Annotated in this window: 181 protein-coding genes and 1 tRNA gene (2 of these 182 cut by a window edge); 105 read left to right on the top strand and 77 right to left on the bottom strand. The window is 70.1% G+C overall.

Annotated features, from left to right (window positions below; translation table 11 throughout):
• Positions 1 to 150: the end of an arginase family protein gene (locus QFZ27_RS12410; protein WP_429226702.1), read on the top strand. 771 nt of this gene lie to the left of the window's left edge; the window shows 150 of its 921 coding nt (coding positions 772-921); its start codon lies beyond the left edge, outside the window; it ends in the stop codon at positions 148 to 150.
• Between the two features lie 3 nt (positions 151 to 153).
• Here QFZ27_RS12410 and QFZ27_RS12405 read toward each other — a convergent pair whose 3' ends face one another.
• Positions 154 to 540 (bottom strand): YMGG-like glycine zipper-containing protein, encoded by a 387-nt coding sequence (locus QFZ27_RS12405; RefSeq protein ID WP_429226701.1) that lies wholly within the window; start codon positions 538 to 540, stop codon positions 154 to 156.
• Between the two features lie 174 nt (positions 541 to 714).
• On the opposite strand from QFZ27_RS12405, the gene QFZ27_RS12400 reads away from it, so the two are divergent.
• Both QFZ27_RS12400 and QFZ27_RS12395 read left to right on the top strand, forming a co-directional pair.
• Positions 715 to 2,298: an inorganic phosphate transporter gene (locus QFZ27_RS12400; protein WP_429226700.1), complete on the top strand. Its 1,584-nt coding sequence runs from the start codon at positions 715 to 717 to the stop codon at positions 2,296 to 2,298.
• Between the two features lie 8 nt (positions 2,299 to 2,306).
• Positions 2,307 to 3,320, top strand: coding sequence for a CorA family divalent cation transporter (locus QFZ27_RS12395; RefSeq protein WP_429226699.1), 1,014 nt, complete (start codon positions 2,307 to 2,309; stop codon positions 3,318 to 3,320).
• A gap of 14 nt (positions 3,321 to 3,334) precedes the next feature.
• On the opposite strand, the gene QFZ27_RS12390 is transcribed toward QFZ27_RS12395, so the two are convergent.
• The 4 genes from QFZ27_RS12390 to QFZ27_RS12375 form a co-directional block, all read right to left on the bottom strand.
• Positions 3,335 to 4,498, bottom strand: coding sequence for a helix-turn-helix transcriptional regulator (locus QFZ27_RS12390; protein ID WP_429226698.1), 1,164 nt, complete (start codon positions 4,496 to 4,498; stop codon positions 3,335 to 3,337).
• 355 nt (positions 4,499 to 4,853) lie between these two features.
• Positions 4,854 to 5,192 carry a c-type cytochrome gene (locus tag QFZ27_RS12385; protein WP_429226697.1) on the bottom strand — a complete coding sequence of 113 codons (339 nt, stop codon included), beginning with the start codon at positions 5,190 to 5,192 and terminating at the stop codon, positions 4,854 to 4,856.
• Positions 5,193 to 5,217: 25 nt separating this feature from the next.
• Positions 5,218 to 6,465 (bottom strand): PQQ-dependent sugar dehydrogenase, encoded by a 1,248-nt coding sequence (locus QFZ27_RS12380; RefSeq protein WP_429226696.1) that lies wholly within the window; start codon positions 6,463 to 6,465, stop codon positions 5,218 to 5,220.
• A 127-nt stretch (positions 6,466 to 6,592) separates the two neighbouring features.
• Positions 6,593 to 7,840 (bottom strand): MgtC/SapB family protein, encoded by a 1,248-nt coding sequence (locus QFZ27_RS12375; RefSeq protein WP_429226695.1) that lies wholly within the window; start codon positions 7,838 to 7,840, stop codon positions 6,593 to 6,595.
• Between the two features lie 240 nt (positions 7,841 to 8,080).
• Here QFZ27_RS12375 and QFZ27_RS12370 point away from each other — a divergent pair, with 240 nt between their 5' ends.
• Complete coding sequence (locus tag QFZ27_RS12370; RefSeq protein ID WP_429226694.1) at positions 8,081 to 8,620, top strand: DUF1097 domain-containing protein; 540 nt, start codon at positions 8,081 to 8,083, stop codon at positions 8,618 to 8,620.
• Between the two features lie 46 nt (positions 8,621 to 8,666).
• On the opposite strand, the gene gatB is transcribed toward QFZ27_RS12370, so the two are convergent.
• The 3 genes from gatB to QFZ27_RS12355 form a co-directional block, all read right to left on the bottom strand.
• Entirely contained in the window at positions 8,667 to 10,121 is a 1,455-nt protein-coding gene (gene gatB, locus QFZ27_RS12365; RefSeq protein WP_429226693.1) for an Asp-tRNA(Asn)/Glu-tRNA(Gln) amidotransferase subunit GatB, read from the bottom strand.
• An 84-nt stretch (positions 10,122 to 10,205) separates the two neighbouring features.
• Positions 10,206 to 10,691 carry a RidA family protein gene (locus tag QFZ27_RS12360; protein ID WP_429226692.1) on the bottom strand — a complete coding sequence of 162 codons (486 nt, stop codon included), beginning with the start codon at positions 10,689 to 10,691 and terminating at the stop codon, positions 10,206 to 10,208.
• Positions 10,692 to 10,742: 51 nt separating this feature from the next.
• On the bottom strand, positions 10,743 to 11,918 hold the full coding sequence (locus tag QFZ27_RS12355) for an NAD(P)/FAD-dependent oxidoreductase (protein ID WP_429226691.1): 1,176 nt from the start codon (positions 11,916 to 11,918) through the stop codon (positions 10,743 to 10,745).
• Positions 11,919 to 12,034: 116 nt separating this feature from the next.
• Between QFZ27_RS12355 and QFZ27_RS12350 the strand changes: the two genes are divergently transcribed.
• Positions 12,035 to 12,595, top strand: coding sequence for a helix-turn-helix domain-containing protein (locus QFZ27_RS12350; RefSeq protein ID WP_429226690.1), 561 nt, complete (start codon positions 12,035 to 12,037; stop codon positions 12,593 to 12,595).
• Positions 12,596 to 12,613: 18 nt separating this feature from the next.
• Here the strand turns inward: QFZ27_RS12350 and QFZ27_RS12345 are convergent, their stop codons facing one another.
• From QFZ27_RS12345 to gatC, 4 genes are all read right to left on the bottom strand, one after another.
• Positions 12,614 to 13,180, bottom strand: a complete 567-nt coding sequence (locus QFZ27_RS12345) for an NADPH-dependent FMN reductase (protein WP_429226689.1) — start codon at positions 13,178 to 13,180, stop codon at positions 12,614 to 12,616.
• 287 nt (positions 13,181 to 13,467) lie between these two features.
• The gene (locus QFZ27_RS12340; protein WP_429226688.1) at positions 13,468 to 13,965 is read right to left on the bottom strand and encodes a GNAT family N-acetyltransferase; all 498 of its coding nucleotides are present in this window, start codon (positions 13,963 to 13,965) and stop codon (positions 13,468 to 13,470) included.
• A 2-nt stretch (positions 13,966 to 13,967) separates the two neighbouring features.
• Positions 13,968 to 15,443, bottom strand: a complete 1,476-nt coding sequence (gatA, locus tag QFZ27_RS12335; protein WP_429226687.1) for an Asp-tRNA(Asn)/Glu-tRNA(Gln) amidotransferase subunit GatA — start codon at positions 15,441 to 15,443, stop codon at positions 13,968 to 13,970.
• Complete coding sequence (gene gatC / locus QFZ27_RS12330; protein WP_034839555.1) at positions 15,443 to 15,730, bottom strand: Asp-tRNA(Asn)/Glu-tRNA(Gln) amidotransferase subunit GatC; 288 nt, start codon at positions 15,728 to 15,730, stop codon at positions 15,443 to 15,445. The genes gatA and gatC overlap by 1 nt, the downstream gene beginning before the upstream one ends.
• 100 nt (positions 15,731 to 15,830) lie before the next feature.
• Here gatC and ruvX point away from each other — a divergent pair, with 100 nt between their 5' ends.
• Positions 15,831 to 16,310 carry a Holliday junction resolvase RuvX gene (ruvX, locus tag QFZ27_RS12325; protein WP_429226686.1) on the top strand — a complete coding sequence of 160 codons (480 nt, stop codon included), beginning with the start codon at positions 15,831 to 15,833 and terminating at the stop codon, positions 16,308 to 16,310.
• On the opposite strand, the gene QFZ27_RS12320 is transcribed toward ruvX, so the two are convergent.
• Positions 16,307 to 17,644, bottom strand: coding sequence for an aminotransferase-like domain-containing protein (locus tag QFZ27_RS12320; RefSeq protein ID WP_429226685.1), 1,338 nt, complete (start codon positions 17,642 to 17,644; stop codon positions 16,307 to 16,309). The genes ruvX and QFZ27_RS12320 overlap by 4 nt on opposite strands.
• A 127-nt stretch (positions 17,645 to 17,771) precedes the next feature.
• On the opposite strand from QFZ27_RS12320, the gene QFZ27_RS12315 reads away from it, so the two are divergent.
• The 5 genes from QFZ27_RS12315 (at position 17,772) to QFZ27_RS12295 (ending at position 20,257) form a co-directional block, all read left to right on the top strand.
• Positions 17,772 to 17,984, top strand: a complete 213-nt coding sequence (locus QFZ27_RS12315) for a DUF1127 domain-containing protein (protein ID WP_429226684.1) — start codon at positions 17,772 to 17,774, stop codon at positions 17,982 to 17,984.
• Between the two features lie 81 nt (positions 17,985 to 18,065).
• Positions 18,066 to 18,896, top strand: coding sequence for a helix-turn-helix transcriptional regulator (locus tag QFZ27_RS12310; protein WP_429226683.1), 831 nt, complete (start codon positions 18,066 to 18,068; stop codon positions 18,894 to 18,896).
• Between the two features lie 96 nt (positions 18,897 to 18,992).
• Entirely contained in the window at positions 18,993 to 19,142 is a 150-nt protein-coding gene (locus QFZ27_RS12305; RefSeq protein WP_429226682.1) for a hypothetical protein, read from the top strand.
• A 3-nt stretch (positions 19,143 to 19,145) separates the two neighbouring features.
• Entirely contained in the window at positions 19,146 to 20,012 is an 867-nt protein-coding gene (locus QFZ27_RS12300) for an alpha/beta fold hydrolase (protein ID WP_429226681.1), read from the top strand.
• 41 nt (positions 20,013 to 20,053) lie between these two features.
• Entirely contained in the window at positions 20,054 to 20,257 is a 204-nt protein-coding gene (locus QFZ27_RS12295; RefSeq protein ID WP_429226680.1) for a DUF1127 domain-containing protein, read from the top strand.
• 59 nt (positions 20,258 to 20,316) lie between these two features.
• Here the strand turns inward: QFZ27_RS12295 and QFZ27_RS12290 are convergent, their stop codons facing one another.
• The gene (locus QFZ27_RS12290; protein ID WP_429226679.1) at positions 20,317 to 21,915 is read right to left on the bottom strand and encodes a peptide ABC transporter substrate-binding protein; all 1,599 of its coding nucleotides are present in this window, start codon (positions 21,913 to 21,915) and stop codon (positions 20,317 to 20,319) included.
• Positions 21,916 to 22,098: 183 nt separating this feature from the next.
• On the opposite strand from QFZ27_RS12290, the gene QFZ27_RS12285 reads away from it, so the two are divergent.
• Entirely contained in the window at positions 22,099 to 23,307 is a 1,209-nt protein-coding gene (locus QFZ27_RS12285) for a CaiB/BaiF CoA transferase family protein (protein WP_429226678.1), read from the top strand.
• 110 nt (positions 23,308 to 23,417) lie between these two features.
• The gene (locus QFZ27_RS12280; protein WP_429226677.1) at positions 23,418 to 23,969 is read left to right on the top strand and encodes a hypothetical protein; all 552 of its coding nucleotides are present in this window, start codon (positions 23,418 to 23,420) and stop codon (positions 23,967 to 23,969) included.
• 224 nt (positions 23,970 to 24,193) lie between these two features.
• Here QFZ27_RS12280 and QFZ27_RS12275 read toward each other — a convergent pair whose 3' ends face one another.
• Together QFZ27_RS12275 and QFZ27_RS12270 are read right to left on the bottom strand one after the other, a co-directional pair.
• On the bottom strand, positions 24,194 to 24,424 hold the full coding sequence (locus QFZ27_RS12275) for a hypothetical protein (RefSeq protein WP_429226675.1): 231 nt from the start codon (positions 24,422 to 24,424) through the stop codon (positions 24,194 to 24,196).
• Positions 24,425 to 24,617: 193 nt separating this feature from the next.
• Positions 24,618 to 25,118, bottom strand: coding sequence for a MarR family winged helix-turn-helix transcriptional regulator (locus QFZ27_RS12270; RefSeq protein ID WP_429226673.1), 501 nt, complete (start codon positions 25,116 to 25,118; stop codon positions 24,618 to 24,620).
• Between the two features lie 38 nt (positions 25,119 to 25,156).
• On the opposite strand from QFZ27_RS12270, the gene QFZ27_RS12265 reads away from it, so the two are divergent.
• The 15 genes from QFZ27_RS12265 (at position 25,157) to rpmG (ending at position 66,517) form a co-directional block, all read left to right on the top strand.
• Positions 25,157 to 26,737, top strand: coding sequence for an FAD-dependent oxidoreductase (locus QFZ27_RS12265; RefSeq protein WP_429226672.1), 1,581 nt, complete (start codon positions 25,157 to 25,159; stop codon positions 26,735 to 26,737).
• Between the two features lie 51 nt (positions 26,738 to 26,788).
• On the top strand, positions 26,789 to 26,974 hold the full coding sequence (locus tag QFZ27_RS12260; RefSeq protein ID WP_429226670.1) for a DUF6726 family protein: 186 nt from the start codon (positions 26,789 to 26,791) through the stop codon (positions 26,972 to 26,974).
• 97 nt (positions 26,975 to 27,071) lie between these two features.
• Entirely contained in the window at positions 27,072 to 28,310 is a 1,239-nt protein-coding gene (locus QFZ27_RS12255; RefSeq protein ID WP_429226668.1) for an MFS transporter, read from the top strand.
• Positions 28,311 to 28,534: 224 nt separating this feature from the next.
• A complete protein-coding gene (plsY, locus tag QFZ27_RS12250) occupies positions 28,535 to 29,185 on the top strand; it encodes a glycerol-3-phosphate 1-O-acyltransferase PlsY (RefSeq protein WP_429226666.1) in 651 nt (216 codons plus the stop codon).
• Positions 29,186 to 29,312: 127 nt separating this feature from the next.
• Complete coding sequence (locus QFZ27_RS12245) at positions 29,313 to 30,797, top strand: tryptophanase (RefSeq protein ID WP_429232446.1); 1,485 nt, start codon at positions 29,313 to 29,315, stop codon at positions 30,795 to 30,797.
• Positions 30,798 to 30,857: 60 nt separating this feature from the next.
• Entirely contained in the window at positions 30,858 to 31,997 is a 1,140-nt protein-coding gene (gene dprA / locus QFZ27_RS12240) for a DNA-processing protein DprA (RefSeq protein WP_429226664.1), read from the top strand.
• Positions 31,998 to 32,076: 79 nt separating this feature from the next.
• Positions 32,077 to 34,725 carry a type I DNA topoisomerase gene (gene topA / locus QFZ27_RS12235; protein ID WP_429226663.1) on the top strand — a complete coding sequence of 883 codons (2,649 nt, stop codon included), beginning with the start codon at positions 32,077 to 32,079 and terminating at the stop codon, positions 34,723 to 34,725.
• Between the two features lie 235 nt (positions 34,726 to 34,960).
• A complete protein-coding gene (gene rnr / locus QFZ27_RS12230; RefSeq protein ID WP_429226662.1) occupies positions 34,961 to 37,357 on the top strand; it encodes a ribonuclease R in 2,397 nt (798 codons plus the stop codon).
• Positions 37,358 to 37,449: 92 nt separating this feature from the next.
• Entirely contained in the window at positions 37,450 to 39,030 is a 1,581-nt protein-coding gene (locus QFZ27_RS12225; RefSeq protein WP_429226661.1) for a S41 family peptidase, read from the top strand.
• 404 nt (positions 39,031 to 39,434) lie between these two features.
• Positions 39,435 to 45,173, top strand: a complete 5,739-nt coding sequence (locus QFZ27_RS12220) for a hypothetical protein (RefSeq protein ID WP_429226660.1) — start codon at positions 39,435 to 39,437, stop codon at positions 45,171 to 45,173.
• Between the two features lie 234 nt (positions 45,174 to 45,407).
• Positions 45,408 to 52,970: a hypothetical protein gene (locus tag QFZ27_RS12215; protein WP_429226659.1), complete on the top strand. Its 7,563-nt coding sequence runs from the start codon at positions 45,408 to 45,410 to the stop codon at positions 52,968 to 52,970.
• A gap of 199 nt (positions 52,971 to 53,169) precedes the next feature.
• On the top strand, positions 53,170 to 60,297 hold the full coding sequence (locus tag QFZ27_RS12210; RefSeq protein WP_429226658.1) for a hypothetical protein: 7,128 nt from the start codon (positions 53,170 to 53,172) through the stop codon (positions 60,295 to 60,297).
• 234 nt (positions 60,298 to 60,531) lie between these two features.
• Positions 60,532 to 65,052, top strand: coding sequence for a beta strand repeat-containing protein (locus QFZ27_RS12205; protein WP_429226657.1), 4,521 nt, complete (start codon positions 60,532 to 60,534; stop codon positions 65,050 to 65,052).
• Between the two features lie 137 nt (positions 65,053 to 65,189).
• Positions 65,190 to 66,047 (top strand): hypothetical protein, encoded by an 858-nt coding sequence (locus QFZ27_RS12200; RefSeq protein WP_429226656.1) that lies wholly within the window; start codon positions 65,190 to 65,192, stop codon positions 66,045 to 66,047.
• 302 nt (positions 66,048 to 66,349) lie between these two features.
• Positions 66,350 to 66,517, top strand: coding sequence for a 50S ribosomal protein L33 (gene rpmG / locus QFZ27_RS12195; protein WP_138890083.1), 168 nt, complete (start codon positions 66,350 to 66,352; stop codon positions 66,515 to 66,517).
• Positions 66,518 to 66,612: 95 nt separating this feature from the next.
• Here the strand turns inward: rpmG and QFZ27_RS12190 are convergent, their stop codons facing one another.
• Positions 66,613 to 66,978, bottom strand: coding sequence for a response regulator (locus QFZ27_RS12190; protein ID WP_429226654.1), 366 nt, complete (start codon positions 66,976 to 66,978; stop codon positions 66,613 to 66,615).
• Positions 66,979 to 67,144: 166 nt separating this feature from the next.
• Here QFZ27_RS12190 and QFZ27_RS12185 point away from each other — a divergent pair, with 166 nt between their 5' ends.
• Positions 67,145 to 68,446 (top strand): DNA polymerase IV, encoded by a 1,302-nt coding sequence (locus QFZ27_RS12185; RefSeq protein WP_429226653.1) that lies wholly within the window; start codon positions 67,145 to 67,147, stop codon positions 68,444 to 68,446.
• Between the two features lie 266 nt (positions 68,447 to 68,712).
• Positions 68,713 to 69,414 carry a superoxide dismutase gene (locus QFZ27_RS12180; protein ID WP_429226652.1) on the top strand — a complete coding sequence of 234 codons (702 nt, stop codon included), beginning with the start codon at positions 68,713 to 68,715 and terminating at the stop codon, positions 69,412 to 69,414.
• A 3-nt stretch (positions 69,415 to 69,417) separates the two neighbouring features.
• Here the strand turns inward: QFZ27_RS12180 and QFZ27_RS12175 are convergent, their stop codons facing one another.
• From QFZ27_RS12175 to aspS, 3 genes are all read right to left on the bottom strand, one after another.
• Positions 69,418 to 70,227 carry an EipB family protein gene (locus QFZ27_RS12175; RefSeq protein ID WP_429226651.1) on the bottom strand — a complete coding sequence of 270 codons (810 nt, stop codon included), beginning with the start codon at positions 70,225 to 70,227 and terminating at the stop codon, positions 69,418 to 69,420.
• A gap of 54 nt (positions 70,228 to 70,281) precedes the next feature.
• Complete coding sequence (locus QFZ27_RS12170; protein WP_429226650.1) at positions 70,282 to 71,787, bottom strand: ABC transporter substrate-binding protein; 1,506 nt, start codon at positions 71,785 to 71,787, stop codon at positions 70,282 to 70,284.
• 166 nt (positions 71,788 to 71,953) lie between these two features.
• Positions 71,954 to 73,753: an aspartate--tRNA ligase gene (aspS, locus tag QFZ27_RS12165; RefSeq protein ID WP_429226649.1), complete on the bottom strand. Its 1,800-nt coding sequence runs from the start codon at positions 73,751 to 73,753 to the stop codon at positions 71,954 to 71,956.
• A 137-nt stretch (positions 73,754 to 73,890) separates the two neighbouring features.
• Here aspS and QFZ27_RS12160 point away from each other — a divergent pair, with 137 nt between their 5' ends.
• Positions 73,891 to 75,441, top strand: a complete 1,551-nt coding sequence (locus tag QFZ27_RS12160; RefSeq protein WP_429226648.1) for an alpha/beta fold hydrolase — start codon at positions 73,891 to 73,893, stop codon at positions 75,439 to 75,441.
• A 162-nt stretch (positions 75,442 to 75,603) separates the two neighbouring features.
• Positions 75,604 to 76,521, top strand: a complete 918-nt coding sequence (locus tag QFZ27_RS12155) for an NUDIX hydrolase (RefSeq protein ID WP_429226647.1) — start codon at positions 75,604 to 75,606, stop codon at positions 76,519 to 76,521.
• Between the two features lie 15 nt (positions 76,522 to 76,536).
• Here QFZ27_RS12155 and QFZ27_RS12150 read toward each other — a convergent pair whose 3' ends face one another.
• Complete coding sequence (locus QFZ27_RS12150) at positions 76,537 to 77,490, bottom strand: aldo/keto reductase (protein ID WP_429226646.1); 954 nt, start codon at positions 77,488 to 77,490, stop codon at positions 76,537 to 76,539.
• 540 nt (positions 77,491 to 78,030) lie between these two features.
• On the opposite strand from QFZ27_RS12150, the gene QFZ27_RS12145 reads away from it, so the two are divergent.
• From QFZ27_RS12145 to QFZ27_RS12130, 4 genes are all read left to right on the top strand, one after another.
• A complete protein-coding gene (locus QFZ27_RS12145; RefSeq protein WP_429226645.1) occupies positions 78,031 to 79,254 on the top strand; it encodes an oxalate decarboxylase family bicupin in 1,224 nt (407 codons plus the stop codon).
• 94 nt (positions 79,255 to 79,348) lie between these two features.
• A complete protein-coding gene (locus QFZ27_RS12140; RefSeq protein WP_429226644.1) occupies positions 79,349 to 80,179 on the top strand; it encodes a formate/nitrite transporter family protein in 831 nt (276 codons plus the stop codon).
• A 28-nt stretch (positions 80,180 to 80,207) separates the two neighbouring features.
• The gene (locus QFZ27_RS12135; protein WP_429226643.1) at positions 80,208 to 82,502 is read left to right on the top strand and encodes an FdhF/YdeP family oxidoreductase; all 2,295 of its coding nucleotides are present in this window, start codon (positions 80,208 to 80,210) and stop codon (positions 82,500 to 82,502) included.
• Between the two features lie 267 nt (positions 82,503 to 82,769).
• On the top strand, positions 82,770 to 83,444 hold the full coding sequence (locus QFZ27_RS12130) for a hypothetical protein (RefSeq protein ID WP_429226642.1): 675 nt from the start codon (positions 82,770 to 82,772) through the stop codon (positions 83,442 to 83,444).
• Positions 83,445 to 83,541: 97 nt separating this feature from the next.
• Here QFZ27_RS12130 and QFZ27_RS12125 read toward each other — a convergent pair whose 3' ends face one another.
• Positions 83,542 to 84,171: a response regulator transcription factor gene (locus QFZ27_RS12125; RefSeq protein ID WP_429226641.1), complete on the bottom strand. Its 630-nt coding sequence runs from the start codon at positions 84,169 to 84,171 to the stop codon at positions 83,542 to 83,544.
• Positions 84,168 to 85,727 (bottom strand): sensor histidine kinase, encoded by a 1,560-nt coding sequence (locus QFZ27_RS12120; RefSeq protein WP_429226640.1) that lies wholly within the window; start codon positions 85,725 to 85,727, stop codon positions 84,168 to 84,170. The genes QFZ27_RS12125 and QFZ27_RS12120 overlap by 4 nt, the downstream gene beginning before the upstream one ends.
• A gap of 238 nt (positions 85,728 to 85,965) precedes the next feature.
• Here QFZ27_RS12120 and nadA point away from each other — a divergent pair, with 238 nt between their 5' ends.
• From nadA to nadC, 3 genes are read left to right on the top strand one after another with little or no spacing between them, the layout of a single operon-like run.
• Complete coding sequence (nadA, locus tag QFZ27_RS12115) at positions 85,966 to 86,964, top strand: quinolinate synthase NadA (protein ID WP_429226639.1); 999 nt, start codon at positions 85,966 to 85,968, stop codon at positions 86,962 to 86,964.
• Positions 86,964 to 88,505 (top strand): L-aspartate oxidase, encoded by a 1,542-nt coding sequence (locus QFZ27_RS12110; protein ID WP_429226638.1) that lies wholly within the window; start codon positions 86,964 to 86,966, stop codon positions 88,503 to 88,505. The genes nadA and QFZ27_RS12110 overlap by 1 nt, the downstream gene beginning before the upstream one ends.
• A complete protein-coding gene (gene nadC, locus QFZ27_RS12105; RefSeq protein ID WP_429226636.1) occupies positions 88,502 to 89,365 on the top strand; it encodes a carboxylating nicotinate-nucleotide diphosphorylase in 864 nt (287 codons plus the stop codon). Before QFZ27_RS12110 ends, nadC begins: the two co-directional genes overlap by 4 nt.
• Before the next feature lie 115 nt (positions 89,366 to 89,480).
• On the opposite strand, the gene QFZ27_RS12100 is transcribed toward nadC, so the two are convergent.
• Positions 89,481 to 89,834, bottom strand: coding sequence for a hypothetical protein (locus tag QFZ27_RS12100; protein ID WP_429226635.1), 354 nt, complete (start codon positions 89,832 to 89,834; stop codon positions 89,481 to 89,483).
• A 37-nt stretch (positions 89,835 to 89,871) separates the two neighbouring features.
• Positions 89,872 to 90,258, bottom strand: a complete 387-nt coding sequence (locus tag QFZ27_RS12095; RefSeq protein WP_429226634.1) for a hypothetical protein — start codon at positions 90,256 to 90,258, stop codon at positions 89,872 to 89,874.
• A gap of 184 nt (positions 90,259 to 90,442) precedes the next feature.
• Between QFZ27_RS12095 and rnd the strand changes: the two genes are divergently transcribed.
• The 3 genes from rnd (at position 90,443) to QFZ27_RS12080 (ending at position 93,356) form a co-directional block, all read left to right on the top strand.
• A complete protein-coding gene (gene rnd / locus QFZ27_RS12090; RefSeq protein ID WP_429226633.1) occupies positions 90,443 to 91,591 on the top strand; it encodes a ribonuclease D in 1,149 nt (382 codons plus the stop codon).
• A 158-nt stretch (positions 91,592 to 91,749) separates the two neighbouring features.
• Positions 91,750 to 92,727 carry a M23 family metallopeptidase gene (locus QFZ27_RS12085; protein ID WP_429226632.1) on the top strand — a complete coding sequence of 326 codons (978 nt, stop codon included), beginning with the start codon at positions 91,750 to 91,752 and terminating at the stop codon, positions 92,725 to 92,727.
• A complete protein-coding gene (locus tag QFZ27_RS12080; protein WP_429226630.1) occupies positions 92,724 to 93,356 on the top strand; it encodes a glutathione S-transferase family protein in 633 nt (210 codons plus the stop codon). The genes QFZ27_RS12085 and QFZ27_RS12080 overlap by 4 nt, the downstream gene beginning before the upstream one ends.
• Here the strand turns inward: QFZ27_RS12080 and QFZ27_RS12075 are convergent.
• On the bottom strand, positions 93,353 to 93,511 hold the full coding sequence (locus QFZ27_RS12075; protein ID WP_429226628.1) for a hypothetical protein: 159 nt from the start codon (positions 93,509 to 93,511) through the stop codon (positions 93,353 to 93,355). The two genes, QFZ27_RS12080 and QFZ27_RS12075, sit on opposite strands and share 4 nt — an antisense overlap.
• A 96-nt stretch (positions 93,512 to 93,607) precedes the next feature.
• Complete coding sequence (locus tag QFZ27_RS12070; protein WP_429226627.1) at positions 93,608 to 94,495, bottom strand: hypothetical protein; 888 nt, start codon at positions 94,493 to 94,495, stop codon at positions 93,608 to 93,610.
• Between the two features lie 225 nt (positions 94,496 to 94,720).
• Here QFZ27_RS12070 and QFZ27_RS12065 point away from each other — a divergent pair, with 225 nt between their 5' ends.
• Positions 94,721 to 95,350, top strand: coding sequence for a LysE family translocator (locus QFZ27_RS12065; RefSeq protein ID WP_429226626.1), 630 nt, complete (start codon positions 94,721 to 94,723; stop codon positions 95,348 to 95,350).
• Complete coding sequence (locus tag QFZ27_RS12060) at positions 95,350 to 95,952, top strand: DUF938 domain-containing protein (protein WP_429226624.1); 603 nt, start codon at positions 95,350 to 95,352, stop codon at positions 95,950 to 95,952. The genes QFZ27_RS12065 and QFZ27_RS12060 overlap by 1 nt, the downstream gene beginning before the upstream one ends.
• Before the next feature lie 158 nt (positions 95,953 to 96,110).
• Here QFZ27_RS12060 and pyrC read toward each other — a convergent pair whose 3' ends face one another.
• Positions 96,111 to 97,154, bottom strand: a complete 1,044-nt coding sequence (gene pyrC, locus QFZ27_RS12055) for a dihydroorotase (RefSeq protein WP_429226623.1) — start codon at positions 97,152 to 97,154, stop codon at positions 96,111 to 96,113.
• A 115-nt stretch (positions 97,155 to 97,269) separates the two neighbouring features.
• On the opposite strand from pyrC, the gene QFZ27_RS12050 reads away from it, so the two are divergent.
• The 5 genes from QFZ27_RS12050 to QFZ27_RS12030 all read left to right on the top strand — a co-directional run bounded on the left by QFZ27_RS12050 (position 97,270) and on the right by QFZ27_RS12030 (position 101,574).
• A complete protein-coding gene (locus tag QFZ27_RS12050) occupies positions 97,270 to 97,971 on the top strand; it encodes an orotate phosphoribosyltransferase (protein ID WP_429226622.1) in 702 nt (233 codons plus the stop codon).
• Between the two features lie 343 nt (positions 97,972 to 98,314).
• Complete coding sequence (locus tag QFZ27_RS12045; protein ID WP_429226621.1) at positions 98,315 to 99,556, top strand: MFS transporter; 1,242 nt, start codon at positions 98,315 to 98,317, stop codon at positions 99,554 to 99,556.
• An 82-nt stretch (positions 99,557 to 99,638) separates the two neighbouring features.
• Positions 99,639 to 100,403, top strand: coding sequence for a helix-turn-helix transcriptional regulator (locus tag QFZ27_RS12040; protein WP_429226620.1), 765 nt, complete (start codon positions 99,639 to 99,641; stop codon positions 100,401 to 100,403).
• A 188-nt stretch (positions 100,404 to 100,591) separates the two neighbouring features.
• On the top strand, positions 100,592 to 100,720 hold the full coding sequence (locus tag QFZ27_RS12035; RefSeq protein ID WP_429226619.1) for a hypothetical protein: 129 nt from the start codon (positions 100,592 to 100,594) through the stop codon (positions 100,718 to 100,720).
• Between the two features lie 92 nt (positions 100,721 to 100,812).
• Positions 100,813 to 101,574, top strand: a complete 762-nt coding sequence (locus tag QFZ27_RS12030; RefSeq protein WP_429226617.1) for a helix-turn-helix transcriptional regulator — start codon at positions 100,813 to 100,815, stop codon at positions 101,572 to 101,574.
• A gap of 85 nt (positions 101,575 to 101,659) precedes the next feature.
• On the opposite strand, the gene QFZ27_RS12025 is transcribed toward QFZ27_RS12030, so the two are convergent.
• From QFZ27_RS12025 to QFZ27_RS11995, 7 genes are all read right to left on the bottom strand, one after another.
• Entirely contained in the window at positions 101,660 to 102,427 is a 768-nt protein-coding gene (locus QFZ27_RS12025; protein ID WP_429232445.1) for an ABC transporter ATP-binding protein, read from the bottom strand.
• An 11-nt stretch (positions 102,428 to 102,438) separates the two neighbouring features.
• A complete protein-coding gene (locus QFZ27_RS12020; protein ID WP_429226616.1) occupies positions 102,439 to 103,278 on the bottom strand; it encodes an ABC transporter ATP-binding protein in 840 nt (279 codons plus the stop codon).
• On the bottom strand, positions 103,275 to 104,210 hold the full coding sequence (nikC, locus tag QFZ27_RS12015; protein WP_429226615.1) for a nickel transporter permease: 936 nt from the start codon (positions 104,208 to 104,210) through the stop codon (positions 103,275 to 103,277). Before nikC ends, QFZ27_RS12020 begins: the two co-directional genes overlap by 4 nt.
• Positions 104,211 to 104,235: 25 nt before the next feature.
• Positions 104,236 to 104,652 (bottom strand): endonuclease domain-containing protein, encoded by a 417-nt coding sequence (locus tag QFZ27_RS12010; protein WP_429226614.1) that lies wholly within the window; start codon positions 104,650 to 104,652, stop codon positions 104,236 to 104,238.
• Between the two features lie 93 nt (positions 104,653 to 104,745).
• Positions 104,746 to 105,801, bottom strand: a complete 1,056-nt coding sequence (locus QFZ27_RS12005) for an ABC transporter permease (protein WP_429232444.1) — start codon at positions 105,799 to 105,801, stop codon at positions 104,746 to 104,748.
• A 28-nt stretch (positions 105,802 to 105,829) separates the two neighbouring features.
• Positions 105,830 to 107,419 carry an ABC transporter substrate-binding protein gene (locus QFZ27_RS12000; RefSeq protein ID WP_429226612.1) on the bottom strand — a complete coding sequence of 530 codons (1,590 nt, stop codon included), beginning with the start codon at positions 107,417 to 107,419 and terminating at the stop codon, positions 105,830 to 105,832.
• Positions 107,420 to 107,606: 187 nt separating this feature from the next.
• Positions 107,607 to 109,199 (bottom strand): ABC transporter substrate-binding protein, encoded by a 1,593-nt coding sequence (locus QFZ27_RS11995; RefSeq protein WP_429226610.1) that lies wholly within the window; start codon positions 109,197 to 109,199, stop codon positions 107,607 to 107,609.
• 198 nt (positions 109,200 to 109,397) lie between these two features.
• On the opposite strand from QFZ27_RS11995, the gene QFZ27_RS11990 reads away from it, so the two are divergent.
• The 8 genes from QFZ27_RS11990 to QFZ27_RS11955 all read left to right on the top strand — a co-directional run bounded on the left by QFZ27_RS11990 (position 109,398) and on the right by QFZ27_RS11955 (position 115,670).
• Positions 109,398 to 109,661 carry a helix-turn-helix domain-containing protein gene (locus QFZ27_RS11990; RefSeq protein WP_429226609.1) on the top strand — a complete coding sequence of 88 codons (264 nt, stop codon included), beginning with the start codon at positions 109,398 to 109,400 and terminating at the stop codon, positions 109,659 to 109,661.
• 104 nt (positions 109,662 to 109,765) lie between these two features.
• The gene (locus tag QFZ27_RS11985; protein WP_429226608.1) at positions 109,766 to 110,014 is read left to right on the top strand and encodes a cupin domain-containing protein; all 249 of its coding nucleotides are present in this window, start codon (positions 109,766 to 109,768) and stop codon (positions 110,012 to 110,014) included.
• Entirely contained in the window at positions 110,011 to 110,508 is a 498-nt protein-coding gene (locus QFZ27_RS11980) for a hypothetical protein (protein ID WP_429226607.1), read from the top strand. Before QFZ27_RS11985 ends, QFZ27_RS11980 begins: the two co-directional genes overlap by 4 nt.
• Before the next feature lie 30 nt (positions 110,509 to 110,538).
• Positions 110,539 to 112,125, top strand: a complete 1,587-nt coding sequence (locus QFZ27_RS11975; RefSeq protein WP_429226606.1) for an ABC transporter substrate-binding protein — start codon at positions 110,539 to 110,541, stop codon at positions 112,123 to 112,125.
• A complete protein-coding gene (locus QFZ27_RS11970) occupies positions 112,125 to 112,643 on the top strand; it encodes a GNAT family N-acetyltransferase (RefSeq protein ID WP_429226605.1) in 519 nt (172 codons plus the stop codon). The genes QFZ27_RS11975 and QFZ27_RS11970 overlap by 1 nt, the downstream gene beginning before the upstream one ends.
• A 110-nt stretch (positions 112,644 to 112,753) precedes the next feature.
• Positions 112,754 to 114,700 (top strand): calcium-binding protein, encoded by a 1,947-nt coding sequence (locus tag QFZ27_RS11965; RefSeq protein ID WP_429226604.1) that lies wholly within the window; start codon positions 112,754 to 112,756, stop codon positions 114,698 to 114,700.
• A gap of 430 nt (positions 114,701 to 115,130) precedes the next feature.
• Positions 115,131 to 115,313, top strand: coding sequence for a hypothetical protein (locus QFZ27_RS11960; RefSeq protein WP_429226603.1), 183 nt, complete (start codon positions 115,131 to 115,133; stop codon positions 115,311 to 115,313).
• Between the two features lie 162 nt (positions 115,314 to 115,475).
• Positions 115,476 to 115,670: a hypothetical protein gene (locus QFZ27_RS11955; protein WP_429226602.1), complete on the top strand. Its 195-nt coding sequence runs from the start codon at positions 115,476 to 115,478 to the stop codon at positions 115,668 to 115,670.
• 79 nt (positions 115,671 to 115,749) lie between these two features.
• Here QFZ27_RS11955 and QFZ27_RS11950 read toward each other — a convergent pair whose 3' ends face one another.
• Positions 115,750 to 118,074, bottom strand: coding sequence for a TonB-dependent hemoglobin/transferrin/lactoferrin family receptor (locus tag QFZ27_RS11950; protein WP_429226601.1), 2,325 nt, complete (start codon positions 118,072 to 118,074; stop codon positions 115,750 to 115,752).
• Between the two features lie 455 nt (positions 118,075 to 118,529).
• On the opposite strand from QFZ27_RS11950, the gene QFZ27_RS11945 reads away from it, so the two are divergent.
• Both QFZ27_RS11945 and QFZ27_RS11940 read left to right on the top strand, forming a co-directional pair.
• A complete protein-coding gene (locus tag QFZ27_RS11945) occupies positions 118,530 to 120,713 on the top strand; it encodes a phosphocholine-specific phospholipase C (protein ID WP_429226600.1) in 2,184 nt (727 codons plus the stop codon).
• Between the two features lie 88 nt (positions 120,714 to 120,801).
• Positions 120,802 to 121,047: a hypothetical protein gene (locus QFZ27_RS11940; protein WP_429226599.1), complete on the top strand. Its 246-nt coding sequence runs from the start codon at positions 120,802 to 120,804 to the stop codon at positions 121,045 to 121,047.
• 92 nt (positions 121,048 to 121,139) lie between these two features.
• Here the strand turns inward: QFZ27_RS11940 and QFZ27_RS11935 are convergent, their stop codons facing one another.
• Entirely contained in the window at positions 121,140 to 122,066 is a 927-nt protein-coding gene (locus QFZ27_RS11935) for an NmrA/HSCARG family protein (RefSeq protein WP_429226597.1), read from the bottom strand.
• 90 nt (positions 122,067 to 122,156) lie between these two features.
• On the opposite strand from QFZ27_RS11935, the gene QFZ27_RS11930 reads away from it, so the two are divergent.
• Positions 122,157 to 122,570 carry a winged helix-turn-helix transcriptional regulator gene (locus QFZ27_RS11930; RefSeq protein ID WP_429226596.1) on the top strand — a complete coding sequence of 138 codons (414 nt, stop codon included), beginning with the start codon at positions 122,157 to 122,159 and terminating at the stop codon, positions 122,568 to 122,570.
• Positions 122,571 to 122,625: 55 nt separating this feature from the next.
• Here the strand turns inward: QFZ27_RS11930 and QFZ27_RS11925 are convergent, their stop codons facing one another.
• The 6 genes from QFZ27_RS11925 to QFZ27_RS11900 all read right to left on the bottom strand — a co-directional run bounded on the left by QFZ27_RS11925 (position 122,626) and on the right by QFZ27_RS11900 (position 129,350).
• Positions 122,626 to 123,555, bottom strand: coding sequence for a Gfo/Idh/MocA family protein (locus QFZ27_RS11925; protein WP_429226595.1), 930 nt, complete (start codon positions 123,553 to 123,555; stop codon positions 122,626 to 122,628).
• A gap of 25 nt (positions 123,556 to 123,580) precedes the next feature.
• Complete coding sequence (locus QFZ27_RS11920; RefSeq protein WP_429226594.1) at positions 123,581 to 124,528, bottom strand: ABC transporter permease; 948 nt, start codon at positions 124,526 to 124,528, stop codon at positions 123,581 to 123,583.
• Positions 124,525 to 125,496 carry an ABC transporter permease gene (locus QFZ27_RS11915; protein ID WP_429226593.1) on the bottom strand — a complete coding sequence of 324 codons (972 nt, stop codon included), beginning with the start codon at positions 125,494 to 125,496 and terminating at the stop codon, positions 124,525 to 124,527. Before QFZ27_RS11915 ends, QFZ27_RS11920 begins: the two co-directional genes overlap by 4 nt.
• Positions 125,493 to 126,968 (bottom strand): sugar ABC transporter ATP-binding protein, encoded by a 1,476-nt coding sequence (locus tag QFZ27_RS11910; protein WP_429226592.1) that lies wholly within the window; start codon positions 126,966 to 126,968, stop codon positions 125,493 to 125,495. Before QFZ27_RS11910 ends, QFZ27_RS11915 begins: the two co-directional genes overlap by 4 nt.
• 244 nt (positions 126,969 to 127,212) lie before the next feature.
• Positions 127,213 to 128,277, bottom strand: a complete 1,065-nt coding sequence (locus QFZ27_RS11905) for an ABC transporter substrate-binding protein (protein WP_429226590.1) — start codon at positions 128,275 to 128,277, stop codon at positions 127,213 to 127,215.
• Between the two features lie 143 nt (positions 128,278 to 128,420).
• Positions 128,421 to 129,350 (bottom strand): LysR family transcriptional regulator, encoded by a 930-nt coding sequence (locus QFZ27_RS11900; RefSeq protein ID WP_429226589.1) that lies wholly within the window; start codon positions 129,348 to 129,350, stop codon positions 128,421 to 128,423.
• A 134-nt stretch (positions 129,351 to 129,484) separates the two neighbouring features.
• Here QFZ27_RS11900 and QFZ27_RS11895 point away from each other — a divergent pair, with 134 nt between their 5' ends.
• From QFZ27_RS11895 to QFZ27_RS11860, 8 genes are all read left to right on the top strand, one after another.
• Positions 129,485 to 130,339: a dimethylarginine dimethylaminohydrolase family protein gene (locus QFZ27_RS11895; RefSeq protein WP_429226588.1), complete on the top strand. Its 855-nt coding sequence runs from the start codon at positions 129,485 to 129,487 to the stop codon at positions 130,337 to 130,339.
• Positions 130,340 to 130,345: 6 nt separating this feature from the next.
• Positions 130,346 to 131,536, top strand: a complete 1,191-nt coding sequence (locus QFZ27_RS11890; protein ID WP_429226587.1) for an aminotransferase — start codon at positions 130,346 to 130,348, stop codon at positions 131,534 to 131,536.
• 19 nt (positions 131,537 to 131,555) lie between these two features.
• The gene (locus QFZ27_RS11885; RefSeq protein WP_429226586.1) at positions 131,556 to 132,656 is read left to right on the top strand and encodes an ABC transporter substrate-binding protein; all 1,101 of its coding nucleotides are present in this window, start codon (positions 131,556 to 131,558) and stop codon (positions 132,654 to 132,656) included.
• A 65-nt stretch (positions 132,657 to 132,721) separates the two neighbouring features.
• The gene (locus tag QFZ27_RS11880) at positions 132,722 to 133,774 is read left to right on the top strand and encodes an ABC transporter ATP-binding protein (RefSeq protein WP_429226585.1); all 1,053 of its coding nucleotides are present in this window, start codon (positions 132,722 to 132,724) and stop codon (positions 133,772 to 133,774) included.
• Between the two features lie 283 nt (positions 133,775 to 134,057).
• Positions 134,058 to 134,942, top strand: coding sequence for an ABC transporter permease (locus QFZ27_RS11875; RefSeq protein WP_429226584.1), 885 nt, complete (start codon positions 134,058 to 134,060; stop codon positions 134,940 to 134,942).
• A 2-nt stretch (positions 134,943 to 134,944) separates the two neighbouring features.
• Entirely contained in the window at positions 134,945 to 135,742 is a 798-nt protein-coding gene (locus tag QFZ27_RS11870) for an ABC transporter permease (protein ID WP_429226583.1), read from the top strand.
• Between the two features lie 45 nt (positions 135,743 to 135,787).
• Positions 135,788 to 136,765: a heparin lyase I family protein gene (locus QFZ27_RS11865; protein ID WP_429226582.1), complete on the top strand. Its 978-nt coding sequence runs from the start codon at positions 135,788 to 135,790 to the stop codon at positions 136,763 to 136,765.
• 95 nt (positions 136,766 to 136,860) lie between these two features.
• Complete coding sequence (locus tag QFZ27_RS11860) at positions 136,861 to 137,286, top strand: organic hydroperoxide resistance protein (protein WP_429226581.1); 426 nt, start codon at positions 136,861 to 136,863, stop codon at positions 137,284 to 137,286.
• A gap of 156 nt (positions 137,287 to 137,442) precedes the next feature.
• Here the strand turns inward: QFZ27_RS11860 and bla are convergent, their stop codons facing one another.
• A complete protein-coding gene (gene bla / locus QFZ27_RS11855) occupies positions 137,443 to 138,339 on the bottom strand; it encodes a class A beta-lactamase (protein WP_429226580.1) in 897 nt (298 codons plus the stop codon).
• Between the two features lie 344 nt (positions 138,340 to 138,683).
• Between bla and QFZ27_RS11850 the strand changes: the two genes are divergently transcribed.
• Complete coding sequence (locus QFZ27_RS11850; RefSeq protein WP_429226579.1) at positions 138,684 to 139,556, top strand: LysR family transcriptional regulator; 873 nt, start codon at positions 138,684 to 138,686, stop codon at positions 139,554 to 139,556.
• 444 nt (positions 139,557 to 140,000) lie between these two features.
• On the opposite strand, the gene QFZ27_RS11845 is transcribed toward QFZ27_RS11850, so the two are convergent.
• On the bottom strand, positions 140,001 to 142,922 hold the full coding sequence (locus QFZ27_RS11845) for an ATP-binding protein (RefSeq protein ID WP_429226577.1): 2,922 nt from the start codon (positions 142,920 to 142,922) through the stop codon (positions 140,001 to 140,003).
• 485 nt (positions 142,923 to 143,407) lie between these two features.
• Here QFZ27_RS11845 and QFZ27_RS11840 point away from each other — a divergent pair, with 485 nt between their 5' ends.
• The 5 genes from QFZ27_RS11840 (at position 143,408) to QFZ27_RS11820 (ending at position 147,068) form a co-directional block, all read left to right on the top strand.
• Complete coding sequence (locus tag QFZ27_RS11840) at positions 143,408 to 144,691, top strand: epoxide hydrolase family protein (RefSeq protein WP_429226576.1); 1,284 nt, start codon at positions 143,408 to 143,410, stop codon at positions 144,689 to 144,691.
• Between the two features lie 106 nt (positions 144,692 to 144,797).
• On the top strand, positions 144,798 to 145,364 hold the full coding sequence (locus QFZ27_RS11835) for a helix-turn-helix domain-containing protein (RefSeq protein WP_429226575.1): 567 nt from the start codon (positions 144,798 to 144,800) through the stop codon (positions 145,362 to 145,364).
• Positions 145,361 to 145,777, top strand: a complete 417-nt coding sequence (locus tag QFZ27_RS11830; RefSeq protein WP_429226574.1) for an organic hydroperoxide resistance protein — start codon at positions 145,361 to 145,363, stop codon at positions 145,775 to 145,777. Before QFZ27_RS11835 ends, QFZ27_RS11830 begins: the two co-directional genes overlap by 4 nt.
• Positions 145,778 to 145,810: 33 nt before the next feature.
• Positions 145,811 to 146,842: an alpha/beta fold hydrolase gene (locus QFZ27_RS11825; protein WP_429226573.1), complete on the top strand. Its 1,032-nt coding sequence runs from the start codon at positions 145,811 to 145,813 to the stop codon at positions 146,840 to 146,842.
• Between the two features lie 10 nt (positions 146,843 to 146,852).
• The gene (locus QFZ27_RS11820) at positions 146,853 to 147,068 is read left to right on the top strand and encodes a hypothetical protein (RefSeq protein ID WP_429226572.1); all 216 of its coding nucleotides are present in this window, start codon (positions 146,853 to 146,855) and stop codon (positions 147,066 to 147,068) included.
• A 22-nt stretch (positions 147,069 to 147,090) separates the two neighbouring features.
• Here the strand turns inward: QFZ27_RS11820 and QFZ27_RS11815 are convergent, their stop codons facing one another.
• The gene (locus QFZ27_RS11815) at positions 147,091 to 150,666 is read right to left on the bottom strand and encodes a hypothetical protein (RefSeq protein ID WP_429226571.1); all 3,576 of its coding nucleotides are present in this window, start codon (positions 150,664 to 150,666) and stop codon (positions 147,091 to 147,093) included.
• 101 nt (positions 150,667 to 150,767) lie between these two features.
• Complete coding sequence (locus QFZ27_RS11810) at positions 150,768 to 151,802, bottom strand: substrate-binding domain-containing protein (RefSeq protein ID WP_429226570.1); 1,035 nt, start codon at positions 151,800 to 151,802, stop codon at positions 150,768 to 150,770.
• A gap of 153 nt (positions 151,803 to 151,955) precedes the next feature.
• On the opposite strand from QFZ27_RS11810, the gene QFZ27_RS11805 reads away from it, so the two are divergent.
• From QFZ27_RS11805 to QFZ27_RS11785, 5 genes are all read left to right on the top strand, one after another.
• A complete protein-coding gene (locus QFZ27_RS11805) occupies positions 151,956 to 152,987 on the top strand; it encodes a Gfo/Idh/MocA family protein (protein WP_429226568.1) in 1,032 nt (343 codons plus the stop codon).
• The gene (locus QFZ27_RS11800) at positions 152,984 to 153,904 is read left to right on the top strand and encodes a sugar phosphate isomerase/epimerase family protein (RefSeq protein WP_429226567.1); all 921 of its coding nucleotides are present in this window, start codon (positions 152,984 to 152,986) and stop codon (positions 153,902 to 153,904) included. Before QFZ27_RS11805 ends, QFZ27_RS11800 begins: the two co-directional genes overlap by 4 nt.
• A 26-nt stretch (positions 153,905 to 153,930) precedes the next feature.
• Positions 153,931 to 155,148: an ABC transporter substrate-binding protein gene (locus tag QFZ27_RS11795; RefSeq protein ID WP_429226566.1), complete on the top strand. Its 1,218-nt coding sequence runs from the start codon at positions 153,931 to 153,933 to the stop codon at positions 155,146 to 155,148.
• Between the two features lie 181 nt (positions 155,149 to 155,329).
• A complete protein-coding gene (locus tag QFZ27_RS11790) occupies positions 155,330 to 156,274 on the top strand; it encodes a carbohydrate ABC transporter permease (RefSeq protein WP_429226565.1) in 945 nt (314 codons plus the stop codon).
• Positions 156,271 to 157,092 (top strand): carbohydrate ABC transporter permease, encoded by an 822-nt coding sequence (locus QFZ27_RS11785; protein WP_429226563.1) that lies wholly within the window; start codon positions 156,271 to 156,273, stop codon positions 157,090 to 157,092. The genes QFZ27_RS11790 and QFZ27_RS11785 overlap by 4 nt, the downstream gene beginning before the upstream one ends.
• Here the strand turns inward: QFZ27_RS11785 and QFZ27_RS11780 are convergent.
• The 4 genes from QFZ27_RS11780 to QFZ27_RS11765 all read right to left on the bottom strand — a co-directional run bounded on the left by QFZ27_RS11780 (position 157,061) and on the right by QFZ27_RS11765 (position 160,897).
• A complete protein-coding gene (locus QFZ27_RS11780) occupies positions 157,061 to 158,566 on the bottom strand; it encodes a tripartite tricarboxylate transporter permease (RefSeq protein WP_429226562.1) in 1,506 nt (501 codons plus the stop codon). The two genes, QFZ27_RS11785 and QFZ27_RS11780, sit on opposite strands and share 32 nt — an antisense overlap.
• Before the next feature lie 4 nt (positions 158,567 to 158,570).
• Entirely contained in the window at positions 158,571 to 159,038 is a 468-nt protein-coding gene (locus QFZ27_RS11775; RefSeq protein ID WP_429226561.1) for a tripartite tricarboxylate transporter TctB family protein, read from the bottom strand.
• Positions 159,039 to 159,050: 12 nt separating this feature from the next.
• On the bottom strand, positions 159,051 to 160,019 hold the full coding sequence (locus QFZ27_RS11770; protein WP_429226560.1) for a tripartite tricarboxylate transporter substrate binding protein: 969 nt from the start codon (positions 160,017 to 160,019) through the stop codon (positions 159,051 to 159,053).
• A 71-nt stretch (positions 160,020 to 160,090) separates the two neighbouring features.
• Entirely contained in the window at positions 160,091 to 160,897 is an 807-nt protein-coding gene (locus tag QFZ27_RS11765) for an HpcH/HpaI aldolase family protein (RefSeq protein WP_429226559.1), read from the bottom strand.
• 129 nt (positions 160,898 to 161,026) lie between these two features.
• On the opposite strand from QFZ27_RS11765, the gene mnmA reads away from it, so the two are divergent.
• The 3 genes from mnmA (at position 161,027) to QFZ27_RS11750 (ending at position 163,642) form a co-directional block, all read left to right on the top strand.
• Positions 161,027 to 162,154 (top strand): tRNA 2-thiouridine(34) synthase MnmA, encoded by a 1,128-nt coding sequence (mnmA, locus tag QFZ27_RS11760; RefSeq protein WP_429226558.1) that lies wholly within the window; start codon positions 161,027 to 161,029, stop codon positions 162,152 to 162,154.
• A 36-nt stretch (positions 162,155 to 162,190) separates the two neighbouring features.
• Positions 162,191 to 162,493 carry an SCP2 sterol-binding domain-containing protein gene (locus QFZ27_RS11755; protein ID WP_429226557.1) on the top strand — a complete coding sequence of 101 codons (303 nt, stop codon included), beginning with the start codon at positions 162,191 to 162,193 and terminating at the stop codon, positions 162,491 to 162,493.
• A 231-nt stretch (positions 162,494 to 162,724) separates the two neighbouring features.
• On the top strand, positions 162,725 to 163,642 hold the full coding sequence (locus QFZ27_RS11750) for a DMT family transporter (protein ID WP_429226556.1): 918 nt from the start codon (positions 162,725 to 162,727) through the stop codon (positions 163,640 to 163,642).
• Here QFZ27_RS11750 and QFZ27_RS11745 read toward each other — a convergent pair.
• Positions 163,639 to 164,952, bottom strand: coding sequence for a M16 family metallopeptidase (locus tag QFZ27_RS11745; RefSeq protein WP_429226555.1), 1,314 nt, complete (start codon positions 164,950 to 164,952; stop codon positions 163,639 to 163,641). The genes QFZ27_RS11750 and QFZ27_RS11745 overlap by 4 nt on opposite strands.
• A 19-nt stretch (positions 164,953 to 164,971) precedes the next feature.
• Positions 164,972 to 166,408 (bottom strand): M16 family metallopeptidase, encoded by a 1,437-nt coding sequence (locus QFZ27_RS11740; protein WP_429226553.1) that lies wholly within the window; start codon positions 166,406 to 166,408, stop codon positions 164,972 to 164,974.
• A gap of 122 nt (positions 166,409 to 166,530) precedes the next feature.
• Between QFZ27_RS11740 and QFZ27_RS11735 the strand changes: the two genes are divergently transcribed.
• Positions 166,531 to 166,605: transfer RNA gene (locus QFZ27_RS11735), tRNA-Met, on the top strand.
• 216 nt (positions 166,606 to 166,821) lie between these two features.
• Positions 166,822 to 167,049 (top strand): hypothetical protein, encoded by a 228-nt coding sequence (locus QFZ27_RS11730; protein WP_429226552.1) that lies wholly within the window; start codon positions 166,822 to 166,824, stop codon positions 167,047 to 167,049.
• Between the two features lie 251 nt (positions 167,050 to 167,300).
• On the opposite strand, the gene QFZ27_RS11725 is transcribed toward QFZ27_RS11730, so the two are convergent.
• The 10 genes from QFZ27_RS11725 to QFZ27_RS11680 all read right to left on the bottom strand — a co-directional run bounded on the left by QFZ27_RS11725 (position 167,301) and on the right by QFZ27_RS11680 (position 176,956).
• Positions 167,301 to 168,590 (bottom strand): ABC transporter substrate-binding protein, encoded by a 1,290-nt coding sequence (locus QFZ27_RS11725; protein ID WP_429226551.1) that lies wholly within the window; start codon positions 168,588 to 168,590, stop codon positions 167,301 to 167,303.
• Positions 168,591 to 168,609: 19 nt separating this feature from the next.
• Entirely contained in the window at positions 168,610 to 169,446 is an 837-nt protein-coding gene (locus QFZ27_RS11720) for a carbohydrate ABC transporter permease (RefSeq protein ID WP_429226550.1), read from the bottom strand.
• On the bottom strand, positions 169,436 to 170,329 hold the full coding sequence (locus QFZ27_RS11715; protein ID WP_429226549.1) for a carbohydrate ABC transporter permease: 894 nt from the start codon (positions 170,327 to 170,329) through the stop codon (positions 169,436 to 169,438). Before QFZ27_RS11715 ends, QFZ27_RS11720 begins: the two co-directional genes overlap by 11 nt.
• Before the next feature lie 78 nt (positions 170,330 to 170,407).
• Entirely contained in the window at positions 170,408 to 171,265 is an 858-nt protein-coding gene (locus QFZ27_RS11710) for a TauD/TfdA dioxygenase family protein (protein WP_429226548.1), read from the bottom strand.
• 120 nt (positions 171,266 to 171,385) lie between these two features.
• A complete protein-coding gene (locus QFZ27_RS11705; RefSeq protein ID WP_429226547.1) occupies positions 171,386 to 172,006 on the bottom strand; it encodes a TetR/AcrR family transcriptional regulator in 621 nt (206 codons plus the stop codon).
• Positions 172,007 to 172,095: 89 nt separating this feature from the next.
• Positions 172,096 to 173,478, bottom strand: a complete 1,383-nt coding sequence (locus tag QFZ27_RS11700; RefSeq protein ID WP_429226546.1) for a dipeptidase — start codon at positions 173,476 to 173,478, stop codon at positions 172,096 to 172,098.
• On the bottom strand, positions 173,475 to 174,233 hold the full coding sequence (locus QFZ27_RS11695; protein WP_429226545.1) for an SDR family NAD(P)-dependent oxidoreductase: 759 nt from the start codon (positions 174,231 to 174,233) through the stop codon (positions 173,475 to 173,477). The genes QFZ27_RS11700 and QFZ27_RS11695 overlap by 4 nt, the downstream gene beginning before the upstream one ends.
• Positions 174,234 to 174,246: 13 nt before the next feature.
• On the bottom strand, positions 174,247 to 175,272 hold the full coding sequence (locus tag QFZ27_RS11690; protein ID WP_429226544.1) for a ketopantoate reductase family protein: 1,026 nt from the start codon (positions 175,270 to 175,272) through the stop codon (positions 174,247 to 174,249).
• A complete protein-coding gene (locus QFZ27_RS11685) occupies positions 175,269 to 175,970 on the bottom strand; it encodes a creatininase family protein (RefSeq protein ID WP_429226542.1) in 702 nt (233 codons plus the stop codon). The genes QFZ27_RS11690 and QFZ27_RS11685 overlap by 4 nt, the downstream gene beginning before the upstream one ends.
• The gene (locus QFZ27_RS11680; RefSeq protein WP_429226540.1) at positions 175,967 to 176,956 is read right to left on the bottom strand and encodes a GntR family transcriptional regulator; all 990 of its coding nucleotides are present in this window, start codon (positions 176,954 to 176,956) and stop codon (positions 175,967 to 175,969) included. The genes QFZ27_RS11685 and QFZ27_RS11680 overlap by 4 nt, the downstream gene beginning before the upstream one ends.
• A gap of 208 nt (positions 176,957 to 177,164) precedes the next feature.
• On the opposite strand from QFZ27_RS11680, the gene QFZ27_RS11675 reads away from it, so the two are divergent.
• From QFZ27_RS11675 to QFZ27_RS11650, 6 genes are all read left to right on the top strand, one after another.
• Positions 177,165 to 178,745 carry an ABC transporter substrate-binding protein gene (locus tag QFZ27_RS11675; RefSeq protein WP_429226539.1) on the top strand — a complete coding sequence of 527 codons (1,581 nt, stop codon included), beginning with the start codon at positions 177,165 to 177,167 and terminating at the stop codon, positions 178,743 to 178,745.
• Between the two features lie 268 nt (positions 178,746 to 179,013).
• The gene (locus QFZ27_RS11670) at positions 179,014 to 180,786 is read left to right on the top strand and encodes an ABC transporter permease subunit (RefSeq protein ID WP_429226537.1); all 1,773 of its coding nucleotides are present in this window, start codon (positions 179,014 to 179,016) and stop codon (positions 180,784 to 180,786) included.
• Positions 180,783 to 181,787, top strand: coding sequence for an ABC transporter ATP-binding protein (locus QFZ27_RS11665; protein WP_429226536.1), 1,005 nt, complete (start codon positions 180,783 to 180,785; stop codon positions 181,785 to 181,787). The genes QFZ27_RS11670 and QFZ27_RS11665 overlap by 4 nt, the downstream gene beginning before the upstream one ends.
• Positions 181,784 to 182,812 (top strand): ABC transporter ATP-binding protein, encoded by a 1,029-nt coding sequence (locus QFZ27_RS11660; protein WP_429226535.1) that lies wholly within the window; start codon positions 181,784 to 181,786, stop codon positions 182,810 to 182,812. Before QFZ27_RS11665 ends, QFZ27_RS11660 begins: the two co-directional genes overlap by 4 nt.
• Complete coding sequence (locus QFZ27_RS11655; RefSeq protein ID WP_429226534.1) at positions 182,802 to 184,322, top strand: carboxypeptidase M32; 1,521 nt, start codon at positions 182,802 to 182,804, stop codon at positions 184,320 to 184,322. The genes QFZ27_RS11660 and QFZ27_RS11655 overlap by 11 nt, the downstream gene beginning before the upstream one ends.
• 209 nt (positions 184,323 to 184,531) lie before the next feature.
• Positions 184,532 to 184,711, top strand: coding sequence for a hypothetical protein (locus QFZ27_RS11650; protein WP_429226533.1), 180 nt, complete (start codon positions 184,532 to 184,534; stop codon positions 184,709 to 184,711).
• 134 nt (positions 184,712 to 184,845) lie between these two features.
• On the opposite strand, the gene QFZ27_RS11645 is transcribed toward QFZ27_RS11650, so the two are convergent.
• A complete protein-coding gene (locus QFZ27_RS11645) occupies positions 184,846 to 187,878 on the bottom strand; it encodes an alpha-mannosidase (protein WP_429226532.1) in 3,033 nt (1,010 codons plus the stop codon).
• Positions 187,879 to 188,329: 451 nt separating this feature from the next.
• Between QFZ27_RS11645 and QFZ27_RS11640 the strand changes: the two genes are divergently transcribed.
• A complete protein-coding gene (locus tag QFZ27_RS11640; protein ID WP_429226531.1) occupies positions 188,330 to 189,661 on the top strand; it encodes a glycosyltransferase family 4 protein in 1,332 nt (443 codons plus the stop codon).
• 15 nt (positions 189,662 to 189,676) lie between these two features.
• Here QFZ27_RS11640 and QFZ27_RS11635 read toward each other — a convergent pair whose 3' ends face one another.
• From QFZ27_RS11635 to QFZ27_RS11625, 3 genes are read right to left on the bottom strand one after another with little or no spacing between them, the layout of a single operon-like run.
• Entirely contained in the window at positions 189,677 to 190,486 is an 810-nt protein-coding gene (locus QFZ27_RS11635) for an alpha/beta fold hydrolase (protein WP_429226530.1), read from the bottom strand.
• Between the two features lie 25 nt (positions 190,487 to 190,511).
• Positions 190,512 to 192,023: an LTA synthase family protein gene (locus QFZ27_RS11630; RefSeq protein ID WP_429226529.1), complete on the bottom strand. Its 1,512-nt coding sequence runs from the start codon at positions 192,021 to 192,023 to the stop codon at positions 190,512 to 190,514.
• A gap of 25 nt (positions 192,024 to 192,048) precedes the next feature.
• Positions 192,049 to 193,239 carry a polysaccharide biosynthesis/export family protein gene (locus QFZ27_RS11625; RefSeq protein ID WP_429226528.1) on the bottom strand — a complete coding sequence of 397 codons (1,191 nt, stop codon included), beginning with the start codon at positions 193,237 to 193,239 and terminating at the stop codon, positions 192,049 to 192,051.
• A gap of 309 nt (positions 193,240 to 193,548) precedes the next feature.
• Here QFZ27_RS11625 and QFZ27_RS11620 point away from each other — a divergent pair, with 309 nt between their 5' ends.
• The 7 genes from QFZ27_RS11620 to QFZ27_RS11590 all read left to right on the top strand — a co-directional run bounded on the left by QFZ27_RS11620 (position 193,549) and on the right by QFZ27_RS11590 (position 201,494).
• On the top strand, positions 193,549 to 194,955 hold the full coding sequence (locus tag QFZ27_RS11620) for a glycosyltransferase family 4 protein (RefSeq protein ID WP_429226527.1): 1,407 nt from the start codon (positions 193,549 to 193,551) through the stop codon (positions 194,953 to 194,955).
• Positions 194,956 to 195,076: 121 nt separating this feature from the next.
• Positions 195,077 to 196,594, top strand: a complete 1,518-nt coding sequence (locus QFZ27_RS11615; RefSeq protein ID WP_429226525.1) for a KpsE/RkpR family capsule polysaccharide export protein — start codon at positions 195,077 to 195,079, stop codon at positions 196,592 to 196,594.
• Positions 196,595 to 196,642: 48 nt separating this feature from the next.
• Positions 196,643 to 197,449 carry an ABC transporter permease gene (locus QFZ27_RS11610; protein WP_429226524.1) on the top strand — a complete coding sequence of 269 codons (807 nt, stop codon included), beginning with the start codon at positions 196,643 to 196,645 and terminating at the stop codon, positions 197,447 to 197,449.
• Positions 197,446 to 198,177: an ABC transporter ATP-binding protein gene (locus tag QFZ27_RS11605; protein ID WP_429226523.1), complete on the top strand. Its 732-nt coding sequence runs from the start codon at positions 197,446 to 197,448 to the stop codon at positions 198,175 to 198,177. The genes QFZ27_RS11610 and QFZ27_RS11605 overlap by 4 nt, the downstream gene beginning before the upstream one ends.
• 111 nt (positions 198,178 to 198,288) lie before the next feature.
• A complete protein-coding gene (locus tag QFZ27_RS11600) occupies positions 198,289 to 198,564 on the top strand; it encodes an HU family DNA-binding protein (protein WP_429226522.1) in 276 nt (91 codons plus the stop codon).
• A gap of 169 nt (positions 198,565 to 198,733) precedes the next feature.
• Complete coding sequence (locus tag QFZ27_RS11595; protein ID WP_429226521.1) at positions 198,734 to 200,251, top strand: phosphomannomutase/phosphoglucomutase; 1,518 nt, start codon at positions 198,734 to 198,736, stop codon at positions 200,249 to 200,251.
• A 28-nt stretch (positions 200,252 to 200,279) separates the two neighbouring features.
• Entirely contained in the window at positions 200,280 to 201,494 is a 1,215-nt protein-coding gene (locus QFZ27_RS11590; protein WP_429226520.1) for an AGE family epimerase/isomerase, read from the top strand.
• Between the two features lie 161 nt (positions 201,495 to 201,655).
• Here QFZ27_RS11590 and QFZ27_RS11585 read toward each other — a convergent pair whose 3' ends face one another.
• Together QFZ27_RS11585 and QFZ27_RS11580 are read right to left on the bottom strand one after the other, a co-directional pair.
• Positions 201,656 to 201,952, bottom strand: a complete 297-nt coding sequence (locus tag QFZ27_RS11585) for a hypothetical protein (protein WP_429226519.1) — start codon at positions 201,950 to 201,952, stop codon at positions 201,656 to 201,658.
• Positions 201,953 to 202,005: 53 nt separating this feature from the next.
• Positions 202,006 to 204,606 carry a glycosyltransferase family 4 protein gene (locus QFZ27_RS11580; RefSeq protein WP_429226517.1) on the bottom strand — a complete coding sequence of 867 codons (2,601 nt, stop codon included), beginning with the start codon at positions 204,604 to 204,606 and terminating at the stop codon, positions 202,006 to 202,008.
• Positions 204,607 to 204,943: 337 nt separating this feature from the next.
• Between QFZ27_RS11580 and QFZ27_RS11575 the strand changes: the two genes are divergently transcribed.
• The 3 genes from QFZ27_RS11575 to QFZ27_RS11565 all read left to right on the top strand — a co-directional run bounded on the left by QFZ27_RS11575 (position 204,944) and on the right by QFZ27_RS11565 (position 215,256).
• A complete protein-coding gene (locus tag QFZ27_RS11575) occupies positions 204,944 to 206,383 on the top strand; it encodes a mannose-1-phosphate guanylyltransferase/mannose-6-phosphate isomerase (protein ID WP_429226516.1) in 1,440 nt (479 codons plus the stop codon).
• A 167-nt stretch (positions 206,384 to 206,550) separates the two neighbouring features.
• Entirely contained in the window at positions 206,551 to 213,897 is a 7,347-nt protein-coding gene (locus tag QFZ27_RS11570) for a type I polyketide synthase (RefSeq protein WP_429226515.1), read from the top strand.
• Between the two features lie 6 nt (positions 213,898 to 213,903).
• Entirely contained in the window at positions 213,904 to 215,256 is a 1,353-nt protein-coding gene (locus QFZ27_RS11565) for an aminotransferase class I/II-fold pyridoxal phosphate-dependent enzyme (protein ID WP_429226513.1), read from the top strand.
• Here the strand turns inward: QFZ27_RS11565 and QFZ27_RS11560 are convergent.
• From QFZ27_RS11560 to QFZ27_RS11545, 4 genes are read right to left on the bottom strand one after another with little or no spacing between them, the layout of a single operon-like run.
• Positions 215,253 to 216,047, bottom strand: a complete 795-nt coding sequence (locus tag QFZ27_RS11560; RefSeq protein ID WP_429226511.1) for an SDR family NAD(P)-dependent oxidoreductase — start codon at positions 216,045 to 216,047, stop codon at positions 215,253 to 215,255. The genes QFZ27_RS11565 and QFZ27_RS11560 overlap by 4 nt on opposite strands.
• The gene (locus QFZ27_RS11555; RefSeq protein ID WP_429226510.1) at positions 216,044 to 217,420 is read right to left on the bottom strand and encodes a capsule polysaccharide biogenesis protein; all 1,377 of its coding nucleotides are present in this window, start codon (positions 217,418 to 217,420) and stop codon (positions 216,044 to 216,046) included. Before QFZ27_RS11555 ends, QFZ27_RS11560 begins: the two co-directional genes overlap by 4 nt.
• Before the next feature lie 9 nt (positions 217,421 to 217,429).
• Positions 217,430 to 219,754, bottom strand: coding sequence for a polysaccharide pyruvyl transferase family protein (locus QFZ27_RS11550; protein WP_429226509.1), 2,325 nt, complete (start codon positions 219,752 to 219,754; stop codon positions 217,430 to 217,432).
• Between the two features lie 58 nt (positions 219,755 to 219,812).
• Positions 219,813 to 220,949, bottom strand: a complete 1,137-nt coding sequence (locus tag QFZ27_RS11545) for a polysaccharide pyruvyl transferase family protein (protein WP_429226508.1) — start codon at positions 220,947 to 220,949, stop codon at positions 219,813 to 219,815.
• 349 nt (positions 220,950 to 221,298) lie between these two features.
• Here QFZ27_RS11545 and QFZ27_RS11540 point away from each other — a divergent pair, with 349 nt between their 5' ends.
• On the top strand, positions 221,299 to 222,447 hold the full coding sequence (locus tag QFZ27_RS11540) for a hypothetical protein (protein ID WP_429226507.1): 1,149 nt from the start codon (positions 221,299 to 221,301) through the stop codon (positions 222,445 to 222,447).
• Between the two features lie 123 nt (positions 222,448 to 222,570).
• On the opposite strand, the gene QFZ27_RS11535 is transcribed toward QFZ27_RS11540, so the two are convergent.
• Positions 222,571 to 223,227 (bottom strand): MucR family transcriptional regulator, encoded by a 657-nt coding sequence (locus QFZ27_RS11535; RefSeq protein ID WP_429226506.1) that lies wholly within the window; start codon positions 223,225 to 223,227, stop codon positions 222,571 to 222,573.
• 778 nt (positions 223,228 to 224,005) lie between these two features.
• Here QFZ27_RS11535 and QFZ27_RS11530 point away from each other — a divergent pair.
• The gene (locus QFZ27_RS11530; RefSeq protein WP_429226505.1) at positions 224,006 to 224,557 is read left to right on the top strand and encodes a Ros/MucR family transcriptional regulator; all 552 of its coding nucleotides are present in this window, start codon (positions 224,006 to 224,008) and stop codon (positions 224,555 to 224,557) included.
• Positions 224,558 to 224,605: 48 nt separating this feature from the next.
• On the opposite strand, the gene QFZ27_RS11525 is transcribed toward QFZ27_RS11530, so the two are convergent.
• On the bottom strand, positions 224,606 to 225,793 hold the full coding sequence (locus QFZ27_RS11525; protein ID WP_429226504.1) for an acyltransferase family protein: 1,188 nt from the start codon (positions 225,791 to 225,793) through the stop codon (positions 224,606 to 224,608).
• Between the two features lie 466 nt (positions 225,794 to 226,259).
• Between QFZ27_RS11525 and QFZ27_RS11520 the strand changes: the two genes are divergently transcribed.
• Positions 226,260 to 226,517, top strand: coding sequence for a hypothetical protein (locus QFZ27_RS11520; RefSeq protein ID WP_429226503.1), 258 nt, complete (start codon positions 226,260 to 226,262; stop codon positions 226,515 to 226,517).
• Between the two features lie 79 nt (positions 226,518 to 226,596).
• Here QFZ27_RS11520 and ltrA read toward each other — a convergent pair whose 3' ends face one another.
• Both ltrA and QFZ27_RS11510 read right to left on the bottom strand, forming a co-directional pair.
• A complete protein-coding gene (ltrA, locus tag QFZ27_RS11515; RefSeq protein WP_429226502.1) occupies positions 226,597 to 227,973 on the bottom strand; it encodes a group II intron reverse transcriptase/maturase in 1,377 nt (458 codons plus the stop codon).
• A gap of 470 nt (positions 227,974 to 228,443) precedes the next feature.
• Positions 228,444 to 228,953, bottom strand: a complete 510-nt coding sequence (locus tag QFZ27_RS11510; protein WP_429226501.1) for a sigma-70 family RNA polymerase sigma factor — start codon at positions 228,951 to 228,953, stop codon at positions 228,444 to 228,446.
• Positions 228,954 to 229,620: 667 nt separating this feature from the next.
• On the opposite strand from QFZ27_RS11510, the gene QFZ27_RS11505 reads away from it, so the two are divergent.
• Positions 229,621 to 230,686 carry the 5' portion of an ABC transporter substrate-binding protein gene (locus tag QFZ27_RS11505; RefSeq protein WP_429226500.1) on the top strand. Its footprint extends 206 nt past the window's final position, so only the first 1,066 of its 1,272 coding nucleotides appear in the window; the start codon lies at positions 229,621 to 229,623; its stop codon lies beyond the right edge, outside the window.

The following is a 230,686-nucleotide window of genomic DNA, read 5'->3' as shown; positions in this document are numbered from 1 at the left end:
CTGCGCCGGCTGGGCGAGGTCGGCTGGGTCGGGGCGGATGTGGTCGAGACCTGCCCGCCCTACGACCAGGGCGAGGTCACCGCCGTGCTGGCCGCCACGATCGGCTGGACCTGGCTGTGCCTGCTGGCGGCGCGGGAGCCGGCCGGCTGACCGTCAGTCCAGCACGGCGTAGCCGCGGCGGATCATGCAGTTCCGCACAATGTTTTGCGTGCTGTTGGCGGCGGAGGCACCGCCACCGACCGCGCCGCTGAGGCCGCCGACACCGGCGCCGATCGCGGCGCCGCGCCCGGCATTGCCGGTGAAGGCGCCGATGATCGCGCCGCCCGCCGCGCCGACACCGGCACCGAGCAATGCCCCACCGACCGTCCGGCCGCCGGCATCGACCTGCTTGGCCAGCTGCTGGCACTGGCCGACATCGTATTCATAGTTGCGCCCGCCGGCGACCGAGGTCGCGGGGTCGATGATCGGCCGCACCTGGTCGGCACAGCCGGCGAGGCCCAGAGCCACGACGGCGAAAACGGCTGCTCTGTTCAAGCCCATATCACTCTCCCCTCGATCGGCCGGAAAACGGCGCTTCGACACTATCATAGCCAAATGAGACCGTTTTCGGCCAAGGACCATGTGCCCCGACACCGTCCGCGAACCATAACATAACCGCAACATCCGGCTTGTAGGGTCACCGGCATCGCACCGATCGAAGCCCACGAGGCCCGAATGACCAGTTCCGCGCTCGATTCCAGGCCGACGGGTGGGCTCAGCCGCCTGACGCCCTTGGCCGTCATCGCCCTGCTCATCTTCGGCGTCATCTATGCCGGCTGGAGCCTGTTCAACGACCTCGGCGACGTGCATTCGCCGAGCCTGCTGCCCTTCATCCTGCTCGGCATCGCCCTGCTGATCGCGCTCGGCTTCGAGTTCGTCAACGGCTTCCACGACACCGCCAATGCGGTGGCGACGGTGATCTACACCAACTCGCTGCCGCCCACGGTGGCCGTGATCTGGTCGGGCTTCTTCAACTTCCTGGGCGTGCTGACCTCCACCGGCCTGGTCGCCTTCGGCATCATCTCGCTGCTGCCCGTCGAGCTGATCCTGCAGGTCGGCAGCAATGCCGGCTTCGCCATGGTGTTCGCCCTGCTGATCGCCGCGATCATCTGGAATGTCGGCACCTGGTATTTCGGCCTGCCCTCCTCCTCCTCGCACACGCTGATCGGCTCGATCATCGGCGTCGGGCTGATGAACCAGCTGATGGCCATCCCCGGCACCGGCACCAGCGGCGTGGACTGGTCGCAGGCGCTGGGCATCGGCAAGTCGCTGCTGCTGTCGCCGCTGGTCGGCTTCGCCGCCGCGGCGCTGCTGCTGCTGGCCGCCAAGGCGCTGATCAAGCGGCCGGAGCTGTACCGCGCGCCGGAGGGCAGCAAGCCGCCGCCGCTGTGGATCCGCGGCCTGCTGGTGCTGACCTGCACCGGCGTCAGCTTCGCCCATGGCTCGAATGACGGCCAGAAGGGCATGGGGCTGATCATGCTGATCCTGATCGGCACCGTGCCCACCGCCTATGCCCTGAACCGGGCGATGCCGGAAGCCCAGATCACCGCCTTCGAGCAGTCGTCGCAGCAGGCGGCCGGGGTGCTGGCGCACTATGCCGGCACCACCGCGGCGCCCGCCGATCCGCGCGCGGCGGTGACCGCCTATGTCCGCGACCGGGCCCTGTCGCCCGAGACGGTGCCGGCGCTGGTCGCCCTGACCCAGGAGATCGACCGCAGCGTCGCCGGCCGCAGCTCGCTGGCCGCGGTGCCGAACGAGCAGGTCGGCAACATCCGTAACGACATGTACCTGGCCTCCGAAGCGCTGAAGCAGATGGCGAAGGCCAACTCGCCGGCCTTCAGCGCCGATGACGGCAAGGTGCTGACCGCGTATCGCGGCTACCTGGACCAGGCGACCAAGTTCATCCCCGACTGGGTCAAGGTGGCGGTCGCCATCGCGCTGGGCCTCGGCACCATGGTCGGCTGGAAGCGCATCGTCGTCACCGTCGGCGAGAAGATCGGCAAGGAGCACCTGACCTACGCCCAGGGCGGATCGGCCGAGCTGGTGGCGATGGCGACGATCGGCGCCGCCGACATGTACGGCCTGCCGGTCAGCACCACCCATGTGCTGTCCTCCGGCGTCGCCGGCACCATGGCGGCCAATCGCTCCGGGCTGCAATGGAGCACGATCCGCAACCTGCTGATGGCCTGGGTGCTGACCCTGCCGGTCTCGATCGCCCTGGCCGCCGCGCTCTACTGGCTGCTGCGGCACCTGTTCTGATCCGGGCCTTGGACGCGGTACGAGCAGCGCCGGTCAGCTTCCATTTCGGCGACGCCGTCGCCGCCGCCTACCGCTTCGACCCCGAGTCCGGCGCCTGCCGCCAGACCGGGGTCGATCCCTTGCCGGAGGCGGGCGAGGGCTGGGTCTGGCTGCACCTGAAGCTGACCGACACCCGCGCCCGGCACTGGCTGGGCCGCCATGGCATCCTGCCGCCGGCGGTGGCGCAATGGCTGCTGGACGGGCCCGACCGGGTGCAGGTGCAGCGGCTGGACGGCTGGCTGGTCGGCGCCGCCAACGGGCTGCACCACGATTTCGCTTTCGAGCCGGACCAGATCAGCCGGCTGCGCTTCTGCCTGGGGCCGAACCTGCTGGTCACCGGCCGGCGCCATCCGCTGCGCGTCGTCGACGAGGTCTGCCGCAGCCTGGCCGCGGGCAGCGCGCCGGAGACCGCGCTGGGCATGCTGGCCCTGATCGCCGGGCACCTGGCGGCGGAGGCCGAGGCGGCGGTCGAGAAGCTGATGGACGAGGTCGACGGCATCGAGGACCGGGTGCTGGACGACCGGTCGACCAGCCGCACTGTCGAGGACCGCCAGGCTCTCGGCCGCATCCGCCGCCGCGCCGCGACCCTGCGCCGCCATCTGCTGCCCGAAGGTGCCGTGGTCGCCGCCGGCCTGGACGACCTGCCGGGCTGGGCCGACCCCGCCGGACGCACCGGTCTCGCCGCCGCCGCCGAGCGCTTCAGCCGTGTCGCCCGCGGCGTGGACGAGGTGATCGACCGCGCCCGCATGCTGCAGGAGGAGATCGCGGCGCAGCGGGCCGAGGCGATGAACCGCAGCCTGCTGGTGCTGGCCATCCTGACCGCGGTGTTCCTGCCGATGACGCTGATCACCGGCATCTTCGGCATGAACGTCGCCGGCCTGCCCGGGCTGGAGACCCCCACCGCCTTCCTGTGGGTGATGCTGCTGATCCTGGCCGCCGGCGTGGCGACGCTGGTGCTGATGTTCTGGCGGAGAATGTTCTGAAAGCCTGAGCGCGGCTATTCCGCCGCGGTGCGGCTGCCGAGCGCCGGCAGGTTGCGCAGCAGCAGCCGCACCAGCTCCGACTGCCGGTTGGTGCGGGTCTTGAGGAAGATCTTCTTGAGATGGTTGCGGATCGTCTCGTAGCTGACGTCGAGGCGGGTCGCGATCGCCTTCAGCGACAGGCCGGCCGCCAGCTCGCCCGCAATCCGTGCCTCGGTCAAGGTCAGGCCGTACAGCCGCCGCAGCTCCGGCTGCGACAGCTGATTGGCCGGCGTCGGCGCGGCGATGAAGATCGCCGCCTTGGGCGCGGTCAGGCTGAGCAGCGGCCGGTTGCGGCTGACCGGCGCGACCAGGACCGCGAGCTGGTCGCCGCCGCCCGTGTCGGACAGGGTCAGTCCGCCGCCCGGCTCCATCCGCGGATCGTCGAGGACGATCGAGGCCGCGGCGATCAGCTGGCGCAGCTTGGTGGTCTCGTTCGGCTGCGAGGCGCAGAGCAGGCCGCGCTGGTCGACCCGCAACGAGGTGCCGGCCCGCAGCAGCCCTTCGGCCGCGCGGTTGGAGAAGGAGACCCGGCCGGTCGGGTCGGTCAGGATCACGCCGATCGACAGGCGGTCGAGGCCGGTCTCAAGCGCGTCGCGCTGCGTGACGACGTCGCCGAGCCGCTGATGGATCTGGGCGGCGCGGGCGAAATGCGGCAGCAGCCGGCGCATCATCTCCGCCAGCCGCGCCGTCTCCTCCTCCGTGATCGGATCAGCATGCAGCACGCTGACATGGGCCGAGACGCCGCCGCGGCGCAGGAAGGTGCCGCCGACGCCGGACAGCAGTTGCTGCGGCCGCAGCCAGTCGGAGAAGAACTCGGTCCGCTCCAGATTGGGGCGCGGCACCAGCGTGTCGCTGATCGTGACCTCGCCGACGGCGCGGTTCAGGACCCGCTCGCTCCACGGATTCAGCCGCCAGTAATGCTGGCCGTAGCTGTCGAGGAAGGCCTGGTCCCAGCGGCTGGTCGCGGCCAGCGCCTCGAAGGCCGTGGTCTCGGCGGTGTCGGATTCGTGCAGCAGGTACAGGCTGGCATGACCGTCGGCGAACAGGCCGGCGAGATCGTTGAGAACCGAATCCCACAGGCCGTGGTCGAGCGCCGCGTCGTAGATTCTCGCGATCAGGTCCGGGAGATCATCCGCCATCTCGGGAACGACCCTCGACTGGACACAGAGGGAGTCGGCCTTGTGTCGCGGTACCCGGCTGGTTGAACCAGCATCTCGATGAACATAGTCCATTTGGGTCAGGCTGCCACCCTCAATTTGCAGGTAGGACCGGAATGGGTTTTCAGTCATTCTCCGGGTGTTTCAAGCGTATGAAGATTACAGACACCCACGAAGATTGATATAATTTTTATTCAATCTGAGGCATTCCGTTAAAGAATCAGACGCCGAGCGGCTCGTCCAGGGAGGTTCAACCGAGGGCGATGTGCAGACCGACGGCATTTGGGACAGGCCACACCCGTTCGGTGTGGCCTGTCTCGCATCTAGGGTCCGCCGCCTATTCCGGCACCGTCACCGAGAACCTGATGCCCGAGTACCAGGCCGCAAGATCGGCGATGTCCTGGTCGCTCAGCGACTTGGCGATGACCGACATCTGCGGATCGGTACGTTCGCCGCTGCGGAAGGCTTTCAGCTGCTTCTCGAGATAGATCGGGCTCTCGCCGGCGATGTTCGGCACGTTCGGCATCCGGGCCAGGCCGTTCAGCCCGTGACAGGCCGTGCATTGCCGGGCCTTGGCCCGGCCGGCGATATTGTCCCCTGCCGCCCAGGCCGGGTCGGGCGCCGTCGTCCCGGCAACCGCCAGCAGGGCCAGCCCCACCAGTATCCGCTTGAGCATGGCCCTGCCTCCCGTCGGTTTCCGCTCAGCCTTCATGCCAGATCCGGTAGATCGCCCCGGCGAAATCGTCGGAGACCAGCAGCGAACCGTCCGGCAGTTGGGCAATGTCGACCGGCCGGCCGAAATATTCGCCGGTGTCGGCCAGCCAGCCATCGGCGAACACCTCGGTCGCGCCGGCGCTGCCGTCCGGCTTCACCGGGGTGAACATGATCCGCGCGCCGACCGGCGTGGTGCGGTTCCAGGAGCCGTGCTGGGCCGAGAACACGCCGCCACGATACGTCTCCGGGAAGGTCTTGCCGGTGTAGAACATCAGGCCGAGATCGGCCGCATGCGCGTCCATCTCCACCACCGGCGGCACCGCATCGGCCGGCGGTTCGCTGTCCTTGTACTCGGCGGTGCGGACGGTGCCGCCACCATACCAGGGGAAGCCGAAATGCTGGCCGGCCGCGGTGATGCGGTTCAGCTCGCCCGGCGGGATGTCGTCGCCCATGCCGTCGACCTGGTTGTCGGTGAACCAGAGATCGCCATTGGCCGGGTTGAAGTCGATGCCGACGGAGTTGCGGATGCCGCGGGCGAACACCTCGCGCCCGGTGCCGTCCCGCGCCATGCGGATGATGCCGCCGATGCCGACCTCGTTGTACAGCTCGGCCTTCTCCGGCGGCGGCACGTTGAAGGGCTGGCCGAGCGAGACGTAGAGCTTGTTGTCCGGGCCGACCCGGCAGACCCGGGCGCCGTGGTTGAAGGATTCCTCGGCAACCGGGATCAGCGTCTCCGCCACCACGCCGATCGCCGTGTCCGGGCCTTCGTAGAAGAACTCCGCGGCCGGGAACACCAGCAGGCGGTTGTGCTCGACGACATGCAGGAAGCCGTCCTTGGAGAAGCAGACCCCGTTCGGCACCTTCATGTCGACCGAGGGCGCGAACGCCTTGACCTCATCCGCCACCCGGTCCTTGTTGCGGTCGGTCACGGCCCAGACCTGGGTCTTGCGCGTGCCGACGAAGACCATGCCGGTGCTGGGGCCGACCGCCATGTGCCTTGCGTCCGGCACCACGGCATAGAGCCCGATCTTGAAGCCCGGCGGCAGCTTCACCTGCTGCAGATTGGTCCGGATCTGGTCGGCATAGTCGCCGCCCTGCGGCACCGTCTCCAGCTGCAACGGCGCGCCGGTGACCTTCATGTCCTGCAGCTTCTTGATGTTGCCGGACTGGCCGAAGGCGCTGCCTGAGACCGCGACCACGACACTCGCCAGCAGAATCGCACGAATCCCTTTCATGGCGTCTCCCCCTTCATGTGCCGGGCGATGCTGCCGAAATGGAATTTCTGTTTATGCCGAAGATTCGCCCGACGATTGCGCAGCGTCAGGGTAGATCGGCTTTCCGTTTCCGAGAAGGCCTGACACGTCAGATAGCGAAGAAGGCGAAGCCGGCCGCGCCGGCGGCCAGCATCGCGACGGTCGCCGGCAGGATGCGCAGCGCCATCGCCCGGCCGCCGAGGACGACGGCGAGCCCGGCCTTGACCAGGGTGTTCACCCCGGCCGCGATCAGCACCACCGTGGCGCCGGCCGTGACATCGAGCCCGCCCTGGGTCAGCCGCGCTGCCGACAGGGTGATGGCGTCGACATCGGCCAAGCCGGACACGGCGGCGAGCAGATAGAGGCCGGCGACGCCGAGAGTGTCGTCCAGGACCTTCGACAGCAGCAGCACCGCCGTGATCAGCGCCACGATCTTCAGCGCCGACCACAGGTCCAGCGGATTGCCGATCGGCGGCGCCTCGCCGGTCTTGTCGGCGGCGGCCCGCCACAGCCACAGGCCGCTTCCGATCGCCACGGCCGCGGCGCCGGCCAGGGGCGCCGCCAGGGCCAGGGCCAGCGGCGGGTGCAGCACCAGGACCAGCACGCCGACGCGGACCACCATCACCGCCCAGGCGGCGACGATGCCGGCGGCCAGCGCCGGCGCCGCCGGCGGCGCGGCCTGCGCCTGGCGGGCGAAGACCAGGGTCAACGCGGTGGAGGACACCAGCCCGCCGAGCAGCCCGGTCAGCAGCGTCCCGACCCGGGGGCCGGCGATGCGCACCGCCGCGTAGCCGGCGAAGGACAGGCCGGCGACCAGCACCACCAGCCACCAGATCCTGGCCGGGTTGATCGCCTCCCACGGGTCGAGCGTCCGGTCCGGCAGGAACGGCGGCACCACCACCGCGATCAGCAGGAACTGCAGCGCCGCCGCGGTCTCGGCCGGGGTGAAGCGTTCCAGCCAGCCATGCAGCCGATCCTTCTCGCGCAGCAGCAGGGCCACGATCACGGCGCCGCCCATGCCTTCCAGGTCGCGCCCCACCCCGGCAGCGGCGCCGAGCAGCGCCGTGACCAGCAGCGCGATCTCGGTGGTCACGCCGAGGCTGCCGTCCTCGCGCCAATAGGCCGCCAGCATGTAGGCCCCGATCCCCGCCAGGAACAGCAGCAGCGGGCCGGGCCCGAGATCGGAGGCCAGGAACGCGGCGATGCCGGCGCCGAAACCGGTGATGGCGAAGGTGCGCAGGCCCGCGGCGCGGCGGCCTTCCGGCCGGTCCCGGTCGGTCCAGCCGCGTTCCAGCCCGATGATCAGGCCGACGGCGAGCGCGGCGCCGAGGCGGAGGGCCGTAGATGTCTCATCCATCCGCACTCTCCCTTGCGCCGCCGATCCGGCGACGATAGCCGAAAGGCCGGAAAACCCGAACCGAGGGATGCGTGCCGGCACCGCCGGAAGAATTCGGACGGACGGGCCGCCTCGACCTAGGAACTCAGCCCTCGATCGGTCGAAGAACTCATACTTTGTTACAGTAGGAATCCGGATGATTTGCATCCAATAATATGCCTCCGCCTGAAAACAATAATATTGGTTTGGGGGAAAATCGCCATGTCCAAACTGTTTGCTCTGTCCTTGAGCATAGCGGTGCTCGGGGCGGTATGGGCCTTCCTGGCCTTGGGGCCGCTCAGCGGCTTTGTCCTGGTCTGGGCCGGATTCATCGCCTGGGGATGCTTCTTCCACTCCGGTGCCGACGACAAGGCCCTGACCCGGACGATCGCTGGCAACGTCTATGGCGCCGTCGTCGCCTGGATCGCGCTTCTGATTATCGTCAATGTTCCGATGGCGGCGCTCGGCACGGTGTGGCCGGCCATCGTCGTCGGCGCCACCGTCTTCTTCCTGGTGATCGTCGCCTCGGTCGACCTGCTGTCGGTGGTCCCGGCCAATGTCTACGGCTATGCCGCGACCGTGGCCTATTCGCTGCACCAGGGCGCGGACGCGGCCGGTGTCGGGCCGCTGCAGCGCCTGACCACGGTCAGCGCCGGCAACCCGCTGATCCTGCTGATCGTCTCGATGGTGATCGGGGCGCTGTTCGGCTACGCCTCGGCCAAGCTCGCGGGGGCACTGGCCAAGTCAGCCGCTCCCGCCTAGCCGCTCGGTTCGCCGGCATCGCACGGCGATGCCGGCGGGGAGCGGATCAACCGTTCAGCTTGGTCTTCAGCAACTCGTTCAGCATCGCCGGGTTGGCCTTGCCGGCCGAGGCCTTCATCACCTGGCCGACGAAGAAGCCGAACAGCTTGTCCTTGCCCGAGCGGTACTCGGCCACCTTGTCGGCCTGCGCCGCCATCACCTGGTCGATCACCGCCTCGATCGCGCCGGTGTCGGTGACCTGCTTCAGCCCCTTGGCCTCGACGATGGCGCCGGCATCCTGCCCGGTCTCCATCATCTCGGCGAACACGTCCTTGGCAATGCGGCCGGAGATTGTGTTGTCGGCGATCAGGTCGACCAGGCCGCCCAGCTGCTCGGCCGAGACCGGACTGTCTTCGATCTCGCGGCCGGCCTTGGCCAGGCCGCCGAACAGCTCGTTGATCACCCAGTTGGCGGCCAGCTTCGGGTCGCGCCCCTTGGCCGCGCGCTCGTAGAAGAACGCCTTGGCCTGCTCGGCCACCAGCACCCCGGCATCATAGGCCGACAGCCCGTATTCGCTGATGAAGCGCGCCTTCTTCTCGTCCGGCAGCTCCGGCAGGGTCAGGGCGATGCGCTCGACATAGCCGTCTTCCAGCACCAGCGGCAGCAGGTCCGGGTCGGGGAAGTAGCGGTAGTCATGCGCATCTTCCTTGGTGCGCAGCGACCGCGTCTCGCCCTTGTTCGGGTCCCACAGCCGGGTTTCCTGGTTGATCGACCCGCCGCCCTCGATGATCTCGACCTGGCGCCGGGCCTCGAACTCGATGGCCGACATGACGTGGCGGATCGAGTTGACGTTCTTGACCTCGCAGCGCGTGCCGAATTCGGTGTCGCCGACGCGGCGGACCGACACGTTGACGTCGCAGCGCATGGAGCCTTCCTCCATGTTGCCGTCGCAGGTGCCGAGATAGCGCAGGATCGAGCGCAGCTTGCGCAGATAGGCCGAGGCGTCGTCCGGGCTGCGCAGGTCGGGCTCGGACACGATCTCCATCAGCGCCACGCCGGACCGGTTCAGGTCGACGAAGGTCTCGCGCGGCGACTGGTCGTGCAGGCTCTTGCCCGCATCCTGCTCCAGATGCAGCCGGGTGATGCCGACGGTGCGGGCCGACCCGTCCGGCAGGTCGAGCACGATCTCGCCGGTGCCGACGATCGGGTCCTTGTACTGGCTGATCTGGTAGCCCTGCGGCAGGTCCGCGTAGAAGTAGTTCTTGCGGTCGAACACCGAGCGGCGGTTGATCTGCGCCTTCAGGCCCAGGCCGGTCTTCACCGCCTGCTCGACGCAGTAATCGTTGATCACCGGCAGCATGCCGGGCATGGCGGCGTCGACCAGGCTGACCTGGCTGTTCGGGGCGGCGCCGAAATCGGCGGCTGCGCCGGAGAACAGCTTGGCCTTGGAGATGACCTGGGCATGGACCTCAAGCCCGATCACCGTCTCCCAGGTGCCCGTCTCGCCCTCGATCGTGTACATGGAACCGCTCGCACTCATACCGTCCGGAAGCGAGACAGGGAGCGCGGATGGGGGGTTCGTGTCAAGGATTTCGCGGCCGCCGCGCTACGGCCGGATCGCGACCTCCGCCTCGATCTCCACCGCCAGGCCGAAGGGCAGCCCGGCCATGCCGACGGCGGAGCGGGAATGCGCCCCGCGCTCCGGCCCGAACACCTCGACGATCAGGTCGGTGAAGCCGTTGATCACGAGGGGGTAGCGGTTGAAGCCGGGCGCCGCGTTGACCATGCCGAAGGCGCGCAGCCAGGCGTTGATGCGGTCGAGATCGCCGAGCGCCGTCTTCAGGCTGGCCAGGATGGCGAGGCCGGTCAGCCGCGCGGCCTGATACCCCTGCTCCTCGGTCAGCTCCTGCCCGACCTTACCGAGCAGCGGCGCCAGCGACCCGTCCGGCGCCAGGGCACCATGGCCCGAGACATAAGCCCGGTCGCCATGCACCCGCACCCAGGGGAAGCTCAGCGTCACGCCCGGCGGCAGCTGGATCGGGGCCGGCAGCTGCAGCCCCAGCGCCGTGAGCCTCGCTTCGATCTCGGCCATCGGTGCGTCCTCCGTATGCTTGCCGGCCCGATGCTACAGGCCGGTCGCGCGTCAGACCACGTTCAGCTCGACGATCGGCCGGTTCTCGAGGATCCGGGTGAAGGCGAAGGGCGACAGGTCGAGGCTGCGGAAGCCGCCATGGGCGATCAGCTCGGCCACGCCGCGGCCGGCCGCCGGCGACTGCTGCAGCCCGTGGCCGGAGAAGCCGTTGGCGAAGATCAGGTTCGGCAGCTCGGGATGCGGCCCGATGATGGCGTTGTGGTCGACCGTGTTCATCTCGTAATGGCCGGCCCAGGCATTGACCACCTTCAGGCTCTCGAAGGCCGGCACCCGCTCGGCCAAAGCCGGCCACATCATCTCGTCGAACAGGCCATGGTCGACCGTCAGGTCCTCGGTGTCCGGGTCCTCGCCCGTCGGCGGGGCGCCGCAGATGAACAGGTTGCCCTCGGGCCGGAACCAGACGCCGCTGGGGTCGATCACCAAAGGGCAGCCATCGAGCGTCTGCCGGCAGTCGAACACGAAGACGCAGCGCTTGCGGCCCTCGACCGGCAGCTCGATGCCGGCCAGCGCCGCGACCTTGCCGGCCTGCGGCCCGGCGGCGTTGACCAGCGTGCCGCAGCCGATGCGGCGGCCGTCCGACAGAGTCACCCCCGTGACCCGGCCGCCGGCCCGGTCGATGCCGATGACGGTGTCGGTGACATAGGTGGCGCCGAGCGACCGGGCCTTGCGCTTGAACGCCTGCAGCAGGCTGTAGCCGTCGAACCAGCCTTCGCCGGCAAGGCCGAGCGACCCGGCCGACAGCCCGTCGACATTCAGCCAGGGGAAGCGCTCGGCCAGCCGGTCCGGCGCCATCAGGTCGACGGCGACGCCCTCGCCCACCTGCATGTCGTGGTTGGCCTGCAGCACCGGCAGCCCGGCCGGGGTGGCGAGGAACAGGTAGCCCTTTTCGTGGAAGCCGAAATCCGGCACCTCGCCCTCGACTTCGAGCCAGCGCTCGGGGTGCTTCAGCACCTCCAGTCCGAAGCGCGAGACCGCGACGTTGAAGGGGGTGGAGAATTGCTGCCGGATCGAGGAGGCGGAAAGCGCGGAGGAGGCGGTGCGGTAGGTCGGGTCGCGCTCGACCACCGCGACCGTGCCGTCGAAGCCCGGCTCCAGCATCAGGAAGCAGGCGATGGCGCTGCCGATGGCGCCGCCGCCGATGATGACCACGTCGAAGCTGTCCGCCATGACCGCACCCTGCCCGGAGTTTCCCGACTCCTACGCCGCCGCCCGTGGCTTCGCAATCAGGATTTTCCGATCGGAAACAGATGCGGGACGCGGCGGCGCATGCTTAGCTGCCGCGCATGGACAATGACGCGCCCCAGAGCCTCGGCCCGCGGCTGAAGGCGCTGCGCCGGACCCGCGGCTGGACGCTGGAGGCGGCATCCGAGCAGACCGGCCTGGCCAAGTCGACCCTGTCGAAGATCGAGAACGGCCGGATGTCGCCGACGGTCGAGGTGCTGCTGAAGCTGTCGCAAGGCTTCGGCGTCGACCTGGCCGGGCTGTTCGGCGACGCCCGGCCGGCCGCGGCGGCCCGCAGCCTGACCAAGGCCGGCACCGGGCCGCGGCACGAGACCCGCAGCTACAGCCACGAGCTGCTGGCCGCCGATCTGGCGGAGAAGCGCATCACCCCGGTGCGCGCCCGGGTCAAGGCCCGCACGCTGCTCGACTACGGCCCGCTGGACCAGCATGAGGGCCAGCAGTTCCTCTTCGTCCTGTTCGGCGCGGTGACGATGCATTTCGCCGGCGAGGCGCCGTTCCGCCTGGCCGCCGGCGACAGCCTCTATTTCGATGCCCGCACCCCGCATGCCGTCCTCTCGGATGGGCCGTTCGAGGCGGAGATCCTATGGATCCATGCGGGGTGAGGGTCGAGCCGCGGCCCCTTACTTCGCCCGCAGCGGCTTCAGCGCCTCGGCCCAGCGGGCCAGCTCGTCCAGCATCGCGGTCGCGGCCTTGGCCTGGCCCTCGGGGAGGTTCAGCTTGCCATCGGCCACCGAATTCCAGGCCATCGGGATCGCCACCGCCTCGGTCAGCGGCACCACCTTCAGCGTGGTCAGAGTCAGCTTCTCGGCCTGGACCGCGCGCATGCCGCCCGACGCGCCGCCATAGCTGACGAAACCGGCCGGCTTGTAGTTCCACTCCAGGTACAGGTAGTTCAGCGCGTTCAACAGCGCCGGCGGCGGGCCGAAATTGTATTCCGGCGTGACGAAGACGAAGGCGTCGGCGGCGCTGACGCTGGCGGCCCAGCGCTTGGTGTGCTCATGCACATAGCGCTGCATCCGCGGATGCTCCGGCTCGTCGAACACCGGCAGGTCGAAATCCTTGAGGTCGACCAGCGACGCGTCGAACTTGCCGTGGGCGGCGGCGATCTCCTGGAACCAGGAGGCGACCACCGGCCCGATCCGGGCCGGCCGGGTGCTGCAGATCACGGTGTGGAGCTTCAAGGGCACGGCACTCTCCCGTTGCGGAGCGGTTTGGACGATGAGCTGCGATCTTTGCGGCGGCCAAGGCGTCGGCGCAAGCGCGCAGGCCTGCGTCAAATGTCCTGCGGCCGGCGGGCGATCAGGACCCGGTGATCATGCCGCTTGCTTCAGAGAGCAGGCACATGACCCAACATGTCATGGCGAGCGAAGCGTGGCCATCCAGTCCTTCAGCCGCGGCACGTATTGGCGACAGTCTGGATGGCCACGTCCCTGCCGGGCTCGCCATGACGGTGTGTGGCAATTGCAGCCGAGACTTACAGGAACCGGATGCGCAGCTCGTCGTCATAAGCGCGGTCGCCGATCCGCAGCGCGCCGGGCTCGACGCCATAGACCTTGAAGCCGTGCCGTTCATAGAGGCGGCGGGCCGGCTCGGCTTCGGTGATCACGGCCAGCAGCACCGCATCCAGGCCTTCCGACCGGGCGTGGTCCAGCACCGCCTCGACCAGCGCGTCGGCGGCGCCGCTGCCGCGCGCTTCGGGCCGCACATACATCCGGATCAGCGTGCCGCGGTGGCGGCGCTTGACCCCGCTCTCCCGCGCCAGCCCGACGAGGCCAAGCAGCCGGCCGTCGCGCTCGGCGGCGAAGGTCGGCACCTCGACCACGCGCCGGACGAACTCCTCCGGCGACAGCGCCGCTTCGGCCTCATAGGTCGAGCCGAACGCCTCAGGATGGCGCTCCAGCCCCTCCAGCCGGATCTCGCGATAGGCCGCGGCATCCGCGGGGCCGAGCTGGCGGATGACGAAGCCGGTCACAACTAAGAGATGGTCTGCGGCAGGGCGGTGAAGCCGGCCGCCTGCTCCATCACCTCGGCGACGCGCAGCAGCGTCTCCTCGTCGAACGGCCGGCCGAGCAGTTGCAGCCCGAGCGGCAGCCCGTCGTCGCCGAGGCCGGCCGGTACCGACAGGCCCGGCAGCCCGGCCAGCGATGCCGGCACGGTGAACACGTCGTTGAGGTACATCGCGATCGGGTCGTCCTGCTTCTCGCCGATGGCGAAGGCGGTGCTTGGCGCCGTCGGCGTCAGGATCACGTCGCAGCGCTTGTACGCTTCGGTGAAGTCGCGGGCGATCAGCGTCCGCAGCTTCTGCGCCTTGGTGTAGTAGGCGTCGTAATAGCCGGCCGACAGCACATAGGTGCCGATCATCACCCGGCGCTTCACCTCGCGGCCGAAGCCGGCGGCGCGGGTGTTCTCGTACAGCTCGTTCAGGCTGTTGCCGGTCTCGCGCAGGCCGTAGCGCACGCCGTCATACCGCGCCAGGTTGGACGAGGCCTCGGCCGGGGCGACGATGTAGTAGGTCGGCAGCGCGTATTTGGTGTGCGGCAGCGAGACCTCGACGATCTCCGCCCCCGCCGCGCGCAGCCACTCGGCGCCTCGGCTCCAGACGCGCTCGATCTCCGCCGGCATGCCGTCGACCCGGTATTCCTTCGGGATACCGACCTTCAGGCCGCGGATGTCGCCGGTCAGCGCCGCCTCGAAATCGGGCACCGCCATATCGACGCTGGTCGAATCCTTCGGGTCGAAGCCGGCCATCGAGCGCAGCATGATCGCCGCGTCCCGCACGGTCCGCGCCATCGGCCCGGCCTGGTCGAGCGAGGAGGCGAAGGCGACCACGCCCCAGCGCGAGCAGCGGCCATAGGTCGGCTTGATGCCGACGATGCCGGTGAAGGCGGCCGGCTGGCGGATCGACCCGCCGGTGTCGGTGCCGGTCGCCGCCAGCGTCATGCGCGCCGCGACCGAGGCCGCCGAGCCGCCGGAGGAGCCGCCCGGCACCAGCCTGGCGTTGCTGCCGTCCTGCCGCCGCCACGGGTTCTCGACATTGCCGAAGGCCGAGGTGATGTTGGCCGAGCCCATGGCGAACTCGTCCATGTTCAGCTTGCCCAGCATCACCGCGCCGTCGCGCCACAGATGGCTGGTGACGGTCGATTCATAGGGCGGCACGAAGTTGCCGAGGATGGCGCTGCCGGCCGTGGTGCGCACGCCCTCGGTGCAGAACAGGTCTTTGATCGCGATCGGCAGGCCTTCCAGCGAGCCGCCCTCGCCGCGGGCGAGCCGGGCGTCGGAGGCCTTGGCCATCTCGATCGCCTTGTCCGGCGTCTCGGTGACGAAGGCGTTGAGCCCGCGCAGGCTCTCGACCGCGGCGACATGCGCCGTGGTCAGCTCGACCGAGGAGATCTCGCGGCTCTTCAGCGCGTCGCGCGCGCCGGCGAGGGTCAGATGGGTCGGCTTCGACATCACTCGACCACCTTCGGCACGGTGAAGAACCCGGCCTTGGCCGAGGGTGCGTTGGCCAGCACCTTTTCGGGATAGCCGCCGTCGGTCACCTCGTCCGGCCGGCGCCGCAGCCCCTGCTGCGCCACGCTGGTCATCGGCTCGACCCCGTCGGTGTTGACCTCGGCCAGTTGCTCGACGAAGTCCAGGATGCCGGACAATTCGCCGGTCATGGAATCGAGCTCCGCCTCGTCGAGGCGGATACGGGCCAGATGCGCGATTTTCGCGACGGTGGCTCTGTCGAGCGACATGTCGTAGTCATCTCCGGGGATCGGAGGCCGAACCGGGCCGGCATGGGGCCGGAACCGCGGGGAAGGCCAACGGAAAACGGCGCGGAAGGTATCACCCGATATGGCGGTCTGCAATCTTCGCGACCTGAAGCCCCTGCTGCCCCCCGGCGGGCGGCTGATCGGGCTGGATCTCGGGGAAAAGACCATCGGCATGGCGGTGTCCGACCCTGGCCTGTCGCTGGCCTCGCCGATCGGCACCATCCGCCGCACCAAGTTCACGCCGGATGCGCAGGAGCTGCTGCGCATCGTCGACGACCGCGGCGTCGCCGGGCTGGTGATCGGCCTGCCGGTCAACATGGACGGCAGCGAGGGGCCGCGCTGCCAGTCGGTGCGCGCCTTCGCCAAGGACCTGCTGAAGCTGCGCGAGCTGCCGATCGCCTTCTGGGACGAGCGGCTGTCGACCACGGCGGTGCAGCGCCAGATGATCGAGTTCGACGTCACCCGGAAGAAGCGCGCCAAGGCGGTGGACACGGCGGCGGCGGCCTGGATCCTGCAGGGCGCCCTGGACGCGTTGCAGTTCGGGGCGCCGCCGACCCTCTAATCCACCGCGATCTGGTCCGGCTCGGTCCGCGCCAGCCGGGCCAGGGTCTCCAGCGCCTCGCGCAGCACCTCGGGCGACGGCGAGGCCAGGGCCAGGCGCACCGCGGCCGGCGCGTGACCCGGCCCCGTGGCATAGGCCGGGCCGGGCGTCACGGCGATGCCCTTGCGGGCGGCGGCGGCGGCGAAGGCCTCCGCCCGCCAGCCTTCCGGCAATTCGAGCCAGAGATGATAGGCGCGCGGATCGCCCTGGATCTCCAGCCCGTCCAGCGCCGCCCGGGCGATCGCCTGCCGGGTGCGGGCGTCCTGCCGCTTCTCGGCCACCAGCGTCGCCACCGTGCCGTCGGCCATCCAGCGCGACGCCGCCTCCAGCGCCAGGCCGCCCGGGCTCCAGGGGCCGGAGCGGATCGCCGCCACCATGCGCTCGACCAGAGCGCGCGGCGACACCGCAAAGCCCAGGGTCAGGCCGGGCGCGAGGCGCTTGGACAGGCTGTCGATCACGATCGCATGCTCCGGCGCCAGTGCCGCCAGCGGCGCCTCGTCGGCCAGGAAGCCGTACACCCGGTCCTCGATCGCGACCAGGTCGAGCCGCTGCAGCAGCGCCGCCAGATCCACCCGCCGGCCCGGCGTCATCGACAGGCCGAGCGGGTTGTGCAGCACCGGCTGCAGATAGACCCCGCGCAAGGGTGCCGTGTGGTGCGCGGCCTCCAGCGCGTCCGGCCGCAGCCCTTCGGCATCCATGGCGATCGGCACCAGCGCGATGCCGAGCCGGGCGGCGACGCCCTTGATCACCGGATAGGTCAGCGCCTCGACCCCGACCCGGCCGCCGACCGGCGCCAGCGCCGACAGCGCCGCCGCGATCGCCTGGCGGCCATTGCCGGCGAACAGCACCCGCGCCGGCTCGGGCGACCAGTCGGCCTCAGCCAGGAACGATGCCGCCACTGCCCGCGCCGCCGGGGTGCCGGCCGCCGGCACCGCCCGCAGCGCCAGGCCCAGCGCATCTGGCCGCAGCAGCGCCTGCAGCCCCTGCGCCAGGATCGCCGGCTGGCCGGGCAGGATCGGGAAGCTGGATTCGAGGTTGATCGGGGCCTGCCAGGGCTCGGCCAGCACCGAGGCCGGCACCGCCGCCGCGGCGCGGACGAAGGTGCCGCGGCCGACCTCGCCCGACACCAGCCCGCGCCGGGTCAGCTCGGCATAGACCCGGGCGGCGGTGGAGGCGGCGATGCCGCGGCGATAGGCAAAGTCGCGCTGCGGCGGCAACCGGTCGCCCGGGCGCAATTGCCCCGAGGCGATCTCGCCGGCGACGGCATCGGCAATGCGGCGGAAATCATCCAGCATCTAAATTGCTCCGAGAGCAATACTGTGATTGCACCGACATCATGCCCGGAGCAATCTGCGAATGCAATCCCGCAATTGCGGCAGGGGCATCGTGCCCCGCCGGCTGCGGGCCATCAGGAGACCCTCCATGTCGACGCGCGTTGTCGAGCGCCGCGTTCCTCGCTCTGCCCTGCCCCATCCCGTGGCCTTCGCCGGGCTGCGGCAGATCCTCGGCCTGTGGCTGCGGCGCGCGCGGACCCGACGCCAGCTCGATGCGCTGAGCGACCATGAGCTGCGCGACCTCGGCCTCGACCGCGGCGACGCTGCGGTCGAGGCGCGGAAGCCGTTCTGGCGCGGCTGAGCCTCGCCTGATGCCGGCCCGGCAGGGTATGGTGGGCGAACGAGCCCTCGCCCTGCCGGAGGCGGCACCCGCCGCAGCCCGATGACGGATATCTCGGCCGAAACCCTGCTGCAGACGGAGATCGTCGCCATCCGCGACGTCGCCTGCGACGGCGCGTGCCGGCACCGCAGCGCCGAGGAATGCGCCCGCGCCACCCATCTGGTGTTCCCCTATCATGGCGTCTTCGTCCGCCATCTCGGCACCGATGACGCGGTGGCCGAGGCCAACCAGGTGCTGTTCTTCAACCCGGCCGAGGGCTATCGGATCAGCCACCCGGTCGAAGGCGGCGATTCCTGCCTGGACCTGGTGGTCGAGGACGCGCTGCTGCGCGAGCTGGCGCCGCAGGCGCTGCTGCAGGACGGCGCCGCGACGGCGTTCCGCCCGCAGCGGCTGCGCATCGACGCCCGCAGCCAGGCGCTGGTGGCGCTGCTGCGGCACAGCCTGAGGCGGAACGCGGCCGAGACGCTGGAGGCGGAGACCCTGGCGCTGACCCTGGTGCGGCGCGCCATCGGCGAGCGCACCTCGCACCAGGCCGGGGCCAGCCGCAGCCTGCAAAAGCTGGTCGACCGGGCCAAGCTTGCGCTGTCCGCCGACCTGGCGCGGCGCTGGACCCTGGCCGAGATCGCGGCCGAGGTCGGCGTCTCGCCGGTCTACCTGACCCAGGTGTTCCGGCAGGTCGAGGGCATGCCGCTGTACCGCTACCAGCTGCGCCTGCGGCTGGCCCGGGCGCTGGACCTGCTGGGCCGACACGACGACCTGACCGCGCTCGGCCTCGATCTCGGCTTCTCCAGCCACAGCCATTTCAGCGCCGCCTTCCGCCAGGCCTATGGCAAGACGCCGGCGGAGTTCCAGCGCTCCGTCCGCCTGCGCTGACCGGGCCTGCAAGTCCCTAAAGATTCCGACAGCGGCCGACCCGGCGAAAGCGTCTTCTGTCCCTGCCCGGACATCGGGCGGAACCGGAGAAGCCCCATGAGCGAGAGAACCTGCGCGGCCTGCGACTGCGAGCTCGACGCCGAGACGATCAAGGTTACGATCGGCGGCCAGACGGTGGAGGTGTGCTGCGACGACTGCGCCCGGGCGCTGGGCGAGGCCAACGCCGCGACCGCTGGCGGGGAGTAAGCGATGCGCTCCCCGGAACCGGTGCTCGAGAAGCGCCGCGTCGCCACGCCGTCGGGCAGCATCGCCTATGCCGAGGCGGGCGCAGGGCCGGTGGCCCTGTTCGTCCACGGCGTGCTGCTGAACGGCCATCTGTGGCGGCATCAGCTGGCGCAGCTGTCGGACATCCGCCGCTGCATCGCCATCGACCTGCTGGCCCATGGCGACACCGAGATCGCGCCCGGCCAGGACGTGTCGGTGACCGCGAATGCGGTGATGCTGCGCGAATTCCTGGATGCGCTCGGCATCGATCAGGCCGACCTGGTCGGCAATGACAGTGGCGGCGGCATCGCCCAGATCTTCGCGGCCTCGAACCCCGAGCGGGTGCGCAGCCTGACCCTGACCGACTGCGACGCGCATGACAACTGGCCGCCCGAGGCGTTCAAGCCGTTCCTGGCGCTAGCGGCGTCCGGCGGCCTGCGCGGCGCGCTGGACGCGATGCTGGCGGACAAGGATGTCTACCGCTCGGCCCAGGCTCTCGGCCCGGCCTACGAGCATCCGGAACGGGTGACCGACGACGATATCGACGCCTGTCTGCGGCCGCTGGTGCGCAGCGACACGCGCACCGACGACTTCCGGCGCTTCCTCGCCGCCTTCGACAGCCGGCACACGCTGGCGATCGAGGACCGGCTGCGGCGCCTGACGGCGCCGACGCTGATCGTCTGGGGTACCGACGACATCTATTTCGACGTGAAATGGTCGCACTGGCTGGCCGAGACGATCCCGGGCACCCGCCGGCGGGTCGAGCTGAAAGGCGCGCGCCTGTTCTTCCCGGAAGAACGCGCGGTCGAACTCAACCAGGAGCTGCGCGCGCATTGGGGCCTGCGCCGCTAGCCGGCCCGGTCCGCAGCCCTTCCATCTGCAGAAGAGACACCATGTCGACCTACGCCTTCGAGCGTCGGACCGTCGCCGCTCGTCCCGGCTTCGCCGGGAGCCTCATGCACCTGGTCGCGCTGTGGCTGCGCCGGTCCCGCACCCGCCCGCGGCTGTGGACGCTGAGCGACCACGAGCTGCGCGACCTCGGCCTGGAGCGCAGCACCGCCGACCGCGAGGCGCTGCGGCCGTTCTGGAAGGGCTGAAACGGAAGGCCCCGCCTCAGGGTGGGAGGCGGGGCCTGATCCGACGGCTCGGAAACGGCTTACCGTTCGACCGTCAGCCAGCGGCTGAGATGGTTGTCCAGGACGTTGTCCTGCCAGCCCTTCACCTTGGTCGAGAGCATCCGCTTGCTGGTGTAGTAGTAGATCGGGATGATCGCCTGCTCGCCCAGGAACAGCTGCTCGGCCTGGGCCAGGATCTGAGCTCTCTTGGCCAGGTCGGCCTCGGCCACCGCCGCATCCATCAGCTTGTCGTAGTCCGGGCTGGCATAGGACGGGTAGTTCTGCTCGCCGGCGGTGCTGCGGAACAGGTCGAGGAAGTTGCTGGGGTCGTCGAAATCGCCGATCCAGGAGGTGCGGCCGATATCCTTGTACTCTTTCTTGCGCAGCGCGCTCTGCATCGTGCCCCATTCGAGATTGGTCAGGGTGGTGTCGATGCCGAGCTTCTGCTTCCACATCGCGCCGATGGCGACGGCGATCTTCTTGTGGTTCTCGGAGGTGTTGTAGGAGATCTCGACCGCCAAAGGCTTGTCCGGGCCGTAGCCGGCCTTGGCGAACAGCTGCTTCGCCTCGGCGTCGCGCTGGGCCTGGGTCTCCCCCGCCTCCTTCGGCGTCCAGGCGGCGAAATTGCTCATCCCCGGCGGCACGAAGGTGTAGGCCGGCAGCTCGCCGCCCTGGGTGATCTTGCCGACCATCACGTCGCGGTCGATCGCCAGCGACAGGGCGTGGCGCAGCTCCGGATGGCTCTTCCACGGCTCATGGGTCAGGTTGACCGTGTAGTAGTAGGTGCCGATGTAGGGGACGATCCGCACCTCGTCCGCCATGGTCTGCTTCAGCTCGGGGATCTGCTGGTTCGGCAGAGTGTAGGTGTAGTCCAGCTCGCCGGCCTTGAAGCGCTGCAGCTCGGCGTCGACATCCTCGGTCACGAAGTAGTTGACGGTGTCGATCTTGACGCCGGCGGCGTCGTGGAAGGTGGGGTTCTTGGCCAGCTTCACATGCGACTGCGGCACCGCCTCGGCCAGCATGTAGGCGCCGTTCGACACCATGTTGCCCGGCTTGACCCACTCGTCGCCGAACTTCGCGAGATTGGCCTGGCTGAGCGGGAAGGTGGCGTGGTGAGTCAGCGTCGACAGGAAATACGGCGTCGGCCCGACCAGCGTGACCTCGAGGGTGTGGTCGTCGACCGCCTTGACCCCGAGCGTGTCGGCCGGCTTGGTGCCGAGGCGGATGTCCTTGGCGTTGACCACCTGGTCGATGAAATAGGCGTAGGGGCTGGCCGTCTTCGGATCCAGCAGGCGCTTCCAGGCGAAGACGAAATCGCCCGCCGTCACCGGCGAGCCGTCCGACCATTTGCCGTCGGCGCGCAGCTTGAAGGTGTAGGTCTTGCCGTCGTCGGAGACGGTCCAGCTCTCGGCCGCGCCCGGGATCGGCTGCGCCTTGGCGTCTTGGGTCAGCAGGCCTTCGAACAGGTCGTTCTGGACGTTCGCCTCGCTGACGCCCGACGATTTGTGGATGTCGAGCGATTCCGGCTCCTGGCTGTTGCCGGCGTTCAGCACCATCTCGGCCGCGGCGATCTGCGACATCCCGCCCAGCAGCGCTGCCGCCAGCAGGCTGCGGACGAGAACCCTGGAGAAGCCTTGCATCTTGTGTCCCCCTGTTGGGCTGGCTCTTCTTCGGAGCCCAAGGCTATGGCCTATACCACCGATACGCCCCTGCCAAAAAGGAGGAAGGTCTTAACCTGGGGTCATGGTCCATCGAGGTCCGGGCCGATTGCGGCCCCGCCCCGCCTGGGCTAACCAGAAGGCCTCAAGGAGGAGTCCCCGAGAATGACCGACAGCCCCGCCGGCGCCCTGGCCGGCCTCAAGGTGCTCGACCTGACCCGGGTCCTGGCCGGCCCCAGCGCCACCCAGATCCTGGGCGACCTCGGCGCCGACGTGGTCAAGGTGGAGCGGCCGGGCGTCGGCGACGACACGCGGAAATGGGGCCCGCCCTTCCTGCAGGATGCGCACGGCGCCGACACCAGCGAGAGCGCCTATTACCTCAGTGCCAACCGCAACAAGCGGTCGATCGCCATCGACTTCACCCAGGAAGACGGCCGCGCCCTGCTGCGCCGGCTGGTGGCCGAGGCCGACGTGCTGGTCGAGAACTACAAGCTCGGCGACCTCGCCCGCTACGGCCTCGGCTATGACGATCTGAAGGACGAGTTCCCGGCGCTGGTCTACTGCTCGATTACCGGCTTCGGCCAGACCGGCCCCTATGCCGCGCGGGCCGGCTACGACTATCTGGTCCAGGCCATGGGTGGGATCATGAGCCTGACCGGCCCGGTCGACGGCGAGCCGATGAAGGTCGGCGTCGCCATCGCCGACTTGATGACCGGCACCTACGCCACCATCGGCATCCTCGCCGCGCTCGACCACCGCCGCCGCACCGGGCGCGGCCAGATGGTCGACCTGGCGCTGCTCGACACCCAGGTGGCCTGGCTGTCCAATGCCGGCCAGTACTACCTGACCTCGGGCGTGCCGACGCCGCGCACCGGCAACGGCCACCCGACCATCGTCCCCTACCAGGCGTTCCGGGCCGAGGACGAGTACCTGATCCTGGCGATCGGCAACGATCCGCAATTCGCCAAGTTCTGCGCCGTCGCCGGCCGGCCGGAGCTGGCGGCCGACCCGCGCTTCGCCACCAACCAGGCGCGGGTGCGCAACCGCGAGGTGCTGGTGCCGATCATCGCCGGGCTGATCGCCGGGAAGACGCGCGGCTTCTGGCTCGAGGCGCTGGAGGCCCGGCAGGTGCCGTGCGGCCCGATCAACACCATCGACCAGGTCTTCGCCGACCCGCAGGTGGTGGCCCGCGGCATGCGGATCGAGATGCCGCATCCGCTGGCGCCGGAACCGGTCGCCCTGATCGGCAGCCCGATCCGGCTGTCGGAGACGCCGGTCAGCTATCGCCACGCCCCGCCGGTGTGCGGCGCCGACGGCGACTCGGTGCTGCGCGACTGGCTCGGTGAACCGAATCCGGATTCCGGGCGTTATTAGGAGGATAGAGGCTGGCGTCCTGCGCCGGCGAGGCGGGCGCGCCCATGATCGGGCCGCGTCGCGCAAGGGTTCGTCGTGCTCGGGCGCCCTGAAAGACGGAGAGCAGAGACATGGCCAAGACTGTCCATGCGGCGTCTGCCGCCGCCCTGGCCGCGCTGCTGATCGCAGCGCCGGCCATGGCCCAGACCGTGATCGTGCCGTCACCGGCCCCGACGGTCGTCGCCCCCGCGCCGGCACCGATGATCGTGCAGCCGGCACCGACGGCGATCATGCGGCCGCCGCCCGCGGTTGTCGCCCCGCCGCCGGCCCCGGTGATGGCCGAGCCGTTGACCTATCCGGTCGACCCCAACACCCGGATGCAGCAGCCCTATGTGGTGCAGGGCGGCGTGCAGCCGCGGCACCCGGCGGTGACGGCGATGCCGAGCGGGCCGGCGCCCGGCGATCCGCGCGAGTACGCCACCGACACGCCGATCACGGTGACCGGCCATGTCGACGGCGTCAGCCATATGGGCGGCATGACCTCGTTCCGGCTGCAGACCCCGACCGAAGCCTGGACCGTCGTGGTGCCGGGCGACACCGGCCGTATCGGTCGCTCCGCCACCGTGACCGGCTATCCGCATGTCGAGATTCGCAACCAGCTGCTGGCCGAGAGCATCCGCTGAGGCGGACGCCCTTCACTGCGGCTGATCGCTGAATAAAAAGAACCCCGGCGTCGAGGCCCGACGCCGGGGTTTTGTGACTGATCGCTGGAAGGGGGAGAGATGCGATCAGGTCACTCGGGTGGACGACGGCGCACGGCCGTCGTCGAGCTCGCTGGAAAGAACCCCGGCGCCGAGGCCCGACGCCGGGGTTTCATGAACGATCGCTGGAAGGGGGAGAGAAGCGATCAGTTCACGGGGTTGGACGACGGCGCCGCCATCGTCGAGCTGGTCTTCTTGTGGGTCCGGGCATGCTTCCTGGCATGCTTGGTGGTGTGCGCACGGTGGTGAGCCGTGTGATGAACTGTCTTGTGGGCGGTCGCCGCCGGCGTGGTGGTGGCATCCGTGCCCGAGGTCTGGGCGAAGGCAGCGACGGGCAGGGCCAACGTCATGATGCCGGCGAGGATAAGTTTCCGCATAGTCTTGCGCTCCCGGGAGCCGTGTTGAAACGGCACATCCGACAGTGCCGCGCAGAAAGAGAACGCCACAAATCGACCCGCCGGAGCATCTTAATTCTTGGTAAGGCGTCTAAACTCTCGGTAAACTTGCAGCCTCGGCTAACTCGACGCAGTTCCGGGAGATCGTCCGGCGGTCGGCCCGCTGGCATGGGCGTCATCGATTGTTCCCTGGACTGTCTGGGACGTCCGCCATGATGTCGTCCGCAAACCTGCGCATCAGCCGCACCAGGTCCTCGACATCCCGTTGATCCCAACTCGCAAAGATCGCTCGCCCCATCCTCTCGCGGGCGCCATCGATCAGATCGGTCATCGCCTTGCCTCTCGGCGTGATGGTGGCTTCGCGAACGCGGCGATCGGCGGCGCTTTCCTTGCGCTCGACGAGACCGAGGCTTTCCAGCTTGGCGACCTGGCGGCTGACGGTGGTGTAGTCGCGCCCGACGCGATCGGCGAGATCGACGACGCCGATGGGACCGCGCCGTTCGATGCTGACCAGCAGCGGAAAGAGCGCGCGGTCGAGCGATATGCCGGCCGCCCGCACCATCGCCTCGTCGCGCTGCGGACGGTTCATGACGCCGACGATGTCAATCAGCGCACCGTGCAGCTCGCGCAGCCGGTCGCCAATATGTGTATTATGCACTTTCTTTGTTGACGACATGCCGGCCCTCCTATTATGTGCATAATGCACATAAGGAGATGGCGGTGACAGAGCAATTTGCAGCCGACGTGCTGATTTGCGGCGCAGGCGCGGCAGGCTTGACGCTCGCGATAGACCTGGCGCGCCGGGGCGTTTCCTTCCGGCTGATCGAGAAGATGGACGATCCGTTCTGCGGCTCGCGCGGCAAGGGTATCCAGCCGCGCACGCAGGAAGTCTTCGAGGATCTCGGCCTTCTCGACCGGGTTGTCGCAGCGGGCGGGGTCTATCCGAAGCAGCGGAAATATCGTGATGACGGGAGCTTCATCGAGTCCGACATGACGGAGCATGAGGAGTCGACGCCGGCCGAGCCCCATCGTGTTCCGCTCATGCTGCCGCAGTTCCTGACCGAGGCTGTGATGCGCGAGCGGCTCGTCGAACTCGGGCGCCGGCCGGAGTTCGGCTGCGAACTGGTCGGCTTTGAGCAGGACGCGGACGGCGTGACCGCGCGCCTCGCACGCCGGACGGGAGAAGAGATCATCCGTGTGCGCTGGCTGATCGGCGCCGATGGCGGCCGCAGTTTCGTGCGCCATGCGCTGGACATCGGCTTCCCGGGCAAGACGCTCGGCGTTCGCGCTGTCGTCGCCGATGTCGCGTTGAGCGGTCTCGACCGCGACGCCTGGCACTGGTTTGCGGAAGGCGACATGGAGCGGCAGATCTCATTCTGTCCGCTGGCCGGGACCGACCTTTTCCAGATCCAGGGCCCGATCCCGCTCGAGAGCGACCTCGATCTCTCCGCCGAGGGCCTGAACGCACTGATCGCGCAGCGCACCGGACGTGACGACATCCGCGTCCGGTCCATGGCCTGGGCATCGGCTTACACCATGAACGCCCGGCTCGCCGATCGCTATCGCGCCGGGAGGGTTTTCCTGGTCGGGGATGCCGCTCACATCCATCCGCCGACCGGCGGCCAGGGGCTGAATACAAGTGTCCAGGACGCTTACAACCTCGGCTGGAAGCTGGCCGCGGTGCTGAACGGCGCGCCCGATGCGTTGCTCGGCAGCTACGAGGAGGAGCGTCGACCGATCGCTGCCGGCATGCTGGGTCTCGCCACCAGGTTGCTCGACGCAGCCAAGCGCGGCGACATGCGGCGCGGACGCGAGGTTCACCAGCTCGATCTGGGCTACCCCGAATCCTCTCTCGCGCTGGTGAAGTCGACACGCGTCCGCCGCCTGCTCGCGGGGGGCCGCGCACCCGATGCGCCCATTCGCGGTGCCGCAGGCCAGAAAACCCGCCTGTTTTCGCTGTTCAGCGGGCCGCACTGGACGGTCATCGGGCAAGATGTCGTGCGGAATGCCGTGCCGGCGTACCCCGGGGTGCATGTTCACACATTCGGTGTGCGCGGCGATCTCGTCGACGATGCAGGCCATTTCCGCGACGCTTACGCTCTGGAATCCGGCGATTGGGTTCTGGTGCGTCCCGACGGCTATGTCGGGGCGATCATCGGCGACAACGATGGCGACGCGGTGGAGCACTACCTTCGAAGGATGGGCGTGGCTGTAGCCTGCGCGCTGTGCCGGGTGTCCCGGGATCGATCCGCTGCGACCGAGCAGCCGCCCCCATCGCCGCGGCGGGAGTGTTAGGATACAGGTACCGACGCCGTTCCTATCCCGGAAGCAGACCAAGGACGAGAGATGAGCACCCGCACTTACCACCGACATGCCCGCTGGCTGGCTCTGGCCATCGCGGCCGTCGCCCTGGCCGGCTGCGGCGTCGTCGCCGCGCCGTTCCGGGTCACCGGCGCCGTGGTCAAGGCCGTGCCTGTGGTCGGCCATCCCGTCGCCGCGCCGTTCGACGCCACCGGCGACGCCATCGACTGACGGCAGCTCCGGATCGCCGGGCAGCCATCCCGGCGATCCGGGTTCCGCCACGTACCTTGACCCGCTATGGTCGGCGCCCCTTTCCCACGCGCCGCCGATGACCGACGAAGATCCTTCTGCCGCCGAGTCCGGAAGCATCTTCCGCCACCGCGGTTTCGCCTACTACTGGACCGCCCGCCTGATCGCGACCTTCGCGGTGCAGTTCATCAGCGTCGCCGTCGGCTGGCAGGTCTACGACCTGACCCGCGACCCGTTCGATCTCGGCCTGGTCGGGCTGGTACAGTTCCTGCCGTCGCTGCTGCTGGTGCTGGTCACCGGCGCCGCGGCCGACCGCTACAACCGCCGCCGGATCATGGCCATCTGCATCGCCGCGGAGATCCTGTGCGCGCTGGCGCTGCTGGTCCTGACCATCGGCGGCGACCACCGGGTCTGGCCGATCTTCCTGGTCCTCGCCGGCTTCGGCATCGCCCGCGCCTTCCTCGGCCCCGCGGTGCAGTCGCTGCTGCCGAACCTGGTGCCGCCGGCGGAGCTGTCGACCGCGATCGCCTGGAACTCCTCCTCCTGGCAGATCGCCACCATCAGCGGCCCGGTGATCGGCGGCCTGCTGTACGGCCTGGCGCCGGAGGTGCCCTATGCCTTCGCCGCGGTGCTGATGGCGGTCTCGATCGGGCTGGTGACTCTGATCCCCAAGCCGGCACAGAAGACCGTGCCGGAGCCGGCCAGCTGGGAGAGCCTGGGGGCCGGCTTCCGCTACATCTGGGGCGAGAAGGTGGTGCTGGGCGCGATCTCGCTCGACCTCTTCGCCGTGCTGCTGGGCGGCGCCTCCGCGCTGCTGCCGGTCTATGCCCGCGACATCCTCGACGTCGGGCCCTGGGGCCTCGGCCTGCTGCGGGCCGGCCCCGGCATCGGCGCGCTGGTGGTGGCGATCTGGCTGGCCCGCCGGCCGATCGGGGACCAGGCCGGGCTGATCATGTTCGCCTGCGTCGCCGGCTTCGGCGCCTTCACCTGCGTCTTCGGCGCCTCCACCCTGCCCTGGCTGTCGATCGTGGCGCTGATCATGATGGGCGCCTTCGACATGGTCAGCGTCTATATCCGCGAGACCCTGATCCAGCTGTGGACCCCGGATGCGCTGCGCGGCCGGGTGAATGCCGTGAACATGGTTTTCGTCGGCGCCTCGAACGAGCTCGGCGAGTTCCGCTCCGGCATCTCGGCGTCGCTGATCGGCGTGGTGCCGGCGGTGGTGGTCGGCGGCCTCGGCACCATGGCGGTGGCCGGGCTGTGGTCGACCTGGTTCCCGCAGCTGCGCCGCATCCGCCACCTGAACCACGCCGCATAACGCCGGTGATTTTGGGTCAGATCGCGCCAGAACAATCGGGCCCGGCAGAACAGATTGCCTCTCCCGCCAGGCGGGAGAGGCAACGCGGACATCCGAAATCCTGTCGCTCCTGCTGATCGCGCCGGAGCGGTCCGGCCTCAAACCATCATGCTCTCGCCCGACATCGCCGTTCCCCCGGCCGGGAAAATCGCCATGATGGAGCCGGCGCAGGAACGGATTCGCTCATGTCCTCATTCGACCCCACCTCGATCTGGGCGCTCGCCGCCGCGGCGGTGCTGGGCTATCTGCTCGGCTCGATCCCGTTCGGCCTGGTGCTGACCAAGGCCGCCGGGCTGGGCGACATCCGCAGCATCGGCTCCGGCAACATCGGCGCCACCAACGTGCTGCGCACCGGCAACAAGGGCTTGGCCCTGGCGACGCTGCTGCTGGATGGCGGCAAGGGCGCGGCCGCCGTGCTGGTCGCCGGCCTGTTCGACCCGATGCTGGCGGTGCTGGCCGGCGGCGGCGCCATGCTGGGCCACAACTACCCGGTCTGGCTCGGCTTCAAGGGCGGCAAGGGCGTGGCCACGGCGTTGGGCACCCTGCTGGCGATCGCCTGGCCGGTCGGGGTGCTGTGCTGCCTGGTCTGGCTGGTGATGGCCGTGCTGTTCCGCTATTCGTCCCTGGCGTCGCTGACCTCGGTCGCCGCGGCGCCGGTCCTGGCCTTGGCCCTGTCCGGCGTGCCGGTCCTCGGCGCGGTCCGGACCGACCTGACCCGCGCCGCCCTGGCCCTGTTCATCGCGGTGCTGGTGTTCCTCCGCCACGACGGCAACATCCGCCGCCTGCTGCGCGGCGAGGAGCCGAAGATCGGCCGGAAGAAGCCGGCGCCGGGCTGACCGCCCAGCATTCCCTCCCGCGGCGTCCCAGACAATCCCCTGGGATTTAAATATCAATCGTCGACAATTCGATGTTTCTATTTCTTTACAATCTGCATGATTGATTAAGCCCGACTTTTCCCCTTGTATGAGTGCCGACAGGACTTGGCGGAATCAAGGGCGGACCATGCGACGCATCCCGGAACCTTTCCGAATCAAGATGGTCGAGCCGATCCGGGCGATCACGCCCGAGGCGCGGCAGGCCGCCCTCGAGACGGCCGGCAACAACCCGTTCCTGCTGAAGGGCGAGGACGTCTACATCGACCTTCTGACCGATTCCGGGACCGGGGCGATGAGCGACCGGCAATGGGCCGGATTGGTCACCGGCGACGAATCCTACGCCGGCAGCCGCAGCTTCTTTCACCTGCAGGAGACCGTCCGGGGCCTGTTCGGCTATCCCTTCGTCGTGCCGACCCATCAGGGCCGGGGCGCCGAGCACATCCTGTTCCCCTGCCTGGTGCAACGGATGCGGGGCGGGGACCGGCAGCCCGTCTTCATCTCGAATTACCACTTCGACACCACGGCCGCGCATGTCGAGCTGAGCGGCGCGCGGGCCGTCAACGTCGTCACGGAAAAGGCCTTCGACACGGCGTCCGACCATGGCTGGAAGGGCGACTTCGATCTCGACCGGCTCGAAGCCGCCATCGCCCGGCACGGCCCGGCCAACGTCGCCGGCATCATCGTCACGGTGACCTGCAACAGCACCGGCGGCCAGCCCGTCTCGATGACGAACATGCGCGCCGTCCATGCGATCGCCCGGCGCCACGGCATTCCGGTCGTGATCGACGCGGCCCGCTTCGCCGAGAACGCCTGGTTCATCCAGCAGCGCGAGCCGGGCTATGCGGAGGCGAGCATCGGCGACATCGTCCGCGAGATGTTCCGGTACGGCGACGCGATGACGATGTCCGCCAAGAAGGACGGGCTGGTGAACATCGGCGGCCTCTGCTGCATCCGGGAGGACGAGGCGCTGTTCGATGCGGTGCGGATCCGCTGCGTGCCGTTCGAGGGCTTCGTCACCTATGGTGGCCTCGCCGGGCGCGACATGGAGGCACTGGCGATCGGGCTGCGCGAGGGCATCGACCAGACGTTCCTGTCCTATCGCATGGCCCAGGTCGCCTATCTCGGCGAGCGCCTTCGGCGCGGCGGCATCCCGATCCAGACTCCGGTCGGCGGCCATGCCGTCTTCGTCGACGCCAGGAAGCTGGTGCCGCACATCCCGCCGTCGCAGTTTCCCGCCCAGGCTGTGACCAACGCGCTCTATCTCGAGGGCGGCATCCGGGCCGTCGAGATCGGATCGCTGCTGCTCGGCCGGGATCCCTCGACGGGGCGTCAGAAGCCGTCGCCGCTGGAATTGGTCCGGCTGGCCATTCCGCGCCGCGTCTACACCAACGACCATATGGACTACATCGCCGATTGCCTGATCGCCGTGGCCGGCCGCGGCCGGCATCTCCGCGGGCTGGAATTCGCCTACGAGCCCCCGCTGTTGCGGCATTTCCTGGCGCGGCTGCGGGTGGCGGCCGAGCCGGAGGTCGAGGCGCCTGAAACGGCCAAGCCGGAAGTGGCGGCCGCCTGAAGCGGCCTTTCCACGAGATCCCGATTGACCCGGCCGCCGCCCTGCCCCGAAGCTGGCCGGATGACGACGCCCCGGCGGCCTTTGAGCGAAGCCGAACGGCTGGACTGGCTTCGCCTGGCCCGGACCGACGCCGTCGGGCCCATCACCTTCCATCACCTGGTCAGCCGCTACGGCTCCGCCGGCGCGGCGATCGAGGCGCTGCCGGAGCTGTCGCGCCGAGGCGGCCGGCGGGCCGGGCTGAAGCCGCCCTCCGTCGCCGAGGCGAAGCGGGAGCTGGAGGCGCTGGCCCGGATCGGCGGCCGCCTCGTCGCCGCCTGCGAGCCCGACTATCCCGAGGCCCTGGCCGCGATCGAGGATGCGCCGCCGGTGCTGTCGCTGCTCGGCCGCGGCGAGCTGGCGACCCGGCCGATGGTCGGCATCGTCGGCGCGCGCAACGCCTCGCTGAACGGCCGCCGCATGGCACGCGACATGGCGCGGGAGCTGGGCGAGGCCGGCTTCACCGTGGCCTCCGGCTTCGCCCGCGGCATCGACACCGCGGCGCATGAGGGCGCCTTCGCCACCGGCACGCTGGCGGTGCTGGCCGGCGGCCTCGACATCGTCTACCCGCCGGAGAATGCCGGGCTGTACGACCGCCTCGGCCAATCCGGGCTCGCGGTGGCGGAATGCGCCCTCGGCACCCAGCCGACCGCGCGCCACTTCCCACGCCGCAACCGGCTGATCTCCGGCCTGTCGCTCGGCGTCGTGGTGATCGAGGCGGCGCTGCGCTCCGGCTCGCTGATCACCGCCCGCATGGCCGCCGAGCAGGGGCGGCAGGTGCTGGCGGTGCCGGGATCGCCGCTCGACCCCCGCGCCCAGGGCTGCAACCGGCTGATCCGCGGCGGCGCCACCCTGGTCGAATCGGCCGAGCATGTGCTCGAGGCGCTGGCGCCGCAGATCTCCGCCCCGCTGCTGCGGGAACCGTCGCCCATGGGCCCCCGTTCCCACTCCACCGCCCTGCCGGAGGGCGGCGACGGGGCCGAGGCCGACCGCGCCCGGGCGATGGCGGAGGTGCTGGAACGGCTGTCGCCGACGCCGACGGCGGTTGACGAACTGTTGCGCGATTGCCAATTGTCTCCGCCGGTGGTGCTGACCGTGCTGCTGGAGCTCGAACTCGCCGGCAGGATCGAGCGCCAGCCCGGCAACCGGATCAGTCTGCTTTGACGCAGCGCCCCGCGGCGAGGCGTGGTTTTCCTGGCGCCGCCCCTCCGGCGACGCCGTCGTAAAGATTGAGTGTGGCGCTTTGGCAGACCAGACCCTCGTCATCGTCGAGTCGCCCGCGAAGGCCAAGACGATCAACAAATATCTCGGCCGCGACTATACGGTGCTGGCCAGCTTCGGCCATGTCCGCGACCTGCCGGCCAAGGACGGGTCGGTCCGGCCCGACGAAGACTTCGCCATGGACTGGGAGCTGGCCGATCGCGGCAAGTCCCGCATGGACGAGATCGCCCGCGCCGCCAAGGACGTCACCCGCGTGCTGCTGGCCACCGATCCGGATCGCGAGGGCGAGGCCATCTCCTGGCATGTGCAGCAGCTGCTGCGCGACCGCCGCGGGCTGAAGGACGTCGAGATCCGCCGGGTGACCTTCAACGAGATCACCAAATCGGCCATCCTCGACGCCGTCGCCCATCCGCGCGACCTGGACCAGGAGCTGATCGAGGCCTATCTGGCCCGCCGGGCGCTGGACTATCTGGTCGGCTTCACCCTGTCGCCGGTGCTGTGGCGCAAGCTGCCAGGGTCCCGCTCGGCCGGCCGCGTCCAGTCCGTGGCGCTGCGGCTGATCTGCGAGCGCGAGCTGGAGATCGAACGGTTCCGGGCGCGCGAGTTCTGGAGCATCGAGGCGGTGTTCCGCACGCCGAAGGGCGAGGAATTCACCGCCCGGCTGACCCATCTGAACGGCCGCAAGCTCGACAAGTTCGACCTGCCGGACGAGGCCTCGGCCCGGGCCGCGGTGGCGGCGATCGACCCGCTGGCCTTCGCCGTGACCTCGGTCGAGACCAAGCAGGTGCGGCGCCATCCCGCCCCGCCCTTCACCACCTCGACCCTGCAGCAGGAGGCGTCGCGCAAGCTGGGCATGAGCGCGACCCAGACCATGCGCACCGCCCAGCGCCTGTACGAGGGCGTCGACATCGGCGGCGAGACCGTCGGCCTGATCACCTATATGCGGACCGACGGCCTGACCCTGGCGGGCGAGGCCATCGCCCAGGCGCGCCAGGCGATCGGCAGCATGTACGGCCAGAATTACGTCCCGCCCCAGCCGCGGGTCTACAAATCGACCGCCAAGAACGCGCAGGAAGCGCATGAGGCGATCCGCCCGACCGACCTGCGCCGCCGGCCGGAGGAGGTGTCGCGCTCCCTGTCGCGCGAGGAGCTGCGGCTGTACGAGCTGGTCTGGAAGCGCACCATGGCCTGCCAGATGGAATCGGCGGTGATGGACCAGGCCATCGTCGACGTCGCCGATGGCCGCCAGACCGCGGTGTTCCGCGCCGTCGGCACGGTCATCCGCTTCGACGGCTTCCTCAAGGTCTACCAGGAGGACCGCGACGACCCGGTGGCCCCGGGGGAGGACGCCGACGAGAGCCAGCGCCGCCTGCCGGCGATGGCCAAGGGCGACGCGGTCGACCGCCGCAAGACCACCCCCGAGCAGCATTTCACCCAGCCGCCGCCGCGCTTCACCGAGGCCAGCCTGGTGAAGCGGATGGAGGAGCTGGGCATCGGCCGCCCCTCCACCTACGCCTCGATCCTGCAGGTGCTGCAGGACCGCGAATATGTCCGGCTGGAGAAGAAGCGCTTCATCCCGGAGGATCGCGGCCGCATCGTCACCGCCTTCCTCGAGAACTTCTTCAAGCGCTACGTCGAGTACGACTTCACGGCGAAGCTGGAGGAGCAGCTCGACGACATCTCGGGCGGCAAGCTCGACTGGAAGCAGGTGCTGCGCGACTTCTGGACCGCGTTCCACGCCGCGATCGAGGGCACCAAGGACCTCAAGATCGGCGACGTGATCTCGGCCCTGGACGAGGCGCTGTCGGACCATCTGTTCCCGCCGAAGGGCGACGGCACCGATCCTAGGCTGTGCCCGTCCTGCGCCAAGGGCCGGCTGGGGCTGAAGCTGGGCCGCACCGGCGCCTTCATCGGCTGCTCGAACTATCCGGAATGCCGCTTCACCCGGCCGCTCGGCGCCCCGGGCGAGGACGGCGGCGCCGAGGACTCGGCCCTCCCCCGCCTGCTCGGCGACGATCCCGAGACCGGCCTGCCGGTGTCGATCCGCAAGGGCCCCTACGGCATCTACGCCCAGCTGGGGCCGAAGGACGAGGCCGAGAAGGGCGAGAAGCCGAAGCGCGCCTCGCTGACCAAGGCGCAGGACCCGATGGCGATGACGCTGCAGGAAGCGCTCGCCTTGCTGTCGCTGCCGCGCGAGATCGGCCGCCACCCGGAGTCGGGCGAGCCGATCCTGGCTGGCATCGGCCGCTACGGGCCCTATCTGAAGCATGGCGACAAGTACAAGAACCTGCCGCCGGAAGAGGATGTGCTGAAGATCGGCATGAACCGCGCCGTCGACCTGCTGGCCGCCGACAACGCCAAGGCCCGGCCCAGCGCCGAGCCGCTGCGCGAGGTCGGGGCGCATCCCGACGGCGGCGAGCCGATCAAGGTGTTCGCCGGCCGCTACGGCCCCTATGTCCGCCACGGCAAGGTCATGGCCTCGCTGCCCCGCGGCGTCGAGCCCGAGGCGGTGACGGTGGAGAAGGCGGTCGAGTGGCTGGCCGCCAAGGCAGCGAAGACCCCGGCCAAGGGCGGCCGCGGCCGCGCTCCGGCCAAGGCGGCGCCGAAATCGGCCGCGAAGAAGGCGCCGGCCAAGAAGGCCACGGCGCGCAAGAGCAAGGCCGCGGAGTGACCATAGCCTCCTCCCCCATCCACCGGATTTATCCGAGTCCCCCCTCCCCTCGCGGGAGGGGGCTAGGGGGAGGGGGTTCTCTCAGCCGGCCGCATCCCTGCTCATTCGCGCGCGGACGCGCGCAGCCCCCTCCCCCTGCCCCCCTCCCGCAAGGGGAGGGGGGACTTGTTTCATGTGACGGCTTCGTCGGGATTACCCTGATAGGGTCCGCGCCCCCCGAACCGAGCCCCGCGCCATGAACGAACCGCCCACCCGCAAGCCGCCGGTCCGCCGGCCGATCAAGCGGAAGAAGGTCGTCAAGACCGTCGTCCCGGCCAAGACGCCGCTGGGCAAGGGCAAGAAAGCGGCCAAGCCGTTCCCGACGCGCGAGCAGATCACCGAGTTCCTGAAGTCGCGCGACGACACCGTCGGCAAGCGCGAGATCGCCCGCGCCTTCCACATCACCGGCGACGACCGGGTGCGGCTGAAACAGCTGCTGCAGGACATGGCCGAGGAGGGCCAGCTGGAGAAGCGCCGCGGCCGCCGCATGCGGGCGCCGGGTGCCGCGGCCCTGCCGAATGTCGCCGTGCTGCGCATCGTCGCCATCGACAGCGACGGCGAGGCCCTGGCTCAGCCGATCCGCTGGGAGGAGGACGAGCCGCCGCCGCGCATCGGCATGATCGCCGGGGGGGCCGCCGAAGGCCGCGGCCAGGGCGCCCTGGCGGTCGGCGACCGGGTGCTGGCGCGGCTGCAGCAGGATGAGGACGGCGGCTGGACCGGCCGGACCATGCGCCGGCTGGAGACCCAGGCCGATGTCCGCGTGGTCGGCGTGTTCCGCCGCGGCCGCGACGGCCAGGCCCGGATCGTGCCGGCCGACAAGCGCGCCCGCGACACCTGGCCGGTGCGCGAGGGCGACACCGGCGGCGCCAAGGACGGCGACCTGGTCGAGGCGCTGGTCGAAGCGTCGGACCGCCTCGGCCCGCGCCGCACCGTGGTCACCGCCCGCTACGGCGATGCCGAGGATCCGCGTTCGATCAGCCTGATCGCGATCCATGCCGCCGGCATCCCGACCGACTTCCGGCCCAAGGCGCTGGCCCAGGCCGAGGCCGCCGAACCGGCCGCGCTGGGCGACCGGGTCGACCTGCGCCGGATCCCGCTGGTCACCATCGACGGCGCCGATGCCCGCGACTTCGACGACGCGGTCTGGGCCGAGCCCGATCCCGATCATCCCGGCGGCTGGCACCTGATCGTCGCCATCGCCGACGTCGCCCATTACGTGCCGCCGGGGTCGCCGCTGGACCGCGACGCCTTCGAGCGCGGCAATTCCTGCTACTTCCCCGACCGCGTCGTGCCGATGCTGCCGGAGGCGCTGTCGAACGGGCTGTGCTCGCTGCGCCCCGACGAGGACCGCGCCTGCCTGGCCGCCGATCTGTGGATCGACCAGCATGGCCGCCTGGTGCGCCACCGCTTCCGCCGGGGGCTGATGCGGTCCTCCGCCCGGCTGACCTATGAGCAGGTGCAGGCCGCCCGCGACGGCCAGCCGGACGAGACCACGGGCCCGCTGGTGGAGCCGGTGATCGCCCCGCTCTACGGCGCCTACCAGGCGCTGCTGGCGGCGCGGGACAAGCGCGGCACGCTGGAGCTGGACCTGCCGGAGCGGAAGGTCCAGCTCGGCGAGGACGGCCGCGTCGCCTCGATCGGCATCCGGGCCCGGCTCGACAGCCACAAGCTGATCGAGGAGTTCATGATCGCCGCCAATGTCGCGGCGGCGGAGACGCTGAGCGACAAGAGCCTGCCGGCGCTGTACCGGGTGCACGACCAGCCGGACCGCGTCCGGGTCGAGTCGCTGAAGGAGTTCCTGGAGCCGCTCGGCTACACCCTGTCGCTCGGCCAGGTGATGCGGCCGCGCGTGTTCGGCCAGATCCTGGCGCGGGCCGTGGGCCGGCCGGAAGAGCCGATGGTCAACGAGATGGTGCTGCGGGCCCAGGCCCAGGCGGTGTACAGCCCGGACAATCTCGGCCATTTCGGCCTGGCCCTGCCCCGCTACGCCCATTTCACCTCGCCGATCCGCCGCTATGCCGACCTGACCGTGCATCGTGGGCTGATCCGGCTGCTGCATCTCGGCACCGACGGCGCCACCGACGAGGAGCTGTCGCGGCTGGAGGAGATCGGCACCCACATCTCGGTCACCGAGCGCCGCGCCGCCCAGGCCGAGCGCGACGCGGTCGACCGCTATCTGGCCAGCTGGCTGTCGGACCGGATCGGCGCCATCCTGCCCGGCCGGATCGGCGGCGTCGCCAAGTTCGGCCTGTTCGTCAAGCTGGACGAGTCCGGCGCCGACGGGCTGGTGCCGATCTCGACCCTGCCCGACGACTACTACGACCATGACGAGGCGGCGCACGCCCTGGTCGGCCGGCGCTGGAACCGGGTGTTCCGGCTGGGCGCCCGGGTGCGGGTCCGCGTGACGGAGGCCGATCCGCTGACCGGCAGCACCGTCTTCGCCCTGGTCGATGCCGGCCATGGCGCCGATGTCGAAGGCCTGCCGCCGCTGCCGGAACCGGGGCGACGGGGCCCCCCACGGATCGGGATGCGATCGGGGCCCCGATCCGGCCGGAAACCAGGCTCCGGGCCGCCGCGCGGGCCTCGGCGTTGAACGCAGCCCTGCTGCGCTGCAATAACGCCTTTTTCCTGTCAAGTACCTGGCCTAAAGTGCGCTCGATAAACTCGGGCCCGGAGTTCCAGTAAGTGTTTCGTCAGAAGCGGTTGGCGGCGGTTGTTGCGGCGCTGCTGGTGCTTTCGGGCTGCCTCGCCTCCGCCCCGGAATCTCCCGCCCCCCAGGCCGACGCGCAGGCCCGCGAGGGCGGCCATTTCGCCGACCCCTCGGTGTTCACCGTCGGCTTCGACCGGATCCAGGAAGTCTATCTGGTCAAGGAGGATTTCGGGACGCTGGCGCTGGACGGGCTGAACGGCCTGTCCAAGCTGGACGACACGCTCAGCGCCCGCCGCGACGGCGGCCGGGTGCAGCTGGTCCGCGCCGGCCATGTGGTCGGGGATTTCGAGTCGCCCGGCCCCGACGCCTCCTACGATTGGGGCACGCTGGTCGCCTCCACCCTCGATTCCGCCTCGCTGGCGTCGCCGAAGGTCGCCGCTGCCGGCAGCGAGGCCGCCTATCAGGCGGTCTATGACGCGCTGCTGGCCGATCTCGACCCCTATTCCCGCTACGTCAACCCGGACCGGGCCCGCGACGACCGCGCCCAGCGCGACGGCTATACCGGCGTCGGCATCGCCCTCAGCCAGGACGACAAGGGCCGGCCGGTGATCGGCGACGTGTTCCCGGACACGCCGGCCGCGCGCGCCAACCTGCTGAAGGGCTCGATGATCGTCGCCATCGACGGCGTGTCGGTGGAGGACGCCAAGGTCGACGAGATCGCCGACCTGATGCGCGGCCCGGTCGGCACCAAGGTCGACCTGACCGTGCGCGAGCCCAAGGGCAGCAGCCGCACCGTCACCATGACCCGCGCCAAGGTGATCGAGAACATGGTGCGCAGCGAGGTGCGCGACAACGTCATCATCGTCAAGCTGCTGCGCTACAACACCACCGCCGCCGCCGCGGTCCGCAACACCGTGACCGGCCTGTTGCGCGGCCTCAACGGCCGGGCCCGCGGCGTCGTCCTCGACCTGCGCGGCAATCCGGGCGGCCTGCTGGACCAGTCGGTGGCGCTGGCCGACATGTTCATGGACCACGGCCAGATCGTCTCGACCCGCGGCCGCAACCCGGACAGCGACCAGAGCTTCAGCGCCCGCGACGGCGACATCTCCGGCCACCTGCCGCTGGCCCTTCTGGTCGACGGCCACTCCGCCTCGGCGGCGGAGGTCACGGCCGCGGCGCTGCAGGATGCCGACCGGGCGATCCTGGTCGGCTCCACCTCCTTCGGCAAGGGCAGCGTCCAGACCGTGACCCGGCTGCCGAACGACGGCGAGCTGTTCCTGACCTGGAGCCGGATCTACGCGCCGTCGGGCTATACCTGGCACCGCCAGGGCATCCTGCCGACCGTCTGCACCAGCGGCACCGGCACCGACGCCAAGGCCCTGATCCAGGCCTTCCGCGCCGGCCAGCTGCCCCGCATGGCCGATGCGGCGGCGGAGCGCTTCCAGGCGCCGGACGACGATGCGGCGCTGCGCCGCGTGCGCGCCGCCTGCCCCTGGCAGGTGCACGACGCCGATCTCGATCTCCAGGTCGCCATCGACCTGCTGAGCGACCCCACTCTCTACGCCCAGGCCCTCGGCTCGCAGGACCGCGGCACCGTCGCCGCCCACGCGCAGTGATCCTCGCGCCTTGTTCTTTTATTGTCATTGCCGTTCTCGGACTTGATCCGAGGATCAACCCGGCAATCCAGGGGCCACCCAGAGCGGCATCGACATCTCTGGATGCCCGGGTCAAGCCCGGGCATGACAATTGGATATGAGTCAGGCCATCAACTCACTGATTCCCGGACGACACCTCAGCGACCATCCACCCGAAATCGGACATCTGCTGGGCTGACGGCATTCGGCTCCTTCCGTCGCTCCACGGCAATGAACCATCAATCCTGATGATTTTGTCCTACCTGAGTATGCAAAACGTCTGCTAAAATTTACTCATTCTGAGTCCCGGCCAACCGGGCGCATTTCACGGTTCGGCCGCTCCTCCCCGAAATCGGCGGTGCTGCCTCGACAGCGGGGGAGAAGCCATGACCCAGATCCTCAACGGCACCGCCGGCAATGAAACCCTCACCGGGACCGATCCGGGCAATCCGGCCAACCCGGACGGCATCGACATCATCAATGGCGGCGCCGGCAACGACACGCTCAGCGGCCTCGGGGGCAACGACATCATCCAGGGCGGCCTGGGTGTCGATGCCATGAGCGGTGGCGCCGGCATCGACACGCTCAGCTATGCCAACGCCACCGAGGGCGTCGAGGTGCACCTGAACGCCGGCTTTGGCAACCGCGGCGAATCCACGGGCGACACCTTCAGCGGCTTCGAGAACCTGATCGGCAGCGCCTTCACCGACGGCCTGCGGGGCGACGGTGGGGCCAACACGGTCGACGGCGGCGCCGGCGACGACGTTATCCAAATCAGCGGCGGCGCCGACACGCTGATCGGCGGTTCCGGCTTTGACATCCTCGACCTCTCGGGCGCCTCGGGCTCGGCCATCACTGTCAACCTGACCACCGGCGTCGGTTCCGGGGGCGTCACCCTCTCCGGATTCGAGTACGTGGCCGGCTCGGAGTTCAACGACGTCCTGACCGCCAACCTGAACGGCGATACCATTCTGATCGGAATGGGCGGCAACGATTTGCTCAACGGCGTCAATGGCGACGACATCTTGAGCGGCGACAGCTTTGGCGGCGGCGGCACCGACACGCTCAACGGCGGGGGCGGCAACGACTGGCTCGAAGGCGGCCAGTTCGGCGACGTGCTGAACGGCGGCGCCGGCACCGACACCGCCTCCTACGCCGCCTCGGCGGCCGCGGTCGTGGTCACGGTCAACGGCCCCGCCTCGGGCGGCGATGCCCAGGGCGATATCCTGACCGGCATCGAGAATCTCACCGGCTCGGCCCTGAACGACACGCTGACCGGCGACGCCGGGGCCAATGTCCTGGCCGGCCTCGGTGGCGCCGACGCGCTGCAGGGCGGCAACGGCGTCGACACGGCGACCTACGCCGCCTCGGCCGCCGGGGTCTCGCTCAGCCTCACGACCGGCAACACCTCGGGCGGGGATGCCGCGGGCGACACATTCAACAGCATCGAGAACGTGATCGGCTCGGCCTTCGCCGATACGATCAACGGCAGTGCCGGGGTGAATGTCCTGGATGGCGGCGCCGGCGACGACGTGCTGGCGGGCCGTGCCGGCGCCGACACCCTGATCGGCGGGGCCGGCAACGATACGGCCAATTATGCCGCGTCTGGCGCGGGCGTCATCGTCGACCTCACGACGGGCACCGGCTCGACGACCGGCGGCATCATCAATAGCGATGCCGATGGCGACACGCTGATCGGCATCGAGAACGTCACCGGCTCGGCGGACAACAGCGACATGCTGATCAGCAATGCCGTGGCCAATATTCTCGATGGTGGCGGGGGCGGTGACTTCGCCAACTATGCGGCCTCGACAGCCGCGGTATCGGTCGACCTTCAGGCCCACACCGCGACGGGCGGCTATGCCGAAGGCGATACGCTGATCAACATCGAGTTCCTCGTCGGCTCGAATTTCGCCGACACCCTGACCGGCGACGGGTCCGTAAACCCCCTCTTCGGCGGCGACGGCGACGACGTGCTCCGCGGCGGGGCCGGGGCCGATTTCCTCCTCGGCGGCAACGGCCTGGACACCGCCGACTACACGGGCTCGGCGGCGGCGGTGTCGGTCGACTTGCTCAGCGCGGCCGTCTCCGGCGGCGACGCCGCGGGCGACAGGCTGACCGACATCGAGAACCTGACCGGCTCGGCCTTCGCCGACGCGCTGACCGGCGATGCCGGGGCCAACATCCTGGCCGGCGGCGACGGCAACGACACGCTCCAGGGCCACGGTGGCGCCGATGCGCTGCAGGGCGGCGCCGGCACCGACACCGCGACCTACGCCGCCTCGGCCGCCGCGGTCGTGGTCAACCTGCTGACCGGAACCGGCACGGGCGGCGACGCCCAGGGCGACACGCTGGCGACCATCGAGAACCTGATCGGCTCGGCCCTGGCCGACACGCTGATCGGCAACGCCGTGGCCAATGTGCTGGCCGGCGGCGACGGCAACGACACGCTCCGCGGCGGGGCCGGGGCCGACGCCCTCAACGGCGGCAACGGGGCAGACACCGCCGATTACACCGGCTCGGCGGCGGCTGTGTCGATCAACCTGCTGACGAGTGCCGTCTCCGGCGGCGACGCCGCGGGCGACACGCTGACGGCCATCGAGAACGCCACCGGCTCCTCCTTCAACGACACGCTGACCGGCAGCGCCGCGGCCAATGCGCTGAACGGCGGCGACGGCAACGACCTGATCTTCGGCGGGGCCGGGGCCGACGCCCTCAACGGCGGCAACGGCACGGACACCGCAGACTACGCCGGCTCGGCCGCGGCGGTCGCCGTCAACCTGCTGACCGGTGTCGGCACCGGCGGCGACGCCCAAGGCGACACGCTGGCGGCCATCGAGAACCTCATCGGCGCGGCCCTGAACGACACGCTGACCGGCAGCGCCGCGGCGAATGTCCTGGCCGGCGGCAACGGCAACGACACGCTCCAGGGCGGCGCCGGCGCCGACGCGCTGCGGGGCGGCACCGGCATCGACATGGCCTCCTATTCCGCATCCGCCGCAGGCGTCAATCTCAGCCTCTCGAGTGGCGACACGTCGGGCGGCGACGCCGCGGGCGACACATTCGACAGCATCGAGAACGTCCTCGGCTCGGCCCTCGCCGACAACATCAATGGCAGTGCCGGGGTGAATATCCTGGACGGCGGCGCCGGCGACGACCTGCTGGCAGGCCGCGGCGGTGCGGACCTCCTGCGCGGCGGGGCCGGCAGCGACACCGCCTATTACATCGCGACCGGCAGCGTCACGATCAACCTCGCCACCAACAGCGCCACGGGCGGCGATGCCGCCGGCGACACCTTCGACAGCATCGAGAATCTTTCCGGCTCGAACCAGGCCGACAGCCTGACCGGCAATGCCGGGGCCAACGCCCTCGACGGCGTCGACGGCAACGACCTGCTCGATGGCGGCGCCGGGGCCGACGCGCTGCAAGGCGGCAACGGCACCGACACCGCCTCCTATGCCGCCTCCGCCGCGGGCGTCACGCTCAGTCTCTCGAGTGGCGTCACGTCGGGCGGCGACGCCGCGGGCGACAGCTTCGGCAGCATCGAGAACGTCATCGGCTCGGCCTTCGCCGACGTGATCAACGGCCAGGCCGGGGCGAATGTCCTGGATGGCGGCGCCGGCGACGATGTTCTCGCGGGCCGCGGCGGCGCGGACATCCTGCAAGGCGGGGCCGGCAGCGACACCGCCGACTACATCGCGTCCGCGGCCGTCACGATCAATCTCGCGACCAACACCGCGACGGGGGGCGATGCCGCCGGCGACATCTTCGACAGCATCGAGAACGTCACCGGCTCGAACGCCGCCGACACCCTGACCGGCAATGCCGGGGCCAACATCCTCGAAGGCGTCGCCGGGAACGACCTGCTCGACGGCGGTGCCGGGGCCGACGCGCTGGATGGCGGTGCGGGCATCGACACGGCGACCTATGCGGCGTCCGCCGCGGGCGTCACGGTCAACCTGCTGGCTGGAACCGGCACCGGCGGCCACGCCCAGGGCGACACGCTGACGGCGATCGAGAACGTCTTCGGCTCGGCCTTCGACGACACGCTGATCGGCAGCGCCGCGGCCAATGTGCTGACCGGCGGCAATGGCGACGACACGCTCCAGGGCGGCGCCGGGGCCGACGCGCTCGATGGCGGCACCGGCACCGACACGGCGACCTATGCTGCCTCGGCCGCGGGCGTCACGGTCAACCTCCTGGCCGGCACCGGCACGGGCGGCGATGCCCAGGGCGACACGCTGACGGCCATCGAGAACCTCGTCGGCTCGGCTCTGAACGACACGCTGATCGGCAGCGCCGCGGCCAATGCGCTGACCGGCGCCGACGGCAACGACGTGCTCCGCGGCGGGGCCGGCGCCGACAGCCTCATCGGCGGCAGCGGTACGGACACCGCCGACTACACGGGCTCGGCGAATGCGGTCACGGTCAACCTGTTGACCGGGACCGGCACCGGCGGCGAGGCCCAGGACGACGCGCTGGCGGGGATCGAGAACCTCACCGGCTCGGCCCTGGCCGACGCGCTGACCGGCAACGCCACAGCCAATGTGCTGACCGGCGGCACTGAGGCCGACACGCTCATCGGCGGGGCCGGGGCGGACACCCTCGACGGCGGCACCGGCCTGGATACCGCCGGCTATGACACATCGGCGGCAGCGGTCTCGGTCAACCTGCTGAGCGGGACCGCCTCCGGCGGCGACGCCGCGGGCGACACGCTGCTGAGCATCGAGAACCTCGTCGGATCGTCCTTCGCCGACACCCTGACCGGCGATGGCGGGGTCAATGACCTGCGCGGCGCCAACGGCGACGACACGCTTGTCGGCGGGGCCGGCGCCGACCGCCTCTTCGGCGGCAACGGGGTCGACACGGCGGACTATGCGGCCTCCGCCTCGGGGGTGGTCATCGACCTCATCGCGGGGACCGGCACCGGCGGCGACGCCCAGGGCGACACGCTGACCGGCATCGAGAACCTGACCGGCTCTGCCCAGACGGACCGGCTGTACGGCAACGGCAGCGTCAACGCGCTGGGCGGCGGGGCCGGCGACGACCAGCTCCGCGGCGGCGGGGGCGGCGATGTGCTGGACGGCGGCGCCGGCTCGGACTTCGCCAACTACCAGGGCTCGACCGCAGCGGTCGTGGTCAACCTGCTGGCGGACACCGCCTCGGGCGGCGACGCCGCGGGCGACCAGCTCGACAACATCGAGCACCTGTACGGCTCCAGCCAGGGCGACCAGCTGACCGGCGACAACGCCCGCAACATCATCGGCGGCGAGCTGGGCGACGACACCATCGTCGGCAATGGCGGCGACGACGCGCTCTCCGGCGAAGGCGGCAACGACGCGCTCTCCGGCGGCGACGGGGCCGACCGCCTGGTCGGCGCCGCCGGGATCGACACGGTCCATGGCGGCATCGGCAATGACTCGGTCGACGCCGGCAGCGAGGCCGATCAGGTCTTCGGCGAGGCGGGAGACGACAATATCCTGGGCGGCGCCGGCGACGACCGGCTCGACGGCGGCGACGGCAACGACACGCTCGAAGGCGCGGCCGGGGCCGATGCGTTGGTCGGCGGCGACGGCATCGACACCGCGAGCTATCTCGGCTCGGCCGCCGGCGTGTCGGTCGATCTCGCCACGGGTGACGTCTCCGGCGGCGACGCCGCGGGCGACACGCTCAGCGGCTTCGAGCAGGTGATCGGCTCGGGCTTCGTCGACACCCTGGCCGGCGACGCCGGCGCCAACACCCTGTGGGGCATGGCCGGCGATGACGTGCTCACCGGGGGTGGAGGCGGCGATGCCCTGAAGGGCGGCGACGGCGCCGACCGCTTCGTCTACACGGCCTTGTCCGACAGCGCGGTCTCCGGCCTCGGCAAGGACACGATCCTGGACGTCTCGACCGGCGACAGGATCGACCTGTCGGCGATCGACGCCGACGGCAACTCCAGCAACGGCGACACCGCCTTCACCTTCGGCACCGGCGCCTACACCGGCGCGGGCGGCGGGCTGCGGGTGGTGACGGCCGGGGCGATCCAGGTGGTCTATGCCGACGTCAACGGCGACAAGGTCTCCGACTTCGCCATCAACGTCATCGCCGACCGCGCCCTGACGGCCAGCGACTTCGTGCTGTAACCCAGGGCGGACTCTGGCGTGCCCGTCATCCAAGGCCGGGTTCGTTCGCGGCATGCGAGCCCGGCAAGGAAGCGCCGATCGGCAGGTTGGGGTGACGATTTGCCTAACATAATATGCAGAGCCTCTGCTAAATCTGCTTCATTCTGAGTCCCGGGGCCGGCCGGGCGCATTTCACAGCTCGGCCGCTCCTCCCCGATCATCGGCGGCGCTGCCTCGACAGCGGGGGGACGAATCGTGACCCAGACCATCAACGGCACCGCGGACAACGACACCCTCACCGGGACCGATCCGGGCAATCCGGCCAATCCGGACGGCATCGACATCATCAACGGCCTCGCCGGCGCCGACACGCTCAGCGGCCTTGGCGGCAACGACACGCTCCAGGGCGGCGCCGGCGCCGACGCGCTGCAGGGCGGCGCCGGCACCGACACGGCGAGCTATGCCGCCTCGGCCGACGCGGTCGTGGTCACGGTCAATGGCACCGCCTCGGGCGGCAACGCCTCGGGCGACACCCTGTCCGGCATCGAGAACCTGACCGGTTCGGCCCTCGCCGACACGCTGACCGGCGACGCCGGGGCCAATGTCCTCACCGGGGGCAACGGCGATGACAGGCTCCAGGGCCGCGGCGGCGCCGACACGCTGCAGGGCGGCGCCGGCATCGACGCCGCCGTCTACAGCGACTCGGCCGTCGCGGTCGTGGTCACGGTCAACGGCACCGGCACGGGCGGCGATGCCCAGGGCGACACGCTGACCGGCATCGAGAACGTGGCCGGCTCGGCCTTCGCCGACACCCTGACCGGCGATGTCGCGGGGAACTTCCTGGCCGGCGGCGGCGGCGGCGACACGCTCCAGGGTGGCGCCGGTGCCGACACGCTGCAGGGCGGCGCCGGCAGCGACACCGCCTCCTACGCCGCCTCGGCCGCCGCGGTCGTGGTCACGGTCAACGGCGCCGCCTCGGGCGGCGACGCCGCGGGCGACACCCTGACCGGCATCCAGAACCTCATCGGCAGCGCCTTCGCCGACACCCTGACCGGCGACGCCGGGGCCAATGTCCTGGCCGGGGGCGCCGGCAACGACACGCTCCAGGGCCTCGGCGGCGCCGACGCGCTGCAGGGCGGCGCTGGCATCGACACCGCCACCTACACCGCATCGGCCGTCGCGGTCGCAGTCAGCCTGCTGGCCGGCACGGCTTCCGGCGGCGACGCCGCGGGCGACACTATGACCGGCATCGAGAACCTGACCGGCTCGGCCTTCGCCGACACCCTGACCGGCGACGCCGGGGCCAACATTTTGGCCGGCGGCGCCGGGGCCGACACGCTGATTGGCGGCGCAGGCACCGACACAGCGAGCTATGCCGCCTCCGCCGCGGGCGTCAGTCTCAGCCTCACGACCGGCACCACGTCGGGCGGCGACGCCGCGGGCGACAGCTTCAGCAGCATCGAGAACATCATCGGCTCGGCCTTCGCCGACACGGTGACTGGCGATGCCGCAGCCAATGTCCTGGCCGGCGGCGACGGCAACGACACGCTCCAGGGCCTCGGCGGCGCCGACACGCTGCAGGGCGGCGCCGGCACCGACACGGCGAGCTATGCCGCATCGACCGTCGCGGTCGTGGTCACGGTCAATGGCGCCGCCTCGGGCGGCAACGCCTCGGGCGACACCCTGACCGGCATCGAGAACTTGGTCGGCTCGGCCCTCGCCGACACGTTGACCGGCGACGCCGGGGCGAATGCTCTCAGCGGCGCCGCCGGTGCCGACATCCTGTCGGGCGCAGGGGGCGACGACCTGCTCGATGGCGGCACCGGGGCCGACGCGCTGCAGGGCGGCACCGGCATCGACACTGCCGCCTACGCCGCCTCGGCCGCCGCGGTTTCAGTCAATCTACTGGCCGGCACGGCTTCCGGCGGCGACGCCCAGGGCGACATCCTGACCGGCATCGAGAACCTGACCGGCTCGGCCTTCGCCGACACCCTGACCGGCGACGCCGGGGCCAACATTTTGGCCGGCGGCACCGGGGCCGACGTGCTGATCGGCGGCGCAGGCACCGACACGGCGAGCTATGCCGCCTCGGCCGACGCGGTCGTGGTCACGGTCAACGGCGCCGCCTCGGGCGGCAACGCCACGGGCGACACCCTGTCCGGCATCGAGAACCTGACCGGTTCGGCCCTCGCCGACACCCTGACCGGCGACGCCGGGCCCAACACCCTGGACGGCGGCGACGGCAACGACACGCTCCAGGGCCTCGGCGGCGCCGACACGCTGCAGGGCGGCGCCGGCACCGACACGGCGAGCTATGCCGCATCGACCGTCGCGATCGTGGTCACGGTCAACGGCAGCGCCTCGGGCGGCAACGCCACGGGCGACACCCTGACCGGCATCGAGAACCTGACCGGCTCGGCCCTCAATGACATGCTGACCGGCGACGCCGGGGCCAATGTCCTGGCCGGGGGCGACGGCAACGACATACTACAGGGCCGCCGCGGCGCCGACACGCTGCAAGGCGGCACCGGCACCGACACCGCCTCCTATGCCGCCTCGGTCACGAACGTCAGTGCCAGCCTCGCGACCGGCGGCACGCCGGGCGGCGACGCCGACTCCGCGGGCGACAGCTTCATCAGCATCGAGAACATCACCGGTTCGGCCTTCGACGACATCCTGGCCGGCGATGGCGGGGTGAATGTCCTGGATGGCGGCGCCGGCGACGACGTGCTGAAGGGCGACGGTGGCGCGGACGCCCTGCAAGGCGGGGCCGGCACCGACAGGGCCTACTACATCCCTTCCGCCGCGAGCGTCACGGTCAACCTCGCGGCCGGCACCGGCACCGGCGGCGATGCCCAGGGCGACACCCTGACCGGCATCGAGCAGGTCTACGGCTCGACCCTGGCCGACACCCTGACCGGCGATGGCGGAGCGAATTTCCTGGGCGGGGACGCCGGCAACGACACGGTCCAGGGCCTCGGCGGCGCGGACAGCCTGTCGGGCAGCACCGGCACCGACACGGTGACCTATGCCGCCTCCGCCGCGGGAGTCGCGGTCAACCTCCTGGCCGGCACGGCCTCGGGCGGCGATGCCGCGGGCGACACCCTGAGCGGCTTCGAGAACCTGACCGGCTCGGCCTTCGCCGACACGCTGACCGGCGACGCCGGGGCCAATGTCCTGGCCGGCCTCGGCGGCGCCGACACGCTGGACGGCGGCAACGGCTCCGACACCGCCTCCTATGCCGCCTCCGCCACGGGCGTCGCTGTCAGCCTCTCGAACAACACCGGGCAGAGCGGCGACGCCGCGGGCGACAGCTTCAGCAGCATCGAGAATGTCATCGGCTCGGCCTTCGTCGACTTCCTGACCGGCGATGCCGGGGCGAATGTCCTGGATGGCGGCGCCGGCGACGATTTGCTGTGGGGCCGCAGCGGCGCAGACATCCTGCAAGGCGGGGCCGGCAGCGATACGGCCGACTACGCCTTTTCCGCGGCCGTCACGGTCAACCTCGCGGCCGGCACCGGCACGGGCGGCGATGCCCAGGGCGACACGCTGACCAGCATCGAGAACATCTTCGGCTCGGCCCTCGCCGACACGCTGACCGGCGACGCCGGGGCGAATGCTCTCAGCGGCGCCGCCGGTGCCGACATCCTGTCGGGCGAAGGGGGCAATGACCTGCTCGACGGCGGCGCCGGGGCCGATGGGATGAACGGCGGCACCGGCATCGACACCGCCACCTACGCCGCCTCGGCCGTCGCGGTCGTGGTCACGGTCAACGGCGCCGGCTTGGGCGGCGACGCCGCAGGCGACACCCTGACCGGCGTCGAGAATCTGGTCGGCTCGGCCTTCGCCGACACGCTGACCGGCGACGCCGCGGCCAATGTCCTGGCCGGGGGCGACGGCGACGACACCCTCCAGGGCCTCGCCGGCGCCGACACGCTGCAGGGCGGGCTCGGCACCGACACGGCGAGCTATGCCGCATCGACCGTCGCGGTCGCGGTCACGGTCAACGGCGCCGCCTCGGGCGGCAACGCCACGGGCGACACCCTGTCCGGCATCGAGAACCTCATCGGCTCGGCCCTCGCCGACACGCTGACCGGCGACGCCGCAGCCAATGTCCTGGCCGGGGGCGACGGCAACGACACGCTCCAGGGCCTCGGCGGGGCCGACACGCTGCAGGGCGGCGCCGGCACCGACACCGCCTCCTACGCCGCCTCGGCCGACGCGGTCGTGGTCACGGTCAACGGCGCCGCCTCGGGCGGCAACGCCACGGGCGACACCCTATCCGGCATCGAGAATCTGACCGGCTCGGCCTTGGCCGACACGCTGACCGGCGATGCCGGGGCCAATGTCCTGGCCGGCGGCGACGGCAACGACACGCTCCAGGGCCTCGCCGGGGCCGACACGCTGACCGGCGGCGCCGGCACCGACACGGCGAGCTATGCCGCCTCGACCGTCGCGGTCGTGGTCACGGTCAACGGCGCCGCCTCGGGTGGCAACGCCACGGGCGACACCTTGTCCGGCATCGAGAATCTGATCGGCTCGGCCCTCGCCGACACCCTGACCGGCGACGTCGCGGGGAACCTCCTGGCCGGAGGCGACGGCAACGACACGCTCCAGGGCCGCCGCGGCGCCGACACGCTGCAGGGCGGCGCCGGCACCGACACCGCCTCCTATGCCGCCTCGGTCACGAACGTCAGTGCCAGCCTCGCGACCGGCGGCACGCCGGGCGGCAGCAGCGACTCGACGGGCGACAGCTTCATCAGCATCGAGAACATCACCGGTTCGGCCTTCGACGACACCCTGGCCGGCGATGGCGGGGCGAATGTCCTGGATGGCGGTGCCGGCGACGACGTGCTGAAGGGCGACGGTGGCGCGGACGTCCTGCAAGGCGGGGCCGGCAGCGACGGGGCCAACTACATCCCTTCCGCCGCGGGCGTCACGGTCAGCCTCGCGGCCGGCACCGGCATCGGCGGCGATGCCCAGGGCGACACCCTGACCGGTATCGAGAATGTCTACGGCTCGGCCCAGGCCGACATCCTGACCGGCGATGTCGGGGCCAATGTCCTGGCCGGGGGCGGCGGCAACGACACGCTCCAGGGCCGCGGCGGCGCGGACATCCTGGCAGGCAGCACCGGCATCGACATGGTGACCTATGCCGCCTCCGCCGTGGGAGTCGCGGTCAACCTCCTGGCCGGCACGGCCTCGGGCGGCGACGCCGCGGGCGATACGCTGAACGACATCGAGAACCTGACCGGCTCGGCCTCCGCCGACACGCTGACCGGCGACGCCGGGGCCAATATCCTGGCCGGCGGCAACGGCGACGACATGCTCCAGGGCCTCGGCGGCGCCGACGCGCTGCAGGGCGGCGCCGGCACCGACACCGCCACCTACGCCGCCTCGGGCGCCTTAGTCGTGGTCACGGTCAACGGGGCCAGCTTCGGCGGCGATGCCCAGGGCGACACGCTGACCGGCATCGAGAACCTCACCGGCTCGGCCTTCGCCGACACGCTGACCGGCGACGCCGGGGCCAATGTCCTGGCCGGGGGCGACGGCAATGACACGCTCCAGGGCCTCGCCGGCGCCGACACGCTGCAGGGCGGCGCCGGCATCGACACGGCGAGCTATGCCGCCTCGGCCGCGGGCATCGTTCTCAGCCTCACGTCCGGCACCACGTCGGGCGGCGATGCCGCGGACGACATCCTGACGGGGATCGAAAACCTGACCGGCTCGGCCTTCGCCGATACCCTGATCGGCGACGCCGGGGCCAACACCCTGGACGGGGGCGACGGCAACGACCTGATCATCGGTGGGGCCGGCGGCGACACCATGAACGGCGGCGCCGGGGTCGATACCGTGAGCTACGCCGACTCGACCGTGGGAGTGAAAATATCGGTGGTCGGAAACGGCTTCGGCGGCGACGCCGGGGATACGACGTCCGGCATCGAGAACCTGGTCGGCTCGGCCTTCGACGACGTGCTGTACAGCGATGCCGGGGCGAACGCCCTGACCGGCGGCGCCGGCGACGACACCCTCTCGGGCGGGGCCGGTGGCGACGTCATGGATGGCGGTGCCGGAACCGACGATTGGGTGGACTACTCGATCTCGATGGCGACGGCCGGGGTGGTCGTCACGGTGAACGGGGCGGCGGCGGGCGGCGATGCGGCGGGGGACACGCTGACCGGCATCGAGAACCTGAGCGGCTCGGATTTCGCCGACACGCTGACCGGCGACGCCGGGGCCAACATCCTCATCGGCGGCGGCGGGAACGACCTGCTGGAGGGAGGCGACGGGGCCGACACGCTGAACGGCAGAACCGGGGTCGACACCGCGAGCTACATCGGCTCGACCGCAGCAGTGAACGTCACGGTGAACGGCGCCGCTTCGGGCGGCGACGCCGCGGGCGACACCCTGACCGCCATCGAGAACCTGATCGGTTCGGCCTTCGCCGACACGCTGACCGGCGATAGCGGGGTCAATGCCCTGGCCGGGGGCGACGGCAACGATACCCTCCAGGGCGGCGCCGGGGCCGACACGCTGCGGGGCGATGCCGGCATCGACACCGCCTCCTACGCCGCCTCCGCCTCGGGGGTGGTCATCGACCTCATCGCGGGGACCGGCACCGGCGGCGACGCCCAGGGCGACACGCTGACCGGCATCGAGAACCTGACCGGCTCTGCCCAGACGGACCGGCTGTACGGCAACGGCAGCGTCAACGCGCTGGGCGGCGGGGCCGGCGACGACCAGCTCCGCGGCGGCGGGGGCGGCGATGTGCTGGACGGCGGCGCCGGCTCGGACTTCGCCAACTACCAGGGCTCGACCGCAGCGGTCGTGGTCAACCTGCTGGCGGACACCGCCTCGGGCGGCGACGCCGCGGGCGACCAGCTCGACAACATCGAGAACCTGTACGGCTCCAGCCAGGGCGACCAGCTGACCGGCGACAACGCCCGCAACATCATCGGCGGCGAGCTCGGCAACGACACCATCGTCGGCAATGGCGGCGACGACGCGCTCTCCGGCGAAGGCGGCAACGACGCGCTCTCCGGCGGCGACGGGGCGGACCGCCTGGTCGGCGCCACCGGGATCGACACGGTCCATGGCGGCATCGGCAATGACTCGGTCGACGCCGGCAGCGAGGCCGATCAGGTCTTCGGCGAGGCGGGAGACGACAACATCCTGGGCGGGGCCGGCGACGACCAGCTCGACGGCGGCGACGGCAACGACACGCTCGAAGGCGCGGCCGGGGCCGATGCGCTGACCGGCGGCGACGGCATCGACACCGCGAGCTATCTCGGCTCGGCCGCCGGCGTGTCGGTCGATCTCGCGACGGGTGACGTCTCCGGCGGCGACGCCGCGGGCGACACGCTGAGCGGCTTCGAGCAGGTGATCGGCTCGGGTTCCGTCGACACGCTGGCCGGCGACGCCGGCGCCAACACCCTGTGGGGCATGGCCGGCAACGACGTGCTCACCGGTGGCGGCGGCGGCGACCTGCTGAAGGGCGGCGCCGGCAACGACCGGTTCGTCTACACCGCCCTCTCCGACAGCACCGTCTCGGGCGCCGGCAAGGACGTCATCGCCGACTTCACCACCGGCGACAGGATCGACCTGTCGGCGATCGATGCCGACGGCAATTCCGGCAACGGCGACACCGCCTTCACCTTCGGCACCGGCGCCTACACCGGCGCGGGCGGCGGGCTGCGGGTGGTGACGGCCGGGGCGATCCAGGTGGTCTATGCCGACGTCAACGGCGACAAGGTCTCCGACTTCGCCATCAACGTCACCGCCGACCACGCCCTGACGGCCAGCGACTTCGTGCTGTAACCCAGGGCGGACTCTGGCGTGCCCGTCATCCAAGGAAGCGCCGATCGGCAGGTTGGGGTGACGATTTGCCTAACATAATATGCAGAGCCTCTGCTAAATCTGCTTCATTCTGAGTCCCGGGGCCGGCCGGGCACATTTCACAGCTCGGCCGCTCCTCCCCGATCATCGGCGGCGCTGCCTCGACAGCGGGGGACGAACCGTGACCCAGACCATCAACGGCACCGCGGACAACGACACCCTCACCGGGACCGATCCGGGCAATCCGGCCAATCCGGACGGCATCGACATCATCAACGGCCTCGCCGGCGCCGACACGCTCAGCGGCGGCGGCGGCAACGACACCATCCAGGGCGGCGCCGGCGCCGACGTCATGAACGGCGGCGCCGGCATCGACACGCTCAGCTACGCCAACTCCAGCTCGGGCGTCTTGGTGGACCTGAACATCGTCGCTGCCGACGGCGACGCCTCGGGCGACAGCGTGAGCGGCTTCGAGAACCTGATCGGCAGCGCCTTCAATGACCGGCTCGGCGGCGACGGCGGCGTCAACACGATCGACGGCGGCGCCGGCGACGACTACATCCAGATCAGCGGCGGCGCCGACACGCTGATCGGCGGCTCCGGCGCGGACATCTTCGACGCCCGCGGCTGGCTGGGCATGACCATCAACCTGACCGCCGGGACCGCGACCGGGGGCCTCATCCTCTCAGGCTTCGAGACGGTGGTGGGCACGGGTTTCAACGACGTCCTGACCGCCAACCTGAACGCCGCCACCGACCTGGCCGGGTACGACGGCAACGACACGCTCAATGGCGGCAATGGCAGCGACTTCCTCTCCGGCGACAGGTACGGCGGGTACAATGTCTCCGGCGGCATCGACAATCTCATCGGCGGAGCCGGCAACGACACGCTTGAAGGCGGCCAGCTCGGCGACATCCTGAACGGCGGCACCGGCATCGACACCGCCGCCTACGCCGCCTCGGCCACCGGCGTGACCCTCAACCTGGTCACCGGCGCCGGGCTCGGCGGCGACGCCCAGGGCGATACCTTGTCCGGCGTCGAGAACCTGGTCGGCTCGGCCTTCGCCGACACGCTGACCGGCGATGCCGCAGCCAATGTCCTGGCCGGCGGCGGCGGCAACGACACGCTCCAGGGTGGCGCCGGGGCCGACACGCTGCAGGGCGGCGCCGGCACCGACACGGCGAGCTATGCCGCCTCGGCCAACGCGGTCGTGGTCACGGTCAATGGCGCCGCCTCGGGCGGCAACGCCTCGGGCGATACGCTGTCCGGCATCGAGAACCTGATCGGCAGCGCCTTCGACGACGAGCTCACCGGCGACGGCGGGGTCAACACGATCGACGCCGGCGCCGGCAACGACTACGTCCGGATCAGCGGCGGCGCCGACACGCTGATCGGCGGCTCCGGCGGGAACACCATCGACGCCCGCGGCTGGGGCTCGGGCATAACCATCAACCTGACCGCCGGGACCGCGACCGGGGGCGTCACCCTCGCCGCCTTCGCGGCGGCGATGGGCTCGGGGTTCAACGACAACCTGACCGCCAACCTGAACAGCAACACCACGCTGGCGGGGTACAACGGCGCCGACACGCTCAACGGCGGCAATGGCAACGACAGCCTCTTCGGCGACGGCTCCAGCGGCGTCAGCATCTCCGGCGGCATCGACACGCTCATCGGCGGGGCCGGCAACGACTCGCTCGAAGGCGGCCGGTTCGGCGACATACTGAACGGCGGCGCCGGCACCGACACCGCTGCCTATGGCGGCTCCAGTGCCGGGGTGACCGTCAACCTGGCCGCCGGCATCGCCACCGGCGGCGACGCCCAGGGCGACACCCTGACCGGCATCGAGAACTTGGTCGGCTCGGGTTTCATCGATTCGATGACGGGCAACGCCGCGGCCAATATGCTGAACGGCGGCAACGGCAACGACGTGCTCCAGGGTGGCGCCGGGGCCGACACGCTGATCGGCGGCGCCGGCATCGACACCGCCACCTACACCGCATCGACCGTCGCGGTCGTGGTCACGGTCAACGGCGCCGCCTCGGGCGGCGACGCCGCGGGCGACACCCTGTCCGGCATCCAGAACCTGACCGGCTCGGCCTTCAACGACACGCTGACCGGCGACGCCGGGACGAATGCCCTCAGCGGCGCCGGCGCTGCCGACATCCTGTCCGGCGAAGGGGGCGATGACCTGCTCGATGGCGGCGCCGGGGCCGATGCGATGAACGGCGGCACCGGCATCGACACCGCCGCCTACGCCGCCTCGATCGCCGGGGTCGTGGTGACGGTCAACGGCGCCGGCTCGGGCAGCGACGCCGCAGGCGACACCCTGACCGCCATCGAGAACCTGACCGGCTCGGCCTTCAACGACACGCTGACCGGCGACGCCGGGGCCAACACCCTGGACGGCGGCAACGGCAACGACACGCTCCAAGGCCTTGGCGGCGCCGACACGCTGCAGGGCGGCGCCGGCATCGACACGGCGAGCTATGCCGCATCGACCGTCGCGGTCGTGGTCACGGTCAACGGCGCCGCCTCGGGCGGCGACGCCACGGGCGACACGCTGTCCGCCATCGAGAACCTGACCGGTTCGACCCTCGCCGACACGCTGACCGGCGATGCCGGGGCCAATGTCCTGGCCGGGGGCGACGGCAACGACACGCTCCAGGGCCTCGCCGGCGCCGACACGCTGCAGGGCGGCGACGGCAACGACACCGCCACCTACGCCACCTCGGCTACCGCAGTCGCGGTCAACCTGCTGACCGGCGCGGGCACCGGCGGCGACGCTCAAGGCGACACGCTGGCGGCCATCGAGAATGTCATCGGATCGACCCTCAATGACACGCTGACCGGCAGCGCCGCGGCCAATGTGCTGAACGGCGGCAACGGCAACGACACGCTCCAGGGTGGCGCCGGGGCCGACACGCTGACCGGCGGCGCCGGCACCGACACTGCGAGCTATGCCGCATCGACCGTCGCGGTCGTGGTCACGGTCAACGGCGCCGCCTCGGGCGGCAACGCCACGGGCGACACGCTGTCCGCCATCGAGAACCTGACCGGTTCGGCCCTCGCCGACACGCTGACCGGCGACGCCGCAGCCAATGTCCTGGCCGGGGGCGACGGCAACGACACGCTCCAAGGCCTCGCCGGCGCCGACACGCTGCAGGGCGGCGCCGGCATCGACACGGCAAGCTATGCCGCATCGACCGTCGCGGTCGTGGTCACGGTCAACGGCGCCGCCTCGGGCGGCAACGCCTCGGGCGACACCCTGTCCGGCATCGAGAACCTCATCGGCTCGGCCCTCGCCGACGCGCTGACCGGCGACGCCGGGGCCAATGTCCTGGCCGGCGGCAACGGAGACGACACGCTCCAGGGCCGCGGCGGCGCCGACACTCTGCAGGGCGGCGCCGGCTTCGACACGGCGAGCTACGCCGCCTCGGCCGCGGTCGCGGTCAACCTGCTGGCCGGCACCGGCACGGGCGGCGATGCCCAGGGCGACACGCTGGCCGGCATCGAGAAGCTCATCGGCTCGGCCTTCGCCGACACGCTGACCGGCGACGCCGGGGCCAATGCCCTGGCCGGCGGCGACGGCGACGACACGCTCCAGGGTGGCGCCGGCGCCGATGCGATGGATGGCGGCGCCGGCAGCGACACCGCGACCTATGCCGCCTCGGCCGCCGCGGTCGTGGTCACGGTCAACGGCGCGGGCTCGGGCGGCAACGCCACGGGCGACACCCTGTCCGGCATCGAGAACCTGACCGGTTCGGCCTTCGCCGACACGCTGACCGGCGACGCCGGGGCCAATGTCCTGGCCGGCGACAACGGCAACGACACGCTCCAGGGCCTCGCCGGTGCCGACACGCTGCAGGGCGGCGCCGGCACCGACACCGCCTCCTACGCCGCCTCGACCGCCGCTGTCGCGGTCAACCTGCTGGCCGGCACGGCCTCGGGCGGCGATGCCGCGGGCGATACCCTGTCCACCATCGAGAACCTGGTCGGCTCGGCCTTCGCCGACACGCTGACCGGCGACGCCGGGGCGAATGCTCTCAGCGGCGCCGCCGCTGCCGACATCCTGTCGGGCGAAGGGGGCAATGATCTGCTCGACGGCGGCGCCGGGGCCGATGCGATGAACGGCGGCACCGGCATCGACACCGCCACCTACGCCGCCTCGGCCGTCGCGGTCGTGGTCACGGTCAACGGCGCCGCCTCGGGCGGCAACGCCACAGGCGACACGCTGGCCGGCATCGAGAACCTGACCGGCTCGGACTCGGCCGACACGCTGACCGGCGACGCCGGAGCTAACGTCCTGTCGGGCGGCGACGGCAACGACACGCTCCAGGGCCTCGCCGGCGCCGACACGCTGACCGGCGGCGCCGGCACCGACACGGCGAGCTATGCCGCCTCGACCGTCGCGGTCGTGGTCACGGTCAATGGCGCCGCCTCGGGCGGCAACGCCACGGGCGACACCCTGTCCGGCATCGAGAACCTGACCGGCTCGGCCTTCGCCGACACGCTGACCGGCGATGCCGGGGCCAACACCCTGGACGGCGGCAACGGCAACGACACGCTCCAGGGCCTCGCCGGCGCCGACACGCTGCAGGGCGGCACCGGCATCGACACGGCAAGCTATGCCGCATCGACCGTCGCGGTCGTGGTCACGGTCAACGGCGCCGCCTCGGGCGGCAACGCCACGGGCGACACCCTGTCCGGCATCGAGAACCTGGCCGGTTCGGCCTTCGCCGACACGCTGACCGGTGATGCCGGGGCGAATGCTCTCAGCGGCGCCGCCGCTGCCGACATCCTGTCGGGCGAAGGGGGCAATGACCTGCTCGACGGCGGCGCCGGGGCCGATGCGATGAACGGCGGCACCGGCATCGACACCGCTACCTACGCCGCCTCGGCCGCCGGGGTCGCCGTCACGGTCAACGGCGCCGGCGTCGGCGGCGACGCCCAGGGCGACACCCTGACCGCCATCGAGCACCTGATCGGCTCGGCCTTCGCCGACACGCTGACCGGCGACGCCGGGGCCAACACCCTGGCCGGGGGCGCGGGCGGCGACACGCTGCAGGGCCTCGGCGGCGCGGATGTGCTGCAGGGCGGCGACGGCACCACCGACACCGCCACCTACGCGGCCTCTGCCGCCGGGGTCACCGTCACGGTCAACGGCGCGGGCTCGGGCGGCGATGCCCAGGGCGACACGCTGTCCGGCATCGAGAACCTGGCCGGCTCAGCCTTCGCCGACACGCTGACCGGCGATGCCGGGGCCAATGTCCTGGCCGGGGGTGACGGCAACGACACGCTCCAGGGCCTCGCCGGTGCCGACACGCTGCAGGGCGGCGCCGGCACCGACACGGCGAGTTATGCCGCATCGACCGTCGCGGTCGTGGTCACGGTCAATGGCGCCGCCTCGGGCGGCAACGCCACGGGCGACACCCTGTCCGGCATCGAGAACCTGGCCGGCTCGGCCCTCGCCGACACGCTGACCGGCGACGCCGCAGCCAATGTCCTGGCCGGGGGCGACGGCAACGACACGCTCCAGGGCCTCGGCGGGGCCGACACGCTGCAGGGCGGCAACGGCACCGACACCGCCTCCTATGCCGCCTCGGCCGACGCGGTCGTGGTCACGGTCAATGGCGCCGCCTCCGGCGGCAACGCCACGGGCGACACCCTGTCCGGCATCGAGAAGCTCATCGGCTCGGCCTTCGCCGACACCCTGACCGGCGACGCCGGGGCCAATGCCCTGGCCGGCGGCGCCGGCGACGACACGCTCCAGGGCGGCGCCGGCGCCGACGCGATGGATGGCGGCGCCGGCAGCGACACCGCCACCTACGCCGCCTCGGCCGCCGCGGTCGTGGTCACGGTCAACGGCGCGGGCTCGGGCGGCGACGCCCAGGGCGACACCCTGTCCGGCATCCAGAACCTCACCGGCTCGGCCTTCGCCGACACGCTGACCGGCGACGCCGCGGCCAATGTCCTGGCCGGGGGCGACGGCAACGACACGCTCCAGGGCCGCGCCGGCGCCGACACGCTGCAGGGCGATGCCGGCATCGACACCGCCTCCTACGCCGCCTCGGCGGCCGGGGTGGTCGTCGACCTCATCGCGGGAACCGGCACCGGCGGCGACGCCCAGGGCGACACGCTGACCGGCATCGAGAACCTGACCGGCTCTGCCCAGACGGACCGGCTGTACGGCAACGGCAGCGTCAACGCGCTGGGCGGCGGGGCCGGCGACGACCAGCTCCGCGGCGGCGGGGGCGGCGATGTGCTGGACGGCGGCGCCGGCTCGGACTTCGCCAACTACCAGGGCTCGACCGCAGCGGTCGTGGTCAACCTGCTGGCGGACACCGCCTCGGGCGGCGACGCCGCGGGCGACCAGCTCGACAACATCGAGAACCTGTACGGCTCCAGCCAGGGCGACCAGTTGACCGGCGACAACGCCCGCAACATCATCGGCGGCGAGCTGGGCGACGACACCATCGTCGGCAATGGCGGCGACGACGCGCTCTCCGGCGAAGGCGGCAACGACGCGCTCTCCGGCGGCGACGGGGCGGACCGCCTGGTCGGCGCCGCCGGGATCGACACCATCCATGGCGGCATCGGCAACGACTCGGTCGACGCCGGCAGCGAGGCCGACCAGGTCTTCGGCGAGGCGGGAGACGACAATATCCTGGGCGGCGCCGGCGACGACCGGCTCGACGGCGGCGACGGCAACGACACGCTCGAAGGCGCGGCCGGGGCCGACACGCTGACCGGCGGCGACGGCATCGACACCGCGAGCTATCTCGGCTCGGCCGCCGGCGTGTCGGTCGATCTCGCCACGGGTGACGTCTCCGGCGGCGACGCCGCGGGCGACACGCTGAGCGGCTTCGAGCAGGTGATCGGCTCGGGCTTCGTCGACACCCTGGCCGGCGACGCCGGCGCCAACACCCTGTGGGGCATGGCCGGCGATGACGTGCTCACCGGGGGTGGAGGCGGCGATGCCCTGAAGGGCGGCGACGGCGCCGACCGCTTCGTCTACACGGCCTTGTCCGACAGCGCGGTCTCCGGCCTCGGCAAGGACACGATCCTGGACGTCTCGACCGGCGACAGGATCGACCTGTCGGCGATCGACGCCGACGGCAACTCCAGCAACGGCGACACCGCCTTCACCTTCGGCACCGGCGCCTACACCGGCGCGGGCGGCGGGCTGCGGGTGGTGACGGCCGGGGCGATCCAGGTGGTCTATGCCGACGTCAACGGCGACAAGGTCTCCGACTTCGCCATCAACGTCATCGCCGACCGCGCCCTGACGGCCAGCGACTTCGTGCTGTAACCCAGGGCGGACTCTGGCGTGCCCGTCATCCAAGGCCGGGTTCGTTCGCGGCATGCGAGCCCGGCAAGGAAGCGCCGATCGGCAGGTTGGGGTGACGATTTGCCTAACATAATATGCAGAGCCTCTGCTAAATCTGCTTCATTCTGAGTCCCGGGGCCGGCCGGGCGCATTTCACAGCTCGGCCGCTCCTCCCCGATCATCGGCGGCGCTGCCTCGACAGCGGGGGGACGAATCGTGACCCAGACCATCAACGGCACCGCGGACAACGACACCCTCACCGGGACCGATCCGGGCAATCCGGCCAACCCGGACGGCATCGACATCATCAACGGCCTCGCCGGCGCCGACACGCTCAGCGGCCTTGGCGGCAACGACACGCTCCAGGGCGGCGCCGGCGCCGACGCGCTGACCGGCGGCGCCGGCACCGACACGGCGAGCTATGCCGCCTCGGCCGACGCGGTCGTGGTCACGGTCAATGGCACCGCCTCGGGCGGCAACGCCTCGGGCGACACCCTGTCCGGCATCGAGAACCTGACCGGTTCGGCCCTCGCCGACACGCTGACCGGCGACGCCGGGGCCAATGTCCTCACCGGGGGCAACGGCGATGACAGGCTCCAGGGCCGCGGCGGCGCCGACACGCTGCAGGGCGGCGCCGGCATCGACGCCGCCGTCTACAGCGACTCGGCCGTCGCGGTCGTGGTCACGGTCAACGGCACCGGCACGGGCGGCGATGCCCAGGGCGACACGCTGACCGGCATCGAGAACGTGGCCGGCTCGGCCTTCGCCGACACCCTGACCGGCGATGTCGCGGGGAACTTCCTGGCCGGCGGCGGCGGCGACGACACGCTCCAGGGTGGCGCCGGTGCCGACACGCTGCAGGGCGGCGCCGGCAGCGACACCGCCTCCTACGCCGCCTCGGCCGCCGCGGTCGTGGTCACGGTCAACGGCGCCGCCTCGGGCGGCGACGCCGCGGGCGACACCCTGACCGGCATCCAGAACCTCACCGGCTCGGCCTTCGCCGACACCCTGACCGGCGACGCCGGGGCCAATGTCCTGGCCGGGGGCGCCGGCAACGACACGCTCCAGGGCCTCGGCGGCGCCGACGCGCTGCAGGGCGGCGCTGGCATCGACACCGCCGCCTACGCCGCCTCGGCCGTCGCGGTCGCAGTCAGCCTGCTGGCCGGCACGGCTTCCGGCGGCGACGCCGCGGGCGACACTATGACCGGCATCGAGAACCTGACCGGCTCGGCCTTCGCCGACACCCTGACCGGCGACGCCGGGGCCAACATTTTGGCCGGCGGCGACGGTGACGACACGCTCCAGGGTGGTGCCGGCGCCGACGCGCTGCAGGGCGGCGCCGGCACCGACACCGCCACCTATGCCGCCTCGGCCGACGCGGTCGTGGTCACGGTCAATGGCGCCGCCTCGGGCGGCAACGCCACGGGCGACACCCTGACCGGCATCGAGAACTTGGTCGGCTCGGCCCTCGCCGACACGTTGACCGGCGACGTCGGGGCGAATGCTCTCAGCGGCGCGGCCGGTGCCGACATCCTGTCGGGCGCAGGGGGCGATGACCTGCTCGATGGCGGCACCGGGGCCGACGCGCTGCAGGGCGGCACCGGCATCGACACTGCCGCCTACGCCGCCTCGGCCGCCGCGGTTTCGGTCAATCTACTGGCCGGCATGGCTTCCGGCGGCGACGCTCAGGGCGACACCCTGACCAGCATCGAGAACCTGACCGGCTCGGCCTTCGCCGACACGCTGACCGGCGACGCCGGGGCCAACGTTTTGGCCGGCGGCGCCGGGGCCGACGCGCTGATTGGCGGCGCAGGCACCGACACGGCGAGCTATGCCTCCTCCGCCGCGGGCGTCAGTCTCAGCCTCACGACCGGCACCACGTCAGGCGGCGATGCCGCAGGCGACATCTTCAACAGTATCGAGAACCTCATCGGCTCGGCCTTCGCCGACACGCTGACCGGCGACGCCGGGGCCAACACCCTGGACGGCGGCAACGGCAACGACACGCTCCAGGGCCTCGCCGGTGCCGACATGCTGCAGGGCGGCGCCGGCATCGACACGGCGAGCTATGCCGCATCGACCGTCGCGGTCGTGGTCACGGTCAACGGCGCCGCCTCGGGCGGCAACGCCACAGGCGACACCCTGGCCGGCATCGAGAACCCGACCGGCTCGGCCCTCGCCGACACGCTGACCGGCGACGCCGGGGCCAACACTCTGGCCGGGGGCGACGGCAACGACACGCTCCAGGGCCGCGGCGGCGCCGACACGCTGCAGGGCGGCAACGGCGCCGACACCGCCTCCTACGCCGCATCCGCCGAGGGCGTCAGTCTCAGCCTCACGTCCGGCTCCACGTCGGGCGGCGATGCCGCGGGCGACAGCTTCAGCAGCATCGAGAACATCACCGGCTCGGCCTTCGTCGACTTCCTGGCCGGCGATGGCGGGACGAATGTCCTGGATGGCGGCGCCGGTCGCGACATGCTGTGGGGCGGCGGTGGCGCGGACCTCCTGCAAGGCGGGGCGGGCAGCGACACGGCCGACTATGTCGCTTCCGCCGCGGGCGTCACGGTCAACCTCGCGGCCGGCACCGGCACGGGCGGCGATGCCCAGGGCGACATCCTGTCCGGCATTGAGAACCTGGCCGGCTCGGCCTTCGCCGACACGCTGACCGGCGACGCCGGGATAAACGTCCTGTCGGGCAACGACGGCAACGACACGCTCCAGGGCCGCGGCGGCGCCGACACGCTGATTGGCGGCGCCGGCACCGACACCGCCTCCTATGCCGCCTCGGCCGCGGGCGTCCGGATCATCCTCACCCGGAACGATGCTTCGTTCGGCGACGCCGCGGGCGACAGCTTCAGCAGCATCGAGAATGTCATCGGCTCGGCCTTCGACGACATCCTGGCCGGCGATTTCGGGGCCAATGCCCTGAACGGCGGCGCCGGCAACGACCTGCTCAACGGCCATGATGGCGCCGACAGCTTCGTCGGCGGCGCGGGCATCGACACGGTGGAGCTCCTCACCTCGACCGTCGGGATCAACGCCAACCTGACCACCGGCCAGGGCCTGGGCGGCCATGCGGCGGGCGACACCTACAGCGGCATCGAGAACCTGATCGGCTCGGCCTACGCCGACGTCCTGACCGGCGATGCCGGGGCCAACACCCTCGACGGTCACTGGAACGACGACGTGCTGGCCGGGCTTGGCGGCGCGGACATCCTGCAGGGCGGCGACAGCGGCATCGACACCGCCTCCTATGCCGCCTCGGCCGCCGCGGTCGTGGTCACGGTCAACGGCGCCGCTTCGGGCGGCGACGCCGCGGGCGACACCCTGACCGCCATCGAGAACCTGATCGGTTCGGCCTTCGCCGACACGCTGACCGGCGATAGCGGGGTCAATGCCCTGGCCGGGGGCGACGGCAACGATACCCTCCAGGGCGGCGCCGGGGCCGACACGCTGCGGGGCGATGCCGGCATCGACACCGCCTCCTACGCCGCCTCGGCGGCCGGGGTGGTCGTCGACCTCATCGCGGGGACCGGCACCGGCGGCGACGCCCAGGGCGACACGCTGACCGGCATCGAGAACCTGACCGGCTCTGCCCAGACGGACCGGCTGTACGGCAACGGCAGCGTCAACGCGCTGGGCGGCGGGGCCGGCGACGACCAGCTCCGCGGCGGCGGGGGCGGCGATGTGCTGGACGGCGGCGCCGGCTCGGACTTCGCCAACTACCAGGGCTCGACCGCAGCGGTCGTGGTCAACCTGCTGGCGGACACCGCCTCGGGCGGCGACGCCGCGGGCGACCAGCTCGACAACATCGAGAACCTGTACGGCTCCAGCCAGGGCGACCAGCTGACCGGCGACAACGCCCGCAACATCATCGGCGGCGAGCTGGGCGACGACACCATCGTCGGCAATGGCGGCGACGACGCGCTCTCCGGCGAAGGCGGCAACGACGCGCTCTCCGGCGGCGACGGGGCGGACCGGCTGGTGGGCGGCGCCGGGATCGACACGGTCCATGGCGGCATCGGCAATGACTCGGTCGATGCCGGCAGCGAGGCCGACCAGGTCTTCGGCGAGGCGGGAGACGACAACATCCTGGGCGGGGCCGGCGACGACCAGCTCGACGGCGGCGACGGCAACGACACGCTCGAAGGCGCGGCCGGGGCCGATGCGCTGGTCGGCGGCGACGGCATCGACACCGCGAGCTATCTCGGCTCGGCCGCCGGCGTGTCGGTCGATCTCGCCACGGGTGACGTCTCCGGCGGCGACGCCGCGGGCGACACGCTGAGCGGCTTCGAGCAGGTGATCGGCTCGGGTTCCGTCGACACGCTGGCCGGCGACGCCGGCGCCAACACCCTGTGGGGCATGGCCGGCAACGACGTGCTCACCGGTGGCGGCGGCGGCGACCTGCTGAAGGGCGGCGCCGGCAACGACCGGTTCGTCTACACCGCCCTCTCCGACAGCACCGTCTCGGGCGCCGGCAAGGACGTCATCGCCGACTTCACCACCGGCGACAGGATCGACCTGTCGGCGATCGATGCCGACGGCAATTCCGGCAACGGCGACACCGCCTTCACCTTCGGCACCGGCGCCTACACCGGCGCGGGCGGCGGGCTGCGGGTGGTGACGGCCGGGGCGATCCAGGTGGTCTATGCCGACGTCAACGGCGACAAGGTCTCCGACTTCGCCATCAACGTCACCGCCGACCACGCCCTGACGGCCAGCGACTTCGTGCTGTAACCCAGGGCGGGCCTGGGCGCGTTCGTTATCAATTCCCCAGGTTGGGTCACCCGGCGAACCCAACCTGAGCGGCCGAAGTGTCGAGTTAACGCAATGTTCATTGCGTGACCTCGCGCCCTTCGTTCATGCTACGTTCCATGGAGCCCACACCAGCAGATCTCGACGTCCAGGCCTTCTGCCGCAGCCTCGCGCTGCAGCAGATCCAGATGCTCACGCGCCTGGCCGAGATCGCCATGCAGCTGGCCGAGGGCGAAGGCGTCCGCGCCGTCGCGGCCCAGGCACGCGCCGCCCAGCCCAAGGCCGACGAGGCCGCGGTGCAGACGGCCCGGGCCGAGGCGCAGGAGGCCTGGCTGGCCTTCAGCCGCTTCTCCCGCACCGTGCAGCGCTCCCTGGCGCTGCGCGCCCGTGCCGCCGACACCCTGTGCGCCCGCGAGAAAGCCCAGGCCGCCGAGCGCGAGGCCACCCGCGAGGCCCGCCGTGACGGTCACCGCAACCAGGTCGAGGAGACCCTGCACGAGGTCATCTGGCAGGAGATCGAGGATCCCCGCCGCGCCGCCGCCCTCCAGGATGAGCTCGATGAGCGGGTCGACGACCTCTACGACAGCGACGAGCCGGTCGAGGACCGGCCGCTCGGCTCGGTGATGGCCGGGCTGGCCTGCGGCCTCGGCATCACCGAGGAATGGCGCCGCTGGGCCGGCCCCTGGCAGACCACGCCGCGCCCGGCCCGGCCGGCGGGCGGCGAGGCCGAGATCCAGGCCGAGCGGGCCCGGCGCCGGGACACGGCCCGTGCCGTGCTCGAGCGGGCCTTCGCCAGGCTCGACCCGGCCCGCGTCCCGGGCCTCAAGGCCGGGCTGGCGGTCCGGCTGCAGGAAGCCGACGTCATCAAGTGGTTCGATACCGAGACCACCTACACCATCGCCGAGCGCCCCTCACGCTCCCTCGGCATCGACCCCTATCTCTGGCTCCACAGCTCGAACGTACCCGACACCGGGTGAGCGCGAAGTCGACCGGTCCGATGGCCCGAGCCACCCCCTCACCCGAAATCGCTACGCGATTTCGGCCTCTCCCCAAGGAGAGGTACAAACGTGCCGCACCTTTTCCCCTCTCCTCGCGGAGAGGGAGGGGCCCGTCGCGTTGGCGACGGGAGGGTGAGGGGGCGAGCGCGCCGCAGACGGATCAGCGGGGATTCGCGAAGGCGAGGCCATCGCCGCGCTTGACTCGGGCGGCGCGGACGCTATGGTGCGCGCTTCCCGGCCCGTGATGCGGCGCCGAGCAGAGTCATATTGGGACCAGCATCATGGCCAAGCCGAGCACCATCAAGATCCGCCTGAACAGCACCGCGGACACCGGTTTCTTCTACGTCACCACGAAGAACCCGAAGACCAAGACCGAGAAGCTGACGCTGAAGAAGTACGACCCGGTCGTGCGCAAGCATGTCGACTTCAAGGAAGGCAAGATCAAGTAAGGACCGCCGTCCGGTCGCCTGACCGGATGCCGCTCTGCGCTTGACCGATCAGGCCCCGCCGGCGGCGGGGCTTTTTGCTTGCCTGCGGCTTGGCCTCAGTCGAGATGGCGGCGCACCGTGGCGATGAAGCCGGCGACGCTGATCGGCTTCGAGATGTAGTCGTCGCAGCCGCCGGCGCGCACCATCGCCTCGTCGCCCTTCATCGCCAGCGCCGTCACCGCGATCACCGGGATCGCCGCCAGATCCGGATCGGCCTTGAGCCATCCCGTGACCTCCAGCCCCGAGATCTCCGGCAGCTGGATGTCGAGCAGGATCAGGTCGGGCCGGTGCGCCCGGGCCAGCGCCATCACCTCCGACGCGCTGTCGGTCCCGACCGTGGCATAGCCATTGGCCTCGAGCACATCGACGAACAGCTTCCGGTTGAGTTCGTTGTCCTCGACGATCAGCACGGTCTTCGGCATGGCCCATCCCCCCGGCATCCGAGTCCGATGCCCCCAGACGGCAGAATCGGCCGGGCCTCCTGCCTTGTAAAGGCTGCCGCACGCGCATCGCGGTGACCGGTGCATATCCGGTACAAAACGGGTACAATCGCGCCATGTCCGATCCCATGGCACCGCGGCCGGCCCGATGACCCCGAAGCCGGACCGGGCCAGCCTGCTGCCCGGCCTGTGCCGGGACTGCGGCACGCATCCGCCGCCGGGCGCCCGGCGCTGTGGCCGCTGCGGCTCGCCGCGCCTGGTCCGGCACGCCGAGCTGCACGCGCTGACCATCGCCCATCTCGACTGCGACGCCTTCTACGCCACGGTGGAGAAGCGCGACCGTCCCGATCTGGCGGACCGGCCGGTGATCGTCGGCGGCGGGGTGCGCGGCGTGGTCTCCGCCGCCTGCTATGTCGCGCGGCTGTACGGCGTCCGCTCGGCCATGCCGATGTTCAAGGCGCTGGAGGCCTGCCCCGACGCCGTGGTGCTGCGCCCGGACATGGCCAAATACGCCGGGGTCAGCCGGCAGATCCGCGCCCTGTTCCTGGCGGCGACACCGAAGGTCGAGCCGCTGTCGCTGGACGAGGCCTTCCTCGACCTGTCCGGCACCCAGGCGCTGCACGGCCGCAGCCCGGCCGAGACCTGCGCGGCCATCGCCCGCCAGGTCGAGCGCGAGATCGGCGTCACCCTGTCGATCGGCCTGGCGCCGAACAAGATGCTGGCCAAGATCGCCTCCGACCTGGACAAGCCGCGCGGCTTCGCCGTGATCGGTCGGGCCGACGCCATGGCCTTCCTGGCGGACAAGCCGGCCGGGATCATCCCCGGCGTCGGCAAGGTGATGCGCGAGAAGCTGTTCAGCGACGGCATCCGCACGGTCGGCGACCTGCGCCGGCTGGACGAGGGCGCGCTGGTCCGCCGCTTCGGCGTGTTCGGCCGGCGCCTCTATCGCTATGCCCGCGGCGAGGACCAGCGGCCGGTCGACCCGGACGGCGAGACCAAGAGCGTCTCGGCCGAGACCACCTTCGCCACCGACATCCAGCACTCGCAGGCGCTGCTGCGCGAGCTGTGGCCGCTGTGCGAGACCGTGGCGGCCCGGCTGAAGAAGCACGATCTGGCCGGCGGCACCGTGGTGCTGAAGCTGAAGACCGCCGGCTTCCGCCAGCTGACCCGCAGCCACCGCCTGGCCGACCCGACCCAGCTGGCCGAGACGATCTGGCGCGTCGCCGTGCCGATGGTGGAGCAGGCGGCGTCCGGCGAGGCCTTCCGCCTGATCGGCATCGGCTGCGCCGACCTGGTCGAAGGCCGCCTGGCCGACCCGCCGGATCTGCTGGACCCCGCCCCCGCCCGCCGCCGCGCGGTCGAGGAGGCGATGGACGAGATGCGCCGCAAGCTGGGGCCGGACGCGATCGCCAAGGGCCGCTCCGGCCTGCCGCGCCGCCCGAGTGGATGAGAGACCGCTTGAGAATGCGCTGGCGTGAGTCGGATGGCGGTGGTGTCGAGAACCGGAGCGCAGCGGACGTTTGGGTCCGTGAGCACCGGAAGCGCAGAAACCGCCGTCAGACGGCCGCGCCAGTAGCATTATCAAGTGGTCTCGCGCGTCCTTCCGTCGCGGCGGATCCCCCTGGGCGCCGGCCCCTGGTCGGGAGAAGACTGCGCCCCACCTGCTTTCCACGCGATCTGCCGGCGCGGCCGGCGCCCAACCGAGGAAGCCTTGCGATGAACCGACGTGAAGCCCTGACGCTGGGCGGCGCCGCCGCCCTCGCCGCCACCGCCGTCCGGATCGGCGCCCCTGCCCTGGCCCAGACCGCTGCGACGCCGGCGTCCGGCCCGTTCAAGCAGCCGCCGCTGCCGTTCAAGGAGGACGCGCTGGCGCCGACCATCGGCGCCGAGACCGTCGGCCTGCATTACGGCAAGCACCACAAGGCCTATTTCGATGCGCTGAACAAGCTCGCCTCCGGCACGCCCTATGAATCGATGACCCTGGCCGAGGTGGTGGTGAAGTCGGCCGCGGCCAAGGATGCGGCGGTGTTCAACCAGGCCGGCCAGGCCTGGAACCACAACCTGTACTGGGAGCAGTTCACCCCCGGCGGGCCGAAGGCGCCGCAGGGCCGGCTGGCCGACGCGATCGGCGAGTCCTTCGGCGACCAGGCCGCGCTGGTCAAGGCCACCACCGACGCCGCCGGCAAGGTGTTCGGCAGCGGCTGGGTCTGGCTGGTGGCCGATGCCGGCAAGCTGGCCCTGGTCGGCACCTCGAACGCCGACTCGCCCTTCGCCCATGGCGGCCAGCCGCTGTTCGGCATCGACGTCTGGGAGCACGCCTACTACCTGGACTACCAGAACCGCCGCGCCGACCACGTCAAGGCGGTGATGGAAACCCTGGTCAACTGGTCGGTGGTGTCGGACCGGCTCGGCGCCTGAGCCTCAGTCGCAGCGCGGCGTCGCGATCGGCTCCAGCGTGTCCAGCTTCGCCGCCATGGCGAAGTCGCCATAGTCGATCACGATGCGGTCGGCGACGCCGTTCTCGAACAGGCGCTGGCGCAGCTCGTATTCGGGTTGCTCCACGCTCCTGTCCCTGTCGGCCTTGCCGACGGTGAAGAAGGCCATGACGATCGGGTGCGACGGCCCCTGCCGCAGCGCGTCGGCCGCGGGGTCGCCCGGCTGGGTGCGGCCGATCGCGACGCTGACATATTGCGGCCCGTCGGCGGAGCTGCCGTCGAAGAAGCCGGCGGTGAAGATCGGCTGGCCCTGCCGCATCGCCTCGACCAGCCGCTGCATATGGGTGGTCGGGAACAGGCTGCCGGCCGGCAGCGCCTGCTTCAGGTCGGCCGGCGTCTTGAACACGGCATCGCCGCCCGCGGCGCCGTCCAGCCGTGCCGTGCCGCGGATATCCTCTTTGTCCTCGCCGTTGGTCGAGGAGCTGAGATTGTAGGTCAGCTCGTGCCCGTCGGCCGATTCCCAGCCGGCATAGCGGGTCTTGCGGGTCAGCGTGTCGCCCGTGGCATAAACCATATCCACTTGGTAGTCCTGCTCGAAGCTGGAGCCGTCGCAGGCCGTGGCCCAGCGGTACTCCATCTTGCCCTCGATCGAGATCACGCTGCGCTGCCCGCGCGTCATGTCGAGGGTCAGGGAATACACCGCCCGGTGCGGCTGCAGCGCCGCCGCCGGGGCGGCCTGGGCCGCGCCGGACAGCAGCAGGAGGGCGAAGGCGGCGGATGGTGCGATGCGGAACATGCGCCATCTGAGCCCGAGCGGCAGGCCGACGCAAGCGCGACGGCGCGGGCCACCTCAGTCGGCTTGCGCGATCTTCACGCCTTGCAGGCGGATCAGGCTGTCCGGATAGGCGACGAAGCCCTCAACCGCCCGGCGCATCCCCCAGATCGAGCGGTAGTGATACAGCACGATCTGCGGCAGGTCCGTGAGGTAGATGTCGGCGGCCCGGCGGTACAGCTCGGCGCGCCGGGCGTCGTCGGTGGAGCCGCGGGCCTGGGCCAGGATGGCATCGAACTCCGGGTTGCAGTAGCGTCCCCAGTTCAGGAAGCCCTCGCAGGAGGCCCAGGTGCCGATATTGGCGTCGGGGTCCAGCCGGCCGCTCCAGATCGCGATCGACGCCTGGTAGTTGCCGTCGTTGGAGCTGGCGGCGAGGGTCGCCGCCTCCAGCGCCTGGAGCTTGATGTCGAAGCCGGCCTCGCCCGCCATGGCCTGGATCATCTGCCCGACCTGCTGGGTAACGGGATTGTTGGTCACCAAGAGGGTGAAGGACGGGTTCGGCACCCCCGCCTCGGCCAACAGCGCTTTCGCCTTCGCCAGGTCGCGCGCAGGCATCGGGTGGCCGGGATCCTCGAACCGGGTGCCCGGCACCTCCGGCTGGTTGCCCGGGAGGAACAGGCCGTCATAGGCGGCGGCGTTGATGGCGTCGCGGTCGAGCGACAGCTCCAGCGCCTGGCGCACCTTGGCGCTCTGGCCGATCGGGCTGTTCGCCTGGTCGCCATGGCCGATGTTGAACGAGATCAGGTCATAGGCCAGCGACGGCGCCTCGACCAGGGTCACGGCCGCATCGTCGCGCAGCCCGGGGACCTCGACCGTCGGCACATGCTCGATCAGGTCGAGGTCGCCGGAGCGCAGGTTGAGCAGCCGCACGGTCTCGTCCGGCATCGGCCGGTAGTCGATCGTGTCGAGGAAGATGGCGTCCTTGTTCCAGTACCGGTCGAAGCGCTTCAGCCGGATATGGTCGCCCTGGACCCGCTCGACGAATTCGAACGGGCCGGCGCAGACCGGGTGCTGGCCGATGGCGTCGCCCGCCTGGGCCAGCGCCTTCGGCGACAGCATCATCCCGGCCCGGTCCGACAGCACCGCGATCAGCGGCGCATAGGGCTGCGACAGGGTAAGCCGCACGGTCAGCCGGTCGACCGCCGTGACCTCCGCCACCGGCTTCAGCTCCGCCTTCCGGCGCGAGACCGGGGCGGTGCGGAAGCGGTCGAGATTGACCTTCACCGCCGCGGCGTCGAACGGCTCGCCATCCTGGAACACCACGCCGTCGCGCAGCGTCAGGGTCAGGACCGTGTTGTCGGCCGACCAGCTCCAGCCGGTGGCGAGCTCCGGCTGGAAGCCGCCCCCGGGGGCGACGCCGACCAGCTTGTCGCACAGCGCGGCGAAGACCTGGCGCCCGGAGACCGACCCGCCCTGGGCAGGGTCCAGCACGTCCGGGTCGGCGTCGATGCCGATCCGGATGCCGGCGGCCATGGCCGGCGACGAGGCGACATGAAGCACCAGCACCGCGCCGAGCGCGGCCATCGTTCCCGGCCATCCCAACATCGGTTGCGTCCCTGCAGGTTGGATCCGTCGGGCCTTGAGGCGGCGCGACGTCGCCAGACAGGGTAGCGCGGCAACGCGGCCGCGATGAAGTCGAAATGTCCGATGAAGGAAAGCCGCCCGCAGCCGGAGCCGCGAGCGGAAAGCCTCAGCCCGCCTTCTTCGGCAGGTCGAGCTTGATGTGCAGCTCCTTCAGCCGGGCCGCGTCGACCTCGGCCGGGGCGCCCATCAGCAGGTCCTCGGCGCGCTGGTTCATCGGGAAGGCGATGACCTCGCGGATGTTCGGCTCGTCCGCCAGCAGCATGACGATGCGGTCGATGCCGGGGGCCGAGCCGCCATGCGGCGGCGCGCCGAAGCGGAAGGCCGACAGCATGCCGCCGAACTTGGCCTCGAGCTCGTTGCGGCCATAGCCGGCGATCTCGAACGCCTTGATCATGATCTCCGGCTTGTGGTTCCGGATCGCGCCCGAGGACAGCTCGGTGCCGTTGCAGACGATGTCGTACTGGAACGCGTTGATGGTCAGCGGGTCCTGCGTCTCCAGCGCCTCCAGCCCGCCCTGCGGCATCGAGAACGGGTTGTGGCTGAAGTCGATCTGCCCGGTCTCCTCGTTCAGCTCGTACATCGGGAAGTCGACGATCCAGCAGAACTCGTAGCGGTCCGGGTCGATCAGCTCCAGCTCCTGCCCGATCTTGGTGCGGGCGAAGCCGGCCAGCTTGGCGGCCGCAGCCTCCAGATCGGCGACGAAGAACACCGCGTCGCCGTCCTCGGCGCCGGTGGCCTCGCGCAGCGCGCCCTGGGCGCCCGCCTCCAGGAACTTGGCGATCGGGCCCTTGCCGGCGCCGGCCTCGAACACGACGTAGCCGAGGCCCGGCGCGCCCTGCTCCTGCGCCCAGCCGTTCAGCTTGTCGAAGAAGCTGCGCGGCTTGTCGGCCACCTTCGGCGCGCGGATGGCGCGCACCACGCCGCCCTTCTCGATCACGCCCTTGAAGGCGCGGAAGGTCACGTCCTCGCGGGCGAAGACGGCGGTGACGTCGGTGATCACCAGCGGGTTGCGCAAATCCGGCTTGTCGTTGCCGTATTTCAGCATCGACTCGGCATAGGGGATGCGCGGGAATGGGCCGGCGGTGACCGCCCGCTTGGTGCCGGTGAAGTCCGCGAACTCCTCGAACACGCCGCGCAGCACCGGCTCGATGGTCTGGAACACGTCTTCCTGGGTGACGTAGCTCATCTCGAAATCGAGCTGGTAGAACTCGCCCGGGCTGCGGTCGGCGCGACCATCCTCGTCGCGGAAGCAGGGCGCGATCTGGAAGTAGCGGTCGAAGCCGGCCACCATCAGCAGCTGCTTGAACTGCTGCGGCGCCTGCGGCAGGGCGTAGAACTTGCCGGGATGCTGGCGCGCCGGCACCAGGAAGTCGCGCGCGCCCTCCGGGCTGGACGCGGTCAGGATCGGCGTCTGGAACTCGCGGAAGCCCTGATCGATCATGCGCCGACGGATCGAGGAGATGACCTCGCTGCGCAGCACGATGTTGCGCTGCATCTTCTGCCGGCGCAGGTCCAGGAAGCGGTGGCGCAGGCGGACATCCTCGCCGGCATCCTCGTCGGACGAGACCTGCAGCGGGATCACCTGGGCGGCCGACTGCAGCACGAAATCGTCGATCCGCACCTCGATGCCGCCGGTCGGCAGCTTGTCGTTGGCGGTCTCGGCGCTGCGCTTGACCACGGTGCCGGTGATGGTGACGACGCTTTCGACGCGCACCGCCTCGGCCGCGGCGAAATGCGGGCTGTCGGTGTCGACCACGCATTGCGTCAGGCCGTAATGGTCGCGCAGGTCGAGGAACAAGAGATTGCCATGGTCGCGCTTGCGATGGACCCAGCCCGACAGGCGGACGGTCTCGCCGGCCTGTTCGGGACGGAGCTGGCCGCAGGTGTGGGTGCGGTAGGCGTGCATGGGATCGCTCTCGGACCAGGGCAGAAACGCCGGTCAGTGACACTGCGCGCGCCGGCCTGTCAAGCCGCGGCTCGACGGCCCTGCCCTGCCTCCGGCAGAATGGCTGCCATTTCGCCTCGACCCAGGCCTCCGATATCATGCGCTGGATTTTCACCTTTCTCCTTTTCCTTGCCGCCGGCAACGCTGCCGGCGAGGAGCCACAGCCGCCCTTCTTCACCGCCGACGACTGTCCGGCCGGCACGAGCTTGCCGTACGGTGTCGAGGTGGAATGCGGCACCGTCACCGTGCTGGAGGACCGCGCCCGGCCGGACGGACCGCTCATCCGTCTGCGGGTGGCGACGCTTCGACGCTTCGACCGAGACGTGCGGCCGGATCCGCTGCTGTTCATCTCCGGCGGGCCGGGAGGTCCGGCCGGGCTGGACGCGAAGGGGCTGTCGAACTGGGCAAGTGCAATCGAGCATGCGGACTGGCTCGCAGCCCGCCCCCTGGTGCTGTTCGACCAGCGGGGGATCGGGGAATCGGGCATCCTGGCGACCCGCTGCGGGCCGTTCGACCGCTATGCCCGGCAGGGCATCCTCGACCATACGCAGCCGGCACGCGAGATCTGGACCGCCGCCATCAGGAAGAGCGTGAAGCGGTGCTGGGAGAGGTTCCGGGACGCCGGGCACGATCCCGGCCAGATCACCACCGCGACGATCGCCGCCGACATCGTGGATTTGCGACAGGCCCTTGGCCAGCCGGCATGGAATTTGTGGGGGGTTTCGTTCGGCTCACGCGTCGCAATGACCGTGATGCGTGACTATCCGCAGGGCCTGCGCTCGGTCATCCTCGAAGGCGTGCTGCCACCGGAGGCGAATGTCTTCGACTACGCCGCGAACAGCGGCCAAGCCTTCGATGCGCTGGTCCGGGCGTGCGAAGCCAGCGCCGCCTGCAACGCGGCTTATCCCGATCTCGAGCAGCGCTTCCTCGCCCTGGCCCGGCGGCTTGACGCCGAGCCCCTGACCGTGCGGATCACGGATGACACAAGCGCACGGATCGATGGCTGGATGCTGCGCGACATGGTGATCGAGATGCTGCGGCTGCCCGCCGACGCCATGTTCGTCCCGTTTCTCATCGACGACCTGGAAGCCAATGAGACCCGTATCGTCCGGATGGTGAAAGAGCACGAACTTCTGCGGGCAAAGAACGCGGACAAGATGCTGGAGCAGACCGTCAATGCTTCGGTCACCTGCGCCGACCTGATCCCGGCCGAGCCGGGGTGGATTGAACGGGCCGCGGCCCGGGACGCGCGCTTCGCCGTCCAGATGGAGGACGAGTCGATCGACGACTGCTCACTCTGGCCGGTGCCGCGAAGCCCGGCGCGCGATGCCGACCCGGTGACCAGCGACGTTCCAGCGCTGCTGATCTCCGGCGCCTTCGATCCCACCACCCCGCCATCCTGGGCCGAGGCGGCCGTCAAGCGGCTGGCTCACAGCTACAGTTACGTCTTTCCGGCCCATGGCCATGGCGTGCTGTACTATGGCGATACCTGCGCCGGCAGCGTCGCCGGCCGTTTCCTGGATAACCCGGCAGCGCGGCCCGACGATGACTGCCTCGCCGACCTCCGGCCGCTGGTCTTCGCCCCCGCGCCGCCGCGCCAGCGGTCGGCCCCGTCAGCCGCAGGGGCAAGGGCCTCGCCGGCCGACTGACATGCCGGCCGTGAGTCGTCACCGAACCGACGCCCGCCCATGCTATCCTGGCGGTATGCGAGTCGAGGCTTCCGATCCACGATGGCCGGCGTGACGGCTAAGGCGCAAAGGTCGCCGAATTCCCCCCAGGCCCGAGGGCCCCAGAGCCGGGCCCAGGACCGGGTGACGGTCGACCTGTCGGCCGTGGTGGTGGCGGTGGCCGGGGAGACGCCGCGGGTGCTGGCGCTGCGCGGGCCGGACGGCATCGACGCCCTGCCCGCCGGTCCGCTGGAGCCGCAGCACCGGACGCTGGAGCTGGGGCTGCGCGCCTGGGTCGAGACCCAGGCCGGGCAGCCGCTGGGCTATGTCGAGCAGCTCTACACCTTCGGCGACCGCGACCGGCATCTCGCCGGGCCGGGCCGGGTGCTGTCGGTCGGCTACCTGGCGCTGCTGCGCGAGGCGGCGCCGGCCGGCGACTCCTCATGGAGCGACTGGTACCGCCACTTCCCCTGGGAGGACCGCCGCGGCGGCCGCCCGGAGCTGCTGGACCGGATCGAGCCGGCACTGGCCGGCTGGGTCGCGGCGGCCCCGGCCGAGCCGGAACGGCGGCGGCGCGAGGCCCGGCTGCGCCTCGCCTTCGGCCTCGGCGGCCTGCCCTGGGGCGAGGAGCGGGTGCTGGAGCGCTACGAGCTGATGTACGAGGCCGGGCTGGCCGCCGAGGCGCATCGGGACGGCAACAACCCCGCCTGCCCGGCCCTGGCCGAGGGCGCGCCGATGGCGGCCGACCACCGCCGCATCCTGGCCACCGCGATCGGCCGGCTGCGCGGCAAGATCAAGTACCGGCCGGTGGTGTTCGAGCTGATGCCGCCGACCTTCACCCTGTCGCAGCTGCAGCGCACGGTCGAGGCGCTGGCGGGCTTGCGCCTGCACGCCCCGAACTTCCGCCGCCTGGTCGACAGCCAGGGGCTGGTGGAGGAGACCGGCGAGGTCGCCGGCGGCACCGGCGGCCGCCCGGCCCGTCTGGTCCGCTTCCGCCGCGAGGTGCAGCAGGAACAGCCCGAGCCGGGGGTCAAGCTGCCCCTGTCCCGCCGGCCGGGGTGATCCCGGCCGAGAGCCCTACCTCCCCGCCTCGTCCAGCAGCCGGATCTCGTCGGCGGCCAGGATCAGCCGGGTCGCGGCGATCTGGTCTTCCAGCTGCTCCGGGCTGGTCGCGCTGGCGATCGGGGCGGTGATGCCGGGGCGGGCGATCAGCCAGGCCAGAGCCACCGTGGCCGGGCGGACGCCATGCGCCTCGGCCACCTGGTCGAGCGCGTCGAGGATGCGCAGGCCACGCGGGTTCAGCCGGTCCTTCATGCCGCCGCCGCGGGCGCTCTTCGACAGGTCGGCCTCGCTGCGGTACTTGCCGCTGAGGAAGCCGCTGGCCAGCGAGAAGTAGGTGATGACCCCGATATCCTCGCGCCGGCACAGGTCCTCAAGCGGCCCTTCGTAATGCGACCGCTCATAAAGGTTGTAGTGCGGCTGCATCGTCTCGTAGCGCGGCAGGCCCTTTTCGGCGCTGATCTTCAAGGCCGAGGCGAGCCGGTCGACGGAGAAGTTCGAGGCGCCGATCGCGCGCACCTTGCCGGCCTTGATCAGCTCGGCATGGGCCGCCAGCGTCTCCTCCTGCGGAGTCTCCAGGTCGTCGTGATGCGACTGGTACAGGTCGATGACGTCGACCTGCAGCCGGCGCAGCGAGTTCTCGACCTCCTCGCAGATCCAGGCGGCCGAAAGGTCCTTGCGCTGCGGCCGGCCCGGCATCTCCCAGCCGACCTTGGTGGCGACCACCACCCGGTCGCGCTTGCCGCTGCGCTTCAGCCATTTGCCGATGATGGTCTCCGACTCGCCGCCCTTGTTGCCGGGCGCCCAGGTGGAATAGGCGTCGGCGGTGTCGATCAGGTTCAGCCCGGCGTCGACGAAGGCGTCGAGCACCCGGAAGGATGCGGCCTCGTCAGCGGTCCAGCCGAACACGTTGCCGCCGAGGGCCAGTGGCCCGACCCGGATGCCGGACCGGCCCAGATTGCGCAGTTCCACGGTCTCTCTCCTGCGATCACATCGGCCAGGCGCCTGCGGCCGGCCGGATGGCTGCGGACAACTTCGGGCGTGCCGCGGTGCCCCTCTGCCCCTGCCCCACTGTAGGCGGCAGTCCGGCCGATGCTCAACGCCCGTGGACGGCCTGATGGCCTGACCGGCAGCCCTATACCTAGGTATGGGCCATGGCACCGCTCCCGGTTACGAAGCCAACCGCCAATATGATGGTGCCGGTCCGGCAAAGGGCGTTTTCTTGCGGGACATCGACGGTCGGACCGGCGATGGCCGGGGCGGCTTCTTTCCCGGGTTGCAAGCGAAACCTGCCGCCCGGCCCGCCGGTTCCGACCTTCAAACCAACGTGCCAATCGGCTTGGGCCGAAGGCGCGGGCGAGGCCCCGGCGATCGACCGCCCCGACCTCCCCCTCCCCGCCTCCCGGGAAGACGATCGACGCGTGGATCCCATGACGCCGCCGCGCCGCCCAGCGTTCGCGGCGTGCGGTCCGGCTCCTGAAAAGCCGGGACCACGAAGGACTGGAGGAACATATGACCCTGTTCACCCGCCGAGCCGCCCTCGGCACCATGGCCGCAGGCGGCCTCGCCGTCGCCGCCACCGGCGCGAATGCCGAGACCGCGGCGGTGCCGCAGCCGATGACCCCCGGCCGCGGCGGCACCGATCCCGGCCCGCGCGACCTGCTGCGCGACGGAGAGAATCCGAGCTTCCTGAACCCGCCGCGGACCGACAGCGGCACGTTCCAGAACCTGCGCTATTCGTTCTCCGACGCGCATGTGCGCCAGGAGGAGGGCGGCTGGACCCGCCAGGTCACGATCCGCGAGCTCAGCGTCTCCAAGAACATCGCGGGCGTGAACATGCGCCTGAACGCCGGCGGCACGCGCGAGCTGCATTGGCACAAGCAGGCGGAATGGGCCTACATGCTGTATGGCGAGGCGCGGATCTCCGCCGTCGACGCCGCGGGCAACAACTTCGTCGACGATGTCGGCGTCGGCGACCTCTGGTACTTCCCCTCCGGCATCCCGCATTCGATCCAGGGCCTGGGCAAGGACGGCTGCGAATTCCTGCTGGTCTTCGACGACGGCGAATTCGACGAGGACGGCACCTTCCTGCTGAGCGACTGGTTCAAGCATGTGCCGACCGACGTGCTGGGCAAGAACTTCGGTGTCGACCCGAAATATTTCGGCAACACCCCGGATCCGCGGCAGCGCTACATCTTCAACCTGCCGGTGCCGGGCCCGCTGGCGGGCGACAAGATCGCCGGCGCGAAGCCGGTGCCGCAGGTCTTCAGCCACCGGATGCTGGCGCAGGACCCGATCAAGACCAAGGGCGGCACCGTCCGCATCACCGACTCCTCGAACTTCCCGGCATCGAAGACCATCGCCGCGGCGCTGGTGGAGATCGAGCCGGGCGGGATGCGCGAGCTGCACTGGCACCCGAACGCCGATGAGTGGCAGTACTACATCGAAGGCCAGGCCCGGATGGGCGTGTTCGGCGCCGTCGGTGCAGCCCGTACCATCGACTTCACGGCAGGCGATGTCGGCTACGTGCCCTTCGCCATGGGCCATTACATCGAGAACACCGGCAGTACGACGCTGCGTTTCCTCGAGATGTTCAAGAGCAGCTACTACGCCGATGTGTCGCTGAACCAGTGGCTGGCGCTGACCCCGCCGGAGCTGGTGCAGGGCCATCTCAACCTCGACAAGACGGTGATGGACGCGCTGCGCAAGGACAAGTCCCCGGTCGTCGCCGGCTAGCCGGCGGCCTCGCCGCCGGGCCCCTGCGCCAGATGCGGGGGCCCGGCGAGGGATGGGTGAATCATCTTCGACGCCGTGAAGAAGAAGGCTGGCGATGTATCGCGACACGATTGCCAAATATGCCGAGTCCGGGGCGCACAAGGCCGGGATGGTCAAGGCCCATCTGCTGGCCTTCCTGATCGGATCGGCCCTGGCCGGCGCCTATATCGGCTTCGGCGACATCTTCATGTTCACCGTCGGCGCCCATGCCGACCCGTCCTGGGCGCATCTGGTGATGGGCGCGGTCTTCGCCTCGGCGCTGACCATCGTGGTCTTCGCCGGGTCGGAGCTGTTCACCGGCACCGCGATGTACATGCCCTTCGCCGTGCTGCGCGGCGACAGCAGCTGGGCCGACATGCTGCGGGTCTGGGTCGCCTGCTGGGCCGGCAACCTGATCGGCGCGGTGGTGCTGGCGGCGCTGCTGCACATGGCCGGCGGGGGCGTGCTGCTGACCGACGGCAGCAGCGAGTTCTTCGCCGTCGTCGCCGCCAAGATCGCGGCGCCCGGCTATGAGCTGTTCGCCCGCGGCCTGCTGTGCAACTGGCTGGTCTGCCTGGCGATCTGGATGTGCGGCCGCACCGAGAACGACGCCGCCAAGATCGCGCTGATCTTCTGGCCGATCGCGATCTTCGTCGCCTGCGGCTTCGAGCATTCGGTCGCCAACATGTTCGTCTTCGCCCTGGCCCTGCTGGGCGAGCATCCGGAGACGATCACCCTCGAAGGCGCCGTGCACAACCTGGTCTGGGTGACGCTGGGCAACCTGGTCGGCGGCGGGCTGATGGTCGGGCTGGGCTACTGGCTGCAGGAGCGTGGCGCCGACCGGCAGGACGAAACCGCCGTGCCCGCCCCGGCGGCTCGTCCCTCCAGCGCCCTGCCGCGTGTATAGTACCGGCCAGCTTCCGAGGAGCACCCCGATGGCGCAAGACAACGACGTTCCCGGCGTGAAGCCCTATGCCGGGCCGGCCGGCGGCTGGGGTGCCCTCGGCGCGGTGGCCCGGGCGATCAAGGACCAGATGGCGATCGCCGAGGACATCCGCGGCCTGAGACGGATGAACCAGCCCTCGGGCTTCGACTGCCCCGGCTGCGCCTGGCCCGACCCGAAGCACACCTCGTCCTTCGAGTTCTGCGAGAACGGCGCCAAGGCGGTGTCGTGGGAGACCACCAGCAGGCGGACCACGCCGGAATTCTTCGCCGAGCACACGGTGGCCGAGCTGTGGGGCTGGTCCGACCATGCGCTGGAGGACCAGGGCCGGCTGACCCATCCGATGGCCTATGACCGGGCCACCGACCGCTACCTGCCGGTCAGCTGGGACGAGGCGTTCCGGCGGATCGGCGAACGGCTGCGCAGCTATGCCGACCCGAACACCGTCGAGTTCTACACCTCGGGCCGGACCTCGAACGAGGCTGCGTTCCTGTACCAGCTGTTCGTCCGGGAATACGGCACCAACAATTTCCCCGACTGCTCGAACATGTGCCATGAGGCGACGAGCGTCGGGCTGCCGGTGTCGATCGGCGTCGGCAAGGGCACGGTGACGCTGGAGGATTTCGACCTCTGCGACGCCATCTTCTGCATCGGCCACAACCCGGGCACCAACCATCCGCGCATGCTGACGACGCTGCGCGAGGCGGCGAAGCGCGGCGTGCCGATCGTGGTGTTCAACCCGCTGCGCGAGCGCGGGCTTGAGCGCTTCGCCGCGCCGCAGAACCCGCTGGAGATGCTGACCCTCGGATCGACCCCGATCGCCTCGGCCTATCACCAGGTCAAGGTCGGCGGCGACGTCGCCGTGCTGAAGGGCATGATGAAGGCACTGCTGGCCGCCGACGCCGCGGACCTCGCCGCCGGCGGTCCGGGGCTGCTGGACCGGGCCTTCATCGCCGAGCACACCGCCGGCTTCGAGGCGCTGGCCGCGGATCTGGAGACGGTGTCCTGGGAGGTGATCGAGGCCCAGTCCGGCCTGCCGCGCGACACCATCGAATCCGCCGCTTCGGTCTATGCCAAGGCGAAGAACGTCATCGTCTGCTACGGCATGGGCCTGACCCAGCACCGCCACGGCACCTCGAACGTGCAGCAGTTGGCCAACTTGATGCTGCTGCGCGGCAATATCGGCCGGCCGGGCGCCGGCATCTGCCCGCTGCGCGGCCATTCCAACGTGCAGGGCGACCGCACCGTCGGCATCACCGAGATCCCGTCCAAGCCGTTCCTCGATGCGATCGAGCGGGTGTTCGGCTTCGATCCGCCGCGCGAGAAGGGCCACAGCGCGGTGGAATCGGTGCAGGCGATCATCGACGGCCGGTCCAAGGCGATCATCTGCCTCGGCGGCAACCTCGCCGTCGCCATGTCCGACCCCGAGGCGGTGTTCGCCGGCATGCGCAAGCTGGACCTGGCGGTGCACATCGCCACCAAGCTGAACCGGTCGCACCTGCTGCTGGCGCAGGAGTCGATCATCCTGCCCTGCCTGGGCCGGACCGAGCGCGACCAGCAGGAGGCCGGCGTCCAGTCGGTGACGGTCGAGGATTCGATGTCGATGGTGCACGCCTCGCGCGGCGCCCTGCCCCCGGCCTCGGACCAGCTGCGGTCGGAGCCGGCGATCATCGCCGGGCTGGCTCTGGCGACGCTGCCGGACACGAAGGTCGACTGGGCCTGGCTGGTCGCCGATTACGCCCGCATCCGCGACAAGATCGAGGCAGTGTTCCCGGACTTCTTCGACTTCAACGCCCGCGTCGCCGAGCCCGGCGGGTTCCGGCTGAACGTGCCGGCGTCGCAGCGCGAATGGCGGACGCCGTCGGGCAAGGCCAACTTCCTGGTCTGTGACGGGGTCGAGGAGGATCCGCGCGTGGCCCGGGCCGATGCGCTGCGCCTGACCACCATCCGCAGCCACGACCAATACAACACCACGATCTACGGCCTGAACGACCGCTACCGCGGCATCACCGGGCGGCGCGACGTCGTGTTCCTGAACGGGGACGACCTGGCGGCGCTGGGCCTCGGCCATGGCGATCGGGTCGATGTCGAGGCGGTGGCCAACGACCCGGGCGACCCGCCGCGGGTGCTGCGCGGCGTCACCGCCGTGGCCTATGACATCGCCCGCGGCTCGGCGGCGGCCTACTATCCGGAGGCCAACGGCCTGGTCGCGCTCGACTCCTATGACGAGCGCAGCGGCACGCCGACCTACAAGTCGATCCCGGTGGTCATCCGCCGCGCCGGGTAGAGCGGGCTGGCAGCCGATTGCTGCGACCGGTTTCGCGCTGCCTCTCCCGCGTGCTGGGACCTTTTCAGAACGGCAATCCATCCCTTTGCCGTCATTCCCGCGAACGCGGGAATCTCTTCCCGGTCCAGGCGTGACGAGATCCCGCTTTCGCGGGGATGACGAGGGCTTTATGGGCAGCAGGCGCGCGGACGCGCGCAGACCCCTCCCCCAACCCCCTCCCGCAAGGAGAAGGGGAGCGTGGAAGGATGCGTTCGCGAGTGCTGGAGGTTGGTGAAGCGGGTGAGTTCGGTGGCGGTCAGCCCGTATCCGGGGCCGGGGCTTGCGGCGGCCGGCGCCGGCTGGGCGGGGCTCGGGCGGATCTTCCCGATCATCGTCCTCGCCGTCCTCCGGCGGTATGAAGCCGTAATGCTCCATGGCCTCGTCGGCCATCTCCAGCCAGCGCTCCACCTCCGGCGGGAAGCCCCAGCGCCGGCACAGCGCCGCCACCGCGACCTCCGGCCGGCTGGCAGCGATCAGCTCCGCCACCTGAACCCGCTCGACCCGCTCGCACACTTCGGCGACGCGGCGGTCGACCTCCTCATCGTCCTCGGACACCTCGTAGGCGGCAGCCAGCATCGCCAGCTTCACCCGAAGGTCGTGCCAATCCTCCTGGGCCGATTCGCGCTTCGCCGCGGCCTTGCGCCGCTCGTCGCGATGATTGGCGAACTTGTCCTCCAGCAGCAGGGTCTGCCGCAGCGACTTGGCGACCGCGGCGATCCGCTTGCAATAGTCGGCGCCGGGCTGCGGCGCCTCCACCGCCTCGGTGCGGGTCGCCTCCATGATCTCCATCTGGATCTCGGCCGCCCGGGCGAGCATGCGCAGATGCCGCGCCGCCCGCTCCTCCTGGGGAGTGGCCGGGGCTTCCGACATCCGATCGGTCTGCGCCTTGTCCATGGAACATAGCATGAACGTAGTCGATAGATAATACAATTGCACATTGTGTTAATAGTGAGATGCGGTTCGATCCCGCCAGCGCCACTCCGGTCGAACGCGTCCCGATCTAGCCGGGCCGGCCATCCAGCGTGTCGGCGATGCGGACCAGGTCGGCGACCGACCGCACCGCCATTTTCCGCATCACCTGGCCGCGGTGGATCTTGACCGTGATCTCGCTGAGGCCGAGCTGCCCCGCGATCTCCTTGTTCATCAGCCCGGTGGCGACCAGGGCCATGATCTGCCGCTCGCGCGGCGTCAGGGTGCCGTAGCGCCCCGCGACCTCGGCCACGCGCTGCTCCGCCGCGCGCCGCTCACGGTCGCGCTCGATCGCGGCACCGACGGCGTCGAGCATGTCCTGGTCCCGGAACGGCTTTGTCAGGAAGTCGACCGCGCCGGCCTTCATCGCCCGCACGCTCATCGGGATGTCGCCATGACCGGTCATGACCACGATCGGAATGCCGAGCCCGGCCTCGGCCAGCTGCGCCTGGAGATCGAGGCCGCTGGCCATCTGCAGCCGGATGTCGAGCACCAGGCAGCTCGCCGACGCCAGCTGGTCGCCGTGCAGCAGCTCCTCCGGCGCGGCGAAGCAGGCGACGCGGAAGCCGACCGAGCGCAGCAGGCTGTCGAGCGCGGTGCGGACCGGCGCCTCGTCGTCCAGCACCAGCACCAGCGGCGCCTCGGGCGCGAAACCGGTCATGGCCGCCCCCGATCCGCCGGCAGGGCGATGTGCAAGGTCAGCCCGGCATCGGCGTTGCGCGACGCCCGGATCCGCCCGCCATGGGCTTCGACGATCGAGCGGCAGATCGACAGGCCGAGGCCCATGCCGCCGGGCTTGGTGGTGCGGAACGGGGTGAACAGGCGCGGCATCTCCTCAAGTGTCAGCCCGATGCCGCTGTCCTGGACATCGACCATGACCTCCCCGGCCGAGCCCATGCTGGTTTCGATCGTGAGCTCGCGGCGGGGCGCCGTGGCCATCGCCTGGATGGCGTTGACCACGAGGTTGATCAACACCTGCTGCAGCTGGATGCGGTCGCCCGCAACCGGCGGCAGCCCGGGCGCGAGCCTAGTCCGCAGCGCCACGCCATGGTCGGCGATCTCGTGCCGCATCAGCTCGACCACCTCGTCGACGACGATGTTGGGATCGACCGGCATCCGTTCCGGCTCCGCCTTGCGGGTGAGGTCGCGCAGCCGCTGCACGACATGGTCGGCGCGGTTGGCCTGGCCGGCGATCCGGCCGGCGCAGGCCCGCGCCTCGTCGAGCGCCGGCACCGGCCGGTCGAGCCAGCGCAGGCAGGCCTGGGCGTCGGTGACGATCGCGGCCAGCGGCTGCTTCACCTCATGCGCGATCGACGCGGTCAGCTCGCCCAGGGTGACGATGCGCGAGACATGCGCCAGCTCGGCCCGGGCCTCGGCCAGGGCCTGGCGCTCGGTGATGTCGACGGCGCTGAGGAGGCCGGTGGACCGCACGCCGTCGGCCGGGAAGGTGACGGTGAGCAGGACCGAACGGCGCTCGCCGGCGATGGTCTGCAGCACGGTCTCGCCGGCAAAGGACGGCCGGCCCTCCGCCAGGGCGATCAGCAGGTCGCGCCAGGTCCGCACGGTCTCGGGCAGGAAGATGCGCGCGCGTCCGGCGATCGCCTGGGCGGCATCCGCGGCGCCGACCAGCCGGACCGCGGCGTCGTTGGCGTCGACGATCCGCACCAAAGCGATGCAGCGCTCGACCAGGCGGTGATCGTCCTCAAGCCGGCGCCGGAGATCGGGGACGCCCTGCCGCGTCAGATCCTCGAACAGGCGGTGGACCCGGGTGAAATCCTCCTCCCAGATCGCCACGCCAACCGAGTGGAAGATGCCGCGCCAGCGCCGCTCGCTGTCGCGCAGCACCTCGGTCGTCGCCTGGCCGCGCTGGGCCAGCAGGGTGGCGATGGCGATCGCCGACAGGCTGACGATGCCGCGCAGGAGATGGGCCTCGAACCCGGTATGCCGCAGCCCGACCAGGAAGCCGATCACCGTCAGCCCGCCGCAGCCCAGCGCCACCAGCAGGACGCCCCGGCGGTCGAGAAAGCCGACCGACATCAGGATGACGATGGCGTAGAGCACCGCCACCGCGATCTTCATCGGGCTGAAGGTGTCGAACAGGAAGATGGCGAGGGCGAGGGCCGCGGTCAGCAGCGGCAGCAGCCGGTCACGCCCGGCCCAGGCCCGCAGGGCGATGCCCGGGCGGATCCCGGATGCTGCGGTGGCGGTCATCGGCATCGGGAGACCTGCCCGGGATCGGTCGCGATCATGCTGCTCTGTCCTCGGGCCGGCCCGGGTCGCCGGCCCTCGCCGAGAGATGAGAGCGCGCGCGGCCGGCGACAACACCTCACGGCGGGAGGCTGGATCGCCCTCCGCGAATTCGTCTTGTTTTTCTAATTCTGAGAATTAGAGTAACGGAAGCGACACCGATTCGGGCCGCGCCTGTCCTCGTAATTCTCGAAGTGAGCAGAACCCGATGTCCGTCTCCACCGACTACACCCCTGCCGTGGCCGCGCGCACCGCGCCGCTGTACGACCGGCTGTCCCGCGTCATTCCGGCCTTCGACTGGCCCGGCTTCGCCCCCGACATCGACGCCATCCTGCGGCTGAAGCGCGAGCGCGACGCCGTGATTCTGGCGCACAACTACCAGACGCCCGAGATCTTCCACGGCATCGCCGACATCACCGGCGACAGCTTGGCCCTGGCGCGCGAGGCGGCCCGGGCCGAGGCCTCGGTGATCGTGCTGTGCGGCGTGCACTTCATGGCCGAGACGGCGAAGCTGCTGAACCCGGCCAAGACCGTGCTGATCCCCGATGCCGCCGCCGGCTGCTCGCTGGCCGAATCGATCACGCCGGAGGATGTGCGCCTGCTGCGCCGCCGCTACCCCGGCGTGCCGGTGGTGACCTATGTCAACACCTCGGCCGCGGTGAAGGCGGAGAGCGATATCTGCTGCACCTCCGGCAACGCCGTGAAGGTGGTGGAGAGCCTGGGCGTGCCGCGTGTCATCTTCATCCCGGACGGCTATCTGGCGGCCAATGTCGCGGCCGAGACCAGGGTCGAGATCATCGCCTGGCAGGGCGCCTGCGAGGTGCATGAGCGGTTCGGCCCGGCCGATGTCCGGCAGCTGCGCGAGGCCCATCCCGGCGTGGTCGTGCTGGCCCATCCGGAATGCCCGCCCGAGGTGGTGGCGGAGGCCGATTTCGCCGGGTCGACCGCGGCGATGAGCGACTATGTCGCGACCAAGCGCCCCGGCCGGGTGGTGCTGGTGACCGAATGCTCGATGAGCGACAATGTCGCCGTGCAGTTCCCGGAGATCGACTTCATCCGGCCCTGCAACCTGTGCCCGCACATGAAGCGGATCACCCTGCCCAAGATCCGGCACGCGCTGGAGACGATGACCCACGCGGTGGAGCTGGACCCCGCCGTGGTCGGCCGTGCCCGCGCCGCGGTCGAACGCATGCTGGAGGTGCGCTGATGGACGCGATCTCGTCCCGCCCGCAGGACCGGGTGGTGGTGATCGGCGCCGGCATCGCCGGGCTGGCCACGACCTTGCAGCTGGCGCCGCTGCCGGTGCTGCTGCTGTCCGCCGCGCCGCTGGGGGCCGAAGCCGCCACCGGCTGGGCCCAGGGCGGCATCGCCGCGGCGCTCGGCCCCGATGATGACCCGGCGCTGCACGCCGCCGACACGCTGGCGGCCGCCGCCGGGCTGGGCGACCCGGAGGTGACGCGGCGCGTCACCGCGGCGGCGCCCGGCTGCATCGCCTGGCTGACCGGGCTGGGCGCCCCCTTCGACCGCTCAGAGGGCGGCGACTTCGCGTTGGGGCTGGAGGCCGCGCATGGCCGCCGCCGCATCATCCATGCCGGCGGCGACGGCACCGGCGCCGCGGTGCTGCACACCCTGGCCCGGGCCGTCGAGGCCGATCCGCGCATCGTCCTCCGCCACGCCCGCGCCACCGCCCTGCTGCGCGACGAAGCCGGCATCTGCGGCGTGCTGGCCTGGGAGGACGGCGCCCCGGTGGCGATCCCGGCCCGGGCCGTGGTGCTGGCCACCGGCGGGGTTGGCGGCCTGTACGCCCACACCACCAACCCGCTCGGCGCCGCCGGCACCGGCCTGGCCCTGGCGGCGCGGGCCGGGGCGGTGCTGCGCGACCTGGAATTCGTGCAGTTCCACCCGACCGCCATGGCCGTCGGCCACGATCCGATGCCGCTGGCCACCGAGGCGCTGCGCGGCGAGGGCGCCATGCTGGTGACGGCCGCTGGCGATCGGGTGATGGCCGATCATCCGCAGGGCGACCTGGCCCCGCGCGACGTGATCGCCCGCACTGTCTTCCGCCGGGTCATGGCCGGCGAGCCGGTGTTCCTGGATGTGCGCCCGCTGGGCGACCGGCTGCAGCGCTTCGCCAAGGTCACCGCGCTGTGCCGCGAGGCGGGGCTGGACCCGGCCCGGCAGCCGATCCCGATCCGCCCGGCCGCGCATTACCACATGGGCGGCGTGGCGGTGGACGGCCGCGGCCGCAGCTCCGTGCCCGGCCTGTGGGCCGCGGGCGAGGTGGCGGCGACGGGGCTGCACGGCGCCAACCGCCTGGCCAGCAACTCGCTGCTCGAGGCCCTGGCCTTCGCCGGCTGGATCGCCGCGGACATAAGCGGCGGCGAGGCCCGGCCGCCGCTGCGGCCGCTGCCGCTCGGCGCTGCCCGCCGCCCCGCCCCGGATGCCGGCATGGTCGCCACACTGCGCGGGCTGATGGAGCGGCATGTCGGCGTGGTCCGCGACGGCGCCGGGCTGATCGCCGCGGTCACGGCCCTGCGGCCCCTGGCCGATGCCGCGCCCTCGGCCTTGGCCGACCGCGCCCTGGCCGGGCTGCTGATCGCCACCGCCGCCTTGCGCCGGCGCGAGAGTCGCGGCGCCCAGTGCCGCAGCGACCGGCCCGAGGCCGATCCGGCCTCCGCCCCCTCCTTCATCACCCTCGCCGATGTGCTGGAGGGCGACGCCCCCCGCACCGGCACTGCCCGCCCGTGAGGCCGACCATGGATCTCCCCTCCCTCCCCGAACTGCTGGTCGAGCCGGTGGTCCGTGCCGCGCTGGCCGAGGATCTCGGCCGCGCCGGCGACATCACCAGCGCCGCGGTGATCCCGGCCGAGGCCCGGATGCGCGGCGCCATCGTGGCGCGCCAGCCCGGCGCCGTGGCCGGCACCGATGCCGCCGCCCTGGCCTTCCGCCTGCTCGACCCCGCCATCGCCGTCGTCGTCCTGAAGCCGGACGGCAGCCGGGTGGCGCCGGGCGATGCGGTGATCCAGATCGACGGCCCGGCCCGGCCGATCCTGGCCGCGGAGCGGGTGGCGTTGAACCTGCTGTGCCGCCTGTCCGGCGTCGCCACCGCCACGGCATCGCTGGTCGCCGCCGCCCGGCCGCACAAGGCGCGCATCGCCTGCACCCGCAAGACCACGCCGGGGCTGCGGGCGCTGGAGAAGCACGCGGTCCGCGCCGGCGGCGGCGTCAACCACCGCTTCGGCTTGGATGACGCGGTGCTGATCAAGGACAACCACATCGCCGTGGCCGGCGGGGTGCGCCCGGCGATCGCCCGGGCCCGCGCCGCGGTCGGGCATCTGGTGAAGATCGAGGTCGAGGTCGACACGCTCGGCCAGCTCGACGAGGCGCTGGCCGAGGGCATCGACGCCGTGCTGCTGGACAACATGACCCCGGACCAGCTGCGCGAGGCGGTGCGAAGGGTCGACGGACGGGCGGTGACCGAAGCCTCCGGCCGGGTGACGGTGGAGACGGTGCCGGCGATCGCCGCCGCGGGCGTCGACCTGATCTCAGCCGGCTGGATCACCCACAGCGCGCCCATTCTCGACCTCGGCCTGGACTGGGAGGGGTAGAACAGTGACCGGGCCGTTGCTCCGGCTATCCCCTCAATCGGACGGAGGCGATCCTGGAGACTGACGCTCGCGCCACTCATCCTCGGTGAGCTGTTCCACGGCGGAATAGCGGCTGTCATAGCTCACGCCGTTGTAGATGTATGTGATTCGACCGGTGGCCGGATCGGCCGATTCTCTGATCGCCTCCATTGACGGCGGCAGCGATGACGATGGAGAAGCCCGCTCCGGCATGGCCTCTTGCCGTGCTGGATTCCCGCCGCAACTCATCCCGCAGCGAGCCGAGATCCTGCCGCATCAGGTTCGAGTTCTCCAGGATCTGCGCCAGCGCCAGGAACACGATGGCGGAGATCAACCCAGAAAGCAGGAAAGCAAGTCCTAGGAAGCCCTCCGACACTCTGAACCACCAGATCGCCAGGACAAGGCCAGCTATAAGCTCGATGATGGCGATCGCTCTCAATGTCCTCGGCAAGCTCGCCTCCATCCGCAGTCAGGCGTCAGGTCCGCGGCTACCGGCTGCACGGCCCGATGACCCGGTCGACCGACAGCACCGGCATCGCCGCGGCGCCGCGGCGGTCGAAGCGGCCATGGACCAGCAGGCAGCCGCCCGCGGCCCAGGCGCGCCAGATCTCGCGCCGCACCGGGTCCAGCAGGTCGGCCCGCGCCGCGATCACCGGCGGCGCGTCGCCGGCATAGGCCGGGGGGACGGTCCCGGCCGCGACGCTCTCGTCGTCGACCGGCACCACGCCGCGCCACGGGCAGGGCTGCTTCAGGCAGCGCACGCCGGTGTCGCCGACCCGGAACAGGCCGGGCGGCGCCTCTTCGGCCGCGCCGGCGAGGGGCGCCATCGCCGCCAGAATCGCAGCCGCCATGGTGGATGCCAGGGATCGTCTCATGCGGCCCTCCTCGCCGTCGCCTCCACGCTCCCGAACGGCCATGGCGAAAGCATGGCCGCGTTCCCGCCCCGGCCCCACCGGTTCGCGGTCGAGACTAGCCGGATTCGCCGCCGGCGGCATTCCGTTCGGCGGATTGTCGTAAAGCACTCGGCAACTGGGGGTTTCATCGTCTACAACGCTGGGGATGACTCTGATCACCTCCACCGCCGAGCTCGCCGCCTTCTGCGACCGGATGTCAGCGGCCGACTACATCGCCATCGACACCGAGTTCATGCGCGAGCACACTTTCTGGCCGAAGCTGTGCCTGGTGCAGATCGCCGGGCTGGACGAGGCCGTGGCGATCGACCCGCTGGCGCCGGGCATCGACCTGGCGCCGCTGTTCGCGCTGGTCCACAACCAGAAGGTGCTGAAGGTCTTCCACTCCGCCCGCCAGGATGTGGAGATCTTCGACCACCTGACCGGCCGCGTGCCGACGCCGCTGTTCGACACCCAGGTCGCGGCCATGGTGTGCGGCTTCGGCGAATCGGTCAGCTACGAGAACCTGGTCGGCAAGCTGGCCAATGCCCGGATCGACAAGTCGTCACGCTTCACCGACTGGTCGCACCGGCCGCTGACCGAGCGCCAGATCGAATACGCGCTGGCCGACGTGATCCATCTGCGCCCGGCCTATGAGGCGCTGCGCCAGCAGCTGGCCCAGTCCGGCCGCGAGGCCTGGCTGGCCGAGGAGATGGCGATCCTGTGCGATCCGGGCACCTACCGGACCGAGCCGGACCAGGCCTGGCTGCGGCTGAAGCCGCGGAACGCCTCGGCCAAGTTCCTGGCGATCCTGCGCGAGGTGGCGGCCTGGCGCGAGCGCGAGGCGCAGAAGCGCGACATCCCGCGCGGCCGGATCATGAAGGACGAGGCGCTGCTGGAGATCGCGGCGCACACCCCGCGCGACCTCGATGCCATGGCCCGGATCCGCGGCATGAGCCGAAACATGGCCGAGGGCTGGCAGGGCCAGGGGCTGATGGCGGCGGTCGAGCGCGGCCTGGCGACGCCGCCCGACCAGGCGCCGAAGCTGGCGCAGCGCCCGCCGACCCCGCCCGGCATCGCGCCGCTGGTCGAGCTGATGCGCGTGCTGCTGAAGATGAAATGCGAGGATGAGGGCGTAGCCCAGAAGCTGGTCGCCGGCAGCGACGACCTGGAGGCCATCGCCATGGACGACGACGCCCAGGTGCCGGCGCTGCATGGCTGGCGCCGCGAGATGTTCGGCGAGGCCGCGCTGGCGCTGAAGCGCGGCGGCATCGCCCTGGCGGTGCAGGGTCGGCGGATCCGGGTGGTGTCTCTCTAAGAGACCGTTTTAAATGCTACTGGCGCGGCCGCCTGGCGGCGGACTCGAAGCTTCCGGTGCTCACGGACCCAACGTCCGCTGCGCGCCGGTTCTCGAAACCACCGCCATTCGACTCACGCCAGCGCATTTCTAAGCGGTCTCTAACACGGAGAAATCGGATGCTGCGGAGCGCCCTGATCGGACTCGTCCTTCTCGTCGCGCCCGCCGCCGTATCGGCGCAGGAGACCGAGCCGCGCTTCAGCTGGCCGGTCGCCTGCACCCTGGGCCAGGACTGCTTCATCCAGAACTACGTCGACGCCGTCGCCGGGCCGCGCTTCGGCAATTTCCGCTGCGACCGCCTGGGCTACAACGGCGACAACGGCACCGACATCCGCCTGCGCGACCTGGCCGCCATGCGCAAGGGCGTCGACATCCTGGCGGCGGCCGACGGCACCGTGCTCGGCATCCGCGACGGCGAGCCCGACATCTCGATCAAGGAACGCGGCGCCGACGCGGTCAAGGGCCGAGAGGCCGGCAACGGCGTCACCATCGACCATGGCGGCGGCTGGCACACCCGCTACGCCCATATGAAGCAGGGCAGCGTCGTGGTGAAGCCGGGCGACACGGTCAAGGCCGGGCAGAAGCTGGGCCAGGTCGGCCTGTCCGGCAACACCGAATTCCCGCATGTCGAGTTCAGCGTGTTCAAGGGCGAAACCTTCATCGATCCCTTCACCGCCCTGCCGATCGGCTCGGGCTGCGAGAAGACCGGCCATCCGCTCTGGGCTGCGGATGTGCCCTATATCCCGACCGCCCTGCTGACCGCGGGTTTCACCGCCGGCCCGCCCGATTGGGAGGCCGCCCGGCGCGGCGACTACGCCGAGATCAAGGGCGGCCGGAACGCGCCGCTGGTGCTGTGGGCCGAAAGCTTCGGCGTCCGGGGCGGCGACATCCAGATCGTCACCATCACCGGCCCGGACGGCAAGCCGGTGCACCAGGACCGGTCGGTGCTGGCGGAATCGAAGAATCTCTGGTCCGCCTTCAGCGGCCGGCGCGCGCCGCAGGACGGCTGGAAATCCGGACCCTATACCGGCCGCTACCAGTTGGAGCGGAACAACATCCTGGTGATCGACACCGAGCGGAAGGTCGAGGTGCCGTGACCCCGATCCTCTACGGCGCCCGCTACAGCGCCTATGTCCGCGCCGCGCTGCTGGCGCTGCAGGAGAAGGGCGTGGCGTTCGACCTGGTCGAGGTCGACATCTTCGCGCCCGAGGGGCCGCCGCCGGGCTATCTCGGCCGCCACCCCTTCGGCCGCATTCCCGCCTTCGAGCATGACGGCTTCGCGCTGTACGAGACCGCCGCGATCACCCGCTATGTCGACGAGGCTTTTCCGGGGCCGGCGCTGCAGCCCGCCGACGCCCGCGGCCGAGCCCGGATGACCCAGATCATCGGCGTGCTGGACAGCTACGCCTATCGCCCGCTGGTTTGGGACATCTATGTCGAACGGGTGTCGAAGCCGAAGGCGGGCCGGCCGACCGACGAGGCGCTGATCGCCGCGGCCCTGCCCCGGGCCGGGATGTGCCTCGACGTGCTCGAGGGCTTCCTCGGCGACGGGCCGTGGCTGCTGGGCGATGCGCTCAGCCTGGCCGACCTGCACGCGGCGCCGATCCTCGACTATTTCCGGATGGCGCCGGAAGGCCGCGACCTGCTGGCGCGGCACGGGCGGCTGGCCGCCTGGTGGGACCGCATCGCCGCCCGGCCGAGCGCCGCGGTGCTCGGCCCCGGCTAGCCCCAGACCGGCGAGCGGCCGCAGCCCAGCAGCACCGCGCGCAGATGGGCGACGATCCGCGCCTCGTTCTCGGCCGAGCGGCTGGCCGGCCCCACCGGCGAGCGCGCGGCTTCATCCGTCCGCGGCCGCGTCGCAGCCGAACTGTCCTGGTCCATGTTCATCCCCCGGTGATGTCGATCGCGGCCAGTTCAGCCGGGGAAAAATGGCGTTAGCGGGACGATCTGAAGTCGCCGCCCGCCACAATCGTGGCGTCAGGCGCGAATGGCCCCGCCGTTGCTGCCGGCCGGCGCCGGGTCGGCGAAGACGAAGGGCCGGACCAGCAGGCGCCGCTTCCAGTGCAGCAGGCCAAGCCCGCCCTGCTCCAGCGCGCCGTAGAGGACGAAGCGCACCCCCCGCACCCGCGGATCCTCACGGCGCAGCAGCCAGCGCGCGATCTCGACGAACAGCAGCTTCATCGCGCCGGATGACAGGTGGTCGGCATGGCCGAGGAAGCTGACGATGCGGATGATGTTGCCGACCCGGCGCAGCACGATGGTGCCGACCAGCCGGTCGCGCCCGCCGTCGTCGATGAACACGCCCCAGTCGAGCGCCCAATGCTCCGGGCACGGAGCGTCGAGCCAGGGGTCGCCCTTGACGCCGCTGCCGCGGCCGAAGCGCTGGGCGAAGGCCTGCGGCACCGGCCCGCCGGAGCGGAACAGCTTCGACGCCTCGATGTCGCGCATGTCGTCGCCCTGGGCGAAGCGGTCGAAGATCCGGCAGCGATAGCCCGCCTTCGCGGCCTTGCGGGTCTCGCGCAGGATGTAGCCGAAGGAGTGCTTGCGGATCTCCTTCTCATAGGCTTCGGCATCGGCGAAAGGGGTCAGGTCGAGCAGGCAGGGCGTGCCCTGCCACAGCCGGGCGACGCCGTCCGGCCCGCGCCGCGTATATTTCGCCAGATAGTCGCGATGCGCCGTCACCATGTGGTGGCAGAGATGCCCGCCGGCGCAGCCCTCGGTCTGCAGCCGCAGCGCCGCCTCCGGCAGATCGGCGGGGCGCAGCCCCCAGATCCGCAGGCGCTGCTCCTTGCGCAGCCGGAACAGCACCGGCTCGACCCCGCCGAGATAGGCCCGCATCGCCATGCCGGAGACAGAGATCGCCACGAAACCTCGCATCGAATCCTTAAGGTTCGATCCGAGTATGGCGGCAAACTCTATCCGCGATCAACGAATTCGGTCCGGAACCTCGAAACTATCGGGTCCAATTTTAGGAAAATGCAGTATTCGGGAATGCAATCCTGCATCGCGCGCCGCCCCGCTCGGCGGTTTCCCGCCCGCCCGATCTCTGGCACGCTGCGCCGGCCGGCCGTGCCGGCGGAGATCTGGACCATGACGCTCGCCGACTACCTGCTCTTCCTGCCCGCCTGCTTCGCGCTGAACATGGCGTTCGGGCCGAACAACCTGCTGTCGCTGTCGAACGGCGCCCGCGACGGCACCGTGCGCGCCGTCGCCGCCGCCTCCGGCCGGCTGGTCGCCTTCGCCATCATGATCGCCGTCGCCGGGCTCGGCCTCGGCACGCTGCTGACCGCCTCGGAGCTGGCCTTCGCGGTGGTGAAATGGCTGGGCGCCGCCTATCTGATCTGGCTCGGCATCAAGCTGCTGCGGGCCGACGCGCCGGCGCCGGACCGGGAAGCGGCCGGACCGTCCCAGCCGCTCGGCGCGCTGATCCGGCAGGAATTCTGGGTCGCGGCCGGCAACCCGAAGGCGATCCTGATCTTCACCGCCTTCTTCCCGCAATTCGTGGTGCCGCAGGACTACGCCGCCAGCTTCACCCTGCTCGGCGCCAGCTTCCTGGTGCTGGAGGTTGTGGCGATCACGATCTATGCCCTGATCGGCGCCCGCCTCGGCCGCTATTTCCGGAGCGCCCGGCCGTTCCGCTGGTTCAACCGGATCTCCGGCGGCCTGATGATCGGCTTCGGCCTGCTGCTGGCCGCCGCCCGCCGGCCGGCGGGGCCGTGATGACCGACCATCGCCAGCAGGCGCCCGCGGCAGCGCGCAACCGGGACCCGATCCTCGCCGTGCTTCGCGGCGTGCTGCCCGAGACCGGCACGGTGCTGGAGATCGCCAGCGGCACGGGCGAGCACAGCCTGCACTTCGCGGCGGCGCTGCCCGGCCTGGTGTTCCAGCCTTCCGACCCGAATCCGGAGGCGCGAAGCAGCATCGCGGCCTGGGCGGCGGCGAGCGGCCTGGCCAATCTGCGCCCACCGCTCGCGCTGGATGCCGCGGCACTGCCCTGGCCGGTCGCGGCCGCCGACGCGGTGCTGTGCATCAACATGATCCACATCTCGCCCTGGGCCGCGACCGAAGGGCTGGTGCGCGGCGCCGCGGCGATCCTGCCGCCGGGCGGTCCGCTGTATCTCTACGGCCCCTATCGCCGTGCCGGCGTGGCGACCGCGCCGAGCAACGAGGCCTTCGACCGCGACCTGCGGCAGCGCGACCCGGCCTGGGGCCTGCGGGACCTGGAGGCCGTCGCCGCCCTCGCCGCTGCGGCGGGCTTTTCCGACCCCGCCGTCACCGAGATGCCGGCCAACAACCTGAGCGTCGTACTCCGCCGGCTCTGACCGCCGGTCTCAGAGACCGTTTTTGTAAATGCTACTGGCGCGGCCGCCTGACGGCGGTTTCTCCGCTTCCGGTGCTCACGGACCCAAACGTCCGCTGCGCTCCGGTTCTCGAAACCACCGCCATCCGACTCACGCCAGCGCATTTCCAAAACGGTCTCTCAGCCCTCGACCCGCCAGCCCGGCACGGTCTTGCCGCGGAAGACATGGACGTCGTCGCCGCCCGGCACCGGCAGCCGCTCCGGCAGGTCCTCGGCGCCGCGCACCAGGGTGACGGTCTCCTCGTTCACGGGCAGGCCGTAGAAAGCCGGGCCGTTCAGCGACGCGAAGGCCTCGAACCGGTCCAGCGCCCCCTCCTCCTCGAACACCTGGGCGTAGCAGGCGACCGCGACCCGGGCGTTGAACACGCCGGCGCAGCCGCAGGCCGTCTCCTTCGCATGCACCGGATGCGGCGCGGAATCGGTGCCGAGGAAGAAGCGCGGATCGCCCGAGGTCGCCGCCGCCCGCAACGCCAGGCGGTGGCGCTCGCGCTTGACGACCGGCAGGCAGTAGTAGTGCGGCCGCACCCCGCCGACGAGCAGGTCGTTGCGGTTCAGCACCAGGTGCTGCGGCGTGATCGTGGCGCCGACCCGGCCGTCGCCCTGGCCGAGCACGAAATCGACCCCGTCCTGGGTGGTGACGTGCTCCATGACGATGCGCAGCTCCGGGAAGTCGCTCCGGATCGGCTGCAGGTTGCGCTCGATGAACACCGCCTCGCGGTCGAAGATGTCGATCTCCGGATCGACCACCTCGCCATGCACCAGCAGCGGCAGGCCGATCGCCTGCATCCGCTCCAGCACCGGGCGGACCTTGGCGAGGTCGCGCACCCCGCCATGCGAGTTGGTGGTGGCGCCGGCCGGGTACAGCTTCACCGCCGTCAGCACGCCCTCCGCCTGGCCGCGGGCGAGGTCGTCGGGGTCGGTGCCCTCGGTCAGGTAGGCGGTCATCAGCGGGGTGAAGCGCGCGCCGTCGGGCAGCGCCGCCAGGATTCGGTCGCGATAGGCGCGGGCGTCGGCGGTGGTCACCACCGGCGGCGTCAGGTTCGGCATGATGATGGCGCGGGCGAAATGCGCCGTCGAGTGCGGCAGCACCGCGCGCAGCATGGCGCCGTCGCGCAGATGCAGGTGCCAGTCGTCGGGGCGGCGGATCGTTAAGCGATCGGTCATGGCGGGGCTTCCTGAAGCGGCGGGCGGATCATGGCCATGCGTCCTTTGGGACGCAAGCGCGCTTGCCGGATGACAGCCCCGGTCCTAAGACAGCCCAAATCCGCCGGAGCCCACCATGATCCTCTCGACCAGCTTCCCCGACCGCAAGACCATCGCCCGCCTGACCGCCCAGGCCTATCTCGAGGCCGGCGCGGTCAGCTTCAACGCCGAGACGCCCTACAAATTCACCTCGGGCTGGGCCAGCCCGGTCTACACCGACACGCGGCGGCTGATCTCCTTCCCCCGCATCCGCGGCGTGCTGATGGATTTCGCCACCTCGGTGATCCTGAGCGAGATCGGCTTCGAGAAGATCGACGCGGTGGCGGGCGGCGAGACCGCCGGCATCTCCTACGCCGCCTGGATCGCCGACCGCCTGGCCCTGCCGATGCAGTATGTCCGCAAGAAGCCGAAGGGCTTCGGCCGCAACGCCCAGATCGAGGGCGTGCTGACCGAGGGCCAGCGGGTGCTGCTGGTCGAGGATTTGAACACCGACGGCCGCAGCAAGGCCAAGTTCTGCCAGGCGCTGCGCGACGCCGGCGCGGTGGTCGAGCACGTCTTCGTCGTCTTCAACTACGGCATCTTCAAGGACACGCCAAAGTTCTTCGAATCGATCGGCGTCGAGCTGCACGCGCTGGCCACCTGGTGGGACGTGCTGGAGGTCTGCAAGGCCGGCAACCATTTCGACCCGAAGACGCTGGCCGAGGTCGAGAAGTTCCTGCACGACCCGGTCTCCTGGTCCGCCGCGCATGGCGGCATCGACAAAATGCCGACGGATTGAGGCCGGCTCTCCCCCTCACCCTCCCGTCGCTACGCGCCGGGCCCTTGTCCTCGGAATTCTCTCGGGGCTCGTGACGTCATCGGTCTAAAGCAAAAATGAGTCCCCCCCTCCCCTCGCGGGAGGGGGGACTAAAAAGGAGCCGGCTTCAGCTATTTTGAAGGGCCCATCTTCGGGGTGAGGGGGTGGCTCCGGCCGATGGAATCGGCCGGAATCCTCGTTCCGGCACATGAGCCATGCCCGATCGGCGCGAGACGGCGCCACCGCGGCCGGGTGAAGCTGACGCCAGGCGACGGGGCGGATGGAAGGGGCGCTGCCCGCCGCAGCCACGGCTCAGAGGCCCGACATGCAGGGATGGACTCCCCGGCAGCGGAGCGTCGTCGTCGCCAGCTTTCTCGGCTGGACCCTCGATGCCTTCGACTTCTTCCTCCTCGTCTTCATCCTGACCGACATCGCCAAGGAGTTCGGCACCGGCGCCGAGGCCACCTCCTGGCTGGTCACCCTGACCCTGGCGATGCGGCCGCTCGGCGCCTTCCTGTTCGGCCGCGCCGCCGACCGTTTCGGCCGCCGGCCGACGCTGATGGTCGACGTGCTGGCCTATTCGCTGCTGGAATTCGCCTCGGGCTTCGCCCCGACCTTCACCGTGCTGCTGATCCTGCGCATGCTGTACGGCATCGCCATGGGCGGCGAATGGGGCGTCGGTGCCTCGCTGACCATGGAGACGGTGCCGGTCCGCTCGCGCGGCTTCGTCTCCGGACTGCTGCAGGCGGGCTATCCGACCGGCTACCTGCTGGCCTCGGTCGTCTACGGCCTGTTCTACGATTCGATCGGCTGGCGCGGCATGTTCATGATCGGCGTGCTGCCGGCGCTGCTGGTGCTGTACATCCGCCGCAGCGTGCCGGAATCGCCATCCTGGACCGAGACGCGGACGGCGAGCGTCGGCATCTCGCTGCTGGACACGGTGCGGCGGCACTGGCGGCTCGGGATCTACGCCATCCTGCTGATGACCGCCTTCAACTTCTTCAGCCACGGCACCCAGGACATCTATCCGACCTTCCTCAAGGTCCAGCACGGCATGGGCCCGCACGAGGTCAGCCTGATCGCCATCGTCTACAACATCGGCGCCATCCTCGGCGGCATCGGATGCGGCGTGCTGTCGGAGCGCTTCGGCCGGCGCCGGGTGATCGTGGTCGCATCGCTGCTGGCCCTGCCGGCCCTGCCGCTGTGGGCCTTCTCCTCCGGCCCGGTGCTGCTGGCCGCCGGCGCCTTCCTGATGCAGGTCGCGGTGCAGGGCGCCTGGGGCGTGGTCCCGGCCCATCTCAACGAGCTGTCGCCGGAGGAGGCGCGCGGCACCTTCCCCGGCTTCGTCTACCAGACCGGCAACCTGCTGGCGGCGATCAACCTGACCCTGCAGACCCATATCGCCGTCACCAACGGCAACGACTACGCCCTGGCCATGGCCTGGGTGACCGGGGTGGTGGCGGTGGTGATCGCGCTGCTGATCGCCTTCGGGCCGGAGAAGCGCGGCGTCGCCTTCGGCGCGGCGCGGCTGCGATCCGAGCTCACGAGCCCCGCCGCCGGGGAATAGCGGCCGCACCGGGACGACGGGGGGCCGGAGGCCGTGCTATAACACGCCGCCCGGCCTCCGGCCGCCCATCGCGATGCCTGCCATGCCGGACGAGCACCAGTTCCTCGACCTGATCGGCCAGATCTACGACGCCGCGGCCGGCGACGAGGACTGGGCCGTCGTCCTGGGGGGTCTGACGCGGATGCTCGGCGCCCATGCGGCCGTGCTGCAGCGGCCCCAGGCGCCCGGCCAGGCGGTGCAGACGCTGGTCAGCGGCATCGACCTCGCCTATGTCGGGCTGTACGGCGCCCACTATCACAGCCTGCTGCCGATCCGGCCCTGGCTGCCGCGGCTGCCCGGCGGGTCGGTCTTCGTCGACCGCATGCTGCTGGCCGACCGGGACTATGTCCGGACCGAGTTCTACACCGATTTCCTGACGCCGCAGGACCAGCATGCCAGCCTGTCCTGGCTGGCCCGCAACCGGCAGGGCGGCGGGGCCACCCCGGCCCTGATCTCGATCTGGCGCTCGCACCGGCAACCGGAGTGGGAGCCGGCGCAGCTGCGCCTGCTGCACCAGCTCGCCCCGCATCTCGAGCAGGCGCTGGAGATCGAGCGCCGCCTCGGCGCCGGCGCGGCCCATCGGGTGGCGGCAGACTTGGTGCAGGGTGCCGCGGCGCTGACCTGGCACGAGCGCGACTGCCTGGCCGGGGTCGCCCGCGGCGCCTCCAGCGAGGAGATCGCGCGCCAGCTCGAGCTGTCGATCCCCACGGTCAACGACACCATCGAAGCCGCGATGCGCAAGCTGGCGGCGACCAGCCGGGGCGAGGCCGTGGCCAAGGCGATGGTCCTCGATCTGCTCGGGGGGTGATCCCCTAATCCTCGGGGATTGAGGCAAACGCCACAATCCGCGACCCTGGCGGTGGAATGTCGCGCGGTGCGCCCGCCGTTTTCCGGCTTTTTTGCGCCGAGATGGAAACAATTCGACGCAAATTCTGTTCTGATTGTGGTGTGGCCGCCGGGCGCGATGCGGGATCGCCATTGGGTGGGGAAGTGCAGATGAATCCGATTCTGATGGCGGCCTTCGGTCTGATCGCGGTGCTGCTATGGCGCGCCGGCCCGGGCTTCGCGGCGGTGACGGGCGGCGCGGCCCTGTCGGCGGCGGCGCTGCTGCTGACGCTGTACTGAAGGCGCAGCGCGCGGCTTCGGCAAGAGCCGTTAAAGAATCACAAATCTGGTATAGTCTCGGGTGACCGCCGGTGCCACGCCGGCGGTTTGCTGTGCCCTTGCCCTGCTTCGCCATGCCGGATGACCGCGCTATCGCCCAGCTGGTCGGCCAGACCTACGACGCCGCCCTCGGCGACGAGGACTGGGCGGTCGTGCTGCGCCGGGTGCTGACGCTGCTCGGCGGCGAGGCCGCGGCGCTGCACCCGACCGGCGCCCCGATGCCGACCGATGTCGCCATCCGCGTCGGCTGCGACCCGGCCTATATCCCGCTCTACAACGCCCATTACCACCAGACCTGGCCGATCCTGCCGATGATGCAGCAGCTGCAGGCACAACCGGTCTTCGTCGACCGCATGCTGGTGCCGCAGGACGATTTTCTCCGGACCGAGTTCTACAACGACTATGTCCGGCCGCAGGACGGCCACAGCGGCCTGTACTGGGTCGCTTTCGACCGGCTGGGCCTGGGGGCTCATCTGTCGCTCTGGCGGTCGCCGCGCCGCCCCGATTGGAGCAACGAGGAGGTCCGGCTGCTGCAGCATATCGGCCCGCATATCGGCCGGGCGCTGAAGATCCAGGGCCGGCTCGTCGCGACCGGCACGCGTGGCGGCGACGCGCCGCCGCTGCTGGCGCCGCGCGAACGGGACTGCCTGGCCTGGGTCGCCCGCGGCGCCTCCAGCAAGCAGGCGGCCCAGCGCCTGGCGCTGTCGGTCTACACCGTCAACGAATATGTCGCCTCGGCGATGCGCAAGCTGCGGGCGACCAGCCGCAGCGAAGCCGTCGCGACCGCCCTCAGCCTCGGCCTGCTCGATGCCTGAACAGCGCGAACCGACGGCCTGACCCGCCAGTCCCGATGATGCCGTGCCGGGAGAGGGTCCTGAGCCTTTCGCGCCTCCGGCACTCCTACGCCGCGAAATCCTCGATCCGGTCGGCGGCAGCGCGGTCGTAGCCGCGGCTGGCCTCGAGCAGCTGGCGGGTATAGGGCTGGGTCACGGTGCCGTCATGCAACTGCGCCGCGGTCAGGGTCTCGACGATGCGGCCGCGGTTCATCACCGCCAGCCGGTCGCACATCACCGACACCACGGCGAGGTTGTGGGTGACCAGCAGGTAGGTCAGCCCGCGCTCGGTGCGCAGCCGCTTCAGCAGGTTCAGGATCTCCGCCTGCACCGAGACGTCGAGCGCCGAGGTCGGCTCGTCCAGCAGCAGCACCCGCGGCTCCAGCACCAGCGCCCGGGCGATGGCGACGCGCTGGCGCTGCCCGCCCGACAGCTGGTGCGGATAACGGAAGCGGAAGCTGGGGCCGAGCCCGACCTCCTTCAGCACCCGCTCGACCCGGGCGTCGCGGTTGTCGAAGCCGTGGATCGCCAGCGGCTCCATCAGCGTCGCATCCACCGTCTGGCGCGGATGCAGCGAGCCATAGGGGTCCTGGAACACCATCTGGCACAGCTTGAAGAAGCCCTTGTCGCGGCGCCGCCCCTGCTCCCGCCCGTCGACGGTGATCCGGCCGGTCCAGTCCCAGTTCAGGCCGGACAAGGCGCGCAGGATGGTCGACTTGCCGGAGCCGCTTTCGCCGACCAGGCCGTAGCTCTCGCCTCGCGCCACGCTCAGCGAGGCGTCGCGCACCGCATGGGTGTCGCCGAATACGACGTCGAGGCCGGTGATGGTGATCATCGGATCCATGGTCACGCCTCCAGCCAGGCCGGGTCGCGCTGCAGCACCGGCAGGAACGGCCGGGTGTCGCCGATCTGCGGCAGCGATTCGAGCAGGCCGCGGGTGTAGGGATGCTTCGCCTGGTGCAGCTCCGCCGCCCGGCAGCTCTCGACCACTCGGCCGGCATACATGATCAGGATGCGGTCGCAGAAGCTGGCGACCAGGTTCAGGTCATGGCTGATGAAGATCAGCCCCATGCCGCGCTGGGTCACCAGGTCGTCGATGATCGCCAGCACCTGCATCTGCACGGTGACGTCGAGCGCCGAGGTCGGCTCGTCCGCGATCAGCAGATCCGGGTCGGGGATCAGCATCATCGCGATCATGATGCGCTGGCCCATGCCGCCCGAGACCTCGTGCGGGTACAGGCCCCACACCCGCTCCGGATCGCGGATGCGCACCGCCTCGAACATCTCCAGCACCCGCCTCTTGGCCTCGCGGGCCGAGGCGCGCTTGTGGATGCGGTAGGCCTCGGCCACCTGCTCGCCCACCGTGACCACCGGGTTGAGCGAGAATTTCGGGTCCTGCATCACCATCGAGATGCGGCGGCCGCGGATGGCGCGCATCTGCCGCTCGCTCTGGCGCTGCAGGTCGATGCCGTCGAACACCAGCCGGTCGGCCTGGGCCCGGCCGGGCGATGTCACCAGCCGCAGGATGGCGCGGCCGGTCATCGACTTGCCGGAGCCGCTTTCGCCGACGATGCCCAGCTTCTCGCGTCCCAGGGTGAAGCCCATCCCGCGCACGGCGCGCACCGGGCCCTTGGCGGTGTCGAAGGTGACCGAGAGGTTCTCGACCTCCAGCAGCGGGCGGCTCAAGACTGCCCCCCCTGCTTCGGGTCGAGGATGTCGCGCAGCCCGTCGCCGAGCAGGTTGAAGCCCAGGCTGACCACGAAGATGGCGATGCCGGGCATGGTCGCGACCCACCACTGGTCGAGGATGAAGCTGCGGCCCTTGGAGATCATCGCCCCCCATTCCGGCAGCGGCGGCTGGGCGCCGAGGCCGAGGAAGCCGAGGCCCGCCGCGGTCAGGATGATGCCGGCCATGTCGAGCGTGACCCGGACGATCACCGAGGACAGGCACAGCGGCACCACATGCCGGGCGACGATGCGGGCGCTGGAAGCACCCTGCAGCCGGACCGCGCTGATGAAGTCGGCGTTGCGGATGGTCAGCGTCTCGGCCCGGGCGATGCGGGCATAGGGCGGCCAGGAGGTGATGGCGATGGCGATGATCGCGTTCTCGATACCGGGCCCGAGGGCGGCGACGAAGGCCAGCGCCAGGATCAGCTTCGGGAAGGCTAGGAAGATGTCGGTGATGCGCATCAGCACCGCATCGACCCAGCCGCCGAGATAGCCGGAGACGGTGCCGATCAGGAGGCCGACCGGGGCCGCGGTGATCGCCACCAGCACCACGATCAGCAGGGTCAGCCGGGTGCCGTAGATGATGCGGGACCAGATGTCCCGGCCGAGCTCGTCGGTGCCGAACCAATGCGCAGCGCTGAAGGGCTGCAGCCGGTCCGCCAGGTCCTGCTCGATCGGCGACTGGTGGGCCAGCAGCGGCGCGAGCGCGGCAGCGACCAGCAGCGCCAGCACGATCACCAGGCCGACCATCGCCAGCGGGTTGCGGGCGAGTCCGAGCCACAGCAGGTACAGCCGCCCGAGCCGGGCCTGGCCGCGCGAATGCGGCGTGTCGGACAGCAGCCAGCCGCGCCAGGTCTCGGCCTTGGGCAGGGTGTCGGAGGAGTGGGTCATGGCTGGAAGTCCGACGACAGCGCGATCATTCCCTCTCCTCGGGGAGAGGGAGGGGCCCGCCGCGTTGGCGGCGGGAGGGTGAGGGGGCGGCTCGGTGCCGCAAGCTGTGCGCGATCATCTCGGCCACCGCCTCGGTCTCCTGCAGAACCTGATGGTTCCAGAAGCGAAGCACGGTCACGCCCTGCGCGTTCAAGTAGGCCGTGCGATCGCGATCCCCTTCCTCCGTGTGCTGGCCGCCATCGACCTCGATCGCCAACCGGGCCTGCTCGCGATAGAAGTCCAGGATATAGGGGCCCAAGGGATGCTGACGACGGAACTTCGTCCCTTCGATCTGTCGGCGCGAGAGTACGAACCACAGCTTCCGCTCCGCATCGGTCGCGGTCTGCCGAAAGCGTCGCGCTCGTCCGACCGAACGGCTCTCCAACTCCCGGTCGCCCACCATCCCCCTCACCCTCCCATTCGCCAACGCGAATGGGCCCCTCCCTCTCCCCAAGGAGAGGGAATATATCGCGGGCTTCGATAACCTGCGTATCGGTCATCGCGCCCTCGGGTCCAGCACGCGGTACATCAGGTCGGACAGCATGTTCAGCCCGATATAGACGGCGCCGACCACGATGGTGCCGCCGAGCACCGCGTTCATGTCGGCGTTGAGCAGGGAGTTGGTGATGTACTGGCCGAGGCCCGGCCAGGCGAACACCGTCTCGGTCAGCACCGCCCCCTCCAGCAGCCCGGCATAGGACAGCGCCACCACGGTCAGCAGCGGCACCCGGATGTTGCGGAAGGCGTGGCGCCAGATCACCGCCCGCTCCGACACGCCCTTGACCCGCGCCGTGGTGACGTATTCCTGGCGCAGCTGGTCGAGCATGAAGGACCGCGTCATCCGGCTGATATAGGCGAGGCTGTAATAGCCGAGCAGCGCCGCCGGCAGCAGCAGATGGTCGATCGCGTTCCAGAACACCTCCCATTCGCCGGCCAACGCGGCGTCGAGCGTGATCACGCCGGTCACCGGGTCGACGAGGCCGTCATAGAACACGTCGAGCCGCCCGGGCCCGGCCACCCAGCTGAGCTTGGCGTAGAACAGCAGCAGGCCGACCAGGCCGAGCCAGAAGATCGGCACCGAATAGCCGATCAGTCCGACCACCCGGACGAGATGGTCGGGCCATCGGTCGCGATGGACCGCCGCCATCACCCCCGCCGGGATGCCGAAGACGATGCCGAACAGGACGCCCAGCGTCGCCAGCTCCAGCGTCGCCGGGAACACCCTGGCGATATCCTCGAGCACCGGGCGCGAGGTCAGCACCGAAGTGCCGAGATCGCCCGACAGCACGTCCCCGGCATAGCGGGCGAACTGGTCCCAGAGCGGCTTGTCGAGGCCGAGCTCGAGCCGCGCCTTCTCATAGACGTCGCGCGGCGCCCGGTCGCCGACCACGGCGAGCACCGGGTCGATCGGCACCACCCGGCCGATGAAGAAGGTGACGAGGAGCAGGCCGAAGAAGGTGGTCGCCAGCGAGGCGATCACGCCGGCGATGCGGAGGGCGAGCCCGCGCCGGCGACGGCGGCGGGCGCCGCCGGGCCGGGCGGGGGCCGGCACCGGTTGGAGGTTGGTGGCGGTCACGAGGTCACGACTTCCTGCCGGTCCAATACTGGTTCCTGTCATAGGTCGCCGACCAGGTGAGGCCGGTGACCGATTTGCGGCTGGCGATCACCTCGGACAGCTGGAACATGAAGGCGAAGGGCGACGCCTGCTGGTGGCGGCGCTGGATGTCGGCATAGATCTGCGCCCGCCTGGCGCCGTCGGTATCGAGCACGGCGTTCTGGGCGTCCGCGGTCAGGGCCGCATCCTGCCAGCCATTGGCCCAGGCCTGGGTCTTCGAGGCGGTGGCGTCGCTGTTGTCGGTGTTGACGGCGAAGGTCCCGGCATTGGAGTCCGGGTCCTCATAGTCCGGGCCCCAGCGGCCGATATAGATCTCGTGCTTGCGGGCGCGCTGCTTGGACAGGACCTGCCGGGCGTCGCCCGGGATCAGCTCCACCGCCACGCCGGCCCGGGCGAAGCTGGCCTGGATGGCCTGGGCGATGTCGATATAGGGCGACTGGTTGATCACATCCATCGTCGCCTTGAACCCGTCCGGCAGGCCGGCCTGGGCCAGCAGCGCCTTGGCCTTGTCGACGTCGAGCTTGAACGGCGCGTCGTCGATCGCGCCCAGCATGCCGGCCGGCACCAGGGTCTGATGGACGGTGGCGAGGCCATGCATGATGGTCGCGACGATGCCGTCATAGTCGATCAGGTATTTCAGGGCCTGCCGCACCTCCGGCTTGTCGAAGGGCGGGTGCAGGACGTTGAAGCTGACATAGAAGATCGACATCTTCTGCACCGGCTCGAGCGTGATGTCGGCATTGCCCTGCAGCGATTTGATCTGGTCCGGGGTCAGGTTGCGGGCGATGTCGACATCGCCCTTCTGCAGCAGCAGCAGCCGGCTGGAGGACTCCGGCACATGGCGGATGAAGACCCGGCGGAATCCCGGCTGGCCCTGCCAGTAGCCGTCGTTGCGGTCGAGCGCCAGCAGCTCGTTGGGCTTCCACGACGCCAGCTTGAACGGGCCGGAGCCGGCGGAATGCGTCTTCAGCCAGTCATGGCCGAAATCGCCATTCGCCTCATGCTCCTGCACCAGCTTGCTGTCGACCACGGCGGTGACGGTGGCCGTCAGGCAGTTCAGCACGAAGGTCGGCGCATAGGCCTTGTCGGTCGTGAACACCAGCGTCCGGTCATCCGGCGCCGTGACCATCCGGTCGACATTGTCCGCCGTCAGCCCGAACCGGCTGACGATATAGGCCGGCGCCAGGTTCAGCTTGATCGCGCGCTGCAGCGACCAGGCCGCATCGCGGGCGGTCAGCGGATTGCCGGAGTGGAACGTCACCCCGTCGCGGATCCTGAAGGTGTAGGTCCGGGCGTCGTCCGACACCGCCCAGCTTTCGGCCAGCAGCGGCACGAGCTTGCTGGCGTCCTTCTGGTCGTAGCCGAGCAGCCGGTCATAGACCTGGGCCAGGTATTCGGTCGACGACGCCTCGAAGATCTCGGCCGGGTCGAGCGAGACCAGGTCGTCGATCACCCAGGCCTCGACCAGCGTGTCGGGCGGCGTGCCTGCCCTGGCCGCGAGGCCAGAACAGGCGATCGTCGCCGCGAGGATGCCGCAGGCGAGCAGCTTCAGCACCGTTCCGGATCCTCGTTGTGCCAGCCGACGCCCCCCATATCCCTCACCGTCATGGCGAGCCCCGCAGGGGCGTGGCCATCCAGGATCGTTGGGCCCGTTCGGGCTGCGGGACCGGATGGCCGCGCTTCGCTCGCCATGACGAGGAAGATATTGAAGAGTCGCCGTCAATAGGGATCGGCATTACTGCTCAGGACTTCTTGCCGGTAAAGTAGAAGTTGCTGTCGAAAGCCGGACCCCAGGTGATGCCCTCGACATTCTTCCGCATCGCCGGCACCTCGGTCTGCTGGAACATGATCGCGAAGGGCGAGACCTCCATGTGCTTGCGCTGCAGGTCCTCATAGATCTTCGCCCGCTTGGCGCCGTCACGCTCGGTCACCGCGCCCTGCGCCGCCTTGGTCAGGTCCGCGTCCTGCCAGCCGTTGCGCCAGGCCAGGGTCTTCGACTTGGCGTCCGGGCCGTTGTCGACATTGATGGCGAAGGTCTCGGCGTTCGAGTTCGGGTCCTGATAGTCGGTGCCCCAGCGGCCGATATACATGTCGTGGTTGCGGGCCCGGTACTTGGTCAGGGTCTGCTTGTTGTCGCCGGGGATGATCTCGACCTGCACGCCGGCCTGGGCGAAGGTCGACTGGATCGACTGCGCCATATCCATCGAGGGCGAGGCGTTCCAGACGTCGAAGGTGGTCTTGAAGCCGTCCGGCAGCCCGGCCTTGGCCAGCAGTTCCTTGGCCTTGGCGACGTCCAGCTTGAACGGCTCGTCGGCGATCTCGCCCAGCATGCCCTGCGGGATGAAGCCCTCATGCTTGACGGCGATACCGCGCATGAAGCTGTTGGCCATGCCGTCATAGTCGATGAGATATTTCAGCGCCTGCCGCACCTCCGGCTTGTCGAAGGGCGGGTGCGTGGTGTTGAAGCTGACGTACCAGACCGAGCCCTTCGGCGCGTTCTCGAGCTTGATGTCCGGGTTGCCGTCGAGCGACTTGAGCTGCTCGGCGCTGAGGTTGCGGGCAATGTCGATATCGCCCTTCTGCAGCAGCAGCATCTGGGTCGCCGCCTCCGCCACATGGCGGGTGAAGACGCGGCGGAAGGCGGCCTTGCCCTGCCAGTAGTCGTCGTTGCGGTCCAGCACCAGGGACTCGTTCGGCTTCCAGGCCGACAGCTTGAACGGACCGGAGCCGGCGGAATGCGTCTTCAGCCATTCATGGCCGAAATCGCCGTTCGCCTCATGCGCCTTCACCTCCTTGCTGTCGACCACCGAGGCGACGCCCGAGGTCAGGCAGTTCAGCACGAAGGTCGGCGCGTAGGCCTTGTCGGTCTTGAACACCAGGGTCCGGTCGTCCGGCGCCGTGACCAACTGGTCGACATTCTCGGCGGTCAGGCCGAACTGGCCGAGGATGAAGGCCGGCGACAGGTTCAACTTGACCGCGCGCTGCAGCGACCAGGCCGCATCCTGGGCGGTCAGCGGGTTGCCGGAGTGGAACTTCACCCCGTCGCGGATCTTGAAGGTGTAGGTCAGGCCGTCGTCGGAGACGGTCCAGCTTTCGGCCACGCCGGGCAGGATCTTGCTGACGTCCTTGACGTCGTAGCCGATCAGCCGCTCATAGACCTGGCCCTGGTACTCGGCCGCCGAGAACTCGAAGATCTCGGCCGGGTCGAGCGAGATGATGTCGTCGATCTGCCAGGCCTGGACGAGAGTGTCCTTCGGCGTTTCGGCCATCGCCGGCAGGCTGGCGCAGGCCAGGATCGTCGCTGCGAGTATGTTGCGGGTGAAACGCTTGATCACGTTTTCCCCTCCCTGTTTGTTATGTCCATGACCACGGAACGGCACCGGGCAGATCATCTTCCGGGCCGCGCCGAACCGGAGTCAAGCCGCAGCCCCGGAGCGCGCCCGGTAACGTTCCCTGGGTCGGCATCCTGCCATCAAAAAAATTTTGATGGCAGCTAAATTCCGACTAGGCTCGCTCTCGACAACGGGGGGCTCATGGCGGGGGACGCGGCAGCGCAGACAGCCGATGCACGGGCGGCCGTGCCGCATCTCGGCCGGGCCATCCGCGCCCGCCGCCGCGCGCTCGACCTCACCCTCAAGGACCTCGGCCTTCGCAGCGGCCTGTCGGTCGGCTTCCTGTCGCAGCTGGAGCGAGACCTGGCGACGCCGTCGCTGAGCGCCCTGTCCGGCATCGCCGGCGCGCTCGGCGCGTCCCGCTCGATGCCTTCCTGGCCGCGCCGCGCCCGGCCAGCGGCCTGACCCGCCGCGGCGAGCGGCCGCTCTTCGCCATCGGCGACGCCCCGCCCGACCGGATTCGCTACGAGCGGCTGAGCGCCGCCTTCCCCGGCCAGGCGCTGAACGCCGTGCTGGTGCATGTGCCCCCCGGCTACGCCTCGGAGGCGGTGCAGCATGAGGGCGAGGAGATCGCCTTCGTGCTGGAGGGATCGCTGCTGGTCGGCATCGGCGAGGAGAGCATCCGCCTCGATGCCGGCGACAGCCTGCACTACCCCGCCGGCCGGGCGCATCGCTGGAGCAACGCCCATGACGGCTGGACCCGCGTGCTGTGGACCGGGACGGCCCCGATCTTCGACCGACTGCGAGACGAGCCATGACGACACTGACCGACCCCAAGGTGGCCGCTGCCGTGGCGGCGCTGGCCGCGGCTCAGGCCGAGCCCGGGCAGCCGCAGGCACTATATCAGGCCGCCGACGCCGCATACCGGGCGATGCTAGGCCACAGGCTGTTCACCATCATGGCACTGCGCGCCGACACCGCGGAAGCCGAGCGGGTCTACACCAACGATGCCGCGTCCTATCCGGTCACCGGCCGCAAGCCGATGCACGAAGACCGCTGGTCGGCCCAGGTGATCGGCCGGCGCGAGGTGTTCCTGGGCCGCACCCTGGCCGAGATCGCCGAGGTGTTCCCGGACCATGAGCTGATCGGCTCGCTGGGCTGCGGCGCGGTGCTGAACTTCCCGGTGGTCTATGACGGGCGGGTGCTGGGCACGGTCAACGTGCTGGACGCCGAGGGCCGCTATGACGAGGCCGCCGCCGAGCGGGGCCGCTGGCTGACCCCGCTGCTGGTGCCGGCCCTGCTGGCCGGCTGACGGAATCGAACACAAACAGGGAGACAAAGAATGCGGATCCTACCGTCCTTCCTTCTCGCCGCGGCGCTGCTGGCGCCCCCGGCCCCCGCCGTTGCGGCAACGCCGGCCGACGCGCTGGTGGTGGCCAAGAACATCGACGACATCGTCAGCCTGGACCCCGCCCAGGCCTATGAGTTCACCTCCGGCGAGATCGTCACCAACACCTATGACCGGCTGGTGCAGTACGAGGCCGAGGACATGCAGAAGCTGGTCGGCGGGCTGGCCGAGAGCTGGGCGGTGTCCGACGACGGCAACACCCTGACCTTCAAGCTGCGGCCGGCCGTGGCCTTCCAGAGCGGCAATCCGGTGCGGCCGGAGGACGTGGTGTTCTCGTTGGCCCGCACGGTCAAGCTGAACAAGGCGCCCGCCTTCGTCCTGACCCAGCTGGGCTGGACGCCGGACAATGTCGAGCAGATGGTGCGCAAGACCGGCGATGCCGAGGTGACGGTCACCACCAGCGGCGGCTTCGCCCCCAGCTTCGTGCTCAACATCCTGGCGTCGCGCCCTGCCTCGGTGGTCGACGAGAAGACGGTGGCGGAGCACGCCAAGGACGGCGACCTGGGCAATGCCTGGCTGGGCCAGAACTCGGCCGGCACCGGGCCGTTCGTGCTGCGCGCCTACAAGCCGAACGAGTCGATCATGCTGCGCGCCAACCCGGCCTATTTCCGCGGCGCCCCGGCGATGAAGTCGGTGATCTACCGCCATGTCGCCGAGCCGGCGACCCAGCGCCTGCTGCTGGAGGCCGGCGACGCCGACCTGGCGCGCGACCTGACGCCGGACCAGGTGGCGGCGCTGGAAGGCAAGGACGGCATCGCCATCGGCACCTACCCGCAGGCCGCGGTGCACTTCTTCAGCCTGAACCAGAAGGTCGAGGCGCTGCAGAACCCCAAGGTCTGGGAGGCGGTGCGCTATCTGGTCGACTATGACGGCATGACCAAGAGCTTCCTGCGCGGCCAGATGAAGGTGCACCAGGCCTTCTGGCCCGAGGGCTTCCCCGGCGCGCTGAACGACACGCCGTACACGCTCGACGTCAACAAGGCCAAGGCGCTGCTGGCCGAGGCCGGCGTCAAGGACGGGCTGACGATCAAGATGGACGTGATCTCCAGCCCTCCCTTCACCGAGATCGCGCAGTCGCTGCAGGCGACCTTCGCCCAGGCCGGCATCACGCTGGAGCTGGTGCCCGGCACCGGCAGCCAGGTGATCACCAAGTACCGCGCCCGCAACCATGAGGCGGTGCTGCTGTATTGGGGGCCCGACTTCATGGACCCGCATTCCAACGCCGGCGCCTTCGCCTATAACATCGACAATTCCGACGGGTCGCCGCAGAGCACCACCACCTGGCGCAACAGCTGGCTGGTGCCGGAGCTGAGCGCCGAGACCGACGCCGCGCTCAAGGAGCGCGACGCCGCCAAGCGCGACGCGATGTATGTCGACCTGCAGCGCAAGGTGCAGGAATCCTCGCCGATCGTGATCATGTTCCAGGCGGTCGCCCAGGTGGCGATGCGCAGCGCCGTGCACGGCTACGCCAACGGCGCCACCACCGACCAGATCTATTATCGGTTGGTGACCAAGCAGTGATGCCGGACAGCACCATCGAGACCGAACGCCTGGTCCTCCGCCCCCACCGGGCGGAGGATTTCGCCGACCTCGCGGCGATGTGGGCGGATCCGGAGGTGACCCGCTTCATCGGCGGACGCCCCTCCACGCCCGAGGAGAGCTGGGCCCGGCTGCTGCGCTATGGCGGGCTGTGGGGGCTGCTCGGCTTCGGGTATTGGGCGGTGCATGAGCGCGCCACCAGCCGCTTCGTCGGCGAGGTCGGCTTCGCCGATTTCCGGCGCGGCCTGGGCTTCGACGGCGTGCCGGAGGCCGGCTGGATCCTGATGCCCTGGGCCCAGGGCCGCGGCCTGGCCGGCGAGGCGGTCCGCGCCGCCCTGGCCTGGGCCGACGCCCGCGTCTGGGACCGCAGCGTCTGCATCATCGACCCGGAGAACGCGCCGTCGCTGCGCCTGGCGGAGGCCTGCGGCTACCGCGAGGCCGACCGCATCACCTACAAGGACCACCCGGTCATCCTGCTGGAGCGTCTGCGGCAGTCCTAGGGCCAGGCCGCCGCAATTCCCCCGCGGTGCGGCCACAGTGTCGCCGCCGTCCCTTCCTATACGCCTGCCGCATTGGACGATTGCGGCTGCGGCCGGGGGAGGATTGCAACATGGCGTATTTCGAGGGCACCGCGGAGAACGACGTCATCGTCGGCAGCTCGGGCGGCGAAGCGGACACCATCTTCGGCCTCGACGGCGACGACAATCTGAGCGGTCTCGGCGGCAATGATTCGCTTTATGGCGGCAACGGCAACGACACCCTCATCGGTGGCGATGGCGACGATACGCTGCTGGGCGGCGCCGGAGGCGACATGCTCGACGGTGGGGCCGGGATCGACTCCATCTCCTATGCCGACAGCCCCGTGGGCTTTCCCGTCACCGTCAACCTCGCGACCGGCCATGCCCAGGGCGGCATGGCCGCCGGCGACACGCTGATCGGCATCGAGAACGTCACCGGCACCTGGAGCACCGACATTCTCACCGGCAGCGCCGCCGCCAATATCCTGGTCGGGCTGCATGGCAATGACGTGCTCGACGGCGGCGCCGGCAACGACCGGCTCGAGGGCGGCGTCGGCGTCGACACGCTGACCGGCGGCGACGGCGACGACGTCATCGACGGTGACTACGGCGCGGATGCGATCAACGGCAGCGCCGGCAGCGACACCGTCAATTACGCCGCTTCGGTCGGCAACGTTGTGGTCGACCTCTCGGCCGGGCATGGCGGCGGCTTCTACGACGATACCGGCGACACCTATCAGGGCATCGAGAACGTCGTCGGCAGCCAGTACTGGGACGAGATCACCGGCGATGCCGTGGCCAACCGGCTGGACGGCGGCGCCGAGACCGACAAGCTGCGCGGCCTGGCCGGTGACGACACGCTGATCGGCGGCGCCGACGCCGATGCGCTGGAGGGCGGCGACGGCTACGACACTGCCGATTACAGCACCAGCGCCGCCGCCGTGCATGTTTTCCTGGCGGGCGGCACCACCAGCGGCGGCGACGCGGCGGGCGACACCCTGACCGGGATCGAGGGGCTGGCCGGATCGCATTTCGACGACACTCTCACCGGCGACGCCATCGCCAACCGGCTGCGGGGCGGCGACGGCCACGATTCGCTCTATGGCGATGCGGGCAACGACATCCTCGAAGGCGGCGACGGCCTGGATGCGATGACCGGCGGGCTGGGCGCCGACATGCTGGACGGCGGCGCCGGCCGCGATGCCGCCCACTATTACGGCTCGGCCAGCGGCGTCACGATCGATCTCGCGGCCGGAACCGGAAGCGGAGGCGAGGCGCAAGGGGACACCCTGCACGACATCGAGATGGTTTATGGCAGCCTTTGGAACGACCGCCTCACCGGCAATGCCGGCGACAACTATCTCTTCGGCAACAGCGGCGACGATGTGGTCGACGGCGGCAGCGGCCTGGACAGCCTGGCCGGCGGCGAGGGCAACGACGTGCTCCGCGGCGGGGTGGGAGCGGACACGCTCGAGGGCGGCACCGGCATCGACACCGCCAGCTATTATAACGGCACCACCGGAGTCGTGGTCAGCCTGGCCAGCGGCCTCGGCAGCGCCGGCGAGGCGCAGGGCGATACCCTCTCCGGCATCGAGAACCTGTCCGGCAGCCAGGGCTGGGACAGCCTGTACGGCAATGCCGGCGCCAATGTGCTGCAGGGCTGGAACGGCAACGACGCGCTCTTCGGCAGGGCCGGCCAGGACACGCTGACCGGCGGTGCCGGGGCGGATCGTTTCACCTTCGCCGCCGTCGGCGACAGCGTGGTCGGGGCCGGTGCCGACCGGATCACCGACTTCAGCCACGCCCAGGCCGACCGCATCGACCTGGCGGCGGTCGACGCCAACAGCGGCGCCGCCGGAGACCAAGCCTTCAGCTTCATCGGCACCGGCCTCTATACCGGCGTCGCCGGCCAGCTGCGCATGGCCGTCGTCAACGGCGTCACCACCGTCGCCGGCGACATCAACGGCGACAAGGTCAGCGACTTCCACATCGCCCTGACCGGCAGCATCGCCCTGGTGGCCGCCGACTTCGTGCTCTGAGCCGCCAGGCGGAAGCGCGCAGCACCAATCTTCCCTCCCGCAAGGGAAGGTTGGTGCTGGACCATCATCACGTTGCATCCCCGAGCATCCTCGGAAGGGGCGAACTCGCGAATTGGCCACGGCCCACCGGGAGGACGCTCTGATCAGCCTCGGCCAGAACGCGATACCATACTCATGGATAATCACCCGACCGATATGTCGAGCTCGATAGATGTCAGTACGATAGTGATTGTCCCTGCCGGGATGTCTAATCCACTGGTGCAGCGGGTTGGAGACAACCGGACGAACCCCGGAATACCTGCAGCTTCTGGCGCAGCAGGCGGCGCAATCGCAACAGGTGTTGGCCCGTCCGGCAGAAAGCAGCTCCGACCTTGATCCGGTGACGCCGCCCTGACGGACGGATCCGGATCTTCGATGAGGAGGAAAGATCATGTCGTACCTGAAGCTCGCCCGCCCCTTCGCCCTGGCCGCTCTGATCGTGCTCGGCGTCGGCGCGGCCGCCATCGATGCTGCCCAGGCCGAAACCGGCATTCAGTCCGAGCACGGCCCGTCGGATCAGCAGAGCAGCAATCCGAACGGCCCGGCCTGCCCCGCCAGCAAGCCCTGCAACTGACGGCATCGTGGCGGTCCGCACGAAAGGGCGGCGGGCATAGGCTGCCGCCTTTCCAAATACCGGCGAGAGCTTCATCCTGGGGACGGCGCGCTTTGCGCGCGGCGTTGCAGTGCGAAGCCCGTCCCATCCTCATTGCGACAGCCTGATCGAGGAACTCGGATCATGCAGACTCCGGTACCGGCATTCATTCCGATGGTTCTGGCTGCCCTCGCCATAACCGCCTGCTCGAGCCCCCAGGTCCCGAGCGATCGATTCAACCTCAGCGTTCGAGACCCGACGGCCGCTGTCGAAGCCCAGGCCGATCCGAACGCCGAACCCGGCGTGAATTCGTCCAATCCGATCGTTCCGCAGCCCTGACGGACCTCACCCCATCCGGCGCCGGCCAGTCCCGGCGCGGAGCGCGGGAGCCGGCCAGGGATCACGCACGCCGCCCTTCTCAGAACCTGTACGTCAGGTTCACGCGCACGCTGCGGCCCGGCTCGGTGTAGTAGCGCAGCGGTTGGGTCGGATCGTCGGGCACGTTCAGCGCGTCGTAATACTTGCGGTCGAACAGGTTGAACACGCCGGCCTGAATGCGCACGCCGTTCAGCCGCTCCGGCTCCCACCAGCCGGTCAAGTCGACGATGGCGTAGCCGGGCGCCTTGAACTGCGTCTCCTCGTCCTCGACCTTGTCGCGCTTCGTCGCCATGGTCACCGAGGCGTCGGCGCCCCAGCTGGCGGCGTCGTAGCCGAGGCCGAGAATGGCGCGCAGCGGCGGCACCGAGTTGAGATAGATGTCCTCGCCCTCGTCGCGGCCCACCGCCCAGGCCAGCGAGGCCCAGCTGCGCCAGCCGTCGCCGAAGCGCCAATGCGCCGCGGCCTCGATGCCGTAGATCCGCACCCGCGCCCGGTTCTGATAGGCGCTGACGCCGAGCGGATAGGTGCCGGACGGCACGCCGACGCTTTCGGGATCGACGCTGACCGCGTCGATGAAGTTGCGGTACCAGTTGTCGAACCAGGTGATCGAGCCGCCGAGGTCGTCGTCGCCGAGCCGCGCCCCGATCTCGTAGCCGCTGCTGGTCTCCGGCTTCAGATCCGGGTTGCCGAGCCGGAGATAGGTGCCGGCGCCGCCATAGTTGAGGTACAGCTGGTCGGCCGTCGGCGCCTTGAAGCCCTTGGCCCATTGAGCATAGAAAGTCACCTCCTCCAGCGCCTGCCAGGACAGCATCACCTTCGGCGACAGCGCGCTGTCGGAGGACGAGGACGGCAGGTCGCCGCCATTGGGCCCGGCATTCGCCCCAACATTCGGATTATCGCGATAGGCCGCGGTCTCCTGCGGGTTCAGCTCGTACCAGTCGAAGCGCAGGCCGGGGGTGATCTTGACCCGGCCGTCGAGCAGCGCGATCTCGTCCTCGGCATAGAGGCCGACGGTGTTGCCCTGCACCTCCGGCATGTCGGCCTGGTTGCTGTGCAGGAAGCTGCACAGCCGCGGGCCGAAGATCGGCGGCCGCGTGGTCGGCGTCGCCGGGCAGTTGTCGACGCCGCCGGAATGCTGCTCGACCCCGATGTGATAGTACTCGCCGCCCAGGGTCAGGCGGTTCGGCAGCCCGACCAGGTCGACCGTCTTCCCGGCCTCGCCGTTCAGGCCCCACAGCGTCTCCTCGATCCGGTTCCGGCGCTCGTAGCGACCGCTGGGATAGCCGTATTGGAACGGGTCGCCCGGGATGATGAAGGCGCGGGAATCGACGCTGCGCAGGCCGTCATTGCCGTCGAGCCGCTCGGTCTCCAGCCAGTACAGCGTCAGATGTGCCCGGTCGAGCAGCCCGCCCGAGTCCGGCGCCGTGTAGTCGTAGTCGACCGAGGCGCGCTTGCGTTCGGTGCGCTCGAGGCCGTCGTCATGACCGATCAGGTAGCTCTCGCCCGGTCCCTGGTCGGTTCGGATGTCGAGATTGTCCTGGCGGCGGAAATACTCGCCGGTGAAGGACAGGCGGTGGCCGCCCTCGAAATGATGCGCCAGCTTCACCAGGATGTTCTGCTGGTCGTAGTCGTCCGGGTTCGGTTTGGTCCGCTCGGCACCGTAGCCGCCGACATTGCCGCGGTTGTCGAGCTCGTGGCCGATGCGGAAGCCGCCCTGCAGCATGAGATAGGTGTCGGTGGCGATGCGGCCGGCGACCGCGGCGCTGCCGCCGACGCTGTCGTCGTCGCCCTGATAGCCGAACTTGCCGATGCCGCCATAGTCCTGGCCGTCGGCCAGCAGGTCCTCCGGATCGAAGGTGCGGAGCGCCAGCACGCCGCCGAGCGCGCCCGAGCCGTAGCGGCTGGAATCGGCGCCGCGGATGACCTCGACCTTGGACAGGGAGTCGAAGTCGAAGCTGCGCAGCCCGCCGCGGACCTCGCGGGCGCCGTCGTTCAGATAGGGCAGCCGGATGCCGTCGAGCGTGGTCAGCACCCGGTCGCCGTCGAGGCCACGGATGTTGATGCTGTCATTGGCACGGTTAAAGTTCACCCCGGCGTCGACGCGGCGCCCGAGATCGGTCCAGCTGCGCACGAAGCGCTGGTCCAGCTCCTCCCGGTCGGTGCTGTCGGTCCAGGCCGGCTGGTCCTCGACCGCGGCACCGGTGACCGGGATCGGCGCCAGCTGCAGCGCCGGGTCGGCCGGTTGGACCGGCCCGGCCGGCGTGGCGGTGTCCGGCACCGACTGTGCGAGAGCGGCCGCGCCACCCAGACTCAAGGCGCCCAACGCCACGCCCAGGCGCAGCGCACCGCGATACCGACCGACCATGCTGACTTCCCCCACTGCGCGAGAACGAGTCCGGCGGCTGGGGGACGATCCGACCTGGCTGAACCGGGAATGCGACGGCGCGGGCGTTGATTGGCCTCGGACCGCGCGATCCGGTTGTGAGTTATCCGCAGCGGCGCCGAAACGTCAACAATATTCTGCAAATCATTCTCAATCTCATTTCACTCGACACGAAATCAAATTCGGCAAGCATCCGCGGAACCTTCCGCCATGTCGGCAAGAGAAATCATCCACAACATTCCTGAGAAAACCCAGCGAAGCGACATCTGACTGCAACAAACCTTGGCTACGGTCCGGCCACATTTGAAACAGCACCATTACCGACGTCGCAATCCCCCGGGATTCGCGGCGGAGGGCGGTGCTGTGCCTGATGCATGTCCGGCGACCACTGCCCCGACGCGACCGGAGCGTCGAGTTTCCCTTCGCAAGGATCCGAAATGACGTCCGAAAGCAGGCGCGACTTCCTGAAGATGGCCGGTGCCGCGGCCGGCGGCGCCGCTGCGCTGTCGATGTTCCCGCCGGTGATCCGCGACGCACTGGCCATCCCCGCGCACAACGCCACCCGCTCGATCAAGGATGTCGAGCATGTGGTGATCCTGATGCAGGAGAACCGGTCCTTCGACAATTATTTCGGGACCTTCCCGGGCGTCCGCGGCTTCGGCGACCGCTTCACCATCCCGCTGGCGAACGGCCGCAGCGTGTTCCAGCAGTGGAACGGCACCCGGGTGGTGATGCCGTATCACCTGGACGAGCGCCGCGGCAACGCGCAGCGCGTCTCGGGCACGCCGCACAGCTGGGGCGACGCCCAGGACGCCTGGGCCAACGGCCGGATGAATCAGTGGCCGCTGTTCAAGCACGACCAGTCGATGGGCTACTACAAGGAGGGGGAGGTCCCCTTCCAGTACGCCCTGGCCAACGCCTTCACCCTCTGCGACGCCTATCACTGCTCGCTGCATGGCGGCACCAACCCGAACCGGCTATTCCACTGGACCGGCACCAACGGGCCGACCGGCGCCGGCGTTGCCGCGGTGGTCAATGAGTGGGACGATTTCGGCCCGTCCAGCCAGGGCTACACCTGGACCACCTATCCGGAGCGGCTGCAGAAGGCCGGCGTGTCCTGGAAGCTGTACCAGAACCTGCCGGACAACTTCACCGACAACCCGCTGGCCGGGTTCAAGCAGTACCGCCGCGCCAGCGAGGCGATGGGCAACGGCCCGGACGGCAAGCCCTATATCCCCTGGCAGCCGTCGCAGGACAAGGCGCAGCCGCTGTACAAGGGCGTCGGCAACACCATGCCGGCCAGCGGCCTGCTGGAGGAGTTCAAGGCCGACATCCGCGCCGGCAAGCTGCCCCAGGTGTCCTGGGTGGTGGGGCCGGAGACCTATTCGGAGCATCCCGGCCCGTCCAGCCCGGTGCAGGGCGCCTGGTACATCCAGGAGGTGCTGGCGGCGCTGATCGCCAATCCGGACCTGTGGAGCCGCACCGTCCTGATCGTCAATTTCGACGAGAATGACGGGTTCTTCGACCATGTGCCGTCGCCGGCGGTGCATTCGCTGAACCCCGACGGCAGCCCGGCCGGCGCCTCGACCCTGTCGGACCAGGCGATCGCCTTCGAGCGCTTCAACTACCCGGTGCCGCCCGGCACCAAGGGCCAGCCGGCGCCGGACGGCCGCGTCTTCGGCCCCGGCCCGCGCGTGCCCTGCACCATCGTCTCGCCCTGGAGCCGCGGCGGCTGGGTCAACTCCGAAGTGTTCGACCACACCTCGGTGCTGCGCTTCCTGGAGCGCCGCTTCGAGGTGCAGGAGCCGAACATCAGCGCCCATCGCCGCGCGGTCTGCGGCGACCTGACCTCGGCTTTCAACTTCCTGACCCCGAACAGCGAGCGGCCGCCGCGGCTGCCGACCCAGACCAAGGCCCAGGCCGATGCGCTGCGGGCGCAGCAGGAAGCCCTTCCGCAAGTGCCGCTGCCGGACGAGGGGGCGCAGAAGGCCCCGCGTCAGGCCCGCGGCATCCGCCCGTCGCGCGCCCTGCCCTACGAGCTGAATGCCGGCGCCGAGACCGACGCCGCCGGCAACCGGATCCGGCTGCACTTCGCCAACACCGGGGACCAGGGCGCCGTGTTCCACGTCTATGACCGGCTGCATCTCGACCGGGTACCGCGCCGCTACACGGTCGAGGCGGGCAAGGAACTGGCGGGCGAGTGGACCACGTCCCCCGACTACGGCAAGTACGACCTGTGGGTGCTGGGGCCGAACGGCTTCCACCGGCACTTCACCGGCTCGGTCGTCGCCAATGGGCGCAAGCCGGCGCCGGAAATCGCGGTCTCCTACGACAAGCGGGCCTGCGGCCTGATCGTCAAGCTGATCAACCGCGGCAACGTGCCCTGCGTGTTCACGCTGAAGGCCAACGCCTACAGCCTGTTCAACCTGCCCCGGCGGCAGCTGGTGGTGCCGCACGGCCAGTCGACCGCCTATCTGCCGCTGCTGCTGCAGGGCAAATGGTACGACTTCACCGCGCGGGTCGAGGGTGACGCCCTGTTCACCCGGCGCTTCGCCGGGCGCATGGAGGACGGCACCCCAAGCGTGTCCGATCCCGCCATGGGCGATCTCGGCCAGGCCTGACGGATGCCCCCGCGCCGGTCTCCGGACCGGCGCGGGCCCTTCCCCTGTGCTATGCTCGGCGGAACGAACCGACAGGGGGAGGACTATGATGCGTGGCGTTCTGCTCGGCCTTGCGGGCCTGATCGCGCTGGCAGGGCCGGCCTGGGCGGCCGGCGAGTACGGCGTGTTCTGCGCCGACGGGCGGATCGAGATCGAGATGCGCACCCTGGAGCAGGAGAAGACCGCCCGCGGCAGCAATGTCTGCCAGTTCGGCGCCTTCGACTACCTCTCGGACGCCCAGAGCTTCGTGGCCAAGAACTTCGGCAGCCAGGGCGCGTCCTGCGCCTGCAAGTGAGGCCTATCCTTTTGCCGTCATGGGGCGGGTCCTACGTGTCCGCCTCTCAGCAACGGCGATCGGGAGCGGACGAGTTCGGGCTGATTTGGTCGTTACGCGTACCCGTAATCCCACGCACCAGCCGTTCCGAGAGCCTTTTGAAAAGCCTCGCGACCTGTGCCGTTGAGCCAGGAACGGAAGGATTGCAGATTCGGATTGATCTCCCGCAGGGCATCGAGGTTCGCTTTCCCCGTAAGTCGTCCCGCATCGAACAGCTCGGTCAGTTTCGCGAGGAAGGGATTGGCTGACAGAACCTCGTCGGAAAAGCGCGCATAGGGTATCGGACGACCCGCGGCCTCGGTAAACAAGGCCTCCAGCTCTCGACCTGCGACGGTATCACTTGCGACCTCGATCGTCGCGCCGCCGAAGTGCCCCGAGTCGGCGAAGATCGGCGCGACGAATTTGCCGATATCCTCGACCGCTAGAAGCTGCATCGGCTGGTCTCTCTTGGCGAAGAAATTGAACTGGCCCTGGTCCAGGCCGAAGCCAGGCATCAGCAGCATCTCCATGAAAGCCACCGGCCGGATCACGGTCGCGGTGATCGGCAGCGTGCGGATATGGGCCTCGATGCGGGCCTTCGTATCGAAATGCCCCATGCCGGTCGGTTCGTCGCCGACGGCCCCGGAGGAACTGTAGACGAGGTGTTGGACGGCGCTCTCGACCGCGAGATCGGCAATTGCGATTCCGTAGTGCAACTCTTCTTCGTCGGTCAGCCCGAGATCGGGCCCCTGACCCGAACTTGGTTGCACGCTGAAAACGCCGTGGACGCCCTTCATTCCCTCCCGAATCGATTGGACACAGGCAAAATCGCCCTGCACCAGCTCGACACCGGCGTCGTTCAGCGCGATCGATTTCGCTGATTGAGGATTACGCACCAAAGCACGAACCGGCCAGCCCGCCTCAAGAAGCGCGGAAGCGACCGATCCGCCCTGTTGGCCAGTAGCGCCGAATACCAAGATCGGCTGCTTGTCATCGGACATGGAACACCCTCGTGTTTGAACAAGGGTTACTCATATATACCACTGCGGAACAGCCGGAAGACGGCACATTTCTCTACCTCAGGCACAAGGATGGTACGCTTGGACCGAGTGATTCACGGACGACCCTATGAGGAAACCGGCCAAGGCCCCGCGTTCAGGCCCTGCGCCCCCCACAGCGTCCTCGCTCGCCTTGGCGACAAATGGACGATCCTGGTCATGAGCCATCTTGCGGTGGCGTCCGGGCATCGACTCCGCTTCTCCAGTCTCAAGAGCGGCATCGAGGGAATTACTCAGCGCATGCTTACGCTCACGTTACGCAATCTGGAACGTGACGGCCTTCTGGTGCGCCACTACTTCCCGGAAGTGCCCCCGCGCGTCGAGTACGAACTGACCGAAATGGGCGCCAGCATGCTGCCTGCGCTTGAGGGATTCACTTCCTGGATCAGGGACAATTGGCCCCGTATCGAGCAATGCCGCCATGCCTATGACGGGGCCCGGCGTTGAAGCGGAGCGACCTTATCCAGGCTCCGCCTTCAGCCACTCGCGAAGGACCGCCTTCTCACCACTCGAACGCGTCGGTGCTCAGCCGTTTGCCGACCAGCATGGCATCGGCGACCAGGCGCAGGGGCGCGCCGTCGACGTCGCTGCGGCGGGCGGCGAGCAGATCGGCGAAGTGCTCGTAGATCCGCTCGTACTCCTCGCTCGGCGCCTCCGCCACGACCGTGCCGCCGACCGACAGGGCGCCGCCGCCCTTGAACAGCCGGGCCGGGCGGCCGTCCGCCGTCTCGATCGTCATGTGCCACTTCTCGTCACCCTGCTCGCGCCAGTCGAAATCGGCGGTCAGGGTGGGCGCCGCCGGGTCGGTGCTGCCGAACACGACCTGGGCCGCGATCGGCGTCTGCCGGTTGGCGGGATAGGTCAGCTCCGCGCTGCGGACGAAGGGCACGAAGGGCAGGATGCGGGTGAAGATCGACAGCGCGTTGATGCCGGGGTCGAACACCCCGAAGCCGCCGGGCGCCCACACCCAGTCCTGGCCCGGATGCCATTTGCGGACATCCTCGCGCCATTCGATCTTCACCGACCGGACGCCCACGGCCAGCAGGTCCCGCGCCGCCTCGACCGCCGGGTTGAAGCGCGAATGCCAGGTGGCGAACAGCACGCGGCCCTGGGCCGCGGCCGTCGCCTCGAGATCGGCCAACTCGGTCAGCGTCGCCGCCGGCGGCTTCTCCAGCAGCACATCCTTGCCGGCCAGCAGCGCCTCGCGGGCGAGGCCGTGGCGCACCTCCGGCGGGGTGTTGACCGCGACGATGCCGATATCCGGCCGGGCGGTGTAGAGCTCGGCCGGGGTGCGGTAGCTCGGCACGCCGCCATGGCCGAGGCCGCGGGTGCTGACCACCGCCGCCAGCTCGAACGAACCGCTCTTGTCGATCACCGGCAGATGCTGATCCTGGGTGATCTTGCCGAGGCCGATGACGGCGATCTTATGCACTGGGTCTCTCCTTCGAACGCCGATGTCAGCGCGTCTTCTCGCCGCCCGCCGCGACGATCACGGCGATGATGATCAGGCCGGTCAGCACCAGCCGCAACCCGGTTCCGGTGCCGAGCGCGTTCAGCATCGTCACCAGCAGGAACAGGAACAGCGAAGCCCCCCACAGCCCCGGCAGGTTGGCCCGGCCGCCGGCGACGCTGGTGCCGCCGATCACCACCACGGCGATCGAGTTCAGCAGGTAGTCCTTGCCCATGTCGAGCGATGCGCCGCCGAAATACCCGGCCATCAAGGCCCCGGCCAGCCCGGCGAAGCCGCCGGACAGGGCATAGGTCAGGAACCGCGTGCGCTCGACCTTTACCCCGGCCAGATGGGCGGCGCGCGGGTTCTGCCCGACCGCCAGCACCGACCGGCCGAAAATCGTGCGCTGCAGCACCACCGCCATGACCGCGGCCAGCGCGAAGCCGGCCACCGCCATCACCGGCACGCCCGCGATCTGCCAGGTGGTGAAGGCGGCGAAGCCCTCCGGCGGCGACACTCGCAGCCCACGGCCATAGGCGATGGCGACCGACTGGAACACCAGGCTGGAAGACAGGGTGGCGATGATCGGCGGCATGGCGAAGCCGCGGATCAGGGCCCAGTTGGCGATGCCGACCGCCAGGCCGGCGGCCACCGCCGCGGCCAGCCCCGGCAAGATCATGCCGTCCTGCCCGGCCATCACGATCATGGCGACCGAGCCGGACAGGGCGATGTTGGACGGGATCGACAGGTCGATGTTGCCCGGTCCCATCGCGATCACGAACATCTGGCCGATGGCGACGACGACGAAGAACACGCCGAAGCTGAGCGCGGCGGTCAGCACCTGCCCCGCCCCCTCGCCCGCGGCGATGGCGACCACCGCCAGCCACAGCAGCACCGCCCCGACCCAGGACCACAGCCAGGGCCGGTCGGCGGCCCACACCGAAACTCGGGTCATCGCCGCCTCCGGCTGGTCAAGGCCCTGAGGGCCAGGACGATGATCAGAATCGCGCCCTGGGCGCCGATCTGCCAGTCGGGCGAGATCCGCATGAAGGTCAGCAGCGATCCCGCGAGGGTCAGCACCAGCGCGCCGACCACCGCCCCGACCGGCGACACCCGACCGCCGACGAAGTCGCAGCCGCCGAGGATGGCGCCGGCGATCGACAGCAGGGTGTAGCGCTGGGCGATGTTGCTGTCGCCCGAGGTCGAGAGGCCCAGCAGCGACAGCCCGGCCAGCAGGCCGAACACCCCGGCCAGGGCGTAGAGTCCGACCCGGATCCGCAGCAGCGACCAACCGGCCCGGGTGATCGCCTTCGGGTTGCCGCCGGCGCCGCGCAGCACCGCGCCGAGGGCCGAGCGCATCAGGAACAGATGCACCAGCGCGGCCAGCCCGATGGCCACCAGGATCGGCAGCGGCACGAAGGGCGGCTTCCAGCTCATCGCCGCGCGCAGCCAGGCCGGGCTGGCGCCGCCCGGCGAGGGCAGCACCAGGATGGCGAGGCCGAGCCAGACGAAGCTCATCCCCAGCGTCACCACCAGCGACGGCACGTTGCGCCAATGGATCAGCGCGCCTGCCGCGGCATAGGCCAGGACGCCGCCGGCGAGCACGGCGATGCCGAGCAGGGGCTCGTTGACCAGCCAGGTCGCGGCGACGCAGGTGACGAAGCCGACATAGGCGCCGATGCCGAGGTCGAGATCGTTGACCGTCAGCATGCACATCTGCGCCAGGGTGGCGAACATGATCGGGATGGCCAAGCCGAGCATCAGGTTCAGCCCGAAATAGCTCATCGTTCTCGGGTTGATCAGGAAGATCGGCACCAGGATCGCGACCAGCGACAGGAAGGGCAGCAGCGCCCGCCAGGTCGAGGCGCGGGTCAAGGGCGCGGTCCAGGATGGCCGCGGCCGGGGCAAGGCGAGATCGGTCATGAGGCGCGGCGCTCTTCTTCCGCGAAGGAGGCCTGGAGGACGGCGGATTCGGTCAGCTGCGACCGGCTGAGATCGGCGACGATGCGGTTGTTGCGGAACACATAGACATGGTCGCAGTGCTCCAGCTCCTCCATCTCGGTGGTGTACCAGAGGAAGGCACGGCCCTGCTGCGCCTGGGCCCGCACGAGCCCGTAGACCTCGTGCTTGGTGCCGACATCGACGCCGCGCATCGGGTCGTCCATCAGCACGGTGTCGGCGTCGCAGCCCAGCGCACGGGCGAACAGCGCCTTCTGCTGGTTGCCGCCGGACAGCGTGAGGATACCGCCGGACAGATCGGGCGCGCGGATGCCGATCCGCTCCTGCCACTCCCGGCCCAGCGCCGCCTCGGCGGCGGGCGAGATCAGGCCGAAGCGGCGCAGCGCCGCCAGCGAGCGGATGGTGATGTTGCGCTCGATCGACCACAGCGGGAACACGCCCTCGGTCTGGCGGTCGCCGGCGACGAAGGCGACGCGGCCGCGCACCTCCATGCCGCGGCGCAGGCCGAAGCGCGACCCCGTGGCGGTGTCGTAGACCCGCTGCAGCAGGCGGCTCTGGCCGTGCCCGGCCAGGCCGGCGAGGCCGATGATCTCGCCCTCGCGCGCCACCAGTTCCAGCCCTGCCCCGGCCGGCACACGCACCCGGACCGGCGCCGAGCGGTCGACTTCCGCCCGGGCCTCCGCGGCGGCGGAGGCGGCATGGCCCATGGCGGCGACCAGGCCGGGCTTGTCGATCTCGCCAGCGGTCCAGGCGCCGACCACCCGGCCGTCGCGCATCACCACGATGCGGCCGGCGGTCGACAGGATCTCGCCCAGGATATGGGTGATCAGGATCACCGCCAGCCCCTCGGCCACCCGCCGCCGGACATAGTCCAGTAGTTGTCCGGCAGCGACGGCGTCGAGCGAGGAGGTCGGCTCGTCCAGGATCACGAGGTGCAGCGGCGCATCCGTGACGCTGAAGGCGCGGGCGATCTCGACCATCTGGCGCCGGCCGATCGACAGGTCCGCCACCTCGGCCTCCGGCGCGATGCCGTGGCCGGGGAAGATGCGGTCGAGCGTGCCGATGATGAGGTCGCCGGCGCGGCGGCGCCATCCCGGGCCGGTCAGGCCGGGATGGGTGATCCGCGCATTCTCCGCCACCGTCAGGTTGGGGCAGAGCGACAGCTCCTGGAATACGCAGCGGATGCCGAGCGCCTGGGCCGGGCCGATGGCGTAGCGGCCGGTGCGGTCCTCGCCCAGCACGGTCAGCCGCCCCTGGTCCGGCGCCAGGGTGCCGGCCAGCACGTTCATCAGCGTCGACTTGCCGGCGCCGTTGTGCCCGGCCAGGCCGAGGCACTCGCCGGGCGCGACCGCGAGGTCGACCCCGCCCAGCGCCCTGACCGCCCCGAAGCTCTTGGCCACCCCGGCGAAGTCGACGATCGGTACAGCAGCAGTCATGCCAATCCTGCCTTGCCTCGCCCAAGTTCCACCCTCCCCCTCCCCCCGCGGGAGGGGGCAGGGGGAGGGGGTGTCGATGACGGGAGCCGGCGTACAGGAAGCCTTGACCTCTGCCGCGCCGAGACGACGCTCGACATCGATCCTATCGGCGCCAGCCCCCTCCCCCTGCCCCCTCCCGCAAGGGGAGGGGGAGGATGGAAGGGACGGGCCGGTCCCGACGGCAGCATGCCGGCTCTCAGTCTGCTTACCCCTCCGTCGGCGTCGCCGGCAGGTCCTTGCCGGCGGCGATGGCGTCGATCAGCTTGACCGTCCAATCCTGCGGGTAGGTCGCGTTGGTGACGCCGCCGTCCGGCGTGTGGGCCAGCCAGTAGTCGAGCTTGGCCTGCTCCACCACCACGGTCGGCAGCCGCAGGTCCTTCGGCACGTCCTTGCCCGCCAGGATCTGCTGCGCCACCCAGAAGGCGACCTGGGCCGAGCCCGGCGCGATCGACAGGCTCATCGTCTCATAGCCGCTGGCGGTCTGCTCCTTCCACCACTTCAGCTCTTCGTAGCGGTTGCCCATGATGATCAGGGGCACCTTGCGCCCTGCCGCCTGGAAAGCCTGGGCGACGCCGTAGCCGTCGCCGCCCTGGGTCACCACCGCGTCGATCTCCGGCAGGGTCGGCAGGATGCCGGCGACCTCGCGCTGCGCCACGGTCTGGGTCCAGTCGCCATGCACCGAGCCGGCGATCGAGAAGCCGGAATGGGCCTTCACCCCGGCCTCGATGCCCTTGTGGATCTCGTCGTCGACGAAGACGCCGGCCAGGCCGCGGATCTCCAAGAGCTTGCCGCCCTGCATCCGGGTGGCGAGGTAGTCCATCTGGGCCTTGCCCATGCCCTCGAAATCGATGGCGATGCGCCAGGCGCAGGGCTCGGTGACGATGCCGTCGAAGGAGACGACGACGATGCCGGCGTCGCAGGCCTCCTTCACCGCGCCGTTGACCGCGGTCGGCGAGGCCGCGTCGATCACGATCGCGTCATAGCCCTGCAGGATCATGTTCTGGATCTGCGCCGCCTGGTCGGTCGGCGAGTTGTCGGCGGTGGTGAAGGCCGGGGCCTCGGCCACCAGCTTCTTCTCGACCGCCGCCTTGCCGACCTCGTCCCAGCTCTTCAGCATCGCCTGGCGCCAGGAATTGCCGGCGTAGTTGTTGCTGAGCGCGATCTTCTTGCCCGAGGTGTCGCCGGTGGCGACGCCATCCGCCGCATGGGCCGGCACCGCGGCGACGCCGCACAGGAGCGCCGCCAGCGCCCAGTTTCTCACACCACGCATGGACCTTGGTCCTCCCGAAATTTTCTGTCCGGAATCGCGTCCGGCGGCGGCACTATCGGATTTATCAGACAAATTGACAAGTGTTCGAAACTTTAAACAAATGTGCCCTTTCCGGCCTGATTTCCCGGCCTGGGCAGGCCGCTTCAGGCGCGCGATGCGGGCTCCGCGACAGACGGTCGCGACGCCTGCAGGTCCTGGATCAGCAGCTTCGCCGCGCGGGAGACGGTGGCCCCTTTGCGGGTCACGATCTCGAACGGCGCGTCATACGACAAGAGCGCCGGCAACAGCTGGTACAGCCGGCCCGCCGCCTGCCATGGCGCCGCATAATGGGTCGGCAGGAACCCGATATAGCCGCCGGACAGGATCAGGATCGCCTGCGCCTCCATGCAGTCGACCGTGGCCGCGGCCGAGGCCTCGGACAGGCCCAGCCGCCCCAGGTCGCTGAGATTCCAGTAGCCGCGCGTGATCAGCCGCTCACGCCGTATCTGGTCCAGGGTCTCCGGACTGTCCGGCGCGCCGAACAGCCGATGCCCGGCGCCGCAGTAGCACACCTGCCTTTCGCGATAGAGCGGCGTATAGACCAGCCCCGCGATGTGCCGCGGGAAGGCGCTGACGACAAGGTCGAGCCGCCCGTCCAGCAGCCGCTGCTCCAGCAGCGGCGGCGTGTCGATCGCCAGATGCAGGTGCACCCGGTGGTCGCGGTCGCCGAAGCGGCGCAGTCCGTCGATCACCGGCGATCCCGGGTCGCCCGCCGTGGCGTCGACCAGCCCGACGCGCAGGTCGCCCGCCAGCCGGGCGTCCAGGGCCAGGGTCTCGGCCCGGAACCCTTCCACCGCCTCCAGCAGGCGGCGCGCCGCGTCATAGACCGCCCGCCCCTTTTCGGTCAGGCGGAAGCCGGACCGGCCGCGCTCGCACAGCCGGGCGCCGAGCCGCTGCTCGAGATGCGCCATCTGGGTCGAGACGGTGGAGGCGCCGAGATTGAGCGCCGCCTGCGCCGCGGCGAAGCCGCCGGCATCGGCCACGGTGACGAAGATCCGCAGCAGCCGCAGCTCGACATCCGATACGTTCTTCATGGCGATACGTTCTTCATGCCGACGAGATTACATCGAGAAACCGCGAAGTGAACGTCGCGACGCCGCTATTTTTCAGTGCCGCGACATTTGTCATCCTTCCGGCAACGAAACGGTGACGAACAGCGAGGCGGCGCGTGACCTGGACCCTGGATTCCGAGACCGGAGTGCTGCGCGACGTGCTGCTGGCGACGCCGGAGCACTATGCCTGGCAGCCGACCAACAGCATCGCCCGGGCCACGCTGGAGGCCGGATCGGCCTATGACCATCAGCGGGTGCAGGGCCAGTACCGGCAGATGGTCGATGCGCTGGAGAGCGCCGGCGTCACCTGCCACTACCTGAAGCTCGAGCCGCACCTGCCCTATCAGGTCTACACCCGGGATTCGAGCCAGGTGACGCCCTGGGGCCCGGTGGTGACCCAGCTGTTCCGGCCGCAGCGGCGCGGCGAATACGCCTCCGTCATCGAGTTCTACCAGCAGCATGGCGGCGTCTGGCGCTACGCCACCGACGGCACGCTTGAGGGCGGCGACATCCACATCATCCGCCCCGGGCTGGTGCTGATCGGCAGCTCCGGCGAGCGCACCAACGAGGCCGGCGCCCGCCAGTTCGCCCGCTGGTTCGAGGCCGAGGGCTGGGAGGCGCGGGTCGAGCCCTTCCCCGAGCATTTCCTGCATCTCGACGTGATCTTCTGCATGGCCGCGGACGGGCTGGCCGTGGCCTGCACCGAGGTGCTGGACGACGGCCTGCTGGACTGGCTGCGCGGCCATCGCATCAAGCTGATCGACGTCACCTACAAGGAGGTGATGCGGATGGGCTGCAACCTGCTGGCGCTGGGCGGCGGCCGGGTGCTGTCGCCGAAGCACAGCGCCCGGGTGAACGCCCTGCTGCGGGCCGAGGGGCTGACCGTGCTGGAGCCGGAGCTGGACCTGCTGGCGGCCGGCGGCGGCAGCATCCACTGCATGACCATGCCGCTGCGCCGCGATCCGGTATAGTAGGCCATGACGACGCTCAACCCCCTCCTCGCCGCGGTCGCGGCGCCGCCGATCGCCGAGGCCCAGCGCTGGGTCGAGGGCCGCTTCTTCCCGGCCGACCGGCCGCTGATCGACCTGGCCCAGGCGGTGCCGGGCTATTCCCCGCCGGAGGCGCTGACGGCGCATCTGGCGGAGCGGCTGCGCGACCCGGCCGTGCACCGCTACACCGCGATCCTCGGCCTGCCGGCCCTGCGCGCGGCGCTGGCGGCGCGCTTCGCCCGCTATTACGGCGGCGCCATCGGCCCGGCCCCCATCACCTCGGCCAACGTGGCGATCACCGCCGGCTGCAACCAGGCCTTCTGCCTGACCATGGCGGCGCTGGCCCGCCCCGGCGACCAGGTGGTGCTGCCCCTGCCCTACTACTTCAACCACCGCATGTGGCTGGATGCGACCGGCATCGAGGCGCTGCACCCGGCCTTCCGGCCCGATGCCGGCGGCGTGCCGGATGTCGATGAGGTGGCGCGGCTGGTCACCGACCGCACCCGCGCCATCGTGCTGGTGACGCCGAACAACCCGACCGGCGCGATCTATCCGGCCGAGACGCTGCGCGCCTTCTACGACCTGGCCAAGCGCCGTGGCATCGCCCTGGTGCTGGACGAGACCTATATCGACTTCCTGCCGACCGACGACCGGCCGCACGACCTGTTCGAGGACCCGGACTGGGCGTCGACGGTGGTGCATCTGTACAGCTTCTCCAAGGTCTTCGCGATCACCGGCCACCGCGTCGGCGCCCTGACCGCCGGGCCGGCGCTGATGGCGCAGATCGAGAAGGCGATGGATTGCGTCGCCATCTGCGCCCCCCGCATCGGCCAGGAGGCGGCGCTGTTCGGACTGGACCAGCTCGGCGGCTGGGTCCAGGGCAACACCGCGGCGATGCGCGAGCGGGCGAAGGTGTTCCGCACTGCCCTGTCGCAGCTGGGGGGCTGGCGGCTGGTCAGCCTGGGCGCCTTCTTCGCCTATCTCGAGCACCCCTTCCCGGAGCGCAACGCGGTCGAGGTGGCCCGCGGGCTGGCGTTGGAGCACAATCTCCTGACTCTGCCGGGCAGCATGTTCGGGCCGGGGCAGGAGCGTTTCCTGCGCGTCGCCTTCGCCAATGTCGGCAGCGACGCGGCCCCGATCGTCGCGGACCGGCTGACGGCCGCGCTGGCGCTATCATAAGAAAACACGAGGAGGTTTCATGAACCGCGAGATCTATCGCTATTCCCCGAGCCGGCGGACGCTGCTGAAGCTGTCCGCCGCCGGCGCCGCTTTGGCCACGATCGGCCGGGCGCCCTTCGTGCATGCGCAGGAGCGCAGCATCAAGATCGGCACCTATGGCGGCTATTTCGAGGAGAGCTTCGGCAAGCACGTCTTCCCGGAGTTCACCAAGGCCAGCGGCATCAAGGTCGAGGGCGTCGGCGAACCGACCGGCGAGGCCTGGCTGGTGCAGCTGCAGACCGCGGCCAATGCCGGCGAGGCCCCGGCCGACGTGTCGATGATGGCCCAGGTGGCCATGCTGCGCGGCATCAAGTCCGGCCTGTGGCAGGCGCTGGACCCGGCGAAGATGCCGGGCGCCGCGAAGGTGTTCCCGGAGTTCCTGAACAAATACGATGACGGCCGCATCGCCGGCGTCGCTGCGGTGGCCTGGTTCATCACCCTGGTCACCAACACCGAGACCTACAAGGACGCGCCGACCAGCTGGGCCGCCCTGTGGGACAAGGCGAATGAGGGCAAGCTGGGCCTGATGGCGCTGGCCAGCAACTCGTTCCTGCTGGAGATCGCCGCCCACACCCATTTCGGCGGCAACAGCGACATCCTGGCGACCAATGAGGGCGTCGAGAAGGTGCTGGCCAAGCTGGCCGAGCTGAAGCCCAACGTGTCGCTGTGGTACCGCGACGAGGGCCAGTTCCAGAGCGCCCTGCAGTCGGGCGAGATCCCGATGGGCGAGTATTATCACGACGTCACCGGCCTCGCGATCAAGGACGGCTTCCCGGTGCGCTCGACCTTCCCGAAGGAGGGCGGCGTGTCCGACCGCGGCTCCTGGGCCGTCAGCAAGGCGTCGAAGAAGCTGGAGGAGGCGCATGTCTTCATCGACTACATGTGCCAGCCGACCCAGCAGGAGACGCTGTCGCGCAAGGTCGGCACCGCGCCGATCGTGCCGCGCGAGCTGCTGAGCCTGTCGGCGGAGGAGTTCGCCGCCGTCTCCAGCGACGTCAAGCCGATCATCCCGGACTACAAGCTGTACACCGAGCGCGGCGACTGGGTCGCGGAGAAGTGGACGGCAATGATCACCGGCTGATCAGAGAGCGCGCCCCGGCCGGACATCCGGCCGGGGCCTTCCTTTCGAGACAGGACCCGCGCCGCATGCACGAGCTCCGCCTCCAGGGCATCGCCAAGGATTACGGCCGGGTCACCGCCGTCACCGATGTCGATTTGGCCGTCCCGGCCGGCAAGCTGGTCTGCTTCCTCGGCCCGTCGGGCTGCGGCAAGACCACGCTGCTGCGCATCATCGCCGGACTCGAATCCCCGACCAAGGGCCAGCTGCTGCTGGACGGCCGCGACGTCACCCCGGTGCCGACGCATCAGCGCAACTTCGGCATGGTGTTCCAGTCGCTGGCGCTGTTCGACCACCTGACCGTCGGCGAGAACATCGCCTATGCCCTGCGCATCCGCGGTGCCGACAAGGCGGCGCAGCGCAAGCGGGCGGAGGAGCTGCTGGCCCTGGTGCAGCTGCCTGGCGTGGCCGACCGCCATGTCTCGCAGCTGTCCGGCGGCCAGCGCCAGCGCGTCGCCATCGCCCGGGCCCTGGCGATCGACCCCAGCCTGTTCCTGCTGGACGAGCCGCTGTCGGCGCTGGACGCCAAGCTGCGCGAGGCGATGCAGATCGAGCTGCGGCAGCTGCAGCAGCGCCTGGGCGTCACCACTATCCTGGTCACCCATGACCAGCGCGAGGCCATGACCATGGCCGACGTCATCGTGGTGATGGGCCAGGGCCGCATCCAGCAGGCCGGCGCGCCCCTGGAGATCTACCGCCGCCCGGCCAACGCCTTCGTTGCAGACTTCATCGGCACCGGCAACCTGCTGCCGGTCCGGGTCGACGGCGGGGGCCTGCGCCTCGGCGACGCCGTGCTGACCGCGAGCGAAGGGCTGGGCGGCCTCGTTTCCGGTGCCGGCGCCACCCTGCTGGTGCGGCCGGAGGAGGTGCAACTGCGGCCGGCCGGCGAGGCAGGCCCGAACCGGGTGGCGGGCACGGTCGATTTCGTGCGCGACGTCGGCAATTCGGTCGAGGTCTATGTCGACTGCGCCGGCACCCGGCTGGTCGCCGCCGCCGCGCGCAAGGACCTGCCGCCGATCGCCGCCGGCCAGAGCGTGACGGTCGAGCTGCCCCCCGACTCCTGCGTGGTGCTGGCGGCATGACCGCGATGCGCCGGCCCTCTGCGCCGATCCTCTCCCGCCTCCCTGGCACGAACGTGTTGCCTCTCCCGCTTGCGGGAGAGGTCGGAGACGCGAAGCGGCTCCGGGTGAGGGCCTTGCGGCCGCGGTCCCGGGATCGCCGCTTCAGGAGGGGGCAGATCGTCCGCTCGCCCATGGGGTGGTCCGTGAGCCTGGTGAGGCCGCCGGCCCTCACCCGGACATCCTTCGGATGTCCGACCTCTCCCGCAAGCGGGAGAGGCAACGCGCACTGCTCCGGGAGGGTCGCATGACTGCGGTCGCGACATCGGCTCCGACAGCCGCAGCCCCCTCGGCCCCCCACGGCTTCATCGCCCGATTGCCGGCGCTGTGGCCGGCGGCGATGCTGGGCGTGTTCTTCCTGATCCCGTTCGTGATCATGGTGGCGTTCAGCTTCTACCACCGGGTCGAGGGCGGGCTGTACGAGCCGGCCCTCGAGCTCGACAACTACGCCCGGTTCTGGACCCCGCTGTTCACCCGGGTGCTGGGCTTCTCGCTGATGATCTGCGGCCTGGCGGCCGTGGTCTGCGTCATCGCCGCGGTGCCCTTCACCTGGTGCCTCAGCCGCACCCGCCGGCCGGCGCAGGTGGCGTGGCTGGTCTGCATCCTGTCGATCCTGTCGCTGTCGGAAGTGATCATGGGCTTCGCCTGGTCGATCCTGCTGTCGCGATCGGCCGGCCTGTCCAACCTGCTGGTCACGCTCGGCCTGCTCTCTACGCCCGAGGCCTGGACGCCGGGCTTCGGCGCCCTCCTGATGGGCCTCTGCTTCATCGGCTTCCCCTATTCGGTGCTGATGCTGTACCCGGCGGTGAACCGCCTCGACCCCGAGATCACCGAGGCCGCCCGCACGCTCGGCGCCTCGCCGCTGCGCGGCTTCTTCACCGTGGTGATCCCGTCGCTGCGGCAGGCGATCCTGGCCACCGCCATCCTGGTCTTCGTCTTCACCCTGGGCTGCTATGTGCTGCCGCAGGTGCTGGGCAAGCCGGAGCACTGGACCCTGTCGGTGCTGATCACCGACCAGGCGATCTACCAGTCCAACATCCCCTTCGCCGCGGCGCTAGCGGTGTTCCTGGTGCTGGTCAGCCTGGCCCTGATCGGGCTGACCCTGCTGCTCGGCCAGAACCGGAGGCGCTGACCATGGGACGCATGCTCAGCCGCCTCTATATGGGCCTGATCGGGGCCGTGCTGCTGGCGCCGATCATCGTCATCATCGGCGTGTCGCTGAACGAGAAGAAGCGCCTGCTGTTCCCGCCACAGGGCCTCTCGGTCGCCTGGTACGGCGAGATGCTGCAGGACCCGGAATGGGTCGGCGCGCTGAGCAACAGCGTGATCATCGCCGTGCTCGCCGCCGCCCTGTCGGTGTCGATCGCGCTGCCGATGGCCTGGTATCTGTGGCGCTGGAACCCGCGCTGGGGCCGCGCCCTCTACACCCTCGGCATCGCCCCCTTCATCCTGCCGCCGGTGGTCTCGGCGCTGGGCTTCCTGATCTTCTGGCAGATCGTCGGCCTGTACGGGCACATCGCCGCCACCATCATCTCGCACGGCATCTTCTTCGTCACCCTGCCGCTGGTGAACATCGCCCTCGGCCTGGCCTCGATCGACAAGGCGGCGGTGGAGGCGGCGCGCACGCTGGGCGCCGACGAGCGCACGGTGTTCCGCACCATCGTGCTGCCCCTGGCGCGGCCCTACATCATCTCCGGCTACGCCTTCGCCTTCGTGCTGAGCCTGAACGAGTACATCGTCGCCTACATGGTGGCCGGGTCGACGGTGGAGACGCTGCCGATCAAGATCTTCAACGCCCTGCGCTACGGCTATACCCCGGTGATGGCGTCGGTGACGGTGCTGTTCGTGGTGGTGGCGGCGCTGGTGTTCTCGCTGGTGGCCTGGCGCGGCGACCTGCCGCGTCTTCTGGGGGCCACCCGGCCGCCGCGTTGACCTATCCTGCCGCTTCGCTTCCCGATTCGGCAGTCCGACAGATCGATGCTTCCAGCCTTCCTACGGTGGCACCTGCCAGCGTTCATCCTTTTCCTGGCCGCCACCCCGGCCGCCGCCGACCCGGCGACCGATTCGGTCACCGACGGGTTCGAAGGCGGGCGCATTCCGCCGCAGATCTGGTCGCCCTGCCGGCGGCCGGAGGGGCGCTTCTTCATCGACGACATGCTGGCGCGGTCCGGCCGGTATTCGGCCGGCATGGCGCTACTGCCGACGCCGGACCTGCCGCCCGAGGTCGAGGCGGTCAACACCGAGCACCGGCGCAGCGGCTGCATCGATTCCGACCGCGACATGGACTTCATGGCCGGCAGCGACCAGCGGGCCGAGCTGTGGCTGCGCGACACCGAGGAGAAGGGCACCGACCTCTGGTACGGCTTCAGCTTCCGCATCGACGGTGCGCCGGCGCCCGCGGCCGACAGCCGGCGCCTGCTGGTCGGGCAGTGGAAGCAGGCCGGCCAGTACAGCCCCTTCCTCGGCCAGCGCTTCCGCGACCGCAAGTTCTACCTGACCGTGGAGCAGGACGGGCCGGCCCGGCTGCAGCAATGCCGGGTGCTGGTGGCCTGGGAGGACGGCTTCGACGTCTCGGAGTTCCCGCCGCATCGCAGCTTCCTGCATGACGGTTTCGACGCGGCCGGCAACAAGCTGGCGCCCGACTACACCGCCGATTGCGGCAGCGACCTGACCATCGACCGCGAGGCGACGCTGCCCTCGCCCTATGGCGCCTGGGTCGACATGGTGGTGCACATCAAGGTCGACGCGCAGCCGGACGACCTGATCGAGGTCTGGGCCAACGGCCGGAAGATCGTCACGGTCCACGGCCGGCTGGGCTACCGCGACAGCGGCCGGCAGTACTTCAAGATCGGGCCGTACCGCGACCCCGCCGACACCACGGTGGTGGCGCATCTCGACAATTTCGGCTTGGGCCACAGCTTCGAAGAGGTCGATCCTCGGCGGTTCGACCGATAGTGTCGGATCCGGGTGGCAGCCTCAGGCCGCCACCCCATCTCTGTATCGTCTTCCCCTGGCCGCATCGCCGGTGCGGCTCAACCCAGGAGCCTGCAATGAGCAAGCCTGAGAAGATCATCTACAAGGCCACCGCCACCTCCACCGGCGGCCGCGACGGTCGCGCGAAATCGTCCGACGGCATCATCGACCTGGCGCTGGCGGTGCCGACGGAGATGGGCGGCAAGGGCGGCGCCACCAATCCGGAGCAGCTGTTCGCCTCCGGCTATTCCGCCTGCTTCCTGGGCGCGCTGAAGTTCGTGGCGGGCAAGGAAAAGGTGGCGGTCCCGGCCGACGCCTCGGTGAAGGCCGAGGTCGGCATCGGCGAGATCCCCGGCGGCTTCGGCATCGATGTCGACCTGACGGTCTCGCTGCCCGGCATGGACAAGGCCCAGGCGCAGGCGCTGGTGGAGAAGGCGCACCACGTCTGCCCGTACTCCAACGCCACTCGCAACAATGTCGACGTCCGGCTGCACATCGCCTGACGCACCGGCGGCGTCATACGGGCGCCCCGAGACATAACCCGTCATGGCGAGCCCCAAGGGGCGCGGCCATCCAGCGGCTCGATCTCTGGATGGCCACGGCGCTGCGCGCCTCGCCATGACGAGAAAGGGCGGAGGGGTCGATCTCAAAGACCCCGCTTACACCTGCGACACGATCCGCCCGATCTCGGCGACCACCGGGTTGCGCTGCTCGAAGCTCTGCGACGGCAGCTCGCAATAGGCGGTGACGATCACCGGGCCACGCTCCGGCGGCCAGGCGATTGCGACGTCGTTGGTGCTGCCTTCGGGGTTGCCGCCGGTGCCGGTCTTGTCGCCGACCAGCCAGCCTGCCGGGAAGCCGGCCCGCAGCCGGGTGTCGCCGGTCTTGTTGGTGATCAGCCAGGCCGCCAGCTGGTGGCGGGAGGACGCCGACAGCGCGTCGCCGAACAGCAGCTTGCGCAGCGTCTCCAGCACGGCCGCCGGCGTCGTGGTGTCGCGTGGATCGCCCGGCCCGGCATAGGCGTTCAGCGTCGGCTCGGTGCGGTCGAGCCGCGAGACTTCGTCGCCGAGCGAGCGGAGGAAGGCGGTCAGCCCGGCCGGGCCGCCGAAGCTGGCCAGCAGCAGGTTGCCCGCCGTGTTGTCGCTGTAGGTCACCGCCGCATCGCACAGCTCGGCCACCGTTACCCCGGCGCCGCCGACGTGCGGCTCGAGCACCGACTTGCCCACGAGATCCTTGCGCGAGATCACGATTCGCCGGTCGAGCCGCTCCTGCTTCCAGTCGACCCGAGCGAGGACGAAGGCCGCTGCCAGCGCCTTGAAGGTGCTGCACAGCAGGAAGCGCTCATCGGCCCGATAGCCGATGCGGGCGCCGGTCGCGAGGTTCAGCGCGGCGACGCCGAGGCGGCCGCCATTCGCGCGTTCAAGCTCGGCCAGCCGGTCCGCGGCGTCGGACTGCGCCTGCGCCGCCGTCGGGAGAGCGGCCAGCGCGGGAACCGCAAGCAGAGAGCCGGCCAGCGCCAGCCGGCGCGATACCAGGATGGTCAATTCAGTCTCCATGAGTCGGGTGGCTGCCGGACGGGCCCTTGTCCGGGATGGCGCCGAGCTCGCCCGCGCCGTTCGACCCCTGAATAAGCGGACGGCATGCCCCTGGCCAAACGAGGAATACTTCGCATAGACATGAGCTGATGTTGGCCTCGGAGGCACCGTACGCATTGCTCCCGGTTGAAGGCATCCGGATGTAGAAGAGGGCTAGCTCTCAATCTCTTTGTCATCGCCGGGCTTGACCCGGCGATCCATGGGCCACCCAGAACGGCGTCGACGCTCTCTGGATGCCCGGGTCAAGCCCGGGCATGACAGTTGTGGGCTATGGCTCAACCAACCGCACAGCAGTGGATCCGACCATGGAAGTCTCGAAGATGCCGCTCAACGCCCTGCGGGCCTTCGAGGCGTCCGCCCGGCTGGGCAGCTTCACCCGCGCGGGGCTGGAGCTGCGGGTCACGCAGACCGCCATCAGCCATCAGGTGAAGGCGCTGGAGGAGACGCTGGGCGTGACCCTGTTCGAGCGCCTGCCGCGCGGCCTGGCCCTGACCGATGAAGGGCTGGCGCTGCTGCCGGTGCTGACCGACGCGTTCCGGCGCATGAGCGCGACGCTGAGCCAGTTCGAGGACGGCAATTTCCAGGAGATCCTGACCGTCGGCGTGGTCGCCAGCTTCGCGACCGGCTGGCTGCTGCGGCGGCTGCACGGCTTCAAGCAGCAGAACCCCTCCGTGGATCTGCGCATCAAGACCAACAACAACACCGCCGACATGCTGCTTGACGGGCTGGACTGGTTCATCCGCTTCGGCGACGGCGCCTGGCACGGCACCGATGCGGTGCGCCTGATGGACGCCCCCCTGTCGCCGGTCTGCGCCCCGTCGCTTCGCCCGCGCCTTCGGGACCCGGCGGACCTGGCGGGCGAGCAGCTGCTGCGCTCGTACCGGGTCGACGAATGGCGCCTGTGGTTCCGCGCCGCCGGCATCGAGCCGCCGAAGCTGCGGGGCTGGATGTTCGACTCCTCGCTGACCTTGGTGGAGGCCGCGGCGCAGGGAGTCGGGGTCGCCCTCGTTCCCGTCGCCATGTTTGACCGGGAGATCGAGGCGGGGCGGATCGTCCAGCCCTTCGACGTCACGGCATCCACGGGCAGCTATTGGCTGACGCGGCTGAAATCGCGATCCGAGACGGCGTCGATGCAGGCCTTCGCCCGATGGATCAGGGCGGAGATCGACGGAGCTTAGCGGCATCGGATCGGCGTCAGGCGCCGCCGATGGCCGGTCGTCCTCGACAGCCCGACAGCAGACAATCTGGAGTGACGTTGCCAGCATTGCATGTATGATATTTTGCAAATATTAACTCTGTATTGCATAAATCCACAAAACCTTGACCAACAAAAGCCATATCTGTACAATGAGGCGATAGAATTCTGGAGCGGGAAGGAAAAGAAAATGAACCAACAAATATTCGATCAGATATGCAATCCATTCACAAAAATTACAAATGACCTTCCACTAATTATTCAAATGATATCAGATCAATCTGAGAGTAGTTTGACGAGAGGGCAGAAATTTTTTCTTCAGGCATATAGTGGATCTCCGAATTCGACGTCGATATACCACTCCTCAGATAATATCCAGCATTTCTCGTGGACAGGAACCCTGGCGAGCAATCAGACTACGGTAGACCTATTCGTCCTTTCCTGATCGCCGCACGGGTGTGCGTCGTCCCTTCGCGGAAGCCTGACTTGAGACGTCTCGAGCCTGGTCCAGGGTCGCCAGCAGGCGGGCGGCCGCCTGCAGATCCGCGGTCTCCACCCCCTCGGTGAAGCGGTCGAACACCGGCCGCAGCAGTGCTGCGGCCTCGCTGCGCCGGCCCTCGCCGGCCAGCAAGGCCGCCAGGTCGGTCGCGGTCCGCAGCTCCCAGGCCGGCGCGGCTTGGTGACGTGCACCCTCCAGCGACTGCCGGAAGCACGCCTCGGCCTCCGCCGCCCGCGGCATTGCCAGCAGCAGCAGGCCCTTCACCCGCAGCAGCTCCGGCATGTAGACGAGGTCGCCGCGGGCCTCGACCCGGCGGATCGTCGCCTCGACCAGGGCCAGGCCCTCGGCCGCCCGGCCGGTCGCCGCGAGACCCTCGGCCAGCGCGATCTCGAGCACCGTGGTCAGCACCTCGTAGCGCGCGCCGCGCAGCGTCGCCAGGCCGGCCCGCAGCCCTTCGACACCCGCCTCGGCGTCGCCGCGGCGGACGGCCAGCGCCGCGGCAAGAGCCTGGCCCACGGCGAGATAGGGCCCGAGGGAATGGGTACCGGCGCGCGCGGTGAACCACGCCACATGCTGCTCGGCGCTGCGCAGGTCGCCGGTCCACAGGAACACGGTGATCGCCCAGATCATGGCCACGGACAGCGTGACCGGGTGATCCATGCGCTCGGCCTCGCGCACGGCCCGGCGCGCCTGCTCCACGGCCTGGGCCGGATGGCCCTGCAGCCACAGGGTGCGGGCCAAGATGGCGCCCGACAGGTTCTGGCCCTCGAAGCCGAGATAGATCGTGCTGGCCCGCGGCCCGCCCGGCTGGTGCCGCAGCGCCGCCTCCAGCGCTGCCCGCGCCCCGGCGAGATCGCCGGCCAGGTGCAGCGACATGCCGAGCAGGAAATGCGCCAGCGCCGCGGCCGCCGGGTCCTCGACCGCGCCGGCCAGGGCGGCGCCCCGCTTTCCCAGCTCCAGGGCGATGTCGAACGCCCCGGTCCGCAGATGAAACATGTGCAGCGGGCCCAGCACCACCAGCTGGCCGAGCGCGTCGCCGCGGGAATCGGCGATCGCCAGGGCCCGCTCCAGCGCCAGGCGCGCGGCGTCGCTGCCGCCCTGCAGGAACATCAGCGCCATCCCCAGCGCCGCCTGCAGGTGCATCTCGTCGCTGCCGCCGCGGGCGTCGCCGAGGGCGAGAACCGCCCGCTCCGACCAGCGCCGGCATTCGGTCAGCAGCGACATCGCCAGGAAGACCGGCGCCGCGGCCGCGGCCAGGGCGACGCCGAGGCCGCCATCGCCGCCGGGGCCGAAGCACCAGTCCAGCGCCGCGCGGACATTGTTCATCGCGGACAAATACGGCCCCCGCACCGCCGCGTTCGACAGAGCCGGCCATTCGCCGCCGAGCTGCTCCAGCCAGCGCCGGTAATAGCCGGCATGGCGCGCGGCCAGGACAGTGCGCTCGGCGTCGTCCGCGATCTGCAGGGCATAGGCACGGGTGGTGTCCAGCAGCCGGTAACGCATCATCGCGCCGATCGGGCGGGTGGCGACCATCGACTTGGCGACCAGGCTGTCGATCGCGGCGAACAACTCGGCGTCGTCCACCGCCCCGCCGGTCGCCACGCCCAGCGCCGCCTCGATCGTGAACGGCCCGACGAAGACGGCGAGGCGGCGCAGCACCAGGCGCTCCGGCTCGGACAGCAGGCCATAGCTCCAGTCCAGCGTCGCCTGCAGGGTGCGCTGCCGCGGCGGCGCGTTGCGCTGGCCGGTCCAGGACAGCGGCAGGCGCTGGTCCAGCAGGGCCGCGGTCTGCCGCAGGCCATAGGCCTGGACCCGCCCCGCCGCCAGCTCGATCGCCAGCGCCACGCCGTCGAGCCTGCGGCAGATCTCCGCCACCAAGGCGGCGTCCGCGTCGCTGAGATCGAGCGGGGCGCCGGCCGCCGCGGCGCGCTCCAGGAACAGCTGGGCAGCCGGGAACTCCACGGCCGCCGCGGCGGTGAGGCCGGGGTCGTCCGGCGGGCTGTCCAACGGCGCGAGATGGTGGACCTGCTCGCCCTCGACCCGCAGCGCCTCGCGGCTGGTGGCCAGGATGTGGACCTCGGGCGCGGCCCGGAAGATCTCCGCCGCCAGGGCGGCCGCCCCGTCGATGACGTGCTCGCAGCTGTCCAGCACCAGCAGGAAGCGCCGGCCGCGCAGATGGGCGATCAGGCCGGGGACCGGGTCCTCCGACCGGATCGGCAGGCCCAGCATCGACGCCACCGCGACCGGCACCAGGCGCGGATCGGCCAGCAGCCCGAAATCGACGAACATGGCGGCGCCGGCGAACGCCTCGAGCAGCTCGTGCGTGACCGCCACGGCGACCGTGGTCTTGCCGACCCCGCCGGGGCCGACGACCGTGACGAAGCGTGCCGCCGCAAGCTGGGCCGACAGCGCCCGGACCTCCTCCTCCCGTCCCACCATCCGCGCCAGCCGCGCCGGTAGAGAGGTGCCTCCGGTGAAGGGGGCCGTGCCGTCCGCAGCCTGGCCCAGCGGGGCCGACCGCAGCACCGGCGCGACGAAGCAGTAGCCCCGGCCCGGCAGGGTGGTGATGTAGCGCGCGCCGTCCTGGCCGTCGCCGAGCGCCTTGCGCAACGCGACGATGTGGAAGCGCAGGCTGCCTTCCTCGACCGTCACGTCGGGCCACACCTCGGCCATCAGCTCGCGCTTGCCGACCGGCTCGTTCGGGCGCGAGACCAGCGCGACCAGAATGTCCAGGGCCCGAGCGCCGAGATCGACCGGGACGCCGTCCCGGGTCAGCAGCCGCTCGCCCGCGGCCAGGCGGAAGGGACCGAAGGAAAAGACGTCCCCGGCCTGGGCCGACCCCATCATCATTCGCCACTTTCCGCCACGGTTCGACTCGGCCGCATGCTAGCCCGGATATCTCACACCCCCTACGCCCTGCGTCGTCTTCCTACGCCCTGCGTCGTCTTCCGGTGAGTCGGATGCGGGGGCGGGACGCGAAAAGCGTATAGGGACATACGGTTGAGCGGCCCGCCCCCGCAGGCGGCCATCGCAAGACGACCCTTCGGGCCGGTTGAAAATGCCGATGGGGTGCGTCGAACGGCTTGCCCGATGCATAAGCATCGCGCTGCGCCGCTCTCCTGCCCCGTCGGCATTTTGAACCGGCGCAGGACGCAGGGGTGTGAGATATCCGGGCTGGGGGAAGGGCCGGCGCGGCACCACCAAGGCCCGCCGGGCGCAGAACGCAGCAATCGGCGGCAAACCCGGCGGTCCCGTGAAAGCACGGCCGTGACCGCGGCGCTAGGGTCGCGCCCGGACCGGCCACGGGCCGTCCGTCTTGCAGCAGAGGAACGATCATGTCCGACGCAGTGCCGTCCGCCACCCGGCGCGGCTTCCTGGCGACGTCCGCAACCGCGATTGCCGCTGCCGGCGCGCTGAGCACCCTGCCCGCCCGGCTGGCCGCGGCCGCCCAGGGCAGCGCCATCCGCCCGTTCCGCGTCGAGGTGCCCGAGGACGCGCTGGCCGATCTGCGCCGGCGCATCGCGGCGACGCGCTGGCCGGGCCGGGAGACCGTCGCCGACGCATCCCAGGGCGTGCAGCTGGCGCGGCTGCAGGCCCTGGTGCGCTACTGGGGTACTGATTACGACTGGCGCAAGGTCGAGGCGAAGCTGAACGCCCTGCCGCTGTTCGTGACCGAGATCGACGGGCTCGACATCCAGTTCATCCATGTCCGCTCGAGGCACGAGAACGCCCTGCCGCTGATCATGACCCATGGCTGGCCGGGGTCGATCCTGGAGCTGGTGAAGGTCATCGGCCCGCTGACCGACCCCACGGCGCATGGCGGCAGCGCGGACGACGCGTTCCACCTGGTGGTGCCGTCGCTGCCCGGCTTCGGCTTCTCCGGCAAGCCGGCCGCCACCGGCTGGGATTCGAACCATATCGCCCGCGCCTGGGGCGAACTGATGGCGCGGCTGGGCTACACGCGCTTCGTGTCCCAGGGCGGCGATTGCGGATCGGTGATCTCGCACCGGATGGCGATGCAGACCGTGCCGGGGCTGATCGGCATCCATGTCAACATGCCCGCCACCGTGCCGGCCGAGCTGCAGCCGCTGCTGGCGCAGGGCCTGCCCGCCCCGGCCGGGCTGCCGGCCCCGGAGAAGGCGGCCTATGACCAGCTGAACGACTTCTACCAGAACAACACCGGCTACGCGGCCATGATGGTGACCCGGCCGCAGACCGTGGGCTACGCCCTGGCGGATTCGCCGGTCGGCCAGGCCGCCTGGACGTACGACAAGATCGCGCAATGGACCTATAGCGGCGGCGATCCGGAGAAATCCCTGACCCGGGACGAGATCCTGGACGACATCTCGCTCTACTGGCTCACCGACAGCGCCACCTCCGCGGCGCAGATCTACTGGGAAGACCACTCCAACAACTTCAACGCGGTGGACATCTCGCTGCCCGCGGCGGTGACGATCTTCCCGGGCGAGATCTATCGCGCGCCGCGCAGCTGGGTCGAGCGCGCCTATCACACGCTGATCCACTTCAGCCAGGTCGACAAGGGCGGCCACTTCGCGGCCTGGGAGGAGCCCGAGCTGTTCGCCACCGAGGTCCGTGCCGCCTTCCGCTCGCTGCGCTGACGGCACCTCACGACAGCCTCTAACACCGCCTCACAAGCCCTAACGAGCGTCCTCCCGAGCCGCCGCCTAGATATCGGTCATCGACGACGGCCTGGAGGACGCAAGGATGGAGAAGGACGGGACAAGCCTCGCGGCTTTTTCCACCGACGCGTCCTGCGGCCCGACCGAGACCGCCGCGACGCTGATCGAGGATGTCCGCCGCGGGCTGGTGCGGGATCCGGCGGCCGCGCGCGCCGCCGCGGTCCGGCTGGTGACGCTGCTGACCCTGTCGGGCGCCGCCGAGGGCACCCGCGGCGGGCTGGCCCCGTGGCAGAAGCGCCGGGTCGACCGCCATCTGCGGCGGTCGCTGCATCGGCCGCTGCGCCTGGAGGAGCTGGCCGAGCAGGCGGCGCTGAGCGTCAGCCACTTCGCCCGCGCCTTCAAGGACAGCTTCGGCACCACCCCGCACAGCTACATCACCGGCCTGCGGCTGCAACGCGCGCAACGGCTGATGCTGACCACAGGCGAGCCGCTGAGCCAGATCGCCCTGGCCTGCGGCCTGGCCAACCAGGCGCATCTGTCGAAGCTGTTCCGCCGCTGGTTCGGCGAGACCCCGAGCGCGTGGCGCCGGCGCAACCTGACGGCGCAGGCGGTCACACCCACAACCGTTTCATCACCGAGGACCCCATCATGACCCGGATCGACAAGGTGCTGTACACCGGCAAGACCCACACCACCGGCGGCCGCGACGGCATGGCCCGCAGCTCCGACGGCCGGCTGGACATCAAGCTGTCGCCCCCCGGCGGCCCGGGCACCGGCACCAATCCGGAGCAGCTGTTCGCCGCCGGCTGGTCGGCCTGCTTCATCGGCGCGATGGGCCGCGCGGCGACCGAGATGAAGGTCACCCTGCCGGCCGACCGCGCCGTCGACGCCGAGATCGACCTGGGCACCACCGACGGCGCCTTCTTCCTGCAGGCCCGGCTGACCATCACCCTGCCCGGCCTGGACCGCGAGGTCGCCCAGGCGGTGGTCGAGGCCGCGCATCAGCTCTGCCCCTATTCCAAGGCCACCCGCGGCAATATCGACGTCACCCTGACCGTGATCTGAGCCGCCCTCGCGGCCCCCGAAGGAAAGCCTCCCATGCCCGAAGATATCGACCTCCCGCGCCGCCGCCTGTTCGGCTCCGCGCTGATGACCCTGGCCGCCGCCCCGTTCGTCTCGATCGGCCCGGCCGCTGCGCAGACCATGGCCGCCGCCCCAGCCAAGTCCAACGCCAGCTTCGGCCCGCTGAAGCAGATCGACGCCGGCGACCTGACCGTCGGCTACGCCGAGGCCGGCCCGGCCGACGGGCCCGTGGTGCTGCTGCTGCACGGCTGGCCCTACGACATCTACGCCTTCGTCGACGTCGCGCCCCTGTTGGCTGCAGCCGGCTACCGGGTGATCATCCCCTATCTGCGCGGCTACGGCACCACCCGGATCCGGTCGGAGGCGACGGCCCGCAACGGCGAGCCGGCGGCCCTGGCGGTCGACACCATCGCGCTGATGGACGCGCTGAAGATCCCGAAGGCGGTCATCGCCGGCTTCGACTGGGGCGCCCGCACCGCCGACATCGTCGCGGCGTTGTGGCCGGAACGCTGCCGGGCGCTGGTCTCGGTCAGCGGCTACCTGATCGGCAGCGTCGCCGCCGGCAAGAAGCCGCTGCCGCCGAAGGCCGAGCTGCAGTGGTGGTACCAGTTCTATTTCGCCACCGAGCGTGGCCGCGAGGGCTACAGCCAGAACCGGCACGACTTCAACAAGCTGATCTGGCAGCTCGCCTCGCCGCAATGGCAGTTCGACGACGCCACCTTCGACCGCAGCGCCGCGGCCTTCGACAACCCGGATCATGTCGACATCGTGATCCACAACTACCGCTGGCGCATCGGCCTGGCCGAGGGCGAAGCGCGCTATGCCGCGCTGGAGCAGAAACTGGCCCAGGGCCCGGTGATCACCGTGCCGACGATCACCATGGAAGGCGACGCCAACGGCGCGCCGCACCCGGAGCCGGCGGCCTATCGCGGCAAGTTCTCGGGCCCGTATGAGCACCGCACCATCACCGGCGGGATCGGCCACAACCTGCCACAGGAGGCCCCGCAGGCCTTCGCCCGGGCGGTGCCCGACGTCGCCAAGCTCTAGGGGTGTCCTGATGAGCCTGTCATTCCTCCGCCGTTTCGCCGCCGGCGCCATGCTCGGCGCCGCGGGCAGCTTCGCCGCAGTCTGCGGCGCACTGGGCGAGCAGGTCCGCTACGCCCCGGCGCCGGTGGCCCGCCTTGGGATCCGGTCGAAGGTGACGCCGTATGGCGATACCCCGCTGCCGGAGACGCCGGGGTCCGGCGTCCCGCCGAGCCGGCCTCTCCGGTGATCGACCGCGGGCCCGGCCGGCCCTAATCGAGATAGCCCTTGTTCTTGAGCCAGACCTTGAGCCCCTCCTGGCTGTTCGGCCTCACATGCCAGGCGAAGCCGTTCTCGTGCATCAGCGTCTCCTGCTCCGGGTCGTACCAGAGCGGATCCTGGCTGGGCACCGAGCCGAGGCCGACCGGACCGGTGACCTTCTTCGGCGGCGCCCACCAGCGGTCGCCCTCCCAGTGCATGTTGGTCGCCGAATCCTCGTAGCGTTTCGTCTCGCTGTTGTAGCGGACGCCCGGATACTGCGAGAGATCGGCCTTGGTGGGATCCGGCGGCAGCTGGAGATACTTCAGATCGTCCTGGGTCTCCGGCAGCTTGCCATCTTTGGCCGTCATGTCCTTGACGGCCTTGGCCACCTCTTCCGCCTGCTCCGGCGTCCAGCTGTTGAAGATCCGGCCGAGGCGCCCCCGCGTGTAGTCGAGATCGCTGTAGGTGCCGGTCAGGACGTTGCCGGAGCTCCGGGTCAGCTCGTCGCCGCCCATCAGGTGCTCGTCGCCGGGGAAGACCGTCTGGAGGATCCCGAGAAGGCCTTCGTCCAGCAGGTCGTTGTGGTCGGCCAGCACCTCCGCCACCTTCCGGTCCTTGACGCCGTACAGCACCTGGACCGCGTCGGCATCCGCCTTGTCGTAGGTGTGCGCGGCGTTGTAGGCGCCCCGGCCCTGGACGATGCCGGCGCCCGCCACCTGCAGCACCGCCGCCACCCCGCTGATCTTCAGCGGGCCGAGAGCGGTGATCAGCCGGCCGAGGGCCGTCTCGGCGATCGCCCCGTTCGACAGCGTCGCGCTGGCGGTAAGGGCGAACATCGCGTCGCTGACCGTGGCGGTGGCGTAGCCGGCCGTCTTCACGAAATCCTGCTTCGTGCCCAGGATGCCGAAGCCGTTCATGACGGCATTGCTGAGATCGGCCCCGACATAGAGCACGTCGACACCGCCGCCGCGCAGCCCGTTCAGCGCGCCGAGGGACTTGCCCCAGAGCCCCTTCTGCAGCGGCCCGAGATCGCTGGCGGCGACCCGGGCCTGGGCGCCTTTGAGCCGGGTCTCCAGGCTGCCCGGCGCGCCCGCATCCTTCCCGGTCAGGATCTCCCGGGCGTTCGGCAGCAGCGCCGTCTGCGCGGCGTTGAGCATCATCATCGTGTGCGGCACGTAATAGACGAGATCGGCCGGCGAGTCGTCGAGCGCCCCGAGATTGCGGCCGAACAGGATGGCGCTGCCGCCGCCGGAGAGGCGGGTGATGGCGTTGGTGCCGATGTTCAGCCGGTCGGCGCTCGCCATCTGCCGCTTTTCGGCGTCGGTCGGCTTCGCCCGCCCGGCGATGATGTCCTCCAGCCGTGCCTGCCCCATGCTGGCCTTCAGCCCGTCGACGAACTTGGCAAAGTCTTGATTGGGGTTCGTCTTGGGATCCTTGATGTATTTTTGCAGGGCGTCGATCTCGGCCCGGCTGGCCACGGCGTCGCCGCGGAGAATCGCCTGGTAGCGATTCTCCGCCATGGCCTGGTTGATGTCTTTGACGCCGCCCTTCATGGTCTCGACCACCGCGAAGGTGGCGAGAGCGCGGGTCGCGCGCTCGACCCAGATCGTGCCGGTCGCCGCCGGATCCGTGGTCGAGGCGTTGGCGTAGGGGTCGGCCTTGGTCTTGGGCAGCTCCGGCAGGCCGTCCATCGCCTCCTGCATCGACCTCGACTTGGTCATCATGATCCCGGTGCCCATGAGCATCGGGATCGGCGCGTCGTTGTCGAAGCCGTCGACCTTCTTCAGGTCGCCCTTGTACAGGCCGAGCGCGAGCTGGATGCTCTCCTGCCGCTCCCATTGCGGCAGCTTCTTCTCGCCCTCCTTCGTCAGGTCCTCGGCCTTCTGCGCGTTCCCCGGCAGCTTGTTGATCGCCTCCATGTCCCGCGCCAGCTGAGCCGACGCCGGGATCGGGTCGTCGCCCTTGATCCCGCCCCAGCCGGTGAGGCCGTGATACAGCTCGTTGTAGAGCTTGTTGATCTTGTCGTCCTGCGCGGTCGCGGCGGCGTCGAAATTCTCGATGCTGCGCCGCACCGCCCATTGGGCGTTCGAGTTCTGCGACAGGTAGTCGTTCCACCCGAGCTCGCCCTTGCCTTCGAGCTCCGTCCGCTTGTCGGTGCCGAGCACCGCGGTCCGCGCGGCGATGGCGGTCAGCAGCGACGTGCCCGAGCCTTCCGCGTCCTCGCGGCTCATCAAGCTGAAGAACTGCTGCTCGTGCAGCAGGTTGAGGTGGTCCATGGGCAGATCGCCGTTCATCTTGTCGACGATCCGGGCGGCCACATGGTCGACGAAGGCCTTGCCCGCGCCGGCCTTGTTCCCGTCGTTGTAGAGGATGGCCTGGGACGCCGCGCCGAGGTCGAGCAGGGCCTGCATCTGCCCCTTCCGGTCGTCGCCGGTGGACTGCGAGCCGGCGATCGCGTCGATCGACTGGTCGACCATCCCCTGGACCCGCGGGTCGGACGCCAGCAGGGAACCGCTGCCCGGCAGGGTGTCCTTGGTGTCGGTCGTCTCGCGCAGCTTGGCCAGGAAGGCCTTGGCCCCGTCGGTGCCGCCCTTGCCCCAGGCGGCCTGCAGCTCCCGCACCGGGCGCTCGACCCGGAGCTCCTGGATCGCCTGCTTCGTCCCTTCGGTGACGGCGGCGAGATACTGCTTCTCGTCCCCGCCGACATAGGCCTGGTAGATTCCGGCCCGCTTGGTGAGGGCTGTGATCTTCGCTGCGTCCGGCCCTTCCGTGCCGTCGGCAAGGGCGACCAGCTGCCGCTTGGTCTCGGCCGTGACGGCGGCATAGTCGCCGCGATCGCCCGCTTCGGCGATCTTGCCGAGCTGGTCGGTGGTCCGCCCGTCGGCCTTCCACGACCGCTCCTTGATCTCGCGGACCTGGTTGAGCGCGTCGAGGAAGACCGGGTCGTTCGGGGCACGCTCGGCGATCGGGGCGACCAGCTTGCTGAACTCGCCGCTGTCGAGCTTGCCGTTGCCGTTGGCGTCGCTGCCGAAGCTGGGCGCGCCCTGGCCCAGCGAGGCCTGGTCGACCTCCTGCGCGATCGCGACGACGAGGTCGTCCTTCGCCGTGTTCCGGTCGCCCTCGCTCGCTTTCGGATCGCTCGCGGCGGCGAGGGCCTTGCGCTGGCTGTCGAGCAACCCGAGCCGGTCCGAATCGAGAACATAGACCTTGTCGCAGGTCTCGAGGGCACGGTCGATGTCGGGGGGCGCGGCGGGCCGATTGCCGAAGGCCTTCGGGTCGAGCTGCGGCGTGGCCGCCAACTGGTCGTGCAGGGCCTTGTTATCCTTCGGGTCAACGCCCTCCTGCGCGTAGATGCGGAACGGCCATACCCCTGGCTCGATCTTGCGCTCGGTGATTCCGGCCGGATCGCTGTTCCAGCGATAGACCGGCGGTGCCTCCGGCTGCTGCACCGGGGGCGTGGCGGGCTTCTCGTCCTTGGCGCGCTGCACGGACAGATTGAACTGATCCGTATTCGGAGACCGCTGGGTGGCGACCGGGCTGCGCTGCTGTCCGACTCGGGACAGGGCATCCTTGAAGCTCAGGCTCATGATCGCCTTCCCCTCGTCTGTGAATCATTTTTGAAATTGTTATGACACAGAGGGTACGGATGGGATTCCCATCCCGTCAACCGGAACCTAATCGACGGGGATCACCCGCCCAGCATCACCCGGTCGCTCTCGCGCGGCACCAGCTCCAGCGGCCACAGGTCCTGGACCAGCCCGCCATAGGCATCGGCGTGGCCGGGCATGCTGGCCAGCAGCGCTTCCGCCAGCTTCACCCCGAGGTCGTGCAGCGACAGGCGGAAACAGGTCAGTGCCGGCGACAGGAAGCGGCTGGCCGGGCTGTCGATCATGCCGCCGATGATGGCGATGTCCCGCCCGGGCCGCACCCCCGCCTCGTTCAGCCGGCGGTAGACGCCGACCGCCATCCGCTCATTCGCCACCAGCAGCGCCGTCGGCAGCGGCCCATGGCCCACCAGCTCCGCCGCCAGCCGGTAGCCGCCGGCCTCGGTCATCTCCTCGGTCCTCACCAGGGACTCGTCGAAGGCGATGCCGTGCCGCGCCAGGGCCCGGCGATAACCGTCCAGGAGGATGTGGGCGTGCATCAGGTCGTGGCCGTTGTTGGCCAGGCCGATGCGGCGGTGGCCGAAGCCGACGAAGCGGTCGACCGCGACATCCGCCGCCTGCTCGAAGTTCAGGTCCAGCCAGGGATGGTCGCCGCCGGACAGGCTGCGGCCCAGCGCCGCGAAGGGGAAGCGGCGCCCGATCAAATAGTCCAGCCGCGGGTCGATCCGCCGGGTCCAGGGCAGCAGGATGCCGTCGGCCAGGCGCCGCTCCACCACCCGACGCAGCTGCGCCTCCTGGTCGCCGTCCGGCGTGTTCAGCAGCACGATCAGGTCCAGCCCGTGCCGGCCCAACGCCTCCTGCACGCCGCTGAACAGCCCCATGAAGAAGGGCTCGCCGTACAGCTCGGCCCCGCTGTAGGTCTGCAGCATGAAGCCGATCGCGTTGGTCGACCCCTGACGGAGGGCGCGACCGGACTGGTTCGGCGAATAGCCGAGCTCCGCCGCCGCCTCCAGCACCCGCCGCCTTGTCTCCGGATTGACGTCGCCGCGGCCGTTGAGGGCGCGGGAGACCGTCCCGATCGAGATGTTCAGATGCTTCGCGAGCTCGCGGATTCCCAAGGACGTCTCTCCCCTCCAGCACCTTCAGAGTGCAACCGAACCCACGCGCAGCGCCAGAAGCGGATTGACAGGCCGAGGCGTCCGATATCAATATCGTAAACGTTTACGGCGACACAATCGAACAATCCGCCGAGCCGAGGGAGCGAGATCGAAGTGCGAGCCGTCCTTGCCGGATGCGGTGCCATGAGCCGGGCCTGGCTCGAAGCCGCCCGCCAGATCGAGGGGCTGGAGATGGTCGGCCTGGCCGATCTCGACCCCGAACGGGCCCGCGGCCGCGCCGAGGAGTTCGGTCTGGCCGATGCCGAGATCGGCACCGATGTGCCGGCCCTGCTGGACCGGTTGAAGCCCGACATCCTGTTCGACGTGGTCGTGCCGGACGCCCGCCGCGAGGTGGTGCTGGCCGCTTTCGCCCGCGGCTGCCACGTGCTGAGCGAAAAGCCGATGGCCGACAGCCTGGAGGCCGCACGCGAGTTGGTGGCGGCAGCCAAGGCAGCCGGGCGGCTGCATGCGATCGTGCAGAACCGGCGCTACATCCCCGGCATCCGGCGCCTGCGACGGGCGGTCGAGAGCGGCCTGATCGGCGAGCTGACCGGCGTGCATTGCGACTTCTTCATCGGGCCGCATTTCGGCGGCTTCCGCGAGGAGATGCAGCACGTGCTGCTGCTGGACATGGCGATCCACACCTTCGATGCCGCCCGCCATGTCGCCGGCCGCCGCCCCCTCGCCGTGTACTGCCATGAGAGCAACCCGGCCGGGTCCTGGTACGCCCATGGCGCGAGTGCGAACGCCATCTTCGAACTGGAGGGCGGCGCGGTCCTGACCTATCGCGGCAGCTGGTGCGCCGAAGGGCTGCGCACCAGCTGGGAGAGCGCCTGGCGCCTGACCGGCACCAAGGGCAGCCTGAGCTGGGACGGGGCCGAGGCGTTCCGCGCCGAGGTCGCGACCGACCGGCGCGACGGCCTGTTCTTCGAGCCCGCTATCCTCGAAATGCCGCCGGCGGACCCGGCCGACCGGACCGGCGGGCATCTCGGCGTCATGCGCGATTTCGTTGGTGCCATCCGCACGGGCACCGAGCCCGAGACGGTCGGCCACCAGAACTTCCACAGCCTCGCCATGGTCTTCGCCGCGATCGACAGCGCGCGCCGGGGCCGCCGCGTGGCCATCCAGACGATCGAGGAATCATGACCGGTACCAAGCCTGCCCGGACCGGGCACCAGGACATCCGCATCGGCACGATGGTGAAGGCCAATGGCGACGACCCGGCCGGCTATGTCCGCCAGATCATCGCCCATGGCTTCGAGAGCATCGAGCCGTTCTTCTGGCAGACGCTGGGCGGCAAGGACATCCCCCGCCTGGCCGGCCAGATCCGCGAGGCGATCGGCGACAGCGGCGTCACCGTCGGCGCGCTCGGCATGTTCGGCAACCCGCTGGAGGACCAGGCACAGGACCGCGAGACCCTGGCCGGGTGGGAGGCGCTGATCGACAACGCCCATCTGTTCGGCACCGACATCGTCGCCGGCTTCACCGGCCGGGTGCGCGGCCGGCCGCTGGAGGAGAGCCTGCCGCGGTTCAAGGAAGTCTTCGGCCGGCTGGCCAAGCGCGCCGCCGACAAGGGCGTGCGCCTGGCCTTCGAGAACTGCCCGATGGAGGGCAGCTGGAAATCCGGCGACTGGAACATCGCCCACAATCCGGCGGCCTGGGAGCTGATGTTCGACGCCCTGCCGGACGACAATCTCGGCCTGGAATGGGAGCCGTGCCACCAGCTGTACTACCTGATCGACCCGGTGCCGCAGATCCGGCGCTGGGCGCCGAAGATCTTCCACGTCCACGGCAAGGACGCCACCGTCCGCTGGGACGTGGTCAAGGAGCACGGCGTCCATGGCAAGGTGCCCTTCGCCTTCCACCGCACCCCCGGCTTCGGCGACACCGACTGGACCCGGGTGATCACCGAGCTGCGGCTGGGCGGCTTCCGCGGCGCGATCGACATCGAAGGCTGGCACGACCCGGTCTACCGCGACGACCTCGAGATGACCGGCCAGGTCGAGGGCCTGCGCTACCTGCAGCGCTGCCGCGGCGGGGAGTTCGTCGCCAATCCGCAATAGAACAATCAACACAGTGGAGGAAGCTCATGTCCAGGACCTTGCGATTGCTGTTGGGAACCGCTGCCCTTCTGGCCTCCGCCACCCTCGCCCGGGCCGAGCCGGCGACGCTGGAGGTCTGGACCCATGACGACGAGGGCGAGTTCACCTATGTGCTGGCCAAGGAGTTCGCGGCCCAGCACCCCGACATCACGGTCAACATCAAGCACGTCAACTTCGCCGACGTGGTCAACGACGCCATGCGCGCCTATGCGGCCGGTTCGGCGCCAGACGTGATCGGCATCGACAACCCCGAGACGGCGATGTTCGCGGCGCGCGACGTGCTGCTGGACCTGTCGCCCTATGTCGAGCAGTCGCAGGTAATCAAGGCCGATGCCTTCTATCCCGGCCCGCGCAACTCCTCGACCTGGGACGGCAAACTGTTCGCCATCCCGCGCGCCTCCAACACCCTCGCCCTCTACTACAACGCCGACATGTTCAAGGCTGCCGGGCTCGATCCGGACAAGCCGCCGCAGACCTGGGACGAGCTGTACCAGGCGTCGAAGAAGCTGACCGACCCGGCCAAGAACGTGTACGGCCTCGCCTTCTCCGCCATCGGCACGGAAGAGGGCACCTTCCAGTTCCTGCCCTTCATCCAGAGCGCCGGCGCCGATTACGACAGCGTCGGGTCGGACGGCGCGGTTAGGGCGCTGGAGTTCTGGCAGAAGCTGCTGGACGAAAAGCTGGCCTCGCCCGACACGCTGATCCGCGGCCAGCATGACTCCGCCGGCACCTTCAACACCGGCAGCGCCGCCATGGTCATCTCCGGCCCATGGGAACTGCCGGACATGGCGAAACAGGCGAAGTTCGACTATCGCGTCGCGCTGTTCCCGGTCGAGAAGGAAGGCAGTCCGCGCGCCTCGGCCCTCGGCGACTTCAACAACGTGATCTTCAAGACCTCCAAGCACCCGAAGGAGGCGTTCATGCTGCTGGAGTATTTCTACTCGCAGAACCACCGGATCTGGAACGAGTTCGGCCTGCTGCCGCCGGTCCAGAACGCCAAGGCCGATTCGCCGCAATGGCCGAAGGCCTATGCCGTGTTCACCGAGCAGATGCAGTATGCCCGGCCGCGCGGCCCGAACCCGGAGTGGCCGAAGATCTCGAAGGCGATCCAGACCGCGATCCAGTCGGCCCTGACGCATCAGAGCGACGCCAAGACCGCGCTCGCGACCGCCCAGGCCACGATCGACCGCGTGCTGAAGAAGTGAGGCGAGCCGGGCACGGCTTGATCATTCAAACTCCCCCTCCCCTCGCGGGAGGGGGCAGGGGGAGGGGGTGTCGATGACGAATGCCCAGATCCGCCAATCGATGACCGACCGTTCGGTGAATTCTCGTCCGGCTCGAGCGGCGACAGCCCCCTCCCCCCACCCCCTCCCGCAGGGGGAGGGGGTGAATATTGGACGCACCCGCACCCGCCGCTCCACCCTCACCCGCATCCCCCTGATCCGCACGCTGCGGGACGGCAGCGGGTTCGACGTCACCCTGGTGCTGTGCGCGGTCGGCTATCTGCTGGTCTTCGCCGCCTTCCCGCTGATCTACACGCTGGTGATGTCGCTGCAGCAGGTCGACCTGTTCTCGCTGGCGTCCTTTGACCGGCCCTTCGCCGGGCTCGACAACTACCGCGACGTGTTCTCGCGGCCGGAGGCGCTGCAGATCCTGAAGAACACGGTGATCTTCGTGGTGCTGTCGATCACCTTCCAGCTGAGCATCGGCTTCGGCCTTGCGCTGTTCTTCCAGCAGCCCTTCCCCGGCGCGACCTATATCCGCGGCGTGTTCCTGGCCGGCTGGATCATGCCGGCGCTGGTGGTCGGCGGGATCTGGAAATGGATCCTGGCCGGCGATTTCGGGGTGCTGAACTACGCCCTGACCAGCCTGCACCTCACCGATGGCAAGATCTTCTGGCTGTCGGACCCCGATTTCGCCCTGTTTGCGGTGATCATCGCCAATATCTGGCTGGGCATCCCGTTCAACATGATCCTGCTGTCGGTCGGCCTCGCGGCGATTCCGCGCGACCTGTACGAGGCGGCCGAGATCGATGGCGCCCGGGCCTTCCGGCGCTTCCTGCACATCACCCTGCCGATGATGCGGTCGACCCTCGGCGCCGTGGTCTCGCTCGGCATCATCTTCACGATGCAGCAGTTCGACCTGATCGCGGCCCTGACCAAAGGTGGCCCGGCCAACGCGTCGAACGTCGCCCAGTACTGGTCCTGGCAGATGTCGTTCGAGACCTACGAGATCTCGGCCGGCAGCGTCGTCGCCGTGCTGATGATCGCGCTGGTGATCCTGGTCGCGGCGCTCTATGTCCGCTCGACCGAGCGGGAGCACGCGGCATGAAGCCGGCCAAGCCCTTCATCCTGCTGGGCTTCGCCCTGGTCTTCGCCGCGATCTACCTGTTCCCGCTGTACTGGATGTATGTCACGGCGCTGAAGTCCAGCAGCGAAATCTTCGCCTTCCCGCCGAGCTTCTGGCCCACCGACCCGCAATGGCAGTTCGGCCGGATCTTCGCCGAGCATGCGATGGACCGGTACCTGTGGAACTCGCTGTTGATAGCGGTCGGCACCACAGTGCTGGCGACGCTGATCGGCACCGGCGCCGCCTATGCCCTGTCGCGCCATCGCAACGCCTGGACCGCGGTGGCGCTGTTCCTGGTGCTGATGCTGCAGGTGCTGCCGCCGTCGCTGATGGTGACGCCGATCTTCGTCGCCTTCAGCCAGATCGGCCTCCTGGAAACGCCCCGCGCGGCCGTGGTGCTGGCCCAGACCGCCAAGGTGCTGCCGCTCTATATCGTGCTGTGCCGGTCGACCTTCCTGCAGGTGCCGCGCGAGCTCGAGGATGCGGCGCGGGTGGACGGCGCCTCGCGCATCGGCGCCTTCCTCCGCATCATGATCCCCCTCGCCCGCAACGGCATCCTGGTGGTGTCGGTGCTGATCTTCCTGCAGTCCTTCGGCGAGTACGTCTATTCCCGCTCGCTGATCGCGGCGGAGAACCTCCAGACCGCGACGGTCGGCCTGTCCTCCTTCATGGGCCCGAACACCAATGACTGGGGTGGGATCATGACCTATGCCGCGATCTATGTGACGCCGATCCTGATCGTCTTCGCCCTGCTGCAGCGCCGGATCGTCAGCGGGCTGACGGCTGGGGCGCTGAAGTAAGGGCCCGACGGAGCCCGGCCAGCAGCACCAGCGCCCAGATCACCACCGCCAGCCCGCCGAGCACGCCGGCAATCGGCCGCTCGAAGAACACCAGCATGTTGCCGTCGGCCTTGATCATCGAGGTGAAGAAATGGTCCTCGAGCATCGGCCCGAGGATCAGGCCTAGGATCAGCGGCGCCACCGGGAAGCCGTTCTCCTCCATCACGAAGCCGATCACGCCGAACACCAGGATCACCAGCACGCCGAGCAGCGAGTTCTCGATTGCGAAGGCGCCGACGATGCAGAACATCAGGATCAGCGGGCTCAGCAGGCTGCGCGGCAGCAGCAGGATCTGCCGCGCCGCCCGGATGGTGGCGAGGCCGAGCGGGATCATCACGATGTTCGCCAGGATGAAGATCAGGAAGATGGCGTACATCTGTGGCGCCTGCTCGATGAACAGGGTCGGCCCGGGGTTCAGCCCCTTGAGGTACAGCACCCCGATGGCGATCGCGGTGATCGAATCGCCGGGGATGCCGAACACCAGCGCCGGCACCCAGGCGCCGGCCAGGGCGGAGTTGTTGGCCGAGCCGCTTTCGATGATGCCCTCGACATGGCCGGTGCCGAACCTCTCCGGCGTCTTCGAGAAGCGCTTGGACACGGCGTAGGACATCCAGGCGGCAATGTCGGCCCCGGCGCCCGGCAGGATGCCGATGACGGTGCCGAGCACGCTGCCGCGCAGAAAGCTCTTCGGATAGGTGAACAGCAGCTTCAGCTGGCCGGCCAGCACGTTACCCGAGGGCCGGCGCGCCACCTCGACCGGCTGGCGGATGGTCAGGACGCCACGCATCACCTCGGACACGGCGAACAGACCGACCATGACGTTGATGGCGTTGATGCCGCCCATCAGGTCGACGCTGCCGAAGGTGAAGCGCGGCACGCCGGCCGGGTTCTGCAGCCCGACGCAGGAGATGAGCAGGCCGACCATCAGCGCCGCGATGCCCTTGGTCACCTGGGCGCCGGAGATGAAGACGGCGCAGGACAGGCCCAGCAGGACCAGCCAGAAATACTCGTAGGAGCTGAAGTTCAGCGCGAAATCGGCCAGGGCGGGGGCCGCCACGATCAGCACCGCCGTGCCGAACAGCCCGCCGAGCGCCGAGAAGAACAGCCCGGCGCCGAGCGCCGTCTCCGCCTGCCCCTTGCGGGTCATGGCGTAGGCCTCGTCGGTGTAGGCGGCCGAGGCTGGGGTGCCGGGCATGCGCAGCAGGCAGCCCGGGATGTCGCCGGAGAAGATCGCCATCGCGGTGGCGGTGACGATCGCCGCCACCGCCGGGATCGGCGGCATGAAGAAGGTGACCGGCACCAAGAGCGCGGTCGCCATCGTCGCGGTCAGCCCCGGAATGGCGCCGACCAGCATGCCGTAGACGGCCGAGCCGGCGATCACGGCCAGGACATAGGGGTCGAAGACCAGCTCGAGGGCCAGCAGCAGATCGGTCATCGCATCACCCCAGGAGCAGGCCGAGCCAGCCGCGGGGCAGCGGCACGCGCAGCCCCCGGGCGAAGCCGAGATAGAGACCGACCGCCAGCACGGCGGCGAACACCGTCGCGGTCACCAGCCGGGCGCCAAGAGTGGCCGCCAGCACCAGCAGTATGGCGAAGGCGGTCGGCACGAAGCCGATCAGGTCCGACACCAGGATGTAGACGGCCGGCGCCGCCAGGGTCAGAGCCAGATCGCGCCAGGACCGCGGCGAGCGCGCCCAGTCGCTGAGGCCCAGCGCTGGGCTGCGTTGGCGCAGCCCGGACAGGATCAGCGGCAGGGCAGTGACCGCCAGCGCCACGCCGATGACGAGCGGGAACGACCCCGCCCCGAAGGCCTGGCCGGGCATCGGCGGATGCCCTGCCGCGGCCCAGGCGACGGCGATGCCGGCCAGCAGCAGGACGGCACCGAAGATCGCGTCGTTGAAGCGCACCGGACCGGCCCGTTACTTGGCCAGGCCGGTGGCCTTCATGACCTCGCCGAGCGCGTCGTTCGAGGCCTTCATATAGGTCGCGAACTCGCCGCCCAGCGCGACCTTGGTGCCAAAGCCGCGCGACTTGATCATGTCCTGATACTCGGCGCTCTGGACGATCTTGCCGATGGTCTCGGTCAGCTTCCTGGTCACGTCCTCCGGCATGCCCTTGGGCCCGCCGACGCCGCGCCAGGCGCCCATGGTCCAGCCGCTGCCGGTCGCGCTTTTCAGCGTCGGCACGTCCGGGTAGAGGGTGCTCGGCTCCGTATCCATGATCGCCAGCGCCTTGACCTTGCCGGCGTCGATCAGCGACCGGGCCTCCGGCAGCGACACCGGGGTCAGCTCGACGCCACCGGCGACGAGGTCCTGCAGCCCCGGCGCCGCGCCCTGGCTGGGCACCCAGGTCACCGCCACGGGATCGAGCCCGGCGTCGCGCAGCATGCCGGCCAGCGCCAGGTGCCAGATGCCGCCCTGCCCGGTGCCGGAGGCCTTGAACTTGCCGGGGTTGGCCTTGATCGCCTCCAGCAGCGCCTTGATGTCGCCATGCGGGGAGTCGGCCGCCACCTCGATCGCCGCCGGATCGGCATTGACCAGGGCCAGCGGCGTGTAGCTCTCCCAGGTCAGGTCGGTCAGCCCCTGCCAGTGCATCATGTTGATCTCGACCGTCAGCGTGCCGATGGTGTAGCCGTCGGCCGCCGCGGTCGCGATCGCGGTGTGGCCGACCACGCCGCTGCCGCCGGTGCGGTTCACGACATTGACCGGCTGCCCCAGCTCCTTCTCCAGGAACGAGGCGAGGATGCGGGAGACGGCGTCGGTGCCGCCGCCAGCTGCCCAGGGCACGATGTAGGTGATCGGCCGCTCCGGCCATTCGGCCTGGGCGGCGGGCGCTGCCACGGCAGCCAGTGCGACGCCGGCGAGGGCCGCAATCACGGTCTTGAGCATGGTTTCCCCCTTCTGTTCGGTGATGGTGTGGTAGGCCCCGGTCTTGGCGCCGGTTCAGCGTGTGGCGGCGGTCAGTAGCCGCCGCCCTTGGTCCCCTTCCCCGCGCCCTCGCGGTAGGCCTTGTAGGCGGCCACGGAGTCCGAAGCCGCCTGGCGCAGATAGGGCACGTCGCCGCCGCCGGTGACCATGCGGTAGCCGCGGTCGAACAGCTCGGCCCAGGTGGAGGCGGAACTGGGCACGGTGCCGAGCGGCGTGCCGGTCGGCCGCACCGCATCCTCGATCTGCTTCACCAGATCCTGCACGCGCGGGTCGTGCAACTGCTCCAGCAGGCCGATCGACCCACCGAGGTCGTTGACGCCGATGAACACCATGTCGATGCCGTCGACCTTGGCGATCGCCGCGGCCTCGGGCACCGCGTCCTTGGATTCGATCTGGGCCAGCAGCAGCAGGTTGTCGTTGGCCTTGCGCATGTAGTCCGGCTCGAAGCCGTAGGTCGAGGCGCGCACCGCGCCGGCGGCATAGCCGCGGCGGCCGGCGGGCGGGTAGCGGCAGGCGCGGACCAGCGCCTCGGCCTCGGCCGCGCTCTCGATCATCGGGACCATCAGGCTGTCGGCGCCGGCATCCAGCACCCGCTTCAGCCAGACCGGGTCATGCGCCGGCACCCGCACCACCGCCGGGGTGTCGGACGCCTGCACCGCACGCAGCAGGCCGATGGTGTCGTCGATGCCGCCGGGCCCGTGCTCGGTGTCCAGGATGACGAAATCGTAGCCGGCATGGGCCATGATCTCCGCCACCGTGGGCGAGCCGCTGCCGACCCAGGCGCCGAACAGCTGGTCGCCGCGGCGCAGCCGTTCCTTCAACCGGTTGGGGCGAAACATTCCGGGGTTCCCTCCTCGCTTTCCCAGGAGTGTACGCACCCCTCGTTATGTCCGACAACAGGGCAACATGGCCGACCGGATCATCCGTCGGTTTTCTCCGCGCCGATCCATCCCTATATTCAACCCGCCATGAACTCACTCGGTTTCGACAAGCCCTCTGCCGCGACGCGCGTCGTGGTCGCCATGTCCGGCGGCGTGGACAGCTCCGTCGTCGCGGCCCAGCTTGCCGAGCAGGGCTATGACGTGGTCGGCATCACGCTGCAGCTGTACGACCACGGCGTCGCCATCCAGAAGAAAGGCGCCTGCTGCGCCGGGGCCGATATCTATGACGCCCGCACCGTGGCCGACCGCATCGGCTTCCCGCACTACGTGCTGGATTACGAGAGCCGCTTCGGCCAGGCGGTGATGGAGGATTTCGCCGACAGCTACCTGCGCGGCGAGACGCCGATCCCCTGCATCCGCTGCAATCAGAAGGTCAAGTTCCGCGACCTGATGGACTTCGCGCGGGATCTCGGGGCCGACTGCCTGGCCACCGGCCACTATGTCCGCCGGGTCCAGGGGCCGCAGGGGCCGGAGCTGCACCGTGCCATCGATGCCGGCAAGGACCAGAGCTACTTCCTGTTCGCCACCACGGCGGAGCAGCTGGGCTTCCTGCGCTTCCCGCTGGGCGGCAGCAGCAAGGCCGAGACCCGGGCCGAGGCCGTGCGGCTGGGCCTGGTCGTCGCCGACAAGCCGGACAGCCAGGACATCTGCTTCGTGCCCGAGGGCCGCTACGGCGAGGTGGTGGCGCGGCTGCGCCCCGGCGCTGTCGGCCCCGGCGAAATCGTGCATCTCGATGGCACCGTGCTGGGCCGGCACCAGGGCATCGTCCACTACACCATCGGCCAGCGGAAGGGCCTGGGCATCGGCGGCCGCAAGTCGAATGACGAGCCGCTCTACGTCGTCCGGCTCGACCCCGAGGCGAAGCGCGTGATCGTCGGCCCCTGGTCGGCACTGGCCCGGCACAGCGTCGCCCTGACCGAGCTGAACTGGCTGGACGCCGCGCCCGGACCGGACGGCCGACTGGTCGAGGCCAAGCTGCGCTCCGCCCAGTCGCCGGTGCCGGCGACGGTGCGGCTGACCGGCCCGGATGCGGCGGTGCTGGAGCTGCACGCGCCGCAGCACGGGGTGGCGCCGGGACAGGCCGCCGTGCTTTATGACGGCGACCGCGTGCTCGGCGGCGGCTTCATCGCCCGGGCCGAGCGCGCCGCCGCCTGACCTCACCGATTCGCGGACAGAAAGGACACTTTGCCCATGTCGCTCGACGCCCTCGCCGAAGCCGTGCGCGGCCGCGCTGCCGGCGGCCCCGCGCTCGACGCCCGGGTCAAGTTCGACCTCGGCGCCGACGGCTTCATCGTGCTGGACGGGACCGGACCGGCCCCCGCGGTGTCGATCGGCGACGCCCCGGCCGATGTGACCCTGGCCATGAAGGCGGAGACGCTGCGGCGGATGATCGACGGGTCGCTGAGCCCGACCATGGCCTACATGACCGGCAAGATCAAAGCCAATGGCTCCCTGACCGTCGGCATGAAGCTGGCGGCGCTGCTGGACGATTGAGGGACAGCAAAGCCTCCGTTCCTCCGCCTTCGTTTTCCTGTCATTGCTGGGCTTGACCCGGCAATCCAGAAGATGTCGACAGCCTCTGGATGCCCGGGTCAAGCCCGGGCATGACAGATGGGGGATAGCCGAGCCTCATCCTCTCTGACACTTCGATGGAAACCGCAGCGTCCGCGCGCGACAGGCGCCCGCGCACGAGGCATGGTCGGGCCACCAAACGAGGAGGCCCCCATGTCCGCACCCGCCGCCGAGCGCCCGCCGGTCACCGACTATCTGCTGCTGGTGCTGCTCGCCACCCTCTGGGGTGCCTCCTACAGCTTCATCAAGCTCGGCGTCGCCACCATCCCGCCGGTGACGCTGATCGCGGCGCGCACCGTGATCGCCGGCGCCATCCTGCTGCTGGTGCTGCGGCTGCGCGGCATCCGCATGCCGATGGACGGGCAAACCTGGCGGATGTTCGCGGTCCAGGCGCTGGTCAACAGCACCATCCCCTTCGTGCTGATCGCCTGGGCCGAGACCCGGGTCGATGCCGGGCTGGCGGCGATCCTGAACTCGACCTCGCCGATCTTCACCTTCCTGTTCACCTGGGCGGTGACCCGGCATGAGGCGGTGACCAGCCGCAAGATGTTCGGCATTGCTGCCGGGGTCGCCGGGATCGTGCTGGTGATCGGCCTCGACGCCCTGTCCGGCGCCGGGCAGGAGCTGCTGCCGCAGCTGGCGATCGTCGCCGCCACCGTGTGCTACGGCGTCGCCGCCATCTTCGGCCGCAACTTCAAGGGGCTGGACCCGATGGTGCCGGCCGCCGGGTCGATGCTGTCCGGCGCAGCCATGCTGATCCCGCTGAGCCTGGTGCTGGACCGGCCCTGGGCTCTGGCGCCCTCCGCCAGCTCGCTCGGCGCTCTGGCCGGGCTGGCCGTGGTCTCGACTGCCCTGGCCTTCGTGCTCTACTTCCGGCTGATCGCCTCGCTCGGCTCGGTCGCCACCATGGCGCAGGCCTATCTGCGGGTGCCGATCGGGGTGGCGATCGGAGTGGTCTTCCTGGGCGAGCCCCTGGCCCCGACCGCGCTGTACGGCCTGGTGCTGGTGGTGATCGGCGTCGCCGCCATGACCCTGCCCGGCCGGGCGCGGGCGAAGCTCCGACCGGCCTAGCTGGCCGGCGTGCCCGCCACCACCGCGGTCGGGTCCTTGACCTGCAGCACCCGGGCGGCCACCGCCTTCACCTGGGCTGGCGTCACCGCCTCGATCAGGCCGGGATACTTGTCGATGAAATCCCGGCCGCGGCCGGCCAGCTGCAGCGACAGCACATAGGACGCCAAGCTGTCATGCGAGGCAAAGCCCAGCGGGTAGCTGCCGATCAGGTAGCTCTTCGCCTCGGCCACCTCCTGCTCGGTCGGGCCGTCCGTCGCCAGCCGCGCCATCTCGTCCCGGATCACCGACAGGCTTTCCCCCGCCTTGTCCACCCGGGTGCCGGCGGTGATCAGCAGCAGCCCGGCATGCTTGAGCTGGATGGTGTCGCTGTCGACCGAATAGGCCAGGCCGCGCTGCTCGCGCACCGCGCGGTACAGCCGCGAGGTGAAGGTCGAGCCGCCGAGGATGTGGTTCATCACGATCGCCGGGAAATAGTCCGGATCGTCGCGCCGCGGCGCCGGGACGCCGAGCTGGATCGACGCCTGCGACACCGCCATCGGCACCGTCTCGGTGCCCTTGGCGGCGATCTCGATCTCCGGCACCGGCGTCCGGTCGCCCTGGGCCGGCAGGCCGCCGAAGACGCGGTCCAGAGCGGGCCCGAGCGTGGCGGCGTCGATGTCGCCGACCACCGCCAGGCGCAGCCCGTCGCGCGCGAACAGGCGGCGGCGCAGGTCTTGCAGGTCGGCGGTGCCGATCGCGGCGACGCTGTCCTTGGTGCCGATCGACGGCCGGCCGTAGGGATGGCCGGGGAAGGCGGCGACGGACCAGCGGTCGTCGGCGATGGTGCCGGGGTCGTTCTCCTGGAAGTTCAGCTCGGCCATCCGGCCGGCCTTGATCCGGTCGAAGTCGCCCTGCGCCAGCTTCGGCTCGGCCAGGGCCAGGCGCAGCAGCTCGAAGGCGGCGTCGCGCTCGGTGGTCAGCGTCTTCAGCCGGCCGCCGTTGTAGTCCTGCGACGCAGAGAAGCTGAGCTGGATCGAGCGGTCGGCCAGGGCAGTCTTGAAGCCGGGGGCGTCGTAAGGGCCCGCCCCTTCGGTCAGCATCTCGCTGAGCAGCGAGGCCGAGCCGGCCTTGCCGTCCGGGTCCTGGGCGGCGCCGCCGTCGAAGGCGAAGGAGACGGTGACGGCCGGCACGGTGTGGTCCTCGACCAGCCAGGCCTCGATCCCGCCGGGGCTGACCACGCGGTCGATCGTGGTCGCGGCGGCGGGCAGCGTGGCGGCGGCGAGCAGCAGGCCGGTCAGGGCGGCACGCAACGGGGAAAGCATCGCGTTCATCGGTGTCATCCTCGCGCGGTCAGGGCTGCTTGGCCTGGGTCGCATCCGCCGGCCGGGTCAGGAGCCCGGTGACGGAGCGCGGCGGCTGCAGGTAGGTCCGCGCCGCCTGCTGCACATCCGCGGCCTTGACCGCGGCGATGCGGCCGGGCCAGCCCTGCACGTCGGCGACGCTGCGGCCCAGCGCCGCCGCTTCGCCGAAGACCCGGGCCAGCGCCCCGGGATCGTCCTGGCCGTAGATCGCACCGGCCAGCAGGCGGCGCTTGGCCCGCGCCAGCTCCTCCTCCGGCACCGCCTCGTCGCGCACGCCGGCCAGAACGGCATCCATCGCCGCCTCGAGATCCGGCAGGGCCACGTCGCCGCGCGGCACGGCGTAGACGGCGAAGGGGCTGTAATCGAGCGCGTCCGGGTCGTAGCCGGCGCCGGCCATGGCCGCCTTGCCTTGCTCGGTCACCAGGGCACGGTACAGCCGGCCGGTCTCACCCGACAGCACCGCCGCCAGGACCTGCAGCGCCGCGGCCTCGCCCGGCGCCGCGGTGACCACCGACGGGGCCAGGTAGTTGCGGCGCAGATAGGGCTGGCCGGCGCGGGCGTCGGTCAGGTCCAGCCGGCGCGGCGCCGGCGGCTGCGGCTCCTGCGGCCGCACCCGCGGCGGCGGCTCGGCCCGGCGCTTGACCGGCCCGTAGATCTCCTCGGCCTGCGCCTTCACCGCGGCGGGGTCGACATCGCCGGCGATCACCACCGTGGCGTTGTTCGGCGTGTAGAAGCGGTCGTAGAAGGCCAACGCGGTGTCGCGGTTCAGCGCCTCGATCTCCGACGGCCAGCCGATCACCGGCGCGCGGTAGGGGTGGTTGAGGTAGAGCACGGCGTTCATCGCCTCGCCGAGGCGGGACGACGGCTCGTTCTCGATCCGCATCCGCCGCTCCTCCAGCACCACGTCGCGCTCGGCATTGACCCGCTTCTCCTCGAGCACGAGGTTCTGCATCCGGTCGGCCTCGTAGCGCATCACCAGCGGCAGGTTCTGCTTGGCCACGGACTGGTAGTAGGCGGTGTAGTCGGCGGTGGTGAAAGCGTTCTCGACCCCGCCGATCGCCGCCAGCTCCTGCGAGTAGCCCTGCGGGTGCGAGGTGGTGCCGTGGAACATCAGGTGTTCCAGGAAATGGGCGTTGCCGGACTGGCCCGGCGGCTCGTCGGCGGCGCCGACGCGATACCACACCATCTGCGTCACCACCGGGGCGGTGCCCGCCGGGATGACGATGAACTGCAGCCCGTTGCCGAGGGTGAAGCTCTGCGCCTGCGGCGCGATCCGCAGATCGTCCGGCAGCGGCGCCGGCGCCGCCAGAGGCGGAGCACCTATGGGCGAGGCGGGGGGGGGCGCGGCCTCCTGAGCGAGGGCCGGCGCGACGACGGCGGCGCTCAGCACGAAGGCGGCGGCCAACCAGCGGACGGAGGGGGGCATCGCGGTCATATGTCTAGGTAGCGGAAGCGCCGCTGCCGCCGCAAGCCGATGTGACCATGATACGGGGTCGTCGGGGCGGCTTGACAGCGGCGGCGGCGGGCGCGTATACGCTCGGCCCCGATGGCTGGGTAGCTCAGTGGTAGAGCAGGGGAATCATAATCCCTTGGTCGGGGGTTCAAATCCCTCCCCAGCTACCATCGAATTTCCCGAGCGCCCCTGCGGATTTCCGCGACGGGACAAGGGCTTGCAAGGCGGAGAGACCGGTCCCGGTTCTCCGCCTTTTTCGTTCGCATGTGTTCCTTTACCCACATTTCCGGCAACATCGAGGGCGGCAAGCGGGTGAAGGGCAAGGACGCGCTCTGTGTCCTGCTCGGCGACGCGACCTATATCCCTACCAAACGACAGGAACCCCTATGACAGAGCGGCGGGAACTCTATCGCAGCGCGAGCGGTGACGCGTGGTTTCTCGGACGCGAGCCGACCGATGGTCATGCCTTCATCATCCATCAGCCCAATGCCCCTTCTGGGGGCCGCCTGTCCCATATCGAGCTGGGTGAGTTCCTGCGCAGCGGCAGCGGGCCGGAGCAGCAGGCGTTGCTGCGCCTGATCGGAACGCTGGTCGAGGTGCCGCCATATGCCTGACCGCGCATGAGAGGAAATGCGGGTCCCAGCGAACGTAGGCGCGGCAGATTTACAAACTTGTTTCAGATCTGACCTTTTGCACTACAGATGCAACCGCGGAGGCGGGAGCGAGCGCTGCCACTTCCGCCATCGCTGATGCAGGATATCCGTACCGACGCCCAAGGTGCTTCAACGGCCGTGCAAGGTTCGAAGGCGGAGATGCACTCTGTCTCCGCCTTCACTGCCTGACCCTGGCCGAATCCGAACCGCGATCAGGCCGGCAGCAGCGGGGCGACGCGTTCCTGGATCGCCGCCACCGCCTCCTGGGGCGATTTGCGGCCGAGGACTGCCAGCTGGACCTCCTCGAGGAAGGTCGCCTGGGCGCGCACCGCCTCGGGGAAGGCCGGGAAGGCCGGGCGGGCCTTGGCCAGGACGGCCGATTCGATCTTGGCCAGCGGCTGGGCCGCGGCGAAATCCGGGTCGGCATAGGTCGAGACGCGGACCGGGCCGTTGCCGTTGCGCGCCGCCCCGAGCGTCACCGCCTTGCTGGAGACTGCCTTGATGAAGCTCCAGGACAGCGCCTTGTCGGTCGAGTTCGCCGGGATCGCCATGGCCCAGGATTCGACCACCGCCGCCATGCCGGTGCCGGCCGGCAGCGTCGCCGAGCCGGGGAACGCCACCGCCTTGATCTTGCCCGGGACCGAGGACTGCTCGGGGTTATTGAGCTGGGCGAAGCGGGCGAAGGGCAGCACGCCGAAGGCAGCGCGGCCCTGCTGCAGCCAGGTCACCATGTCGTCGTTGCGGGTGTTGGCGTAGCTGCGCGGCAGCGCGCCCGCCTGGAACAGATCGGCCAGCACCGCCAGCCCCTTCTCCATCGCCGCCGGGTCGGGCAGGAGCTTGCGGTCGGTGCTGATGAAGTCGCCGCCGAAGGCGCGGGCGAACATCACCGGGAACACCGCGAGGTCGCTGGCCAGGATCATCCCGACCACCCGGTTTCCGGCGGCGGAGGTGAAGGTCAGCTTCTTCGCCTGCTCGACCAGTTCCTCCAGCGTCGCCGGCGGGGCGCTGAAGCCGGCCTCCTGCAGCAGCGCCTCGTTGTAGAACAGGGCCTGGGTGGCGTGCCGCACCGGGATGCCGGCCAGCTTGCCGTCGACGGTCACGGCGCGGCGCAGGCCGGGGGCGATGTCGTCGATGTCCTCGATCGGGTCGGACGCCTGGTAGCTGTCGAGCGGCTCGAACAGCCCGACGATCTGCGGCGTCATCCGGTTGTCGATGAGGTAGCCGACATTGAAGCCGGTCTCGGCCAGGCTCGCCTCGCGGAACAGCCGGTCCTGCAGCGGGTTGCTGTCGAGGGTGGTCCAGGCGATCTCCGCCCCCGCCGACTGGCGCCAGGGGGCGATGACGTCGCCGGCGGCGCCCTTGGTCAGCACGTTCTGATGCACCAGATGCGACAGCACGTTCAGCGTCTTGGCCTGGGCCAAGGCGGTCCGGCCCAGCGTCATGGCCGCGGCGCCGGCCACGGTGCCGGCGAGCAGGCTTCGCCTCGTCAGTTGCGTCGTCATGGTTTTCCTCCCCTTTTGTTCATCCCTTGGTCGCGCCGGCGGTGAGGCCGGCGACCAGGAACCGGTTCATGGCGATCACGAACAGCAGCACCGGCAGCAGCTGGATCGAGGCCGCGGCGAACAGCACGCCCCAGTCGACGCCGTCGACCGAGCTGATCATCTCCGACAGCACGAAGGGCGCGGTCTTGGCGCGGGTGGCGGTGAAGATGAAGGCGAACAGGAACTCGTTCCAGGCGAACACCACGACGAAGACGGCGACCGCCAGCATGCCCGGCGCCGCCAGCGGCAGGACGATCCGGCGCAGCACGGTGAGCCGGCTTGCCCCGTCGATGATCGCCGCCTCGTCCAGCTCACGCGGGACCTGGTCGATGAAGGTGCGCATCAGGATCGTGCCAAGCGACACGAAGAAGGTCGTGTACAGCAGGATCAGGACGAGATGAGTGTCGTTCAGCCCGAGCAGGTTGACGATCGGGAACAGCGGCAGGGTGACCACGATCGGCGGGATCAGCCGCACGCCGATCAGGAGATAGACCGAGCCGGCGAGAAAGCGGCCGCGGTGCCGCGAATAGGCATAGCCGGCGAGCGCGCTGACGGCGACGGCCAGCACGGCGGAGCCGGCGGTGACGATCAGGCTGTTGACCAGCCCGTCGAAGAAGCTGCCCCAGCGCTGCCAGAGATGCTGGTAATGCAGCAGCGTCGGCTCGAACAGCAGCTTCGGCGGCACCGCGAAGATGTCGCGCCCCGGCTTGAACGACGACAGCACGATGAAGGCGATCGGCACGATCGACCAGGCGACCACCGCGGCGACGGCGACGGCCTTGCCGGCCTTGACCAGGAGGCGGTGGTCAGCGCGCATCGGCCGCCATGCCCTTGCGCAGCCGCAGGATATAGGCGGTGGCCAGCAGCAGCGAGACCACGACCATGATCCAGGCGGTGGCGGCGGCGGTGCCGAAGGAGTTGTAGCGGAACGCCTCGAGATAGAGGTAGACGGCCACCACCTCCGTGGTCCGCGCCGGCCCACCCTGGGTCAGCAGCCAGATCTCGGAGAACAGCCGGAAGGCGAAGATGTAGCGGAACAGCATGGCGATCAGGATCGCCGGCGCCAGCAGCGGCAGGGTGACGTTCCGGAACAGCTGCAGCGGCGAGGCGCCGTCCGCCCGCCCGGCCTCGTACAAATCCTTCGGGATCGCCAGCCGGGCGGCGTAGAGGATGACGAAGGTGAAGGGCAGGTGCAGCCAGATGGTCAACAGCCCGACCAGGACCAGCCCGTGCGACGGCACGAAGGTCCAGTCCAGCGTCGGCAGGCCGAGATCCAGCAGCGCGTTGGTCACCGGGCCGACATCGGGGTCGAACAGGAAACGCCACATCGCCGCCGCCGTCACCTCGCTGATCGCGTAGGGCGCCAGCACGATTACCAGCAGCACGCGCCGCGCCGGCAGGCCGCTGGCGAACAGCAGGGCGATGCCGAGGCCGAGCAGCAGCTCGAGATGCACCGCCACCGCCACCACGGCGACGGTGTTGAGCAGCGACCGCCAGAAATAGGGGTCGCCGAGCACGCGGAGATAGTTGTCGAAGCCGACGAAGCTCGCCGCCTGGCCGAAGCTGGAGGCCTGGAAGCTGAGCCAGAGCACAAAGATCGACGGAATCACGATGACGCCCAGAACCAGGACGTGCACGGGCGCGACCAGCGGCAGCGCCCCCGCCAGCCCCTGTCGCAGACCCTTCCAGCGTGCTTGCATTCCGCCTCCCGGGCCGTTCGTCGTCGGGGACGCCGCCTGCCCTGGCCCTGGACGGCGGCGGTGTTCGAGGGCGGGCCTTCAGGCCGCCGCGGCGAGCGGCACGCGGCCTTCGACGGTGGTGCGATACATCACCCGGCGATAGCCCGGATAGTCGTTGATCGCGGTGTGCAGCACGAAGGGGTTGTTCCACATGCCCAGCGTGCGCGGCGCCCAGCGCAGGCGGCAGTGGAACTCCGGCCGCGTCGCCCTGGCCAGCAGGAAGTCGATCAGCGGCTTGCTCTCCTCCTCCGTCATGCCCTTGAAATGGGTCAGGACGCTGCTGACGAAGACATAGCGCCGCCCGGTCACCGGATGGGCGCAGATCACCGGGTGCTCGACCGCCGCATTCTCGATCGCCGCGACATCCGCGGTGACGCCGAGCCGCTTCTGCATCGCGTTGATCGCGAACACGCCGCGCCCGCTGTGAATGCCGGTCAGGCCTTCGAGGATCGAGACCAGTCGCGGCGACAGCGACTGGTAGGCCTTCTCCAGGCTGGTGAAGCAGGTGTCGCCGCCGACCGGCGGCACCTCCTCGCCATACAGCATGGTCAACCCGGGCGGCTTGGCCAGCCAGGCCAGGTCCATGTGCCAGTCCTCGCCGATCACCTTGCCGGTGTCGTCGCGCTCGCGCACGAAGCGGACGATATCCTCGAACCCGTCCATCGGGGTGTGCACGGGATTGCCGCTGAACGGCCCGAAGCGACGGGCGACCTGCTGCAGCGTGGCGGGAACGAGGTCCTGATCGCGCACCGCCAACACATGGTATTCGTGCAGGGCGCGCAGCACCTCGGCGAAGGTATCCTCGGGCGTCGTCCGCAGATCGACGCCGATGATCTCCGCCCCCAGCGCGCCGGTGAACGGCCGAAGCTCGAATTGCGTGAAGCGCTCGTCCCGCATTCCCTGCCCGCCTCCCTCGATGGCCGCGCTCTCTCATTGGCGCAACACTGACTTACGTGTAAGTAAGTACATCGCGGCGAAAGCAGCGTCAACGGGTCTCGATGATCAGCTCTGCGGCTCTTAGGCCACGCTGATCAGGCGGCCGAGCGCCCCGAACAGCAACTCGATCTCCTCGAACCGGCCGGAATCCTGGGTCATCGGCGGGCAGGACAGCAAGGTGACGCGCAGCACCCGGACGACGTCCTCGACATCGGTGCCCGGCCGCAGCTGGCCCGCTTTCGCCGCCTCCCCGACCGCGTGACGAAGGCAGAGGTCGTAGGTCCGGTTGACGCGCTCGAGCGCGGCCACCGCCTCGTCGCCGAGCGTCGGAAGGTCGTGGCGCAGCCGCGACAGCGGGCTCCAGACATTGCGGTCCCGGTCGCCCCGGTTGAAGCGGTCGTAATAACGGCGCAGATCATCCAGCTGCATCGCCAGCCGCTCTGCGAAGGTCGCGGTTCCCGCCCGCCAGTAGCGTTCGATGCGGGATTCGGCGTTCGCGGCGATGTCCTCGATCAGCTCCCGCATCAGCTGCTGCTTGCTGCCGAAGTGATGGTGAATGTTGGCGCGCGTGGTCCCGATCGCGGCGGCGATGTCGCCGAAGCTGAAGCCCTCATGCCCGCGCAGGACATAGAGCTCCGCGGCGACCGCCTTGATGCGGTCGCGCGTGCCGCCGGCGGCATCGGCGCTGTCCTGACGTGCCATGTCGTGCGCCCCTGTTCGACTGCTCCGAGGGCGTTGTGAGGCAAACGGCATGGCTTTGTACAGCCGGCGTCGCGGGACGCTGCCGGCGGTCAGCCCGGGCTGTGCCCGGCCAGGCGCGGCAGCAGCCGGGCCCAGCCGACCAGGCCGTCGCGGAACCGCTCCAGCCGGAAGAACTCGTTCGGCGAGTGGTAGTCCTCGTCGGCGGTCGAGAAGCTGAAGAACACCGTCTCGATGCCCAGCACGCGGCGGAACACGGCGCCGATCGGGATGGTCGCGCCCATCGCCACCCGCAGCGGCGGCTGGCCGAACAGCTCGCCCAGCACCGCTTCGGTCAACGCCAGCACCGGATGGTCGGCCGGGATGGCGAAGGCCGGCGAGCCCGGGCCGTGGCGGTGGATCTCCAGGCGGCAGCCGGCCGGGGCGTGCCGGCGCAGATGCGCCTCGATCGCGGCGAAGACCCGCTCCGGGTCCTGGCCGGCGACCAGGCGGCAGGAGATCTTGGCGCCGGCCTTGGCCGGGATCACGGTCTTGGTGCCGGGCCCGCCATAGCCGCCGGTGATGCCGTTCAGCTCCAAGGTCGGCTTCAGCCATTGCCGGACCAGCAGTTCCTCGGCCGTGGGCATCGGCTGCGGCGCCGCCGCGCCGATCGCGGCGAAATAGCCCTGGGGGTCGAAGCCGGAGGCCTGGATCGCCTCGATCAGCTTCGGGTCCGGCGGGGTGATGCCGTCGTGGAATCCCTCGACCGCGACCTCGCCGGCCTCGTCATGCAGCGTCGCCAGCAGCCGGGCCAGGGCCGGCAGCGGATTGGGCGCGCTGCCGCCATGCCGGCCGGAATGCAGGTCCTTGCCGGCGCCGTGCAGCTCCAGCTCCAGCGCCAGCATGCCGCGGCTGGCGACGGTGACGGTCGGCAGGTCGGGCCGCCACATCGCCCCGTCGGCCGACAGCACCACGTCGGCGGCCAGCCGCTTGGCCTCGGCCGCGACCAGCGCCTCGAGATGGGCGCTGCCGCACTCCTCCTCGCCCTCATAGATGAACTTCAGGTTGACCGGCAGCCGGCCGTCGCGCTCCAGGAAGGCCTCGGCCACCAGGATCGGGATCAGCGACGGCCCCTTGTCGTCCGAGGCGCCGCGGGCGTAGAGGCGGCCGTCGCGGATCTCGGGCGCGAAGGGCGGCGAGGTCCACAGCTCCACCGGATCGGGCGGCTGCACGTCGTAGTGGCCGTAGATAAGCACGGTCGGCGCGCCCGGGGCGTGGCACCATTCCGCCACGACCGCCGGATGGCCCTCGGTCGGCAGGATCTCGACCTGCTCCAGCCCGGCCCGGGCCATGCGGTCGGCGACGAAGCGGGCCGCCCGATCGACGTCCGGCTTGTAGGCGGGATCAGTGCTGACGCTCGGAATCGCGCAGTACTGCTTCAGCTCGTCGACATGACGTTCGAACCGGTCCAGCAGCAGGGTTTCGATCGCGCTCATTTGCCTCCGTCCACGCTCAGCACCTGGCCGCTGATCCAGCCGGCCGAATCGGAGGCGAAGAACAGCACGGCATTGGCGATGTCGTCGACCGTGCCGAGGCGGCGCAGCGCGATCGCGTTCATCAGCCGGGCCTGCCCCGCCTCGCCCATCGCCTCCCATTGCCGCTCGGTCGTCGGGTTGGAGCGGACGAAGCCGGGCGCGACGTTGTTCACGGTGATGCCCCAGGGCCCCAGCTCATGCGCCAGCTGCCGGGTCAGGCCGATCTGCCCGGCCTTGGCGCTGGCATAGGCCTGGATCCCGGTCAGGCTGATGCCGAGCCCGGCGCCGCTGGAGATGTTGACGATGCGGCCGCCGCCCTTGCGTTTCATGCCGGGCGCCACCGCCTGGGCGCACCAGAACGCGCCGGAGAGGTTGACGTCGAAGATCGCCTGCCAGGCGTCCGGCCCGATCTCCTCGATCGGCCGGCCGACCTGGCCGAGCACGCCGCCGGCGTTGTTGACCAGCACGTCCACGGCGCCTGAAGCCGCCTCGGCCTCCGCCACCAGCGCCTGCACGGCATCGCGGTCGGTGACGTCGACGGCGCGCACCGCCCCCTCCGGCCCGATCAGCCGAGCGGTCTCGGCCAGCTCCTCCGCCAGCACGTCGCAGGCCCAGATCCGCGCGCCATGCCCGGCGAAGGCGGCGGCGATGGCCCGGCCGAAGCCGTGGGCGGCGCCGGTCACGATCACGGTGCGGCCGGTGAAATTCTGGGTCATGGAAGCCTCCCGCTCAGGCGGAAACGGTCTCGAGTTCGTCCAGCAGGGCCAGCGCCATCTCGCGCCGCCCGGCCTCGATGTCGTGCACCAGCGCGATCAGCCGCGCCGTGATCGGAGTCGGCATGCCGTGCTGCGCCCCGATCTCCACGATCGGGCCGAGCTGGGCGTCGACCTCGGTCGGCCGGCGGCGCACCGCCAGGTCGCGCCAGATGCCGGAATGGCTTTTCGCCGATTTTCGGTTGTGCGCCACCATGTCGTCGAAGGACCGGGTGGTCGCCTCCGCTGGCGCGCCGGGGCGAAACGCCGAGGGGTCGAAGCCGTCGAACGCCTCCGGCCGGATGCCCTCCGCCGCGGCGACGGCGCCGACCTCCAGCCCCAGCCGGGTCAGCACCGGCCGGTAGCGCGGCGCCGCCAGAACGTCGGCGATCGAGTCCGGCGTCACCGCCGTGGCGAACAAGAGCGCGCCGTAGATCAGCTTGCCCCAGAGATAGCCCCAGATGTTGTCGGTCAGCACCGCCTGCGGCTCGAACCGGCGCAGCAGGCTGTGCAGCTGCTCGATCCGCGGCGTGCGCTGGCCGTCCAGCTCGCCGGCCACCACCGCGCCGCGGCCGCCATAGAGGATCACGCCGGGCTCGAGGTAGTCGGCGCCGAAATTGACGAAGCAGCCGAGGGTGCGGGCCTTGTCGATCCGGGCCGCGATCACCCGCTCGTTCAGCCCGTTCTGCAGCGAGGCGACATAGCCGCAGCGGGCCAGATGCGGCGCCGCGGCCGCGATCGCGGCTTCGGTGTGATGCGCCTTGACGCAGAGGAAGATGCGATCGAATTCGCCCATGACCGCGTCCGGCGTCACCGCGCGGGCCGGTACCGTGTATTCGTCGATGGGGCCGGTGATGCGCAGGCCGCGGTCGTTGATCGCCGCGACATGCTCGGCCACCTGGTCGACGAACAGCACATCCACCCCGGCGCGCAGCAGGGCGGCACCGACCGTGCCGCCGATGGCGCCGGCACCCCAGATCAGGATCGGCGAGGCGTCTCTCATGCCCAGGGTCCTTCGAGCAGGGCCCGGGTCTCGGCCACCGCCACGTCCCAGATCGCCTGCATCTCCTCATCCGCGCGCTGGTAGTAGCCGCCGAAATTGCCGTCGCCGAGATAGCGCCGCACCGCCTCGGGGTCCATCACCCGCATCCGGGCGAAATCGATCATCGGCTTGCGCTGGGTCGGCTGGTCGACCCCGGCCAGCCGGGTCCAGGGGAAGTTCTCCATCCAGGAGGCGTGGGAGGCCTGGGTATCGATGGCCTGCACCTTGGCAAAGGTCTCCGGCGCGTTCCACCAGTTGTGGAACTTCACCGCGGCGCCCGGATGGTCGGTCATCCATTCGGTCGCCACCGACTGGGCCGGCTGGTTGCCGCCATGGCCGTTGACGATCAGGATGCGGCGGAAGCCGGCGCGGTGCAGGCTGTCCAGGATGTCCTGCACCAGCCTGGCATAGGTCTCGACCCGCAGGCTGACCGTACCGGGATAGGCCAGGAAATACGGGGTGATGCCGTAGGCCACGACCGGGAACACAGGCACGCCCAGCGGCTCCGCCGCCTCGGCCCCGACCCGCTCGCTGAGGATGCTGTCGACCGACAGGCTCAAGCCGGCATGCTGCTCGGTGCTGCCCAGCGGCAGCACGGCGCGGTCGTCGCGTTGCAGCCAGGCCTCGACCTGGCTCCAGTTCATCTCGCTGATCTTCACGACAAAGCCTCCTGCGGTTCCACGGCGCCCTCGTCGTGCGGCGAGAGCAGCGGGACGATCTGCTGGTCGACATCGACCGGGTCCGGGCTGTGCCGGTACTCGATCGCCCTGACCCCGGGGCGCAGCCGGGGCAGCACGCTCTCGGCGCCGGTCGACAGCACCATGACGTCGGACTGGTCGATCACGGTGTCGAGCGCCGGCGTGCCCAGCGCGGCGCCGGCGACCTGGCGGACATGCGGGGCGAAGCGCTGCACCCCGGATTTCATGATCGGCAGGAAATCGGCGAAGCGCGAGGCGATGCCCAGCCGGACCAGCGGGTCCAGCCCGGCCAGGGCCCGGCGCGTCTCCTCCGACGGAATGAAGCGGATCGCCATCACCCGGCTGTCCGGCAGCAGCGCCGCGGCCTCGCGCTGGCGGTTGGGGAAGGTCACCACCAGCTCGGCCTCCGCCGCCCGGCGCCGCGCCGATTCGTCGCTGCGCAGCTCGTCCATGGTCAACGGCTGCACGTCGGTGCCGGACGGCAGCCGGGACTGGATCGCCGCGGCATAGGCACGGGTGGCGTCGCGGAACAGACCGAGCATGACCACGGTGCGGGCCGGCCGCCGCGGCCGGCGCCGCGCCAGCCGCGACTGGACCATGCCGGTCAGGTCGGCCGGGGTCAGCCCGATCGCCATGGCGTCGTCGATCAGGTGGTCGAGCCGACGCTGGATCTCGGCGATCTCGGTGCGCGGCCGCTGCCGCGGCTCCCCACTCTCCGCGACGAAGCTGCCGCGGCCGCGCCGGGTCTCGATCAGCCCGGCCTCGCGCAGGCCGCGATAGACCAGGGCCACCGTCATCGGCGCCACCGCCAGCGAATCCGCCAGCTCGCGCACCGAGGGCAGCCGCTCGCCCGGGCTCAGCTCGCCGCAGGCGATGCCGTATTCGATCAGGCCCTTGACCTGGAGCCCGAGGGGCACCGGCAGCTCACGGTCGATCTGCAGCTTCATGGGGCAGGATTCTCCTGTATCAGTCCACTAGCACACTCATTCAAGCGACGGCAACGTGGTTTCCGAATTGCGTCCAAGTTATTGCGTTTGTTTCCGTATCAGGCGCATTCGACGCTGATTGACTCTGTCACCGCCCTGGCGGTAGCGTACTAATACGCCAGAACACATGGCGACCCGGGAGGGGCTTCAAACAACAGTGGAGGTCGCGATGAGGATGCTGCTCAAGGCAGCCGTGGCGGCGGTTTTGCTCGCCGGGACGAGCGCGGCGGCGCTGGCGGTCGAGCGCGGCGGCGAGATGCGGTACGGGCGCTACGCCGACAGCCTGTTCCTGGACCCGGTGCTGAACGACGCCAATGTCGACATCTGGATCTTGACCAATCTGTACGACACGCTGCTGCAGCCCTCGGCCGACGGGGCCTCGGTGGAGCCCGGCCTGGCCACCGCCTGGAAGGTCTCCGACGACGGCCTGTCGGTCACCCTGACCCTGCGCGAGGGCACCAAGTTCTCGGATGGCAAGCCGATCACGGCCGAGGATGTGAAATGGTCGCTGGACCGGGCGCGCAACCCGAAGAACGGCATCTGGAACAGCCTGGTCGCCTCGATCGGCGGCGTGACGGTGCAGGATCCGACGACCGTGGTGCTGAAGCTGCAGCACCCCGACCCGACGATCATCGCCGCGCTGTCGACCTTCAACACCGCGATCATGCCGAAGGCGGCCTTCGAGGCGACGCCGGGCGCCACCGACGACGAGAAGGCGCATGCCTTCGCCGAGCACCCGGTCGGCTCCGGCCCGTTCATGTTCGACAAGTGGGAGCGCGGGTCGTCGATGCGGCTGGTGCGCAATCCCCACTACTGGAAGCCGGGCGAGGACGGCAAGCCCCTGCCCTATCTCGACGCGGTCGAATTCGAGATCATCCCGGACGACGCCACCCGCATCCTGAAGCTGCAGTCGGGCGAGCTGGAGGGCGCCGAGTTCATCCCCTATGCGCGGGTCGCCGAGCTGAAGGGCGATGCCGACCTGCAGATGCAGCTGTACCCGTCGACCCGGGTGCAGTTCGTGACCATGAATGTCCGACCCAAGCTGACCGACGGCAGCGACAACCCGCTGGCGAACGAGAAGGTGCGACAGGCGCTGAACTACGCCGTCGACAAGGATGCGATCATCCAGATCGTCACCCATGGCGTCGGCACGCCGCAGACCTCGTTCATGGCGTCGACCACGCTGTACCATTCCGGCGACGCGCCGCTGTACCCGTATGACGCCGCCAAGGCCAAGCAGCTGCTGCAGGAGGCCGGCTTCGGCGACGGCTTCAGCACCAAGGTGATGGCGCTGCCGGGCAACCAGGACCAGCTCGGCATCGGTGCCGCGGTGCAGCAGATGTGGGCCGCGATCGGGGTGAAGCTGGAGATCGAGCAGGTCGACAACGCCACCCTGACCGACCGCTACCGCAAGGGCGATTTCTCGATGCGGATGTCGGCCTGGACCAACGACATCAACGACCCCAGCCAGATCACCTCCTACTTCGCCTATTCGCCGGTGATCGACGCCCTGCATTCAGGCTGGAAGAACGACGAGATGGATAAGCTGTTCGAGGCCTCGCAGAAGGAGAGCGACGCCAAGAAGCGGGCCGAGCAATACGCCCAGATCCAGAAGATCTACGCCGAGTCCGGCCCGATCCTGTACCTGTACGAGACGCCCTATCCGGTGGCGCTGCGCAAGAACGTGCAGGGCTTCGTCCAGATCCCGCTCGGCAACAACATCTTCGCCGGGGCGTATCTGACGAAGTGATACGGATGCATCGCGGTCGAGACCAGGAACGCTACGCCAGTCCTTTCAACCTCCCCCTCCCCTTGCGGGAGGGGGCAGGGGGAGGGGTGTGGCGCGGCCATGGCCAATGCTGGGTGATTGAGGCGACCCGACCCCGCCCGGTTGAGTTTACGCCGCCTCTCTTCGTTCGACACCCCCTCCCCCTTCCCCCTCCCGCGGGGGTAGGGGGAGAGTGGAAGGCAACGGCCGGCCGGAGCGGTCGGATTCCGCCGAAGCAAGGGGCGCGCCGGTGAACCTGAACCACGTGGCCAAGCGGCTGATCCAGCTGGTCCCGACGCTGTTCTTCGTCCTGGTGGTGATCTTCGTGCTGGTCCGGCTGCTGCCGGGCGACCCGACCAGCGCCATGCTGGGCGACCGCGCCACCGATGCCGACGTGGCGCGGCTGAATGCCCAGCTCGGCCTCGACCGGTCGATCCCGGCGCAGTTCCTGCTGTTCCTGCAGCGCATCGTCCAGGGCGATCTCGGCATCTCGATCCATCTCAAGGTGCCGGTGATGCGCCTGATCCTGGAGAAGATGCCGGTGACCCTGGCGCTGACCGGCTTCGCCGCCCTTCTGGCCCTGCTGATGGCGGTGCCGCTGGCCTTCGTCGCGGCGATGCGGCGCGGGCGGGCGGCCGACACCGCGATCCGCGGCGCCTTCCAGATCGGGCTGTCGATGCCGATCTTCTATCTCGGCCTGGTGCTGCTGACCGTGTTCGCTGCCGGGCTGCGCTGGTTCCCGGTCGGCGGCTATGGAGACGACTGGGCCGACCGCGCCTGGCACCTGTTCCTGCCGGCCCTGACCCTGGCGCTGAGCCTGTCCGCCGTGCTGATGCGCAACCTGCGCGCCCTCGATCATCGAGGTGCTGGGCGCCGAATATGTCGACTTCGCCCGGTCCAAGGGCCTGGCACCGCGGCTGGTGCTGGGCCGGCACGTGCTGCGCAACGCCCTGATCTCGACCGTCACCCTGTTCGGCCTGTCGGTCGGCACACTGATCGGCGGCGCCGTGATCACCGAGACGGTGTTCGCCATCCCCGGCGCCGGCCGGCTGATGATCGACAGCATCTATGGCCGCGACTATCCCGTGGTGCAGGGGCTGACCCTGGCGATGGCGGTGCTGGTGTCGCTGGTGTTTCTGGCGACCGACCTGGTGCAGGCCGCGCTCGACCCGCGGGTGAAGGCGTGACCGCGGTCGGCCTCGCCCCGGCCCGCACCCGGCGGCGCCCCTCCGCCGCCCTGGTCGCCGGCCTCGTCATCCTCGGCGCCAGCCTGGTCCTGGCCATCGCGCCGAGCCTCGTGGCGCCCTACGACCCGGCCGCCTTCGACTACCGCGCCCTGCTGCAGCCGCCGAGCTGGGCCCATCCTTTCGGCACCGACAATTTCGGCCGCGATATCCTCAGCCGGGTGATCTGGGCCTATCGCGTCGACATGCAGATCGCGCTGTTCGCCACCCTGTTCCCGGTGGTGTTCGGCACTGCGGTCGGTGCGCTGGTCGGCTATCACGGCGGGATCTGGGAGCCGATCTTCGGCCGCATCGTTGACGTGGTCATCACCTTTCCCTTCCTGGTGCTGGTGATCGCCATCGTCGCCGTGCTGGGGCCCGGGCTGTTCAATATGTACATCGCGGTCAGCGCCGTCGGCTGGGTGTTCTACGCCCGGCTGATCGCCGCCGAGATCAAGGTGCAGAACCGGCTGGACTATGCCGACGCCGGCCGGGTGATGGGGTATGGCGACGCCCGCATCATCCTGCGCCATCTGCTACCCAACACCGTCGCGCCGGTGCTGGTGTACTGGATGACCGACATGGCGCTGGCGATCCTGCTCGGCGCCAGCCTGGGCTATCTCGGCCTCGGCGCCCAGCCGCCGACGGCGGAATGGGGACTGCTGATCGCCGACGGCAAGAACTTCATGTCGCAGGCCTGGTGGATCACCATCTTCCCCGGCATCGCCATCGTCGTCACCGGCTTCGGCTTAAGCCTTCTGGGCGACGGCGTCGCCGACCTGCTGCGGCCCGAATCATGAGCGAGACGGTCCTGTCGATCCGCGGCCTGACCGCGACGTTCCCAGTCAGTGGGGGCCCGGCCGGCGGGGCCGAGGCCGCGGCAGTGGCCGGCGTCGACCTGGACCTGCGCGCCGGCGAGGTGCTGGGGCTGGTCGGCGAATCCGGCTCGGGCAAGAGCGTCACGCTGCGCGCTGTGCTGGGGCTGGTGCGGCCGCCCGGCCGGGTCGGCGGCCAGGTGCTGTGGCAGGGACGCGACCTGATGGCGCTGCCGGAGGCGGCGCTACGCCGGGTCCGCGGCGGCGAGATCGCCATGATCTTCCAGGAGCCGATGACGGCGCTGAACCCGGTGCTGCCGATCGGGCTGCAGATCGACGAGAGCCTGCGGACGCACACCGATCTCGGCCGCCGGGCGCGGCGCGACCGGGGGCGCGAGCTGTTGGACCTCGTCGGCATCCCGGCCGCCGCCCGGCGGCTCGACGACTATCCGCACCAGTTCTCCGGCGGCATGCGACAGCGGGCGATGATCGCGATCGCGCTGGCGTCCGAGCCGAAGCTGCTGCTGGCGGACGAGCCGACCACGGCGCTGGACGTCACCATCCAGGACCAGATCCTGACCCTGCTGCTGCAGCTGCGCGACCGCCTTGGCATGAGCGTGATCCTGGTGACCCACGATCTCGGCGTGGTGGCGCAGAGCTGCGACCGCATGGCGGTGATGTATGCCGGCCGGGTGGTGGAGACCGGGCCGGTCGCCGCCGTCTTCGACCGGCCGCGCCATGCCTACACGCTCGGCCTGCTGAATTCGGTGCCGCGCGGCGGCGGGCCGCGGCTGCCGCTGCGGTCGATCGAGGGCGCGCCGCCGCCCCTGACCGAGCGGCCGCCCGGCTGCGCCTTCGCCCCGCGCTGCGCCTTCGCCACACCGCGCTGCCGGGCCGAGCGGCCGGCGCTGCAGCCCGTGGGTCCGGACGCCGCCGTGGCCTGCTTCGAGAGCGCGCGCGTCGCCGCCGCCAGGGATGCCGCATGAGCGCGCCGATCCTGGAGATCGCCGGGCTGACCAAGCGCTTCCGGCTGGAGCGCACGGTGGCCGATGCGCTGCGCCGCCGCCCCCACCCCGCCGTGCACGCCCTGAACGGCATCGACCTGTCGGTCAAGCGCGGCGAGACGCTGGGCATCGTCGGCGAATCCGGCAGCGGCAAGTCGACCCTGGCCCGCTGCATCGTCCGGCTGATCGAGCCGGACGAGGGCACCCTGCGCTATGACGGCGTCGACATCCGGAGCCTGGAGGGGGCGGCGCGCCGCGCCTTCAATCGCCGGGTGCAGATGGTGTTCCAGGACCCGCGTGGATCGCTGAACCCGCGCATGACGGTGCGCCAGACCCTGGCCGAGGCGCTGTCGGTCCACCGCATGCGCCCGAAAGCGCGGATCCCGGCCCGCATCGCCGAGCTTTTGGACCTGGTGCGGCTGCCGCGCGAGGCCGCCGACCGCTACCCGCATGAATTCTCCGGCGGCCAGCGCCAGCGCATCGGCATCGCCCGGGCGCTGTCGGTGGAACCGGAATGCCTGATCGCCGACGAGCTGGTCTCCGCCCTCGACGTCTCGGTCCAGGCCCAGGTGGTGAACCTGCTGCTGGAGCTGCAGCAGCGGCTGGGCCTGACCGTGCTGTTCGTGGCGCATGATCTTCGCCTGGTCCGGCACCTGTCGCACCGGGTGGCGGTGATGTATCTCGGCGGCATCGTCGAGACCGGAGAGACCGAAGCGCTGTTCGCGGCGCCGCAGCACCCCTACACCCAGGCGCTGCTGGCTGCGGCCCCCGATCTCGACCCCGCCCGGCGCCACCGTGTCCCGGCGGCGCGCGGGGAGCTGCCCAGCCCGGTCGACATGCCCACCGGCTGCCCGTTCCATCCGCGCTGCCCGCACGCCTTCGACCGCTGCCGGATGGAGGCACCGCTGCCGCGCCCGACCGAGACCGGCAGCGCCGCCTGCCACCTGCTGGACCGGGCGCCCGCCGCCGCGCCGCTGCCGCACAAGGAAGCCGTCCATGGGCTATGACCGCTTCGCCGAGGAATCCGGCCGGCTGAACGACGTGCTGAACGCCGTCAACCTGCTGGTCTGGGACGCCCGCACCCAGATGCCGGCCGGCGGCACCGCGGCGCGCGGCCGGCAGATCGCCACGCTGACGGCGCTGGCCCGGCAGATCGCGACCGGCCCGGCCATGCGCGACGCCCTCGCGGCCGCCCGCGACGAGGTGGCCGGCGAACCCGGGGACAGCCGGCGCCGCCGCGCCGTGGCCGCGATGCAGGAGGGCGTCGCCGCGCTGGACCGCATCCCCGAGCCGCTGCTGCACGAGGCGGCGCTGCTGAAGACCGAGGCGCAGGCGGCCTGGGCCGCGGCGCGGGCGCGCTCGGACTTCCCGGCCTTCCGGCCGTATCTCGAGCGCAGCTTCGCCCTGCAGCGCCGGATCGCCGACGCGCTGGGCTGGTCCGACCATCCCTATGACGCGCTGGTGGCGCAATACGAGCCGGGCATGACCCTGGCCCGGCTGCGCCCGCTCTTCGCCACGCTGCGGGACCGGCTGGTGCCGCTGATGCAGCGGGTGCTGGACCGGCCGCCGCCGCGGCGCGACTTCCTGGACCGCGACTATCCGGTGGATCGGCAGAAGGCCTTTGCGCGGGTGCTGACCGAGCGGGTCGGCTTCGACTACGGCCATGGCCGGCTGGACGAGACGGTGCACCCGTTCGAGATCTCCTTCACCCGCGACGATGTCCGCATCACCGCGCGCTATCGCCCGAATTACCTGCCGGCCGGGCTGTTCGCGGCGCTGCACGAGGCCGGGCATGGGATGTACGAGCAGGGCATCGATCCGGAGATCGGCCGGTCGGCGCTGGCGACCGACATCGTCAACCTCTACGCCGTCGGCGGCGCCAGCTTCGGGATGCACGAGTCGCAGTCGCGGCTGCTGGAGAACCGGGTCGGCCGGTCGCGGCGCTTCTGGGAGCTGAATTTCGGCCTGCTGCGCGACGCCTTCCCGGAACAGCTGGCCGATGTCTCGGCCACGGAGTTCTGGCGCGCCGTCAACCTGATCCGGCCCGGGCTGATCCGGGTCGAGGCGGACGAGCTGACCTACGATTTGCACATCATGCTGCGGGTCGAGCTGGAGGCGGCGGTGATCGCCGGCGACCTCGCCGTCGCCGACCTGCCGGCCGCCTGGGCCGAGCGGATGCGGGCCGATCTCGGCCTCGAGGTGCCGGACGATGCAAGCGGCGTGCTGCAGGACGTGCACTGGTCGACCGGCTATGTCGGGTCCTTCCCGACCTACACGCTGGGCAACGTCATGGCGTCGCAGCTGTTCGCGGCGGCGGAGCGGGACCCGGCTGTGGCGGCTGGGCTGGAGGCCGGCGACTATGCGCCGCTGCGGCTGTGGCTGAACCAGGCGGTCCACCGCCACGGCCGGTCGCGCACGCCGGAGGAGATCCTGCAGGCCGCCACCGGGCGCAGCCTCGATCCCGGCCCGTACCTCGCCTATCTCGAGAGCAAGTACCCGATCGCCGATGCGGCCTGAGGGCCCGGGAGAAGAGAGCCCGGCCCGAAGCGTGGTGGGGGAAGCTCCGGACCGGGCCGGGCGCCGTGATCGACGGGGCACCTGGAGATCAGCTTGAACCGAAGCGAGCCGGCCAGCCAGGGTTGCCGCCCCCCCTATTTTACGGCCGTCGAGCGCGGAACCACGGTGCCGCTGCTGCCGTTTCGTTAAGGCACAGCGTGGAGGCCAGCATGACGACGCCCCGCAAGCCCATCGACGAGCAGCCGAAGGACAAGAAGACCGCCAGCCGCAAAGTCGACGAAGCTTCGGCCGAGAGCATGGATGCGAGCGACCCGCCATCCTTCAACCCCGGCACCGCCGGTGCGGGCGAGGACCGGCGTTCGGCGGAGAAGGTGAAGGAGCGGCGCTGAGCCGCCTTGCCGATCCGTAAGTGGACAGGCGCGGCCGGCCGTGGCCGGATCATGGTCGCGCCGCCCGTCAGCAGCCGGCGCCGTGCCCGGCCCGGCCTCCCCCAAGGACATGACCCGGGCCGGGCGCTCTTTCTTCAGCGCCCCGGCCGCAGTAGCCAGCTGCGCAGTTCGAACGGCTCCAGGTCGTGGGCCCGGTCCCGCTCCGCGCGTTCCTCCAGCAGCGACACCGCCTCGCCCAGGCGCCAGCCCTCCGGCACGGTGATCGACAGCGGTCCGCGCGCCCCGGCCGGCTCGTAGAGGCGCAGCACGAGCCCGTCGCCCTCCTCCGCCGGCTTCAGCGCAGCGAGCCCGGCCTTGATGCCAGAGACCATCAGCGGCGTGCGCAGCCCGGCGGCGAGGTTGCGCGCCGGCAGTGCCAGCAGCTTCTGGTTCAGATCCTCCGCCGCCTCGCGCACCCCGCCCTCGTGCCAGTCGCCCGCATGCGGCAGGATCGCATAGGTGAACTCCTGCACGCCCTCATCGGCCAGCGGGTCGGGGTAGATCGGCGCCCGCACCAGGCTGAGGCCAAGCACATTGCCGAGCGCGCTGTGGCCGTACTTCCCGTCATTCAGCAGGGCGACGCCGAAGCCCGGCTCCGACAGGTCGGCGAAGCGGTGGCCCGGCACCTCGAACCTGGCCTGGTCCCAGGAGGTGTTGCGATGGGTCGGCCGGCGCACCACGCCGAAGGCGCATTCGAAGCTCGCCGTCTCCGCCCGCACCGCCACCGGCACCAGCGCGCGCAGCAGCACCCGCCGGTCGTGCCAGTCGAGCCGGGTGTGGATGTCGAGCCGCGGGGAGTTGGCCCACAGCGTCAGGGTCTGGGTGACAGTGGAGTCGCGGTAGCGGCGGACCAGCCGCAGCGCCGCCCGGTCCGGCCCGTCCTCGACCAGCTCCGATGATTCCAGCCCGGTCAGCTCGAAGCCCTGCCGGTCGTAATCGGCCTCGATGTCCCAGGCGTCCCAGCTGCGCGGCTTGTCGGCCGCATAGAGCCAGAGCTGGTTGCCGCGCCCGGCCAGCGCGTCGCGGCCGGTCGGCTTGTGCAGGAGGCGGGTGATGGTGCCGTCGGCGCCGATCTCGGCCCGCAAGAACCGGTTTTCGAGATGGCTGCCCGCGGTCGACCACCCCGCCGACAGACCCGGCGCCGGGGCCAGCGCCGCCCGGTCGAGCACGACGATGCCGAGCGGCGGCACGGTCAGGTCGGGTGCTATGGCCTGGCCGTCCAGCTCCAGCCGTAGCGGGCGTGGCGACAGGTCGGGGTTCACCACCACCAGCGCGTCTTCGGTACCGCCTGCTGGCAGGGCCGCGGCGATCGCCGCCATCGCCTCGGCCTGCCGATCCAGCCCCGCGTCGCGCGCCGCCGCCAGCTCGCGCTCCGCATCCTCATAGACCTCGCGGATGCTCGATCCGGGCAGGATGTCGTGGAACTGGTTCTTCAGCAGGCCGCGCCAGGCCGGCTCCTGGCTGCCGAAGGTGGGGCCGCCGAGCAGCGTCGCCAGGCTGCCGGCGACCTCGGCCGTGATCAGCGCCCGCTCGGCCTGGCGGTTCAGGCGCTTGGTGCGGCCTTGGCTGGTCAGGGTGCCGCGGTGCAGCTCGAGGTAGATCTCGCCCAGCCAGACCGGCAGCTCCGCCGCGCGCTCACGGATGCGGCCGAAGAATTCCTCCACCCGGGCCGGGCGCAGCTCCGGCAGCGCCGGGAAATCGGCCAGTTGCTCCTGGCGCTCCAGCATCTCCGGCGTCACCCCGCCGCCGCCATCGCCGAAGCCGACCGCGAGCAGACTTTCGTCATGCGCCGTCTTGCCCCGGAAGTTGCGCCAGGTCGGCAGCACGCAATCGGCCCGGATGGTGCCGTTGTAGCCCTGGATCGGGTTGTCGAAGGTGTGGGCCAGGACCCGGCTGCCGTCGAGGCCTTCCCACTGGAACAGGTCGTAGGGGAAGCGGTTGGTCTCCGACCAGTTCACCTTGATGGTGAAGAAGCTGTCCATGCCGCCCTGGCGCAGGATCTGCGGCAGTGCGGGCGAGAAGCCGAAGCAGTCGGGCAGCCAGCAGACGGTATGGCGCCGGCCGAAGCTGCGCTCGAAATAGCGCTGGCCGTACAGCGCCTGGCGCACCAGGCTCTCGCCGGTCGGCATGTTGGTGTCGGGTTCGACCCACAGCCCGCCGATCGTCTCCCACCGCCCTTCCGCCGCCCGCCCGCGGACCTGGGCGAAGAGATCCGGGTCGTCGGCCTCGACCTGGGCGTAATAGGCCGCTGTCGACTGGTTGAAGACGAAGCCGGGGAATTGCTCCATCAGCCGCAGCGCGGTGTTGAAGGTGCGGCGGGCCTTGCGCCTTGTCTCGGCATAGGGCCACAGCCAGGCCAGGTCGATATGGGCGTGGCCGGTGATCGCCAGGCGACCCTGCGGCGGGAAGCGCTCCTTCAGCCCGCGCAGCGCCGCCACCAGCCCGTCATGGGCCGCGACGCACGAGGCCCGCTCTGCCTCGCCCAGCGCCGGCGGCTGCGGGTCGAGCGGCGGCAGGCGCCAGATCGCCTGCTGCTGCGGCAAGGGTGCGGTGCGGGCGAGATAGGCGCCGGTGGCCGATGGCCAGTCGAGCGCCCGCAACGCCGCCTCGGCCGCCGAAAGCAGATGCGGCACCGCCTCGTGCTCCTCCAGCGCCAGCGCCGTTTCCCACACCTGGCGCAGCAGCAGCGCCAGGCGGTGCACCGCCGGGTCGATCCAGACCAGCCGGGCCTCGGCCAGGCGGGGGTGAAACACCGGCTGGCCGAAGGGCAGGCGCGGCACGCTTTCGGTCTCGATCCGGATCCGGCGGCCGCGCAGCGGGAATTCGCGGTGATTCACATCGAGGCCGAAGCGGGTCGATCCGGCGTCGTCCTCATGCAGCGTCAGCAGGCTTTCGCCACCGACATCAAGATGAAGCCTGGTCTCATCCAGCGGCCAGGCGGCCGGAACCTCGGCCACGGCGGAGAAGGCGAGAACGCCTTCCCGGTGCGGCCAGGGGTCGCCGAGCGACAATGGACGGCCGTCGCAGCGCCATTCCCCGATCGGCTCGTTCGCGCGCTCGCGCCAGCACAGGATCTCGGCGATGCGGGCGTCCAGGCGGTGCAGGCGCTGGGCGATGGACAGGCTCATTCCGATCTCTCCGATGGGGCAAGGACGGGACGGCGATGCCGCCTGCGGGATCTGGGGAGACGCGATTCGCCTCCTAGTTAGCGCATTCTGCCGCCGCAAGCACGGGGGCCGCGATCAAATCGGCCGCGCGTCAAGCCTCACCGGAGGGGTTCGGTTCGCTTGGATTTTACAGATTTTAATCCTCATCTTAGCGATTGTTTTGCAATGCAAAAAAGATTTCCTGTTTCCCTGGGACTGATGATAGCTTACCCGGAGTTGGTTTCGGGTTCATGCACAGGCGGTCGTCGTAACACCGTCGCGCCGCCGGAGAGGATCCCACGATCCGGATGCCGGCGGGCCAGGGGGAACGCAACGTCCCGGAAGGTTTCGGTTCGGACGATGCGCCCACCCCTGATGACCGCGCCGCCGGGCTCCGGCGGGCGGACGACAGCTTGGATGAGGAGCAGGCGTTATGGCCCAGGACCAGATCCTGTTCGACGCGACCCGGCTGGTGCGCCGATCCGGCAGCGCCACGCCGACCGGCGTCGACCGGGTCGAGCTGACCTATGGCCGGCATATGCTGGAACGCTACCCGGGCGACGTCCAGTTCATCGCCCGCTGGCGCTCGCGCTATTGGCAGCTCTCGACCCCCGCCTTCGCCCAGTTCATCGCCAGCCGGCTCGAGCGCTGGAGCTTCGGCGCCCACCGCATCCGCGGCAGCGAGGCGGACCGGATCGCGCGTTTCATCGGGGTGCCGGCGGAGCAGTTCAGCAACGGCCACATGGCGGTCACGACGGCCCCTGCGCCGCGGCCGTCGGCGCCCCTGCTGCAGTTCGGCATGGACGCCCTGCTCGGCGCCCGCGGGCTGCTGTCGCGCATGATCAGCATCAGCGCCCGGCGGCAGCAGGCGATCTACGTCAACGTCTCGCATGAGGGGCTGCACCAGCCGGCGACGCTGCAGCGCCTGGTGGCGCGCCGCAAGCTGGCGCCGATCTACCTGGTGCACGACCTGATCCCGATCGACCATCCGGAATATGTCCGCCCCGGCTATGCCGCGCGGCACGTCGCCCGGATCGAGGCGATCTCGACCACCGCCGCCGCCACCATCGTCAACTCGCAGCAGACCAAGCGCGACCTGCTGAAGCATGTCGAGCGCCACCACGGCGGGATGGACGGCGTCTTCGTCGCGCCGCTCGGGGTCGACCGCCGCTTCGCGCCGCAGAAGGTCAACGACTTGGAGAGCGAGCCCTATTTCCTGATCATCGGCACGATCGAGCCGCGCAAGAACCACCTGTTCATGCTGCAGGTCTGGCGCGCTTTGGTGCAGAAGCTGGGCGCGGCCGCGCCGAAGCTGGTGATCGTCGGCCGCCGCGGCTGGGAGAACGAGAACGTCATCGACATGATCGAGCGCTGCGACCAGATCTCGGACCATGTCATCGAATGCGGCCGGGTGCCCGACGCGGTGCTGCACCGCCTGATGATCGGCGCCCGCGGCGTGCTGTTCCCGTCCTTCGCCGAAGGCTACGGCCTGCCGCTGGTCGAAGGCCTGTCCTGCTCGGTGCCGGTGATCTGCTCCGACCTGCCGGTGTTCCACGAACTGGGCAACAACATCCCGGAATATCTCGATCCGCTGGACGGCCCCGGCTGGATGGAGATGATCATGGAATACGCCAAGCCGAACTCGCCGCGCCGGCAGGCGCAGATGGCGCGGCTGGCCCGCTTCAAGGCGCCGACCTGGGATAAGCACTTCAACATCTTCGACGACGTCGTCGAAGATGTGCGCCGGAAATACGCCATCTGCTGAGAGACCAACGGGCGGTCACATCCCCCGGAACAGGGCCGCGACGACCGCCTCGGGCGCGTCTTCCTGCATGAGATGGCCTGACTCGGGCACGCGGGTCAACGCGCCGCCGGTCAGCTTCGCCGCCAGGCGCTCGCCCTGGGCGATCGGGATCCAGGCATCCTCCTCGCCCCACAGGATCTCGACCGGCCAGTCCATCGGGCCGTAGGACGGCTCGATCTCCTCGAGATAGCGGTCGTGCATCTGTGCGATCTGGCGGTAGAAGGCCGGGCGCCCCACCTCGCCCTGCCAGGGCCGCATGTGGATCGCCATCGCCTCCTCGGTCAGCGGATTGCGCGCCGCGCCCTGGATATAGACCCGCAGCAGGGCGTCATGGGCATAGTCCGGCAGCCCGGCGAAGGCGGACTCATGCGCGGCGACGTGGCGGAAGAAGGGTGAGCCGGAGGGCGGCAGCGCCACCGGATCGACCAGGGTAAGCCGCCGGTAGCGGCAGCCTTCGAGATAATGGGCCCGCAGCGCGGTCATGCCGCCGAAATCATGGGCCAGCACCTCCGGCTGCTCCAGCCCCCATTCGCGCAGCAGGGCGGCGAACAGCACGGTCTGCACCGCCGGGGACACGTCCTGACCATCGCGCTGCTCCGACTGGCCATAGCCCAGCAGGTCGAAGACATGGACCCGCCGCAGGGTGGCGGCCAGCGGCGCGATCCGGCGCCAGACCTGGGACGAAAACGGCGTCCCATGCAGCAGGACGAGCGGCGGCCCGTCGCCGAACGTGCCCCAGGCCACGCTCTGGCCATGGAAGGTAAAGCGCCGATCGAGGGTCAGCATGGGCAATCCCTGAAGCAGCTTTCCCCTATGACGGACCGGGCCTGCTCTCGGTTCCCCGCAGGTCCGCATCGACGGCGCCCGTGGCCAGCCAGGAGCGGATGAAGCGGTTGATCCGCTCCGGCCGCCATTGCACCGCATCGGTGCTTGCCGGCAGAGGCGCGGCGCGGCCGCAGTCCAGGATCATGAAGTCGGTGCGCCGCTCGCGCTCCGGATCGACCTCCTTCAGCACTGGCGCGTGGTCGCCGTAGAAGGCCAGCAGCACCCGCTCCGCCGCCGCGTCGAAATGAGCCGCGAGGCGGGCCAGCATCGCATCGGCGTGACCGATATGGTGCAGGTATTGCTGCAGCGGCTCATCCTGGCCCGGCACCCGGCCCGGACGGAAGGGATCGTGCGCCTCCATGGTGACGCAGACCAGGAACAGCCTGACCCCGTCGTCCCGCGCCCGCCGCAGCTCCTGCTCGATCACCCCGGCCACCGCGGCGTCGGAGATGTAGTAGCCGCAGCGCTCGGCATCCGGCAGGTCTCGCTGGCCGATGAAGCGCTCGAAGCCCAGCGCCGGAATCGCCTCGCGCCGGCGGAAGAAGCGCTCGTCATAGGGGTGCAGGAACACGGTGCGCCAGCCCTGGTCGCGCAGCGCCGTCGCCAGCGAGGCCGGGGCGAAGCGCCGCGGCCGCAGATAGGGGTGGAGCCCGTCGAAGGACTGCTCCGCCGCGCCGAGGCCGGTGATCGCCGAAATCTCCGGCCGCAGCGTGTAGGCGCCGAAGCACGGCACCTCGAGCAGGCCGTGCACCGCCGCGCGCGACCTGAGCCGGTCGAACTCCGGCAGTGCCGTCGTGATGCCGATGCGGCGCAGATCCATGAAGGATTCGGACTGCACCACCACGACGGCGTCGACATCCTCGCGCAGGCTGTTCGCCGGTGGTGCGGGCAGCGGCCGGCGGCCCTCGCCGCGCCAGCGCAGCCAGGCGGTCGGCAGCGACAGGGCCAGACCGAAGCGCCGCACCGTGTCGCGCGGGTCGCAGGGCTCGGCGAAGGTCAAGGCCTGCGGCCAGGGAACGGCGACGGCCGCGAAGCCGAGCAGCGCCGCCTCGGCGGCCAGCAGCGCCAGCTGCGCGGGCATGGGGATGCTGCGCGGCTCGATGCCGACCCAGGCAGCGATCACCGCGACCAGCAGCGCGGCGCCGCCGATCAGGGCCAGGCCCTCCCGCCGTTCGATGTAGAACAGGCTCGGGTGCCGCAGCATCGGCAGGATGAAGGCGAAGTCCGAGAACACCAGCGGCTCGTACAGGCTGCGCCGCTTGGCGTTCGAGATCGCGACCAGGATGGCGAGGGTGACCAGGCTGGCCACCAGCGCGAACCAGAAGCGGCCGAACAGGCCGAACCAGGCGCCGAGCAGCAGCAGGAAGACGACCGCCCGGCCGGGGATGGCGGCGCGGCTGCCGCCGAACATGCCCCGCCGCGGCCGGGCCAGGGCGTCCACCGCCTCCCAGGCGACGGCGGCCCCGGCCAGGCCGATCAGCTCGAGCACGACCGGCATGGCGCCGCCTCCCCCGTGGCGGCGATCAGCCGCCCGACACCACCGTCGTCGCCGGAGTGCCGACCGAGATCGCGCCGCGCACCACCGACAGGAACTTCAGGAACTCGACCGAGGACGCGGTGCCGACATAGATCAGGTCGCGGGGGCGCACCGGGAACTGCTGGGCATAGAAGAAGCCCCGCGGATCCTCGAAGCTGAGCCGATAGACCACCGGCACCGGCTGCCGCGAGGCGAGCAGCGGCGAGGTCGGCCGCATCGACTGGAACACCGGTCGCGATTCGAAGCGGAAGATGAAGACGGCGCTGGCATCGGCGGCGTTCGGCGCCAGCCCGCCGGACCGTCCCACCGCCTGGGCCAGAGTGAACGGGTCCTGGTCGATCGGCAGCTCGCCCGAGCTGCTGACCGCGCCCAGCGCCGTGTAGGTCTGCGGCCGGCGGGTGACGTAGATGGTGTCGTCCGGCTGGATGTAGATGTTCTCGGTCGGGTTCTGCAGGATGGTGGGCAGGCCGACCGTTTCCGAGACCCCCGCCCGGGTCAGGGTGATGAAGGTCTCGGCCGGCTGCGACCGGATGCCGCCACCCTGGGCGACGACATCGAGCAGCCTTTCACCCCGGATGTTGAGCGGCACCCGCGCAGCGCCGGTCTGGTCGCCCAGCACCGAGGCCGAGGAGGAGCTCGATTCCGGCACCGTGACGATCACCTGTGGCTGGCTGGCCTGGCTGGTCAGCGACTTCTCGATCGCGGCCGCGACCTGGGTCGGGGTGCGGCCGACCGCGCGGATCGGCGTCGCCGCATAGGGCACCGAGATGTTGCCGCGCTGGTCGACGACCTGGGGCGGCAAGGTGATGCTGTGCGCGCCGTCGGCGCCAGTCGGGGCCACGGCGCCGCCGCCGCCGGCGGCGAACAGACCGGTGCCCGCCTCCCAGATCGACACCGAGACGGTGTCGCCGACGCCGATCTGCTGCGACGGTGCCGGCGCGTAGTCGCCGAAGCGCTGCATCAGGCTGGGCCGCGGGGCCCGGCTGAACGCCGCGATCGTGGTCTCGTTGAGATCGACGATGGCGTAGCGGGTGTCGACCTCCTTGGCCAGCTCCGCCGCCGACGCCTTCTCGCCCGACGCCAGGATCTGGCCGGCCAGGGGACCGTTGCTCGGCAGCTCGCCACAGGCGGGGAGCGCGAGAACGGCGGGAACGAGCCAAGCCAGGCGCCAGGTCATGGATACGTCGTCTCTCAGCTGTGCGCCGTGGCGCGAATGCTTGGGTGCATACCAGATTTCGAACGCAATAGCCAATGGTACATGCACTCACTTTTTCACATTCGAGTCTCGAAACCAAGGCGCTGCGCGGCATCCAGGAATGCGAACCTCAAATTTTGGTTTCCGTGGACGACTTTAGGTTTTATATCTATAGCGGCACGCCAAATCTCTGATAGCGGTGCAGACACAGCTGTGTTCCGATGCAGTGCACCGCCATCGAGGCATGCCGAAGCCTTCGCTTCGAACTGCCGGACAGCACAGGACCACGCCGTGACGCAGACGATCATGATCGACGGCTACAATCTCGGCCTCGAAACCGGCACCGGGGTGGCCACCTATGCCCGGAACCTGAGCTACGAGCTGCACAATCTCGGCTACCGCACCGAGGTGCTGTATGGCGGCAGGGCAGCGCCGAGCACCCAGCAGCTGCTGCGCGAGATCGCCTTCTTCGACCCCACCAATGTCGGCGAGGCGCCGCGCTGGCTGGAGTTCCTGCGCTACGTCAACGAGCTGATCCACTCGCCGGCGGGGGTGCGGGCCAAGCCGGTGCCGATCACCGGCAAGGTGATCGCCAGGACCTACCGGTCGCGGATGCCGTACTATGACCAGATCAGCTCGGTGCCGGACTTATGGAGCCGCTCCTACCGGCACTTCGCCATCTACCGCAACCGGATGACGGTGACGCTGCGCGACACGCCGCAGCTGATGCACTGGACCTATCCGCTGCCGCTGCGCATGGCCGGAGCCCGCAACATCTACACCATCCACGACCTGGTGCCGCTGCGGCTGCCCTACACCACGCTCGACAACAAGCGCCGCTACCACCGGCTGACCCGGATGCTGCTGCGCAAGGCCGACCACATCGTCACGGTATCGGAAACCTCGAAGCGCGACATCGTCGACCTGTTCGGCTACCCGGAGGAGCGCATCACCAACACCTACCAGGCGGTCGACATCCCGGCGAAATACGCCGAGAAGCCGGAGGAGGCAGTTAAGCGCGAGGTCGAGGGCACCTTCAACCTGACCTACAAGGGCTACCTGCTGTATTTCGGCGCGATCGAGCCGAAAAAGAACATCGGCCGGCTGATCGAGAGCTACCTCGCCAGCCAGATCAAGACGCCGCTGGTGATCATCGGCAAGCTGGCCTGGAAGACCGACCAGGAGCTGAAGCTGCTGAATGATTCGACCATCCGCTACCTGGAGCAGGTCGACACCCTGACCTTCACCCGCAACCGGGTGCTGCGCATCGACTACGCCCCCTTCCCGCTGCTGGTCAGTCTGATCCGCGGCGCCAAGGCGGTGACCTTCCCGTCGCTGTACGAAGGCTTCGGCCTGCCGGTCCTGGAGGCGATGAGCCTGGGCACGCCGGTGCTGGCCTCGACCGAAGGCGCGTTGCCGGAGGTCGCGGGCGATGCGGCGCTGCTGGTCGACCCCTACGACACCTACGCGCTGGCAGACGCGATCCGGGCGCTAGACAGCAGCGCCGAGCTGCGCGGCGATCTGGCGCAGCGCGGCGCCCGCCAGGCCGCCCTGTATTCGCCGGAGCGCTACCGTGCCCGGCTGGGCGAAATGTACCGCCGGCTGCTGCCGGCCGGGTCGCGGGCGCAGGCCGCGGCGGAAGCGTCGGCCGCGACCGCGACGCCGGTTTTAGCGGATGCAGAACAAAGGTTTCGCTAAAGAATCCGGAACACCGCAAAAGGTTTGGTGGTTTCGCAGGTTTCCTCGATGCCTTCCATCTGCTATGCTGCGGTGCAGCGAACGGAAGCGCAGCCGCCCCGACTCTCGTGAGAGGTAAGGCTTGGGCAAGACACCGGACAATCCCTCGGAAGATCTCTCCGAAAAGCTGGACCAGCAGGCATCCGTCCCGGAATCCCAGGACGAACGGGCGTCGCGCCGGACCATCGCCGAACTGCGCGCCGCCCGGGCCCGGATGGCGGCCCGTCGCGGCGGCGACGCCGTCCAGGACGAGGCGGAGCCGGCGGCCGAGACCGCTCCGGCCGAGGCTGTTGCACCAGCAGACCCCAAGATCACCTCGCTGCCCAGCCGCCGGCGGCCGGCCGACGATCTGGTGACCGGCTTCCATGACGTGCCGACGGTGCGGCCGGCGCCGCCGCCTGCGGCCCGGCGCACGCCGCTTGAGCGCCGCTTCGACAGCCAGACCGAGACGCTGCGGCTGCCCAACCGCAAGGCCAGGCTGTCGGCCGGGTTCTGGCTGTCGCTGCTGCTGATGGTGGTGCTGCCGACCGGGCTCGGCGCGGCCTACTACCTCTATGTAGCCGCCGACCAGTACGTGTCGGAGTTCCGCTTCGCGGTGAAGTCGTCGAACGCTTCGGCATCGTCGGCAACCACTGACCTGGTTGGTGCCGCGCTGGGCCAGTCGGCCCGGCTGTCGGCGTTCAGCGACAACTTCATCGTCGCCGACTACATCACCAGCCGCGAGGCGGTGGCGGACCTGATGAAGACCGTCGACCTGCGCGCGATCTACAGCAACAAGGACGCCGACTATCTGGCCCGGCTCGACCCCACCGTGCCGATCGAGAAGCTGGTGGAGTACTGGCAGAACCGGGTCGACGCCAGCTTCGACGTGTCGACCGGCATCTCGATCGTTCAGGTCCGGGCGTTCACGGCCGAGGAGTCGCTGCGCGTCGCCAAGGCGCTGATCGCCTCCAGCGAGGACCTGGTCAACCGCATCGCTGAACGCGCCCGAGAGGATTCGGTCCGCTTCGCCGAGCGCGACGTCAAGAATGCCGAGGACCGGCTGCGCGAGGTCACCGCCAAGCTGCGCCAGTTCCGCAACGTGCAGCAAAGCCCGGACCTGTCGACCAGCGCCTCCTCGACCCTGGGCCTGTCGCTGCAGCTGCGCACCAGCCTGGCGCAGATGGAGGCGCAGCTCACCTCGCTGTCGACCCACATGGCGCCGGACGCGCCGACCATGAAGGTGCTGAAGAACAACATCGCCGCGACCCGGGACCAGTTGAACAAGATCGAGGGCGAGCTCGGCGCCGGCAGCGCCCCCGGCGACGCCAACCCGTCCAAGGAGGGCTACGCCGCGACGCTGTCGGATTACGAGGACATCCGGCTGGAGCTGCAATTCGCGCAGCAAAGCTATCAGAACATGCTGACGGCGCTGGATCAGGTGCGCAGCAGCGCGATGTCCGACCGCACCTATCTGATGCCCTATGTCGAGCCGCAGCTGGCCGAGTACGCGCTGTATCCGGAACGGGTCGAGGACGTGCTGATCGTGTTCCTGATCGCCTTCGTGGCCTGGGCCATCACCATGCTCACGGTGCACTCCGTGCGCGACCACATGATCTGAGGCGGACAGCATGACGCCGATGATCGCCCGCCCGTCCGGAGCCGCGCCATGACCGCGCTGGCGCGGCCCCGCTTCGGCACGGCCCTGGCGGTCCAGGTCCGGGTCGTGGTGTCGCTGATGCTGCGCGAGATGCGGATGCATGCCAAGCATTCGCGCCTCAGCTACCTGCTCGAGATGCTCGAGCCGATGCTGCAGCTGTCGATGATGATGGCGGTGTTCTCCGCCATCGGCCGGCAGGCGGATTTCGGCACCAGCATGCTGCTGTTCCTCGGCACCGGCATGATCCCGTACTTCGTCTTCATGCACATCTCGTCCAAGGCGATGACGGCGCTGCGCGGCGGCGGGCTGAGCAAGGGCGTGCCGCTGGTGAAGCCGCTGGACCTGCTGGTGGCCCGCGCCCTTCTGGAGACGCTGCAGCTCGCGGTGGTGGCGATCCTGCTGTTCAGCTTCATCCACATCGTCATGGGGGTGCCGGAGGCGGCGCCGATCCAGCCGCTGAAGGTGGTCTCCGCCTTCCTGGTGATCACGGCCACGGCCATCGGCGTCGGCATCGTCAACGGCGTGATCGGCGCCTTCTTCCGGCTGTGGGCGGTGGTCTATGGCGTGTTCGGCCGGTCGCTGCTGTTCCTCAGCGCCGTGTTCTACGTGCCCGACTACATGCCGACCCAGATCCGCGACTGGCTGGTCTGGAACCCGGTGCTGCACGGCGTGGAATGGTTCCGCACCGGCTTCTACCTGACCTATCCGACGGAGTGCCTCGACAAGACCTATCTGATGTCCTGGGCGCTGGGCTCGATCTTCCTCGGCCTGATCCTGGAGCGGGCGTCGCGCCGCCGCCGGATGGCCGCGAAATGATCGTGCTGGATCGCGTCACCAAGCGCTACAAGTCGCATGGCAGCGGCCACAGCAAGCTGGTCCTGGACGAGTTGAGCGCGGTGTTCGAGCCGGGCAGGACCGTCGGCATCCTGGGCCGGCGCGGCGCCGGCAAATCGACCCTGATCCGGCTGATCGCCGGGTCGGTCCCCCCGGATTCCGGCCGGGTGCTGCGCCAGGGGCGGGTGTCGTTCCTGGTCGGCACCGCCGGCCCCTTCGTCAGCACCATGACCGGGCGCGAGAATGTCTGGTTCACCGCCCGCATCTACGGCGCCGATGCCCGAGAGGTGATCCGCTTCGTCGAGGCGCATAGCGGCATCGGCACCGATTTCGACAAGCCGTTCTCGGCCTATACCGGCGACAAGCGCAGCCGCCTTCTGTTCACCACCGCCTACGCCCTGCCCTTCGACATCTATCTCGCCGACGAATCGGTGATCGGCGGGCCGCCTGGCTTCCGCGACTGGTGCGAGCGCCTGGTCGACGCCCGGCGGCGCGAGGCGACGCTGGTCTTCACCACCAAGCGGCCGCGGATGCTGCGCCGTTTCGCCGACACCGGCGCGATCCTGTCCGACGCCCGGCTGACCACCTACGATTCGGTGCGCGACACCATCCTGGCGTTCAAGGCCGACGACTTCGCCGCGGATGACGAGCCGCCGATCGAATTCGACGAGGAGGACGAGGATGACGAGCTGCCCGCGCCGCTCCCCTGACCTCCGCCCGTCCGCCCCGACATGCTCGTCCGAGCATGCGCCACGGGCATGGGGCCGTCCCCATGCCTTCCACCGGGTGCTCGGCACCCATTGTCACCTAGAGGAATGTCGATGAACACCTCGGAGCTGATCGAACAGCTGGCCCAGGACCACAAGCTGTCGCGCGTGAAGGCCAAGCGCATCCTCACCAGCATCTTCCAGGCGATCACCGAATCGGCCGCGCGGGGTGACCAGGTCTCGATCTCGGGATTCGGCCGCTTCAAGGTCGCGATCCGGCCGGAGCGCGAGGGCCGCAACCCGACCACCGGTGCGCCGATCACCATCGCCGCCTCGAAGAAGGTGGTGTTCAGCCCGTCCAAGCCGGTGCGCGAAGCCCTTAGCTCTTAGCACTTCGAACCGGGACCCGGCCTTCCCGCCGGGTCCCGGCTGAAAACACACGACAATCGATCCGGTGCGAGGGCGCTGCCGCCTTCGCCGTTGCCGCCGGCCAGGACCCACCCGGTCGGCGATCGGACGTTCTATGCCTGCCCCCTCCTGCCGCCCCGAGGATCTCCCGATGCTGCCCAAGCCCTCCGCGTCGCTGGTTCCGAACACCTACGCCTTCGAGACCACGCCGCTGGTCAAGCCGACCGGCTTCCGCGAATACGACGCCCGCTGGTGGTTCGGACATCCCGGCTCGGACAAGCCGCCGGAGCTGAACCTGATGGGCGTGCAGGCGCTGGGGCTGGGGCTCGGCACCTATCTGCACGAGGCCGGGGTCAAGCCCGAGGTCGTGGTCGGCCATGATTTCCGCAGCTATTCGATGGCCATCAAGATCGCCCTGGCGCAAGGGCTGATGACCGCCGGCTGCACCGTGCACGACATCGGGCTGGCGGTTTCGCCGATGGCCTATTTCGCCCAGTTCGCGCTGGACGTCCCGGCCGTCGCGATGGTCACCGCCTCGCACAACGACAATGGCTGGACCGGGGTGAAGATGGGCTGCAGCCGCCCGGTCACCTTCGGGCCGGAGGAGATGGGCCGGCTGCGCGACATCGTGCTGTCCGGCGCCTTCGAGCCGCGCACCGGCGGCGCCTACCGCTTCGTCGAGGGCTTTGCCGAGCAGTATGTACAGGAGCTGACCGAGGGCCGCAGGATCGAGCGCAAGCTGCGTGTCGTCGCCGCCTGCGGCAACGGCACCGCCGGCGCCTTCGCGCCGCGGGTGCTGGAGGCGATCGGCCTGGAGGTGATCCCGCTCGACGTCGAGCTGGACCACACCTTCCCGAACTACAACCCCAACCCCGAAGACATGGAGATGCTGCACGCCATCGCCGCCAAGGTGCGCGAGACCGGCGCCGATTTCGGCCTGGGCTTCGACGGCGACGGCGACCGCTGCGGCGTGGTGGACAACGAGGGCAACGAGATCTTCGCCGACAAGATCGGTGTGATGCTGGCACGCGACCTGTCGGCGCTGCATCCGGGCGCCCAGTTCGTGGTCGACGTCAAATCGACGGGGCTGTTCGCCGCCGACCCGGTGCTGCAGGCCCAGGGCGCCAAGACCGACTACTGGAAGACCGGTCATTCCTACATCAAGCGTAGGGTGCGCGACCTGAACGCCCTGGCCGGCTTCGAGAAATCCGGCCACTTCTTCTTCAACCCCCCGATCGGCCGCGGTTATGACGACGGGCTGGTCACCGCCATCGCCGTCTGCGAGATGATGGACCGCAACCCGGGCCGGAGCATGGCCGATCTCTATCGCGCCCTGCCGCAGACCTGGGGGTCACCCACCATGTCGCCGCATTGCGCCGACGAGGTGAAGTACGAGGTGGTCGAGCGGGTGGAGAAGCGCTTCCGCGAGATCGCCGCCAATGGCGGGCTGGGCGGCCACAGCATCGTCGACATGGTCACCGTCAACGGCATCCGGGTGACCACCGAGGATGGCACCTGGGGGCTGGTGCGCGCCTCCTCCAACAAGCCGGAGCTGGTGGTTGTGGTCGAGAGCCCGGTGTCGAAGGACCGGCTGCACGAGATGTTCAAGGCCGTCGACGGCGTCCTGCGTGAGAATCCCGAAGTTGGCGCCTACAATCAGACCATCTAATGATCAAGACCTGCCGCTGGAGCCGATGATGACCACCCCGACCGAGCAGATGGCCACCCTGCAAGGCCTGCGCGACCGGCTGATGACCTGGCTGACCACGCAGGCGCTGCCGATCTGGTGGGAGACCGGCGCCGACCGCGAGCGCGGCGGCTTCCACGAGCGGCTGAATCTCGACGGCAGCCCCTGCATCGAGCCGCGCCGCGCCCGGGTGCAGGCGCGGCAGGTCTTTACCTTCGCCGTCGCCGGCCGGCTCGGCTGGAGCGGCCCGTCGGCCCGAGCCGTCGAGCATGGCCTGGAATTCTTCCGCCGCGCCTATGAGCGGCCGGACGGCACCTTCCGCACCCTGGTCGGGCCGGACGGGGCGATGCTGGACGACAGCGTGGTGCTGTACGACCAGGCCTTCGCCCTGTTCGCGCTGGCCACCGCCAGCACCGTGGTCGCCGACCCGGCGCCGCTGGCCGCGGCGGCGACGCGGCTGCGGCACCGGCTGGAAGCGACGCTGAAGCATCCGCTGGGCGGCTTCGAGGAGGCGGCGCCGCGCAAGCTGCCGCTCTTGGCCAACCCGCATATGCATCTGTTCGAGGCGTCGCTGGCCTGGGTCGAGCTCGGCCAGGGACCCGACCAGGCGGCCTGGAATGCGCTGGCCGACGAGATCGCCGGGCTTGCCCTGTCGCATTTCATCGCCCCGAAGACGGGGTATCTGCGCGAGTTCTTCGACGGCGAGTGGCGGCCGGCGCCCGGGCGGGACGGCCGCATCGTCGAACCCGGGCACCTGTTCGAATGGGCCTGGCTGCTGGTGCGCTGGGGCACGCTGCGCGGCCGGCCGGACGCCGTCGCCGCCGCAAGGCGGATGGCCGAGGCGGCCGAGACCACCGGCGTCGACCCGGTGCGCAACGTCGCCGTCAACGCCATCCTGGATGACGGCGCGTCGGTCGATTCCGGCGCCCGGCTATGGCCGCAGACCGAGCGGATCAAGGCCGCGGTGGCACTGGCCGGCGCCGCCGAGACCGAGGCCGAGAAGGCGCTGTGGCGCGGCCGCATCGCCGCCGGCGTGACCGCGCTGTTCGGCTATTTCGACGTGCCGATGGCCGGGCTGTGGCGCGACAAGCTGCAGCCCGACAGCCGCTTCGTCGAGGAGCCGGCGCCGGCCAGCAGCTTCTACCACATCATCTGCGCCATCGAGGAGCTGGACAAAGCCTTCGCCGCCGGCGCCCTGGGGCCGGTGCCTTTGTCCGGCGCCTGAGGACGGGACAGCCCCAGCCCCCTCCTCTTGCCCGTCATCCCGCGCAAGCGGGACTCTTTACCCGGATGGCGTGACGGGATCCCGCTTCCGTGGGGATGACGAGGAGTTTTGAGGAAGGCACGCGGCGGCAGACGGTACCGCGATCGTATCCGCCTGCCGCGCTACTCCCCTTCCGGGGACGAGAACGCAGGCAGTCCGTGATATAGGGCCATATGCGCCCACAGCGCCAGCAGGCTGCAGAACAGTGCTGTCGAGCTGAACCACGGCCAGCCCCAGGCCGAGCCGGCGGCCAGGATGGCAATGATGGTACCGGCCCCCGGGACCAGCCCGAGCAGCGTCGCGACCGGCACCGCGGCGACGTCCGGGATGCCGGTCCAGGCAACCAGCCCGGACCAGATCACCACCGCCTGGAAGGTCGACAGCGCGGCATAGGCCGCGAGGATCAGGAAGGACATCATCCCGGGGCCGGCCCCTTCCCTCACAGGGAGAAGGAACCGGGGTGCCCGTCCCGTCAGCCCTGCCGCGCCAGCTGGTCGCGGATCCGGGTCGACAGGCCGCTCTGCCAGTCCTCGAAGCTGTAATCGGCGAAGATCCGGGCCTGGCCCTTGAGCGCCCGCGCCTTCGCCGCCTCGCGGTCGGTCAGGACGGCGCGCATCGCCGCCGCCGCCTGGTCGACCCGCGGGCTGCACCAATGGCCGACATAGGATTTGCTGCGCATCTGCTCCGGCGGCGTCGGCACCACGTCGACATCGATCAGGAACGCGTTGTCGGCCTCGCAGAAATCCGTGGTGCCGGAGTAATCGGAGACGATCACCGGCTTGCCCAGCATCATCGCGTCGGCGATGCCGTAGCCGAAGCCTTCGGCCCGGTGCAGGGCGACGAAGACGTCCGAGGAGTCGATCAGCGACCAGTATTCCGCATCGGTCAGGTTGCCCTCGACGATCTCGATCCGGCTGTCGCCGGTGATGCGCTCCTCCACCTCTTCCCAATAGCCGTCGAAATTGCTCCAGTGGCCGGGGTCGATCTCGCGCATCTTGAGCAGCAGCCGGACCTCCTCGTCACCCTCGGCGAAGGCCTGCTGGAAGGCCTTGACCACCGACAGCGGGTTCTTGCGCACGATCGAGGAGCCGAATTCGGCCAGGGACAGGAAGATCAGCTCGCTGGGGCTGCGCCGGAACCGGTCGAGGAACGGGCTGAACACCCGGGCCGGCGGATGGGCCAGGCCTTTGCGGATGTTGCTGATCGGGGTCGAGGTGATCTTGCGGTAGCCGTCGGCGACGAAGTCCGACGGCGCCCAGATCTCGTCCACCGCATTGGCGCCGAGCAGGTGGGTCTCCGGCGGCGTATCGGTCTCCCACAGGTAGAAGCCGATGATGTGCGCGTCCTCGCAGATCGAAGCGAAGCGGGCGATCATCTCCGGCGCCCGGTCGGCGTTGACGCAGAGCACCACCACCCGGGCGCGCAGGTTCATGTCCTCGCGGTACCGCCCCTCGGGATTGACGCACTGGCCGTCATCGGCGTTGAACACTAGCGGGTCGAAACCCGACAGCGCCTCGACGAACATGTTGAGGTTGCGGCCGAGGCCGGTGGCGTTGGCGTGGCCGATCACCACCAGGTCGATGCGCTCGATCGCCGGCTCGGCCTCGGGGGCCGAGGCCAGATCCTGTGCCACCGCCGAAATCGCGGCGAGCCGCGGCGAGCGGCTGTAGACCTGGTCGATCAGCTGGCGGCGCAGCACCTCCGGCCCGCGCTCGGCGATCAGCTCCTCCGGCACCGCGCGGCCGTTCAGGAGCGAGATCAGCGCCAGGTCGAAGCGGGTGAAGTGGCCCGCCACCTCCTGCGGCGTCGAGCCCCAGTAGGACATCCAGTTGCGCGGGTTGAACGAGCAGCGGTTCTGCTCGATCAGGTCGGCCAGCACCTCCTTGAACGACAGGGTCACGGCGTAGCCGGCCTCCATCATCTTGTGGGTGGTGCCCTCGTCCTCGTGCCGGAACAGCCAGTACCAGCTCCACGGCAGGGCCCGGCTGCGATAGGCGTCGACCACCGCGCTCAGCCGCTCCTTCAGCGCCTTGGAGATCAGCAGCTGGTTGTTCTTGTCGCTGATGAAGGGCGCGGTGGCGAACTTGTACTGGACCTTGCGCAGCCCTTCGTCACTGAAGATGTCGATGTGCTGGTAGTGCCGGCGCCAGAACGAGAACAGCGCCAGCGAGACGTCGTTCTTCAGGGCGCGCTTGTTGAACACGCCCTCGGACAGCGCCTCATGGATCTCGTTGGTCATGCAGAAGATGCTGCGCCGGTCGGCATATTCCATGACGTCGGAGATGATCCACTGCGCCGTGCCCTGGTAGCCGACCAGGTTCTTGGTGTCGCAGTCATACCGGTTCGCCATGTAGCGGACGAATTCCGGAATCCGGCCCTTGACCTTGTCGTCGCCCGCGGCGTCGAGCCGGGCCATGGTTTTCGGCAGGTGGCATTTGGCGGTGTAGCGCGCACCGAGATAGCCGGTGCGGTTGACCATGTCGGTCAGATGGTCGGCCAGCTCGTTCAGCGCGTCCGGGTCCTTCCAGAAGGACAGGGCGGTGAAGGCCGGGCCAGGCACCACCGTGCCGTCGAGCTCGAAGCCGAGCGACCGATGCCGGCCGTGCAGCCGGGTGGCGGCGAAGGCGATGCGGCCGGTGGACGGGTCGGTCCGCGCATCGAAGATCCGGCGGCCGTCGACCACCAGGCCGAGATCGACCGGCTGGGACGGGTCGAGCTGGTTGATGCCCCAGAGATGGAGCATGCCGTCCTCGACGAAGACGCCGCCGATCGCCGCCTGGTCCAGCGGCGACAGCACGTGATTGTGCTGGGAGAGGCAAAGCGCCGCAGCCGCCTTGGTCGCGGCCACGGGGTCGAAATCCTCCTCCGAATCCCGGGCCACGCTGTACAGCCGGTCGAGCAGGGTGGTGCGCCGGGCCTGCGGCGCCCCGGCCGCGCCATCGCGCGACTCCGCCGACCGGGCGTTGACCCCGTCCCAATCGGCGGCGTCGATCAGATCCTGCAGCTCATTGGGATCGATCGCCGAGCCCGGGGCATCAGGAATCACAGCTGCGACCAAGGCTTGAATCTTCATTGCCGACGATCCTTCGACCGAGGAAACCTGGGATTCGAACGGGCGACTGGACGCGCCGTTCGAAATCGAAGACTATGCTGCAGCGCACCTAAATTCAAATCATAACGACGCGAAATCTGATTTCGCGTCCTTCCAGTGGCGGAAACCCCATCCCATCCAACGCCGGAGAATGGTTCCGCAGGGCCCTTCCATCATAATATCCTATGACGCCATCTCGGGGCGGCATCAGGCAATCCGGAACCGCGGAAGTTTTCGAGGGTTTTGATGGGTTTGTGAGTGTTGAATTCACAAGCCCGATGGCTGATAGAACCTCAGCCCCTGGAATCTGGAGCAGACCATGAGTCGGATCGATCAAGTGGTGGTGCCGGTGGTGTTGTCCGGCGGTTCTGGGACGCGGCTGTGGCCGCTGTCGCGGGCCGGCTATCCCAAGCAGTTCCTGCCGCTGGTGTCGGACGGCACCATGATCCAGGAGACGGTGGCCCGGGTCGGCGAGGCCGACGGCTTCGCGCCGCCGGTGTTCATCTGCGCCGACGACCACCGCTTCATCGTCGCCGAGCAGATGCGCCAGATCGGCGTGGCGCCCGACGCCATCATCCTCGAGCCCTCGGCCCGCAACACGGCGCCGGCCGTCGCCGTCGCCGCCCGCTTCCTGGCCGACCGCGACCCCGACACCCTGATGCTGGTGCTGCCGGCCGACCACCACATCGCCGACCCCAAGGGCTTCCGCGCCGCCATCGCCATCGCCGCCCCGGCCGCCCGCGCCGGCCATCTGATGACCTTCGGCATGCGGCCGACGGCGCCCGAGACCGGCTTCGGCTACATCCTGCCCGGCGACGCCATCGCCGAGGCCCCCGGCGCCCGCACCGTCGCCCGATTCATCGAGAAGCCGCCGCTCGAGACCGCCGAGCGCTTCCTGGCCGAAGGCCAGCACCTGTGGAACGCCGGCATCTTCCTGTTCACCGCCGGACAGTACCTGGCCGAATGCGCCCGCCATGCGCCGGCCGTGCTGGCCGCCGCCGACGCCGCGCTCAAGGCCGCCTCGCGCGACCTCACCTTCCTGCGCCTCGACGCCGCCGCCTTCGTCCAGGCCCCGTCGATCTCGATCGACCATGCGGTGATGGAGAAGACCGACCGCGCCGGCATCGTCCCCGCCTCGATCGGCTGGACCGATGTCGGATCCTGGTCCTCGCTGTGGGAGGTCGGCGACCGCGATGCCGACGGCAACCTGACCCAGGGCGATGCGCTGACGCTGTCCTCGCGCAACTGCCTGGTCCGCTCCGACGGCATCCTCACCGCCGTGATCGGCCTCGAGGACGCCATCGTCATCGCCACCGACGACGCCGTGCTGGTCGCCGCCAAGGACCGGGTCCAGGACGTCAAGGCGATCACCGACCGGCTCAAGGCCGCCAAGCGGCCCGAAGCCGTGATCCACCGCGAGATCTACCGGCCCTGGGGCACGGTCAAGTCGCTGCATGCCGGCGACCGCTTCCAGGTCAAGCGCGTCCTGATCCATCCCGGCCAGGCCGTCGCCCTGCAGCGCCACTACCACCGCTCCGAGCACTGGGTCGTGCTGTCCGGCACCGCCCGCGTCACCATGGAGGGCCAGTCCCGCATCCTGCGCGAGAACGAGGCCGTCTACCTGCCCAACGGTACCGATCACAAGCTGGAGAACCCCGGCAGGATCGACCTCGAGCTGATCGAGGTCCGCACCGGCCCCTATCTCGGCGAGGACGACGTCGTCCGGCTGGAAGCGGCCGATGAGCTGCTGTTCGGGTGAACCTGCGCCGGCGAATGGTCCCATGGGCGACTCTTAGATTTAAAATCTACGACGTCCTGGAGATCATCATCGATTGCAGGTTTCGCAGTTCGATTCCTACGGTACAGTAGAGTGCCGCCACGGTCCGCTGCCGCCCGCCCATGCCGAATCGTTGAAAGAAGACCGACATGACAGCAGGCCCTTCGAGACATCAGGACCACTCCGTCGCGGTGATCGGCATGGCCTGCCGGCTGCCGGGCGCGGCCGACCTCGACGAGTACTGGTCGCTGCTGCTGCAGGAACGCTGCAGCATCTCCGAGATCGGCAACGACCGCTGGGCGATCGAGCGGTTCTACCATCCGAGAAGGGGCGAGCCGGGCCGCAGCTATACCCTCGCTGCCGGGCTGATCAAGGATCCGAACGGCTTCGACGCCGGCGCCTTCCGAATCGCGCCCCGCGAGGCCGAGCAGATGGACCCGCAGCAGCGGCTGCTGCTGGAGCTGGTGTGGGAGGCGCTGGAGGATGCGGGCCTGCCGCCCTCCAACCTGGCCGGCCAGCCGGTCGGCGTCTTCGTCGGCGCCTCCTCGGTCGACGCCTATACCCGGATCGTCGGCGATGCCGGCGGCATCGACACCCATTTCATGACCGGCAACACCGCGTCGATCATCGCCAACCGGATCTCCTACATCTACGATCTGCGCGGGCCGAGCCTGACCATCGACACCGCCTGCTCCTCCTCGCTGGTCGCGCTCGACGCGGCGGTGCGGGCGCTGGCGCGGGGCGAAATCGACACCGCCGTGGTCGCCGGGGTGAACATCCTGGGCGCGCCGCAGGCCTTCTACGGCTTCTCGCGCGCCGGCATGCTGTCGCCGACCGGGCTGTGCCGGCCCTTCGCCGCCGCCGCCGACGGCTATGTCCGGGCCGAGGGCGGCGCCGTGCTGGTGCTGAGCCGGCTCGACGCCGCCGTGTCGCGCGGGCGGCCGCCGCGGGTGATGATCGACGCCACCGGGGTCAATTCCGACGGCCGCACGGTCGGCCTGTCGCTGCCCTCGACCGACGCCCAGCGCCGCCTGCTGGAGCGGCTCTATGGCGAGGCCGGGATCGACCCGAACGACCTCGCCTTCGTCGAGGCGCACGGCACCGGCACCCGGGTCGGCGACCCGGCCGAAGCCGAGGCGATCGGCCGGGCCCTGGGCCAGAAGCGCGACGCGCCGCTGCCGGTCGGGTCGGTCAAGTCGAATATCGGCCATCTCGAGCCGGCCTCGGGCTTGGCCGGGACGATCAAGGCGATCCTGGCGATCGAGCACCGGCTGCTGCCGGCGACGCTGCATCTCGACAGCATCAATCCGGACATCCCGTTCGAGGCGCTGAACCTGGTGCCGGCGCGCGGCCCGGTGGCGCTGCCGGCCGGGCCGCTGACCGCCGGCGTCTCCTCCTTCGGCTTCGGCGGCACCAACGCCCATGCCGTGCTGCGGGCGCCGCGGCCCGACGAGCTGCCGGAGGCCGCGCCCGAGGCGCCCGCCCGGGCGCTGCTGTTGTCGGCCCATGGCGAGGAGGCGCTGCGCAGCCTGGCCGGGCGCTATGCCGAGGCGCTGGATCTGGCGGATGCGGCGCCGGGCCGGATCGCCCGCCACGCCGCGCATGAGCGCGAGCTGCTGCCACATCGCCTGGCCCTGCCGCTCGACGCCGACGCGGCGGCCGAACTGCGGCGCTTCGCAGGGGGCGACCGGCCCCAGGGCGGCCAGGCAGCGCAGATCCTGTCGGCCCGCGGCGAAGGCGACGCCGGCGCAGTCTGCTTCGCCTTCTCCGGCAACGGCTCGCAATTCGCCGGCATGGGCCTGCGCGCCTATCGCGCCAGCCGGCCGTTCCGCGAGGCCTTCGACGAGGTCGATGCGCGCCATGCCGCCCTGGCCGGCTGGTCGCTGGCCGAGGCGCTGCAGGACCCAGCCCTGGAGGAGCGGCTGCCCGCAACCTCGACCGCGCAGCCGCTGCTGTTCGCGGTGCAGGTGGCGCTGACCGCGGCGCTGGCGGCGGATGGGCTCAAGCCCGCGATGGTGATCGGCCACAGCGTCGGCGAGGTGGCGGCCGCGCTGGCCGCCGGCGCGGTCACGCTGGACCAGGCGGTCCGGATCATCCACTGGCGCAGCCGCTGCCAGGAGCAGTTGCGCGGCCTGGGCACCATGGCGGTGCTGATGCTGGGCCGCGAGGACGCGGAGGCGGTGCTGGCCGAGGCCGGGCTGCACGGCACCGTCGTCGCCGCGGTCAACAGCCCGGTCTGCGTCACCGTCTCCGGCCCGAAGGACGAGATCGAGGCGCTGCTGAAGCTGGCCAGGCAGCGCCGGGTGGCGGCGCAGCGCGTCGGGGTCGACTACCCGTTCCATTCGCCGCTGACCGCGCCGATCGAGGGGCCGCTCAGGGCGGCGCTGGCCGACACGGTGTCGGCCGAGGGCCGGATCCCGTTCATCTCTTCCGTCACCGGCGGGGCGCTGGGCGGCGCTGCGCTGGATGCGGATTACTGGTGGCGCAATATCCGCCAGCCGGTGGATTTCGCCGCGGCGGCGCGGACGGCGCTGGAGCTGGGCGCCGGAATCTTCGTCGAGATCGGGCCGCGGCCGGTGCTGACCGGCCATCTGCGCGACATCGCCAAGGCGGCGGAGCGCGAGGCGGCGATCCTGCCGACCTTGGACAACAAGGCGGGAGAGGATGGGTCGGATCCGGTCGAGCGGGCGGTGCTGCAGGTGCTGCTGCGCGGCGGCGCGGTCGACCGGCGGCCGTTGTTCGGCGACCGGCCCACCGGGCTGCGCCTGGCCCTGCCGCATTATCCCTGGCAACGCCGCGACCTGCGCCAGGTGCCGACGCCGGAGCGCATCGACCTGTCGCTGGCCAAGCCGGCGCATCCGCTGCTGGGTGCCCGGCTGGGCGAGGGCACGCCGGAATGGCACGGCCTGCTGGACCCCGGGCTGCTGCCCTACCTGGCCGATCACAAGGTGGCGGGCGAGGTGGTGGTGCCGGGCGCCGCGCTACTGGAGATGGCGGTGGCCGCCGGCCGGCAGTGGTTCGGTGCCGAGGCGGTCGAGGTCGAGGATTTCGACATCATCCAGGCCCTGGTGATCGCCGAGGGCACGACACGCGAGACCTGGCTGCGGCTGGCACCGGCCACCGGCGCGGTCGAGATCCTGGCCCGGCAACGCATGGCCGGCGAGGAATGGACGCTGCACGCCCGCGGCCGGGTCGGGCCGAGCCCGGTGGCGACCGCGCCGAACCACGGTGCCAGGGACGATAGCATTCTGCGCCCGGTCGATCCGGCGGCGATCTATGCCGCGGCCGCGTCGGCCGGGATCGACTACGGCCCGGCCTTCCGCCGCGCCGCCGCCATCGCCAGCGACGACGAGCGGCGGATCACCGTCGACCTGGCGTCGGAGACGGCCGACAACGGCCTCTACACCACGCCGCATGCGCTGCACCCGACCACGCTGGACGCCACTTTCCACGGGCTGTTCGCGCTGTATGAGCGGCTCGGCGGCGGCGAGGGCGGAGCCTTCCTGCCGGTCCGCTTCGCTGCGCTGCGGGTGTATCAGTCTTCGCCCGCCGTCCGGGCGCGCCTCGATCTGCGCCGCGCCACGCCGCGGTCGATCCTGGTCGATATCGCGCTGGAGGACGAGGCGGGCACGGTGGTGGCCGAGCTGCGCGGTGCCCGGTTCCAGCGCAGCGCGCTGCGCTTGGCGGCCGAGGACGAGCTGCTGTACCGCGCGGTGCGGCAGCCCTGGGATGACGGCCGCGCCGGCGTCGCCGCGGCGGAGCTGGAGCAGGCCGTCGCCGGCCTCCTCGACCGGCACGAGGCCGGCGACGACTGGCTGCTGCTGACCGCCTGGGCGCGGTCGATGGCGCATCGCGCGGTGCGGGCCGTGGCCGGATCGGCCCGCTTCACCGTCGAGCGGCTGTGCCGCGGTGGGCGCCTGGCCCCGGCCGCGGTGCCGCGCTTCGCAACGCTGCTGAAGGTGCTGGCGGAGTTCGGGCTGGCGACGGAGGAGGACGGCGCCTGGCGCCTGGCCCCTGCCCGCCTGCCGTCGCCCCAGGCGATCCTGCGCTCGATCGTGGCTGAGCATCCGGAGCGCGGCGCCGAGACGGTGATGGCCGCCCGGCTGTCGCGCGACCTGGTCGCGGCGCTGCGCAGCGGGGAGACGCTGCGCTTCTCCAAGGGCGTCGAGGCGCATGCCCGCGCCGCGTCGCCGCTGCTGCCGCTGGCGGCAGAGCTGGTCGAGACGCTCGCCGCCGGCCGCGCCATCCCGCTGGCGCTGCTGCTGGTCGACCCCGAGGGCGAGCTGGTGCCGGCGCTGCTGCCGCTGATCCGCGGCGGTGCCCTGACCGTGGCGGTGACCGGGGCGGAGCCGAAGGCACTGGCCGGCCTGGCCGCGCGCAGCCCGCGCCTGCCCGGCCTGCGCATCCTGGACGAGCGGACCGTCGTGCCGCCGGGCCGCTTCGACCTTGCCTTGTCGGTCGGCACCATGGCGGCCGGGGATCCGGCGCGGCTGGGACAGCTTGTGGCCGGGCTGCTGCGCCCCGGCGCCGCGGCCGTCACCATCGACACCGTCCCGGACACCGCGACCGCCCTGCTGCTCGACGGCATGGCGGAGGGCGTGACATCACAGGACGGGCTGGCCGGCTTCCGGCCGGCGGCCCGGCACCGCATCGGCACCCGAGGTGCGGCGGCGCAGCTGGTGGTCTGGGACCGGCCGGCCGTCGACCTGCCGGCCGAACCGGCCGGGCCGATCCTGATCCGCCCCGCCGACACCGAGCTGCTGCCCGACCTCGCCGACCGGCTGCGCGGGCGGGGCCACCCGGTGCGCATCGACCCGGCCGCTGCGGCGGCGGAGGGCGACACCGTGCTGCTGCCGCTGATGCTGGACGCGGCGCGCGACCCGGTCACCTTCCTGACCAAGGCCATCCTGGCGGTGCGGGCGGAGGCCGAGGCCCTGCCGGCGAAGTGCACCCTGTGGCTGGTCGCCCGCTGCGGCAAGCTGAACGGCAAGGCCGATGGCGGCCGCGGCCTGGCCGAGGCGCTGGCGGCCTTCGCCCGCACCCTGGCCAACGAATATTCCGGCAGCACCATCCGCTTCGCCACCCTGGCCCCGGCCCTGCCGGACGGGTCCGCGGCGGCGGCGCTGGCCGGGCTGATCGGGTCGGCCGAAACCGAATTCGAGATCGACCGCGACGGCGTGTTCGTCAGCCGGGTGGAAGCGGTGCGGCCGGCGCCGCAGGACGCCCCGGCGGAGGATCGCGCCGCCCGCCTGGCCTTGGCCGCCCCGGGCAGCCTGGGCCGGATCGGCTGGACCGCGGCCGAGCGCAAGGCCCCCGGGCCGGAGGAGATCGAGATCGAGGTCGCGGCCAGCGGCCTGAACTTCCGCGACGTGATGTTCTCGCTGGGCCTGCTGCCGGACGACTACCTGGAGGACGGCTTCGCCGGCCCGACCCTGGGCTTCGAATGCGCCGGCACGGTCCGCCGCATGGGCGAGGCGGTGACCGAGCTGAAGGAAGGCGACCGGGTGATGGCCTTCGCGCCGGCGGCCTTCGCCACCCATGTCACGGTGCCGGCGCAGGTGGCGATGCGGGTGCCGGAGGAGGTCGACTTCGCCGCGGCGGCGACCATGCCGGTCGCCTTCATCACCGCCTGGTACGCGCTGGTGCACCAGGCCCGGCTGGGCCGCGGCGAGAGCGTGCTGATCCACGGCGCCGCCGGCGGCGTCGGCCTGGCGGCGCTGCAGATCGCCAAGCTGCGCGGCGCCACGGTGGTGGCCACCGCCGGCAACGAGGACAAGCGCGCCTTGGCCCAGTTGCTGGGCGCCGATCTGGTGCTGGATTCGCGCTCACTGGCCTTCGCGGACGAGATCCGCTGGAAGCTGGGCGGCGTCGACGTCGTGCTGAACTCGCTGTCCGGCGACGCCATGCGGCGCAGCCTGCGGGCGCTGAAGCCGTTCGGCCGCTTCGTCGAGCTGGGCAAGCGCGACTTCGTCGCGGACACCGCGGTGGGCTTGCGCGCCTTCGCCCGCAACGTCTCCTATTTCGGGGTCGATGCCGACCAGTTGCTGAACGCCCAGCCGGGGCTGACCAGGCGCCTGCTGCGCGACCTGGACCGGCTGTTCGCGCAGCGCCGCCTGACCCCCCTGGCACATCGCGTGTTCCCGGCCGACCAGGCGGAGGAGGCGTTCCGGCTGATGCAGGGCGCCGGCCATATCGGCAAGATCGTGATCACGCCGCCGCGCGAGATCCCGGCGGCGCCGGCGGCTGAGGCGCGGTTCGAAGCGCAGGACACCGGCTTCCACCTGGTCACCGGTGGCGCCGGCGGCTTCGGCTTCGCCACCGCGCTGTGGCTGGCGGAACATGGGGCGAAGACGATCGTCGTCGCTTCCCGTCGCGGCACGCTGGAGCCCGCGGAGAAGGCCGAAGCCGAGCGGCTGGCGGCGCAGGGCGTCACCCTGGCGGCGGAGCGGCTGGACGTCACCGACCGGGCCGCTTGCGAGAAGCTGCTGGCGGCGCTGGAGCGCCGGCACGGCCCGCTGCGCGGCATCATCCACGCCGCCATGGTGCTGGATGACGGGCTGCTGCGCGACCTGGACGCGACGCGGATCGAGCGGGTGCTGGCGCCCAAGATCAAGGGCGCGATCCATCTCGACCTGGTCAGCCGCACCCGCGCGCCGGACTACTTCGTGCTGTTCTCCTCCGCCACCACGCTGATCGGCAACCCCGGCCAAGCCAACTACGTCGCCGCCAACGCCTATCTCGAGGCGCTGGCGCGGACCCGGCGGGCCCAGGGGCTGCCGGCGCTGGCCGTGTCCTGGGGTGCCATCGCCGATGCCGGGGTGTTGGCCCGCGACGCGACCAAGGGCGACGCGCTGAAGCGCCGGATCGGCCGGTCGTCGCTGAAGGCGGCCGAGGCGCTGGCGCAGTTGGGCCGGCTGCTGGCCCGGCCCGCCGAGACGGAGGCGGTGGTGGCCTGCGCCCGGATCGACTGGCAGGCGGCGACCCGCGAGCTGCCGATCCTGGCCACGCCGCGGCTGGCCGGGATGGCCGATGGGCGCCGGGCCGAGACGACCGAGGCCGAGGTCGACCTGGCCGCCATGATCGCCGGGCGGACCGATGCGGAGGCCCAAGCGATCGTGACCGAGACCATGCTGGCCGAGATCGGGCGGATCCTGCGCATGCCGCCGGCCGATATCGACGGCGACCGCCCCTTCGCCGAGCTGGGCATGGATTCGCTGATGGGGCTGGAGCTGGATGCGGCGATGCAGAGTCGCTATGGCATCGACCTGCCGTTCCTGTCGATCGGCGCCGGGCTGACGCTGAACGAGCTGAGCACCCGCATCGTCGCCAAGCTGCGCGGCGGTATGCCGGCCGCCGGGGCCGAGGCGCAGCCGCCGGGCGAGGCGGCGCAGCTGATCGCCAAGCATGTCGAGGCCGATCTGGAAGCGGACACCGCCGTGCTGGTGCGCGAGGCCGTCCGCGACCGGGCCAAGACCACAAGGCGGGTGCTGGGATGAGTTGCGATGAGTAAGGGACGCCTGTCCGACGCCGCGCTGCGGTCGCTGATCTCCGAGGTGCGCGGCAAGGCTCCGGTCGCCATGCCGGCGGCGTCGGAGCCGCGGCGCTACGACACCGCCTTCGACACCCTGCCGGGCTACGAAACGCTGCGGATGCAGCGCGCCGCGGCCGATCTGCTGGGCGTCGCCAGCCCGTTCTTCCGCACCCATGAGCAGCGCGCCGGGGCGGTGTCGCGGATCGCCGGGCGGGAGGTGATCAACTTCGCCTCCTACGACTATCTCGGGCTGAACGGCCACCCGGCGGTGGCCGCGGCGGCGAAGGCGGCGGTCGACGAGTACGGCACCTCGGTCTCGGCCAGCCGGCTGGTGGCGGGCGAGCGGCCGTTCCACGCGGCGCTGGAGCGGCGCCTGGCCGAGGTGCACGGCGTCGAGGACGCGGTCGCCTTCGTCAGCGGCCACGCCACCAATGTTTCCGCCATCGGCCAGATCACCGGGCCGGCCGACCTGATCCTGCACGACGGGCTGATCCACAGCAGCGTGATCACCGGCGCCCAGCTGTCCGGCGCGCAGCGGCGGTCCTTCCCGCACAACGATTTGGACACGCTGGAGTCGATCCTGACGGCGGAGCGCGACCGCTGGCAGCGCGTGCTGATCGTGGTCGAGAGCCTGTATTCGATGGATGGCGACACCATCGACCTGCCCCGGCTGGTGGCGATCAAGCAGCGCTTCGGCGCCTGGTTGATGGTCGACGAGGCGCATGGGCTGGGCGTGCTGGGCCCGACCGGGCGCGGCATCGCCGAGGCCAGCGGCGTCGACCCGCGGCAGGTCGACATCTGGATGGGCACGATGTCGAAGACGCTGGCTTCATGCGGCGGCTACATCGCCGGCCCGGCGACCCTGGTCGACTATCTGAAGCTGACGGCGTCGGGCTTCGTCTACAGCGTCGGCATGCCGGCGCCGGCGACCATGGCGGCGCTGACGGCGCTGGAGCTGCTGATCGCCGACACGGACGGGCGGGTGACACGGCTGCAGGCCAATTCCCGGCATTTCCTGGAGCGTGCCCGGGCCGCCGGGCTGGACACCGGCCTGGCCCAGGGCCATGCGATCATCCCGATCATCCTGGGGGATTCGCTGCAGGCGGTGCTGCTGTCGAACCGGCTGCTGGAGCGCGGCGTCAACGTGTCGCCGATCGTGCATCCGGCGGTGCCGGAGAAATCCGCCCGGCTGCGCTGCTTCGTCACCGCCGACCACACCCGGGACCAGATCGACCGCGCCGTCGCGATCATCGCCGAGGAACGGGAGCGGCTGCTGCACGAGGCGCCGGTGGCCAAGCGGCTGAGCGCTGCGGCCCGAAGCTAGAGGGCTGCCGGCGCGTCGATCTCGAAGCGCAGGAAGCGGTCGATGAAGGCGGCGCGGAGCGGGCGCGGGGCCAGCCGGCCCAGGCGGATCAGCCAGACCAGGGGCCAGGGAAAGGCCACCATGGCGCGGCCGCGGGCGGTGGCGGCGGCGATGTGCTGCGCTGCCCGTTCGGCGCTCCATTGGAACGGACGAGAGCCGCGGTAGCGGTCGCTCATGCCGGTGGCGATGAAGCCTGGGCAGGCGATCGTCACCCGGATTCCGTCCGGCCGCAGCCAGGCCAGCAGCGCCTCGCCCCAAGCCATCAGTCCGGCCTTGGAGGCGGAATAGGCCGGCTGGTCGGCCAGCGGCATCAGCGCCGCCAGCGACGAGATCAGGACGATGCGGCCGAAGCGACGGGCGCGCATCGGCTCGATCAGCGGCGACACCGTCGCGATCGCGCCTTCCAGGTTGATGCGCAGCTGCGCCGTGACCGACTCCTCCGGCTCGCTGCCGCGGCCCGGGGCCAGCCCGGCCTCGACCCCGGCATTGGCGATCACCACCGCCACCGGATGGCGGGCGTCGAAGCCGCGCAGGAAGTCGCCGAGCCGGGCGCCGTCGCGCACATCGATCTCCGCCCTCTCCACCACCGCGCCGCGCTGTCGGCAGGTCGCGGCCACCTCTTCCAGCCGGGCCGGGTTGCGGCCGATCAGGGCCAGCGCCACGCCCGGCGCCGCATAATGCCGCGCCAAAGCCGCGCCGAGGCCGTGCGACGCGCCGGTCACGACGACTGCCGTCGGTACTGTCGCGTTCATTCTCCCGCCTGCGCCGCCCAGGCGGCCTCGCGCAGCGGCTGGACCTCGCCGTCGAGGATGCGGCGGCGGGCGCCGTCGACCGCGAGGTCGATGCCGGAGAGCGAGAAGAAGCTGCCGCGGATCTGGGTCCGCGCCACCACGACCCGGCGGAACGCCTCCAGCAGCTCGGCGCTCGGCGGCTGGCCTTCGGCCCAGAAGCGGTCGAGCCCGCCCTGAAAGCTGAGGCCCGGCAGGTCGAACAGAGCCGTGCCGAGCGTCTGCAGCGGCTTGCCTCGCTCAAGCGCGAACAGGCCGACGGTGGAGTTGACCACGACTATGCCGATGGCACCGTCGACCAGTTGCTGCAGGTCGCCGCCATCGATGAAGTCGACCCGGTCCGACACGCCATGGCGTACCGCCAGCGCTTCGATGAGCCGGCGTTTCCGCACCGGCCGGAAGTCGAGCGGGTGCAGCTTCACCACCAGCCGGGTTTGGGAATCAGCGTTGCGGGCGAAGGAGGCGATTACCTCCTCCGCCGCCTCGACCGTATCGCGGAAGGGCGAATGGGTGCGGATCTGGAAATCGGTGTCGAGCTGCAGCGGATGCACGTAATAGCGCTGCTCGGCCAGGCCCTGCATCACCTGCTGCGCCTGCCGCCGGACCCATGGGGCTCGCAGGAACCGGCCGAGCCAGCCGGCATATTCCACCAGCGGATGGTCGAGCGCGTGGTGGCGATAATGCGGAAAGGCGGGCGTCAACGCCACCAGGCCTGCGGTCCACAGCACGTCCCACACAGCCCGGTGCAGGAAGTAGGACGGCACCGGCGCCGGCGGAGGCTCTGCCTCGGCCGCCCGCGCCAGGGCCTGGAACATCGCCGGGCTGCGCGGCAGGTCGGAATGGCCGTTCACGCCCCAGGCCTCGCAGGTGACCCAGCCGGGGCGCAGATAGCCCTCTTCGAACAGGTGCAGCCTGAGGCCGCAGCGGCGGGCCAGGTCGACCGCCACCGCGTGGTGCGGTCGGCAATCGCCGAACAGCATAAGGTCGGTGACACCCTCGCGGTCGAGGATGCCGGCGACGAAGCCGCGCCACTCCTCGAACCGGCCGCGGAAGGCGATGGCCGGGCGGCGCCAGAACACCACGTCGCCACCGCAGATGTTGATCTTGACGATGCGGGCGCCGTCGGCCTCCAGCGCCGCCGCCAGGCGCCGCTGGAACGGTGTCGCCGCGCCCTGCAGGACAAGCACCACGCGCTGGCGCCCGGCGCCGGCCGGGATCGTCCGCGCCGCAGCCGGCAGGGGGGAGGCCGGCCGCGGCGGGACGGGCCGCGGCAGCGGGGCCAGCGCATCGGCCAGCCGCGCCGCAGCGGCGAACGGGCGCTGGGATCGCCCGTTCATCTCACCGCCTCAGAACGGGATGCGGGCGTAGACGTCGCCCGACACCGGCCACACCGCGTCGTCGAACGACACGCCCTGCGCCACCGGAAAGGCCTCGAACAAAGCACGGCCGTCATAGCGCAGCGGCTGCCAGGTCTCGTCGATCCAGGTGATCACGTCCTCCCACGGCGTCTCCAGGCTGCGGTCGCGGCAGAAGGCGATCACGCCCGGCTTGCCGACGCCGGAGTAGAAGTCGCGGATGCGGTGATCGATCCGGTTCTCCGGATCGTCGACGTCGAGCAGCAGCCGGCCGCCCTCATAGGTGCCGAACCAGCCGCAGGGCACGCCGTAGGTCTCGGCGATCACCATGCCGTGCAGGCTGGTCGAGATGATCCGCTTGCACGACACGATCTCCTCCACCTTGGCGGCGAAGGCGTCGACCTTCGGCGCGGTGTAGGTGTTGATCAGCCGGATCGACCCCGCCAGGCTGGGCGGGATGTTGTAGCGCTTCAGCGCCTCCTTCACCCCCGATTGCGGGTCCATCGAGGCCAGCTCGGAGATGTGCAGGATCACGCCGAGTTCGTGCGTCTTCTTGACGTGCTTCATCGGCATGATGCGCGGCAGGAACCAGACCGGGTCGCCGAACACGTCGGGCACCTTGATGCCCTGGCCGCGCAGCACCGCCTGGGTCTTGCGGCCGCGCACGCCATGCACGACGAAATCGGTGTTCTGCGGCCGCATGTACTGCCGGATCGAGCGGTCGACCGGATTCAGCGTCGCGTCCATGCCGGTGCCCCAGAAGTGCAGCACGCCGTTCTTCTGGGCATGGCCGATGGTGCCGACCGCGACCATCCGCTCCGACGCGTCGTCGAAGGCGGCGCGGCGCACCGGCAGGCCGGCGATGGCGGCGACCACCACGGCGCTGAGCGCGTCGCCGAGATTGGCGTGCGGGTGCTCGCTGGTGGTGGCGACCCAGGACAGCGGGATCGACAGCCGCTTGGCGTTGAAGCGCAGCAGCGTCTCCAGCCGGTCGCGCGACGCCGCCTCGGGCCTGGCCACCGCCGGGGCGGCCGCCGGAGTCGGGTCCGGCGCGCTCTCCAGCACAGGTTCAGGCGCCCGGGCAAGGGCGGCCGAGCCGGCGGTCATCGGCGCGGCGGAGGCAGCGGCGGGCTTGGCCGGGGCGGGGGTTGTCGGGGGAACGGTGGTCATGGCGGAAACAACCTTGAGGGCCGGGGCCGGCTTGGCGGCCGGGACCGGAGCCGGGGCGGCAGCCGCGGTTTCGGTCTTGGCCTCGCCGGCCCGGGCCAGGGCGACGCGCTTGCGGTCTTCCCGGCGCAGCTCGTCGACGGAATGCTGGAGCACCAGGCCGGTCAGCACCGGGTGGTCCCACACGGTCTTGCCGGCCGGCGCGACCAGCGGCTTGGCGTCGAGCGGGAAGGCGTTGATCAGCGCGTCCTCGTCGATCGACACCGGCTCCCACACGTCGTCGATGGTGTCGAGCACGTCCTGCCAGTCGGTGGCGATGCCGCGCGGCTGGCTGTAGCTCCAGATCTTGTCCTTGCCGATGCCGGTGTAGAGATCGACGATCCGCAGGTCGGTCGTCCCCTCGGGCGTGAGCTCGGTGAGGGTCAGCCCGGCCTCGTTGCCCTGCGGCGAGAAGTACAGGCAGGGGATGCCGTAGCTTTCGGCGATCACCATGCCGTGCAGACTGGTCGAGACGATGCGCTTGCAGGCCAGGATCTCATCGACCTTGTCCTTGAGGCCTTCGATCCCGATCGGCGTCACCGTGCTGATCAGATGGACCCGGCCGGCGAGCTCGGCCGGCACCTCGAAGCGCTTGTAGTCGGCGCGCGGATTGGCCTGGGCAAAGGACCTATCGGCCAGCTCCGACAGGTGCAGGATGACGCCGACATCCCACTTCTTCTCGACCTTCGGCCTGTAGAAGCGCGGCAGCAGCCAGACCGGGTCGCCATAGACGCCGCCCTTGGCCTTGCCGCCGAGCAGCCGGGCCGAGACCGGGCCGCGGCTGGCCGGAACGTGGAAGGTGGAGTCGGGCGGCACGGTGAAGGGCAGCCGCTCCGGCATCGGCGCCGACGGGTTCTTCCAGCCCGAGCAGCCGGTGCCCCAGAACCAGACTTCGCCGCCCTCGAACCCATGGCCGATGGTGCCGACCGCGCCCATACGCACGGATTTCGACTTGGTCGGGACGCGGGCAATGTCCAGCCCGGACAGCAGCGCCACCATGACCGGACTCAGCGCATCGCCGAAGTTCAGATAGTCCATCTCCTTGGTCGAGCCGGCCCAGGAGAGCGGGATCTGTCCCGCGTCGCGCGTGGCCCGCAACAAGCTGTTCATTCTGCGCCTCGTCCAGTTCGATCAGGTCGATGTTTGGGTGCGGATTCGGGCTGCCGCATCAGGCCCGGTCCGCCAGGGGCCGCCGCAGCAGCGCCGCCATGCGCTGCAGCGGCCCGGCCGCCGGTCGGGCCTCGGCGGCGGCAGGCCGGATCACCGTCTGCGGCCGGTGCTGCAGCGGAATCTGCCGCAGAACCGGATGCTCGAACACGGTCTCGCCCCGCCGCGGCTGCAACGGATTGAGGTCCAGCGGGAAGGCCTCGAGCAACGGTTGGGTGTCGAATTGCGGCGGCGCCCAGCCCTGGTCGATCGCCGCCATCAGCGCCGGCCAGTCGGTGCGCTCGCGGCGCGGCTGGCCGTAGATCGGCAGGCTGGTGCGGCCAAGGCCGCGATAGAGGTCGATGATGCGGAGGTCGAGCGTGCCGTCGGGGTCGAGCTCGGCCATGTGCAGGCCGCGCGGCGCCCGGGGCGAGAAGTACAGGCAGGGGATGCCGTAGCTTTCGGCGAAGACCATGCCGTGCAGGCTGGTCGACACGATCCGCTCGCATTCCAGGATCTCGTCAAGCCGGGCCTGCATGCCGTCCAGCCCGATCGGCGTCACCGTGTGGATCAGCCGGACGTCGCCGGCCAGCTCCGCCGGGATCTCGTAGCGGATGTGCTCCGCCTTCGGCCGCACCTCGAAGGAGCGATCCTGCAGATCGGCGAGATGGATGATGACGCCGAGCTTCCACTTCTTCTGCCGCGGCGCGGGATGGAAGCGCGGCAGCAGCCAGACCGGGTCGCCATAGACCGCCGGGCCGGCCGCGTCCTCGCCGCCCAGGATCCGGCGCGACACCGGCCCGCGGGTGGCGGCGATGTGCAGCCGCGTGCCGGGCAGCGGCGCCACCGGGACCCGCTGGTCGGCCGGGGCCGAGGGGTTGCGCCAGCGCGAGCTGCCGGTGCCCCAGACCACGACCTCGCCCTCCTTCAGGCTGTGACCGATGGTTCCGACCGCGGCCATCCTGAGGCGCTTCGATTCATGGGCGATGTGCTCGACCGGCAGGCCCGCCAGCAGCGACACCATCACCGCGCTCAAGGCGTCGCCGAGATTGACGTAGTCCTGCTCGCGCGTCGCCGCCACCCAGGTCAGCGGCACGGTCTGCCGCTGCCTGACCGAGGCAGCCAAAGCGCGAATGGTCTCGTTGCCCGGCACGGCCATCAGGTGTCCATGATTCCAGTTTCGACCCAAAGGTTTTAAGCCGGAATCGTCGCCACTGTCATGCATTTTGCGGTGCGAAATCGCAGTGCGAAGCAAAAATTCGGATCATGACGGCGCCGAAGCACCTTCCGGTTTGGGTTTAGAATCCGTTTTCAGATCAATATGATGTGCCAAGCAAACCTGCAACCGGCCTTTCCTGGGGGCTCCGGGCGGCGCATCCCGGCTTACGTGCCAAAGCAAAACCTTCGAAAGCTTCCCATGCGACATCCGGCCGCTTCGCCGCAGCGACGGTTTCGCCCATGCTGGCCGCGGGGGAGCCGAGTTCCGACACGCAATCATGAGGCAGTGCATGCAGCTCCGTTTCCTGGCGCTCCCCGCCGTCCTGGCGCTGGCCGCCGGCTTGGCGACCGCGCCGCCGGCCCGGGCGCAGGCCCAGTCCGACAGGCTGGAAGACTTCATGATCATGGATGTCTGCGTCGACCAGCACGACCGGATCGACCCGGCGCTGGTGCCGGGCGACCGCGACTGCACCCGGCGCCGCAACATCCGCGCCGGCGAGGCCGTGCCTTATCACCTGCACAACTTCCCCAGCCCCGGCGCCCCCTGCCCGCAGCGGCTGGGCACGGTGTCGAAGGACAACATCCCGATCGAAAAGCAGGGCGTCACCCGCATCGTCAGCTTCTACGACCGCGGCGTCGACCACAGCTGCCCGGATGCCGATCCGGGCGCACCCAGCTTCGGCAAGCTCGACACCGGCCGCGAGGGCGGCTCGGTGCAGTGGGTCGACGAGCGCTGGGGCTACATCATGGGCAGTTGGAGCCCGGTCGCCCTGTCGTACTGGCTGACTCCGTCCTGCGAGGGCGCGCCCGACACCTCCGGCCGGTTCCGCTACGGCTGGGTGATCGGCCCGGCGACGCTGCCGCCGGAGGGCCAGGGCGGCTTCTCGACGTTCCAGAGCAAGCTGGTCACCGCCAAGGACGGCGGCGAGCCCGAGGCCGGCTGCCCGAAGCGCTTCGCCAAGCCCTTCACCCTGTGGATGCGCGACCGCTTCGACTACAAGGACGGCAAGACGCTCGACAGCCTGATCTCGCTGCGCTTCTCCAGCTCCAGCAAGGACGGCAAGGGGCCGGGGCCGGCGACCCAGGTCGAGATCACATACTGGACCAAGGAGTTCGGCCTGACCCGCTGGGAGAAATGGGCCCGCGCCGACTGGGTGCATCCGCGCAGCCGCCAGGCCGCCGCGGCCCTGGGCAAGACCCTGTTCGAGCGCGACACCTGCAGCCCGCCCTACAGCTTCCGCAGCAGCCCGGTGCCGGGGCTGACGATCAGCGACAGCGGCAGCAAGGACGATTACAGCCGGACCCTGACGCAGGGGGACGAGTCCCACGCCTGGCACATGTCGCTGTGCAGCGACTACACCAACATCGTCAAGGATCCGGCCGGCGGCCTGGTCCCGCCCTGGGGCCAGGCGCTGAGCAACATGTTCTGGGTGGAATAGGAGTCGCGGCAGGGATTCCGGAGTCCGGAGCGCGATTGCTATCGCGCTCCAACTCATTGGTGTAGAGCCGGATTCAGATTTGAGATGAGGCGCAAGGCGCTTTCATCTCAAATCATCCTGCGCCTAGCGCCGGAAGCCGTCGGGCCGCGGCCCTTCGGAGCGGCGGCCGGGAACCGGCTTGACCCGGTCGTGCCCCAACCCGACCGCGGCCTCGCGGCGATGCCTGCGGTGTGCCCGCCCGGCCTCGACCCGCCGGGTTTCCTCCTGCAGCCGCAGCACCGTCGGTCCGCCGCCCTCCGACGGCGGCGCCAGCCGCCGGCGCCAGGCCTGGCGCTCCTGATGCGAGGCCGGCGGCAGCATCGGATAGGCTTCGGGCAGGCCCCAGCGCCGGCGATACTGGTCCGGGCTGAGTCCATGCGCCAGGTCGAGATGGCGGCCGAGGTCGCGGCAGATCCGGCCGTCCTCCAGGCAGATCAGGAAGCCGAGGCCGATGGTCTCGGGCAAAGGCACCGGCGGCACCCGGGCCGGCGCGGCGGCGGCCGGCGCCGCGGCGCGACGCCGGGCCGGGCGCCGCGGCGGGGCCGAGAGGTCGTCGAACGCCGCCAGGATCTTCCGGACCAGCGCGGGGTCTTCGGCCATGGCGGCGGGCTGGCGCGACCGGAAGGCCCGTGCGATCTCGGCCGCGAAATCCCGGTGCTGCGGCGGCAACCGCCGGAGGTCGATCTCCGCCCCGGCCAGATCCCGGCTCGCCTTCCGGCCCGCTTCGTCAAGCTGGTCCATTCGCATTCGTTCGTCCTTCCGACGCACAGCTTTGAGGCTGGCTCGACCCAGTCGGAACCACTGTCGGCAAAGGCTCGTGCAGGCGCCGTCCCCACCAACCCAATGATTCCACGGTCGGTCGACCGACCGACATGGCTTCCCCCTCCCGTGAACCTTTTGTCATTGATTGCAACGCGGCGGCGCATATTCGGATAATGCACGCTCCGAATCGCGAAATCAGTCTACCAGCAAGCGCGAGACGCGTTAATCCTTAAAAACTATTGCAGAAGACCATTTTAAATCAAGCGTTCTCGCCGAGGCTGATGGCCAAGGGCTCGCCAGAGGCGGCCCGGAAGGCTGCCGCGCCGGAATCTCGGCGAACTCCGGCCGTCGGGAACTTTCCGGGACCTCGCCATTGCGGAAGCCGGAAAAATATGCCAAGATTTCGATATAAAGAGTTTGAGTTCTGCGAACAGGTCGCCGAATTCACGGACGAGAGGCGATGACCGGGCCGATTTCCGGTCCTCTCCACAACTCACAGGCTGCGATGTCGCGAGGATCGGAGGGTGTTGGAAGGCGTTTATCGGCCGCTCTGCAGGCCCGGAACCGGCATTTTATGCCGCAGCACCTGGATCGAGCAGCATTGCGTTATCATCTTGCGGAAATCGCGCGAAACACCCTAAAATTGAGCCTAGAATTTTAGCCATCCAGTGGAGGGAGGCGATTCGAATCCTTCGGCGGCCGCAAATTCAACCCGCGCCTCGCCTTCCGGACGGATCGTTCACTAAGAAAGAGCAGCATGGCCCGCCCAAGCGAAACCGAGATCCTGAGGTTCACCAAAGAAATCGTTGTCGCCCATGTGTCCCGAAACACGCTCGACAGCGAAAGCCTTCTCGACCTGATCCGCAACGTCTACACGACGCTGAACGCCACCCAGGGCGCGGCGGTCGACGGCGAGGTCGAGCTGCCGAATGACGGGCCCGACGGCCTGGTGCCGGCCGAAGGGTCCGGCGCCGAGCACGAGGCGGAGCCCGCGGCGCCGCCGGTCCCGGCCGTGCCGATCGAGGATTCGGTGACCCCGGACTACATTGTCTGTCTGGAGGATGGGCGCCGCTTCAAGACCATGAAGCGCTGGCTGCGGGCGACCTACGGGCTGAGCCCGGAGCAGTATAAGGAGCGCTGGGGCCTGCCGGCGGATTATCCGCTGACGGCGCCAAACTACACCAAGGCGAAATCGGCTGACGCCAAGCGCCAGGGCCTCGGCTCCGGCCGCCCGGCCCGCGTGGCCCGCGCCAGCCGGCCCGGCCGCCAGCGCGCCACGCGCCCGAGCGAGCAGAAGACCAAGCGCTGAGCCGCTGCGATCCGGCCGCGCGGGACGCGGCCGGGACCAGCACGGGCGTCAGCAGGCCGGGGCTTGGTGGCGCAGGAGCGGCGAGGCGAGCAGGCGCCGGCCCAGGGCGCGGCCGGGCATCTCGATCGTGACGTAGGCCAGCCAGGTCACGGCGGCAACGGCCGGCATGGTGATCGCCATCGCCAGGGCGAAGCGGGCCGGCGCCGGCGTCGGGGCGCCCAGCGTGTTGGCGACGAAGGCGACCGCCGGCAGCATCACCAGCAGATGCGACAGGTAGATGCCGTAAGAGGCTTCGCCCAGCAGATGGAACGGGCGGCTGCCCAGCAACGCCGCCGCCCGGGATAGGGGCCGCGCCAGCACGCCGCCGAGCACGGCATGGTGGATCAGGCCGAACATCCCGAACGCGATCACCATCCGCGCCGCCAGTGCAACGGGCGCGGTGCGGCCGCCGATCGGAAGGGCGGCAAGCAGGGCCGCCAGCAAGGCATAGCCCAGCACCACCCGCCATGATCGCCCCACGGCCGCGGCGCACAGCATCCCCGCCAGGAAGACGTGCAGCTTCAGCACCAGCACGGACGGCATCTCATAGGTGGCGAAGAAGGCCGGGCGCAGGCTGAACAGAAGAATGCCGGCGGCGGCGACGGCGAGGGCACCGGCCGGCCAGCCGATGCGGCCGATGACCAGCATCAGGAACGGCAGCGCCAGATAATACTGCATCTCCAGCCCGATGCTCCAATCCGGCAGCGCCGTGCGGAAACCGTAGTCGGGCAGCGCGCCGAACACGAAGGAGAGGTGCAGCAGGATGTTCTGCAGGCTCTGGTCGGTGTACCGCTCCATGCTGGTCATCGAGCCGGGGGCGACCGAGGCGATATCCACCCGCGCGTCCCCGAGCCAGGGGCCGACGGCGATCGCGACCGCCAGCGCCGCGTAGTAGAGCGGGGCGATCCGGAAGAACCGCCGGAGCCAGAAGGCGGTCCAGGTCGACGGTGCCTGCCACGGCTCGCGCGCTCGCCGCTGCACGTAATGGAAGACCATCAGGAAGCCGGAGATCATGATGAACAGGTCGACTCCGAAATCCGGCGAGTCGGCCAGCGGGATGCGCCATCCCGACAGCAGCAGCCCGTGCCCGACCAGCACCCAGAGCGAAGCCAGCCCGCGCAGCCCGTCCAGGCATCCGATCCGATCTGCCTCCCTGTCCCCGTAGATCTTCCCGGTCCCGGCAATCTTGTCGGCCATCTCGCCCTCCCCGCGGACGGACGTTAACGAAGATCGTTCCTGCGGTCACGCCCGCCCCGCCGTGCTGCTTCTCCTCCGGCGCGGCGGCCGATCCGCTTCATCCTGCCCTGGAAACGCATCCGGGCCGTGTTGGGGACTCGACAGACGGCATCAATGTTCTATATTCGTTCCAGCCATCATCACGACCTGGACCGTCATGGGGCATATCCAGCAACTGGCTTTCGCGCTCGGACCGGTCGAGGACAGGCCGGTCGCACCGCCGCGGCCAAGGCCCGCCGGCCGGCCCGGCCGGCCGGCGGCGGTCGCCCAGCCGTTGCTGCCGGAGGTCGCGCCGGCCGCGACGGTCGAGCCCGCGGCCGCGATCGCCCCGAGACCTTCTCCGCCCCCTTCCCCTCCGCCACCGGCGGCCATCCCGCCAGCCACCGCCGTCGAAACGTCGCTGTCCGATGACGGAGCGCCGTCGCCGGTGAAGGCCGCCCTCTATGTGGTGATCGGCTTCGCCTGCGGGCGCGAGCGGCGGCGCAGCGGATGGCACCGCCTGGCCGAGCAGGGCTTCGCCAGCCGGCGCCTGGCCGAGGAACACGCGGCACGGCTGCTGGCGCGGGGCCGCGCCGACGGCGTCCTCCTGACCAGGCAGGATGTTGCCGCCGACCTGGACGCGGCGGACGAGCCGGTGATCCTGGCGCGCCTGGGCGAGTTGCCGGCGGAGATCTTGGAGAGTTGAATCGGGATAGGGGGAAGCCTCGCGGCTCCCCCCTCCCACACCACCGGACGTACGGGTCCGTATCCGGCGGTTCGGCGGATTAAGCGGGGAGCGGGTTGGCGATGGAGGCGAGACCGATGGACTGAAGTGCGGCGGTGGGGAGTGCAATGGTGAGCGCGGGGCTGTTGCTGAGCCGCCAGGGGCCGTGTGGGCTGCCGGCGGTCTGGGCCGCCAGATCCCGGCCGACGCCGTGGCGTCGCAGCTCGGCAAAGCGCTTGGGTCCGCGCTTCCATTGCTTCCAGGCGATGGCGCGGAGCCGCCGCCTGGTCCACTGGTCGAGTGCGCGCAGCACCGACGGGGTCTGGCAGAAGCCGAAGTAGCCGCGCCACCCGATCAGGTAGACGGACAGCTCCTCGATGATCTGCTTGAGGCTGTCGCCGCGGGTGCGCCGCGTCAGGACCCGGACCTTCGCCTTGAAGCGGTCGATGGCCTTCGGCGCGATCCGGCGCCGCGGCTCTCTTCCGCCGGTGAAGCTGAAGCCCAGGAACTTGCGGGCGCTCGGTTTGGCGACCGCGCTCTTGGCCCTGTTGACCTTCAGCTTGAGCCGCTTGGCCAGGAACCGCTCGATGCCGGCCATCACCCGTTCGCCCGCCTGCTGGCTGCGCACATAGATGTTGCAGTCGTCGGCGTAGCGGACGAAGCGATGGCCGCGCTTCTCCAGCTCCTGGTCCAGAACGTCCAGCATCAGGTTCGACAACAGCGGCGAGAGCGGTCCGCCTTGCGGCGTCCCCTCCTCCGTCGGGCCGACGAAGCCGCCCTCCAGCACGCCCGCGGTCAGAAAGCCGCGGATCAGCTTCAGGAGGCACTTGTCGGCCACCCGCTTGGCCACCAGCCCCATCAGGATACTGTGGTTGACCCGATCGAGGAACTTCTCCAGGTCGAGATCCACCACCACGCCGTAGCCGGACGCAATATAGGTCTGCGCCCGGGCCACCGCCTGATGCGCCGAGCGCCCCGGCCGGAAGCCGAAGCTGGCCTCGGAGAACGTCGGGTCCCAGTCCGCCTGCAGCGCCTGCATCACCGCCTGCTGGATGAAGCGGTCGAGCACCGTCGGGATGCCGAGCGGCCTCACGCCACCCGACGCCTTCGGGATCTCCACCCGCCGCACCGGCTGCGGCTTGTAGGTGCCGTTGATCAGCTGAGCCCGGATCGCGGGCCAATGCCGCTTCAGGTGGGCCGGCAGATCGTCGACACCCATGCCGTCGACCCCCGCCGCACCCTTGTTGCGCCGCACTCGTGCCAGCGCCGTCTTCAGGTTCTCTCGGTCAAGGATGATCTCCATCGACGGTCCCGCGACCGCCGGGCGTTCGAGGCTGGCTCTCGCCGCGCGAGCTTCGGTCGCCTGGGCCGCAAGGCTCGGGGCTTCACCCTCCGCCGAGGGGCCCAGGGTCAGCTTGCTCTGATCTTTCTGCCGCATGGCTCGCTCGAGATCGCCGCTCTACTGGCCTCTTCCACCGTTCGGGCCTTCGGCGGCAACCGCCGCCTACTATGCCCTCAGCTGACTTCTGCGCCGCGGTCAGGCGGCCTTGCGGCCACCTCAGTCCCGAGGGACACGGCGCAGACCTCCCGAGGTAAGACCGACCGCCTTCACCGCACGCCCGCCGGATTTACCACCCCGGCCATTGATGGCCCTGGACTTCGCGATCAACGGCTCGCTCGTCCGGCCGGGTAGGCCTCATATCCGGTTCTTGTCCATCGGGCCGCGGCTTTGCTCCACGCTTCCTTCAGACCCCGCCTCGCGGCGACGCCCTTGCGCTTCGATAGTCCTTCACCGCCATCAGGCTGGACAGAGGACTTCCACCTCCAAGCTGTCAGTCATGCTCGGCACACCGCAGAAAGGGCGCCGCGGGGGCGCCCTTCTTTCATCACAATCGCTGCCAGGTCCGGTCAGTGCACGCCGCTGAGCTGCCGCAGGCTCTGCCGCGCCCGGCCGAGGCGGGACCGGATGGTGCCGACCGGGACGCCGAGCGTGGTGGCCGCCTCGTCATAGGAGGCGCCGCCGACCGCGACGACCTCGAGCACCTCGCGATGATCATGGCTGAGGCGCGGCCAGGACGCCTGAACCCGGGAGATCTCCACCCGCTGCTCCTGATTGACCGGAACCGCGATCTCGCAATCCTCGATCGGGAACTGGCTGGTGGCGCGCTTGGCCGGGCCGACGAATTTCGACAGGAAGATGCGGCGCATCATCACCACCATCCAGGCCATCAGGTTGGTGCCGGGCTGCCAGAGGTGGAACTTGCAGTAGGCGCGCATCATCGTCTCCTGCAGCAGATCCTCCGCATCCACCGGATCCCGGGTCAGCGAGGCCGCGTAGCGCCGGAGGTCCGGCATCCGCGGCGACACCAGGGACGTGAAGTCGGCGGTCGAGGCTCCTTCGATCGTGTTCGTCATCATCTCCCACCCTTTCATGCCCGTGGCCGTCGGCGCGGGCAAAGTCTCTCCGTCTCCGGACTCGAGGCCTTCGGCCTCCGGTCCGGATGATGCGCAATGATCGGAGGATCATTGCCGCTTCGTTGTGAACTGGTGATGAAACGTCCAACTACTTTCCATGTTCCGACAAAATTCGGCCGAAAATTCGCGGCGGCGACAGACATTCGTCCGGCATACACCATCGGGTACGCTGCACAGTGCCGTTCCGCTTCGCCGCCCTAACATTTGATAAGGGATAAAATAGTTTGCCGTCTCTGGCGGTTACATCATTTGTTAGTCTGCTTACTGAGATCGCGGCGAGCTGGAGGTCGTCATACTTGGCAGTGCGGCGGATATGGCCCTCGATCGGGACTTGTCCGGAAGCCATTGCCGCAGCCCGGCGCACAACCGCGTCTCGCGCCTGGAGAAGCCCTCCCGATTGACTGAGCTTCGGGCCGTAACATTCGTCAGACAAAGGGATTCCGGCTTCCGCAGCCCCGGCCGCTTGGCGTATTGAGACATTACGCCGCCGGACCGTTTGGTTCGGCTGGATCGTCGAGGTTCGGGCCTGGACCCACCAAATCCGCCGCGTTCGACGGCGGAGAGTGCCTGCGCGTTTCGCATGGGCATCGAACAGGAGAAGGCATAGGGAATGCTCAAGACATATTTGACGGCGACGGCGGCGAGCCTGCTGGCTCTGACCGCTGCGGCCTATGCCCCCTCCGCGGCCGCGCAGGCCAAGGAGGAGGTCGAGGTGATGCATTGGTGGACCTCCGGCGGTGAGGCGGCCGCCCTCAACGTCCTGAAGGAGCAGCTGCAGACCGAAGGCGTGTCCTGGAAGGACGCGCCGGTAGCCGGCGGCGGTGGCGATGCGGCGATGACCGCGCTGCGGGCCCGGGTGACGGCGGGCGACAAGCCGACCTCAGTGCAGCTTCTCGGCCTGTCGGTTCACGACTGGGCGGCGGAAGGCGTGCTGGCTGACCTGACCCCGCTGGCCGAGAAGGAGCACTGGGCCGACCATATCCCGCTGGCCATCCAGGCCTTCTCGACCTATGAGGGCAAATGGGTCGCGGCCCCGGTCAACATCCACCGCACCAATTGGCTGTGGATCAACAAGAAGCTGCTCGACAAGGTCGGTGGCAAGGCGCCGACCAACTGGGCCGAGTTCGAGACCCTGGCCAAGCAGTTCAAGGATGCGGGCGTCACGCCCCTGGCCCATGGCGGCCAGCCCTGGCAGGAGGCGACCACCTTCGACGCCATCGTCGTCGCCGTCGGCGGCAATGACTTCTACAAGAAAGCCTTCGTCGACCTCGACCCCGAGGCGCTGGGCAGCGACACCATGCAGAAGGCGTTCGACCAGCTGCGGGTGCTGCGCGGCTGGGTCGACCCGAACTTCTCCGGCCGCGACTGGAACCTGGCCTCGGCCATGGTGATCAACGGCGAGGCCGGCATGCAGGTGATGGGCGACTGGGCCAAGGGCGAGTTCATCAAGGCCGGGCTGAAGCCGGGCGTCGATATCGTCTGCGTGCCCTATCCGGGCAGCGAGAAGGCGTTCCTGTTCAACAGCGACCAGTTCGCCATGTTCAGCCTGGACGACAAGGCCCGGCAGGACGCGCAGCTGAAGCTGGCCAGCGCGATCGAAAGCCCGAGCTTCCAGGAGAGCTTCAACTTGGTGAAGGGGTCGATCCCGGCCAACAGCGAGGTGAAGCCGGACAAGT

Origin of the sequence: Inquilinus ginsengisoli (assembly GCF_050434925.1) — a bacterium.
In the GTDB taxonomy this organism is placed as follows: Bacteria; Pseudomonadota; Alphaproteobacteria; order DSM-16000; family Inquilinaceae; genus Inquilinus; species Inquilinus ginsengisoli_B.
Note: the sequence above shows the minus strand (reverse complement) of the source record. Positions and strands in the feature narration are given on the sequence as shown.

Bases quoted from the DNA above. Each gene is read 5' to 3' on its own strand.
- QFZ27_RS12405 (WP_429226701.1), bottom strand. From the start codon at position 540: ATGGGCTTGAACAGAGCAGCCGTTTTCGCCGTCGTGGCTCTGGGCCTC.
- QFZ27_RS12400 (WP_429226700.1), top strand. From the start codon at position 715: ATGACCAGTTCCGCGCTCGATTCCAGGCCGACGGGTGGGCTCAGCCGC.
- QFZ27_RS12390 (WP_429226698.1), bottom strand. From the start codon at position 4,498: ATGGCGGATGATCTCCCGGACCTGATCGCGAGAATCTACGACGCGGCG.
- QFZ27_RS12385 (WP_429226697.1), bottom strand. From the start codon at position 5,192: ATGCTCAAGCGGATACTGGTGGGGCTGGCCCTGCTGGCGGTTGCCGGG.
- QFZ27_RS12380 (WP_429226696.1), bottom strand. From the start codon at position 6,465: ATGAAAGGGATTCGTGCGATTCTGCTGGCGAGTGTCGTGGTCGCGGTC.
- QFZ27_RS12375 (WP_429226695.1), bottom strand. From the start codon at position 7,840: ATGGATGAGACATCTACGGCCCTCCGCCTCGGCGCCGCGCTCGCCGTC.
- QFZ27_RS12370 (WP_429226694.1), top strand. From the start codon at position 8,081: ATGTCCAAACTGTTTGCTCTGTCCTTGAGCATAGCGGTGCTCGGGGCG.
- gatB (WP_429226693.1), bottom strand. From the start codon at position 10,121: ATGTACACGATCGAGGGCGAGACGGGCACCTGGGAGACGGTGATCGGG.
- QFZ27_RS12360 (WP_429226692.1), bottom strand. From the start codon at position 10,691: ATGGCCGAGATCGAAGCGAGGCTCACGGCGCTGGGGCTGCAGCTGCCG.
- QFZ27_RS12355 (WP_429226691.1), bottom strand. From the start codon at position 11,918: ATGGCGGACAGCTTCGACGTGGTCATCATCGGCGGCGGCGCCATCGGC.
- QFZ27_RS12350 (WP_429226690.1), top strand. From the start codon at position 12,035: ATGGACAATGACGCGCCCCAGAGCCTCGGCCCGCGGCTGAAGGCGCTG.
- gatA (WP_429226687.1), bottom strand. From the start codon at position 15,443: ATGTCGAAGCCGACCCATCTGACCCTCGCCGGCGCGCGCGACGCGCTG.
- gatC (WP_034839555.1), bottom strand. From the start codon at position 15,730: ATGTCGCTCGACAGAGCCACCGTCGCGAAAATCGCGCATCTGGCCCGT.
- ruvX (WP_429226686.1), top strand. From the start codon at position 15,831: ATGGCGGTCTGCAATCTTCGCGACCTGAAGCCCCTGCTGCCCCCCGGC.
- QFZ27_RS12320 (WP_429226685.1), bottom strand. From the start codon at position 17,644: ATGCTGGATGATTTCCGCCGCATTGCCGATGCCGTCGCCGGCGAGATC.
- QFZ27_RS12315 (WP_429226684.1), top strand. From the start codon at position 17,772: ATGTCGACGCGCGTTGTCGAGCGCCGCGTTCCTCGCTCTGCCCTGCCC.
- QFZ27_RS12310 (WP_429226683.1), top strand. From the start codon at position 18,066: ATGACGGATATCTCGGCCGAAACCCTGCTGCAGACGGAGATCGTCGCC.
- QFZ27_RS12305 (WP_429226682.1), top strand. From the start codon at position 18,993: ATGAGCGAGAGAACCTGCGCGGCCTGCGACTGCGAGCTCGACGCCGAG.
- QFZ27_RS12300 (WP_429226681.1), top strand. From the start codon at position 19,146: ATGCGCTCCCCGGAACCGGTGCTCGAGAAGCGCCGCGTCGCCACGCCG.
- QFZ27_RS12295 (WP_429226680.1), top strand. From the start codon at position 20,054: ATGTCGACCTACGCCTTCGAGCGTCGGACCGTCGCCGCTCGTCCCGGC.
- QFZ27_RS12290 (WP_429226679.1), bottom strand. From the start codon at position 21,915: ATGCAAGGCTTCTCCAGGGTTCTCGTCCGCAGCCTGCTGGCGGCAGCG.
- QFZ27_RS12285 (WP_429226678.1), top strand. From the start codon at position 22,099: ATGACCGACAGCCCCGCCGGCGCCCTGGCCGGCCTCAAGGTGCTCGAC.
- QFZ27_RS12280 (WP_429226677.1), top strand. From the start codon at position 23,418: ATGGCCAAGACTGTCCATGCGGCGTCTGCCGCCGCCCTGGCCGCGCTG.
- QFZ27_RS12275 (WP_429226675.1), bottom strand. From the start codon at position 24,424: ATGCGGAAACTTATCCTCGCCGGCATCATGACGTTGGCCCTGCCCGTC.
- QFZ27_RS12270 (WP_429226673.1), bottom strand. From the start codon at position 25,118: ATGTCGTCAACAAAGAAAGTGCATAATACACATATTGGCGACCGGCTG.
- QFZ27_RS12265 (WP_429226672.1), top strand. From the start codon at position 25,157: ATGGCGGTGACAGAGCAATTTGCAGCCGACGTGCTGATTTGCGGCGCA.
- QFZ27_RS12260 (WP_429226670.1), top strand. From the start codon at position 26,789: ATGAGCACCCGCACTTACCACCGACATGCCCGCTGGCTGGCTCTGGCC.
- QFZ27_RS12255 (WP_429226668.1), top strand. From the start codon at position 27,072: ATGACCGACGAAGATCCTTCTGCCGCCGAGTCCGGAAGCATCTTCCGC.
- plsY (WP_429226666.1), top strand. From the start codon at position 28,535: ATGTCCTCATTCGACCCCACCTCGATCTGGGCGCTCGCCGCCGCGGCG.
- QFZ27_RS12245 (WP_429232446.1), top strand. From the start codon at position 29,313: ATGAGTGCCGACAGGACTTGGCGGAATCAAGGGCGGACCATGCGACGC.
- dprA (WP_429226664.1), top strand. From the start codon at position 30,858: ATGACGACGCCCCGGCGGCCTTTGAGCGAAGCCGAACGGCTGGACTGG.
- rnr (WP_429226662.1), top strand. From the start codon at position 34,961: ATGAACGAACCGCCCACCCGCAAGCCGCCGGTCCGCCGGCCGATCAAG.
- QFZ27_RS12220 (WP_429226660.1), top strand. From the start codon at position 39,435: ATGACCCAGATCCTCAACGGCACCGCCGGCAATGAAACCCTCACCGGG.
- QFZ27_RS12200 (WP_429226656.1), top strand. From the start codon at position 65,190: ATGGAGCCCACACCAGCAGATCTCGACGTCCAGGCCTTCTGCCGCAGC.
- rpmG (WP_138890083.1), top strand. From the start codon at position 66,350: ATGGCCAAGCCGAGCACCATCAAGATCCGCCTGAACAGCACCGCGGAC.
- QFZ27_RS12190 (WP_429226654.1), bottom strand. From the start codon at position 66,978: ATGCCGAAGACCGTGCTGATCGTCGAGGACAACGAACTCAACCGGAAG.
- QFZ27_RS12185 (WP_429226653.1), top strand. From the start codon at position 67,145: ATGACCCCGAAGCCGGACCGGGCCAGCCTGCTGCCCGGCCTGTGCCGG.
- QFZ27_RS12180 (WP_429226652.1), top strand. From the start codon at position 68,713: ATGAACCGACGTGAAGCCCTGACGCTGGGCGGCGCCGCCGCCCTCGCC.
- QFZ27_RS12175 (WP_429226651.1), bottom strand. From the start codon at position 70,227: ATGTTCCGCATCGCACCATCCGCCGCCTTCGCCCTCCTGCTGCTGTCC.
- QFZ27_RS12170 (WP_429226650.1), bottom strand. From the start codon at position 71,787: ATGGCCGCGCTCGGCGCGGTGCTGGTGCTTCATGTCGCCTCGTCGCCG.
- aspS (WP_429226649.1), bottom strand. From the start codon at position 73,753: ATGCACGCCTACCGCACCCACACCTGCGGCCAGCTCCGTCCCGAACAG.
- QFZ27_RS12160 (WP_429226648.1), top strand. From the start codon at position 73,891: ATGCGCTGGATTTTCACCTTTCTCCTTTTCCTTGCCGCCGGCAACGCT.
- QFZ27_RS12145 (WP_429226645.1), top strand. From the start codon at position 78,031: ATGACCCTGTTCACCCGCCGAGCCGCCCTCGGCACCATGGCCGCAGGC.
- QFZ27_RS12140 (WP_429226644.1), top strand. From the start codon at position 79,349: ATGTATCGCGACACGATTGCCAAATATGCCGAGTCCGGGGCGCACAAG.
- QFZ27_RS12135 (WP_429226643.1), top strand. From the start codon at position 80,208: ATGGCGCAAGACAACGACGTTCCCGGCGTGAAGCCCTATGCCGGGCCG.
- QFZ27_RS12125 (WP_429226641.1), bottom strand. From the start codon at position 84,171: ATGACCGGTTTCGCGCCCGAGGCGCCGCTGGTGCTGGTGCTGGACGAC.
- QFZ27_RS12120 (WP_429226640.1), bottom strand. From the start codon at position 85,727: ATGCCGATGACCGCCACCGCAGCATCCGGGATCCGCCCGGGCATCGCC.
- nadA (WP_429226639.1), top strand. From the start codon at position 85,966: ATGTCCGTCTCCACCGACTACACCCCTGCCGTGGCCGCGCGCACCGCG.
- QFZ27_RS12110 (WP_429226638.1), top strand. From the start codon at position 86,964: ATGGACGCGATCTCGTCCCGCCCGCAGGACCGGGTGGTGGTGATCGGC.
- QFZ27_RS12095 (WP_429226634.1), bottom strand. From the start codon at position 90,258: ATGAGACGATCCCTGGCATCCACCATGGCGGCTGCGATTCTGGCGGCG.
- rnd (WP_429226633.1), top strand. From the start codon at position 90,443: ATGACTCTGATCACCTCCACCGCCGAGCTCGCCGCCTTCTGCGACCGG.
- QFZ27_RS12085 (WP_429226632.1), top strand. From the start codon at position 91,750: ATGCTGCGGAGCGCCCTGATCGGACTCGTCCTTCTCGTCGCGCCCGCC.
- QFZ27_RS12075 (WP_429226628.1), bottom strand. From the start codon at position 93,511: ATGGACCAGGACAGTTCGGCTGCGACGCGGCCGCGGACGGATGAAGCC.
- QFZ27_RS12065 (WP_429226626.1), top strand. From the start codon at position 94,721: ATGACGCTCGCCGACTACCTGCTCTTCCTGCCCGCCTGCTTCGCGCTG.
- QFZ27_RS12060 (WP_429226624.1), top strand. From the start codon at position 95,350: ATGACCGACCATCGCCAGCAGGCGCCCGCGGCAGCGCGCAACCGGGAC.
- pyrC (WP_429226623.1), bottom strand. From the start codon at position 97,154: ATGACCGATCGCTTAACGATCCGCCGCCCCGACGACTGGCACCTGCAT.
- QFZ27_RS12050 (WP_429226622.1), top strand. From the start codon at position 97,270: ATGATCCTCTCGACCAGCTTCCCCGACCGCAAGACCATCGCCCGCCTG.
- QFZ27_RS12045 (WP_429226621.1), top strand. From the start codon at position 98,315: ATGCAGGGATGGACTCCCCGGCAGCGGAGCGTCGTCGTCGCCAGCTTT.
- QFZ27_RS12040 (WP_429226620.1), top strand. From the start codon at position 99,639: ATGCCGGACGAGCACCAGTTCCTCGACCTGATCGGCCAGATCTACGAC.
- QFZ27_RS12035 (WP_429226619.1), top strand. From the start codon at position 100,592: ATGAATCCGATTCTGATGGCGGCCTTCGGTCTGATCGCGGTGCTGCTA.
- QFZ27_RS12025 (WP_429232445.1), bottom strand. From the start codon at position 102,427: ATGATCACCATCACCGGCCTCGACGTCGTATTCGGCGACACCCATGCG.
- nikC (WP_429226615.1), bottom strand. From the start codon at position 104,210: ATGACCCACTCCTCCGACACCCTGCCCAAGGCCGAGACCTGGCGCGGC.
- QFZ27_RS12010 (WP_429226614.1), bottom strand. From the start codon at position 104,652: ATGGTGGGCGACCGGGAGTTGGAGAGCCGTTCGGTCGGACGAGCGCGA.
- QFZ27_RS11990 (WP_429226609.1), top strand. From the start codon at position 109,398: ATGGCGGGGGACGCGGCAGCGCAGACAGCCGATGCACGGGCGGCCGTG.
- QFZ27_RS11980 (WP_429226607.1), top strand. From the start codon at position 110,011: ATGACGACACTGACCGACCCCAAGGTGGCCGCTGCCGTGGCGGCGCTG.
- QFZ27_RS11975 (WP_429226606.1), top strand. From the start codon at position 110,539: ATGCGGATCCTACCGTCCTTCCTTCTCGCCGCGGCGCTGCTGGCGCCC.
- QFZ27_RS11970 (WP_429226605.1), top strand. From the start codon at position 112,125: ATGCCGGACAGCACCATCGAGACCGAACGCCTGGTCCTCCGCCCCCAC.
- QFZ27_RS11965 (WP_429226604.1), top strand. From the start codon at position 112,754: ATGGCGTATTTCGAGGGCACCGCGGAGAACGACGTCATCGTCGGCAGC.
- QFZ27_RS11960 (WP_429226603.1), top strand. From the start codon at position 115,131: ATGTCGTACCTGAAGCTCGCCCGCCCCTTCGCCCTGGCCGCTCTGATC.
- QFZ27_RS11955 (WP_429226602.1), top strand. From the start codon at position 115,476: ATGCAGACTCCGGTACCGGCATTCATTCCGATGGTTCTGGCTGCCCTC.
- QFZ27_RS11950 (WP_429226601.1), bottom strand. From the start codon at position 118,074: ATGGTCGGTCGGTATCGCGGTGCGCTGCGCCTGGGCGTGGCGTTGGGC.
- QFZ27_RS11945 (WP_429226600.1), top strand. From the start codon at position 118,530: ATGACGTCCGAAAGCAGGCGCGACTTCCTGAAGATGGCCGGTGCCGCG.
- QFZ27_RS11940 (WP_429226599.1), top strand. From the start codon at position 120,802: ATGCGTGGCGTTCTGCTCGGCCTTGCGGGCCTGATCGCGCTGGCAGGG.
- QFZ27_RS11935 (WP_429226597.1), bottom strand. From the start codon at position 122,066: ATGTCCGATGACAAGCAGCCGATCTTGGTATTCGGCGCTACTGGCCAA.
- QFZ27_RS11930 (WP_429226596.1), top strand. From the start codon at position 122,157: ATGGTACGCTTGGACCGAGTGATTCACGGACGACCCTATGAGGAAACC.
- QFZ27_RS11920 (WP_429226594.1), bottom strand. From the start codon at position 124,528: ATGACCCGAGTTTCGGTGTGGGCCGCCGACCGGCCCTGGCTGTGGTCC.
- QFZ27_RS11915 (WP_429226593.1), bottom strand. From the start codon at position 125,496: ATGACCGATCTCGCCTTGCCCCGGCCGCGGCCATCCTGGACCGCGCCC.
- QFZ27_RS11910 (WP_429226592.1), bottom strand. From the start codon at position 126,968: ATGACTGCTGCTGTACCGATCGTCGACTTCGCCGGGGTGGCCAAGAGC.
- QFZ27_RS11905 (WP_429226590.1), bottom strand. From the start codon at position 128,277: ATGCGTGGTGTGAGAAACTGGGCGCTGGCGGCGCTCCTGTGCGGCGTC.
- QFZ27_RS11900 (WP_429226589.1), bottom strand. From the start codon at position 129,350: ATGAAGAACGTATCGGATGTCGAGCTGCGGCTGCTGCGGATCTTCGTC.
- QFZ27_RS11890 (WP_429226587.1), top strand. From the start codon at position 130,346: ATGACGACGCTCAACCCCCTCCTCGCCGCGGTCGCGGCGCCGCCGATC.
- QFZ27_RS11885 (WP_429226586.1), top strand. From the start codon at position 131,556: ATGAACCGCGAGATCTATCGCTATTCCCCGAGCCGGCGGACGCTGCTG.
- QFZ27_RS11880 (WP_429226585.1), top strand. From the start codon at position 132,722: ATGCACGAGCTCCGCCTCCAGGGCATCGCCAAGGATTACGGCCGGGTC.
- QFZ27_RS11875 (WP_429226584.1), top strand. From the start codon at position 134,058: ATGACTGCGGTCGCGACATCGGCTCCGACAGCCGCAGCCCCCTCGGCC.
- QFZ27_RS11870 (WP_429226583.1), top strand. From the start codon at position 134,945: ATGGGACGCATGCTCAGCCGCCTCTATATGGGCCTGATCGGGGCCGTG.
- QFZ27_RS11865 (WP_429226582.1), top strand. From the start codon at position 135,788: ATGCTTCCAGCCTTCCTACGGTGGCACCTGCCAGCGTTCATCCTTTTC.
- QFZ27_RS11860 (WP_429226581.1), top strand. From the start codon at position 136,861: ATGAGCAAGCCTGAGAAGATCATCTACAAGGCCACCGCCACCTCCACC.
- bla (WP_429226580.1), bottom strand. From the start codon at position 138,339: ATGGAGACTGAATTGACCATCCTGGTATCGCGCCGGCTGGCGCTGGCC.
- QFZ27_RS11850 (WP_429226579.1), top strand. From the start codon at position 138,684: ATGGAAGTCTCGAAGATGCCGCTCAACGCCCTGCGGGCCTTCGAGGCG.
- QFZ27_RS11845 (WP_429226577.1), bottom strand. From the start codon at position 142,922: ATGATGATGGGGTCGGCCCAGGCCGGGGACGTCTTTTCCTTCGGTCCC.
- QFZ27_RS11840 (WP_429226576.1), top strand. From the start codon at position 143,408: ATGTCCGACGCAGTGCCGTCCGCCACCCGGCGCGGCTTCCTGGCGACG.
- QFZ27_RS11835 (WP_429226575.1), top strand. From the start codon at position 144,798: ATGGAGAAGGACGGGACAAGCCTCGCGGCTTTTTCCACCGACGCGTCC.
- QFZ27_RS11830 (WP_429226574.1), top strand. From the start codon at position 145,361: ATGACCCGGATCGACAAGGTGCTGTACACCGGCAAGACCCACACCACC.
- QFZ27_RS11825 (WP_429226573.1), top strand. From the start codon at position 145,811: ATGCCCGAAGATATCGACCTCCCGCGCCGCCGCCTGTTCGGCTCCGCG.
- QFZ27_RS11820 (WP_429226572.1), top strand. From the start codon at position 146,853: ATGAGCCTGTCATTCCTCCGCCGTTTCGCCGCCGGCGCCATGCTCGGC.
- QFZ27_RS11815 (WP_429226571.1), bottom strand. From the start codon at position 150,666: ATGAGCCTGAGCTTCAAGGATGCCCTGTCCCGAGTCGGACAGCAGCGC.
- QFZ27_RS11800 (WP_429226567.1), top strand. From the start codon at position 152,984: ATGACCGGTACCAAGCCTGCCCGGACCGGGCACCAGGACATCCGCATC.
- QFZ27_RS11795 (WP_429226566.1), top strand. From the start codon at position 153,931: ATGTCCAGGACCTTGCGATTGCTGTTGGGAACCGCTGCCCTTCTGGCC.
- QFZ27_RS11785 (WP_429226563.1), top strand. From the start codon at position 156,271: ATGAAGCCGGCCAAGCCCTTCATCCTGCTGGGCTTCGCCCTGGTCTTC.
- QFZ27_RS11780 (WP_429226562.1), bottom strand. From the start codon at position 158,566: ATGACCGATCTGCTGCTGGCCCTCGAGCTGGTCTTCGACCCCTATGTC.
- QFZ27_RS11770 (WP_429226560.1), bottom strand. From the start codon at position 160,019: ATGCTCAAGACCGTGATTGCGGCCCTCGCCGGCGTCGCACTGGCTGCC.
- QFZ27_RS11765 (WP_429226559.1), bottom strand. From the start codon at position 160,897: ATGTTTCGCCCCAACCGGTTGAAGGAACGGCTGCGCCGCGGCGACCAG.
- mnmA (WP_429226558.1), top strand. From the start codon at position 161,027: ATGAACTCACTCGGTTTCGACAAGCCCTCTGCCGCGACGCGCGTCGTG.
- QFZ27_RS11755 (WP_429226557.1), top strand. From the start codon at position 162,191: ATGTCGCTCGACGCCCTCGCCGAAGCCGTGCGCGGCCGCGCTGCCGGC.
- QFZ27_RS11750 (WP_429226556.1), top strand. From the start codon at position 162,725: ATGTCCGCACCCGCCGCCGAGCGCCCGCCGGTCACCGACTATCTGCTG.
- QFZ27_RS11745 (WP_429226555.1), bottom strand. From the start codon at position 164,952: ATGAACGCGATGCTTTCCCCGTTGCGTGCCGCCCTGACCGGCCTGCTG.
- QFZ27_RS11740 (WP_429226553.1), bottom strand. From the start codon at position 166,408: ATGCCCCCCTCCGTCCGCTGGTTGGCCGCCGCCTTCGTGCTGAGCGCC.
- QFZ27_RS11730 (WP_429226552.1), top strand. From the start codon at position 166,822: ATGACAGAGCGGCGGGAACTCTATCGCAGCGCGAGCGGTGACGCGTGG.
- QFZ27_RS11725 (WP_429226551.1), bottom strand. From the start codon at position 168,590: ATGACGACGCAACTGACGAGGCGAAGCCTGCTCGCCGGCACCGTGGCC.
- QFZ27_RS11720 (WP_429226550.1), bottom strand. From the start codon at position 169,446: ATGCGCGCTGACCACCGCCTCCTGGTCAAGGCCGGCAAGGCCGTCGCC.
- QFZ27_RS11715 (WP_429226549.1), bottom strand. From the start codon at position 170,329: ATGCAAGCACGCTGGAAGGGTCTGCGACAGGGGCTGGCGGGGGCGCTG.
- QFZ27_RS11710 (WP_429226548.1), bottom strand. From the start codon at position 171,265: ATGCGGGACGAGCGCTTCACGCAATTCGAGCTTCGGCCGTTCACCGGC.
- QFZ27_RS11705 (WP_429226547.1), bottom strand. From the start codon at position 172,006: ATGGCACGTCAGGACAGCGCCGATGCCGCCGGCGGCACGCGCGACCGC.
- QFZ27_RS11700 (WP_429226546.1), bottom strand. From the start codon at position 173,478: ATGAGCGCGATCGAAACCCTGCTGCTGGACCGGTTCGAACGTCATGTC.
- QFZ27_RS11695 (WP_429226545.1), bottom strand. From the start codon at position 174,233: ATGACCCAGAATTTCACCGGCCGCACCGTGATCGTGACCGGCGCCGCC.
- QFZ27_RS11690 (WP_429226544.1), bottom strand. From the start codon at position 175,272: ATGAGAGACGCCTCGCCGATCCTGATCTGGGGTGCCGGCGCCATCGGC.
- QFZ27_RS11680 (WP_429226540.1), bottom strand. From the start codon at position 176,956: ATGAAGCTGCAGATCGACCGTGAGCTGCCGGTGCCCCTCGGGCTCCAG.
- QFZ27_RS11675 (WP_429226539.1), top strand. From the start codon at position 177,165: ATGAGGATGCTGCTCAAGGCAGCCGTGGCGGCGGTTTTGCTCGCCGGG.
- QFZ27_RS11665 (WP_429226536.1), top strand. From the start codon at position 180,783: ATGAGCGAGACGGTCCTGTCGATCCGCGGCCTGACCGCGACGTTCCCA.
- QFZ27_RS11660 (WP_429226535.1), top strand. From the start codon at position 181,784: ATGAGCGCGCCGATCCTGGAGATCGCCGGGCTGACCAAGCGCTTCCGG.
- QFZ27_RS11655 (WP_429226534.1), top strand. From the start codon at position 182,802: ATGGGCTATGACCGCTTCGCCGAGGAATCCGGCCGGCTGAACGACGTG.
- QFZ27_RS11650 (WP_429226533.1), top strand. From the start codon at position 184,532: ATGACGACGCCCCGCAAGCCCATCGACGAGCAGCCGAAGGACAAGAAG.
- QFZ27_RS11645 (WP_429226532.1), bottom strand. From the start codon at position 187,878: ATGAGCCTGTCCATCGCCCAGCGCCTGCACCGCCTGGACGCCCGCATC.
- QFZ27_RS11640 (WP_429226531.1), top strand. From the start codon at position 188,330: ATGGCCCAGGACCAGATCCTGTTCGACGCGACCCGGCTGGTGCGCCGA.
- QFZ27_RS11635 (WP_429226530.1), bottom strand. From the start codon at position 190,486: ATGCTGACCCTCGATCGGCGCTTTACCTTCCATGGCCAGAGCGTGGCC.
- QFZ27_RS11630 (WP_429226529.1), bottom strand. From the start codon at position 192,023: ATGCCGGTCGTGCTCGAGCTGATCGGCCTGGCCGGGGCCGCCGTCGCC.
- QFZ27_RS11625 (WP_429226528.1), bottom strand. From the start codon at position 193,239: ATGACCTGGCGCCTGGCTTGGCTCGTTCCCGCCGTTCTCGCGCTCCCC.
- QFZ27_RS11610 (WP_429226524.1), top strand. From the start codon at position 196,643: ATGACCGCGCTGGCGCGGCCCCGCTTCGGCACGGCCCTGGCGGTCCAG.
- QFZ27_RS11605 (WP_429226523.1), top strand. From the start codon at position 197,446: ATGATCGTGCTGGATCGCGTCACCAAGCGCTACAAGTCGCATGGCAGC.
- QFZ27_RS11600 (WP_429226522.1), top strand. From the start codon at position 198,289: ATGAACACCTCGGAGCTGATCGAACAGCTGGCCCAGGACCACAAGCTG.
- QFZ27_RS11595 (WP_429226521.1), top strand. From the start codon at position 198,734: ATGCTGCCCAAGCCCTCCGCGTCGCTGGTTCCGAACACCTACGCCTTC.
- QFZ27_RS11590 (WP_429226520.1), top strand. From the start codon at position 200,280: ATGACCACCCCGACCGAGCAGATGGCCACCCTGCAAGGCCTGCGCGAC.
- QFZ27_RS11585 (WP_429226519.1), bottom strand. From the start codon at position 201,952: ATGATGTCCTTCCTGATCCTCGCGGCCTATGCCGCGCTGTCGACCTTC.
- QFZ27_RS11580 (WP_429226517.1), bottom strand. From the start codon at position 204,606: ATGAAGATTCAAGCCTTGGTCGCAGCTGTGATTCCTGATGCCCCGGGC.
- QFZ27_RS11575 (WP_429226516.1), top strand. From the start codon at position 204,944: ATGAGTCGGATCGATCAAGTGGTGGTGCCGGTGGTGTTGTCCGGCGGT.
- QFZ27_RS11570 (WP_429226515.1), top strand. From the start codon at position 206,551: ATGACAGCAGGCCCTTCGAGACATCAGGACCACTCCGTCGCGGTGATC.
- QFZ27_RS11565 (WP_429226513.1), top strand. From the start codon at position 213,904: ATGAGTAAGGGACGCCTGTCCGACGCCGCGCTGCGGTCGCTGATCTCC.
- QFZ27_RS11560 (WP_429226511.1), bottom strand. From the start codon at position 216,047: ATGAACGCGACAGTACCGACGGCAGTCGTCGTGACCGGCGCGTCGCAC.
- QFZ27_RS11555 (WP_429226510.1), bottom strand. From the start codon at position 217,420: ATGAACGGGCGATCCCAGCGCCCGTTCGCCGCTGCGGCGCGGCTGGCC.
- QFZ27_RS11550 (WP_429226509.1), bottom strand. From the start codon at position 219,754: ATGAACAGCTTGTTGCGGGCCACGCGCGACGCGGGACAGATCCCGCTC.
- QFZ27_RS11545 (WP_429226508.1), bottom strand. From the start codon at position 220,949: ATGGCCGTGCCGGGCAACGAGACCATTCGCGCTTTGGCTGCCTCGGTC.
- QFZ27_RS11540 (WP_429226507.1), top strand. From the start codon at position 221,299: ATGCAGCTCCGTTTCCTGGCGCTCCCCGCCGTCCTGGCGCTGGCCGCC.
- QFZ27_RS11535 (WP_429226506.1), bottom strand. From the start codon at position 223,227: ATGGACCAGCTTGACGAAGCGGGCCGGAAGGCGAGCCGGGATCTGGCC.
- QFZ27_RS11530 (WP_429226505.1), top strand. From the start codon at position 224,006: ATGGCCCGCCCAAGCGAAACCGAGATCCTGAGGTTCACCAAAGAAATC.
- QFZ27_RS11525 (WP_429226504.1), bottom strand. From the start codon at position 225,793: ATGGCCGACAAGATTGCCGGGACCGGGAAGATCTACGGGGACAGGGAG.
- ltrA (WP_429226502.1), bottom strand. From the start codon at position 227,973: ATGCGGCAGAAAGATCAGAGCAAGCTGACCCTGGGCCCCTCGGCGGAG.
- QFZ27_RS11510 (WP_429226501.1), bottom strand. From the start codon at position 228,953: ATGATGACGAACACGATCGAAGGAGCCTCGACCGCCGACTTCACGTCC.